Source organism: Vibrio sp. 10N.222.47.A9 (assembly GCF_963872585.1).
Lineage (GTDB): Bacteria > Pseudomonadota > Gammaproteobacteria > Enterobacterales > Vibrionaceae > Vibrio > Vibrio splendidus.
Genome location: NZ_CAWNBB010000013.1, coordinates 1 through 230,686 on the forward strand (window position 1 = coordinate 1; position 230,686 = coordinate 230,686).

The 230,686-nt window shown below is 44.5% G+C and carries 198 protein-coding genes and 6 pseudogenes (1 of these 204 cut by a window edge); 104 read left to right on the forward strand and 100 right to left on the reverse strand.

What is annotated here, in order from left to right; translation table 11 throughout:
• Positions 1 to 109 precede the first annotated feature (109 nt).
• Positions 110 to 1,309, forward strand: a complete 1,200-nt coding sequence (locus AACT19_RS01585; RefSeq protein ID WP_065681753.1) for an IS4 family transposase — start codon at positions 110 to 112, stop codon at positions 1,307 to 1,309.
• Here AACT19_RS01585 and AACT19_RS01590 read toward each other — a convergent pair.
• Positions 1,278 to 1,637, reverse strand: a complete 360-nt coding sequence (locus tag AACT19_RS01590; protein WP_242658922.1) for a DUF4262 domain-containing protein — start codon at positions 1,635 to 1,637, stop codon at positions 1,278 to 1,280. The genes AACT19_RS01585 and AACT19_RS01590 overlap by 32 nt on opposite strands.
• A 119-nt stretch (positions 1,638 to 1,756) precedes the next feature.
• Positions 1,757 to 2,116 (reverse strand): histidine kinase, encoded by a 360-nt coding sequence (locus AACT19_RS01595; protein WP_076644899.1) that lies wholly within the window; start codon positions 2,114 to 2,116, stop codon positions 1,757 to 1,759.
• A 100-nt stretch (positions 2,117 to 2,216) separates the two neighbouring features.
• Between AACT19_RS01595 and AACT19_RS01600 the strand changes: the two are divergent.
• From AACT19_RS01600 to AACT19_RS01620, 5 genes and pseudogenes are all read left to right on the forward strand, one after another.
• A pseudogene (locus tag AACT19_RS01600) lies at positions 2,217 to 2,408 on the forward strand (IS110 family transposase); the annotation flags it as partial.
• A gap of 142 nt (positions 2,409 to 2,550) precedes the next feature.
• On the forward strand, positions 2,551 to 3,450 hold the full coding sequence (locus AACT19_RS01605) for a homocysteine S-methyltransferase family protein (protein ID WP_029222557.1): 900 nt from the start codon (positions 2,551 to 2,553) through the stop codon (positions 3,448 to 3,450).
• A gap of 113 nt (positions 3,451 to 3,563) precedes the next feature.
• Positions 3,564 to 4,574, forward strand: coding sequence for a Gfo/Idh/MocA family protein (locus AACT19_RS01610; protein WP_076644900.1), 1,011 nt, complete (start codon positions 3,564 to 3,566; stop codon positions 4,572 to 4,574).
• A 10-nt stretch (positions 4,575 to 4,584) separates the two neighbouring features.
• Positions 4,585 to 6,093 (forward strand): SgrR family transcriptional regulator, encoded by a 1,509-nt coding sequence (locus AACT19_RS01615; RefSeq protein ID WP_076644901.1) that lies wholly within the window; start codon positions 4,585 to 4,587, stop codon positions 6,091 to 6,093.
• Between the two features lie 153 nt (positions 6,094 to 6,246).
• On the forward strand, positions 6,247 to 6,645 hold the full coding sequence (locus tag AACT19_RS01620) for a DUF1090 domain-containing protein (protein ID WP_065680892.1): 399 nt from the start codon (positions 6,247 to 6,249) through the stop codon (positions 6,643 to 6,645).
• Between the two features lie 100 nt (positions 6,646 to 6,745).
• Here the strand turns inward: AACT19_RS01620 and AACT19_RS01625 are convergent, their stop codons facing one another.
• From AACT19_RS01625 to AACT19_RS01650, 6 genes are all read right to left on the reverse strand, one after another.
• Positions 6,746 to 7,840 (reverse strand): HDOD domain-containing protein, encoded by a 1,095-nt coding sequence (locus AACT19_RS01625; protein WP_076644902.1) that lies wholly within the window; start codon positions 7,838 to 7,840, stop codon positions 6,746 to 6,748.
• A 234-nt stretch (positions 7,841 to 8,074) separates the two neighbouring features.
• Entirely contained in the window at positions 8,075 to 9,130 is a 1,056-nt protein-coding gene (locus tag AACT19_RS01630; RefSeq protein WP_076644903.1) for an alcohol dehydrogenase family protein, read from the reverse strand.
• Positions 9,127 to 9,645: a TetR/AcrR family transcriptional regulator gene (locus tag AACT19_RS01635; protein WP_076644904.1), complete on the reverse strand. Its 519-nt coding sequence runs from the start codon at positions 9,643 to 9,645 to the stop codon at positions 9,127 to 9,129. The genes AACT19_RS01630 and AACT19_RS01635 overlap by 4 nt, the downstream gene beginning before the upstream one ends.
• Positions 9,646 to 9,852: 207 nt before the next feature.
• Entirely contained in the window at positions 9,853 to 11,040 is a 1,188-nt protein-coding gene (uxuA, locus tag AACT19_RS01640; RefSeq protein WP_076644905.1) for a mannonate dehydratase, read from the reverse strand.
• Between the two features lie 207 nt (positions 11,041 to 11,247).
• Positions 11,248 to 12,030: an FCD domain-containing protein gene (locus tag AACT19_RS01645; RefSeq protein ID WP_048610343.1), complete on the reverse strand. Its 783-nt coding sequence runs from the start codon at positions 12,028 to 12,030 to the stop codon at positions 11,248 to 11,250.
• A gap of 107 nt (positions 12,031 to 12,137) precedes the next feature.
• A complete protein-coding gene (locus AACT19_RS01650) occupies positions 12,138 to 13,121 on the reverse strand; it encodes a TRAP transporter substrate-binding protein (protein ID WP_076645089.1) in 984 nt (327 codons plus the stop codon).
• Between the two features lie 299 nt (positions 13,122 to 13,420).
• On the opposite strand from AACT19_RS01650, the gene AACT19_RS01655 reads away from it, so the two are divergent.
• The 7 genes from AACT19_RS01655 to AACT19_RS01685 all read left to right on the forward strand — a co-directional run bounded on the left by AACT19_RS01655 (position 13,421) and on the right by AACT19_RS01685 (position 20,490).
• A complete protein-coding gene (locus tag AACT19_RS01655) occupies positions 13,421 to 13,933 on the forward strand; it encodes a TRAP transporter small permease (protein WP_048609952.1) in 513 nt (170 codons plus the stop codon).
• Between the two features lie 15 nt (positions 13,934 to 13,948).
• Complete coding sequence (locus tag AACT19_RS01660) at positions 13,949 to 15,256, forward strand: TRAP transporter large permease (protein WP_076644906.1); 1,308 nt, start codon at positions 13,949 to 13,951, stop codon at positions 15,254 to 15,256.
• A 96-nt stretch (positions 15,257 to 15,352) separates the two neighbouring features.
• Positions 15,353 to 16,816 (forward strand): fructuronate reductase, encoded by a 1,464-nt coding sequence (locus tag AACT19_RS01665; protein WP_076644907.1) that lies wholly within the window; start codon positions 15,353 to 15,355, stop codon positions 16,814 to 16,816.
• Between the two features lie 12 nt (positions 16,817 to 16,828).
• On the forward strand, positions 16,829 to 18,241 hold the full coding sequence (gene uxaC, locus AACT19_RS01670; protein ID WP_076644908.1) for a glucuronate isomerase: 1,413 nt from the start codon (positions 16,829 to 16,831) through the stop codon (positions 18,239 to 18,241).
• A 3-nt stretch (positions 18,242 to 18,244) separates the two neighbouring features.
• A complete protein-coding gene (locus AACT19_RS01675; RefSeq protein WP_076644909.1) occupies positions 18,245 to 19,237 on the forward strand; it encodes a sugar kinase in 993 nt (330 codons plus the stop codon).
• A 9-nt stretch (positions 19,238 to 19,246) separates the two neighbouring features.
• On the forward strand, positions 19,247 to 19,873 hold the full coding sequence (locus AACT19_RS01680; RefSeq protein ID WP_076644910.1) for a bifunctional 4-hydroxy-2-oxoglutarate aldolase/2-dehydro-3-deoxy-phosphogluconate aldolase: 627 nt from the start codon (positions 19,247 to 19,249) through the stop codon (positions 19,871 to 19,873).
• 113 nt (positions 19,874 to 19,986) lie between these two features.
• Entirely contained in the window at positions 19,987 to 20,490 is a 504-nt protein-coding gene (locus AACT19_RS01685; RefSeq protein WP_076644911.1) for a YgjV family protein, read from the forward strand.
• Between the two features lie 149 nt (positions 20,491 to 20,639).
• Here the strand turns inward: AACT19_RS01685 and AACT19_RS01690 are convergent, their stop codons facing one another.
• Both AACT19_RS01690 and AACT19_RS01695 read right to left on the reverse strand, forming a co-directional pair.
• Entirely contained in the window at positions 20,640 to 22,094 is a 1,455-nt protein-coding gene (locus AACT19_RS01690) for a glutathione synthase (protein WP_106408112.1), read from the reverse strand.
• A 122-nt stretch (positions 22,095 to 22,216) separates the two neighbouring features.
• Positions 22,217 to 23,164, reverse strand: a complete 948-nt coding sequence (locus AACT19_RS01695; RefSeq protein ID WP_017082825.1) for a LysR substrate-binding domain-containing protein — start codon at positions 23,162 to 23,164, stop codon at positions 22,217 to 22,219.
• A 120-nt stretch (positions 23,165 to 23,284) separates the two neighbouring features.
• Between AACT19_RS01695 and add the strand changes: the two genes are divergently transcribed.
• From add to AACT19_RS01720, 5 genes are all read left to right on the forward strand, one after another.
• Positions 23,285 to 24,283: an adenosine deaminase gene (gene add / locus AACT19_RS01700; RefSeq protein WP_076644913.1), complete on the forward strand. Its 999-nt coding sequence runs from the start codon at positions 23,285 to 23,287 to the stop codon at positions 24,281 to 24,283.
• A 251-nt stretch (positions 24,284 to 24,534) separates the two neighbouring features.
• Positions 24,535 to 25,443 (forward strand): LysR family transcriptional regulator, encoded by a 909-nt coding sequence (locus AACT19_RS01705; RefSeq protein ID WP_076644914.1) that lies wholly within the window; start codon positions 24,535 to 24,537, stop codon positions 25,441 to 25,443.
• A 59-nt stretch (positions 25,444 to 25,502) separates the two neighbouring features.
• The gene (locus AACT19_RS01710) at positions 25,503 to 25,718 is read left to right on the forward strand and encodes a hypothetical protein (protein WP_004732361.1); all 216 of its coding nucleotides are present in this window, start codon (positions 25,503 to 25,505) and stop codon (positions 25,716 to 25,718) included.
• A gap of 23 nt (positions 25,719 to 25,741) precedes the next feature.
• Positions 25,742 to 25,969: a hypothetical protein gene (locus AACT19_RS01715; RefSeq protein ID WP_065680898.1), complete on the forward strand. Its 228-nt coding sequence runs from the start codon at positions 25,742 to 25,744 to the stop codon at positions 25,967 to 25,969.
• A gap of 282 nt (positions 25,970 to 26,251) precedes the next feature.
• A complete protein-coding gene (locus AACT19_RS01720) occupies positions 26,252 to 26,824 on the forward strand; it encodes a sugar O-acetyltransferase (RefSeq protein ID WP_076644915.1) in 573 nt (190 codons plus the stop codon).
• A 31-nt stretch (positions 26,825 to 26,855) separates the two neighbouring features.
• Here the strand turns inward: AACT19_RS01720 and AACT19_RS01725 are convergent.
• Positions 26,856 to 27,799: pseudogene (locus AACT19_RS01725) on the reverse strand (helix-turn-helix domain-containing protein).
• Positions 27,800 to 28,127: 328 nt separating this feature from the next.
• On the opposite strand from AACT19_RS01725, the gene AACT19_RS01730 reads away from it, so the two are divergent.
• A complete protein-coding gene (locus AACT19_RS01730) occupies positions 28,128 to 29,372 on the forward strand; it encodes a dipeptidase (protein ID WP_076644916.1) in 1,245 nt (414 codons plus the stop codon).
• A gap of 280 nt (positions 29,373 to 29,652) precedes the next feature.
• Positions 29,653 to 30,360: a GntR family transcriptional regulator gene (locus AACT19_RS01735; protein ID WP_076644917.1), complete on the forward strand. Its 708-nt coding sequence runs from the start codon at positions 29,653 to 29,655 to the stop codon at positions 30,358 to 30,360.
• A 222-nt stretch (positions 30,361 to 30,582) separates the two neighbouring features.
• On the opposite strand, the gene AACT19_RS01740 is transcribed toward AACT19_RS01735, so the two are convergent.
• Positions 30,583 to 31,782: an enolase C-terminal domain-like protein gene (locus tag AACT19_RS01740; protein WP_076644918.1), complete on the reverse strand. Its 1,200-nt coding sequence runs from the start codon at positions 31,780 to 31,782 to the stop codon at positions 30,583 to 30,585.
• Between the two features lie 260 nt (positions 31,783 to 32,042).
• Here AACT19_RS01740 and AACT19_RS01745 point away from each other — a divergent pair, with 260 nt between their 5' ends.
• The 3 genes from AACT19_RS01745 (at position 32,043) to AACT19_RS01755 (ending at position 35,184) form a co-directional block, all read left to right on the forward strand.
• Positions 32,043 to 33,476, forward strand: coding sequence for a PTS transporter subunit EIIC (locus tag AACT19_RS01745; protein WP_019350787.1), 1,434 nt, complete (start codon positions 32,043 to 32,045; stop codon positions 33,474 to 33,476).
• Between the two features lie 106 nt (positions 33,477 to 33,582).
• Positions 33,583 to 34,539, forward strand: coding sequence for a sugar kinase (locus AACT19_RS01750; RefSeq protein ID WP_076644919.1), 957 nt, complete (start codon positions 33,583 to 33,585; stop codon positions 34,537 to 34,539).
• A gap of 15 nt (positions 34,540 to 34,554) precedes the next feature.
• On the forward strand, positions 34,555 to 35,184 hold the full coding sequence (locus AACT19_RS01755; RefSeq protein ID WP_076644920.1) for a bifunctional 4-hydroxy-2-oxoglutarate aldolase/2-dehydro-3-deoxy-phosphogluconate aldolase: 630 nt from the start codon (positions 34,555 to 34,557) through the stop codon (positions 35,182 to 35,184).
• 96 nt (positions 35,185 to 35,280) lie between these two features.
• Here AACT19_RS01755 and AACT19_RS01760 read toward each other — a convergent pair whose 3' ends face one another.
• From AACT19_RS01760 to AACT19_RS01770, 3 genes are all read right to left on the reverse strand, one after another.
• Complete coding sequence (locus AACT19_RS01760) at positions 35,281 to 36,432, reverse strand: M20 aminoacylase family protein (RefSeq protein ID WP_017085681.1); 1,152 nt, start codon at positions 36,430 to 36,432, stop codon at positions 35,281 to 35,283.
• 56 nt (positions 36,433 to 36,488) lie between these two features.
• Positions 36,489 to 37,469 (reverse strand): DMT family transporter, encoded by a 981-nt coding sequence (locus AACT19_RS01765; protein ID WP_054542897.1) that lies wholly within the window; start codon positions 37,467 to 37,469, stop codon positions 36,489 to 36,491.
• 141 nt (positions 37,470 to 37,610) lie between these two features.
• Positions 37,611 to 38,774 carry a M24 family metallopeptidase gene (locus AACT19_RS01770; protein WP_004732383.1) on the reverse strand — a complete coding sequence of 388 codons (1,164 nt, stop codon included), beginning with the start codon at positions 38,772 to 38,774 and terminating at the stop codon, positions 37,611 to 37,613.
• A gap of 342 nt (positions 38,775 to 39,116) precedes the next feature.
• Between AACT19_RS01770 and AACT19_RS01775 the strand changes: the two genes are divergently transcribed.
• From AACT19_RS01775 to dpaL, 3 genes are all read left to right on the forward strand, one after another.
• Positions 39,117 to 39,794, forward strand: a complete 678-nt coding sequence (locus AACT19_RS01775; protein WP_004732387.1) for a helix-turn-helix transcriptional regulator — start codon at positions 39,117 to 39,119, stop codon at positions 39,792 to 39,794.
• Between the two features lie 22 nt (positions 39,795 to 39,816).
• Positions 39,817 to 40,200, forward strand: a complete 384-nt coding sequence (locus AACT19_RS01780; RefSeq protein WP_004732389.1) for a RidA family protein — start codon at positions 39,817 to 39,819, stop codon at positions 40,198 to 40,200.
• Positions 40,201 to 40,326: 126 nt separating this feature from the next.
• A complete protein-coding gene (gene dpaL / locus AACT19_RS01785) occupies positions 40,327 to 41,505 on the forward strand; it encodes a diaminopropionate ammonia-lyase (protein ID WP_004732392.1) in 1,179 nt (392 codons plus the stop codon).
• 107 nt (positions 41,506 to 41,612) lie between these two features.
• On the opposite strand, the gene AACT19_RS01790 is transcribed toward dpaL, so the two are convergent.
• Positions 41,613 to 42,164, reverse strand: a complete 552-nt coding sequence (locus AACT19_RS01790; protein ID WP_004732394.1) for a disulfide bond formation protein B — start codon at positions 42,162 to 42,164, stop codon at positions 41,613 to 41,615.
• 9 nt (positions 42,165 to 42,173) lie between these two features.
• Complete coding sequence (locus tag AACT19_RS01795; RefSeq protein ID WP_004732395.1) at positions 42,174 to 42,329, reverse strand: DUF5993 family protein; 156 nt, start codon at positions 42,327 to 42,329, stop codon at positions 42,174 to 42,176.
• Between the two features lie 297 nt (positions 42,330 to 42,626).
• Between AACT19_RS01795 and AACT19_RS01800 the strand changes: the two genes are divergently transcribed.
• Positions 42,627 to 44,870 (forward strand): hypothetical protein, encoded by a 2,244-nt coding sequence (locus AACT19_RS01800; protein ID WP_076644921.1) that lies wholly within the window; start codon positions 42,627 to 42,629, stop codon positions 44,868 to 44,870.
• Here AACT19_RS01800 and AACT19_RS01805 read toward each other — a convergent pair.
• The 4 genes from AACT19_RS01805 to AACT19_RS01820 form a co-directional block, all read right to left on the reverse strand.
• Positions 44,864 to 45,919, reverse strand: coding sequence for an AI-2E family transporter (locus AACT19_RS01805; protein ID WP_076644922.1), 1,056 nt, complete (start codon positions 45,917 to 45,919; stop codon positions 44,864 to 44,866). The two genes, AACT19_RS01800 and AACT19_RS01805, sit on opposite strands and share 7 nt — an antisense overlap.
• A gap of 100 nt (positions 45,920 to 46,019) precedes the next feature.
• Positions 46,020 to 46,232: a hypothetical protein gene (locus AACT19_RS01810; RefSeq protein ID WP_016795981.1), complete on the reverse strand. Its 213-nt coding sequence runs from the start codon at positions 46,230 to 46,232 to the stop codon at positions 46,020 to 46,022.
• Complete coding sequence (locus tag AACT19_RS01815) at positions 46,219 to 46,707, reverse strand: hypothetical protein (RefSeq protein ID WP_076644923.1); 489 nt, start codon at positions 46,705 to 46,707, stop codon at positions 46,219 to 46,221. The genes AACT19_RS01810 and AACT19_RS01815 overlap by 14 nt, the downstream gene beginning before the upstream one ends.
• A gap of 35 nt (positions 46,708 to 46,742) precedes the next feature.
• A complete protein-coding gene (locus AACT19_RS01820; RefSeq protein WP_010431939.1) occupies positions 46,743 to 46,991 on the reverse strand; it encodes a hypothetical protein in 249 nt (82 codons plus the stop codon).
• Positions 46,992 to 47,296: 305 nt separating this feature from the next.
• On the opposite strand from AACT19_RS01820, the gene AACT19_RS01825 reads away from it, so the two are divergent.
• Both AACT19_RS01825 and AACT19_RS01830 read left to right on the forward strand, forming a co-directional pair.
• Positions 47,297 to 47,725: a DUF2383 domain-containing protein gene (locus tag AACT19_RS01825; RefSeq protein ID WP_010431941.1), complete on the forward strand. Its 429-nt coding sequence runs from the start codon at positions 47,297 to 47,299 to the stop codon at positions 47,723 to 47,725.
• Positions 47,726 to 47,832: 107 nt separating this feature from the next.
• Positions 47,833 to 48,243 (forward strand): hypothetical protein, encoded by a 411-nt coding sequence (locus AACT19_RS01830; RefSeq protein ID WP_010431943.1) that lies wholly within the window; start codon positions 47,833 to 47,835, stop codon positions 48,241 to 48,243.
• A gap of 188 nt (positions 48,244 to 48,431) precedes the next feature.
• Here the strand turns inward: AACT19_RS01830 and AACT19_RS01835 are convergent, their stop codons facing one another.
• The 6 genes from AACT19_RS01835 to AACT19_RS01860 all read right to left on the reverse strand — a co-directional run bounded on the left by AACT19_RS01835 (position 48,432) and on the right by AACT19_RS01860 (position 52,618).
• A complete protein-coding gene (locus AACT19_RS01835) occupies positions 48,432 to 49,349 on the reverse strand; it encodes a mechanosensitive ion channel family protein (RefSeq protein WP_076644924.1) in 918 nt (305 codons plus the stop codon).
• 41 nt (positions 49,350 to 49,390) lie between these two features.
• Positions 49,391 to 51,004: a diacylglycerol kinase family protein gene (locus tag AACT19_RS01840; RefSeq protein WP_076644925.1), complete on the reverse strand. Its 1,614-nt coding sequence runs from the start codon at positions 51,002 to 51,004 to the stop codon at positions 49,391 to 49,393.
• Between the two features lie 150 nt (positions 51,005 to 51,154).
• The gene (locus AACT19_RS01845; protein WP_010431952.1) at positions 51,155 to 51,583 is read right to left on the reverse strand and encodes a hemerythrin domain-containing protein; all 429 of its coding nucleotides are present in this window, start codon (positions 51,581 to 51,583) and stop codon (positions 51,155 to 51,157) included.
• A gap of 70 nt (positions 51,584 to 51,653) precedes the next feature.
• Positions 51,654 to 51,851: a hypothetical protein gene (locus AACT19_RS01850; protein ID WP_010431955.1), complete on the reverse strand. Its 198-nt coding sequence runs from the start codon at positions 51,849 to 51,851 to the stop codon at positions 51,654 to 51,656.
• An 8-nt stretch (positions 51,852 to 51,859) separates the two neighbouring features.
• Positions 51,860 to 52,030: a DUF1328 domain-containing protein gene (locus tag AACT19_RS01855; RefSeq protein ID WP_010431958.1), complete on the reverse strand. Its 171-nt coding sequence runs from the start codon at positions 52,028 to 52,030 to the stop codon at positions 51,860 to 51,862.
• Between the two features lie 42 nt (positions 52,031 to 52,072).
• Positions 52,073 to 52,618 carry a BON domain-containing protein gene (locus AACT19_RS01860; protein WP_017065851.1) on the reverse strand — a complete coding sequence of 182 codons (546 nt, stop codon included), beginning with the start codon at positions 52,616 to 52,618 and terminating at the stop codon, positions 52,073 to 52,075.
• A gap of 335 nt (positions 52,619 to 52,953) precedes the next feature.
• On the opposite strand from AACT19_RS01860, the gene AACT19_RS01865 reads away from it, so the two are divergent.
• Positions 52,954 to 54,294 (forward strand): sigma-54 interaction domain-containing protein, encoded by a 1,341-nt coding sequence (locus AACT19_RS01865; protein ID WP_010431963.1) that lies wholly within the window; start codon positions 52,954 to 52,956, stop codon positions 54,292 to 54,294.
• 240 nt (positions 54,295 to 54,534) lie between these two features.
• On the opposite strand, the gene AACT19_RS01870 is transcribed toward AACT19_RS01865, so the two are convergent.
• The 5 genes from AACT19_RS01870 to AACT19_RS01890 all read right to left on the reverse strand — a co-directional run bounded on the left by AACT19_RS01870 (position 54,535) and on the right by AACT19_RS01890 (position 59,000).
• Positions 54,535 to 55,959 carry an aspartate kinase gene (locus AACT19_RS01870; protein WP_076644926.1) on the reverse strand — a complete coding sequence of 475 codons (1,425 nt, stop codon included), beginning with the start codon at positions 55,957 to 55,959 and terminating at the stop codon, positions 54,535 to 54,537.
• Between the two features lie 78 nt (positions 55,960 to 56,037).
• On the reverse strand, positions 56,038 to 56,424 hold the full coding sequence (locus tag AACT19_RS01875; protein WP_076644927.1) for an ectoine synthase: 387 nt from the start codon (positions 56,422 to 56,424) through the stop codon (positions 56,038 to 56,040).
• Between the two features lie 13 nt (positions 56,425 to 56,437).
• Positions 56,438 to 57,703 (reverse strand): diaminobutyrate--2-oxoglutarate transaminase, encoded by a 1,266-nt coding sequence (gene ectB, locus AACT19_RS01880; RefSeq protein ID WP_076644928.1) that lies wholly within the window; start codon positions 57,701 to 57,703, stop codon positions 56,438 to 56,440.
• A gap of 35 nt (positions 57,704 to 57,738) precedes the next feature.
• Positions 57,739 to 58,272 carry a diaminobutyrate acetyltransferase gene (gene ectA / locus AACT19_RS01885; RefSeq protein ID WP_076644929.1) on the reverse strand — a complete coding sequence of 178 codons (534 nt, stop codon included), beginning with the start codon at positions 58,270 to 58,272 and terminating at the stop codon, positions 57,739 to 57,741.
• A gap of 467 nt (positions 58,273 to 58,739) precedes the next feature.
• Complete coding sequence (locus AACT19_RS01890; RefSeq protein WP_004732406.1) at positions 58,740 to 59,000, reverse strand: DUF5062 family protein; 261 nt, start codon at positions 58,998 to 59,000, stop codon at positions 58,740 to 58,742.
• 447 nt (positions 59,001 to 59,447) lie between these two features.
• Here AACT19_RS01890 and AACT19_RS01895 point away from each other — a divergent pair, with 447 nt between their 5' ends.
• Positions 59,448 to 59,663, forward strand: a complete 216-nt coding sequence (locus AACT19_RS01895; protein ID WP_029221911.1) for a hypothetical protein — start codon at positions 59,448 to 59,450, stop codon at positions 59,661 to 59,663.
• 155 nt (positions 59,664 to 59,818) lie between these two features.
• Here the strand turns inward: AACT19_RS01895 and AACT19_RS01900 are convergent, their stop codons facing one another.
• Positions 59,819 to 60,475, reverse strand: coding sequence for a Qnr family pentapeptide repeat protein (locus AACT19_RS01900; RefSeq protein ID WP_076644930.1), 657 nt, complete (start codon positions 60,473 to 60,475; stop codon positions 59,819 to 59,821).
• A gap of 320 nt (positions 60,476 to 60,795) precedes the next feature.
• Here AACT19_RS01900 and AACT19_RS01905 point away from each other — a divergent pair, with 320 nt between their 5' ends.
• Positions 60,796 to 61,386 (forward strand): TetR/AcrR family transcriptional regulator, encoded by a 591-nt coding sequence (locus AACT19_RS01905; protein ID WP_061021005.1) that lies wholly within the window; start codon positions 60,796 to 60,798, stop codon positions 61,384 to 61,386.
• Between the two features lie 107 nt (positions 61,387 to 61,493).
• Here AACT19_RS01905 and AACT19_RS01910 read toward each other — a convergent pair whose 3' ends face one another.
• The 19 genes from AACT19_RS01910 to AACT19_RS02000 all read right to left on the reverse strand — a co-directional run bounded on the left by AACT19_RS01910 (position 61,494) and on the right by AACT19_RS02000 (position 84,075).
• Positions 61,494 to 62,741, reverse strand: a complete 1,248-nt coding sequence (locus AACT19_RS01910) for an anaerobic sulfatase maturase (RefSeq protein WP_076644931.1) — start codon at positions 62,739 to 62,741, stop codon at positions 61,494 to 61,496.
• Between the two features lie 118 nt (positions 62,742 to 62,859).
• Entirely contained in the window at positions 62,860 to 64,605 is a 1,746-nt protein-coding gene (locus AACT19_RS01915) for an arylsulfatase (RefSeq protein ID WP_076644932.1), read from the reverse strand.
• Positions 64,606 to 64,712: 107 nt separating this feature from the next.
• Complete coding sequence (locus tag AACT19_RS01920) at positions 64,713 to 65,144, reverse strand: tetratricopeptide repeat protein (RefSeq protein ID WP_017081369.1); 432 nt, start codon at positions 65,142 to 65,144, stop codon at positions 64,713 to 64,715.
• A 194-nt stretch (positions 65,145 to 65,338) separates the two neighbouring features.
• On the reverse strand, positions 65,339 to 66,544 hold the full coding sequence (locus tag AACT19_RS01925; protein ID WP_076644933.1) for an iron-containing alcohol dehydrogenase: 1,206 nt from the start codon (positions 66,542 to 66,544) through the stop codon (positions 65,339 to 65,341).
• A gap of 226 nt (positions 66,545 to 66,770) precedes the next feature.
• The gene (locus tag AACT19_RS01930; protein ID WP_076644934.1) at positions 66,771 to 67,214 is read right to left on the reverse strand and encodes a hypothetical protein; all 444 of its coding nucleotides are present in this window, start codon (positions 67,212 to 67,214) and stop codon (positions 66,771 to 66,773) included.
• Between the two features lie 85 nt (positions 67,215 to 67,299).
• Positions 67,300 to 68,715 carry a coniferyl aldehyde dehydrogenase gene (locus AACT19_RS01935; protein WP_076644935.1) on the reverse strand — a complete coding sequence of 472 codons (1,416 nt, stop codon included), beginning with the start codon at positions 68,713 to 68,715 and terminating at the stop codon, positions 67,300 to 67,302.
• A 275-nt stretch (positions 68,716 to 68,990) separates the two neighbouring features.
• Positions 68,991 to 69,473: a MarR family winged helix-turn-helix transcriptional regulator gene (locus AACT19_RS01940; protein WP_004732429.1), complete on the reverse strand. Its 483-nt coding sequence runs from the start codon at positions 69,471 to 69,473 to the stop codon at positions 68,991 to 68,993.
• A gap of 362 nt (positions 69,474 to 69,835) precedes the next feature.
• Positions 69,836 to 71,050, reverse strand: a complete 1,215-nt coding sequence (gene choV, locus AACT19_RS01945) for a choline ABC transporter ATP-binding protein (RefSeq protein ID WP_076644936.1) — start codon at positions 71,048 to 71,050, stop codon at positions 69,836 to 69,838.
• Between the two features lie 2 nt (positions 71,051 to 71,052).
• Positions 71,053 to 71,895: a choline ABC transporter permease subunit gene (choW, locus tag AACT19_RS01950; RefSeq protein WP_009845976.1), complete on the reverse strand. Its 843-nt coding sequence runs from the start codon at positions 71,893 to 71,895 to the stop codon at positions 71,053 to 71,055.
• Positions 71,896 to 71,990: 95 nt separating this feature from the next.
• Positions 71,991 to 72,962 (reverse strand): choline ABC transporter substrate-binding protein, encoded by a 972-nt coding sequence (locus AACT19_RS01955; RefSeq protein WP_017081365.1) that lies wholly within the window; start codon positions 72,960 to 72,962, stop codon positions 71,991 to 71,993.
• A gap of 145 nt (positions 72,963 to 73,107) precedes the next feature.
• On the reverse strand, positions 73,108 to 74,835 hold the full coding sequence (gene betA / locus AACT19_RS01960; protein WP_076644937.1) for a choline dehydrogenase: 1,728 nt from the start codon (positions 74,833 to 74,835) through the stop codon (positions 73,108 to 73,110).
• Positions 74,836 to 74,907: 72 nt separating this feature from the next.
• Positions 74,908 to 76,368 carry a betaine-aldehyde dehydrogenase gene (gene betB / locus AACT19_RS01965; RefSeq protein ID WP_076644938.1) on the reverse strand — a complete coding sequence of 487 codons (1,461 nt, stop codon included), beginning with the start codon at positions 76,366 to 76,368 and terminating at the stop codon, positions 74,908 to 74,910.
• A 125-nt stretch (positions 76,369 to 76,493) separates the two neighbouring features.
• Positions 76,494 to 77,096, reverse strand: a complete 603-nt coding sequence (gene betI, locus AACT19_RS01970; protein ID WP_004732441.1) for a transcriptional regulator BetI — start codon at positions 77,094 to 77,096, stop codon at positions 76,494 to 76,496.
• A 402-nt stretch (positions 77,097 to 77,498) separates the two neighbouring features.
• On the reverse strand, positions 77,499 to 78,680 hold the full coding sequence (locus AACT19_RS01975; RefSeq protein ID WP_076644939.1) for a M24 family metallopeptidase: 1,182 nt from the start codon (positions 78,678 to 78,680) through the stop codon (positions 77,499 to 77,501).
• A gap of 37 nt (positions 78,681 to 78,717) precedes the next feature.
• Entirely contained in the window at positions 78,718 to 80,061 is a 1,344-nt protein-coding gene (locus AACT19_RS01980) for a TRAP transporter large permease (protein WP_076644940.1), read from the reverse strand.
• The gene (locus tag AACT19_RS01985; protein ID WP_017078458.1) at positions 80,058 to 80,600 is read right to left on the reverse strand and encodes a TRAP transporter small permease; all 543 of its coding nucleotides are present in this window, start codon (positions 80,598 to 80,600) and stop codon (positions 80,058 to 80,060) included. Before AACT19_RS01985 ends, AACT19_RS01980 begins: the two co-directional genes overlap by 4 nt.
• A 120-nt stretch (positions 80,601 to 80,720) precedes the next feature.
• A complete protein-coding gene (locus AACT19_RS01990) occupies positions 80,721 to 81,764 on the reverse strand; it encodes a TRAP transporter substrate-binding protein (RefSeq protein WP_076644941.1) in 1,044 nt (347 codons plus the stop codon).
• A 218-nt stretch (positions 81,765 to 81,982) separates the two neighbouring features.
• Positions 81,983 to 83,179 carry a M20 aminoacylase family protein gene (locus tag AACT19_RS01995; protein WP_076644942.1) on the reverse strand — a complete coding sequence of 399 codons (1,197 nt, stop codon included), beginning with the start codon at positions 83,177 to 83,179 and terminating at the stop codon, positions 81,983 to 81,985.
• Positions 83,180 to 83,280: 101 nt separating this feature from the next.
• A complete protein-coding gene (locus AACT19_RS02000; RefSeq protein ID WP_076644943.1) occupies positions 83,281 to 84,075 on the reverse strand; it encodes a maleate cis-trans isomerase family protein in 795 nt (264 codons plus the stop codon).
• A 311-nt stretch (positions 84,076 to 84,386) separates the two neighbouring features.
• Between AACT19_RS02000 and AACT19_RS02005 the strand changes: the two genes are divergently transcribed.
• Entirely contained in the window at positions 84,387 to 84,878 is a 492-nt protein-coding gene (locus tag AACT19_RS02005; RefSeq protein ID WP_004732456.1) for an Lrp/AsnC family transcriptional regulator, read from the forward strand.
• 207 nt (positions 84,879 to 85,085) lie between these two features.
• Here the strand turns inward: AACT19_RS02005 and AACT19_RS02010 are convergent, their stop codons facing one another.
• Together AACT19_RS02010 and AACT19_RS02015 are read right to left on the reverse strand one after the other, a co-directional pair.
• Positions 85,086 to 86,285 (reverse strand): diaminopropionate ammonia-lyase, encoded by a 1,200-nt coding sequence (locus AACT19_RS02010; RefSeq protein WP_076644944.1) that lies wholly within the window; start codon positions 86,283 to 86,285, stop codon positions 85,086 to 85,088.
• Between the two features lie 308 nt (positions 86,286 to 86,593).
• A pseudogene (locus tag AACT19_RS02015) lies at positions 86,594 to 87,546 on the reverse strand (alpha/beta hydrolase).
• A gap of 279 nt (positions 87,547 to 87,825) precedes the next feature.
• Between AACT19_RS02015 and AACT19_RS02020 the strand changes: the two are divergent.
• The 5 genes from AACT19_RS02020 (at position 87,826) to AACT19_RS02040 (ending at position 95,024) form a co-directional block, all read left to right on the forward strand.
• Positions 87,826 to 88,530, forward strand: coding sequence for a response regulator (locus AACT19_RS02020; RefSeq protein WP_026012327.1), 705 nt, complete (start codon positions 87,826 to 87,828; stop codon positions 88,528 to 88,530).
• A 36-nt stretch (positions 88,531 to 88,566) separates the two neighbouring features.
• Positions 88,567 to 89,886 (forward strand): sensor histidine kinase, encoded by a 1,320-nt coding sequence (locus AACT19_RS02025; protein ID WP_076644945.1) that lies wholly within the window; start codon positions 88,567 to 88,569, stop codon positions 89,884 to 89,886.
• Between the two features lie 219 nt (positions 89,887 to 90,105).
• On the forward strand, positions 90,106 to 90,381 hold the full coding sequence (locus tag AACT19_RS02030; protein WP_004732471.1) for a hypothetical protein: 276 nt from the start codon (positions 90,106 to 90,108) through the stop codon (positions 90,379 to 90,381).
• 564 nt (positions 90,382 to 90,945) lie between these two features.
• The gene (locus tag AACT19_RS02035) at positions 90,946 to 93,330 is read left to right on the forward strand and encodes a M4 family metallopeptidase (protein WP_076644946.1); all 2,385 of its coding nucleotides are present in this window, start codon (positions 90,946 to 90,948) and stop codon (positions 93,328 to 93,330) included.
• 143 nt (positions 93,331 to 93,473) lie between these two features.
• Positions 93,474 to 95,024 carry a M28 family metallopeptidase gene (locus AACT19_RS02040; protein WP_076644947.1) on the forward strand — a complete coding sequence of 517 codons (1,551 nt, stop codon included), beginning with the start codon at positions 93,474 to 93,476 and terminating at the stop codon, positions 95,022 to 95,024.
• A gap of 173 nt (positions 95,025 to 95,197) precedes the next feature.
• On the opposite strand, the gene lhgO is transcribed toward AACT19_RS02040, so the two are convergent.
• The 4 genes from lhgO to AACT19_RS02060 form a co-directional block, all read right to left on the reverse strand.
• A complete protein-coding gene (lhgO, locus tag AACT19_RS02045; RefSeq protein WP_076644948.1) occupies positions 95,198 to 96,412 on the reverse strand; it encodes an L-2-hydroxyglutarate oxidase in 1,215 nt (404 codons plus the stop codon).
• A 26-nt stretch (positions 96,413 to 96,438) separates the two neighbouring features.
• Positions 96,439 to 98,616: a TRAP transporter permease gene (locus AACT19_RS02050; protein WP_076644949.1), complete on the reverse strand. Its 2,178-nt coding sequence runs from the start codon at positions 98,614 to 98,616 to the stop codon at positions 96,439 to 96,441.
• 217 nt (positions 98,617 to 98,833) lie between these two features.
• Positions 98,834 to 99,847 (reverse strand): TAXI family TRAP transporter solute-binding subunit, encoded by a 1,014-nt coding sequence (locus AACT19_RS02055; RefSeq protein ID WP_004732483.1) that lies wholly within the window; start codon positions 99,845 to 99,847, stop codon positions 98,834 to 98,836.
• Between the two features lie 320 nt (positions 99,848 to 100,167).
• A complete protein-coding gene (locus AACT19_RS02060) occupies positions 100,168 to 101,508 on the reverse strand; it encodes a sigma-54-dependent transcriptional regulator (protein WP_017095812.1) in 1,341 nt (446 codons plus the stop codon).
• A gap of 228 nt (positions 101,509 to 101,736) precedes the next feature.
• Here AACT19_RS02060 and AACT19_RS02065 point away from each other — a divergent pair, with 228 nt between their 5' ends.
• Positions 101,737 to 103,800: an ATP-binding protein gene (locus tag AACT19_RS02065; protein WP_076644950.1), complete on the forward strand. Its 2,064-nt coding sequence runs from the start codon at positions 101,737 to 101,739 to the stop codon at positions 103,798 to 103,800.
• Positions 103,801 to 103,919: 119 nt separating this feature from the next.
• Here the strand turns inward: AACT19_RS02065 and AACT19_RS02070 are convergent, their stop codons facing one another.
• From AACT19_RS02070 to AACT19_RS02095, 6 genes are all read right to left on the reverse strand, one after another.
• On the reverse strand, positions 103,920 to 106,370 hold the full coding sequence (locus tag AACT19_RS02070) for a family 20 glycosylhydrolase (RefSeq protein ID WP_076644951.1): 2,451 nt from the start codon (positions 106,368 to 106,370) through the stop codon (positions 103,920 to 103,922).
• 127 nt (positions 106,371 to 106,497) lie between these two features.
• A complete protein-coding gene (locus AACT19_RS02075; protein ID WP_076644952.1) occupies positions 106,498 to 107,133 on the reverse strand; it encodes a bifunctional 4-hydroxy-2-oxoglutarate aldolase/2-dehydro-3-deoxy-phosphogluconate aldolase in 636 nt (211 codons plus the stop codon).
• Between the two features lie 19 nt (positions 107,134 to 107,152).
• A complete protein-coding gene (locus tag AACT19_RS02080; protein WP_076644953.1) occupies positions 107,153 to 108,121 on the reverse strand; it encodes a sugar kinase in 969 nt (322 codons plus the stop codon).
• 130 nt (positions 108,122 to 108,251) lie between these two features.
• Complete coding sequence (locus tag AACT19_RS02085) at positions 108,252 to 109,766, reverse strand: sodium:solute symporter family protein (protein ID WP_017078439.1); 1,515 nt, start codon at positions 109,764 to 109,766, stop codon at positions 108,252 to 108,254.
• Between the two features lie 205 nt (positions 109,767 to 109,971).
• A complete protein-coding gene (locus AACT19_RS02090) occupies positions 109,972 to 110,364 on the reverse strand; it encodes a RidA family protein (RefSeq protein ID WP_004732497.1) in 393 nt (130 codons plus the stop codon).
• Between the two features lie 139 nt (positions 110,365 to 110,503).
• On the reverse strand, positions 110,504 to 111,937 hold the full coding sequence (locus AACT19_RS02095) for an N-acyl-D-amino-acid deacylase family protein (RefSeq protein WP_017095817.1): 1,434 nt from the start codon (positions 111,935 to 111,937) through the stop codon (positions 110,504 to 110,506).
• Between the two features lie 176 nt (positions 111,938 to 112,113).
• On the opposite strand from AACT19_RS02095, the gene AACT19_RS02100 reads away from it, so the two are divergent.
• A complete protein-coding gene (locus AACT19_RS02100; protein ID WP_076644954.1) occupies positions 112,114 to 113,388 on the forward strand; it encodes an amino acid deaminase in 1,275 nt (424 codons plus the stop codon).
• A gap of 117 nt (positions 113,389 to 113,505) precedes the next feature.
• Entirely contained in the window at positions 113,506 to 114,369 is an 864-nt protein-coding gene (locus AACT19_RS02105) for a MurR/RpiR family transcriptional regulator (RefSeq protein ID WP_004732501.1), read from the forward strand.
• Positions 114,370 to 114,493: 124 nt separating this feature from the next.
• Here AACT19_RS02105 and AACT19_RS02110 read toward each other — a convergent pair whose 3' ends face one another.
• Together AACT19_RS02110 and AACT19_RS02115 are read right to left on the reverse strand one after the other, a co-directional pair.
• On the reverse strand, positions 114,494 to 115,036 hold the full coding sequence (locus AACT19_RS02110) for an AAA family ATPase (protein ID WP_076644955.1): 543 nt from the start codon (positions 115,034 to 115,036) through the stop codon (positions 114,494 to 114,496).
• A gap of 53 nt (positions 115,037 to 115,089) precedes the next feature.
• The gene (locus AACT19_RS02115; protein ID WP_076644956.1) at positions 115,090 to 115,629 is read right to left on the reverse strand and encodes a hydrolase; all 540 of its coding nucleotides are present in this window, start codon (positions 115,627 to 115,629) and stop codon (positions 115,090 to 115,092) included.
• A 364-nt stretch (positions 115,630 to 115,993) separates the two neighbouring features.
• Between AACT19_RS02115 and AACT19_RS02120 the strand changes: the two genes are divergently transcribed.
• The 8 genes and pseudogenes from AACT19_RS02120 to AACT19_RS02155 all read left to right on the forward strand — a co-directional run bounded on the left by AACT19_RS02120 (position 115,994) and on the right by AACT19_RS02155 (position 123,906).
• Positions 115,994 to 116,569, forward strand: coding sequence for a porin family protein (locus AACT19_RS02120; protein WP_370590924.1), 576 nt, complete (start codon positions 115,994 to 115,996; stop codon positions 116,567 to 116,569).
• Between the two features lie 253 nt (positions 116,570 to 116,822).
• Positions 116,823 to 117,392, forward strand: coding sequence for a porin family protein (locus tag AACT19_RS02125; RefSeq protein WP_004732507.1), 570 nt, complete (start codon positions 116,823 to 116,825; stop codon positions 117,390 to 117,392).
• A gap of 232 nt (positions 117,393 to 117,624) precedes the next feature.
• Positions 117,625 to 119,247, forward strand: coding sequence for a phosphoethanolamine transferase (locus tag AACT19_RS02130; protein ID WP_076644957.1), 1,623 nt, complete (start codon positions 117,625 to 117,627; stop codon positions 119,245 to 119,247).
• A 328-nt stretch (positions 119,248 to 119,575) separates the two neighbouring features.
• On the forward strand, positions 119,576 to 120,511 hold the full coding sequence (locus tag AACT19_RS02135) for a CorA family divalent cation transporter (protein WP_017089364.1): 936 nt from the start codon (positions 119,576 to 119,578) through the stop codon (positions 120,509 to 120,511).
• Positions 120,511 to 121,086: a mechanosensitive ion channel family protein gene (locus AACT19_RS02140; RefSeq protein ID WP_017078430.1), complete on the forward strand. Its 576-nt coding sequence runs from the start codon at positions 120,511 to 120,513 to the stop codon at positions 121,084 to 121,086. Before AACT19_RS02135 ends, AACT19_RS02140 begins: the two co-directional genes overlap by 1 nt.
• A 265-nt stretch (positions 121,087 to 121,351) precedes the next feature.
• Positions 121,352 to 122,197 (forward strand): annotated as a pseudogene (locus tag AACT19_RS02145) (GNAT family N-acetyltransferase).
• 121 nt (positions 122,198 to 122,318) lie between these two features.
• Positions 122,319 to 123,158: a helix-turn-helix domain-containing protein gene (locus AACT19_RS02150; RefSeq protein WP_076644958.1), complete on the forward strand. Its 840-nt coding sequence runs from the start codon at positions 122,319 to 122,321 to the stop codon at positions 123,156 to 123,158.
• 115 nt (positions 123,159 to 123,273) lie between these two features.
• Positions 123,274 to 123,906: an esterase/lipase family protein gene (locus AACT19_RS02155; RefSeq protein WP_017097215.1), complete on the forward strand. Its 633-nt coding sequence runs from the start codon at positions 123,274 to 123,276 to the stop codon at positions 123,904 to 123,906.
• Between the two features lie 195 nt (positions 123,907 to 124,101).
• Here AACT19_RS02155 and AACT19_RS02160 read toward each other — a convergent pair whose 3' ends face one another.
• Positions 124,102 to 125,076, reverse strand: coding sequence for an arginine deiminase-related protein (locus tag AACT19_RS02160; protein ID WP_004732521.1), 975 nt, complete (start codon positions 125,074 to 125,076; stop codon positions 124,102 to 124,104).
• 678 nt (positions 125,077 to 125,754) lie between these two features.
• On the opposite strand from AACT19_RS02160, the gene AACT19_RS02165 reads away from it, so the two are divergent.
• Positions 125,755 to 127,605, forward strand: coding sequence for an ABC transporter ATP-binding protein (locus AACT19_RS02165; protein ID WP_076644959.1), 1,851 nt, complete (start codon positions 125,755 to 125,757; stop codon positions 127,603 to 127,605).
• A gap of 297 nt (positions 127,606 to 127,902) precedes the next feature.
• Positions 127,903 to 128,607, forward strand: a complete 705-nt coding sequence (locus AACT19_RS02170; RefSeq protein ID WP_076644960.1) for a DUF445 family protein — start codon at positions 127,903 to 127,905, stop codon at positions 128,605 to 128,607.
• Positions 128,608 to 128,742: 135 nt separating this feature from the next.
• On the opposite strand, the gene AACT19_RS02175 is transcribed toward AACT19_RS02170, so the two are convergent.
• Entirely contained in the window at positions 128,743 to 129,231 is a 489-nt protein-coding gene (locus AACT19_RS02175) for an Lrp/AsnC family transcriptional regulator (protein WP_004732526.1), read from the reverse strand.
• 279 nt (positions 129,232 to 129,510) lie between these two features.
• Between AACT19_RS02175 and AACT19_RS02180 the strand changes: the two genes are divergently transcribed.
• Positions 129,511 to 129,681, forward strand: coding sequence for a hypothetical protein (locus AACT19_RS02180; protein WP_165689833.1), 171 nt, complete (start codon positions 129,511 to 129,513; stop codon positions 129,679 to 129,681).
• A gap of 615 nt (positions 129,682 to 130,296) precedes the next feature.
• Here AACT19_RS02180 and AACT19_RS02190 read toward each other — a convergent pair.
• The 6 genes from AACT19_RS02190 to AACT19_RS02215 form a co-directional block, all read right to left on the reverse strand.
• Positions 130,297 to 131,151, reverse strand: coding sequence for a nuclear transport factor 2 family protein (locus AACT19_RS02190; protein ID WP_017095828.1), 855 nt, complete (start codon positions 131,149 to 131,151; stop codon positions 130,297 to 130,299).
• A gap of 122 nt (positions 131,152 to 131,273) precedes the next feature.
• The gene (locus tag AACT19_RS02195; protein WP_083717863.1) at positions 131,274 to 132,164 is read right to left on the reverse strand and encodes a helix-turn-helix domain-containing protein; all 891 of its coding nucleotides are present in this window, start codon (positions 132,162 to 132,164) and stop codon (positions 131,274 to 131,276) included.
• 294 nt (positions 132,165 to 132,458) lie between these two features.
• Positions 132,459 to 133,949 (reverse strand): sodium/proline symporter PutP, encoded by a 1,491-nt coding sequence (gene putP, locus AACT19_RS02200; RefSeq protein ID WP_026012326.1) that lies wholly within the window; start codon positions 133,947 to 133,949, stop codon positions 132,459 to 132,461.
• Positions 133,950 to 134,135: 186 nt separating this feature from the next.
• Positions 134,136 to 134,840, reverse strand: a complete 705-nt coding sequence (locus tag AACT19_RS02205) for a 1-pyrroline-5-carboxylate dehydrogenase (protein WP_017091972.1) — start codon at positions 134,838 to 134,840, stop codon at positions 134,136 to 134,138.
• Between the two features lie 11 nt (positions 134,841 to 134,851).
• The gene (putA, locus tag AACT19_RS02210; RefSeq protein ID WP_076644962.1) at positions 134,852 to 137,989 is read right to left on the reverse strand and encodes a bifunctional proline dehydrogenase/L-glutamate gamma-semialdehyde dehydrogenase PutA; all 3,138 of its coding nucleotides are present in this window, start codon (positions 137,987 to 137,989) and stop codon (positions 134,852 to 134,854) included.
• A 181-nt stretch (positions 137,990 to 138,170) separates the two neighbouring features.
• Positions 138,171 to 138,995 (reverse strand): AraC family transcriptional regulator, encoded by an 825-nt coding sequence (locus tag AACT19_RS02215; protein WP_017075637.1) that lies wholly within the window; start codon positions 138,993 to 138,995, stop codon positions 138,171 to 138,173.
• A gap of 482 nt (positions 138,996 to 139,477) precedes the next feature.
• Between AACT19_RS02215 and AACT19_RS02220 the strand changes: the two genes are divergently transcribed.
• The 3 genes from AACT19_RS02220 (at position 139,478) to AACT19_RS02230 (ending at position 143,812) form a co-directional block, all read left to right on the forward strand.
• On the forward strand, positions 139,478 to 140,581 hold the full coding sequence (locus tag AACT19_RS02220) for a PEGA domain-containing protein (RefSeq protein ID WP_029222554.1): 1,104 nt from the start codon (positions 139,478 to 139,480) through the stop codon (positions 140,579 to 140,581).
• A gap of 239 nt (positions 140,582 to 140,820) precedes the next feature.
• Positions 140,821 to 142,650 carry a formylglycine-generating enzyme family protein gene (locus AACT19_RS02225; protein WP_076644963.1) on the forward strand — a complete coding sequence of 610 codons (1,830 nt, stop codon included), beginning with the start codon at positions 140,821 to 140,823 and terminating at the stop codon, positions 142,648 to 142,650.
• Positions 142,651 to 143,026: 376 nt separating this feature from the next.
• Positions 143,027 to 143,812, forward strand: coding sequence for a helix-turn-helix transcriptional regulator (locus AACT19_RS02230; RefSeq protein ID WP_017078417.1), 786 nt, complete (start codon positions 143,027 to 143,029; stop codon positions 143,810 to 143,812).
• Between the two features lie 133 nt (positions 143,813 to 143,945).
• Here AACT19_RS02230 and pdxH read toward each other — a convergent pair whose 3' ends face one another.
• Positions 143,946 to 144,581 carry a pyridoxamine 5'-phosphate oxidase gene (gene pdxH, locus AACT19_RS02235; RefSeq protein ID WP_004732548.1) on the reverse strand — a complete coding sequence of 212 codons (636 nt, stop codon included), beginning with the start codon at positions 144,579 to 144,581 and terminating at the stop codon, positions 143,946 to 143,948.
• A 166-nt stretch (positions 144,582 to 144,747) separates the two neighbouring features.
• Between pdxH and AACT19_RS02240 the strand changes: the two genes are divergently transcribed.
• The 6 genes from AACT19_RS02240 (at position 144,748) to AACT19_RS02265 (ending at position 154,345) form a co-directional block, all read left to right on the forward strand.
• On the forward strand, positions 144,748 to 146,670 hold the full coding sequence (locus AACT19_RS02240; protein ID WP_076645091.1) for a sensor histidine kinase: 1,923 nt from the start codon (positions 144,748 to 144,750) through the stop codon (positions 146,668 to 146,670).
• 98 nt (positions 146,671 to 146,768) lie between these two features.
• A complete protein-coding gene (locus AACT19_RS02245) occupies positions 146,769 to 148,064 on the forward strand; it encodes a sigma-54-dependent transcriptional regulator (protein ID WP_076644964.1) in 1,296 nt (431 codons plus the stop codon).
• A 112-nt stretch (positions 148,065 to 148,176) separates the two neighbouring features.
• Positions 148,177 to 149,568, forward strand: a complete 1,392-nt coding sequence (locus tag AACT19_RS02250) for an HlyD family type I secretion periplasmic adaptor subunit (RefSeq protein ID WP_004732554.1) — start codon at positions 148,177 to 148,179, stop codon at positions 149,566 to 149,568.
• A 59-nt stretch (positions 149,569 to 149,627) separates the two neighbouring features.
• Positions 149,628 to 150,296, forward strand: coding sequence for a transglutaminase-like cysteine peptidase (locus AACT19_RS02255; protein ID WP_017078414.1), 669 nt, complete (start codon positions 149,628 to 149,630; stop codon positions 150,294 to 150,296).
• Between the two features lie 5 nt (positions 150,297 to 150,301).
• Positions 150,302 to 152,212, forward strand: coding sequence for a bifunctional diguanylate cyclase/phosphodiesterase (locus AACT19_RS02260; RefSeq protein WP_076644965.1), 1,911 nt, complete (start codon positions 150,302 to 150,304; stop codon positions 152,210 to 152,212).
• Positions 152,213 to 152,230: 18 nt separating this feature from the next.
• On the forward strand, positions 152,231 to 154,345 hold the full coding sequence (locus tag AACT19_RS02265; RefSeq protein WP_017078412.1) for a type I secretion system permease/ATPase: 2,115 nt from the start codon (positions 152,231 to 152,233) through the stop codon (positions 154,343 to 154,345).
• 148 nt (positions 154,346 to 154,493) lie between these two features.
• Here AACT19_RS02265 and AACT19_RS02270 read toward each other — a convergent pair whose 3' ends face one another.
• The 4 genes from AACT19_RS02270 to AACT19_RS02285 form a co-directional block, all read right to left on the reverse strand.
• Positions 154,494 to 156,164: a DUF342 domain-containing protein gene (locus tag AACT19_RS02270; RefSeq protein WP_076644966.1), complete on the reverse strand. Its 1,671-nt coding sequence runs from the start codon at positions 156,162 to 156,164 to the stop codon at positions 154,494 to 154,496.
• Positions 156,165 to 156,583: 419 nt separating this feature from the next.
• Positions 156,584 to 158,683: a GNAT family N-acetyltransferase gene (locus AACT19_RS02275; RefSeq protein WP_076644968.1), complete on the reverse strand. Its 2,100-nt coding sequence runs from the start codon at positions 158,681 to 158,683 to the stop codon at positions 156,584 to 156,586.
• A gap of 93 nt (positions 158,684 to 158,776) precedes the next feature.
• Complete coding sequence (locus AACT19_RS02280) at positions 158,777 to 159,751, reverse strand: ParB/RepB/Spo0J family partition protein (protein WP_017089347.1); 975 nt, start codon at positions 159,749 to 159,751, stop codon at positions 158,777 to 158,779.
• A 5-nt stretch (positions 159,752 to 159,756) separates the two neighbouring features.
• Positions 159,757 to 160,974 carry a ParA family protein gene (locus AACT19_RS02285; protein WP_004732566.1) on the reverse strand — a complete coding sequence of 406 codons (1,218 nt, stop codon included), beginning with the start codon at positions 160,972 to 160,974 and terminating at the stop codon, positions 159,757 to 159,759.
• Between the two features lie 1,259 nt (positions 160,975 to 162,233).
• Here AACT19_RS02285 and AACT19_RS02290 point away from each other — a divergent pair.
• Entirely contained in the window at positions 162,234 to 164,213 is a 1,980-nt protein-coding gene (locus tag AACT19_RS02290; protein WP_004732568.1) for a replication initiator protein RctB domain-containing protein, read from the forward strand.
• 445 nt (positions 164,214 to 164,658) lie between these two features.
• On the opposite strand, the gene AACT19_RS02295 is transcribed toward AACT19_RS02290, so the two are convergent.
• The 3 genes from AACT19_RS02295 to AACT19_RS02305 are packed head-to-tail and all read right to left on the reverse strand — an operon-like array spanning position 164,659 to position 166,964.
• Positions 164,659 to 165,201, reverse strand: a complete 543-nt coding sequence (locus AACT19_RS02295; RefSeq protein ID WP_076644970.1) for a transcriptional regulator — start codon at positions 165,199 to 165,201, stop codon at positions 164,659 to 164,661.
• Complete coding sequence (locus tag AACT19_RS02300; RefSeq protein WP_076644972.1) at positions 165,198 to 166,130, reverse strand: ATP-binding cassette domain-containing protein; 933 nt, start codon at positions 166,128 to 166,130, stop codon at positions 165,198 to 165,200. The genes AACT19_RS02295 and AACT19_RS02300 overlap by 4 nt, the downstream gene beginning before the upstream one ends.
• A gap of 9 nt (positions 166,131 to 166,139) precedes the next feature.
• Complete coding sequence (locus tag AACT19_RS02305) at positions 166,140 to 166,964, reverse strand: ABC transporter ATP-binding protein (protein ID WP_076644974.1); 825 nt, start codon at positions 166,962 to 166,964, stop codon at positions 166,140 to 166,142.
• 362 nt (positions 166,965 to 167,326) lie between these two features.
• Between AACT19_RS02305 and AACT19_RS02310 the strand changes: the two genes are divergently transcribed.
• A complete protein-coding gene (locus AACT19_RS02310) occupies positions 167,327 to 167,521 on the forward strand; it encodes a PA3496 family putative envelope integrity protein (RefSeq protein WP_004732575.1) in 195 nt (64 codons plus the stop codon).
• A 189-nt stretch (positions 167,522 to 167,710) separates the two neighbouring features.
• Positions 167,711 to 168,271 carry an NADAR family protein gene (locus AACT19_RS02315; RefSeq protein WP_076644977.1) on the forward strand — a complete coding sequence of 187 codons (561 nt, stop codon included), beginning with the start codon at positions 167,711 to 167,713 and terminating at the stop codon, positions 168,269 to 168,271.
• A 172-nt stretch (positions 168,272 to 168,443) separates the two neighbouring features.
• Here the strand turns inward: AACT19_RS02315 and AACT19_RS02320 are convergent, their stop codons facing one another.
• On the reverse strand, positions 168,444 to 169,202 hold the full coding sequence (locus AACT19_RS02320) for a substrate-binding periplasmic protein (RefSeq protein ID WP_017095839.1): 759 nt from the start codon (positions 169,200 to 169,202) through the stop codon (positions 168,444 to 168,446).
• Positions 169,203 to 169,290: 88 nt separating this feature from the next.
• On the opposite strand from AACT19_RS02320, the gene AACT19_RS02325 reads away from it, so the two are divergent.
• Positions 169,291 to 171,720, forward strand: coding sequence for a response regulator (locus tag AACT19_RS02325; RefSeq protein WP_076644979.1), 2,430 nt, complete (start codon positions 169,291 to 169,293; stop codon positions 171,718 to 171,720).
• A 140-nt stretch (positions 171,721 to 171,860) separates the two neighbouring features.
• Here AACT19_RS02325 and AACT19_RS02330 read toward each other — a convergent pair whose 3' ends face one another.
• Entirely contained in the window at positions 171,861 to 172,589 is a 729-nt protein-coding gene (locus AACT19_RS02330) for a UTRA domain-containing protein (protein WP_076644981.1), read from the reverse strand.
• 211 nt (positions 172,590 to 172,800) lie between these two features.
• Here AACT19_RS02330 and AACT19_RS02335 point away from each other — a divergent pair, with 211 nt between their 5' ends.
• The 6 genes from AACT19_RS02335 to AACT19_RS02360 all read left to right on the forward strand — a co-directional run bounded on the left by AACT19_RS02335 (position 172,801) and on the right by AACT19_RS02360 (position 178,226).
• Entirely contained in the window at positions 172,801 to 173,904 is a 1,104-nt protein-coding gene (locus AACT19_RS02335) for an ABC transporter substrate-binding protein (RefSeq protein WP_076644983.1), read from the forward strand.
• 61 nt (positions 173,905 to 173,965) lie between these two features.
• Positions 173,966 to 174,871, forward strand: coding sequence for an alkaline phosphatase family protein (locus tag AACT19_RS02340; RefSeq protein WP_076644985.1), 906 nt, complete (start codon positions 173,966 to 173,968; stop codon positions 174,869 to 174,871).
• Positions 174,868 to 175,761: an ABC transporter permease gene (locus AACT19_RS02345; protein WP_076644987.1), complete on the forward strand. Its 894-nt coding sequence runs from the start codon at positions 174,868 to 174,870 to the stop codon at positions 175,759 to 175,761. Before AACT19_RS02340 ends, AACT19_RS02345 begins: the two co-directional genes overlap by 4 nt.
• The gene (locus AACT19_RS02350; RefSeq protein WP_004732591.1) at positions 175,761 to 176,546 is read left to right on the forward strand and encodes an ABC transporter permease; all 786 of its coding nucleotides are present in this window, start codon (positions 175,761 to 175,763) and stop codon (positions 176,544 to 176,546) included. The genes AACT19_RS02345 and AACT19_RS02350 overlap by 1 nt, the downstream gene beginning before the upstream one ends.
• Complete coding sequence (locus tag AACT19_RS02355) at positions 176,546 to 177,565, forward strand: ABC transporter ATP-binding protein (RefSeq protein WP_076644989.1); 1,020 nt, start codon at positions 176,546 to 176,548, stop codon at positions 177,563 to 177,565. The genes AACT19_RS02350 and AACT19_RS02355 overlap by 1 nt, the downstream gene beginning before the upstream one ends.
• Position 177,566: 1 nt before the next feature.
• A complete protein-coding gene (locus AACT19_RS02360) occupies positions 177,567 to 178,226 on the forward strand; it encodes an HAD family hydrolase (RefSeq protein WP_076644991.1) in 660 nt (219 codons plus the stop codon).
• Positions 178,227 to 178,320: 94 nt separating this feature from the next.
• Here the strand turns inward: AACT19_RS02360 and AACT19_RS02365 are convergent.
• Positions 178,321 to 178,503 (reverse strand): annotated as a pseudogene (locus AACT19_RS02365) (hypothetical protein).
• Between the two features lie 83 nt (positions 178,504 to 178,586).
• On the opposite strand from AACT19_RS02365, the gene hppD reads away from it, so the two are divergent.
• From hppD to maiA, 4 genes are read left to right on the forward strand one after another with little or no spacing between them, the layout of a single operon-like run.
• Positions 178,587 to 179,660 carry a 4-hydroxyphenylpyruvate dioxygenase gene (gene hppD, locus AACT19_RS02370; protein WP_017091952.1) on the forward strand — a complete coding sequence of 358 codons (1,074 nt, stop codon included), beginning with the start codon at positions 178,587 to 178,589 and terminating at the stop codon, positions 179,658 to 179,660.
• A complete protein-coding gene (locus AACT19_RS02375) occupies positions 179,653 to 180,783 on the forward strand; it encodes a homogentisate 1,2-dioxygenase (RefSeq protein WP_076644993.1) in 1,131 nt (376 codons plus the stop codon). The genes hppD and AACT19_RS02375 overlap by 8 nt, the downstream gene beginning before the upstream one ends.
• Before the next feature lie 12 nt (positions 180,784 to 180,795).
• Positions 180,796 to 181,833, forward strand: a complete 1,038-nt coding sequence (locus AACT19_RS02380; RefSeq protein WP_076644995.1) for a fumarylacetoacetate hydrolase family protein — start codon at positions 180,796 to 180,798, stop codon at positions 181,831 to 181,833.
• Positions 181,834 to 181,854: 21 nt separating this feature from the next.
• Complete coding sequence (gene maiA / locus AACT19_RS02385) at positions 181,855 to 182,559, forward strand: maleylacetoacetate isomerase (RefSeq protein ID WP_076644997.1); 705 nt, start codon at positions 181,855 to 181,857, stop codon at positions 182,557 to 182,559.
• Positions 182,560 to 182,770: 211 nt separating this feature from the next.
• On the opposite strand, the pseudogene AACT19_RS02390 reads toward maiA, so the two are convergent.
• Positions 182,771 to 183,701, reverse strand: a pseudogene (locus AACT19_RS02390) (carbamate kinase).
• A 529-nt stretch (positions 183,702 to 184,230) separates the two neighbouring features.
• The gene (locus AACT19_RS02395; RefSeq protein WP_076644999.1) at positions 184,231 to 186,282 is read right to left on the reverse strand and encodes an acetoacetate--CoA ligase; all 2,052 of its coding nucleotides are present in this window, start codon (positions 186,280 to 186,282) and stop codon (positions 184,231 to 184,233) included.
• A gap of 199 nt (positions 186,283 to 186,481) precedes the next feature.
• On the opposite strand from AACT19_RS02395, the gene phhA reads away from it, so the two are divergent.
• From phhA to AACT19_RS02410, 3 genes are all read left to right on the forward strand, one after another.
• Positions 186,482 to 187,276 carry a phenylalanine 4-monooxygenase gene (phhA, locus tag AACT19_RS02400; protein WP_076645001.1) on the forward strand — a complete coding sequence of 265 codons (795 nt, stop codon included), beginning with the start codon at positions 186,482 to 186,484 and terminating at the stop codon, positions 187,274 to 187,276.
• The gene (locus tag AACT19_RS02405) at positions 187,266 to 187,604 is read left to right on the forward strand and encodes a 4a-hydroxytetrahydrobiopterin dehydratase (protein WP_076645003.1); all 339 of its coding nucleotides are present in this window, start codon (positions 187,266 to 187,268) and stop codon (positions 187,602 to 187,604) included. The genes phhA and AACT19_RS02405 overlap by 11 nt, the downstream gene beginning before the upstream one ends.
• Positions 187,605 to 187,747: 143 nt before the next feature.
• Positions 187,748 to 188,848 (forward strand): Fic family protein, encoded by a 1,101-nt coding sequence (locus tag AACT19_RS02410; RefSeq protein WP_076645005.1) that lies wholly within the window; start codon positions 187,748 to 187,750, stop codon positions 188,846 to 188,848.
• Positions 188,849 to 188,926: 78 nt separating this feature from the next.
• Here the strand turns inward: AACT19_RS02410 and AACT19_RS02415 are convergent, their stop codons facing one another.
• Both AACT19_RS02415 and AACT19_RS02420 read right to left on the reverse strand, forming a co-directional pair.
• The gene (locus AACT19_RS02415) at positions 188,927 to 189,352 is read right to left on the reverse strand and encodes a GNAT family N-acetyltransferase (RefSeq protein ID WP_017082921.1); all 426 of its coding nucleotides are present in this window, start codon (positions 189,350 to 189,352) and stop codon (positions 188,927 to 188,929) included.
• A 94-nt stretch (positions 189,353 to 189,446) separates the two neighbouring features.
• The gene (locus tag AACT19_RS02420) at positions 189,447 to 190,733 is read right to left on the reverse strand and encodes an opine metallophore biosynthesis dehydrogenase (RefSeq protein ID WP_076645007.1); all 1,287 of its coding nucleotides are present in this window, start codon (positions 190,731 to 190,733) and stop codon (positions 189,447 to 189,449) included.
• A 404-nt stretch (positions 190,734 to 191,137) separates the two neighbouring features.
• On the opposite strand from AACT19_RS02420, the gene tnaA reads away from it, so the two are divergent.
• The gene (gene tnaA / locus AACT19_RS02425; RefSeq protein WP_029224450.1) at positions 191,138 to 192,553 is read left to right on the forward strand and encodes a tryptophanase; all 1,416 of its coding nucleotides are present in this window, start codon (positions 191,138 to 191,140) and stop codon (positions 192,551 to 192,553) included.
• Between the two features lie 68 nt (positions 192,554 to 192,621).
• Here tnaA and AACT19_RS02430 read toward each other — a convergent pair whose 3' ends face one another.
• Positions 192,622 to 193,227, reverse strand: coding sequence for a winged helix-turn-helix domain-containing protein (locus AACT19_RS02430; protein ID WP_017082924.1), 606 nt, complete (start codon positions 193,225 to 193,227; stop codon positions 192,622 to 192,624).
• 1,101 nt (positions 193,228 to 194,328) lie between these two features.
• Here AACT19_RS02430 and AACT19_RS02435 point away from each other — a divergent pair.
• The 4 genes from AACT19_RS02435 (at position 194,329) to AACT19_RS02450 (ending at position 199,029) form a co-directional block, all read left to right on the forward strand.
• Positions 194,329 to 195,459, forward strand: a complete 1,131-nt coding sequence (locus AACT19_RS02435) for a carbohydrate porin (RefSeq protein ID WP_017091943.1) — start codon at positions 194,329 to 194,331, stop codon at positions 195,457 to 195,459.
• Between the two features lie 163 nt (positions 195,460 to 195,622).
• A complete protein-coding gene (locus AACT19_RS02440) occupies positions 195,623 to 196,900 on the forward strand; it encodes a DUF3440 domain-containing protein (protein ID WP_083717864.1) in 1,278 nt (425 codons plus the stop codon).
• Entirely contained in the window at positions 196,890 to 197,528 is a 639-nt protein-coding gene (locus AACT19_RS02445; RefSeq protein ID WP_017082928.1) for an IbrB-like domain-containing protein, read from the forward strand. The genes AACT19_RS02440 and AACT19_RS02445 overlap by 11 nt, the downstream gene beginning before the upstream one ends.
• A 214-nt stretch (positions 197,529 to 197,742) precedes the next feature.
• Positions 197,743 to 199,029 (forward strand): aromatic amino acid transporter, encoded by a 1,287-nt coding sequence (locus tag AACT19_RS02450; RefSeq protein WP_076645009.1) that lies wholly within the window; start codon positions 197,743 to 197,745, stop codon positions 199,027 to 199,029.
• Between the two features lie 360 nt (positions 199,030 to 199,389).
• Here the strand turns inward: AACT19_RS02450 and AACT19_RS02455 are convergent, their stop codons facing one another.
• Positions 199,390 to 200,583 carry an ISL3 family transposase gene (locus tag AACT19_RS02455; RefSeq protein WP_083717865.1) on the reverse strand — a complete coding sequence of 398 codons (1,194 nt, stop codon included), beginning with the start codon at positions 200,581 to 200,583 and terminating at the stop codon, positions 199,390 to 199,392.
• A 146-nt stretch (positions 200,584 to 200,729) separates the two neighbouring features.
• Here AACT19_RS02455 and AACT19_RS02460 point away from each other — a divergent pair, with 146 nt between their 5' ends.
• Positions 200,730 to 201,116, forward strand: coding sequence for a hypothetical protein (locus AACT19_RS02460; RefSeq protein ID WP_076645013.1), 387 nt, complete (start codon positions 200,730 to 200,732; stop codon positions 201,114 to 201,116).
• A gap of 211 nt (positions 201,117 to 201,327) precedes the next feature.
• Complete coding sequence (locus AACT19_RS02465) at positions 201,328 to 202,302, forward strand: hypothetical protein (RefSeq protein ID WP_131825215.1); 975 nt, start codon at positions 201,328 to 201,330, stop codon at positions 202,300 to 202,302.
• A gap of 84 nt (positions 202,303 to 202,386) precedes the next feature.
• Here the strand turns inward: AACT19_RS02465 and AACT19_RS02470 are convergent, their stop codons facing one another.
• Together AACT19_RS02470 and AACT19_RS02475 are read right to left on the reverse strand one after the other, a co-directional pair.
• Complete coding sequence (locus AACT19_RS02470; protein ID WP_076645017.1) at positions 202,387 to 202,764, reverse strand: phage protein; 378 nt, start codon at positions 202,762 to 202,764, stop codon at positions 202,387 to 202,389.
• Positions 202,765 to 202,897: 133 nt separating this feature from the next.
• Positions 202,898 to 203,290: a Rid family detoxifying hydrolase gene (locus AACT19_RS02475; protein ID WP_076645019.1), complete on the reverse strand. Its 393-nt coding sequence runs from the start codon at positions 203,288 to 203,290 to the stop codon at positions 202,898 to 202,900.
• A gap of 386 nt (positions 203,291 to 203,676) precedes the next feature.
• On the opposite strand from AACT19_RS02475, the gene AACT19_RS02480 reads away from it, so the two are divergent.
• Positions 203,677 to 203,886, forward strand: a complete 210-nt coding sequence (locus tag AACT19_RS02480; RefSeq protein WP_004732615.1) for a DUF3283 family protein — start codon at positions 203,677 to 203,679, stop codon at positions 203,884 to 203,886.
• A 96-nt stretch (positions 203,887 to 203,982) separates the two neighbouring features.
• Positions 203,983 to 204,699, forward strand: a complete 717-nt coding sequence (locus tag AACT19_RS02485; RefSeq protein ID WP_004732617.1) for a YebC/PmpR family DNA-binding transcriptional regulator — start codon at positions 203,983 to 203,985, stop codon at positions 204,697 to 204,699.
• A gap of 178 nt (positions 204,700 to 204,877) precedes the next feature.
• Here AACT19_RS02485 and AACT19_RS02490 read toward each other — a convergent pair whose 3' ends face one another.
• Positions 204,878 to 205,129: a DUF2798 domain-containing protein gene (locus AACT19_RS02490; protein WP_076645021.1), complete on the reverse strand. Its 252-nt coding sequence runs from the start codon at positions 205,127 to 205,129 to the stop codon at positions 204,878 to 204,880.
• A gap of 84 nt (positions 205,130 to 205,213) precedes the next feature.
• On the opposite strand from AACT19_RS02490, the gene AACT19_RS02495 reads away from it, so the two are divergent.
• The 3 genes from AACT19_RS02495 to AACT19_RS02505 all read left to right on the forward strand — a co-directional run bounded on the left by AACT19_RS02495 (position 205,214) and on the right by AACT19_RS02505 (position 208,270).
• The gene (locus tag AACT19_RS02495) at positions 205,214 to 206,116 is read left to right on the forward strand and encodes a LysR family transcriptional regulator (protein ID WP_076645023.1); all 903 of its coding nucleotides are present in this window, start codon (positions 205,214 to 205,216) and stop codon (positions 206,114 to 206,116) included.
• Positions 206,117 to 206,128: 12 nt separating this feature from the next.
• Positions 206,129 to 207,004, forward strand: a complete 876-nt coding sequence (locus AACT19_RS02500; RefSeq protein WP_017070192.1) for an NAD(P)-dependent oxidoreductase — start codon at positions 206,129 to 206,131, stop codon at positions 207,002 to 207,004.
• A 405-nt stretch (positions 207,005 to 207,409) separates the two neighbouring features.
• The gene (locus AACT19_RS02505) at positions 207,410 to 208,270 is read left to right on the forward strand and encodes an endonuclease/exonuclease/phosphatase family protein (RefSeq protein WP_017082936.1); all 861 of its coding nucleotides are present in this window, start codon (positions 207,410 to 207,412) and stop codon (positions 208,268 to 208,270) included.
• Positions 208,271 to 208,430: 160 nt separating this feature from the next.
• Here AACT19_RS02505 and AACT19_RS02510 read toward each other — a convergent pair whose 3' ends face one another.
• Both AACT19_RS02510 and AACT19_RS02515 read right to left on the reverse strand, forming a co-directional pair.
• Entirely contained in the window at positions 208,431 to 208,787 is a 357-nt protein-coding gene (locus AACT19_RS02510; RefSeq protein ID WP_054541996.1) for a nuclear transport factor 2 family protein, read from the reverse strand.
• 45 nt (positions 208,788 to 208,832) lie between these two features.
• Positions 208,833 to 209,744: a DMT family transporter gene (locus AACT19_RS02515; protein WP_054541995.1), complete on the reverse strand. Its 912-nt coding sequence runs from the start codon at positions 209,742 to 209,744 to the stop codon at positions 208,833 to 208,835.
• 103 nt (positions 209,745 to 209,847) lie between these two features.
• On the opposite strand from AACT19_RS02515, the gene AACT19_RS02520 reads away from it, so the two are divergent.
• From AACT19_RS02520 to rlmJ, 13 genes are all read left to right on the forward strand, one after another.
• Entirely contained in the window at positions 209,848 to 210,741 is an 894-nt protein-coding gene (locus tag AACT19_RS02520) for a LysR family transcriptional regulator (RefSeq protein WP_054541994.1), read from the forward strand.
• Between the two features lie 202 nt (positions 210,742 to 210,943).
• A complete protein-coding gene (locus AACT19_RS02525; protein ID WP_076645025.1) occupies positions 210,944 to 211,624 on the forward strand; it encodes a hypothetical protein in 681 nt (226 codons plus the stop codon).
• Positions 211,625 to 211,669: 45 nt separating this feature from the next.
• Entirely contained in the window at positions 211,670 to 212,368 is a 699-nt protein-coding gene (locus AACT19_RS02530) for an ABC transporter ATP-binding protein (RefSeq protein ID WP_076645027.1), read from the forward strand.
• On the forward strand, positions 212,356 to 213,654 hold the full coding sequence (locus AACT19_RS02535; protein WP_009846054.1) for an ABC transporter permease: 1,299 nt from the start codon (positions 212,356 to 212,358) through the stop codon (positions 213,652 to 213,654). Before AACT19_RS02530 ends, AACT19_RS02535 begins: the two co-directional genes overlap by 13 nt.
• The gene (locus AACT19_RS02540) at positions 213,647 to 214,423 is read left to right on the forward strand and encodes an outer membrane lipoprotein-sorting protein (RefSeq protein WP_076645029.1); all 777 of its coding nucleotides are present in this window, start codon (positions 213,647 to 213,649) and stop codon (positions 214,421 to 214,423) included. Before AACT19_RS02535 ends, AACT19_RS02540 begins: the two co-directional genes overlap by 8 nt.
• A gap of 9 nt (positions 214,424 to 214,432) precedes the next feature.
• A complete protein-coding gene (locus AACT19_RS02545; RefSeq protein ID WP_076645031.1) occupies positions 214,433 to 215,725 on the forward strand; it encodes a hypothetical protein in 1,293 nt (430 codons plus the stop codon).
• Complete coding sequence (locus AACT19_RS02550) at positions 215,725 to 216,759, forward strand: sensor histidine kinase (protein ID WP_076645033.1); 1,035 nt, start codon at positions 215,725 to 215,727, stop codon at positions 216,757 to 216,759. Before AACT19_RS02545 ends, AACT19_RS02550 begins: the two co-directional genes overlap by 1 nt.
• 72 nt (positions 216,760 to 216,831) lie before the next feature.
• A complete protein-coding gene (locus tag AACT19_RS02555) occupies positions 216,832 to 217,662 on the forward strand; it encodes a LytR/AlgR family response regulator transcription factor (protein ID WP_076645035.1) in 831 nt (276 codons plus the stop codon).
• A gap of 238 nt (positions 217,663 to 217,900) precedes the next feature.
• On the forward strand, positions 217,901 to 220,681 hold the full coding sequence (locus AACT19_RS02560; RefSeq protein WP_076645037.1) for a M16 family metallopeptidase: 2,781 nt from the start codon (positions 217,901 to 217,903) through the stop codon (positions 220,679 to 220,681).
• A 285-nt stretch (positions 220,682 to 220,966) separates the two neighbouring features.
• On the forward strand, positions 220,967 to 221,449 hold the full coding sequence (locus AACT19_RS02565; RefSeq protein WP_029221919.1) for a hypothetical protein: 483 nt from the start codon (positions 220,967 to 220,969) through the stop codon (positions 221,447 to 221,449).
• A 272-nt stretch (positions 221,450 to 221,721) separates the two neighbouring features.
• A complete protein-coding gene (gene secD, locus AACT19_RS02570) occupies positions 221,722 to 223,521 on the forward strand; it encodes a protein translocase subunit SecD (protein WP_004732670.1) in 1,800 nt (599 codons plus the stop codon).
• Between the two features lie 2 nt (positions 223,522 to 223,523).
• Complete coding sequence (gene secF / locus AACT19_RS02575) at positions 223,524 to 224,462, forward strand: protein translocase subunit SecF (RefSeq protein ID WP_076645039.1); 939 nt, start codon at positions 223,524 to 223,526, stop codon at positions 224,460 to 224,462.
• A gap of 236 nt (positions 224,463 to 224,698) precedes the next feature.
• Entirely contained in the window at positions 224,699 to 225,565 is an 867-nt protein-coding gene (rlmJ, locus tag AACT19_RS02580; RefSeq protein ID WP_076645041.1) for a 23S rRNA (adenine(2030)-N(6))-methyltransferase RlmJ, read from the forward strand.
• Between the two features lie 307 nt (positions 225,566 to 225,872).
• On the opposite strand, the gene AACT19_RS02585 is transcribed toward rlmJ, so the two are convergent.
• From AACT19_RS02585 to AACT19_RS02595, 3 genes are all read right to left on the reverse strand, one after another.
• The gene (locus tag AACT19_RS02585) at positions 225,873 to 226,961 is read right to left on the reverse strand and encodes an alkene reductase (protein ID WP_076645043.1); all 1,089 of its coding nucleotides are present in this window, start codon (positions 226,959 to 226,961) and stop codon (positions 225,873 to 225,875) included.
• Positions 226,962 to 227,045: 84 nt separating this feature from the next.
• Entirely contained in the window at positions 227,046 to 228,269 is a 1,224-nt protein-coding gene (locus AACT19_RS02590) for an MFS transporter (protein WP_076645045.1), read from the reverse strand.
• Between the two features lie 99 nt (positions 228,270 to 228,368).
• Positions 228,369 to 229,052: an SDR family oxidoreductase gene (locus tag AACT19_RS02595; protein WP_009846068.1), complete on the reverse strand. Its 684-nt coding sequence runs from the start codon at positions 229,050 to 229,052 to the stop codon at positions 228,369 to 228,371.
• Between the two features lie 173 nt (positions 229,053 to 229,225).
• Here AACT19_RS02595 and AACT19_RS02600 point away from each other — a divergent pair, with 173 nt between their 5' ends.
• Positions 229,226 to 230,155, forward strand: coding sequence for a LysR family transcriptional regulator (locus tag AACT19_RS02600; protein WP_017090035.1), 930 nt, complete (start codon positions 229,226 to 229,228; stop codon positions 230,153 to 230,155).
• Between the two features lie 132 nt (positions 230,156 to 230,287).
• Here the strand turns inward: AACT19_RS02600 and AACT19_RS02605 are convergent, their stop codons facing one another.
• Positions 230,288 to 230,686 carry the end of an alkyl sulfatase dimerization domain-containing protein gene (locus AACT19_RS02605; RefSeq protein ID WP_237296603.1) on the reverse strand. The gene runs 1,629 nt beyond the window's last position, so the window shows 399 of its 2,028 coding nt (coding positions 1,630–2,028); its start codon lies off the right edge, out of view — the gene reads right to left on this strand; the stop codon is at positions 230,288 to 230,290.

The window sequence follows — 230,686 nt, forward strand, 5'->3', positions numbered from 1 at the left end:
CTTGCGAATCCCCTCATAATTAGGCATAAAAACAATGAGGTAGACGCGCATCGCCGTCTTTGATCTAATGAATATCGCTGAACACACATTTCGAACAAGTGAACTAACGATGCGCGATATTCAGATTTTACAACAAACCATACAAAACCAATGCCCCTCCATTCACAAAAAACGCGTTAGTTCTCTGATACTTGCTACAAAAAGTGTACTTGACGGCTCAGACTTAACGCTAACTAAACTAGGTCGCAAACTGGAAACTAATACCACGGTAAAACATGCGATCAAACGCGTTGATAGACTGCTTGGAAATCGCCAACTACATCGTGAAAAAGACCTAATTTATAAATGGCATGCCTACTTAATAACGGGCGCCAACTCATGCCCTGTGATCCTTGTGGATTGGTCTGATGTTCGTGAACAACTTCGTTATATGACGTTAAGAGCATCCGTTGCACTTGATGGTCGAGCCATCACAATCTTTGAACAAGTTTTTGAGTATGGCCAATATAATTCACCGAAAAGTCACCAAACATTCCTCGATAAATTGCAGAGTATTTTACCCAGTAAAACCAGTCCAATCATCGTTTCTGATGCGGGTTTTCGAAATACTTGGTTCCGACAAGTTCAAGAGAAAGGCTGGTTTTGGTTAGGTCGTGTCCGAGGTGAAGTATCAATCAAACAACCTCATAAACCTTGGGTCTCAAATAAAACCTTTTATCCAACCGCTGTCCATAAACCCAAATATCTTGGCCACTGCTTACTAGCAAAGAGATCACCGATATCTTGTGAAGCCTATGTTTATAAGGGATTAGAAAAAGGCCGAAAAGCCCAGCGCCATAGTAGAACCAGCCAAAAACACTCCGCTACACATCTCTACCAGCGCAGTGCGAAGGAGCCGTGGCTACTCGCGACGAATGTCCCTAGACATATCTTAAATGAAGTACAAATTACCAATCTGTACGCCAAGCGTATGCAGATAGAAGAGGCCTTCCGCGATCTAAAGAGTACCGCCTATGGGATCGCACTTCGTCACAACAGAACTCGTTGTACTAAACGATTAGATATCCTGCTTCTTATTGCGTTACTCGCTGAAATCTTGATGTGGTGGAATGGCCTCATTGCAGTACAGGCCAAATGGCATTTTGACTTCCAAGCCAACAGCATTAAACACCGCCGAGTTCTCTCCATACCTCGTCTAGGGAGAGAGGTTCGAAATCATCGGCGATATCAAATTAATGAATCCCAATATCAATGGGGAATGTTCGAATATCAAAGGCTCACACACAACGCAGGACTAGGGAAATTATGAGGGGATCCGTCAGAGCCCAACCAAAGTATTCAGCGTAGTATTCTGGACTTACTTCTTTGAAAGTTATATCAAATCCTTCAAGGAAGTCTGAATAGTATTCATCTGGCTTAAATATCTCACCAGCTTTAACTCTATTGTTGTATTCATTTGCAATCCAATGTGCTACTTTTTGATTCAAACCGGTGATTATTATCTCTGGTTGACTGCTTGTTTTCTCTATACCAATTGAATAAGAGAATCCTGGGTACTCATCCTCTTCCATGATATGGAGAATATGACATCCGCACTGTTCTATATTCTTAAGCGCTTTTTCTTCGTATTGATCCATAATCTACCTTTATAAAACTAACGCCAAGCTAAGCTGTGAGTGAACGTGTGCCATGTCTGAACGTTAGCGAGTTCGGTACGCGTTCACGAATCAGAATTAAGCGCCTTGTTATGTGATGTTTAACCTGGAGTATTTGCATACAATTCGCAAGCATACTGGACATCGCTAAAGTTATTCGTTCGCCAGTAAGGTTGACGTAAGAAACCTTTATTTGAGTTTTTTTGCTTATAGCCATCAGGGCTTCTATTAAAGTGTGCTTGCAACACAGGCAGAAGAGCTCGCTCCAGTGAAGCGCCACTTACTGAAACATCGTATCCACCTGTCGATGGTGAAACCCATAACCTACCATTTGCTCCACTCAAGCTGATGTGCTTCTTGACTTTATCTTGCTGATTTAGATTTAGCTTTTTATTAAGTTTGCTATTTAGACTTTCAACCTCTTTGGCCAACAATGAATACAATACTTCTACTTCTTTCAAAACTTGTCTCCGAAAATGGTAATCACATAACGAATGACATGGATTCCCCCTACCGAGGATCTGCCACACTGATGTGGTACTTAAATGCATCGGAGGCACCATGTCTGATTATTCTTATTTCTGCGGTATCGACTTAGCTAAAAACCACTTCAGTGTTCATGCCGCAGACCAAAATGGTAAGGTCATACTTCACAAGTCGGTAACTCGCTCTAAACTACTGACTACAATAGCAAATATGCAGCTCATACGTATAGGTAATGATGCGTGTGGTGGTGCACATTATTGGCAAAGGGCGAACTAAATTATGCAGTGACTATCTCCAAAACAGTCCGACACCTTTTCTCGATAACACAGAGGCTTGATGGCTTCTGTCTAACAAGGTTGTCTGATATGGTGGCGGCAGAACTTCAGCAATTGTTTAGATAGTATTGAATATGAAAACACTAACCCTACTTGATGGCGGCATGGGCCGAGAACTCAAAGAAATTGGCGCGCCATTTTCTCAACCGCTTTGGAGTGCTCAAGCGCTGATTGAAGCACCCGAATTTGTTAGCCAAGCGCATCAAAACTTTGTCGATGCAGGTGCTGAAATCTTGATCACCAATAGCTACGCCTGTGTGCCTTTTCATTTGGGTGAAGAGCTGTTCGAACAACGAGGCTTTGAACTAGCCGCACTGTCTGGCGAACTGGCTAAAGCAGTTGCTGACAATGCACCCCACACCGTGAAAGTGGCGGGCGCGATTCCACCGCCATTTGGCAGCTACCGACCAGACTTGTTTAAGGTAGAAGAAGCCGCGCCAATCATCCAAACGCTTTACGATGCACAAGATCCAAACATCGACCTTTGGATAGCGGAAACGATTTGTAGCCTGCAAGAATTTGAATCCATTCATGCGGTTCTTAAGCAGTCCGATAAGCCGTGTTACTACGCATTCAGTTTGGAAGACACCAAGGGCGATTCTGCCAATATTCGTTCAGGCGAGAGCGTAACAGACGCGATCAAACTTGCCTGCCAATCAAACGCAACAGGCATTATGTTTAACTGCTCAGTGCCTGAAGTGATGGATCAAGCCATTATCGATGCTAAGAAAGTGATCGATGAGCTAGGCCGTGATTTAGAAATTGGTGTCTACGCCAACAATTTTGCGCCTATCAGCAACGAACATGAAGCGAATGATATGTTTCAGGAGATGCGTGAGCTGGATGGTCAAGGTTACTTAACTTACGCTAAACGTTGGCACGCACTGGGCGCGAATATCGTCGGTGGCTGTTGTGGCATCGGGCCAAAACACATTCAAGCTCTAGCCGATTGGAAACGCTCCCTACAGAGCTAATCCTGAGCTTCAACTAGAATAAAATAAATAGAGAACAGGTTGAGAAATCTGTTCTCTATTTGTATGTGACGTCTCTGAGTACACTGAGACAAAACAACGATTTGGAGCAACTGATGAGCGACACGCAACGCAAAATTAAATGGGGCATCGCAGGGCTAGGTAATATCGCCAATCGATTCGCAACGGCAGTCACAGAACACTGTCTGCATGGTGAGCTTTATGCGGTTGCCGCGAGAGACCATACACGCGCAGCCACATTCGCCAACAAGTTTGGTTGCGACAAGGCTTATGGTTCTTATGAAGAAATGGCGAATGACCCAAATGTTGAAGCGGTTTACATCGCTACGGTTCACCCATACCACCAGCCACTCGCCGAACTGTTTCTAAAGAATAAAAAGCATGTATTGGTTGAGAAGCCGGCTTTCACCAACCTTGCTGACTGGCTTGAGATGAAAGCCCTCGCCAAGCAAAATGGCGTGATGCTGTTAGAAGCGATGAAAACCGTGGTGTTTCCCGCGTATCGTGAACTCCAATCATTATTGGTCGATAACCACATTCAGATAGATTCCATCGAAGCCAGCTTTGGTAACCATCACGACTATGAGCCCGATTTGTTTATCTTCAATCCGGATTTATCTGGCGGAGCAACACTCGATGTTGGGGTCTATGGGCTTTGGTTCTTCTACGATCTGTGTCGAATTCTGGGTGTGACCCCTTCAAAACCTCAGGTAGAGATGTCATGTCTGTATGAGGGGGCGAATGTTGATACCGATGCGTGCTTTACATTCTCTGGTGATATGAACGGTAAGATATCGGCATCAACCGTGCAAAATTTTCCCCGGTCAGCACATTTGAGTGGGCCCGAAACCAAAATCACCATTCACGAAAAATGGTGGAATCCGGCCTTTATTGAGATTGAACATCAAGGGCAGAAGTCGACCATCAACAAACGAGTGACGGGCAATGGGTTCGAATTTGAAATCGACCATTTTTCAGATTTGGTGCTTCAAGGCAAAACTGAATCGGATATCCTAAGCTCAGAGATAACCTCTCGAGTTCTCGACACGATGGAAAAAGCACTCATTGACTCTGGCTATCCACACTTAACTCAACCTCGTCGTTAGGAAAAGCAAATTGGGCAACCTTAAGCGCAAGCTTGAACTGTATGAAAAGATATTTCAGGCTTTTGGGCCTGGAGTATCACATTGTCAGGTCAACCAACTGGCCACACTGCTGCACGTGAGTGAACGTCACGTTCAGACCTTACTCAAAGCGATGACGGCGCAAGGCTGGATTGAGTGGCAAGCTAGCTCAGGCCGAAGCAAGAAAGCACAGCTGACGTGTCTGGTTGAGCCCATTGAGGCGTGTTACCAATACGCACAAACCCAAGCTGACGCAGGCAACATAGAACAAGTTTTTAGCACCTTAAGCTTCAACGGCCGTAATGCTGGCGCTGAGTTGCAAGCCTTTCTAAGCAATACCAATCCGTCGGCGCTGAATATCGCGTATATCCCCTTTCACCGAGAACTCGAGGCTCTTCACCCTCAACGAGTACTTAGACGCACCGAACGTTTCTTAGTGATGCAAATTTGCCAACGTCTAACCTCAGTTAAGCACGGCAAACTCAGCGGCGATCTGGCTTATCATTGGCAGCCTGATCTAGATGCTACACAGTGGCACTTTCAGATTCGTAATGGTGTTCACTTTCATAACGGTCGAACACTCGAACCTCAAGACATAGCGCGCAACCTTAACTCGCTCTGCCAAAGCAAAATTTGGCGTCGTTGTTATCAGCATATTGATGAGGTCTCTGTCTCGGCAGGTAATGTGGTTGTCGTGAAATTGAATCAACCTGATTGGCACTTACCACGCCTACTTGCCAAAGCTGAAGCCTCCATTTTTGATCACTCATCACCGACTGATAGGCTGATTGGTTCTGGCGCGTTCTCGTTAGACATCTTCTCAAGCAATATGTTGAGATTGAGCCGCAATAGCGCGTATTCACACAGCACGCCGATTCTTAATCGAGTCGAGTTGTGGGTCTACCCGGAATGGGCACAGAGTAAAGCTTGCGCTCAAAATCAGGTGTGCGTGAAACTGCCCGAAAAGACGACCACCGTGCGTGGCGACGACCATGCTTCCAAACCGGAATTCGGCTCAACCTTCTTTAAGATTCAAAACCCAGTATTGCCGAAAACAGAGCGTGAATTCACCGTTGAAGACACCTCTGAATGCCAAACCCTTTTCGATCAATTATCAGTATCCGGCGACAGCAAAACCAACGTGGAATATGGCCACTACCTAACTACCAAAGACGTCGTGTTGTGTAGCATTATTGATGAGAGCGACACCTTCACTTCGTGGTTAAGCTTTTTCACTCGCTTCCCATTTGAGGACTTAGCGCTGCCTGCTGAGATGCTAGAGAAAATCGAACAAGGCTTAGCCTCAATAAGAAACCAGCCAAACTTTAAGTTAGCGATGAATACACTGTTGGAACTCAAGCATTGGTTGAATGACTCTGGGGTTGTGGTTGAGCTCAAGCAAGAGGCGTTCAACTTAGAGGTTTCTGAAAAGATACACGGCGCGCAAGTGAATGGTTTCGGTTGGTGTGAGCTCGACAAGCTGTGGATTAGCCATTTGTAAGTCTAGCCATGTTCAAAAATAAGTCATTAGGCACAGCGACTTATCTTTAACACTCCCCTGCCAATAGCAAAGAAATGGAGTGCTAATGTACTCTCGAAGTGAGACTCGACAAATATAAGCACAAACTAAATAGACCCAATAAGAAGGTAAACCATGACTCGACACCTAAAAGGCTCATTACTGTTTCTTTGCGCATTCTCTTTTAACAGCATGGCGAGCACCCAATGCGACGCACTAACTGGTTGTGAAAAGAAATTCTGTGAGATCGAATATCAAATAAAGAAAGCGGAGCAGTACGATAATCAGTACAAAGTGGAGCGATTAACCACGGCGTTAAAAGCCGCGAAAGAGAACTGCACTAATGAAGGCTTGAAGGATGATCTCCGTGAGAAGATTGAATCCAATGAACAAGATTTAGCTGAATACCAAGCTGACTTAGAAGAAGCAAAAAGAGACGATAGAGCGGATAAAATTCGAAAGTATGAGGGTAAGGTCGAAAAAGAACTGCGTAAAATCGATAAATTGAAACAAGAACTGGCTCAGATCCCTTAATCGATAATTGAAAAAAAATGGTCTTACTGCTTAGTAAGACCATTTAGAAAATACCGCTTTAGGACGACTTCAGAATCAACCTAGCCAACGCCAGGCGTTATTATCCTACTAGCGCCAATTCAGACTCTTTATAAATCCGGTTAGCCATTTTGTATGCCGCGGCCGACGTTAGCGTATCTTTGCATCTGCGCTTAAACTGCTCGACTTCAATCGTTTGTTCTTCCAGTAAATAGCACAACTCACTCAAGTAGTTAGCTTCAAACACAGCTTGACCAAGTGGTGTGCATTCGTATCGGCTCGACTCTTGGTAGCCAATTGCGGTCAACACAGACTCTGGCAGCTCCCAGAACTTAGCAATGGTGTAAGTCAGGCGAATAGAGTAGCTGTTCATCAGGCGCTTCAATGCTAACGAGTTAGGCGGAACAGAAGGATCAACATGCTTGAAGGCTTCTACCATCATCTGGAAAATGATCATCTTGCCTAAGTTTCGAATCAACCCAACAAAGTACGCCGCCGCTTGATCTTCTTGGGATGAAGAGTCTTTCATCAACTCCTTAGAAAACGACGCGGTTTGAACACTGTGATTCCAAATTTTCTCACCGAAGTGACGCCAGTAAATATTGTTCCCCGGCGTGAAGTTCTTCATATAGCTATTCACCACTCCTTCAACAAGCCCTTGAGAACCCATATTTAGGAATGCTGTTTTTAGGTCAGTAACCTGTTTTTCACCACGCTTATAGAAAGCACTGTTAGCCAGTTTAATCACATCGGCTGCCATACTCGGCTCGCGCTCAATTACTTTCAGCAATGCATCTACATCAAATTCGTCACTCTGTAATTCGGCCATTAACGTGGTCACAGAGGCTGGCATCACTGGCAGTTCATTAAGCAAAGCTTTTGGAGAGCGAATCAAGCGCTCGATTTGGCAGGCGACAAAATCGCTAAATGGATCTGACTCCGTTCGAAGGCGAGACTCTCCAAACAAATAATCAAGGAACTCACCATCGTGAAGGCTAAGCGTATTATCGACGATTAATGATGATGGTTGAGCTGACGAAGGCGGAACAAAGATTGAAGACCGAACAGAATCAGTAGCAACGGTTTGTTGTTGCTCTTGTTGGGCAGGCTCTGCAGAGGGTTTGTTTTTTGAATCAACAAAAGGTGAGAATAGTGCCTGCAATACCCTTTTAAACATCAATACGGCTCCTAGATGAATACAACATAGATAGGGATATATAACGGCGGTGATTATCGCACAGTTAATTAATAAACCACACAGTGACAAATGAATCATTAACTTTTCAACTGTATAAGATCTGTTACTCAACAGCCTGCGAGACTAGGCCTCCTGTATTCGCCAGAAACAAAAAAGCGAGCACATGATACTGGCTCGCTCTTACATAAATCTAAACCGTGAAGCTGACTAAAACTAGCGCTCTGCCACTTCCAACACGATCTTACCAACGTGTTTTTTCTTTAAGAACTCATCTTGCGCTTTATGAATATCGGCTAACGGATAAGACTCTGCGACGATGGCGCCAATCTGCTGCTTCTCAATACGGTCGACTAGATTTTGGAATACCTGTGGTTCTAAAACCGTGCAACCAAAAAAGCTGAGATCCTTGAGATACAGAGTGCGAACATCAAGCTCAACCATAGCGCCACCAATTGCGCCAGATACGGCATAGCGACCATGTGGTTTCAGCACTTCAAGGAACTCAGGCCACTTGTCACCTGCCACTAAATCGATAACCACATTCACGCTACTTTCGCCTAGCGCTTTAACCAAATCCGCATCACGAGCAATCACTTCATCAGCGCCAAGTTCAAGTAACTGTTGGTTCTTGCTTGGACTGGTAATCGCAATCACATACGCGCCGCGAGCTTTTGCTAGCTGAATAGCCGCAGAGCCCACACCGCCCGATGCACCAGAGATAAGCACACGCTCTCCCTCAACCACATTCGAGCGAGTCAGCATGTTTTCTGCGGTCGAGTAAGAGCATGGGAAAGACGCCAGCTCAACATCCGACATTGTGCTGTTCACCTCATAAGCGTGCTTTGCTGCTACTTTGGTGTATTCAGCAAAACCGCCATCGCACTCAGAGCCAAAATACCATGGCTGTGGTAAATCTCGTCCGTACACTTCTGTTAAACAAGGTTCGATAAGAACACGCTCACCAATACGGTCAGCAGAGACTTCATTGCCGACTGCCACGATGAAGCCGCACACATCGGCACCTTGAATGCGAGGGAACTTCAACGCTTCGCCAGACCAACTGGCGTCGTCTGAGTCATCACTTTTAGAATACCAACCGATTCGTGTGTTGATGTCGGTGTTGTTCACGCCTGCGGCCATGACTTTGATCAGCACTTCATTAGGTTCAATTTGAGGAACAGCGATATCTTCACGGTAACCCAGCATTTCTGCACCGCCGTGCCCTAACATCTCTGCGCCTTTCATTGTTTTTGGCACTTCAAAATTCATACTGTTTCCTTGAGTAATTTTGTCACCATATTCTGTGCCGATGCCACTGCTTCTTCGCCCAATACTGGCCACGCACTTGATACGCCTTCATGAAGTAAAAAGAGCTCTGAAGCGAGGTCTTCTCTTTGGCTTTGCTTAGCCATTAACGCCTGAACTTCTTTCTTATGCTCGATTACGGCTTGGTTAATTAGTTCGTTGTCAGGAAAAGCAGCCAGTGCGTTCATAGATAAACAACCGTGCGGCGCGTACTCTTCCATCCACTGTTGAAGCTTGTTGAAGATATGAGCAATCGCTTGGTAGCCCGAGCGAGGGGAATCTTCCAACAGCAGACTCAAGTAACGCTGATGACGATGTTCTAACGCCCCGACAATCATCACTTCTTTTGAAGGGAAGTGTTTATACAAGGTTCTCAGGCTCACGTTGCACGCGGTTTTCAGCTGTGCAACGCTCGGTTCCGCAAAACCTTGCTGGCTAAACGCCACTTCAAGGCTTGCTGCAATCTGTTCTCTCAACATAGTGTTCTCTTAATACTGAATACCAATCGTAGTAAGTAACAGTGATAGGTATAACAACAGGTAGAATGGTTGCTCTACCTACAAAGTAGAACGATCACTCTACCCGTGTCAATGAGATCTTTTTATAGAGCCCTAAAAACAAAAATCCCACTTCTATCAAGGAGCAGGATTTTTATGTGTAAGCGTTAGTCACTAATGTTCGAATGGTTACTTAGTGTAAAAAGCACGCTTAAGTGCGACTTCCAATCCGCGAACTTCAGCTAACCCTTTCAATCGACCAATCGCTGAATAACCTGGATTCGTCGTTTTCTTTAGGTCATCCAACATTTGATGACCGTGATCCGGACGCATTGGAATTAAGCGATGGTCACCCACTTCTGCACGACGGTGTTCTTCATCCAAGATAGCCATCACAACGTTGTACATGTCCACATCACCATCTAGGTGCGCTGCTTCATGGAATGTCATTGGGTTGCTTTCTTCACGCTTGGTTGAGCGCAGGTGCGTAAAGTAAATTCGGTCACCGTGCTTTTTAATCATATTGACCAGATCATTGTCGCCACGAACACCGTATGAACCCGTACACATCGTCAAGCCATTCATTTTGCTCGGTACATGCTCGGTCAACCAATCAATGTCTTCGATCGTTGAAACGATACGAGGCAAGCCAAGAATGGGACGCGGTGGATCGTCTGGGTGAACCGCCATCTTCAAGCCATTCGCATCACAGATAGGCATCAGCTCAGCGAGGAAGTAAGACATGTGCTCACGTAGCTTATCTTTGTCGATTCCCGCATAGCGATCTAGCTGTGCTTGAAACGCTTCTAGTGTGTAACCTTCTTCAGCGCCAGGCAGGCCAGCGATGATGTTATTGGTCAGTTGCTGAATTTGCTCAGGCGTCATGTTGTTGAAGTAATCCAACGCTTGAGCTTGCTCTGATTTTGAATAATCCGATTCTGCACCTGGGCGCTTCAAGATATGCAGCTCAAATGCCGCAAACGCGATTTGGTCAAAACGCAACGCGCGCGAGCCATCAAGCATTTCAAATTCTAAATCGGTACGCGTCCAGTCCAACACGGGCATGAAGTTATAACAAACCGTATCAATGCCACACTCAGCAAGGTTAGCCAGAGTTTGCTTATAGTTATCAATCCACTGCTGGTAGTTGCCAGTTTGAGTTTTGATTTCTTCGTGCACAGGCACGCTTTCTACGACCGACCACGTTAAACCTTTCTCTTCGATAATGGCTTTACGCTTAAGGATTTCTTCTTTTGTCCAAACTTCACCATTTGGAATATGGTGCAGTGCATTCACAATACCAGTTGCGCCCGCTTGACGAATATCGTCTAGCGAAACTTGATCATTAGGGCCGTACCAACGCCACGTTTGTTCCATGAGACTTACCTTTCTTTAAGACGCACTTAGCCGACTCGAATTAATCAAGCTAAATGCAATAACGACTTCTTAATGGCAGCAATGACAATTACTGCCCGAGATAGCACCGGTCTACGCCGGTCTAAAGACGATTACCTATCTACAACCTAGTGAATGAATCAGCTTTCAAGAGGAGCCTTGTCGCTGAATTCAACATTAGCTTCAGAGCTAGCTTTCTGAGCTAAGCAGCACCACTGGGTTGGAGCTAAATAAGTAACCATCAAAGTTTGGGTCATCAATGTCTGACAGCGCTAACAAACGCTGTTTAACATTCTCAAGGTGTTGCCACATTGCGTTCTTAGCAGCGACAGGGTCTTTGCGCTGTAAGGCGGCGAGGATACGAGCGTGATCATCTAACCATTCTTCACGGTAATCTTGACCACTGATGTGAGAGTGGAGTTTATTCCACATTGGACTCTTTTCGCGTCGCTCCCAGGATTGTTTCAACATATCTACCAGCACAGAATTTTGAGTAGCCTCTGCAATACACATGTGAAATCTTTCATCTCCGCTGCAATCGGTGGTGCCGCTTGCAAGCTCTTCGCGCTCGAGTTCGAGTGCAGAGCGCATCTTAATGATGTCGCCCGGAGTGACCTGAGTTGCCGCAAACTCCGCGATATTACTTTCTAGTAATTGGCGGGCCTGCAGCATCTCGAATGGACCAGCGTCATCGCTGACCACATTCTCGCGAGAATGAGTTGGAATGTTCAGGACATAAACACCCGACCCTTTTTTCACCTCAACTAAGTTTTCAAGCTCCAGCATGATGATCGCTTCACGCACCACAGTGCGGCTTACATCTAGACGATCAGCAATATCGCGTTCTGGAGGTAACCTATCTCCGACCTTATACAGGCCTTCAATCAGTTCTTTTCTTAGTACTAACCCTATCTCCTGATAAGGTCTTTTCGGCTCGAAAGGCATCATGATGATATTGTCACTTCTTTCCATTGTATTTCTCTCGCCATCATAATGACCAAATATAATTGGTCAACCTCTATATCCTAAAATGCAGTAACACCTTGTTTTTGTATTACTCTTTTTTCTATATTTGCTCGTTATTCAACAGCCTGAATACGGTCAATCAATGCGCTCAATTCTGGGGCCGCTTTATCTAACGCGTCGTACATTGGTTGAACCGCTAGTGCGAACGCAGCTTTGTCTGGTTCCACAAAAGTAACGCCCATTTTCTCGGCTTTAGCACGCTCTTTTGCTTCCGATTCAGCCCACAACTTTTTCATCAATTCAGATGAATCACTTGCCGCCTTCATTAGCGCATCTTGTTGTTCTGTAGTCAGTTTATCGTATGCTTTGGTTGAGATAACCAACACATCCGGAACCATCGTGTGCTCATCTAAGCTGAAGTATTTAGACACTTCACTGTGACGGCTCAAGCTGAAAGAAGGAATGTTATTTTCAGCCGCATCTACGACACCTTGCTGCAGTGCTGTGTACAACTCACCGTAAGCTAGTGGCGTTGGGTTACCGCCTAACGCTTTCACCATCGCAATTGCTGATGGGCTTGGTTGAACACGAACTTTCAAACCTTTCAGGTCTTCTGGTGTGTTAATTGGCTTATTGGTATAGAAGCTACGCGCACCAGCGTCGTAATACGTCACACCAATAAAGCCGCTATCACGAGAAGAGTTAAGAATGTCACGGCCCACTTCACCATCAGTCACACTGTAGTAGTGCGCTTGATCGCGGAATAAGTAAGGCATGTTGAATGATGAATAAGCAGGAGAAAAAGCTTCTAGCTCAGCAGCATTACTTTTCACCATATCTAAAGCGCCGTTCTGCATCAGCTCCATAGATTCACGCTGTGTACCCAATTGAGCATCAGGGTAAATACGAATACGCACCTCACCATCAGTCAATTCACGTACTTCTTTCGCCATAAACGTCATCGCTTCATGTACTGCATGGTCACGAGGGTGGTTATGGCTCAGTTTCAATGTTGTCGCTGCATAAGCAGAAGCTGTTGCTCCAAAAGTTAAAGCAGCACCGACAACCGCACTAATCAAAGTTTTACGCGTCATCATCATTCTTATTCTCCGTGGATTGGTTATCCAAAATGTAGGGTGTTTTTTGTTATGGGCTCATATTGGGGCTCAAAAAAGGAACCGTCAAAGCTGAAATTAAAATTGATTGACCAATATCACAATAAAAACCCATAAATTGGTCAACCAAAATCATTTGTGAAGTTGCTCACGCCAACCAAAAAATGAATAGCTTATGATTCAGCCAGATTTTTGAACATACCATCCCTACATAGAAACAATTTCTTACATTGGTAAACCAATTGTTATGAGATACGCAATTTTGTTGAAAGGAAATAAACATGAATAAATTGGTCAGTTATATAAATAGAGGGTTGGCCGCCTTTACAGTGTCTCTATCGTCTTTCTTAGTGCTGTGTGTGATATGGCAGGTTTTATCCCGCTATGTTATTGGCAAACCAAGTACTGTTACCGACGAGCTCGCGCGTTATCTCTTTATGTGGGTAGCCTTAATTGGTGCTGCTTACACTACGGGGCTGAAACGCCACCTTGCCATCGACCTGCTTACGATGAAGCTGACTGGCAAACGCAAATTAATCAACGAAATCGTTATCCAAATAGCCATCGCTTCTTTCTCTTATATCGTTCTGGTACACGGTGGAAGCCAACTTGCTGCTAAAACGCTTGCGATGGGACAGCTGACTCCCGCTCTAGGTTTAGAAATGGGTTACATCTACTTCTGCTTACCGATTAGTGGCGCTTTGATGATTTTTTACTCCGTAGTATTTACCTACGAACGCGTTAAACAATTAATGTCAGGTGACGATTTGATCACCGACTCACAACTTGATTGATAGAAGGATTTCACAATGGAATGGCAAGTAATACTGACCTTATTCGGTAGTTTCGCTGTACTGCTTACAATCGGTGTACCGGTCTCTTTTGCGATTGGTTTATCGTCACTAGCAACCATCTTAATGAGCTTACCGCTTGAGCCTGCAATCGCTGTAGTTGCTCAACGTATGGCCGCTGGCCTTGATAACTTTGCGCTATTGGCAATCCCGTTTTTCATTTTGGCGGGCAACATCATGAACCAAGGCGGCATCGCGCTGCGTTTGATCAACTTCGCGAAAGTGTTGGGTGGTCGTCTACCGGGTTCATTGGCACACGTAAACGTGATGGCAAACATGATGTTTGGTTCTATCTCAGGCTCAGCGGTTGCATCGGCGGCCGCTGTTGGTGGCACCATGTCTCCTCTGCAAAAGAAAGACGGCTACGACGAAAACTTCTCTGCTGCAGTAAACATTACATCGTGTCCTACCGGTCTATTGATTCCACCAAGTAACACGCTGATCGTTTTCTCTTTGGTTTCTGGTGGTACTTCAATCGCGGCATTGTTCTTAGCGGGTTACATCCCAGGTCTCATCATGGGGCTAAGTATCATGATTGTGGCGGGTATTATTGCAAAACGTCGTGGTTACCCTGTTGCAGCTCGTCCTTCACTATCAATGGTTTGGGATACCTTCCTAAAAGCAGCGCCTTCTCTGGCACTGATCGGCATCATCATGGGTGGCATCATTGGCGGTATCTTTACTGCAACTGAGGCTTCCGCGATTGCCGTGGTATACACGTTTATTTTAGCCGTGCTTGTCTACCGTGAAGTGAAATGGCGTGATATTCCAAAGATCATCCTTGAGTCTGCAGTAACAACTTCTATCGTTCTATTACTTGTTGGCGCATCAATGGGGATGTCTTGGGCAATGGCGAACGCCGATGTGCCTTACATGATTGCTGATGCATTACTGGCGGTTTCTGATAACCCGCTAATGATCCTACTGATTATCAACGTGATTCTGCTGATTGTGGGGATCTTCATGGATATGACACCAGCGGTACTGATCTTCACACCAATCTTCCTACCAATCGCGCTAGACCTAGGCATCGACCCTGTGCACTTCGGCATCATGATGACCTTCAACCTTGCTATCGGTATCTGCACGCCTCCAGTAGGCAGTGCGTTGTTCATTGGTTGTTCGGTTGCCAACATCGCTATCGACAAAGTCATCAAACCACTATTGCCTTTCTACGCTGCGCTTATTATCGCGCTGATGGCCGTCACGTTTATTCCGCAGCTGAGCTTGTTCTTACCTGAATTGGTACTGGGCTACGGTTCGTAATTTCGTCACTGATACATTTTTAGACTGCTAAACACTCAAACGCTTTATCAAATAATAAAATCCCGCTGGTTCGCTGGCGGGAAAAGGAACTGAATAATGAAGACTGTTGCTAACTCTACGCTGCCAAACACTGTATTACGACCTGACTACGACCGTTCAGCACTCCAAAGCCGTATTGTGCATCTTGGTTTTGGTGCCTTTCATCGTGCCCACCAAGCTCTATTCACCAATGAAATGCTCAGCAAAACCAACACTGATTGGGGTATTTGCGAGATTAACCTATTCGGCGGCGAAGATTTAATTGAATCACTTCGTACGCAAGACCACCTTTACACCGTTGCTGAAAAAGGTGCTGAATCCACAGACGTTAAAGTGATCGGTTCAGTGACCGAATCTCTTCACCCAAGTCTAGATGGCATCGAAACCGTATTAGAAAAAATGGCCGAGCCTCAAGTGGCTATCGTTTCTATGACCATCACAGAAAAAGGCTACTGCGCTGACCCAGCGACAGGAAAACTCGACAAAAATAACCCATTAGTCATCGCTGACCTAGCTAACCCAACTCAACCAAAATCTGCGCTTGGCTATATTGTCCAAGCCCTAAAAATTCGCCGCGAACGTGGCTTAACACCATTCACGGTCATGTCTTGCGATAACGTGCAAGAGAACGGTCATGTAGCAAAAGCAGCGATCATTGAGTTCGCTCAACTGCTTGACCCAGAATTACGTGATTGGATTGAAACTAATGTCACCTTCCCATGCACCATGGTTGACCGCATCGTACCCGCAGCAACCGAAGAGACACTGACAGAAATTGCAGAACTGCTTGGTTGTGAAGACCCGTGTGGCATCGCCTGTGAACCATTCCGCCAATGGGTGATTGAAGATAACTTTGTGGCAGGCCGCCCAGACTGGAATATTGCTGGCGCAGAGTTCGTAGAAGATGTGGTGCCTTACGAAGAGATGAAACTGCGCATGCTCAATGGCAGTCACTCTTTCCTTGCTTACCTTGGATACCTTGGTGGCTACGACCATATTTCCGACACCATGACGGATGCAGGCTACCGCAAAGCCGCTTTTGACATGATGATGAAATCCCAAGCACCTTCGTTAAAGATGCCTGAAGGGACTGATTTAGAAGGTTACGCAACCTTGCTGATCAACCGCTTCACTAACCCAAGCTTGAAGCACAAAACGTGGCAGATTGCGATGGATGGCAGCCAGAAGATCCCTCAACGTATGGGTGGCAGCTTACGATTCCATTTAGAGCAAGGCTCAGATTTCTCGTGGCTTGCAACCGCCATCGCTGGCTGGATGCGTTATGTATCTGGCGTTGACGAGCAAGGCAACGAGATTGATGTTCGCGATCCTATGGCAGATACACTTCGTCAGATCTGCGACCAGCATGGACTCAATGTATCTGTGGTTCCGGCATTGCTTGCGGTTGAAGCGATTTTCCCTGCCGAACTAGGCCAAAACCCGCAGGTCATTGATGCAGTAAGTCCAGCGTACCAATCATTAATTGAACACGGTGCCGTTGCTACCGTGGCTGCGTTATAAGGAGTACAAGCAATGAAAAATTTCTTATGCGAAGACTTTTTACTGTCGAATGAGGCTGCACGTCGTTTGTACCATGAACACGCAAGCCACCAGCCGATTTATGACTATCACTGCCATCTAAACCCGGCAGAAGTGGCTCAAGATCGTCAGTTCGAAAACATGTCTAAGATTTGGCTTGAAGGTGACCACTACAAATGGCGTGGTATGCGTTCAGCAGGTATTGACGAGCGTCTGATTACTGGAGGCGCAAGCGATTATGATAAGTTCATGGCATGGGCTAGAACCGTCCCTCAAACCTTGGGCAACCCACTTTACCACTGGACTCATTTAGAACTACGCCGCCCATTTGGTATTACTGGCACTCTCTTTGGTCCAGAAACCGCAGACCAAATTTGGCACGAAGGCAACGAGCTATTAGCGACACCGGAATTTAGTGCTCGCGGCATCATGCAGCAAATGAATGTTGTTATGGCCGGCACGACGGATGACCCTATTGATTCTCTTGAACACCATAAAGCGATCGCTGAAGACAACACATTCGATGTGAAGGTTCTACCAAGCTGGCGCCCAGATAAAGCGTTCAAAATTGAACTTGATAGCTTTGCTGATTACCTACAAAAATTAGGCATGGTTGCTGACGTTGAAATCACTCGCTTCCATCATCTATTGAGTGCTTTAGACAGCCGCCTAGCGCATTTCAACGACCATGGTTGCCGTGCAGCTGACCACGGTATTGAAGTGGTTCGCTACGCACCTATTCCATCTGAATCGGATTTGGATGCCCTGTTAGCTCGACGCCTCAATGGCGAAACACTCACCGATCTAGAATGTGCGCAGTTTTCAACAGCGGTTCAGGTGTGGTTAGGCAAGCGCTACGCCGCAATGGGTTGGGTAATGCAGCTTCACATTGGTGCTCAGCGCAATAACAACACGCGCATGTTCCAACTGTTAGGCGCAGATGCAGGGTTTGATTCGATTAGCGATAAGACGTTTGCCTTCGAATTGGCTCACCTGTTAGACGAGATGGATCAAAGCAACGAACTGCCTCGCACCATTCTTTACTGCTTAAACCCTCGCGATAACGAGATGATGGCAACCATGATTGGCAACTTCCAAGGTGGCGGCATCGCGGGCAAAGTTCAGTTTGGTTCTGGTTGGTGGTTCAACGATCAGAAAGACGGCATGCAACGCCAAATGGAGCAGCTATCTCAGCTTGGTCTGCTTAGCCAGTTTGTCGGCATGCTGACTGACTCCCGCAGCTTCTTGTCGTACACACGCCACGAATACTTCCGCCGAATTCTGTGTGACATGCTTGGTCGTTGGGCTGAAAACGGCGAGGTGCCAAACGACATGTCACTGCTTGGCCCTATGGTCGAAGACATCTGCTTTGGAAACGCAAAACGCTACTTCGAAGAGAGGGCGTAACCCATGAAACATATCGCCATTATTGGTGAGTGTATGATCGAGCTTAACGGCAAACCGTTCGGCTCAATGCATCAAACGTTTGGCGGAGACACACTCAATGCTGCGGTCTATCTAAGCCGCGGCTGCGAGGCCAACCTCAATCAAGATGACATCAAAGTGTCCTACGTCACGGCTTTGGGCGCAGACCCGATTAGCAAGGGAATGTTAGAACGCTGGCATCAAGAAGGGGTGTCGACTGAACTTGTTCTACAAGACAGCCAACGTACTCCGGGTCTATACCTGATTCAGCTTGATGACGCAGGTGAGCGTACCTTCTTATACTGGCGTAATCAGTCAGCAGCACGGTACCTGTTGCAACATCCAGATTTTAGCCAGATAAAACAAGCTTTGCGCAACGTCGATATGGTCTTTCTCAGTGGCATCACATTAGCGATTCTACCCGAGCAAGATCGTATCCAGTTATTGAACATCTTGGTTGAATTGAAGACGCAAGGCGTTGAGATCGCCTTCGACAGTAACTTCCGCCCTGCGCTTTGGCCACAGGACGAAAACCAAACCGTTAAGAACAGCTACCAAGCCATATATACGCTGACAGATTTAGCTTTAGTCACGTTCGATGATGAACAGTTGATTTGGGGAGATACTTCACCAGAACAAACCATCGAACGTCTAACTTCACTAGGTGTTAAGCAATGCGTCGTCAAACTGGGTGCAGATGGCTGTCTCATTCAAGATGCCGCAATTCAAAGTGACATAAATCTAAATTCTGGTACCGCTTCGGCTCCACGGGCGGTGCCGACCCAACCTGTTGAACATGTCGTTGATACGACCTCGGCAGGAGACTCATTCAATGGCGGATTTTTATCTGCTTACCTTGCGGGTGAAGACTTAACAACGTCGTGCCAGCGTGGCAATACCATGGCAGGCGTCGTTATCCAACATCGCGGTGCCATTATTGCAAAAGAACTTACTCAAGCGGCCATCACAGCCATTTAAGGAATACCAATGAACATCAAACAACAACTAAAAACACTGAAAGTTATCCCTGTGATCGCTATCGACAACGCTGAAGACATCATCCCTCTGGGTAAAGTGTTAGCTGAAAATGGTTTACCTGCAGCAGAAATCACGTTCCGTTCTGAGGCTGCTGTCGAAGCTATTCGTCTACTTCGTGAATCACAACCAGATATGTTGATCGGCGCTGGCACTGTGCTCAATCGTGAGCAAGCTATCGCGGCTAAAGAAGCGGGCGCAACGTTTGTGGTCTCTCCTGGCTTTAACCCAAACACGGTAAGAGCCTGCCAAGAGATTGGTATTGATATCATTCCTGGGGTCAACAACCCGAGTACAGTAGAAGCCGCTCTAGAAATGGGCTTAACCATATTGAAGTTCTTCCCAGCTGAGGCATCAGGTGGCATCAACATGGTTAAGTCACTTCTTGCGCCTTACACGGATATTGAGATCATGCCGACAGGTGGCATTAACCCAAACAATATTAAAGACTACCTAGCGATACCTCGAGTACTCGCATGTGGTGGTACTTGGATGGTGGATAAGAAGCTGATTGAAGAAGGCAATTGGGAAGAACTGGCTCATTTAACTCGTGAAGCTGTTGCTTTAGTGAATCAATAATCACATTCATCGAACAATAATAAGCTTTAGGTAGTCAATTAAAGCATTAACCAGCTCTCTAATTAGAGGGCTGAATTTTTGTTCATAAACTTAAATTGACTGATGGAATGAGTATGGAAAACGTCATAGCACAAGGTATTGGAGGAATTGCATTCCTAGTTGGCATGATGGCCTTTTGGCAAAAAGACGACATGCGATTTCGTTATCAGATGATGATGTTCTGTCTGATCATGGGAATTCACTTCACCTTAATGGGAGCTACAGTTGCTGCCATTGGCGTGATGATAAACGCACTGCGTAGTTATGCTTCCATCAAAACTCAATCACGCAAAGTCATGTGGTTTTTCATTGGTTTAATGTGGGTAATGACATTACCTAACATCACACACTTCTTTGAATTCATAACCGTTTTAGGTTCTTCAGTTGCCACTTGGGCATTATTTACCAAACAAGGCGTAACACTGAGAACCTTTATTCTGTTCAACTCACTTTGTTGGATTAGCCACAATATTTGGCTTGGCTCTATCGGCGGATCTTTGGTCGAAGGAGCATTTATTGCCACCAATCTAGTCACAATTTACCGTTTACACCAACGCAGATTGTTAATGGTAAAATAGGTAATATTCTCTGAAACAATACCTACGATTTAAGCCTAGAGCTAATTTATTCATCGTATTTTGAAGAACACAAGTAATGAACATTTTGAAAATAAAACAAAGGCCAACGTTCACACGTTGGCCTTTGTTTTATCTGCTATTTGTCGGAATCAGGAGTTAATCAATACCAAAGAATCCAAAATCCCTTTGCCGCTGTGGATCCCGCCTTCATTTTCACTGGCGGGTTTACTGCGGATCAAGTAGCCCGCGTAACCGTCCAATTCGGTAACTGGTTTGCCTTGATAGTAAGCGGTGAATAGGCCGACTTCGCTGACTAAATCTGTCACTAGCGTTTGTTGGGTGTCACGTACAGCAATGGTCGGCACGTCACGTTCATGCGGGTACAAGCGCTGCATCAATGCCCACGCGTCGTACTCTTCTGGTTTAAGCTGGCTCAGTTGTTCGCTGATGTCGTCACCAAAAACACAATGACCACCGCCCTCGCCTTGGTTTTTCAACACCCACTCTTGCTTATCAGTTTGGGTGTTAAACCAGTCAATCGATTCACTGGTGATAGGCTTCATATCAGCCAGAACACTCTTGACCAGTTCGGCTTCTTCTAGCTTTAAATCCCAACGTGCGTATTCTGCTGCAGGCATCATGGTCAGCAGCATTTGCATGGTTTTACTGGTCGCTAATTGCTGGCTGATGGTCGCGTTCATTGCGACATGGTGTTGTTCCATAAACAAGCGAGTCTGACTTAGCGTGTGGCAACAAACCGATTCATTGAGTTCTGGAGCCCAGTAATCTGAATACTGATAGCCGGCTCTTAGGTACACCACATCGACAGCGCCGACATCTTTCAGTAACAAGCGTTGATTATCACCTGATGAAAGCTGACAGCTCAATTGTTCAAAGGTACGACGAACCGTACGAACTCCTTGTTTTTGTAGCTCGACTTCAAGCAAGTGTTGGTCATAAACGTTGTCTTCGTTCTTCTGCACCACCATCAAGAAAACCGGTTTATCTTGCTCTTTAAAGTCGCTTTTCACTTGCCTTGCAGCATTAGCGATACCATAAGCTAACTGCATTAAACCTTGGTTTTCAGCCGGTGTTGCAGATGGGTCTTCTAACCAATCGTTATAAACGTTTGGCCATTGGTTTTGCATGAACGAGTGGAATTCTGTTGCGCGCTGACCAAAAGGCGCCATTCCTGCCGCAATGCCATTAAACTCAATCACTTTTGCACCGTGTTGGCGGTCATCCATGAAATCAGTGCGCATTAATAGCAATGGTTGACGAGCCGGCTTAAAACACTCTTCAGTATTGCCATGTGCTTGTTGATGCAACTCCATCAAACGACCAAAAAACGGATCAGCCTTAGCTACATCACTCAAAGATGATTGCAGAAAACCGTGGTCTTCCGAAACATTGCTGATTAACTTGGTGATCAGCGGTGTTACCTTCAACAAGTGTTCATAAACCTTACGCTCCATTGTCATTGGAGCCAAACTGAACGGGCAATGTCTCGCGGTATTGTCAGCTTGTCGAAACGCGACGCCATGCATGAGTGCCCACTCACACGCGTCTTCAATAATTTGTTGCGGAATCAATGACGTTAGCATTGGATTCATTTTGGTCTCTCACTATTAACTGGGATTAAGCGCTCTACTAAGACGATGCCCATTCTAAAAAGACGAAAAAAAACGAAAAACCTTTCACTTCTTTGAATACTTCAGTCAATGACTCACATCTGAGTGTCTTGGGTCTTATTGACGATCAGATCGCGCAACCATTTGTGGCTCGGTTCTGAATCAAAGTATTTATGCCACAATAGGAACAAACCTCCCGGTACCAAATCGACCGGAACAGGCTTCATCACCAACTCTCCGCTATCAATGTAATCGCGTACCGAGTTGTATGGATAACACATTAATAAGTCGCTCTGCTTGCACAGCTTGATGGCACTGGTGATATCTGAAACGTTAGCCGCCTTGTTGATCTCCAATTGCTTAGAATTGAGCACTTCCATCAATAGCCAGTCACCCGCACCACCTGTCACCAACTGTATATGTCGATATTTCAAAAAGGTGTCGAGATTCCACTCCTCTTGCAACGCAGGATGGTCATTACGCATCAAACACACCGAGTAATCCAAGCACAGCTCGACGTAGTCAAGTGCATCAGGAATACACTGCACGTGGGTAGAAGCGCGCTCATCTAGCTCAAAAATACCGATCCCAAAATCCACTTCACGCTTTAATAATCGCTTGAAGCTGTCGCTGCTCCACGTTGAACTGTTAACGGTAATGTGAGGCGCATCCGCGAGCGCAGTCGGCATAAAGTGCGGATAAATCGCCGTGTAGGCGGTTTCGACAAGGTCTATAGTGAAGGTACGCTCACTGTCTTTAGGGTCGAAAACTTCGGGAACGGTCAGCTTTTCGATTTGCAGTAGGATTTGATGGATCTTAGGCGCTAACGCGAGTGCTTTGGGTGTGGGAAATAGCCCTTTGGATTCACGCTCAAATAGCGGATCATCAAACAAAGCTCTCAGCTTAGTGAGCTGTTTACTTACCGCTGACTGGCTCAAAAAGAGTCGCTCTGCTGTTTTACTCACACTTCGTTCTTCAATAAGAACATGTAGGCAAAGTAGCAAATTCATGTCGCATTTAAGTAAGCTTTTAACATCTACCATGATATTCCCTAAATTCAGGTTAATGATGATTAATTGTCACTTTAAATCATATCATGGTCTTGGTAAATTTAGCGCATGTGAGTTAACACGCTCAAATAATAATAGAATTAAGGAATACTCATGGATTTTCTAGCACTACCAAAGATTGATTTACACTGCCACCTAGACGGAAGTGTTCGCCCAGATACGATTATTGACCTAGCAAAACAGTACAATATCGAACTACCTGAAGATCGCGACGCGGTTGTTCAATCTCTAACGGTGCCAGAAGATTGCAAAAACCTAGATGAGTATCTGGCTTGTTTCAGCCTGCCGCTACAAGTGATGCAAACTGAAGAAGCGATTGAGCGTATCTCTTTCGAGCTTTACGAAGACGCTGCACTAGAAAACGTTAAGTACCTAGAAGTTCGTTTCGCACCAATCCTGCACGTAAACAAGGGCTTGTCTCTTGATACGATCATTGCAAGTGCAGTAAAAGGCATGAAGCGTGCAGAAGAGAAATACGACATCAAGGGCAATTACATTATGTCTGTACTTCGTATGTTCCCGAAAGATTCAATCAAAGACGTGATCGACGCAGGCCAACCTTACCTAGGTAAAGGTGTGGTTGCGTTTGATATTGCTGGCGGTGAAAAGCCGGGCTTCTGCGCTGAATTCCCTGAGTACACACAATACGCTCTTGAAAAAGGCTACCGCATTACAGTTCATGCTGGTGAACAATGGCACGGTCAAAACGTTTACGATGCAGTGACAATGCTTGACGCTGAGCGTATCGGCCACGGTGTTCACATCCAAGGTAACGAAGACGCGTACAACATCGTTAAAGAGAAGCAAGTTGCGCTTGAGACTTGCCCAACAAGTAACGTTCAAACTAAATGTATTCACAAATTCAGCGACCACCCAATTGCTGAGTTCAAGAAAGACGGCATCGTTGTGACTATCAACACAGACAACCGTACTGTGTCGAACACAACCATGACTAACGAAGTGAAGCGTGTATGTGAAACGTTCGGTCTAACTAAAGAAGACTACGCAGAGATCTACAAGTACTCTGTAGACAGCGCTTTTGCTTCAGACGAAGTGAAACAGCACCTAATGGGTTTCGTTGAGCAAATCTAATTTGCGAAACATAACTTAAGCTGCCTAACCTTGTATTTAGGCAGATAATGCATTTAAGGCTCTCAATTTTTTGAGAGCTTTTTTTTGTTCTATTAAATGGAATAAAAAAGTCGAGAATATAAGCATCGGCACCCAATTGATACCGACCCTTTTCACATCATCTGTCACTCTTTTCACTTAAAAATAATGACGAGCAAGGTGTCAAAGACTAGTGTCACATAGAAATCATTTCTGTAGGGTTTGATCATCACATGAATATTAGTTACGAGCAGGTACGAACATTTGTTGCCGTTATCGAGACAGGTTCGTTTAGTGCAGCTGCTAGGCACTTAAACAAGCACAGAACAACGCTTGGTCAGGTCATTAGTAATCTAGAAATCGAAACGAACATGACTTTGTTCGACCGCAATGGAAAATTCCCAGTGTTAACTGAGCATGGTCATGCACTGTTTCGGCACGCCAAAAGCCTTAATGACAGCTCGATAGCATTCGAAAATCTATGCATGACTATTGAGTCAGGCGTTGAGAGTAACATTACGATTTACCATAGCGGATTGGTTCCATCAGAAATGATTGCATCCGTAATGATGGATATAAGAAAAGAATATCCTTATGTAAATGTGCACTGGCTTCATCGAAGTACTGATCAAACAAGGGATTCTCTACAAACGGGAGAGACTGATTTGGGCATTGTTCTGCTAGATAACAATACCCAAGGCGCAAGCTCCACAGACTATGTACATCTAATGAGCATGCCATTCAAGGTGGTCGCAAGCCCATCTTTTTTCCCTAATTCAAAACAAAAGCTAAACGCACGAGATCTAGGTGCACATCGTCAGATACTGCTTGAAGACTACAACGATATATCTAGGAAAATCATCGTTTCTCCCAATATCCAAAAAATAGAAAATATTAGTATTTTCATCGCACTATTGACGTTAGGTGAAGGTTGGGCTGTTGTACCCGCACACATTGTCGAAAACGAATTAAAACTCGAAAAACTCATTGAACTCAACGTTGAAGAACTGAATACAAAGCTTAGATTTCCATTAGCTATTTGGTCCATGAACCAATCGCAAAGTGGGCCTATTCGAAGCAAACTAATAGAATCGCTGTGCATACATGCCCGACAATATGAGGATCTAACCCTACAGATGTGATTATAACCTGACGGCGAAGTGACTTACTCTGGTTGCAAACCAAACAACCGGACAAGAACGTGAATCTAGTACCAAAACTTTCAAGTGTCATCTTATTACTGATTCTCTCGGGCTGCGCTTCATACAACGACGTATGTGGTGAGCCTCAAGAAGATTGGTCTGTCGTCGAATTTGCAGACTGGACAGCTTGTAGAGATAGGTTAAAAACGTTTCATGACGAATTATCGGCATTAACGACCTCTTCAATAGATCGCAATCAAAGTTACTCATTCTAAGTCACTACGAGTGGAGTCAGTGTATGAAATTAAAACTAGTCGCTATCGCATTATTGGTCGGACTAACTAGCGCAGCAGCCGTTCAAGCTTGCACTTCTGTTGCTTGGAATACTGATCAAGGAACGTTCACATCTCGAACTAACGATTGGATTGAATCCACTCAACCGACTTTAGGTGGTATCAAGAAAGGAGAGTTTCGCTACAGAGTGGACACTCACCCAAAGCCTAGAAACAGGCGACAGTATTTTTGAATACAACTTTGAAGAACATTGGAATATGGTTCAATTCAATGTGTACGAGCTCATGGGCAAAGAGTTTCGAGTCGATCTAATGAGTAGATAAATAAGTGAGTTGCCCATTTAGCTAGTCATCACACAATAATTATTACTATTGTTCATCTATGCATTCGTGGACAACGCGAAATTAATGGCTAACTTGAATAAAAACAGGAAGAGAAAGGCTGAGGCTTTTCTCTTTTTTTATGTCCAATTGTCCGTATTCTAATACCCATGTTGACTAGTGAGGTGCAAGCGATGAAAACGAAAACAGAACTCAAGAAAATGCTGTCCGGCGAGATTTTTGATGGCGCAGACCATGAGATTGACCACATGCGCACTCACGCCAGCAAGGCGCTATCAGACTTGAATCAATGTTCAGACGATACTCAGCTACCAAGTCTTCAGGCTAATCTGTTTGGTAAAGTAGGAAACAGCGTTGTCCGTCCCCCGTTTCATTGTGAGTTTGGCAAAACCATCGAAATTGGTAACGACACCTTTATCAACATGAACGTGGTAATGCTTGATGGCGCGAATATCAAAATTGGCAACAATGTATTGGTGGGGCCAAGTGCCCAATTTTACACGGCCTCTCACTCACTGGATCACCTCAGTCGTCGTAAGTGGGAGACTTTCTGCCTACCTATCACCGTCGAAGACGATGTGTGGATTGGTGGAAACTCGGTCATCAACCAAGGCGTAAAGATTGGTGCTCGCTCTGTTATCGCGGCGAACTCAGTGGTTAACAGTGATGTACCACCAGACTGCTTATACGGTGGCACTCCAGCCAAGTTGATTCGGCATTTGAATACTGAGCAACAAAGCGACTAGTTCAGAAGCAATCTAAGAAAGGCCATGTTTATCACTCAACATGGCCTTTCTTCCATTGATAAGGTGTAATCCCATTTGCTCGCTTAAACGCTCTTATAAATTGTGAGGCATCTGCGTATCCCAAGTGAAGTGCAATATCTGAGATCGAATAATCTTGCTCAGTCATAACGCGCTTGGCGAATTCAAAAGACAGAGCCTCTTTAATGGTTCGAAAGGTCGTCCCCTCTTCACTAAGCGCCCTTTGGATTGTACGCTTACCCATTCGGTTTATCTGACCAAACGAGACCAAATCTACATCTACTCGACCGATATAAGGAAGTAATGCTTGTGTCACCTTGATGGTAGAAGTAGTAGCCGTTGATACCGCTTTGATTGAGCAATCTCGATCAATGGGGCTATACGAAATGCACGTCTCAGTTTGGCCTAAATACTGTGGCGTTTCCGTTTGTATTCTTAACTCACTTAACTCACTTAACGCATTCGCCGACACTGAAACTAAGTCGTAGCGAATGGGCTTATCAATATCAATCTGCTGAGATTTAAAATAGGCGTGACTATAAACGATCAAAAACAGCTCGGCTTCGATACCATTCAGCGAGCTATTAGATACTAGAAATGAAAGCTTTAATAACTGTGAAGACGATTCAACTGACCATTGTTCAAACGGAAAAAGAGACAGAAAATCTTGAGCTGAAAGGTTAGAAAAATCGAGTTCGAGAGCGGCTCGTTGAGCACTGTCTAATAACGCAGAAACAAACACATCAGATGGTAATACCTTCCTCAAACCCTCTAAGAACTGCGTAAACACATTAAATGAGACATATTGAGCAGGTGAAGTATCCATTGAAAATGGCATGTTCACTTGAACTGCGAGCGCTTCTATCGCGGCGTGATATGGAGCTAATGACTTATCTTCTCGGACGCACTGCTGAAAATGACTCCAACACTCTTCGCAATCAATGGTAATTCAAGCATCAGTTCACGGTTCCTTTGTCTTGATCAAAACAGGTTAAATCCACAACTCAACCCAACTATCGGCATCAATTTTTTCATCAATACCGGCTCTAAGTTCAGTGGCACAAAATGCACATTTAACTTTTCTAGCTTAGCTACTATCACCTCAAGTTAACAAGAGGCGCTTTAAGTTTTTAGCATTAAGGCGAAATCACAGTTCAGGACGTAACGCTTTGATTACAAAGTATGACAGGGTTATCAATTTAAATAACTCGACGATACCGTCAGGGTCTACTATTAATCTAGGCATAAATATAAATGGACTTAAGCCCGTAATTGAGAGGTTTTCATTTTTAAAAAGATAACGTTAGTAGCAGCAAGCATTGCAATGAGTGTTGGTGTTGCACAGGCAAGTGTTGAGAGTAAGACCTGGCCTGCATCAGACAAGGCTAAAACATTTGTCCAAGACACCATTGTCATCGGTATGCTCGCGAGCCCTTACGGTGCAGGTTGGCAGGACGAGCAACAACTGTTGGATTACTTCCAAGATGCTCGTGATGCAGGTATTACAGGGCATGAATACACCATTACCGCTGCTGATCACAACTTTGATGACTTCTTGTTTCACCATCATAAACACCGCTCTGCGATGGCAAAACAACCTGATAATTTCATCATCGCGCATTCCAATAATGACATTGAAAAAGCGCACACCGAAGGAAAAACTGCCGTGCTTTGGAACAGTCAAACTGCCACTATTTTGGAAGAAGATGTGACCAAAATGGCGATTCTAAAAGACATGGGCTTAAAAAGCATGATCTTGGCGTATAACGACATTTTCAGAACAGGTTCAGGGCAATTAGCAGCATTTAACGGTAGAGATATAGGCTTAACACCTTGGGGAGAATCTGTTATTGATTCGATGGTCGAGTATCAGGTCATTCTCGATCTCAGCCACACAGGCTCAAAGACAGCAAATGACGCAATGGATTACATGGAAGAGAAGTATCCTGGAACCCCATTTGTTTACACTCACTCAGTGCCAGCAGGGCTTTATAAGTGTGAGCCAGATGCAACACCACAAGGTTGCTACCGCGCTATTCCTGACGATGAAGCGATACGCGCGGCTAAATCAGGTGGCTACGTTGCTCCAACCTTCACCGAATGGATGATGGACGGCGTTTGGCCTGAAGATATTTCTCCAGTGCAAGCTGCTGATATGATCGATTACTACGTGAAATTGGTAGGCGTTGACCACGTAGGTATCGCAACTGATGATATGTTCTCTACCGCGATGGTTGTGGACTTCGCAACCAAGAACGCGAAAATGTACGACGATGGCGGCTACATGATTGAGGCATTCAACAAAGGCGCTACCGGTAATGGCGAACTGTCGAAGATCCTAGCGGCGATTACTGATGAACTGTGGAAACGCGGTTACAGCAACGATGATCTTGCTAAGATCTACGGTGGTAACAAGATGCGAGTGTACGCTCAAGTATCTGAGGGCGCTGACCCTGACGAGTTCCAAAAAGAGTATACAAAGCGTCTAAAAGCGCTCACCAAGTTAAGAAACGAAAACTTAGCTATGTAGCTCGCTACTAAGAAGGCTCAAACACTCGAAGCACGTCCTATTAGTCGTGCTTTTTTATTAGCTACTTGCAGGTGACCTCGCCTTCACGCTTATCTAATCAAGAAAGAGAATGAAGTCACACACCCAGAAGTAGCCCTCGAATTCGCCCTCCAAAACACCCTATTTCTCATCATCTAATTGGCCTTCTATGTTAGAATTATCGGCTAGTTCGGAATGCGCTGAGTCTCTGATTTAGTTAACTATAATTTAATCACCATGAGTGCTTTTTTAAGTTTTTAGAATGAAAAAATATGAATTAGTTGTTCAAGATATTGTGAGCAAAATTTGCCAAAACAGTATCAGCCATAAGCTTCCTGCAGAACGAGAACTATCTGAAATATATGGATTATCTCGTTTCACGATTCGTAAAGCACTAGCCAAGCTAGAGGCTATTGGCATGGTGAAATCTAAGGTGGGTTCTGGTTACTTCGTCAACACTTCTCTCATTGGTACACCACTGGTGTACAACTCCATCACTGAAAACAGTTTTGAAGAGATCTCTTATAAAAAGCTCCAGCTAAATAAAGCGCTACCCGATAACCACGAACAGCAGATTTTTTCTTTAGACGACAATGACTACATTTGGAAAATTAGACGTCTTCGATTGATTAACAATAAAGTAGTTCAGATTGAAGAAGCCAAGATCCCTGTCAGTGTCTTCCCAGAGATGAATGCCGAGATCATTGAAAGCTCAATCCAGAAACATGCGCTAGCGAAAGGCCTTCAGATCGATAGCTACTTAACGACGTATCAAGCGATCAGTGTTTCTAAAGAAGATGCGGAGTTGCTCGGCTGCAAAAAAAATGCGGCGGCGATGAATATCACCAACCGAGGTTTCTTAGCATCGGGTGAACTGTTCATCGTCAGCGACATCATCGACATCAACTACCAATGCACCTACCACACGCCTTTTAACAGTGAGAGCATGAGCTTCCGAGATAAGAAGTAATAATTTATTTAGATGCCCACCATTTTAGTTAATTTAAATAACTAACCCAGTTAAGTATTTACAATCAATAGCCTATCAGTTAATAACTGTACTTAAATATTTATTAGTTACAATCTTGCTAACTAAAAATAAATTATAGACCTTTGATAAATTTAATTGAGTAATTAATACTAGTCAAAAAAAATGGCCGCTTTAAGCGGCCATTTTAATTAACTCGATGAGTTATGGAGTGTGAATCGCGCCATCAGGAAGGCGACTTTGAGTCCACTCGTGGGGGCGATACATAACAGGGAACTCGGCTGCAACCTCTCGGTCGATTTCAACACCAATACCTGCTATTTCAGAAGCGTATAAGTAGCCATTAATTGGCTCTGCAGCGTTCGGGAATACCTTGTGCGTATTCTCGTTGTACTCGACATGTTCTTGAATGGCGGCATTGTGTAAATGCACATTCAAATGCGTGTTTACCGCTGCACCAATTGGCGTCATATCTGGTGGACAATGCCATGCAATACGAATACCGAAGTTCTGACATAGATGGCCTAGTTTCAGGGCTGGGGTAATACCACCAATCTGTGAAACATGACAACGAATGAAATCAATGCGGCGGTTAGCAATCAGTGATTTCCACTCTTCAGGGTTATTAAATAACTCCCCTAAACCTAATGAAACTGAGCTTTGGCTACGAATATTATCCAACCATTCCGTTTGATTTGGCGGCAGAATATCTTCAATGAAGTAAGGCTTATATTGCTCGACTTCTTTGGCAAATTGTATCGCTTGATTCGGGAATAGGCGCTCATGAACATCATGAAGAATATGGAATTGGTTACCATATTTCTCTCTCAACGACTTAAACATCGTTAGAGTATTGTCCATGTACTGATCTTGGTCGTAGTACGAGCCTTCAGTCGGGTTTTGAGTGGTATGCAAATCGGTTGGAACGCCGCCATAGAAACCAAGCTGACAACGAATGTGCTTGTAGCCTTTGTCTAGGAAAGATTCCACCAGCTCATAAATACCTTCCATTGTGTCGCTAGTCGCGTGTGTGTATACAGGAATAGCATCACGAGACTTACCACCAAATAATTGATGTAACGGCATACCCGCTAATTTGGCTTTTATATCCCACAGTGCCATATCAACACCGGAAATTGCATTATTGATAACAGGGCCATTTCGCCAATAAGCGTTGACCATCATCATTTGCCATAAGTCTTCAATATTATTGGCGTTTTTACCAATAATAATAGGTTTTAAATATTCATCGACCATTGTTTTCACAGCAAGCGGTCTTTGTTGGAATGTCGCACAACCAAACCCAGTCACGCCTTCATTCGTTTCAACTACCACGGTAATGAGATTGTGTCTGTCTGGCTTAGTAATAATACAATGGATATCAGATATAATAGTTTCTTTCACAATTAAATAACCTAAACTTAAGTCAACTCCTATTATCTAACCGCTTTAAAAACCACATTTCAAGCGCTAATTTTTCGTAAAAATAATTGGTACGTTAAGAGTATTTTTTTGATAAACAAAACATACCAATTGGCTAAAAACGGTGGAAAAATAATTTTTCGGATTTTAAGTGTGATTGAGATCTCTTTTTACTGCGTTGGATTTAAATTGATTGTCGTTATGATTGCTCGAGTTAAATATATTCCAATAACAGGTGTAGTATGCAAATGGTAGAAAAGAGTGATGCCGTTATTAATAACTCGAAGTCATCATCGAAAAATAAAAATTTCAAAGAAAATATACAGTTATTAATCACTGCACTTGGTGGTGAAGACAATATCGTGAGTATCACGCACTGTATGACAAGGCTGAGATTCAAATTAGCGGACGAATCGCTGGTAGACGAAGAAGCGATCAAGCAGATCGCAGATGTGAAAGGTGTGGTACTTCAACAAGGCCAAACTCAAGTCATCATCGGTGTTGAGGTCGAGAAGTGGTTCAATGCGCTATCAAACACTCAACAAGCTGACGCTAACCCTGCTGATGAGCTAGAGAAAGGCAAGCTGTTCCAAGGCGTGATGCGCATTGTCGCGGGTATCTTCGGCCCAGTAGTTCCAGCGATTGCCGGTGCAGGTATGTTGATGGGCCTGTTGTCTGGTCTTATTGCAACCAATGTTATCTCTGAAACTTCAGACACGGTTTACTTCTTCCGTTCAATTTCTGTCGCTGTGTTCTTCTTCTTGCCTATGCTGGTTTCTTTCTCTGCCGCTAAGGTATTCAAAGTAAACGAATACATTGCGCTTGCTGTCTCCTCTGCAATGCTAGCACCCAAGCTTGTAGATAAAGCGGCGATGCTAAAAGAGGCTGGCGCTGCACCTGAGCTGACGGTGCTAGGCGTAGTACCCATTGAACTGCTTAACTACGGCGGCGCGATTGTTCCTGCGATTCTAGCAATTTGGTTATTGTCTAAAGTGACTCCGTTAGTTGACCGTCTAGTTCCTTCTTCTGCGAAGCCTGTATTTACACCACTGCTTGCCTTTACGGTGACTTCAACCATCACACTATCATTTGTTGGCCCTGCGGGTATCTGGCTAAGTAATGGCGCAGGTTGGGTAATGAGTTCACTACTGGAGATCTCTCCGACGTTAACAGGCTTTGTGTTTGGTCTGACTCGCCCAATTACCATCGTATTTGGTATCCACCACAGCATGACGCCAATCAGCCTGAACAACTTTGCACTGTATGGTAAGGATTTACTTATGCCGATCATGTGTTTGGGTAATATGGCAATTGCAGGCGCGACAATGGCTATCTGGCATAAGCAACGTAAGACAGTTTCTAAAGAGCAATCTTCAATTACGATGGGCTCAAGTGTTACGGCTATCTTAGGCATCACGGAGCCAGCTCTATTTGGTGTCCTAACGAAATACACCAAAGCGATGATGACCGCGAGTTTGGCGGCAGGTGTGTTCGGTGCTATCTCGGTAACGATAGATACTCACTTAACCAGCTACATTCTGTCTTCTGTATTCAGCTTGCCAGCTTACCTTGCAGGCGGTACGCAAAACTTCATTCAGGCACTAATGGGTGTGGTGGGTGTGTTCGCACTGTCTTATGTTCTAACGCTATTGTTCGTAAAACTAGACAACAAGTAACACTGCCTCCCAACCTATTGGGAACAGAATCAACGTGGCTACCTTCCTTGTAGCCACGTTCCATCATTTATACCTAGCAATACCAATCTTTCTGTAAGGGCACACTATGAGCCACATTGCGATTATCGGCGAGTGTATGATTGAACTGAACGGCGCTCCATTCGGCACCATGCAACAAACCTATGGTGGAGATACGCTCAACGCCGCTGTTTATTTGAACCGAGGTACCACAAGCTATTCCTGTTCGACAGGTGCACCTATGATTCGTACCAGTTATGTCACGGCTCTAGGCTCAGACGCTATCAGCAAAGAGATGCTTAACCGATGGCAGGATGAAGGGTTATCAACCGATTTAGTGCTTATCGACGAACAGCGCTCGCCAGGCCTGTATCTGATTCAATTAGATGACGTTGGTGAACGCACATTTCTGTATTGGCGTAATGACTCCGCCGCTCGCTACATGGTACAGCACCCCGATTTCGATAAGATAGCCAACCAACTTCGTGATGTTGATATGGTGTTTCTGAGTGGTATATCCCTGGCGATACTGCCACACAACGATCAGCTAAAGTTGCTCACTATCATCGAGGGCCTACGTGAACGTGGCGTTACCATCGCCTTTGATAGTAACTATCGACCAAAGTTGTGGAGCTCAGAGGCCGCAACTAAAGAATGCTATCTATTGGGCTATAAAACGACCGATATAGCCCTAGTCACGTTCGATGATGAACAACTGTTGTGGAGTGATCAAACACCACAAGACACCATAACAAGGCTGCATGCACTCGGCGTCAAAACCGTTGTTGTAAAGCTTGGTGCTGAAGGCTGCTTGATCAGCGAAAACTCCGCAAGCGAGCCAGTAAAAATCACAACGACACCTGTCGAGACTGTGGTTGATAGCACCTCAGCTGGCGACTCTTTTAACGGCGGTTTCTTATCTTGCTATCTCGCAGGAGGTTCTATTGAAGAAGCCTGCCACCAAGGTAATGCATTAGCCAGATTGGTGATTCAACATCATGGCGCAATCATCCCAAAATCCATCACCGACACTCTTTCAAACTGATATTAAGAAGTACACATGTCTACAATTAACGAACAGCTAAAAGCACTTAAAGTTATCCCTGTTATCGCCATTGATAACGCAGAGGATATTATCCCTCTAGGCAAAGTATTGGCTGAGAATGGGCTTCCCGCGGCTGAGATTACCTTCCGTTCAGACGCCGCTGTTGAAGCTATCCGACTGCTTCGCCAAGCACAGCCACAAATGCTGATCGGCGCGGGCACCATCTTGAACCGTGAGCAAGCACTTGCAGCAAAAGAAGCGGGCGCAACGTTTGTGGTATCACCGGGGTTCAATCCAAACACAGTTAAAGCATGCCAAGAGATCGGTATCGATATCATTCCGGGTGTGAACAATCCAAGCACCGTTGAAGCGGCATTAGAGATGGGCTTAACAACCTTGAAGTTCTTCCCAGCAGAAGCTTCCGGCGGTATCAGTATGGTGAAGTCGTTAGTCGGACCCTATGGCGACATTAGACTCATGCCTACAGGCGGTATCACGCCATCTAACATCGATAGCTACTTAGCAGTGCCTCAAGTATTAGCCTGCGGTGGCACATGGATGGTGGATAAGAAGCTCATCGAGAACAAAGAGTGGGATGAAATTGCACGCCTAACACGAGAGATTGTTGAGCAAGTAAATCATTAAGCAGATCAGTCGCTAGCCCAAAGCGTTAGCGGGATTTGAGAATACAACGTATACAAAGAGAGCGAGAAGCTTGCCTCTCGCTCTTTTTTCATCTATCTATTGTGACAATTGTTGCTCTACAAGCGTCTTCCAGAACCCAACGCCATGTTCCAGAATATTGTCGTTGAAATCGTAGTGTGGGTTATGAAGCGCAGTGCCTCCACATTCACCAACACCATTCCCAACTAGCACATAGCACCCTTTCACTTCACGTAACATGAACGAGAAATCCTCACTGATAGTGAAGCGTTCACAAGCTCCATTCACATTCTCTTCACCAACAACCGCTTGTGCTGCTTTGATTGCGTGAGCAGTCTCTTCCGGCGTGTTGATTGTTGATAGAAAGCTATTGTTAAAATGATATTGATAATCAACGCCTGCTGACATGCACTGACCCGCAACGACACGCTCGATCGCTTTCTCAATCTTGTGTAACGCTTGATCCGTGAAGCTACGAGTATCACCTGAAATGGTCACTTGCGAAGGAATCACGTTAACGGTGCCATTGGTAACAAAGTTAGTCACTGAGATAACCGCCGTCTCATCAATTGCACTCAAATTACGTGAAACAATGGTTTGTAAGGCGGTCACAACCTGAGCTCCAACTACAATCGGGTCGGTTCCCATGTGTGGCATAGCGGCATGACCACCCGTCGCCTTGATAACAATTTCAAAGCTACTTTCACTCGCCATTAATGAATTGGGGCGAGTCACAAACTTACCTTCAGGAATACCCGGTAGGTTATGCATTGCGTAAATCGCATCCATATTCCAACGAGTAAACAGGCCGTCTTCGATCATCGCTTTAGCGCCTGTACCACGCTCTTCATCGGGTTGGAAAATGAAGTAAACGGTGCCATCAAATTGCTTGCTGTTTGCTAGCTCTTGCGCGGCACCCAACAACATAGCTGTATGCCCGTCATGACCACAAGCATGCATCGCGCCATCATGTTTAGAAACATGACAAAACGTATTCTCTTCATGAATACGCAGGGCATCCATGTCAGCACGCAACCCAATCGAGCGATCGCTTGTACCATTTTTTAAAATTCCCAGAACACCGGTTCCACCAATACCACGGTGAACTTCAATGCCGAACTCTTCGAGTTTATTCGCAACAAATTCAGAGGTTTTGAACTCTTCAGTACCAAATTCAGGGTACTGATGTAGATGGCGACGCCATTCTGTGACGGTTTGTTCAAGTGTCATAGATTTCTCCAAAGCGGAAGGTGAGATCTCGCTCACCTTCATTGTTCTAGTTAATTTTATGCTTTTTGTTCTTCTAATTCTTTTTCTTCAACTGTCGCTTCTTGCTTCGTTTCAAACTTAGTGAACACGTAAAGTGCTACCACAATCAATGAAACAACGATAGTTTTCCCCATGGCCATCTGTTCACCAAGTGTCACAACTGCCACTAAGTACCCAACCAAAGGCATGAGGTTTAATGCCATCGTTGCCTTTTCTACACCGATACGCTTGAAAGAATACAATTGAATCAAGTAGCTACCACCAGAAATGCCTGTACCTAAGAAAATAAGCAGTGCAATCAACAGCGGGCTAGAGAAAATAATGTAAATCTGAGACAAGTCCAAGCCCATGGTCAACACAACGATAATGCCCATCACAGCAACCGAAATGTATTGGTACAGCATGGAAACCACTGAGCCGTATTTGTCCGCTAAGCTAGCACGTAAATGTGCCGTCCACGCTAAAGCCAGCATCGAGCATGTCACGTAAACATAACCCAGCAGCGGAGTACCGCCTTCAATGGTGTTTGTTGGCCCGACACTCATTGCGTAAATACAAACTGCAGATGCGATGAAAGCGCCCCACTGAACCTTGTTCATACGGAAGTTCATAAACATCATACCGAAGAAGACTGTCGCGAACGGCTGCATACCTTGGATAACACCGTTTTCAGTCGCACCAATATGAGAAAGAGAAAGGAAATTAAAAAGTGAGAAAACCCCTTGTCCCACGATGCCACAAAGCGCAATACGTCCAATATCTTTGGTATCGATCTTTAATGAAGACCCTAAGTCTGCACTTAAGTTTTTGCTACGTGATGTAAAAAAGAAAATGATTGATAGGCCAATTACCGCGGTAACGTAGCGGAAAAATACCAATGTCATCGGATCAACAGCCATAGAAAGCGGCTTAGAGACCACCCCTGTTACGCCCCAGATACAGGCAACGGCAATGGCGGCAGTCCATCCTAAAAATGTGTCTCTGTTTGTTGTGTTCATTTTTATCTTCCGTAATCTTGTTTCTTATTGAATAAGAGCGATGCATCACCGCCCAGTTTTTTTATAATTTTTATGTGCTGACTCTGGAGTCCAGAGCCAGCTTTTGTAGGGTGTTAAATTTGTAAGGTGTTAAGTTTTGAGCTAAATAATGATCAGTTCTGGCTCTGCGCGTTTGCTTAACCATTCAGCGCCGTCTTCAGTAATCACGATATTCTCTTCGTGAACCATTGACTTACCCGGTGCGTAAACCATGCCCGGTTCTAATGTCATCACCATACCCGGCTTAAGTACTGTGTTGTCGGTAGCCGTGTTAGACGGGCGCTCTGTCAGCTCCATACCTAAACCATGACCAAGACGACCAACGTCGTTGCCCAATGCACCATTGGCTTCTAATACTCCCCACATCGCGTTGTAGATGTCAGTCGTGGTTGCGCCCGGTTTCGCAGCCTCAAAGCCTTTCGTGGTCGCTTCGTAAGTAGCGCGGTATGCCGCTTTGGTTTGCTCACTTGCATGACCAAATGCCCAGTTACGGTCGAAATCAGAGAAATAACCATCACGTACAGCACCGGTATCGATGATCAACACATCTCCTGGCTCAATGATGCGATCAGTTGGGCCCATGATGATGCTGTCATAACCATCTGGCCCTGAGCCTGCGATGATGTAAGGGCATTCGTCCGCACCTTCTAACAACATATCGATACGGAACTGTTTACAGATTTCACGCTCGGTCATGCCGGCTTTTGCGTATTGAGGGATCTTGCTAAACCCAACATTGGTAATGCGGCAGATTTCACGTGTTTTCTCGATTTCAGCTTGTGACTTGATCTGACGAAGTTCATGCATTGCTAAAGACACATCAACAAAGTCTTTCTTAACCATGGTGGTTAATTTCAAGTAATTGTTCACAGGCATACGTAGGTGAGATTCAATGCCCAGCGTTGCGCCTACTCGACCATGACGACAAGGCAGAGAGTTCAATGCGCTAGCTACTAAGCTAATGCCATCATCTTCAGGACGAGGAGAAGGCCAAGTAATAATGTTATCGACCCATGTTCCCGCCATACCACTTGCTCCTATTTCAGGAACAATCGCAATCGGCTTTCCTTCTGCAGGAACGATGACAAACCATGGACGAGTTGGGCTGTGCCAAAACTGAGTGTGGAAGCCAGTGAAGTAGCGAACGTTTGGTTCGGTTGTGAAAATCATCGCATCCAGATTCATCTCATGCATGACTTTTTGAGCGCGTGATGTTCTGTGTTCAAACTCAGCTTGTTCAAAGCCGCGGTTTAGGTAGTTAGTCATTGGAACCTCTAATTATTGTATTTAGGTAGGCACTTCTGCTGCTCTTCACAACCAGTAACCAACCCTATAGTTCAATTTTGTTTACGTTACGGTGAGCATCTTACTGACATTTAAGTTAAATAATGTGACCAAGATCTTATGGTTAACTATAGTGACCAGAAAGCATCTAAAACTGGAAATATTGTTGATTACGATCAATTTTAGGTACTTATTTGTAACTTTAGACTTGTGTAGGAAGCGGATATATAGTCTTATAGTTACATAAAGTTAATTGGCAACTTGAAATACATCGAGTAACCAAAGATAATGAAAGGCAATTAAAGTTAACAACAGTGGTCTAAAATGAACGCATCAGCATATAAATCGTTTAACGTAGAATTCACCGACAATGACAGAGAGCATCTCGCACTGAACTTTCGCTTAGCCGAAACCATTGCCGACTTTATTGGTCCGCACTGTGAGGTTGTGATTCATTCATTCGAGAGCTTTGAAAAGTCGGTAGTGAAGATAGTGAACGGACACCACACGGGTCGAGAAGTAGGGTCACCTATCACCGATCTGGGGCTGAAGATGCTGAGTGTGTTTGAGAGCACTGGTGAGGTCACGCCAAAAAGTTACTTCACCACCAGCAAAGATGGATCGTTACTTAAGTCTACGACCTGTGTACTAGCTGGAGAAAATGGCAAACCAATTGGGCTGTTCTGTATCAATATGAACTTGTCTCACCCGTTTCCTGAGATCATAAAAACTTTAATGCCAGACATGGCTCATGCCCCTGTGGGTGTGCATGAGAACTTTGGAGCTTCAACAACAGAAGTGATTGAGCAAGCGCTTGAGCACGCTATTTTTGAAGTCGACAACGATGAGTCAGTCAACTTAAAAGGTCGAAACAAAGCCATTACCAAGCAGTTGCTTGAGAACGGTATTTTCGAATTAAAAGAGGCGACAGCATTCGTATCTGAGCGTCTTGGTATTACTCGCCACGCTATTTACAAATACATCCGCGAGTTTAGAGCATAGAAATCATATAAAGAGAAACGAAATGAAAACAAAAATCCATACAGATCTAGCACCAGCAGCAATCGGCCCTTACTCTCAAGGTATGGCATTCAAAGACCTAATCTTCACTTCAGGTCAATTACCGCTTGATGCAAAAACAATGGCGTTTGTTGAAGGTGGCATCAAAGAGCAAGCTCGTATGTCACTAGAAAATCTAAAAGCAGTTTTGGAACAAAGTGGTGGTTCACTGGATACCGTTATTAAAACCACATGCTTCCTATCTGATATGGAAAACTTCGTTGCATTTAACGAGGTGTACACGGAAGTATTTGGTACAGAGAACGCGCCAGCACGCTCTTGTGTTGAAGCCGCTCGTTTGCCAAAAGACGCACTAGTCGAAGTTGAAGCGATCGCTTACATCAAGTAATCACGTATTGCTTTTAGTGACTGCGTATAGCAAAAAATAACTATGTAATGTTATTAACGACAAAGTAAGGTCATTGAACATCGCTTGATGGCCTTTAATTCCTCTGCCTGTATCTAAGTGTGCCCTATGTTAAAACTATCAAAAAATTCATTTTACACTGGACAAGTTTGCGAGCTATTCACTGCATCTCAAGCGCAACAAGCGCGTGAGTTTCACCGTCAGATCGAAGGTTACCAACCAACGCCACTTGTCTCTCTTCCTAATCTTGCTAATCACCTTGGTGTTAAAGCGATCCTAGTAAAAGACGAATCTAAGCGTTTTGGGTTGAATGCATTTAAAGTGCTAGGTGGCTCTTACGCTCTAGGTCGTCAACTGGCAAAACATCTTGGTATCGACATCTCTGAGATCAACCTTAAAACCGTTGCTTCAAAACTGGATAAGCCACTTGTATTTACGACAGCAACAGCGGGTAACCATGGCACTGGTGTCGCGTGGGCGGCTCGTGAAATGGGCCAAAAAGCTGTGGTTTATATGCCAAAAGGCTCGTCTCAAGCCAGTGTTAACCGCATTCAAGGTTTAGGTGCAGAATGCATCGTGACGGAAGTTAACTACGACGACACGGTACGCATGGCAAACCAAACCGCTCAAGATAACGGTTGGATGCTAGTACAAGACACAGCATGGGATGGCTATGAAGAGATCCCAACATGGATCTCTCAAGGTTACATGACCATGGCAGACGAAGCCGTCGAGCAAGTTCAAGAGCAAGAGTTTAGCGCTCCAACTCACGTATTCTTACAAGCTGGTGTAGGTGCAATGGCAGGCGGCATATTAGGCTACCTTGCAGACAAGCTAGGCGCAGATACATTTGAAACCATCATTGCAGAGCCAGCAGCCGCAGATTGTATTTTCCGCTCAGGCGAGAAAGGCGAAATGGTCAACGTAACCGGTGAGTTGAACTCAATCATGGCGGGCCTTGCGTGTGGAGAACCAAACCCAGTGACATGGCCAGTATTGCGTGATTGTAGTAACTACTTTATCTCGGTTGATGACAGTATTTCAGCAAACGGGATGCGTGTTCTAGGTAACCCACTACAAGGTGACAGCCAAATCATCAGCGGTGAGTCAGGTGCGATTACACTAGGTCTTCTTTACCAACTTTGTCGAGAGGGCGCAGACCAAGCAACGCGTGACACTCTAGGCTTAAATGAAGACGCAACCATCATGCTCTTCAGCACGGAAGGCGACACCAACCAAACACGTTACCGCGACATCGTTTGGAATGGATTGCACCACTCTAGCTAATTGCTGACGGTAATAAACTCCACAACACTAACGACAAAGCCACAGCGAACGCTGTGGCTTTTCTTTTGCCAGTTGTTCTTTAATCGCTCTCTCAAAGCACCATTTTTCTAACTCGCACCTTGATTGAGTAACCAATAGCTCACCGGGTTATCCGGACACTGATATGGCCCACACTCTACAAACGTAGCAATAGCATTCAATGCCACCACCGCGATTGCCAGTAGACACACAATCCGCCCGAAATTGCCCATCTTGTAAGGTTCATGAGATTCGGTCTTATTGGTCAGCATCAAAATAACCGACACAGCAAGAATCGTCGCCACAAACAGTACAAATGCCCATGTGTAATAGTGCATTCCCAAAATAGGACTGCCGTAGCCCGGTGTTCCGGGAATTACGTGCAAAGAGACTTGTCTTAGCGATGTGGCCACACCATACAAAGCGCCAATCAGAATGACACCATAGTGACGAGATTGAGGCCCATAAACCACATTCAGCATGAAGCCAAACGCCACCATCACAAAACCAATGCGCTGCAACAAACACAAAGGACAAGGAAGTTCATTTAACACGAACTGCAGAACAAAGCCGATCAATAAAACGGCTGTCATGCCTAGCAGGCCAAGCGTATTCAAGAGAGTTAACTGATTTCGATTCATGCTAGCTCCTTACAATAAGATTGAGAGTGGATCAGTCGCATGATGATTGAACCAATACAAACCAAGGATCACTGAGCTAGCGAAAAAGCCATACGCAGCGGTCTTTGTACCAAAAAAAGCACATATCATCGCTACAAGTAATAACAAAAACAGTAAAGACATCATAAGGGGCATCCCCTCCTTATTTATCGAGTTCAGTCATATTGAACATCATAAAACACCCGCACCTACTTCCTTAGTCATTCACCTTAGGTGAACCAATGGATTACGGATTTAAAATCATCAACTTAATAGTTGTTAGTAACCTCCAAACTGTCAAGTTAGAAGCTACATGCTGATATCTATTCGAGCTAACCTCCCGATGTACACCGAACCCCAATACCGTGCTTTGCTACACTGACATAGCGTGAGATGCTTAATTTGGCTGATATTAAATCGCTCCCATTGTGACTAGGAAGCTTGATGAAAAAACACCGTACTCGACTACTATTGGCCCTGCCCTTCACATGCCTTGTGTCTTCAAACACCAGCTTGGCAAGCTATACCATTGTGCTACCAAGCCAACATGAGAATGGGTTCAATTTACATGGCTCCCCCTTATCAGCCAGAGAGGTGATCGATTGGGAGGTCAACAATAGTGACTTAGTGTTTGGGGCTTACGCCGATAAAAATGATAACGAAAGCGTCAGCGCGATTGGTTATATGTACAACCAAAAATTAGATCTGAATTCAGGAGAATTAGAAAACGAAATTAGAAACGCCGCAGAGCGAAATGGCATTGATTACGAAGATTTTTTCCTACACTTTTCAGAAGACACGATTCTGGCAGAGCCTGATACGAGTCACGGCGCCAATACCACTTTAAATCGCAAACCTATGATTATCGGCTATACCGCTGATGAAAAGCACGCGGGCTTTGCTCTTTATCAACCACCACCTTGGGATGCTGATGTGTTTGAATATTTCGACAAAGGTGGCGCTCTCTACGTTTATCACTCTGAAAAATTCAATCACTTAGCATTCGAATTTTCACACTTTGCACAGGGCGGAGAGTTTCAGATTGAGTATCCATCATCGATAAACATTGAGGGCAAAGTCACGGCATGGTCTAACGTCGTTGTAACGGAAGATAACACGAACAACATGACCCGAAACCAAGCCGTAAACTGGCGAGTCCCATCTAACTGGGTAAGAGCAAATACTCACGATGGAAGTGGTCAGAGTTATGGTGGGGGTCAGTATTTTGGTTCTACGTTTATTCGAGATGGCGGGCGTTTATACGTTGTTAGGGTGCGCTGGCAAGGGAACCTAAATGATATCCGCCCTCGCTTAAATCAAGTTCAATTGAAGGACTATTTCCCGAGAATCGTACTCAAAGATCTGCAGACTTCAAAGACAGATTCACAACCACCAAACGAAACCAAGCATTGGCGCAAGATCCGTGGTTTTGACCAATCAGCCGATCTCGACCAAGACAACTATTTATCACCTTCTGAATATGAAAATAGGAACAACAAATTGGCTACGGCTCGATTTCGTTGGGAGTCTCGCGTCATTCCTTTCGGCCGAATGTGGAACCAAAACTCATCATGGTCATTGACCAACCTTGCTAACCCAGATCTACTGATGTTGATGCGAAACTACTATTCCAAACATTGGGGGCAACAAGGGCTCAATGGCGCCTACAACGACGATACCAATAAGCTTTTAGGCGGCAACCAATTTGAGGTTTATTCAGGAGGAACCATTCAAGAGCTTGGTCTTGTCGTAGGGTCTAATAAAGCGGATAAGCAATACAAAACGCACTTCGCAGCCTTTCTCAAACGGTTATCAGCTAACGACGATGAGCTTTCAATTGGCCTTAATATTGGAACCGCCAACCTTTATGGCCGAAACGGGCAATCACACTTAATTGACTCAGGAAACCTGTACTTTAGGGAGCACTACCTATTCCCCTCTACAGGCTTTAGTGGTTATGCCGGATTGTCTAAGTTTTGGGATAACTCAGCGTTAGCTAACACTGATTCAAACATTATATTCCAAGCCACTACTCGCTATGGGCGCGTTCAATACCTAGGTAACAGCCAAGATAACTGGCAACAAGATCAGTATTCAACCCTCGCTATTTATTACCTCAGCTACCAGCCACAACATAGTTATTTTAACCAGTGGAATAGCAGTTATGTGTATGGCAGCGGCAATACTATCGAAGAGAATTTTTGGAAGAGTGGCGTGCCGAAAAACATCGCTTACCGACCGACACAACTGCTCAAGATCGACCTAGGCTTTCCAGCCAACCGGATTCCGAATAAATTAGAGCCCATTCCGTTGATGCTTTCGACCACACACTCAACACCCAGTGACTACACCATTGTCGGCGATTCAACCAAGCATCAAGTTGTGCATGCTGATCTGCCAAACGGCAAGGTTCAGCTGTTACCAACCTATACCTATTTTCTTTATCGTTCGGAAACAAACATCGTAGAGGGAGGCCCACAAGAGATGGTGCTCGCAAGAGAGTTTGAGCATGGTCGCGTACTCTTCCGCACCGATTTCTACGGTAAAAATCCAGACTTTTATTCAGCGCCTAAACTCAATATTCCATTAAAAAAACCCATGAGGCCGGTCGATACAAATGGCAACATTGGAGACTATGTGAAAGAAGTGACGCTGAGTGGATATCAAGGCTTACTTCTGCTCTACTGACCTTTATGAGCATTCAACCTTGGATGTCTTAACTGTTCAAAAAGTACATTCACACAGACAAGTAATGGGACCCCTACTAGCATTCCCATAGAGCCCCATAGCCAACCCCAAAATACAAGCCATACAAATAAAATCAGCGGATTGAGACTAAACCTTTTCCCCAGTAATGTAGGAGTAACCAATTGGCTTTCTATCAAATTAATCGCCAGGAAGATCGCAGCGACCGTCAATGCATAGCTAAACGACTCAAACTGTATAAAAGAGACTAAAGCAAAGCACGTAACTGAAACCATCGGGCCAAGATAGGGGATAAAATTCATTAAGCCTGCAAAAGCGCCCCAAAGGAAAGGGTCTTGCAATCCCATCATATAAAAAGCAAAGCCAACAGTGAGTCCTAGGCAAACATTAATGATGGTGATGGCACCTATGTAACGAGACAAATCCTTTTGAACAACTTTAACCAATTCAACAGCCCTACGCTTATCTGAAAAGCATTCAAAAAGAGATAAGCTTTGAGAATAAATTTTTCGACCGTAATTCATCATGAAATACGCCATAAGAAACGCAACCAACAACTGAGTAACAATGGTTGGTGTTGTCGTAAGCACTGATTCTATAATGGAAAAAGCCGTGTTATTGGTAAGCCCATCATTGGTAACAGTACTACTCATGGAGAACCCGGTGGCGTCAGTTAAGCGACTGTTTTGAGTAACCTCACTCACTTCATTAGATACATTCTCAACCAACATTGGTAATTTTGACCACCATTGCTGAGCGGGCTCACTCAACATATTCAAACTAATCACAACAAAGCCAATAAAACCAATAAGTACAGCCATTACGTTAATGACTCGAGGGATACCGAAGCGAGTAAGGTAGTTAACTAGAGGGCTACATAGCAAAGAAATAAAAGCACCAAAGATGATTGGCAACAAAAATGGCTTGGCGATATGTAATGTAAAAATAGACATCATGAGAACAGCAAGGAGCATAAAACTAGCTTGCAACACACTTCGTTGTCTAAGAATACTGTATTTTTTTGATGTCATTTTATTCCTATGAGTAGGAGGTTTTGTTTTTGAGGCTTCGTCAATTTGAATCAGGCACTCGATACCGTCAGCCAACACTAACTTGAATTAAAAATGATGGTTACTTAAGTAAATTAAGTATTAGCGATAGCTGTTTATAACCAAAAACAGACGATTTAAAACGATGAGTTCGATTCAAAATTACAACACCAAGGCCTGTGATGCCAAGAGCATACAAGGGGTACTTGTGAACAAACTCTTTTCCTTTGTGACGAATAAGTCCCATACAAAGTGCAACTTGACGAGCTCTACTTCTCCCCTCAAGTCTTTTCATTTGAATCTGTCTTTGTCGATTTTTGAGTGCTGACATGTAACCCCTCCTTCAATTGCTCTTTCGTACATTCAAAACCTATAAATTGCTTTAAGTAACTAGAACGAAGTACCAAGCATATGAGAATCAAACCGAGTGTGAATATAAACGCGCCGTAACCCGCTAACAGATTCAAAGTGAAGTAGTAGATCACTACTCCAGCACCGACGGCGATACTAAAAAGAAACAGCGGTAACAACGCAACAAAGAGGAGCTGAAACACAAGACGCTTTTTAAATGCATCAACACTATTGCGAAACTCCAATAAGAAAAGCTCTAAGGTCGATTGAGACCATTGCTGGGTATGTGTCTGTAATATAGCTAAGTCTTTCCACAATCCATTTAACTCAGAAGCAGAACGTTTAAGATCATCCACCTTACGATCGCTCGATTTATCATTGGCAGAGTTTACTGAATCATTTTGACTATTTACCTGCATAACGGTGCTCTCTCAATTGCGATGTTGATATATGGCTATTTGATTAACTTCGAGACAGCCCAACCAGCGAGAAACGCACAGCCAACACTCAATAATGGACGCTCTTTAATGATGTTTTCCGCTTTCTCAGACGTGTTCTTCACACTTTCAGAGCTGGCCTCGAGAGTTTCATGGACCGCCTCTTTCACATTTTCGATAACTTCTACTGCGGCCTCTTCAGCTTTTTCATAAGTTTCTTCAATTTGTTGTTTGGCTTCTGAATTTTTAGCGTTTGACTTTGGCATAAGTTTTCTCCTTATTTGATTATCATAAGCCAGGGAATAATATTAATACTATTAATCTCTAGCTACTTTAATAATCAATGCTAGCATCGTGCCAACTTTCACAAGTACCAGAATTATTGAAGATAAGCTCCCATATCATTAATAAATGGCATTAATCAATGTAATAATTTCACTAGAAAACATCTATTAATGTATTTTTTACAAAAACAAAGTAAAACCTTAGACGAAACAAGCTGAATATAGGGTTGTTAACTGGCATAAAAAATGCAATATACCAAATGCAGCTTAGAACCAAATGAGGATTCATGAGAAACCAAAGTATATTATCTATTGTTAACCTGATAAAAAGTGGAAATATTATTTACGAAAAAGCGATATCCAACATAAGAAGTGAAAAGATGGCAAAAAATCTTTTTGATATCTACACGGTAAAGAAATGTGCAGAGTTAAAGTTACAATCTTTAACTTACTACTCAAAAATACATCAAGAACAGATACCCGCTAGTTATACGATAAATGCCAGAGAGCGCTGTATTGAAGCGGAAGATACAAAAGGTAAAAACAATCAAGAGCTCTATTTAAAGCACCTAGAAGGTGTCGAGACAAAGATCATTTCCGACATTGAATCACTGCTAGAAACTAACCCTGATTTAGAAGGGAGAAGAAGATTAAAAGTGGTAAAAAATGAAATGGAATCATGTCGAGACCAAATACACAACATGCGTCAGAATTAGTTATTAGCGAATGATGGTTGGAAATCAGAATCAAAGAAAAGGCTTATTTAAATTCTTATAAATCAAATGAAATTATAAATACCACTGAGATGAAAAGGAGTAATGATATGTTGTTTAAAAAGGACAATGATCCCCTTGAGGTAATTCACTATAAAGGCATAGAAAAAATACTATGTACATTGAAAGATCACTACTTCTCATGTGTTGACCTAATTGAACAGAAAGCACATGGGAACATTGCAAGAGCTGCAAATCGATTTATAAAAGTTGAACGTTCATTAATAAACGAAGTAAACACCAAGTTCTGCATTAACAATGAAGTTAATGACAATGACATATTGAGTCAGCCCCCTGCGTTAATTGTTAGTTATAACGATATGTACCAGAGTAATTTAAGCCTAATTTCTTACCTCAAAAACACTATTAGAAAGTTTAACAATCAACATATGTCTGCTTTTTTCTCCTATTGGGTTGCGGCGTTGCAAGTTGAAAATGATGAGATAGCAAAGCATTTGTAACAGATATAACCCATCTAAAATAGATACGATTAATTAACTTGAGAAGAGAATCAAAGCCTACAACACAATCATTAAACAGTGGGAATAATCTAGGTTTAATTCTGATCTAATTCTGACATCACTCAAAATAAAAAGCGTCGAGGCATATTGCCTTGACGCTTTTTTACGAGAGGGACCGCTATGTTATTCTAGGAAGCGTCATCGACAGCCCCAGTCATCATTCTAGACAGACTTTTACCGCCTTTGGGATCAAAATCAAGTGTTCTAATCGGAAACGGTATTGTCATTCCAGCCTCTGATAATGACTCTTTAACCGCTATAATACCGTCGTGCTTTGCGTCCATATAACCAAAACCTCCTGGATACTCAATCCAAAACCAAACCAATAAGTTAACGCTACTATCAGAAAAGCTTGAAGCGTAAACCGTCGTATCTTCTTTCCGACTAACATAAGACTTTTGGTTTATCGCTTTGGTTATCACCTCAGCGGCTCTTTTGGGACAGTCTGCGTAGGAAATCCCCACAGGGATCTCGACCCTTCTTCGTCCTTTTCGACTGTAGTTCGTCAAAATATTTCGGAAAACCATCTTATTGGGAATCATGACGTGTTGACCAGAGAACGTTTCAACCAGTGTATTTCGTAAGTTTATTTTGACTATGGTACCCATGACATCGTTGGAACCAACAACATCGCCAATTTTAAAAGGTTTACGAATACTCATTGTAATACCTGAAATGAGGTTCTCAGTCATATCTTGAAAAGCAAAACCGATAGCTAAACCTAGAATACCGGCACCGGCAAGCAACGATGTAACCGTACCTTGGAGCCCAACAAAATCTAACGCGACAAAAAAACCAATAGTAACAATGGTAACCTTAACAATAGATGCCAGTAAGTTAATGACTTCTTGAGAGTCGACAACTCTATTGCTCAATCTTTTAAACAACTTACCGCTTATGTTGGCAACAAAGATAAAAATAAGAAACGTAACAAAAGCAACAATCAGGTTAGGGATAAGTTTAATTGCTTCAACTAACCAATGCTCTAACTTACCCTCTATCAGATGCTGAAACTTCTTTAAGTTAAAAGAGAGATTCATTTCCATGGTGTCTCCTTCTTATTCAATATACGGATTATTCAATACATTCATGGAATACAAACCGTTAAGGCTTGCTTATCAATACTTATCTCCAGTGAATCAGCCGAATACGTCTCTCCATCAATCACGTATGAAATAGGTCGGTCAGAATCAATTTTAACGAGCTGTGCCGACGCATAAGTAAAGTAACTAGCTTGTTCTTTCGCTCCGAGACTCGATAGCAACAGATCAGATAGAGCGATAGCTCGTTTACTAAGTGAATTTGTGTTTTCCAAATAGGTAACATGCAGCTTCCCATCATCCGGCTTAGGGGGCTGCCCCCCTTGAGCAAGCACAGTACTAAAAGGGGAAGAGTTCGCCACGACCAAACTTTGTAGTTTCATACTTTGTGATGGTTGGTCATCAATTGAAATTTGAAAGTGTTGATTATCGTCGGCGATTACTGCATTGAAGAACCCAGTCAAATACGCGAATTGCCCTTTTTCATTTTTTTGTTCTCGATGTGCGTAATCGATCATCTGTTCTTCAAAACCAATACCAAGAAGCAGTAATATTGGTTGTTGATTACAGAACGCCAGATCGATTTTTTTTGAGTTGCCAGATAAAATAGCCTCACACGCTTTTTCAACAGGCGATATTTTCGAGGTCAATCCATAAAGCATATGACATAGAGCGTTTGCGGTACCCAAAGGTATAATCCCGAGTTGTGTATCAGTCTTCCTAACTTGCCTTGCGACTTCACTAACCGTCCCATCGCCACCTGCAACGATAATATGCGCAGTATTCCGGTCTTTGGCCTGCTTAGCTAATATTTCTGCTGATACTTCTTGGCTAGTAATAAAAATATCTAAACTGTACTTTCTCGTAAGTTCACGAATAACCTGTTGTTCATTCGCCAACCATTTACCACCACCTGCAACAGGGTTGGCAATAAGGCAAGCTTTATGGCCAAGAGTGAGCAAACCTTTATCACTGATTGCTTGAAGTGTTTTTAGCTGTAGATGGTTCAATTGGGCTGTACTTCGCACGTCGTTAATACTTTTCAAGACCTGCTCTACAGTAAGTGACGGATTTTTCGCTAAAAGATAGGCAGCTACGACAAAGACAGAACGGCCTCGACCGAGAGCACAATGCACAACAACCGATCTAGATTGATTGATTTGGGTATCAATCCAATTTATAGCATGTTTAAGCTTATGCATTTTGGGGACTTTATGATCAAGAACCGGGGTGTTTAAATAGCTAAATTGATCACCGGTCATTGCACTTTCTAAACCAGAAAACTCAGCTGTAACATCTACTATACAATGGATGTTTTGAGATTCTAAGAACGATAAATCTGAAGGGAACAAACGACGAGATACATATAAACCTTTTCCAACCTGCTGTATTGGTTCGATTTTATCTCTTTTAATTGCCCATGCATTATACAGTCGAACACCTAAGAAGAATGGAATGAAGATCCATCTAATCCACCACACTATTTTCCCATCGCTAGTCTTCCTAAATATTGACGGCATATCGAAGATGTAGGCAACACTAACGATGAACATCGACAAACTACACCAGGAAAAAACACCACGGATTATTAGCTGTGGTATAAGAGCAGCAGCAAAAAAACAAGCTATAGCAAGAAGCATATAATATTTAATAATAAACATGTTACGCCTTAATTTATCCATGAATTTAAATATATTTATCCGTAAATTTATCTATCTCTAAATTAAATAAAAGAAGGGCTCAAGAATGAGCCCTTAGCTTGATAACAAAGCAGTTTTATACTTATTTAAAGAATTTGATTACTTCGTGATTCAAGCAACCTCTTTTTCATATTTACGAGCTAATGTTTCTTTTTGTTCAGTATCTAAGACTCGACCTGCGGTTTGAAAAAAACGCTGCTCTTCTTCTTCTAAATGATGTTCAACCTTATCTTTTAATGTTTTCATTAAAACAAGCCAAGCTGGTGAAGACATCTCTGTATCATCGAGTTGAGCGAGTATTTTGTCGATTCCATGATGTTCAGCGATTCCATGTCTAGTCATGTCAATGGATTGATCACTCTCGATCAAAGGTGCATAAAAATGGCGCTCTTCTGCAATCGCATGCTTGGTTAACTCATCCTTAAGGTTAACATAGAGTTCTTGCCTAGCTTGTGTGTCTCCCGAAGTTTGGAGTAACGCATCCATCAAAAGTCGTTGCTTTTCATGACTGTCTTTGAGCACATCAAATATATTTTTCATGTCTAATTCCTACTTCATTGGTTTATTTTTATGAGGATTTTGGCATCTCATTGCACTCTAGATGACAGTTCTAGCAATCTTCATCTTTCGCATCTAAATGCTCTTTAATATTTTCACAGCTATCTTCTATTGCGTTTTGAGTATCCTCTACAGCCTCATCTACATTTTCCCCGGCTTGTTCCATCGGACCTTCATCACTACATGCCGCAAGTGCAAATGTAATACCCACAATAGTTAAAAAACGGTAAGCGTTCGATTTGATGTTCATATAAACTCCTAATGTTTGTTTTTATTCAGCAACATAATTACCACTGAAACCAGTAGTGATATTGCAAATATATAAAATATGATCTTTGCTACTGTCGCAGCAGCCCCAGCGATACCACTAAATCCCAATAGGGCGGCAATAATTGCGACAATAAAAAATATTAGCGACCAGCGAATCATCGTTATTCCCCAATTTTTAATAAATTACCAATTGTAGAGAGGTTAAATAATATTTAATTTATCCACCACTCTCTCTACATTCGGGGTATTATTTGCTATAGATAAAGCTAAGTCGTGTTCACTGCTTGATGAAACTGAACCTTTCAAGATAACCACACTGTTTTCGGTTTCAACTTGAATATCGCTACCACTAACATTGGTATTCATTAATAAACGAGTGATTACCAGTGTCTTTATGTGAGCATCAGTCAAAGCTTGTACGGCTGCGGGTGTTTTTTCTTTGTCTTCATCAATCACTGTAAGTTCGTTTTTTACAGACTTAACGTCATCTAGGCTTAGCACTAACTCTTCTGCCAAATCTTTCTCTGTTTCATTTTTAACCGAGCCAGTTAAAGTAACCACTCGATTTTTAACGTAGGTGTTGATGTCAAATGAGTTTAAATTAGTATTCAGTAATAAAGTCGTTTCTGCTTTTCCATCAATCCACGCATCGAAAGTTTCTTTTTCCCACATGCTATTAGCAAAAACAGTTGATGAAGAAGTTGCAATCAAAGTAGCTAATAATATTTTACTTGCAGTATTTCTCATTAATTATCTCCTCTAGTTAACTGACACTTGTACAATTGCAACCAGCATGCCAACTTTTTAACTGACTGAAAATAAAGGATTTACACTTTAATTTTGAAAATTTACCATTGGTAAAATAATCGGAGGTGTATTAATTACACGAGTATTTTGTAAAAATTATCATCAATGGAGATCCTAGAATAATTAATATCAATACTATTAATTAGCCACTTCTACTATTAGTAATATTGCAACTACATTTAAAAGATGGCGTATAGTAAATGATAGATTCGTATTTGAAGGACATCATGTTATTATCAAGGTCGTTTTCTGTCGTACAAAAAGAGAGTTAAATCATGTCATTACCGACACTGTTTATAGAGTTAAAAGATGAATTATTGCGGTCTAAAATAAACTCTCTAGATGAATTATCAAGCTTTGAAATAATTCAAAGTACTATGGATGTTCATTGGATTGACAAGCTACAACAACTGCAACCAGATACTGCTATTGTTGAAGTCTCTCGATTTACTAACGATGATTTTAAGTCCTTATCGAGTGCAACAGGATTGGACGAAATGGACTTGATTATTATCAGTACAGGTACGCCAAACAAAAATTTAGACATGATGATGAACCATGGCGCAATCTTCCATTATAGAAAGCCCGTCGACATGCAAATATTGGAAGATACCCTTGCAGACTTCAGTCAATACTTCCTCCAGAAGCAGGAAGAAGGGCGTAAAGTGTCCACCAGCGATTTAGACCAGTTCGGTATGTTAGTCGGTTCTTCTAAGCCCATGCATAAGCTGTATCGAACTTTAAGAAGAGTCGCGAAGACTGACACCAATGTTTTGATTGTCGGCGAAAGTGGGGCAGGTAAAGAATTAGTCGCACAAACGATTCACCTTGCCAGTGATCGTAAAAACCAACCTTTTATTGCGATCAACTGCGGTGCTATCAGCCCTGAGTTAGTTGATAGTGAATTATTTGGTCATGAAAAAGGCGCTTTTACAGGGGCGAATCGCACACACCAAGGGGTGTTTAGGCAAGCAGAAGGTGGCACATTGTTTCTCGACGAAATCACCGAAATGCCACTTGAGCACCAGGTCAAATTACTACGAGTTTTAGAAACAGGTGAATATCGCCCTGTAGGCAGTAATGCAACGAGTATCGCTAATACTCGAGTCATTGCAGCGACAAACCGAGATCCACAAGTCGCTATTGAAGAACAGTTTTTGAGAGAGGATCTCTATTTCAGGTTGGCTCACTTCCCCATACATGTCCCTCCATTGCGTGAAAGAGGCGACGACATCGTCGGCTTAGCAAAACATTTTATTGCTCATCGCAACGCAAATGAAACCACTGCGAAGACCATTTTCACATCAGCGCTTCAAAAAATATCAGCCCATGCATGGCCAGGGAATGTCAGGGAATTAAAGCACTGTATTGAAAGAGCTTTTATATTGGCAGATGAGACGATTAAAGATGAACACCTAATTTTTGATACTCCTCCTTTAGAAACAGGGACTACCGTTGAGGATATGGTTCCGGCAGGTGTTTCTCTCGAGAAGATTGAGAAAGCTGCGATTATCAATACGCTCGAAGAAAATGAAGGCAACAAAAAGGAAACAGCACAAGACTTGGGAATCAGCATCAAAACGCTTTATAACAAGCTCGATAAGTATCAAGAGTAGTAATACTCATATCTCATGTTGCCATGTGAAAGGTGAAAGGTGAAAGGTGAAATAGCCGATAACCGAATACTTAATAAATCACCGATTAATTAAAGAAAGTACAGTATCAACACGAAAATCAAGTAACGTTTACTGCATCTGTGTGATCAAAATAGATACAGGCGATCGTTAATTTTCAGTTGATGTTTGGCTTTTCCATGAAAATTTAACAGTGGAGGGTGAGTCCTCCACTGTTAAATTTTATGCTGCATTCACCGATGTCTCGGTTCTTTTATCTTGGTCAAAGAATTCTTCATGCAACGCGCAAATCGCTTGTTGATACTTGTCATCACTCACAACAAATTGCACATTTACATTTCTCATAGACGAATGTAATGCAATAGGCGTAACACTATGATTCATCAAAGCCAATACACCATTAGCGAGCGTTTTATTGGTATCAATTTGAGAACCGATCGCTGAAATTATAGCGACCATTCGACCTGAAATAGATGCCTGAGGGTAACGTTTCTCAGCTTTATAAGACACCTTGTTTAAACTCTCGGTGCTACCACCTAGATAATAGGTAATAGAATTGGCGTTCATCTCTTTACCGATAAGGTTCACTCTAGCATCTGCGATAATCTCCATTAACTCATAACTAACATTGTCCGCCTTACCGACCATTCCTTGGTCAAAAACGTGTAACGCGTATACCTTCTGTTTTCCGGCAATGATCTCAATGTGATTCGTGTCTGGTCGGTAATCAGAAGAAATCAGTGTTCCCTCATGTTCTGGCTCGAAGGTATTTTTGATTTGCAGTTCTATGCCACTTTCTCGTAACCCAGCAGCCGCATTAGAGTGAATAGCTTCCATACCAAGGTTAGCCAGTTGATCGGCAACATCATAATTAGTTGCCCCAATCGGTTTAACCGAACCTACACCAACGACTTTTGGGTCAGCCGAACTAAAATGATACTCCTTATGGATGATCGCCAATGATGCCTCAGTAATAGTAGCGATACGACTAAACGTCATCTCACTGTAACCACGATCATAAGTATGCATCAAACCTTCTTTGCAATATGCATAACCAGTTACTATGGGAAGCTCCTCAGTAACATCAATGTCAGAGAAAGCCTCTCTAATGGTATCGTCCAAACTTTGAGGGGTTTTGTTGTCCCAACCAGAAAGGTCAACAAAGGTCGAATTTATACCAATGTTTTTTAATTTAAGAGCCGTGTTGTATGCACTATGTGACTCTCCAATTGAAGAAAGAAACTCTCTAATCTGTGGTAAATAATGTCTCAGTGAAAACTGTCCGTATTGGCACGTTTCAAGAATGTTAGTAATACAGTTTTTGGCTTCTGAAATACGAGATCGGATGAACTTATCTGCTCTCATACGATTCATTGGATCCGCAAAAATATGCTCATTGGTCAATAGCATGCGGCTTTCAATATAAGATAGAGCATCCTTCCATGAATCATCACGCATCGCTATCAATTGATAGACACCAGGCTTACCTGTTTTTTTACATTCCAACAATGCATCCGTCATACCGCTGTAAGCGGACACAACAAAGATTCGGTTATACGGATTTTGAGGGCGGAGAATAATATTGTCGAGCACAGCATCAAATGCTGTCATTGATGTACCGCCGATTTTTTCTACGGTAAATGTCATAAAAGACCTTTTGTTCTTGAAGAGATTAAAGACTAAATAATAGGGAGCGGGGTGAGATATCACCCCTGAATATATGGGTTAATCAACGAGTGGATAAACGCCGTTTTCATCGTGTACTTCAGCGCCAGTAATTGGTGGGTTAAACACACAAGCCATTGTCATTTCTTTGTTTTTATATGCGCGTAAATAATGCTCGTCATTCTTATCTAGGATGTACAACGTACCGGGTTTGATTGGGTAAGTTTTACCACCAACGACTTCAATCTCCCCTTCACCACTCATACAAAACACAGACTCCAAGTGGTTTTGGTAATGGATATGTGTTTCTGTCGCTTCGTAAATTGTTGTGATATGAAAAGAAAATCCCATATTGTCATCTTTCAATAACATGCGAGTGCTTTCCCAGTTATTCGATACAATACGTCTTTCACTATTACGACATTCATCAAGTGTTCTAACAATCATTTTACTCTCCCTATTACGATGCTTTCTTGAAATGCTTGGTTGCTACTACTTCAACTGAGTCTTCGAAAATAGTTAAACCTTGCATCAATTCCGATTCTGAAATGGTTAATGGACAAAAGAACTTCAAGATTTCATCGTTTGGACCTGCGGTTTCAATTACCATGCCCTTGTCAAAACACACTTTCGCAATCTCATCAGCAGTGTTTCCATCTTTACATTCAATGCCAATCATCATTCCGCGTCCCTTGCGTTGAACAAATAACTCAGGGAAACGCTTGAGATTGCGTTGAATGACATCATCGACCATGCTTGAGCTACGTTGAATATGATTTTCAAAATCATCATTTGACCAATACATTTCTAACGCTTTCGCAGCAGTAATGAACGCATGGTTGTTACCACGGAAGGTGCCGTTGTGTTCTCCCGGCTCCCACTTGTCTAGTTCAGGTTTTAATAAAACCACAGCCATCGGTAAGCCATAACCACTTATCGACTTAGATAGCGTAACGATATCTGGTTTTATACCTGAAGGTTCAAAGCTAAAAAACGTTCCTGTTCGACCACAACCGGCTTGAATATCATCCACAATAAATAGGATATCGTGGGCTTTACAGATTTTACTTAACTTCTGTAGCCACTCATTTGAAGCGACATTTAACCCGCCTTCACCCTGAACCGTTTCCAATAAAACGGCGGCAGGTTTATCCATACCTGCGGAATTATCGGCTAACATCGTTTCAAATAATTTTAAACCATCAATTCCAGCGTAACCTTCAAATGGCAAACGCGTAACGTTGTTGAGATTTGAGCCCGCACCTTGCCTGTGGTGTTGGTTGCCCGTAGCAGCCAATGCACCCGCTGTACAGCCATGAAAACCATTGGTAAATGCAACAATACTGCTTCGACTTGTCACTTTTTTTGCCAATTTAATCGCTGCTTCAACCGCATTTGTTCCTGTCGGGCCGGTAAATTGAACTTTGTAATCTAATGCTCGAGGTTCCAAAATAAAGCGACTAAGAGCTTCTAGAAATTCAGCTTTGGCTTCTGAATGCATATCTAAGCCATGTGTAATTCCATCCATTTCAATGTACTCAAGTAGAGCTTGCTTTAGTATTGGATTGTTGTGACCGTAATTGAGAGATCCTGCTCCAGCAAGAAAATCGAGGTAACGATCACCTTGTTTTGTTTCAAGCCAGCAGCCTTTTGATTTAGCAAAAGTGACTGGAAAACTATTCGAGTATGAACGTACGTTAGATTCCTGCTTCTTAAAAATATCCATGATAATGCCGTTATTTAATTCCTATAAGTGTTTGATTATTTGAGGAGGATTCGATAGAGATATTCGGTATCGTGCTGCCCGTTAAAATGAAGGTTTTCATCTAAGAAAGTAGTCACTCGCCCGGTGTTACCGTTTTTTTCGTCCAGCTTTTTGAACAGTGCCCAAGACGCTTGGTTTGATTTAGTGATAGTCGTTTCTATCGCTTCAATGCTCTTTAGACACTCTCGATTAAGTAAGGTGTTCAACATCTTGTAGGCTAAAGCATTGCCTCTAAACTTAGGCGCCACCGCGACTTGCCAAATAAAGAGAACATTGGGCTCACTAGGTTTCCGGTAGCTAGAAATAAAACCAGCAAGGTCACCTTCATGCTCCACTAAAATGCAAGTTTTACTAAAGTGAGTAGACTGCAAAAAATTGCAATATGAAGAGTTAGTGTCTAATGGAGGGCACTCTGAAATTAATTGATAAATGTTGTTGCCATCCGAAACTTCAGGCTCACGAAAATTCCACTTTTCAATCATTTTTTCTACAACCTCTGGATACAAGATCCAAGGCGCTGATGTAATCATACCGATAAAATCCTTTGAACTCTAATTAAATTCCTTTTTATTATGAGCATTTACCGCCTGATAAGATCAACAACCTAGCCTTTAAAATTAGCAAAAAGTGACACAGTTCACACTTAATAACGATCACCATGAATTAAATAATGTTTTGAGCTCTAATGTATTTTATTAATGAGGATTTTAAGAAAACGTATTAAACGGAATAGGCGCCAAAAGAGAGTTGAGTTATTAGAAAATAACGATGCTCAGATTGCTTAACAAGCGGCATAAATCGCCAAAACTCTCAATGCTGAACATTCTGTCGAGTCGATAGCAACGCTTCTAATGGCAGTGACTCGTTATCCACTATTAAAATACCTGTCTTAAAAAAACAAAAAACCTAGCGAGAGCTCGCTAGGTTTCTTATCTAACATATCGATGAATAATGAACTCAGATGAAACGAGATCAGAAATATTCACTTGGAAAAGGTTTACTTCAATGGGTCATTATCAGGCAGTGCTTTGTGAATCCATAGCGCCAAACGCTTTTTAATGTTGGCACCATCAAGCTTATCATCAGGTAACGGTGTGATCTGATTTACCTCTACAAGGAACAAATACACCGCTTTAACCTTTATCGGTTGGGATGAATGTGGCAAATCAAAACCTTGTAGTTTTGCCATCTTAAAACCGACCTCAACTGCTTTTTTTACCAGCTTATCTTCATTAATGATCTTCGCGGTTTTCGACATATCATCTCCGTCATTTTTTTCGAACGAATGATGAGTATATCAAACAGATTTGCGAACAAGATTACCGCGATCTCAAATCAAAAAATCTCTTTGATAAATAACATAAAACGCATCACAGACTAAAAACTGATTCTAATTATATAGACATTGACGAGACAAATAATGATAAGCAAACGGTCTCTTAATAGAACACTCAGTAAATGAGATCTTCAGTCAAGAAACCAAAAGTCGAACAATTTTTGACTTATCATTCCAAAGAATACGGAATACTATGGTTGTCATTTAGATGCGAAATTTCTATAAAATAAAAATAAACCTCTGTTATTTAATCAGTTTTATACTAGAACGACCTAGATCATATTTACAGTCACCTGCAATCAAAACTTATTTACAAAACACTCATTAAGAAAATAGAATAAAACCACTAATTTTATACTGGTGTTAAAAATGCGTTACCTATGGGCTTCATTTTGTCATAAGAATCCAATCGTCGGACGAATCGTTCATATCCTTGTTATGCTAGTAGCATTAGCCTCTATCGTTATCCCATTGATGTCAAAAGATGCAACAACAATCTTAGTCTCACTGGGTATTGCTCTAGTATGTTTTGTGCTGTTTGTCTTCTTTGCGCTTGCCGATAAAATGCGCTCAGGTATGCACTAATTAGCTCAATATTCGCCAAGCATTCTCTTTTCTAAACTTCATTATAAAATGCATGCGACCAAATACGGAAAAGCCCAAAGTTATTAGCTTTGGGCTTTTCTTCTATAGCGAAATCTTACATATTCCAAATAGCCTGCCGTTGGAAATTACAGCTATCAATCAGGCATCACCACAATACCCATGGTTTCAAGCAGTTGCTCTTGCTGCCACGCGACAATTTTGATTCCTGTTGTATCCACTTTTCTTGGGTCCAACCCTTCTAATTCAGCATGGCATAAATTAGCACCTTGCATACTGAATTGCCCCCATACGTCTTCCGAGAACACTCCTCGGCTGAGATCAGACTCTTTCAGAGACGCGCCGCCAAGGTAAGTGCCTATCCAACGGTTCTCAAACAGCTCGCACTTCTCTAAACAAGCTTGTTCAAAATTAGCGTAAGACAGGTTGCAACCCGTGATGTATGCCGAACAAAAATACATGCGATTGCTTACCTGATTGGCAAAATTCGCACGAGTGAAGTTCGCCCCTTTCAAATCGCATTCACGTAGCTCAATACCATAGCAATTCGCGTTACTAAAATTCACCATCGCCAACTGGCAATTCTGGAAGCTTGCATCTCGTAAGTCGGCAATATCAAAGTGGCATCCCTCAATATCGCCTTGTTCGATGAACTTACAGTTAATAAACGTCGCATCACGCAAGTTCGAACGTCTGAAATCACAACGGATAAACGTGCAGGCTGTAAATGTAAGCTCTGATAAGTCTTGCTGAGCAAAACTGTGGTGATGATAAGTGCTGTTATTGGTGTCCATTTAGCCCCCTAAAGAAATTAAGCTAAGACTACCATTGCGATCTTAAGAAAACACCAAATTAAAAACCAACAAAAACAGCAACTTAAAACACCCTAATTTAGCCATTTTAAGGCACCAAACAAGCCCTTTAAGGTTGTTATTTTCGATTTATAGGATGTGCTTATCTTGAAAAAAGTTTTGTCGCTTAGAAGTACCAATAAGAGAAAAAGTTACTTTGACGAAACGAGTCAATTATTGACCGCGTCCTAACGCGCTAGACTGGACGGTTGGTATATTGCTCGTTACACTATTCCTCATTCTCAGCATAAAGAGTAAGAACAATGAAAGACATGCGACAAGCTATGCTCGATGCAGGGTTTAGCCTTATCAATGAACACGGGTTTGCTGGTGTTGGCCTGATGAAAATCATCAACCAAGCGGAAGGCACGAAGGGTTCTTTTTACCATTACTTCAAATCCAAAGAACACTTTGGTGAGATCCTTCTTACTAACTACTTTGATGAGCATCTCGCTAAGCTAGACGACTTTTTAAGTGATGAGTCGCTTTCTCGTCGTGACCGCGTAAAAGCCTATTTCGAGTTTTGGTGTGCATCGAAACTGACTGAAGACTTCAATATCCAATGTCTTGTCGTAAAACTGGCGGGAGAAGTATCTGGGTCGGCTAACCCGTTACAGTCCACAATGGCAGTAGGCGCAGAAAAGATCATCCTGCGTATGGCGAAGCTATTTGAAGAAGGCAATGAGACCGGTGACTTCACGATCGCAGAGCCCGAATCGCTGTCTCGAATGCTTTATGGCCTATGGCTAGGCTCAACGCTCATGGCCGCTATGCAGCGTAACCGTTCGATTCTAAACAATGCCATGGATGAAACCATTCTTGCCATGAGCCCAGCCCAAGAATCGGCTGACTAGATATACCCGTTACCAGAAACCAAAAACCAAAAACCAAAAGGCTCGCATAATTTAGCGAGCCTTCTACTTATTGTAAATCTTGATTGAATTCATTCACGCCTACTCCGCTACCCCAGACGAGACGGAATATTATTAGCTTTGAGCAGGCCCTTAATAACCGGGTCGATATGCTTGAAGAAGCTCAGCCATCCTTCACAGAGATAATTTAACCCTGCCTCACCATCGCGGCTTTTGATGATGCGGTTTTTGGGGCACTCCCCATGGCATGCGAATTTAAACTCACAGGCTTGGCATTGTTTCGGCAGAGACTTCTGTTTGGCGAAGCCAAAACTCTGCTGCTTTGACGAAAAGGCTAAAGTTGAAAGTGCTTGTTCCTGAATATTACCCAACTGAAATTCAGGAAAGACATAATGATCACATGAGTACACATCACCATTGGGCTCAACTGCTAACCCTTTGCCGCAGATCTCACTCAGCGTGCACATGGTACTTTCTCTGCCCATCCATACGCCGACAAAATTTTCAAAGTACGGCACTAATACCCGACCAAAATCGTGCTCAATCCACTCGTCAAAAACGGTAGTGAGGAACTCTCCCCATTGCACAGAATCGACACTCCAAGCTTCAACCTCGCCTGATACGGGAATGATCGCTTGTTGGTTGCTCAACCATTTATTGTTGGTATGAGCCTCACGTTTATCGACCACAGGAATAAACTGCAACTGCTTCGAACCCACTTCATCACGCAGAAAGCGATAAACCTCTAACGGATACTTTCCTGTCACATCATTCACGCAGCTTAGGGTCGCGAACTCGACGTTATGTTGTTTCAAGTAGCGAATGCCACGCATTGTTTGAGAAAAAGTCCCTTTGCCTGCACGGTTGGTTCGGTAGTGATTGTGTAAGTGCTCTGGGCCGTCAATGCTCACACCAATGATAAAGTCATTCTTTTTGAAGAACTCACACCACGCATCATTCAGTAACGTGCCGTTGGTTTGAAGGTCGTTGCTGATCTTACTGTGGTTAGGACAATATTTTTTCTGCAGCTCGACGACTTTTTGAAAGTACTCAACCCCCAACAAGGTAGGCTCTCCACCGTGCCAAGAAAAGATGATTTCAGGCGTATTCTGCCCTTCTATGTACTGCTTGATATAACGCTCTAACAGAACTTCATCCATCGTATATTGAGAGCCTTTTGGGTAATCAAGCAGCTGTTGTTTTTCTAAATAATAACAGTAGGTGCAACTGATATTACACACCGCCCCAATCGGTTTTGCTAACGCCTGAAGTTTGCTGTGTGCTTTGCCATTGAACTGCGGAACTGAACTCAAATTTGATAGCGATAATGTCGTCATGAAGAGTGCCTCGATGTAAAAGTTATTGTATTAGCCAAAACAATTCGTAATTCCTTTACACGGTGTTCATCGGCCAACCAAGCTTGATGGCATTAGGTTGGCCGAGTGATTTTTTCCTCTATTTCACGTTTTCAAACGGGTTCCACGCTTCGTCAACTGGGACGATATTTTGCGCTTTTTCGTATTCTTGATATTCAGCGACCATTTCAAGGAACAAGTCTGGCATTTCATTTCTCAAGTCATGTTGCTCAGCTGGATCTTTCTTGGTGTTGTATAAGTGCCACTCACTGTCGCCACCCATTCCCGTAGAAATTCGGATGATCTTATGATCACCTTTAAGCAGAATTCCGCTACCAAACAATTCAAATGGAATCGCATTGTTGGCACTGTGCACGTCTGCCGTTTCCCCTTTGAAGTAAGGCAACAAGCTCACACCACTCATCGGCGCTACTTCTCGACCTTGATATTCCGTTCCTGGATGCTCTACCTCTGCAATCTCAAGAATCGTGGCTGCAATGTCTTTCACTTGTGATAAGTCATCTGTTTGAGTTCCCGGTTGCAACGCATCTTCACCGTCTAGAAGCGCTTTGGCTGGCTTAACGATAAACGGCACACGGATACCGCCCTCTGCTGTGTAAGCTTTGTACCAAGATAGGCCACCGGTTGAAGCGCTTGCCCACTCAGGACCCAATGAAACGCTGGAGTTGGCTTTCCCTAGGTTTTCCGTCGAGTTGTCGAAATGATGAGCAGTCCATGTTCGGATCAAATCACTGATATTTTCACCGGTAATATCCGCCGCTTCTGGGCCGTTATCCGCTAGGTACATGATGTAAGTATTATCGTATTCCCCGATTTCTTTCAGGTAATCGACTATCTGACCGACTTGTTGGTCCTGCATTTCCATCATGCCCATCGCGACAGCCATTTTCTTGCCGTACCACTTTTGTTCTTTTTCAGAGAGCGAGTCCCAAGGGCGGCTTAATGCGTTACGATCTGAAATATCGGCGTCTTTTGGAATCACGCCCATCTCTTTCATGCGTTGAAAACGATCTTCTCGAACCGAGTCCCAACCATGTTCAACGTAGTAATCGACTTTATCTTGATAAGCAGACTCAGGCGCTTGCAGTGGTAGATGAATACCGGTGAATGGGACGTAGGCAAAGAAAGGCTTGCCGTCGTCTTTCTTGCTGTCGATCATCTTGATGATCTCGTTGGTGTAAACTTGGTCTGAGTACTCGCCTTTGTACTTATCCTCAACCACTTCACCGTTGCGGTAAGTTGGCTCAACTTCAACACCGGGAATATCCCCTTTTTGCAGCGCATCCGCTGTCGCGGCATTTTTGGCCGGGAACATCATATCTCGATTAAAGTGATTAGAGCCGCCCGCTAATATACCGTAACTCTCTTCAAAACCTCGATCGTCAGGTAAGAAGCCATCCTCGTGCCCCAAGTGCCATTTACCAGAGAGGTAAGTGTTATAGCCACTCTCTTTAAGCAGCGTTGCGACCGTAACCCCTTTCTTGGTGAGGTAACCTTCATAACCCGGCTTACCAATCGCGCCCGGATAGACGGCATAGTCGAAGGTGCCTAGACCAACCTCGTGACTGTTTGCTCCGGTTAACATCATAGAGCGCGTTACCGATGAAGTTGGTGACGCGTGAAAATTAGTAAACTTAACCCCCTCTTCAGCCAGCGCCATTAGGTTTGGTGTATTGGCTTCTGAGCCATAAGGCTGAGTATCAGCAAAGCCCACATCATCGCCAACAATGACAACAATATTCGGTTTTTCTGATTCTGCGGCCAGAGCAGCACTACTTGCCGCAGCCATTGCAGTGAAGACTAAAGATTTCTTGAATGTCTGCATAAGACGTTCTCCAATTTCTGTGATTAACTTTTTCAGTAATTAACTTTTCTGCGAATAACTTTTTCTGAGGTTAACCTTTCTGTGATTAACCTGAGTTAGGATTTGAATTAATGCGCGGCTTGCGACATCCAATGTAATAAGTCGAGCGCAGGGTCATACTCTTGAGCTGCTGCCATGCCAATCCAGGTGACAGCCTCCGCTTGGCTGGCTTGAACGCCACTTCCAGAGATATACATCAACCCAAGCTGTGTTTGAGCTTCAGGGCTACCGTTATTGGCTGCGGTGACGAACCACTCCGCGGCTTTTTCATCATCCTGTTCTACGCCCTCTCCGCTCAGATATAAGTAAGCGACAGAGAGCTGGGCATCCAATTGCCCTTGATAAGCTTCATCCAACAATTGCACGACGTCTTGATGCTGCTGCGATTGATCCATGGTGGCTTCATTCTCAAAGCTCTCGCTTCCAAAGCTTGCCTTGGCAAAAAACAGAACAACCAAAACACCCGCCAAAATCACAGTAGTTAAACGTTTATTGAGCATTTATTTCCTCCTCGGGAATAAAGGTCTCGACGTCCCTGTTGAATGAATTAGGTGAAAAGTAGGAATGGCGCGATGATGCACAAGCTTGATAGCAATACGTTTTCGATTTTCATAATTGGCTCTCGAGTAATAGTTGTGAGTGAATCAGGGACTGAACTAAATGGTCATAAAATTCAGTCGATTAAGACAAAGACTTAAATCGCTTTCTCAATGATGGTTTCAATCGTCTGTTTCGAGATTGGGTAGAACTGAAAGCAGATGTCTTTTTCAATCGCTTCTGCAATGCTGCTCTTCTCTTGCTCATCAAACTTCCAGCTGCTGAAACGCTTCATCGCACCCACACTAGTTTGGAAGTTATTTAAGAAGTCCAACACTCTCTGGTAAACCATCTCATCGGTTCCCGTCGTGTCTACCGAGAAAGCTTGAGCTAACTTCGCCGCATTCGGCATATAGAATTCAGGCAGCGCTTCAATCACAACCGGCATCAGCACCGTGTTGGCATCGCCATGTGGAATGTGGCTAATCGCACCAAAGGCATGAGCACAGTTGTGAATCGGAATACCGCCCAAAGACGAATAAAATGCAGAGATCGCCATGGTGCTTGCTTGAAGAAGATTGCCACGTGCGGTTAGGTTTTCTGGCTCTTTCAATGCCAAGGGTAAGTTTTCAATAATCAGTTTTGCTGCCTGAATGCCGTAAGCGTCAGTGAATGCATTACTCATCGGTGACACAATCGCTTCAACAGCGTGTGTTAACGCATCCATGGCTGTAGAACGAGTAAGGTGAGCTGGCAGCTTAGTCGTCACCGTTGGATCAAGGATCGCGATATCGGCTTCCAATCCAGACGCGACTAGACTTGCTTTGATGTTTTCATGTTCATTGTAAAAAACAGCAATCGGAGAGGCTTCTGCGCCCGTACCAGCCGTTGTCGGAACCGCAATGTGGGGCACTCGAATATCTTCATTGTTTGGCCACACATCCATATGACCGCCACCCGCAATCACGGTGCGAATGTCATCTAGCTTCTTATGAAATGCGTATTTCACACCTTTAGAAGCATCAATTACGCTGCCGCCGCCAACAGACAAGATCGCATCAGCATTGACGCTGTTTGCAAACTCAATTGCTGCGTTGATGTTGTCGCAAGTCGCGTCTGGCGCGATATCGGTGTACACACCAACAAGCTGAACCGCTTGTTCATTACCTGGCTGGTTCACCTTTTCGTTTACAAACAACGCCGAGAACTGCTCAACAAAACCAAGAGACTCCAAGCCTTTATCAGAAAAGAGCACGACTCTTTGCGCACCTAAGCGACCAAAAAGAGAAGGGATATTTTCAATGCCATTCTCTTGAGCATGAACAATGGTTTTAAGTTGAAAGTTAAAATTATTGGTTGTCATGATATTTACCTCATTTCTAGTTGATGACTAAACAATAACCAATACAAACCGGTCGGTCTAGAGTGTTAATGTCAAAGATATGTCAATTAAGATCTTTATGGATCATTGCCCCAAAACGAAAAAAGCCCGCAAATGCGGGCTGTAGTAATAATTGAGTGATCATTGAATAAGTGTCATTGATTCACCATGAGCAACTCATTAACTATTAACTATTAACTATTAACTATTAACTAAGATGAGCTGGCACCTTGCTTTTGTCTCTAGTGAGGTAGTAATACAGGTAAACTAAAGAGTAGACAGTCACAAATCCATCGAGCGCAAATACACCGCTCCAACCATAAAACCACTCATAATCGTTGATACACACGTTGTATAAGAATATGCCCACAAACATCGACTTCTCAAATGCACTGTAAATCATGGTCGAAGTACGCAGCGATTTGTACTTCGCCGAGAACATCAACAACACACCAATACAGCCAACCATGACTCCCCAGTGTTGATAGGTACCCATAAGATACTCTTTGTTCACCATCATCGTATCGTTGTACGAGAACAGCGTTTGCATACTCCAATCAGGCGCAAGGAAAGTAGAGAAAGCGGTTGCGGTTAAGAATCCTGTAACCATCAAATACGCTTTCATCGTTCGTTCAAAAAATCGTTCTAACATAAAAATAACCTCTTAAAATAACGTCGTAAAAATAATTTCTTATAAATAACTTCTTGTAGATAAATTGAGTAATGACAGAAATGATTTACTTGCCAAGCATGCTCATCACTGCGGTCTTTAATTCGTTGTCTTCTTTTGAAAACAGATGCTTAACTCGATGATCTAAGCCTGTTTCCAAGACGGTTTTGGCATGGGAGAAAGTAAGGAAACCTTCTTTGCCGTGATAGTTGCCCTGACCAGATTCACCAATGCCACCAAACGGCGCGTCATCAACCGCTAAATGAAAAACACAGTCATTGATACACATTCCGCCGGAATGAACTTGGTGTTTAACCTGAGCTTGTAAGCTCAAATCAAAGCTCATTAGATAGAGCGCTAACGGCCTTGGTTTGCTATTGATGACTTGGAACGCCTCTTCGATATTGCGATACGTAATCAAGGGTAATAGTGGGCCGAAAATCTCTTCGTTCATCACCTTGGATGACAGGCTTGGTTCAACAATTAGGTGCGTCACCAAACGATGGTTATCTAAGCCCATCGCTTCGTCATGGCAAGCGACGGTTCGCGTTCCTGCTTGTTGCTCTTCATTCAACAAGCCGACAATACGATCGCATTGACGAGGATTGATTAGGGACGTCAAACTCTCGGAATAGACCCCTTCATCGAACAGCAATTGGTACTGTTTTTTATACTCTTGAATGAAAGATTCAACTTTCCCTTCAGGTAGCAATACATAGTCAGGAGCCACACACACCTGCCCGTTATTGAGGCTCTTACCATAAATGATTCGCTCAACCGCGATATCAATTGGCATGTCTTCTGCAACGATAACCGGTGACTTACCGCCTAGCTCTAGCGTAACTGGAGTTAGCGTGTCAGCCGCTGACCTCATCACTTGGCGACCTACTTGGGTTGACCCCGTAAACAGAAGATGATCAAACGGCAACGCCGAAAATGCGGCTGCGATCTCTACCTCACCTTCAACCAAGCACACCTCATCGGATTGGAAGACTTCCGCCAATAGCGCTCTTAATACTTGGTTCGTCGCTGGGGTAAATTCACTCATCTTGATCATGGCGCGATTGCCCGCTGCCAACGCCGAAATAAGCGGGCCGACGGATAACATGATCGGGAAGTTCCACGGAGCAATGATCCCGACAACGCCTTTGGGTTGATAAACCACTTCAACACGAGAGGTTGAAAGCAAAGGGCCGGAATGACGAATCGAAGATGTCGACCAATGAGGTAAACACTCAATGCTGTGATCAATATTTCCGATGCAAGGCAATATGTCGGCCATCAAAGTGTCTTGTCGACTGCGGTGACCATAGTCCTCACTCACGGCTGAACACAAACGATCTGTGTAATCGATAAGCGCAGATTTAAGTGCAAGCAACTGCTCAATTCTCACCGATACCGCTGGCATCGGGTTCTGTGCAAAAGCTCCCTGCATGTTGTTCAACGTCATGGTCATTCGTGTTGGCGTCAATTCGTATTTCATACATCACCTCGTGGTTAAGATGAGCACACAATAATACAAAGCAGACCGGTCGGTCTATATTTTTATTGTCAGAGAATCGTCAATGCATTTTTGAATACAAATAAATAGGGTGGTTACAACGTAGGTTAAAACCCAGGGCGATTTAAAATAGGAGGGTGTAACGAACAGGCGGTATAACGAGAAATCTCACATGGTGAGATCAAAAATGGCCGCTTAATGCGACCATTTAATAACTCTTTAAGTTTTTGTTTTAAATAGACAATTTAAAACTAACGTTAGCTTTTGGCTACGTTTGCAATGCCTTCAAGCTGAAGCACTGGAGCAGCGTCGATGTCTTCTGCGTTCATCATTGCTGATACACGCTGCATCGAAGAAAGCAGTAAGCTTTGCTCCCACGTCTCTAGGTTTTGGAATTTTTTTACGAAGTTATCTTGCAGCGGCGGTGGCGCATTGTTTAGCAACTCTTGACCTTTTTCAGTCAGGTTCGCGTGTACTTTGCGACGGTCCGATGAACTGCGTACTCGTTGTACATAGCCATTTAACTCTAGACGGTCGATGATCGTCGTCGTCGTTGCTTGGCTTACATTGGTCTGATTAGACAATTCTTTGATTGTCACATTACCCATTTCTTGGATTGCTCTCATTAAGATTAATTGAGGGCCAGTCAAACCATACTCTTTACTCAGCTTCTTCGAGTGTAAATCGATAGCGCGAATAATTTGGCGAATAGCGACCAGGATTTCGTCATGTTTGTCCAAGATGCAGACCTTTGTACTAATATACTGTGAATGGTTTTACAGCGTCGAAGCGATGAAATGTCTCGAGTGATTACGTCACGCGCGCTCGAATTACACTGTAAATTGATAAATTACTTCATTGATTTTTCCGCATTGTACTGATGTTCATACTATTCTCAATCTTTTCTATACCACTAAACTTGCGTGGTACGGCACTTTTGCTTAATGAAGGGGGAATGAAAGCTTCAATGAAGACAAAAATAATGAACCAGAGAATACAAACTCAAAGAATAATATATTTTAATAATCATAGAGGTAGAGAGATTTAATCCTCTCCACCCAATAAAAAACCAGCCTCAATAGCTAAGCTGAAAAACGAAATTTTACGCAGCGGTATTCATCTGAAAGTTACCCGTTAGCGCGTTGTAAAACTCGCTGTTATCCAAAATCCCGACCAATTGATTATTTTCAACCAACAGAATTGGGTGGTTACTGATCTGCTTAAGCTTAATCGCATCACGCATACCAATCTCCGGGCTTGTCACTACCACACTAGACGCGTTAATCGCGGTTAGGTCGTCAGACTCGCTCCACTCAACAAGCGCCAAGGTAGATTCACCTTTCACCGATAAAGCACCTTCATTCTGTTCAATCCAGAGATCTTTAGAATCGCAGATCTTCCAGCTTTCATTCTCTTGCGTCAGTGAATCAAGAGGCTGCATTAAAGAACGACCTTTAAGCACATTCAATGGATTGGTGTGAGCAACGAAGTCTTTTACGTATTCGGTTTTTGGCGTCAGTACGATCTCTTCAGGCTTACCGTGTTGAATCAGTTGGCCTGACTCCATGATCGCAATGTTATTACCAATCTTCAGCGCTTCGTCTAAATCATGACTCACGAACAAAATCGTTTTGTTAAGCTTGTTTTGCAATAAAATTAGCTCATCTTGCAACTGCGCACGAATCAGCGGATCAAGCGCTGAAAACGGTTCATCCATAAGAAGAATGTCGGTATCCATCGCAAAGGCACGCGCTAGACCAACACGTTGCTGCATACCGCCAGAAAGCTCATGCGGATACTTGGTTTCCCACTCTGCCAAACCCACCATTTCAAGTTGTTCACGCGCTTTAGCACGACGAACATCTTTGGCTACGCCTTGCATTTCTAGACCAAACGCCACGTTATCTAACACGTTTAACCAAGGCATTAGGGCAAATTTTTGGAACACCATAGAAACGCGGTGAGTACGAAGATGACGCAAGGTCGCTTCGTCGCACTGTTCACCTAAATCAACCTGCTTGTCTCCATCTTTGATCGCCAATGAGCCACGGCTGATCTCATTCAGGCCGTTAACTGCGCGAAGCAACGATGATTTACCAGAACCAGACAACCCCATCAGCACACAAATCTCGCCTTCTTCAACGGTCAGCGACACATTATCTACGCCAACCACTTGGCCAGTCTCATCAATGATCTCTTGGCGAGTTTTACCTTGGTCGAGTAGCTCAAGCGCTTGTTTCGATTTATTACCAAACACAACATCGAGATTCTTAATGGTAATCGCGTCCATTGTCTTTTTTTCCTGAGAGTTAGACATGATTAAGCTTCCTTCTGGTTTGGTGTTTTGCACAAGCGGTCAAGGATGATTGCGACTAATACAATCGCTAATCCAGCTTCAAAACCTTGTGAGATGTTCACTGTGTTCAATGCACGAACAACAGGTTTACCAAGTCCGTCAGCACCGACAAGAGCGGCGATAACCACCATCGAAAGCGACAACATAATACATTGGGTTACACCCGCCATGATGCTTGGTAGAGCCGCCGGTAATTCGACCTTCATAAGCAATTTCATGCGGCTTGCACCAAACGCTTTACCCGCTTCAATCAACTCTTCAGGCACTTTAGTGACGCCTAAGTAGGTTAAACGAATCGGTGCAGCTATCGCGAAAATAATGGTAGAGATTAAGCCAGGAACGATGCCCAAACCGAATAAAACCAAAGTCGGAATCAGATACACAAACGTTGGAACCGTCTGCATTAAATCAAGAATGGGTCTAAGCACCGTATATAACCAAGGGCGATGCGCAGCCATGATGCCAACCGGTACGCCAATTAATACGGAAATCGTTGTCGCCGCAAAGACGAGAACAAAGGTTTCCAGCATTTCTTGCCAATAGCCGAGGTTAAGAATAGTCAGCAGTGCTGCGACCACAAAAATCACTAGCGAAGGTTTACGGTGTAAGTACCATGCAATAGCAGCAGTCATCACGATTGGCAGAGCAGGCGGCATCCACTTAAATACATCGACTAAAAACATAATGACGGTTTCTAGAAAAATCGAAATAGCATCAAAAAAGCCTGCTGCATTGATTGTTAGCCAATCAACACCCGCTTCCATCCATTGTCCGACAGGGATTTTGTTTTCCGTAATAAAATTCACAATATTGCCTTTTATTATGGGTGGGCTACTTCAAACCAATCGATAAATTGGCAAGCCCACCTTTATTATTTATGTAGCTGTTGAGATAGGTCGAACTAAGCTTTAACTTGCTTTAGGTATTCAGTGACGGCTTGAGTCGCTGATTCACCTTTATGCGTTTTTACATTGTCTAACCAAGCTTCCACTTGTTGAGGGTTCTTGTTCAACCATTGTTGAGCTGCTTTTTCTGGCTTCACTTTTTGGTTAAGAATCTCTTCCATCAACTGGTTTTCCATCTCAAGAGTGAATTCTAGGTTTTGTAGAAGTTGACCGACGTTTGCACACTCAGACAGGTAGTTTGAACGAACGTTGGTGTAAACATTCGCGCCGCCGTAGTTAGGGCCAAAGAAGTCGTCACCGCCAGAAAGGTATTCCATTTCAACATTGCTGTTCATTGGGTGCGGAGCCCAACCAAGGTAAACGATCCACTGGCTACGACGAGCAGCGCGAGATACTTGCGATACCATGCCCGCTTCACTTGATTCCACTAGGCTGAAATCTTTCAAGCCAAACGCGTCAGAATCAATCATTGATTGGATTAAGCGGTTACCGTCGTTACCCGGCTCGATGCCGTAGATGCGGTCTTTGAATTTGTCGGCGTGTTTTGCTAGGTCTGCGAAGCTTTTTACGCCAGAGTCGTACACATATTTTGGTACAGCTAGCGTGTATTTTGCGCCTTCAAGGTTGGCACGAACGGTTTCAACCGTGCCCGCTTCACGGTACTTAGCAATATCGCCTTCCATGGTTGGCATCCAGTTACCTAGGAATACATCAATATCGCCGTTCGCCATTGAAGAGTAAGTCACCGGTACTGAAAGTAGGTCGGTTTTGGTTTGGTAACCAAGGCCTTTTAATAGTTCAGAAGTAACGGCGGTTGTTGCGGTAATGTCAGTCCAGCCGACATCAGCGAAGCGAACGTTTTCACATTGCTGTGGTTCAATAGAAGCGTTAGCACCAAATGCAAATGAACTAATGGCTAGTGCTGTTAACGTTTTCGTGGTCATGTTCTGAATATTTAGAGTCGTCATAATGGTTCCTTTTTATCTTTCCTTTTTCTGCTCGATATCAACACCGATAGAGAGCAGTTCTTCTGACTTTTGACTAATTTTTGTTGTTACTTTTTGCTTTTTCTATTTTTGAAATATTTTCTATTTTTTAACTAATAACAGAGGCTTACGCTTCTCTTACTGGTTTATTTATTCTTTGCGTCTCTTGCCACTCAGGTGCAATCCACACTGGAACGTCCTGCGCTTTGAGCATTGGCTTACCCAAAATCAAATCGGAAGCACGCTCGGCAACCATAATGGTCGGGGCGTTCAAATTACCGTTTGGAATGATTGGGAAAACCGATGAGTCGACAACACGTAAATTATCGACACCGCGAACGCGACACTCTTCATCAAGCACTGCCATTGGATCATCATCTGAACCCATTTTGCAGCCACATGAAGGGTGATAAGCACTTTCAACGTTCTGCTTAACCCATTCATCAATCGCTTCATCGGAAGTAATATTTAGACCCGGCTGAATCTCTTTGCCTCGGTACACATCCATCGCAGGTTGAGACAAAATCTCACGCGTCAGACGAATACAATCGCGCCAATCTTGGCGATCTTGTTCAGTCGAGATGTAGTTGAAAATGATCTCTGGCTTGGCATGCGGATCAGCAGAAGTGATCGCTACCGTACCGCGACTCTCTGGCTTGTTAGGCCCAACGTGTACTTGGAAACCGTGACCATCAAAGGCCGCTTGCCCGTCGTAACGCATCGCTGCTGGCAGGAAGTGATATTGAATGTTTGGCCACTTCAATCCTTTGCGAGAACGAATGAACGCGCACGATTCAAAGTGGTTAGTGGCACCAAGGCCTTTACGAGTCAGAATCCATTCCGCGCCAATCATGCCCTTGCTGACCAAGCCAAGCTTGCTGTTGAGTGTGATGGGTTCGTTGCAGTGATATTGGAAGTACACTTCTAAGTGATCTTGAAGGTTTTCACCTACGCCATTCAGCTCGTGTTTAAGCTCAACGCCTGCCTTTTCAAGCACGGCTTTCGGGCCGATACCAGAAAGCTGAAGCAGTTGAACAGAACCGATAGAACCCGCAGAAGAGATCACTTCTTTGTTCGCCACAGCCACTTGAGTATTGCCTGACTTTTCAAACTCGACACCGACGGCTTTCAGGCCTGATTGGCCTTTTGATGACTGGTCTTTTACGACGAGTGCTTCAAGTAAGAAACGACGCGCCACGATACCTTTCTTCAAGGTCAGGTTTGAACGCTTCAATGCTCGACGTAGATAAGCGTTAGAGGTTGAGGCTCTAACCCCCTTGTCTACCGTCATATGCATAGTGCCGAAGCCTTCTTGCTGGTAGCCGTTGTAATCGTTGGTTTCTGGGTAACCGGCATCTTTACCTGCATCGATGAACGCTTGGTAAAGCGGGTTAAGTTCCATATCGTTACCGTTACAAGTGCCGACAGGACCATTGTCACCACGGTATTCATCACCGCCTTTGTTCCATGATTCAGCACGGCGGAAATAAGGCAGACATGCTTGGTAGTTCCAACCCGCTGCGCCCTCTTCTTCCCATTGGTCAAAATCACACGCGTGGCCACGAACATAAACCATGCCGTTAATTGATGAACTGCCGCCTAACACTTTGCCACGTGGGCAGTGCAGTTCACGTCCATCAAGGCCCGGTTCTTTCTCTGTTTCAAATTGCCAAGCGTACTTTTCAGTATTCATTGGGTAAGAAAGCGCGGTTGGCATTTGGATAAAAATACTCTTGTCCGTACCACCAGCTTCCAGTAATAAAACGCTATGTTCACCGCTTTCCGTTAGCCTATCCGCTAACACACAGCCGGCCGAACCCGCGCCGACGATAATATAATCGTAGCGTTGTTCCATGTTTTGATTTCCCTGAGATGAGTCAGTGGGGCTAGCTCTGTTAAGCTAACCCATAAAATTGAGTGTTACGCGTTAGGCATAAGGGCTGGCGTAATCGCCAAGTTCAATAAGAATGCTCTTAGTCTGCGTATAATGAAGTAGGGTTTCTGGTCCATTTTCACGGCCAATACCCGAAAGCTTGTAACCGCCAACCGGCATTTCTGCTGGTGAGTCGCCCCACGTGTTCACCCAACAAATACCTGCCTGCATTTGGTGAATAACACGGTGCGCACGAGAAAGGTTTTGCGTGAACACACCAGCCGCTAGGCCATATTTGGTGTCGTTAGCGCGGCGAATCACATCGTCTTTGTCCGTAAACTTCAACACTGACATCACAGGGCCGAAGATCTCTTGCTGAACGTGAGGCATGTTGTCTTCGCAATCCACAAACACGGTTGGGATAACAAAGTTGCCGTTTTCGAGGCCGTTATCTGTCACTTGATAGCCGCCCGTCAGCAGAGTTGCGCCCGACTGCTTAGCTAGCTCAATTGCTTCAAGGACTTTTGAAAGGTGTTCTTTAGAAATCAACGCGCCGATCTGAGTCTCCATGTCCATTGGATCACCAATGATCAGCTTCTCAGTGCGTGTTTTAAGTTGGTCGATGAATGCGTTGTAGATGTTTTCGTGTACATAAACACGGGTACCGTTAGTACACACTTCGCCTTGGGTGTAGAAGTTAGCAACCATCGAAGCTGAAACTGCATCATCCAATTTCGCATCATCAAACACGATCATTGGTGACTTGCCGCCAAGTTCCATGGTGACTGATTTCAGCGTCTTAGCGCTGTCTGCCATTACCGCTTTACCGGTACCGGTTTCGCCCGTGAACGACACTTTCGCGATGTCTGGGTGCGCCGTTAGCATCTGACCAACACGGTAATCGCCCTGAACCACGTTAAACACGCCATCAGGAAGACCAGCTTCAGTAAAGATCTCTGCAAGCTTTAGAACTGTGAGCGGAGTCTCTTCTGAAGGTTTGAAAATCATCGCGTTACCCGCAGCCAATGCCGGAGCCGATTTCCACATCGCAATTTGAATTGGGTAGTTCCACGCGCCAATGCCCGCACAAATGCCTAGCGGCTCGCGGCGAGTGTAGAAAAATTGAGATTCACTCAGCGGCTGTTGGTCGCCTTGCAGCGTTGGAGCCAAGCCAGCAAAGTATTCAATAACATCAGCGCCAGACGCCACATCCACTTCAATTGCTTCTTGCAGCGGCTTGCCCGTATCAACAACCTCAAGGTTTGCAAGGTCATTATTTCGAGCTCTAAGTATTTCCACTGCCTTCAACAGAATGCGGCTGCGTTCCACAGCGGTCATTGCAGACCATACCGCAAATCCGCGTTTAGCAGATTCAATAGCACTGTCGACATCCGCTGAAGATGCTTGGCCTAACGTCGCGATAGGTTCACCGTTCGCAGGATTAATGCTATCAAAGGTTTCACCAGAGGTTGCTTTAACCGCTGCGCCATCGATGTATAACGAGTTCATTTCCATTTGAGATTCTGACTTAATTATTGTTATTAGACTCTACTGGTCTATATGTGAGTATTGGGTGCGAATAGTGGTCGTTCTAGCTCTTGCTCTAGGTCTAGCTCAAGGTCTAACGCTACCACTGCGATCTATTTGCTATGACACGAGTAGAACGTAAGTTGCTTATCTAGATAGTCATTGATGATGGCACGCGCCTTTTGAGCATCGATACCATCTGGGTTTAGTGTGCCTCTCAGCCACAAACCATCAATCAGAGACGCAATCCCGTGAGCAACGAGATCCGCTTGTTCGTGATTCAAAATACCTTTCAACTCAAGACGTAAGTGTGAAATCAAACGTTTTTCATTCACACGTTGCAGTCTTTTAAGCTGCTCGTCATGCATTGAATATGACCAAAATGCCAACCACGCCTTCGCGACCTTATTTTCTGCTTGGTAACCTTCGAAGTTACCATCGATGATCGCGTTAATTCTCTGTTGGTGAGCATCAACAGGAAGTGCTTTTAGTGACGTGGTGATGGTATTGGAAAGTTGGCGAAGGATTTCACGCATGGTCTCTTCGAGCAGCCCATGCTTTCCACCAAAATAGTGATTAATAATGCCAGTGGAGACTCCCGCTTCTTTGCTGATCAACGCAATACTCGCGGCATGCAAACCCACTCGATCAATCACCGTCATGGTGGCTTGAACAAGCTGTGGTTTACGTATATCAGGCATCCCAACCTTCGGCATTTCTTAGTCCTTTTATTTTATATTGAACGTTCAGTTAAATATAAAATGACAGAAATTTAGTTAGGGTTCAAATGATTATTTAAAACAAACTCGTAACAACACAGCATTCAAATCAACAAAAATCATTATAAAACAATAAATTAAATATCATTTAGAGCACTAACGAAAACAATTAAAGATTTGAGGTGTGATAGTTATTGGTCAAATGTTTTTGCTCAACAAGGACAATATTTGAACAGAAAGAGAGATTCTTGAAACAAAGAGAAATTCGGCAATTAGAGGTCTTTGGGTGTAAAAGATGACGAGGTATAGCGAAGTGAAAAAGAAAACCGAGCGTCCAACAAAGTGCTTGAACGCCCTCCTCTACCAGGATTCAACATTATGACTAGATTCTAAGCGCAATTAGCCAATAATCGGCATCGACTGCCAAGATCTTTGATGCAGCATTTCGCAGCCAGATTCGGTGATGACGATGTTTTCCTCGTGTACCATCATGCGGTTTTTCGCAAACGCCATACCAGGCTCTAACGTTAACACCATGCCGGGTTTTAATATCACGTCACCATTTGGTACATGTGATGGCCACTCTGTTAGCTGCATGCCTAATCCATGCCCCATACGACCCACATCGTTGCCAAGCGCGCCGTTCTTTTCGAGCACCGACCACATGGCTTGCCACACGTCTCCGGTTGTTCGTCCCGGCTCTGCCATCGCGAGCCCCGCTTCTGTCGATTGATAAACGGCGTCATAAGCCGCTATCGTATCTGGCTGCGCATGCCCAAACGCATAATTCCGGTCAAAATCACTGAAATAGCCATCAAAGTTAGCCCCCGTATCGATGATCAGTACATCTCCTTCAGAGAGCACACGATCCGTTGGCCCCATGATAATATTGTCATAGCCACCTTGGCCGGATGCCGAGATCAAGTAAGGACACGCATCGGCACCTAAACGTAGCATCTCCAAATGCATTGCTTTACACGCCTGTCGTTCTGTCATCCCTATCGCAAGATGATGACGAAGATACTCAAAGCCCGCCGCCGTGACTTGGCAAGCGAAGCGTACTTTATCGATCTCCGCTTGAGACTTAACACTGCGAAGGTCGCGAACCATCAGTGACACATCAACCACACGGTGTTGGCTCAGCTTCTGCTGTAACAACGCATAGTTAGTGGCAGGCATACGCAAATGTGTTTCCGGGCCAATCATCGAACCGATTCTGCGAGAACCCTTGGAGACTTCAGATAAAGTAGAAGCTAACAAAGAGATGCCGTCATCTTCTGGCCTTGGCGACGGCCAACTGCGCACATCTTCAATCCATGTATCGTCGAAACCAGCCACACCGATCTCTGGTACTACCGCTATGGGCTTACCAACCGCTGGCACCACCAAAAACCACGGACGCGTTGGGCTTTCCCAAAACTGCGATTTGAAGCCACTGAAATACCGAAATTCTGGTTCGGTCGTAAAAAACGCAGCATCGATGTTTTTAGCGCGAAGACGTTGTTGCAACTCGACAGTACGTTGCTCTAGTTCTGCTGATTCAAACCCTCTCTGCGGAGGTGTTAATGGCAATATACTCATATCTCTATCCTTGATTGAATAAGGGTAACTCGACGGATTAATTGAATAAGATGTCTCTTGGTAACAGAGCGATACTTGGGAAGAAAATCAGCAACGCAGACATCAACACTAAGATCAGGAAGAACGGCAGCGTCCCGCGAATCACTTCCATATAAGGCTTTTCAAAGATGGCGATAGCAGTAAAGATGTCGCAACCAAAAGGTGGCGTCGCTGAGCCAATGGCCATTTGTAATGTCACCATCACACCCACCAATATCGGGTCGATGCTTGCTGCATCAACAATCGGCATGAAAATCGGCGTCAAGATCAGCAAGACCACTAACGAATCCACAAACATACAGCCGACAAAGAAAGTCAGTGCGATGACAAACAAGATGTACTCTGGAGAGGCACTCTCTAAGTCCAAAGGTGCTAACAGTTCTTGAGGGATTTGTTCGAAAGAGATGTACCAAGAAAAAGCCTGACCAACACCCACCAGCACAAATACAACTGCGGTAATCAAGCCAGTATTTAACGCCGCATCGCAGATGTCTTTAACGCCAAGTTTGCGATAGAAAATGCACTCAACGATGATCGCATACAGCACCGCAAACGAAGCGGCTTCTGTTGGCGTCACGACCCCAGAGTAGATACCGCCGATAATTAAAGCAGGGAAACCGAGAGGAAGAATCGCTTTCTTGATCGCTTCAATGCGTTCTGCTGTGTTGGCTTTTTCAACCAAAGTGATGGTATCGCTGTGTTTGACGCTGTAGGCATAGCTGTATAACGAGAACAAGCTCGCGAGCACTAAACCTGGGCCAATGCCAGCAATGAACAATTCGCCCACGCTGGCGTTGGCTAAGGTGCCGTAAAGAATCAAACCAATACTTGGCGGAATAAGAAACGCGATGTCACTGGCATTGATGATCAGCGCCATCACAAAGCTGTCTTTGTACCCTGCTTGCAGCAACTTCGGGCGCATGATTTGGCCAACCGACACCACGGTCGCCTGAGTCGAGCCAGAAACAGAACCAAATAAAGTACAACTAATGCAGGTGGTAATCGGCAGCCCGCCACGCAGATGTCCAACAAACGCTTGAATCAGGCCAAGTAAGTTATAGGCAGTGTGGCCGCGTGTCATAATATCGGCAGCCAAGATAAACATCGGCACCGCAATCAATGCGTTCGGTGAGATGCCCGTGACCATCTGTTGAATCAGCACTCCCGGCTCAACCTGAGAGAAATGAATCAAGCCAATTAAGGCCCCAACCGCTAACGGTACAATCATCGGGAAGCTCAAAAACAGCAAAATCACCATCACAGAGACCAAAGTAAAAGTGATGACATAAATATCGAGTTCGCCGGCAATAATGTCCGAGAAAAACTGTGCAATATCACTCATTCGAACTCACCTATTTTTGTGTTTCTGTTTTCAATCACGTCAAATGACACATAAATCTCTTTATGCAGCAAGTTCATCAAAAAACTCATGCTGTATTGCAGCCCTGCTATGGCAAAGCCGATTGGAATAATGGAGTAGACCCAATACACCGGAAACTGCAGCGCTGGGCTAAGTCGGTTGATTGACTTCAACTCTTGGACATACAGGAAGGCGTGATAAGCGAGGTAAAACATCAACATCCCAGTCAACAATGCAATCACGGTGGTGAGCACCTTCTGGGCTTTGAAACTCAGTGAATCGTACACCGCAGTCATGCGGATATTTCGACCTTGGCGGACGGCATAGGCGAAGCCAATAAAGGTCACTGACACAATAAGGAATTGATTAAGCTCTTCTGAGAAGAACAGGCTTTTATTGAAGGCATATCGCCCAATCGCATTGGCGGTGGAGTTGATCATCATCGCGAGAATAGCGGTTGTGATCAAAAAGCGTTCTAGCTTTTCTGTCGCGACGCTTATTTTATGTAGCAGTTCTTTCATAACAGGCAGTGCTCCATACTTCGTTCAGTGACAGGGGTCCATTGCCACAATTTGGAGAAGGTGGGGATAAGCTAACCGCTGCCAATAAACAGCGGATAGCATTCATCCTGACAACGCTTTCTATTGCGTCGCTGAAGCAGCCTTCACTTCATCTAGGATTTCTTCGAGAATGGTTTTCGCACCCTCACGCGCTTCACTTTGCTCACCGGCAGGGTAGGCATTTGCTACCACGTCATAGTAAGTCGTGTGCAGCTTTTGACTGAGGACCTTGAAGCGTTCACGCTCTTCCTCAGTTAACACAACCACTTGCATGTCTGGACGCTCTTTTAAGATCTTGTCCATGTTCTCTTTGTTGATGCGTACCTGATAGTCATACGCTGCTTCATCAGCCGCTGTGATCGCTTTGTCGACCATCGCTTGCTTCTCTTTCGACAGGCCGTTGTACCACTTGCTGTTGGTCGAAACCGTACTTACATATGGTTGCTGACCTGGGAACATTAGGTAGTCTTGAACCTCATGCCACTTCGCGTTGTAGATGAAGTAGATCGGGTTAACCATGCTATCGATGGTCTTAAGTTGCAGTGAACCGTACACTTCACCCCAAGAAAGAGGAGTAGGTGTTGCACCAAACGCTTTGTAGGTTTCAACAGGAATGGTTGAAGTGAAAGTACGGATTTTCTGGTTCGCAAAATCTTCAGGTGTACGGATAGGTTTATTGCCGCCCCAAACCATTTCACCTTCAGACATCATCGACAACAGCTTTAAGTTTACGCTCTCAAACTTAGGTGCCAGCTTGTTGTAGATAGTTGGACTTTCCGTTAAGACCTTATGCGTGATCGCTTCGTTGGTGCCCAGTACATACGGCAAGCTCACCGCTTGAACTTCAGGTACGTAAGACCCTAAGTGACCCGCGCCTACCGACACAAATTGAATCGTACCCTTAGCAGCCAGCTCTACGATGTCGTTTTCTGTACCCAGTTGACCGTAGTAATAGATGCGAACACGGATGTCGCCATCAGATTCCTTCTTAATCACTTCCGCAAATTTTTGCGCATAGATGTCTTGAACGTCTGTTTTGTCCTCTTCTGAAGCAAACTTCCATGTTTCGGCATGAACGCCAAAAACCATGCTCAAACTTAGCAGTGCTACGCCTAATCGTTTCATCCTATCTTTCCTTTTTATTATCCTAATTACACGCTGATGACCTTGGTCACTTCACGCGCTTCAGTTTTGGCTGTGTCGACAATAAACTCCGTTTAAAGTCAGCCATCTTGCAGTGCCAAATACGTCACTGCTGAATCTGTTTCTTTACTTGTTACTTCTAATTAGGTAGTTACTTCTAATTGATCTACTTCTAATTCATTGTTTCTAAATAAGCATTTCTAAATTGGTCTTGCTAAACGATCGTTCACCAACTGAATCCAGTAACTCGCACCGAGCTTTAAGATTCCGTCGTTAAAGTCGTATTTCGGGTTATGCAGTGCGCAGCCACCGACCGATTCCGTGCCATTACCCAACAGCACATAACAGCCCGGTTTAACGCGTAACATGCTTGAGAAATCTTCCGAAATTGTCAGTGGGTCACAGGCCTCATTAACGCTCTCTACACCAAGCACCTTCTGCGCGGCGGCAACCGAATATTGGGTTTGTTGCTCGCTGTTGATGGTTGGGTAGAAGGTATTGATAAACTCGAAGTCGTAAGTCGCGCCTGCTGCCTGACAAATGCCCGCCACGATTCGCTCCATGCTTTGCTTGATTCGATCGAGAGAAGATTCAGTGAAGCAGCGACAATCGCCTTTAATGACCACTTGAGTTGGGATGACGTTAACCGTGCCATCGGTAATAAATTCGGTGGCAGAGACTACAGCCGTGTCGTGAATCGCACTCAAATTACGAGACACGATGGTTTGCAGACCAAGAATGACTTGCGAGCCAACAACGAGAGGATCGACCCCTTGATGCGGCAGAGCAGCATGTCCACCCACACCATTGATGGTGATCTCAAAGCTACTCTCACTGGCCATTAATGAGCCGGGGCGAACCATCAACTCACCTTCCGCTAAGCCGGGAAAGTTATGCACGCCATACACTTCATCAATCGAAAATCGTTCAAACAAGCCATCATCAATCATCGCTTGCGCGCCACATCCGTGCTCTTCATCGGGTTGAAAAATGAAATATACCGTACCATCGAAGGTTAGGTTCTCGGCCAAATAGCTTGCAGCGCCGAGCAACATTGCGGAGTGTCCATCGTGACCACAGGCGTGCATCTTTCCGTCGTGTTGTGAGCAATGCGCAAAGCTGTTTTGTTCATGAATATGTAGCGCATCCATGTCAGCTCTTAGGCCAATACTCGCTTCACTCGATCCTGAACGAAGTATCCCTACTAATCCTGTTTTACCGATGTTACGCACCACTTCGATGCCAAAGCTCTCAAGCTTACTGGCGATGAAATCAGAGGTGAGGTTGACGTCAAAGCCACACTCAGGGAAACGGTGTAAGTGTTGACGCCACTCCGTCATGCTTTGAATAAGCTGCGAAGACAGTTGGTCTGGTTTGATCGAGAAAGTAGACGGCATAGTAGTGATCCCAAAGTGTAATTCTTTGTATTAACGTTAAATGTAGAGTTAGCTTGGCTGCTGAAGTTAAACGCAAAGCGAGCAGCTTTAATCAAAGGTCGTTACAACGACTGCGACCTTCGGCAATTATCTGAGGATGGTTGGAGATGGTGCTCTAGCAGCGCACCAAACCCTTTAATGGGTATGGGGTAGTTCATCAACTGAAGCGAGTGCCAAGCCAACACCTGATTGCTACTGACAACGGGCTTATCTAATTCCGCTTCAATGGATTCAATAACGGATGCTGCTCGCAACGCAGTGCAAGAGATAAACAGAAGATCCGCTTCAGGGTCACAGACTTGTATCGCGGCTTGTTTGATGTCCATTGGAGAAATGAACGTCATTGCGGTGTCATCTTCAAAACCAAAGCCTGCGATGCTCAACACTTCAATGCCTTGCGACTCAAAAAATGCAGCCACGTCTTGATTCACGGCTTCGGTATAAGGCGTTAATATCGAGATATGCTTCGTTTTAAAGCTGTCGAAAGCCGCTAAGGCAGCGGTCACCGGATTCGTTACCGCAGCGTTTGGGCGAGACTGATGAATGAGCTGCGTAATGCGCTCGCTGCCAATCGCCACAGTGCCAGAGGTACAAGCGTAGATCACCACATCCAATTCAGTACCCGGTAGGATGGTATCGGCACAAGCAGCGATTCCCGGCTCCATTCTACGCAGGTTCTCTATCGTCAACGGGTTGTAGTTTCTTAGGCGGCTGGTGAACGATTGCACATCGTTTGGATACAGCGCGTTTAAATCACGCTCAATATTGAAATCTGTCGCTAACGCAATCACACCGACGCGTCCTGCTGGTGCCAATTTTTCTAATTCAAACTGTAAAGTAGCGGTTGCAGATTTCATACTTTCCAACTCCTTGAGCGAGAGTTAACATCGCCCAAAGGATGTTAACAACATGTTTCATATAATTTTCAAACTCTGTCGATTTGATCTTTACATTTCGTTCACAAGATTAATAATGCACCGATAACTTTAAGGATTATCATTAAATGATTACCTTGTTGTGCAGAAATTCCGCATTTTTTTCTGCGTTATAGTGGTTTTTTGTTCTCGCTCATTGAGGTCTAAATGTTAAGGCTAAATACCTTTAACTCGATCACACACTGGTTCAAAAGAAACAATTAATTTACAAACAGATATTGGGAAGTATGGGTATGACACAGCAACCTGCATTGGTGGTCGACAGTTTCGACAAGAAGATCCTCAACATCGTACAAGACTCAAACAGAGCTACCTCTGACAAGATTGCAGAAAAGGTCGGACTCTCTCCAGCTGCTGTTCAGCGCCGTTTAAAACGCATGAGAGCGCAAGGTGTCATTCAAGCTGATGTCTCTGTTATCAACCCAAAAGCAGTCGGCCATGGAATGACGTTTATCGTTCAGGTAACGCTAGAGCGTGAGCGTGTGGATTTAATGCACAATTTCAAAAAAGAGATGAGTTCGAACCGCTCAGTACAGCAATGCTATTACGTGACCGGTAGTTCAGATTTCATCATGATTGTCACAGCAGCGGATATGGAGGGTTACGACAACTTTACTCGTGAAGCCTTCTTCGACAATGCCAATATCAAGAGCTTTCAAACCAATGTGGTGATGGATAACGTCAAGGTGGGGCTGACGATTCCAATTGATGAGCAGCGCGATTGATGACCAGATCGATTGATGACCAGTGCAATTAGAAAGCAAGGCGTGTCGTGAAATGAAGTCAAAAAAGAGAGGAAAAAAAGACGGTATGAAGAAACCTTACATACCGCCAACCTTGGGGCTTACTTTATTATTCGTTGTTCGCGATTAGCTATTAGCTATTAGCTATTTACTGTTAACTGCTAGCTGCTAGCTATGTACTTTTAGCTATTAGATTTTATTGTCGATGATCTGTTGGTAGAGATCGGGGTCGGTTGCTCCTTCAGTACCAATAACCAACACTCGACTGTCTTGAGTCAAATTCAATTTTTCAGCGAAGTTCGGATCTTGCTTAGCGATGATCGCCGCAGCAAATCCAGGAACGGCAGATTCCCCGCCCTCTATCGCTACTTCCGTTTGTTCACCACTTGCCAACATGCGCATCGCTTGCGGAATGGCCTCTTCACTCAACGTCATAAAGTCATCAGCGCCATTTTGTAGAATCGTCCACGCTAAGCTTGAAACTTCACCACATGCCAAACCGGCCATCAGCGTCTCTAAGTCGCCCGTAACCACAATCGGTTTACCCGCTTGAGCACTCTTCTGTAAGCAGTTAGCCTGTTCAGGTTCTACGATTACAAAACGTGGACGATCGACGCCCCACAAATCCCAGAAGTAACCACAGACAGCGGATGCCAAACCACCCACTCCCCCTTGCACAAAGACATGGGTTGGAATCTCGCCATCCAATTGCTCGACAATTTCAGCCAACATAACGGTGTAGCCTAAAGCAACGTCTTTAGGGATTTCCATGTAGCCTTCGTAAGAGGTGTCCGAAACAATCACGCGATTTTGCGCTTTAGCTTCTGAGTCGGCCAAACGAACGGATTCATCGTAGTTACCAGTAATGCGTACTACTTCTGCACCGAACGCTTCCATCGCTTGCTTGCGGCCTTCCGAGACGTCACGGTGAATGTAGATAACACAACCACAACCAAACATTTGTGCGCCCCATGCGACGGAGCGACCATGGTTTCCGTCAGTTGCACAGCTGACAACGATTTCAGCAACTTCTGATTTCCATTCCCCGTTGAGCAACTCACTGATGGTCGGATTCTTACCATAGCGATTGGCGATTTCAATCTGAAGCTGACGAGCAACAGCATACGCGCCGCCCAGTGCTTTAAAACTTTTTAGACCAAAACGCTGCGATTCATCTTTGTACCAAAACTTGTTTACGCCGATCTCAGCAGAGATAGCATTCAGCTCATGCAAAGGAGTAACAGAGTAGCCTGGCCATTGAGAAATATCTTTAATCGCCTGTTGTGAGTTCGCGACACTTAAAATGTCACGCTGCTCACTCGAGTATTCCAATTCAGGGCGTGCTTGAGGGTTAGCGTAGTGTGTCAGAGTGCCTGCCAGTAACTGCATAAATGATCGTCCTTATTAGTCATTCACATGCTCCTTACATCGTTAGATTATAGAAACCTAACGGCCAGTAAGGCTGCGGATAATAAATTCTATCGATAAAAAAGTGCCGTGATTACACATTCTTATCACACGATCTGCGGGAATTAATTGTTACATGAGTGTTAAATGAAGAATTTATTCACCAACGAACATCGTTACTCGACGACTCAACAAGCCAGTGCACTAAACAACAGATGCTCAAAAGGTTGGTGACAACAACTTCATCACCAACCCTTTCAAGTCGTTTCTAATTTGAATCCGAGCTTAAGCTACTCAATTCGAGTGATGAAGCCGTATTTATCTGAATCGGTCTTATCGCCCGTCCCCCAACTGTGCACGCCGATTTGTTTGTTTAATTCAATGGCCTGCTTGGTGTTAGAGCGCTGTAAGATACGTGGATTACCAGCAGCAAATAGATCCGTACCACCCGAGAAAACCGAACCCGTTGGAGTCACGATTGTCGTCATATTGTTGTTCTTAATCATGCGCCCGGTGTACATATTGATATCGTCGTCGGCACTGCCACCGATATGGTTAGTGAACTTCAATGTCATCTCACTGCCTCGGTATAACTTTACGATATCAAAAAGCTGAGAATAGGTTGATGCACCCAGAGTCGAATTAATGCGCTCAACAGCGCCAGTCTCTTTAAGCACATCTCGGTAAAAAGCGTTGAAGGCAAACGAGGTGGTTATCGTTACCTTGTTCCCACTTTTAGTGTTGTTCAAAATCGTCGAACCAAGACTAGTCATGTGTTGCGACAACTCATTGTGGTATTCAAGCTTAACGGCTTTTGCACTGTTCGCTGTTGTTTGGATTAACGTGGTCTCATTAGAAACAGAGCGTAACGCGGAGCTGCAATCAAACACGTCCAAACCCTTGCTCTCTGTGTAGATACCACAGCTATCAAACCCTGCATCAGGAAAATACAGGTCAACGCTTTGACCTAAACTATCCGCAAGCCTCACACTTTTTGCTTATCACTAATGTCTTCCGCAAACAGAATAGTTTCATACTGCACACCATCGTAAGTCAGCTCCATTGACTCTTGGACCTCTTGTCGCTCTCGATACAACTCGCCAAGCTTAGCTGATGAAAACACGTAATCTGCCTTAGGTTTGACTTGCGCTTTAGTCGCCGCTTTGCTTGAGTTAGAGCTTGAATTACAGCCCGCTAATAGAACCAAAGGTAATGCCAGTAATGCATTTCGATAGTCGTTCATACAATTATTCCCCAAATGTTTGATGGGGTAATTCTATTAATAAATGATTAATCTATCTGTCGTGCGAATGTAAGAGTATGTATTGGCTTTTTGAACATTGTTTTTTATTCTCCCATTAATGTAAAATCATCATTGAACTGGCGTGGAAAGTGTTTAATCATTCATGTCAGGTATTTTACGTAAAGCATGCAAATTGGAGATGCCACAATAGCTAACCACTAGATAAGGCTCCCTCACGTAATCTCAATGATTGAAACGCACGACAAGGCTGATAATGGAATGACAAAACCTAAAATGATCATCGTGGAAGACGATTTAAAACTTCAGAAAATGCTGCAGGACTACTTTGTCACGCAGGATTTTGATGTCACCACGCTAGATGACGGTAGTGATGCTGCGAAAACTATCCTTGCCGAACAACCTGACATCGTGTTGTTGGATTTAATGCTCCCTGTAACCGATGGACTGACAATCTGCCGACAGACGCGTACACACTATAAAGGTAAAATCTTGATGCTCACCGCTAGCGATGACGACTTTGATCACGTCGCTGGTTTAGAGACAGGGGCTGATGACTATGTCACCAAGCCAATCAAACCAAGAGTTCTGCTGGCCAGAGTTCGCTCGTTATTACGCCGTCAAGACGCTAATACCACTTCAGTCGATGACTCAGACAACCTTCAGTTCGATCAACTGGTTCTGAAAAATACCTATAAGAAGTGTGAACTTTCAGGTGCCGTTTTATCACTCACTGACAGTGAATTTGACCTACTTTGGTTATTAGCGAGTAACCCTGATACGCCATTATCACGTGACTATTTGACGCAAACACTGCGCGGGATTGAGTACGACGGGATTGATCGAACCATTGATAACAAAGTGGTGCGCCTAAGAAAGATTCTTGGCGACGATCACGCACCAGCAGAGAAAATTCAGACCATTCGCGGTAAAGGCTATTTGTTTGTTTCAACCGCCTGGCACTAACCTCGCTCAATACGAGCGTAATGAAAGAGATCAATTATGCGACGTATCTATTTGGAGTCCTTGTTAGGGCTATTAGTTTGCTTTATGACCGGCCTTGTCGCCTACGAGATCTGTGTCTATCAGCTCAACACCGACTACGAATATGTACTGCAAGATTACGAAGCGACGGCCCACCAGCAACTGATAGAAAACATCGCTAAGAATCAAGGTCTTGAAGCCGCTCATCAAGCGATAAACCAGTTTGTAGAAACCACACGAAATAAGCTGGTCACATTCAGCCCAGAAGATGAAATACCAGGCCCAGTTTCAGAATTTTTCAGTACCAACCCAAATACCTTTATCTTTCACGATGATGAACGTGACCTATGGTTTCGATTAGCCAGCAGTGACGATACCTATCACTACCTACCCAACAGTGAAGCGTTCGTTAGGCAAAAGATAGAGCTAGAGGATGACCTCATTTGGTTGTTCTTTTTAGCAAGCTTTATCTTGTACGGCTTATGCCACCTGTTAATCATCTTCCGCCGAGTTAAAAAACTTGAATCTGCCACTCTGCGTTTTGCTGAAGGGGATCTCTCCTCGCGAGCCGAGACTTCAAGCGGCATTGCGATTGGGTCACTGAACAAATCCTTCAACCTAATGGCCGACCGAATTCACCGCTTAATCGAAAGTAATCGTTCACTCACCAACGCGGTCGCCCATGAACTGCGCACGCCAATATTCCGTATTCAATGGCAAGCTGAAATGCTCAAAGACACCCAGCTTAACGACGATCAAGAGAGAACGATTGAGAGTATTGTCGAAGACACAGAAGAAATGGAAAAAATGGTTGATGAGCTATTGTATTACGCCAAACTTGATAGCACTGACCTAGAAAACTTACAAAAACCATTAGAGATTCGAGATTTTCTCGACCACGCATTGGCGCGTTGGAACAAAGACACTCAGCTCAACATCAACCTATCGCTACCAGAGCAACCTAGCTCAATAATGGCGGATGAAACGCTACTTAATCGAGCACTAGATAACCTAGTGCGTAACGCAATGAAATTCGCACGCTCGCAAGTGTCGATTGCAGCGACCGTGCATCAAGATCAGCTACAGATTGCGGTACACGATGATGGTGATGGTGTGGCTCAAGAACATCAAGCCCGCCTGTTCGAACCCTTTTACGTTGGCGACAAAGCGCGTAACAAAGCCAAGAGCGGCCATGGTTTAGGGCTGTCTATCGTCGAGAAGATCTGTGCTCAACACGGCGCTAGCGTGGAGGTAGGTCAGAGCCAAGCCTTAAAGGGTGCGGTATTCACCATTACCATTCAGCTGTGTAATGATTCAACTGACAAACCCATACAGTAACTACAAAACACCTCTGGAATAATGTTCAACATCGGTCGGGAGATGCTGTCTCCCAATGAACTTATGAGTCTAGATAATCATGACACTGTCGTTTATGGCTTGTCATCACAGCACTGCTGAGTAGTAGCAAAGCAACCCGTTACTCGTTAACTCGCGCTTTGCTAGCAGTTCAAGCCATAGGCTTACTATCTAAATTCCAATCATTCTTAAGGTATTTTTATGAAAAAGTTATTAGTTGTTTTAGGCATTGTTTCTCTAGCAGGTTGTTCAGGTATTAACCACAATGAAGAAGTTTACACAGCGCACGCTGAGAGCTTCAACATTGTAGGCTTCCAAGTTCCGGGCAACACTCAAGATCGTGCAATGGAATTGGTTCCTGAAGGCGCAACCGTCGATACCGTTACATCAACAAATTCTGATACGACCTCTGTTTTGGGTGTTATCAACCGTATTATTGGTATTGAATATGTTCAAGTTGGCGGTAAAAAGCAGTAATTCGCTTTAGTCGCAAACCATAGCTAAGTGTATTAGTTACGTACCTTTAATCAGTAGCCTGCACAAACTAAGTTAATCTAAGCCAGTGACCCGTCGCTGGCTTTTACCATCCAGCCGTTTTTGTGCTCTGTGCCAAATAAAGCCCCATTTGGCTAACTCTCTTGTAACTAACAATTCAGAAAATAATCCCCAAAATCGTCAATTTCTTATCAAAATTGCCTTTAAATTCGATTAATCGTCTTTCGCTCAAACTGACACTTCCAAATCGTTGATCCTTCTATCAACCCAGAGCCCGCTAATTGAGGCACAGATCAATTTACCCAAAAATCTTAATTTCCAGTAAAAAACAACACCTAATAAAATTGTCATGATTTTATAAATAAAATCTATGAGTGCGTTCAAAAATAAACAGAAACGATAACTATCTGTAAATACGAGAAATATAAGTTTCATGAATAAAAGAGATCATTGCCATGCTACTAATTAATCAGATCGAATGATGTAAATTCGTTGTGATAATTTTGTTACGTTTTCATGGATTTTACATGGAAAGAGAAAATAACAATGAAAATGAAAAAGCGTTTAGTTGCCGTTGCTATAGCCAGTGCTATGTCTTTATCAGTACATGCAAGTGAATCCGTTAACATCGATCAACCGATCAACTTTACTAGCTTTTCTGGGTTGAATACTCAGTTAGGTGTCAGTAACGCCTCTAGCTTTAAGATGGTGAAGGAAGTTAACCTCAAAAAGCGTGGTATCTACAAAGTTAAGATCCAACAGAACATCTGGGGAACACCAGTATGGGGACATTACCTAAATGCCACCCAAAGTGTACAAGGTGGCGCACTTAAGTCTGTTCAAGGCAACTACCTTAAAACGACGACCCTAGAGCGATCTTTTGTTAAGCCATCGATTAACAGCTCTCAAGCGGTTGAGCTTGCGAGTAAAGATCTCAAAGTTCAGGGCTTAACCAGCAAATCTTTAGACAACGTACAACATCAGCTGTTTATTTATCAGGGCGCATCTAAGCAAGGAGCTGATAAACAAGGCATTGGCTCACAAGGTGCAGATAAAACACGCCTAGTGTACGTTATCTCTTATCTTGTCGAAGGCAGCGAACAGCCGACTCGACCATTCACCATGCTAGACGCGCACACCGGCGAAGTTATCGACCGCTGGGAAGGTATTGCTCACGCACAGATCGGTACAGGCCCCGGTGGCAACGAAAAAACAGGCATGTACGAATACGGCACCGACTACCACTACCTTGATGTGGTAGAAAATGGCACAGAGTGTGTGATGGAGTCTGAAAATGTCGTTACCGTTGACCTAAATGGTGCGACAGACGGCGACACCACTTACAGCTACGAATGTCCTCGTAACGAGTACAAAGAAGTCAACGGCGCATTCTCACCACTCAACGATGCGCACTACTTCGGTAACATCGTATTCGACATGTATAAGAACTGGTTCGACACTGCGCCGCTCTCTTTCAAACTCATGATGCGTGTTCACTACGGAAATAACTACGAGAACGCATTCTGGGATGGCAAGGCAATGACCTTTGGCGATGGTGAAAGCTTCTTCTATCCACTTGTTAGCCTAGATGTGTCAGCACACGAAGTGAGCCACGGTTTCACTGAGCAAAACTCAGGTTTGGTTTACGCAAACCAATCCGGTGGTATGAACGAAGCTTTCTCTGATATGGCAGGTGAAGCTGCAGAATACTACATGAAAGGCACCAACGACTGGATGGTCGGCCGTAATATCTTTAAAGGCGACGGCGCTCTGCGTTACATGGACGATCCATCACGAGATGGTTCTTCAATCAACAACGCATCTGAATACTACGATGGCTTGAACGTGCATTACAGCTCTGGTGTGTTCAACAAGGCCTTCTACCACCTTGCAACCACACAAGGCTGGGATACCAAAAAAGCGTTCGAGCTTTTCGTGCTATCCAACCAAATTTACTGGTCGGAAAACAGTGACTTCTGGCAAGGTGCTTGTGGCGTGAAAAACTCGGCAACCGACCTTGGCTACAATGCCGATGACGTTGTTTCTGCGTTCGCTCTTGTGGGTGTTACCCCATGTGCCGAGCCACCACTGCCGCCAGAACCGGAATATCAACGCCTTGAAAACGGTGTTGAAGCTGCGGTTGCTGGTGAAACCGGCTCAAAAACTTACTTCGATATCGAAGTACCAGAAGGCCAAGACAAGCTAACAATTGATCTTGCTGTCTCTACTGGTGACCCAGATATGTATGTCGGTCTAGATTATGCGCCAAGCTCTCAAGAGAATATCTGTAAGAGTGAAAGTGTAACCGATGAAGTGTGTGTGATTGAAAACCCAACGGCCGGTCGCTACACGGTGAACATTCTGGGTTACTCAGATTACGCAGGTGCAAATCTGAAAGCATCGTACGAATCAGGCAATGCTAACGTACCGCCAGTCTCTTCTTTCGAACACACGGTCGTAGGCAAAGAAGTAGAGCTGCGTAGCACAAGTTCGGACAGCGATGGCCAGATCGTTTCTTACCAATGGAACCTAGGCGATGGCAACACGCAAACCGGTGAAGTGACTCGTTATACCTACGCTGAAGCTGGCGACTATGTGGTGACTCTAACCGTGACTGACGATGCAGGCGTTGCAACATCGACAAGCAAGTCGATCACGATTGAAGGTGACTCAGCAGAAGGCTTCCCGCTAAAACTGAAGTTTGGTAACAAAAACCCGAACGGTAAGGCTCGCGTTAAGCTGGCATGGGATTACGACACAAACGACTACTTTGTGATTAAGCGTAATGGCAAGAATGTCGGTGCTACAGACTTCAACTCATACGTCGATAAGTTCCGTCACAACGGCACAGTAGATGTTGAGTACCAAGTGTGTACCTCAAGCGATATCTGTTCAGAAACCAAGCACTACCGTTTCATTAAAACACAATAATCGATAGTAAATTCAGGGCTCCGAAAGGGGCCCTTTTCGCGGTTATCTGTTTAGAAAATGAAACATCTACACAAAAATATCCACGCACTAAACAAAATTCACACCAATCAACACAACCATACTAACCATAAAAAGGACGACAAATGGCTATTCAAAAAAGCATGCTAGCTTTGGCTGTGCTCGGAGGCTCTTTAGCCTTAACTACCAGTATTTCGGCTTACGCATCCCTAGGTATCACACCACCAGCGAACGAAGCAGTTTGGATCACCACCGATGCTGACGCACAGCATATAATGACTCAGCATGGCGCAACGGTTTATCCAAGCGTGACCGGAAACAAGCATTCCATCGTCGCGAAAATCAACCAGAAAGAGCTGGCGAAACTATCTAGCCACATGCACGAAGAAACCCACCGTTGTGGTGGCTACATGGTGCACGAAGACAAAGCAAGCGCACTCAAAGCCGCAGCGATGCCACTGACAATGAGCACCTTCGAAAAGCCGGAGATCAGCCATCAAGACACAGTGAACGACCTACTCGCTCAGGTCGAGCCGAACAACATGGTCACGACCATTGAAAATCTAACCAACTTCACCAACCGTTTTTATACTACTTCTACTGGTGTCGCTGCTTCAGATTGGCTTTTAGAGCGTTGGGAAACAGAAATTAAGGATGTGCCGTATGCGTCTGCACGCCAGATCACGCATGCCGAATACCCACAGAAATCCGTTGAAGTGACACTGCTTGGCGCTAAATATCCTGAAGAGATCGTCGTGGTTGGTGGACACCTTGATTCGACCGTTGGATCTTGGACAAGCGAAGGCACCATCTCACCGGGAGCCGATGATGATGCGTCTGGTATTGCAACGGTAACAGAGTCGCTTCGCCTGATGATCGCCAGTGGCATTCAGCCAGACAAAACCATTAAGTTCTATGGCTATGCGGCAGAAGAAGTAGGGCTACGCGGCTCACAAGATGTCGCCAACGCTTTAAGAGATGAGCAAGCAAACGTTGTATCGGTACTGCAATTAGACATGACCAACTACAACGGTTCAGCGCACGATATCACCTTCATCACAGACTATACCGACAGTAACTTAACCGCCTACTTAAGCGAGCTGATCGACACCTATGCCAGTGACATCAGTTACGGTTTCGATGATTGTGGCTATGCCTGTTCTGACCACGCCTCTTGGCACAATGTCGGCTACCCAGCCGCCATGCCATTCGAGAGCATGTTCAATGACTACAACCCAAGTATTCACACTGAGCACGACACGCTTGAGAATTCCGATCCAACCGCAACACACGCGACCAAGTTCGCCAAACTGGCGATTGCTTACCTTGTCGAAACCAGCCTTGATTCGCCCGTTGCAGGTCCTAAAGAGCTGCAAAATGGCGTGCCTGTTGAAGGACTTACTGCAGGATATGGTGAAGAGCAGTTCTTCACATTTACGACGGAAAGTGCAGGTCAGTTAACCGTAACCATGACAGGCCCTCGTAGTGGCGATGCCGACCTTTATGTGAAACACAATGGCACCGTATCAAAAGCAAGCTACGACTGTCGCCCATACCAGAACAGCAGCAACGAGCAATGTGTATTGAACAAACCAGCGGGTGAATTCAATATCATGGTACGCGGCTACCGTAACTTTAACGATGTCACCATCGTCGCTAACTTCGTGCCTGATTAGCTGTAAGATTAGTTAATTGACTAACGTTTAACCGAGTAAACACGGCTAAAACTAAAAATCCGCAAGCCCACGATCATAAATAGATTGGAGCTTGCGGATTTTTTATTGTCTACGTTCTTCACTTGCTATGAAAAGCTCTGTTCGAACAAACAAGCCATTAGTTCAATTAACAGTTAAGACGTTTTTTTCATCACCTTGCCACAAATGTACTCACCAATTGGCATCGCGGATGTCGCTGCCGGCGATGGCGCGTTACATACATGCAAGCTTCTTGGACTTTCGGCAAACAGGAAGTCATGAACCAAAGTGCCATCTTTGAGAACCGCTTGGGCACGAATGCCTGCTGGGTAAGGTTTGAAATCTGACACCGTAATGCTCGGGCAATATTTATTCACTAGTTTTAGATAGCCCGGTTTCCACCACGAGTTCTTAAACTCGACCAAACCGGTTTTCAGATTATTCGCAGTCACCTTCCAAAAGCCCGCAAAGCTCAGCATCTGCCAAGTATCCTTGAAACTAAAGTTAAGCTTGCCATAACCTTCTCGCTTCCAGCCTTGAACTGCATTTGGCCCTACTGTTACGGAGCCATCAATCATGCGTGTTAAATGCACGCCCAAGAAAGGCAGTTCTGGGTCAGGGATCGGATAAATAAGGTGATTCACCACTTGGTTGTGTTTAGCGTCCAACTGATAGTATTCACCGCGATAAGGGACGATTTGGAAGTCGGTTTCAATGCCAAGCATGCTGGTCATTCTGTCGGCCATCAAACCAGAACAAGTGATCAAGAATCGACTGTTCAGTTGTAGAGTCTGACCATCTACTTTGCACGTTAACTGCACCTCATCTTCTTGCTCGTCCGCCATAATCACTTCCGTGCCTAGACTGAGCTTACCACCCGCTTCAACAAACTCTTGAGCCATCACTTCGGTGACTTTTTTGTAGTCCACGATACTGGTGGTTTTGACATAAATCGCGCCCAAACCGGTGATGTTAGGCTCTGCAAGTTTCAGTTGCGCTTGATCTAAGAGGTCGACATCAATGTCGTTATCATGACAACGTTGATAGAGCGCATTCATGCGCTCCACTTCCTGCTCATTGGTCGCGACCAACAGCTTGCCACAGTTTTCGACAGGGATATCGTGTTGACTGCAAAAGGCGATGGTGCGCTCTACGCCACGCTTACAAAAATCCGCCTTTAAACTGCCCGGAGCGTAGTAAACGCCAGCGTGAATCACACCACTGTTATGGCCCGTTTGGTGCTGCGCGAAGCCACGCTCCTTTTCGACTAAAAAGATACTTTTATCAGGGTAAGCTTGCTGTAATTGCCATGCCGTCGACACGCCAACAATGCCACCACCAACGATAATATAGTCGTATGTTGAGTTCATAATATTCCTACATTCAATCCTTTTAATTATAAGGAAGACGCGACAGTGTTAGACCCAGTTTGAGGTAACTTTTGTTCCTCACTTTCTGATTCTTTTTTAACTTGATTTGCATCGTATTTACGACCGCTGTAGATGAAGATGCCAACAAAAATGGCGACACATACCAAGCGAATCACGACTGAAACATCAGGCCATACTAAAGCTGCACCTATTACTACCAACACTACTCGAGTAATGACATTAATTTCGCTCTCTAGATAGCCTTCAATCGCCGCGATAAATGCGTAAGTGCCAATAATAGCAAAACCACCGGTGACCAATACCGAGGTAATATCCCAACTCACCAAGTTAGTGTAGGCAATCAACAACGGCACTAGGTATAAACCTTTAGCTATCTTCCAAGCCATTAAACCGGTTCTCATTGGTGGTGTTTTAGCGATAGTCGCTGCGGCAAACGCAGTTAAACAAACAGGCGGTGTTACGTTACTGTCTTGCGACAACCAGAAAATAATTAAGTGAGCCGAAAGCAGTGCAAGACTGATCGCTTCTAACCCCAAGCTTTGCTCAAGCAGAGTTTCCACAAAATCAGCAGGGACTAACGCAATCATCTCTTTGGCTGTTTCGAGTGTCATCGGTGCATTCAACAAATCAAGCTTACCTGGTGCAGCCAACATGAAGATGGCTTTAGCTTGCTCAGGAAGCTGACCTGACACCAACAAGTCGAGCAGCTGACTTTCAGCAATCAATTTATACAAGGCAGGAGCTGACAGAGTGCCCAACACAATATAAGCCGCCGTTACCGGTAAACCCATACCGAGAATCAAAGACGCCAACGCGATCAACGCGATCATCACTAGCAACTCGCCATTCGCCCAGCTGTTGATCATTAAAGAGAAGGTGTTACCAATTCCCGTGGTACTGATGACATTGACGACTAACCCAATGCCCACCAACAGCACCGCCGTGGTCGCCATGTTTTTAGCGCCTTGAGAAAGCGCTTCAATGATCGCTTTTGGACCCATTTTGTGATTTTTAGAAAACCATGATGCCACCACCACAGAAAGAATCGAGATACCCGCAGCGTAAGTCGGCGTAAAGCCCTTCACCAACAAAGTCACTAACACGGCCAGTGGGATCAGGTTGTGCCAACCCGACAGCAATACCTTTAACAAAGGTTCACAGCCAGAAGTCACCTTTTGTACTCCACTGCGCTTCGCTTCAATACGCACGAAAAAGGCCACAGACAAAAAATAGATAAGTGCAGGAACGAAGGAAACCGCAATAATATCGACATAAGGAATTTGCGTGTAAGACGCCATGATAAACGCGCCCGCACCCATCACAGGTGGCATCAGCTGCCCGCCAGTAGACGCAGCCGCTTCAACACCCGCTGCGAAACGCGAAGGGAAGCCCGCCTTTTGCATCAAAGGAATACTGATTACGCCCGTCGATACGGTATTTGCTACACTCGAGCCGGAGACCGAGCCCATCAAGCCAGAGCCAATCACGGCAATGAAACCGGGGCCGCCAATCACCTTGCCAGCGGCGGCGCGAGACACATCAATGATGTAATCACCGACACCCGAACGCACTAAGAATGCGCCAAATAGGATGAACATAAACACGAAGGTCCAGCTGATTCTTGAGATAGAACCGAACATCCCTTCTGATGAGTAAAAGCTTCGATAAAGCAGTGTTTCGAGGCTCAGACCCGGGAAGTGGAAGATGCCACTAGTCCATTGTCCCCACAGCACCACATAGCTCAAACACACTAAGATAAGCACCGGAATAAACCAACCCATGGTGCGGCGAATCAACTCAATAACGATGGCAATCGCCAAGATAGAGAAGAACCAATCACTGGCGATGAACTTCACGCCTCGCTCATAAAGAGCGTCTTCCGCAAACGGAATATAGATAAGACAAGCCAGAGCAGCGAGGGCAATACCGATATCAACGGCTAAGGCGATTTTGCTATTTTTAAGTGAAATGTGGGCGGGATACCAAAGCGCGCATATAATCGCGAAGCCAGCAAAATGGGTCGCCGAAACCCAAAGTTCCGGTAAGGTAGATAAGGTGTTAAACCAAATGTGTAATAAAGAGAGAATCACGCCCATTGTTGTTATAGCTTTACCCACCCACGGGAAATCCGTCCGGGTCGGTAATTCAAATTTTTTCAGTTCCTGCTGCAGCGAATCGCTCATAGAAAACTCCTGCTCTCCACAGCAAACGCGCAGAGAAAATCCATAAAGTGAGGAGGTGCACGAACACATTTTTGAGCGAACGCGCACCAAGCAATTAAGTCACGAAGGGGTTAGTTGATGGCAAATAGTAGTTCGTAACAAACCGTTAGTTCACAGGCCAGTATTTAGTTCACAAGCCAACAGCTCATAAACCAATAGTTACCTGACAACAGATAAGCTAGTTAACGATCAACTCAGAAGGGATCTCGATGCCCATCTCTCGATAATAACGAGCAGCGCCTGGGTGAAGAGGAACAGGCAGACCTGCGATCCCTTTCTCGAGTGCCATTGCTTTGGTTGCTTTATGGATACCTTGTAGGAAAGGTAGGTTTTCATAGATAGCTTTGGTTAGTTGGTACACATCTTCTTCAGAGATGTCTTCACGAACCGCTAGAAAGTTAGGTTGGGCGATAGTGGTGATCGGCTTATCAACACCTGGGTAGGTGTTTGCTGGGATCTCATACTTGGTCCAGATATTGTAATCGCCGTTCGCTTGTTTGATCTGCGCATCGGTAAATGACAGGATTTGAATGTCTTCCCCCAAGGCAGCAAACGCTTGAGTTACTGCGCCAACCGGCACGCCAGCAGGTGTGTTCATGCCATCAATGGTGCCATTCTGTAGTGCACTGGCACTGCCGCCGTAACCCATAAAGGCGAGTTTAAATTGTTCTGGATCTACCGACAAGCCTTGCATGATCTGGCGTCCTGAGTTTTCAGTACCTGAGTTTTTCTTACCGATAGAGAATTTCTTACCGTTTAGATTTTCCAAATCGCTCACGGTGCCTGTTTTTGCTAAATCAGAGCGCACAATGAAGTGTTCTACGTTTTGCCATAACATAGACACAGAGCGAAGCTGTGTTTGTTGACCTGATTTCTCATATGGACCAAGCCCTTGCCACGCCCACGCACCATACAAACCTTGCAGAATGGCAAACTGTGCTTCGTTCTCGTTCAACAACTTTACGTTCTCACCCGAGCCCGCAGAACTAATAGCCGCCAAAGAAAAGTGCTGCTTAGGCGCAAGCTTAACTTTACTCAATGTCGCTAGAGCAACACCTACCGGATAGTAAGTCCCCCCCGTTGAGGCCGTCGCTAAAATGTAGCTGCGGTCTTCTTGAGCTGAGGCGTTGCTGATAAGGCCCATAGAGGCCATTGCGATTGCTAAAGTTTTAACTAGCTTGTTATATTTCATTGTTACTCTCCATGTAGGATTATTCACGTTATATTTTTGTTAATAACAATGGCTAGATAGCAAACACAATGCCAACTTTTAAGTTTCTGTTTTTATTGAAATTCATTTGAAACACTACCTAAAACAAGCCATTTCTTGCTTATTTACCTACGAATGAATGAGCTATTTTTTGCTTATCCGAAGCCGCAATTAACATCCCTATAAAGGTAGCCAAGTCACACTGTGTTACATTTACGTGATCAATGTTTATAAAATGATAAATATCTGATGAGCAATTTTTTGCTCATTGATTCAGACAACACTTATAATCTCATCATCAATTACGAATCGACATAATCGCTTCGGTTCAACGCATAACGCACCATCTTTTGGTTCAATGTTCGACGGGGTAAATCCAAATCTTGCATCACATCATTGATGCGCCCTTGATAACGCACTAGCGCATCATGAATCACTTTCCGTTCAAAGCTCTGCACTTGAACCGCCAACGGGATGCCTGCCGTTGTAGACTCTGTGACAGAATTGGGGCGACACGCCAAGATATCGCCAACTGTCAGGCTTTCATCCAGTGCAAAACGAATCGCGACATTGCGCAGTTCACGCACATTGCCCGGCCATGCATACGACAACAACGCATAACGATCGGCCTCACTGGCAACTCGGGTTTCATTGTTCGCTTCTTGAGTGAAGTGTTCAAAAAGGATCAAAGCATCGTCTTCTCGTTCATTAAGGGGAGGTAAATGCAGTTGGGCAACGTTCAAGCGATAGAAAAGGTCTTGGCGAAAATCGGGGTGATTCAGTAGATCGCTTTTCGAGGCAGAGACCACTCGTAGATCAACATGTTGTTGCTGATTACCCCCTACGCGTTCGACGACATTATCTTGCAAGGTACGCAGCACTTTGACCTGCATCGACAGTGGCATGCTCTCTATTTCATCGAGAAACACCGTGCCTTTGTCGGCAAATTCAAGCTTACCAATACGTCGCTTGGCGGCACCAGTAAACGCACCTGCTTCGTGTCCAAACAGTTCGCTTTCAAAGAGATTTTCTGGAATCGCGCCACAGTTTAGCGGTACAAACGGATGGGTTTTACGCAGGCTAAACTCGTGCAAACAAGAAGCGACTAGCTCTTTACCGCAGCCGGTTTCACCATAAATGATCACATTAGTATCAATCGAGGCGACTTTTTGTATTTGCTCTCGCAATTCACACATCACTTTACTGCGCCCAATCAGCACCTGCTCAATGCCTTTCAGGTTATCCAGATAGTTCTGACGACTGTTTCTGTCTTGGCCACTTTGATGTTTGTCGACCGCTTCCGATACCGTTTGAGACAAACGTTCTGGGTCGAATGGCTTCTCAATGAAATCATACGCGCCTTGCTGTAATGCTTTCACCGCCATATCGACATCACCATGACCCGTGATCAAGATGACAGGCACGTCTGGCACAAGATGTTTAAAGCGTCCTAGCAGTTCCACACCATCAATATCTGGTAAACGCACATCACTAATGATGGTTTGGAAGTCACCCTGCTCTACCGCGTTTAACGCATCTTGCCCAACCTCAAATGCGGTTACATCGAAGCCCGCTAATTGTAACCACTGGCTGGTTGCTTGACGCACAATTGCATCATCTTCAATCAAAGCTATACGCTGCATAGTTTGGTTCCGCCACTTACATCAGAATAATATCGCCCACGGTATGTAAAAAATCCGCAGACGAAAAGGAGCTAGCTCCCACTTTGAATAACACTCCTTTAACAGTTTTATAATGTTTGTTAGCTTCAACTTGTCTCACTCTCCATTGGCTTAAAAAGCAAACAGAAACCTTGTCAAACCACCAGTTCAAAGGGGCAAGCCACTAGTTTTAAAAGGATTTGATCAGCAATGATGAATAACAATCGATATTGGTTATTCCTATGTGCCTGTTTATTAATTGGTTTGGTTCAGGTAACCACTAAAAGTGGCATAAGCCAATGGAAGCTCGAACAAGCCCAACGCTATGCAGAACAGCGCTTCCTCGGATACATTGCCGAGGCCAGACGTACCCTGAAACGCTTCTATTATCTGCCCTACCTAGTGACGAACGATGAAACCAGTGTGCGTTTCATTGATGGTGAAGCCCGCCTCGAAAAGCGAATTAAGAAGCAGCTGATTCAATTGGACAAAGCCGCTAACACCAAGGGCTGGTATCTGCTTTCCGGCGAAGGTGATTTGTTGGTATCGAGTGTTGAAAGAAGCAAACTGAGTAAAAAGAACGCCAGCACGATTGTGTCTAAGATCCACCAACAAGGTGGTGCGATTTCGGTGGTGACAAAAAACAAAGGCGTGACACCTGATTACTTTATTGCGGCGCCGGTTTATCGAGCCTCCGATGTAGTCGGTATTGTCGCGGTGCAAATCGATTTGTCATTGTTAACCGATCAATGGTTTGCCGATGGTGAAGCGATACTGTTCCAGAACCCTCGTGATCAGTTCTTTCTCTCCAGTGACAACAGGCTGAGTGCCGACTGGTTCAATGACACCTTCAACTCTCAGCCCACAGCGACAAAACGTGAGCTGTATGACCAAACCCATATTCGCGTGTGGCGACTGCAAGATAAAGACTACCTTATCCAATCCATCAAGTTAGATGACCTCAATTGGCGTTTAACCTACCTAACGCCATTAACCAGCCTCAACCAGACCACGAACTGGATCAGTTGGAGTGTGGCGGTTGGCTGTCTTTTCATTCTGCTGTTACTGGTTATTCTTTATCAAAGACGTCAGAAAAAGCTCAGTAATCTGCGAATCCAAAAGCTCATCGAAGAGTCGGAAAAACGACTATCTGGAATGATCAATAAAACCCACGTCGGATTGGTGCTGATCGATAAACATGGTCATATTCACGATATTAACCTGATGGCGAAGAACTACTTTTGCCTTTCTGATTCGATGATTAGCAACATCAAGGCGTGGCAGCTGTTTGAGGCAGGTAATCCGAATTCGACCACGTTGCAGTTACTCAAAAACTTGGAACAACACCAAGAACTGGCCGAGATCACCAGCGTCGAAACCATGGCAAGGCGCAGTGATGGCAGTTACTTCCCTGTTTTGTTCTCTATTAGCTCGTTCCCTTGGCACTCAACGCCTTATTACCTGTGTACGGTGATCGACATCAGTAAGCGTAAGAAAGCAGAAATTGCGGTTCAAAACGCCAATAAGACGCTTCAACTGCGAGTAGAAGAGCGAACCCAAGATCTCAAAGATGCGCAGCAAGAACTGGTGGAATCAAGCAAACTTGCCGCATTAGGGCGTATGTCGAGTGCGATTACTCATGAGCTGAATCAACCGCTTACTGGTCTAAAAACCTTACTTTCAAGTAATCAGTTGCTGATGGAAAGAGGTGAGACCAAGATGTTGAAAGCGAACATGGACTTAGTCATGAGCCTCATCGACAGAATGGCCAACATGACCAGTCAATTGAAGTCCTTCGCCTTTAAAAGACTTGAGAAGCCCTATCCAGTTTCTCTCACCGAGGCACTGCAAGAAACCCTACGAATTCACCAAGCCGAATTAGACAACGTCGATATTCGCGTGCGTGTCGCCTCTAATATTTCGATGGTGATGGGAGAAGAGGCACGACTTCGCCAAGTGCTTGGCAACTTACTTAGAAACGCTGTGGATGCGACGCAGAATCAAACACCCGCGACCATCATTATCAGCGCACACACCGATCAACAACGTGTGATCATCAAGGTGCAAGATAATGGCTGTGGCGTGTCAGAAGACCAACTCGAAACCATTTTCGAACCCTTCCATACCAACAAAAAGATGGGCGAAGGTTTGGGTCTCGGCTTGGCAATCACAGCAAACAACGTGCGAGATATGCAAGGTACCTTGATAGCCAAGAACAACCCAGATCAAGGCATGACATTCACGTTAACCCTACAGAATAGTGATAGTAAGTAATCACTTACGTAAAGCTTAGAATTCACACTCTATTGAGAAGCTAAAACTAAAAAACCGCCCACAAAGGGCGGTTTTGATTCACTGATTGGCGTGTGGCTTATTCGCTAATCCGTAACGGCTTACTCAGCTAACTGCTTCAACAAGAGCTCTGTCGGGCGAACAATCGCGATGATCGATTCATCGTAGATTTTCGCTGATTCAGACAGTATCGCTTGGTAGGCTTTCGCATCTGATGCTCGAACTTTTTCACCCGCTTGTGCTTTAGCAATCAAGGTTAACGCCAAGTCTGCGACTTCCGCGGTTTTCTCGGCGACAATCACAGTTTCTACTGAGGACACATTGCCAGCGAAGACAGTTTTAGCTGCGAGTGCAGACGCTTTCGCTTGCTGATAATGCTCTGCAAGTTGCTCAAGCGCTTGTTGATTACCTGTCGCAACGTCGTTGACCAAATCTTGCATCTCATACACAGCGTAGCTTTCCACTGGCAGTGCATCAACGAAGCGGTTTAGACGCTCGTATTGGCTGTATAAAGTGCCCTTAGGTTCAGTGGAGTTCCACTTTTCCCAGTTGCGCGCATAGTACTGTGCTGGCTCGGTGTACTTGGCAAGCACGCGTAGGTCGTGGATATCTTGGCCTTTTGCAATACGCTTCAACAACATGTCAGCATCCGCGTGATGACGCAGGCCAACCGACACTTCAGACCATGTATCCATCGCTTTCATACGCTTGTACATGCTGCGCTCGTCCGTCAGTTCTGCATCAGACCAGAAGCGCTCTGCAATCGCATAGCTACGTGGCCATAGGTAGTTTTCGACCGTGTGGCTGTCTTTGTTTTCTAGCCACATGGTGATCTCACCGCCTAAAATCAGCTCTTTTTCTTTGTCGGTGAGCTCCGCAGGGTAACCACCGTTTGGCTCAGGGATCACACTGCCTTCAACATCACTGCTCGCAATCACTTCACCTGTGGTTGGCCAACGCACGTTACCCACCAGTTGGTAACTGCCTTCTGCAAAACCCTTTGGATTCAGATTTAGGTTGAACTCGGTGTACGACATGAAGTTATCGAAGTGGCCAACAAAGGTTTTACCGGGCACATAATCAAGGATGAAGATCTCTTCGCGAGACTTGCCGTTGTAATCACTGAATGCGCGGAAAGTGCCGTCTTTCGCTTCAATGATAGTCAGTGTTCCCTTACGTGGGCCGCCTTTTGAACGTGGCTTCTGCCATTGATACGTCACGAACTTTTCGCCACTGTGCAGCTTATCGTCAACAGTGATGCCAGTTGGCATTGGGTCATTGCGATAGTGGTAGCTAGTCGGCTGAGGTTGATCTAGGTAATAACCCGTAGAAAGAATACCTGGGTAGCCCTCTTTCGCCGCACGACCAATGCTGTCGTGCCCTTGCCAGCTTTGAATCACGATCGAAATCGGCAGGTCTTTATGCCAAATCTCATCCCAACCGGTCATCTTCTTGCCGCGCTCTTCGAGCATCTTCTCAACTTTTACATTGAGGTAAGACTGCAGACCACGCTCGCCATCGATATTGTTCTCTTCAATGAACTGTTGGTGCTTTTCGCTGTTTTTCCACTGTGCATAATTCGGCTCATCGCCACCAATGTGGAAGTACTCATCAGGGAACAGCTCAGTCACTTCATCAAACACATCACCTAGCATCTCATAGACTTCTGGGTTCAGTGGATCCATGAGAGGTTCAAACACGCCCCAGCCTCTTTCTTGCTCGTAGTTTTGCCCTTCACCGCCCGACATCAAACGCGGGTAAGCGTGAGCAACCGCAGAAGAGTGCCCCGGAAGAGACACCTCTGGAATAACACGAATACCGAGGTTACGGGCGTATTCCACTAAGTAACGAACTTGGTCTTTGGTGTAGTAATTACCATCAGCGGTTTCAGACCACAGACGCGGCCATGATTCGGTTTGAATGCGAATGCCTTGATCGTCCCAGAAGTGCCAATGGAATACGTTCATCTTCGCCGACGCCATCGCATCTAACTGACGAATCAGCACATCGAATTCAATGAAGTGACGTGAAGTATCGTAAGAAACACCACGCCAGCGGAAACGAGGCTCATCGACAATGGTTACAGCAGGAATATGGTAGCCAGTCGCTGTCGTTTCAACGAGCTGTAAAAGGGTTTCGATGCCGTGAATCGTGCCGTATGGGCTTGCAGAGCTCAGCGTGATTTGTTCACCCTGAGTGGTAATTTTGTAGGACTCTACAGAGTCGATATTTTGTATTTCAGACTTTGGTGCTGCGTCGATATCTATGATCAGGTTCGCTTGGTCTTCGCTATCAACCTGCCAATTTAGAATCGGCACACCCGTCTGGCGCTCAAGGCGATCAATAAAGCGTTTCGCCGTGTATTCAACGCGATCAGAATTAAAGCCTTTGATGTAAACCTTGAAGTTACCGTCGACCTTAACTTGCCCAGCTTGCAGCTCGACCGTTTGTGGGTACGGCATTAAATTTAGATCGGTATTTGGAGCCATTGCTAACGCCATTGGGGACACTACTGAACCTGAAATCAATAGGGATAATATAGTTTTTTTCATTATTAGATTTCCTATATAAATATGGTTCTGTTTTGTTTATCGGAGGCGATTCACAAAACAGAACCATCAGCCACTGCTATTGCTCGTTATCTCTCATTCGAAAGGTTGTTATCGCTAGTTCAAAAGCTTATTGCTCGTTAACAAGAGCGACCGCTTCACGAACCAATACTGCAATCTCATCCCATTGCTCGTTCTCGATCATTTTTGGCGACACCATCCAAGTACCACCGCAACATACAACGCGATCCACTGCTAGGTAGTCATTGACGTTGTGTTTACCGATACCGCCCGTTGGCATTAAAGACACATCAACGTATGGCGCTAGCAGAGACTTCACCATGTTGATGCCACCAGACGCTTCTGCAGGGAAGAACTTCAAGAAGTTAAGGCCAAGCTCTAGCGCTTGCTCGACTTGGCTTGGGTTGTTTACGCCCGGAACGATTGGCATGCCGATTTCTTGGCAACGTTTTACGGTGTTTGGGTTTAGGCCCGGAGCCACGATGAATTCGCTGCCCGACTCTTTCGCTAGGTCAATCTGCGCTGACGTTAATACTGTGCCGGCACCGATACACATCTCTGGGTACGCATCGCGCATCGCACGAATCGCGTCTGCTGCCGCTTCAGTGCGGAATGTCACTTCAGCCACTGGCAGGCCGTTTTCTACCAACACTTTTGCCAGTGGAATCGCGTGTTCAACCTTGTTGATTTGGATAACAGGAATAACTTTGAATTGCTTAAGTTTGTTGATCATTTCTTGAGACATAATAATTCCGCTTTTTATTTTATTTTTTAGTCAGTTGGCTCATAGCGCTCACAGGGATGATTGCGCCAGAGTATTGAATAACGATTGAAGCCAGTTGGTGGCCAAGTTCGGCTGCGTCGGTGGCGCTCTCGCCAGTAAGACGCGCAGCTAAATAACCCGCGGCGAATGAATCGCCCGCCGCGCAGGTGTCGACCACGTTAGAAACACGCGTCGCTGATACATAATTCTCAACAATGTTGCCCTGTTCAACTTGAACAATCTTGCATGGCTCACAGCCACGCTTGATGACGATCTCTTGGCAACCCAAACGAAGGCAGCGTTGTTGAACGTTCTCTGAGTTACTCCATACAAGCAAATCGTCGTCTTCGGTAATCAAGGCGATGTCCACCAGCGGCAGTAACTTGGCGTACCAATGTTGAGCTTGCTTGGTGCTCCAAAGTTGCGGGCGATAGTTGTTATCAAAAATCACCTTGCCGCCTTGGTTTGAGAACACGCTAATGGCTTTGAATAGATGCTCGCGAGAGGCATCATCCAAAATCGCGATACTGATACCGCTGATGTAAACCGCATCGACTTGCTTCTCTGTCAGGGCGATTTCAAGCTTATTCAGGTTGTCAGCTTGCTTGTTTAAGTTATCGATTTGAAAGTAAGATTTTACTGCCGCATCGTTGCGCCAGTAGTGAAAATGTCGCTCACCCGTTTCATCGGTTTCGACCATGTAGAGTCCAGGAAGCTTGCTGGCGATGCGTTCGACGAAATTGGTTTGAATACCTTCTAACTGCCAGCTATCAATCATATTTTGAGACAGTTCATCGCAACCAAGTCCAGTCGCGTAATGAACAGAGAGGTTTTGATGTTGGGTTAAGCGAGAAAGGTAAAGCGCGGTATTGAGCGTGTCACCGCCGAATTTTTTGGTTAATGGAGAGCCGCTAATTTCGACCATGCACTCGCCAAAAAAAGCAATATTGAAGTTAGAAGATGCAGGCATAGCAGATCCTAAAATAGAGAGATAAATGGGGAAGAAGGCTCTACCGACAAGCAGAGCCTGAGCTAGCTAAACCACTCCACAACTTGTTGTACTGAATTTGTTGTACTAACTAGCTGTGGAGCGTTTTAGATTAGCTTGTTTGATTAGCAGGACGTTGAGAAGACGCTTCTTCTTCAAGCACACCTGAGTCTGACAATTCCATCTCCATCAGAGCGCGCTCGTCATCAAGAATTGCTTTCGCCATTTCAGGTGTCACTTGGTTAGCCGGAGTACATAGGCTCACAACCACACCAGCCGTTAGGGCCACTAGACAAGAAGGAATCACAGGGTTACCCCAGAAAGCCGTGTAGTCTGCGTTTAGCATTACAACAAATGAAGCCACAGATGCACCCGCTAGAGTAGCAAGCGCACCCTGCCAGTTATAACGTTTCCAGAATCGACCCAACATACCGCACACAAACATGCCCGACATTACGGTTGAAATCATTTTCGTGATGTAGCCAATGATGTCGTTTGACGTTAGTGCGAACAACAGTGCAAAACCAATCACCACAATCAGTGCCAAGCGAGAATAGTTCACCATTGACTCTTTGTTTGGTACGCGGCCCGTGAACATCACGTAAACATCACGAAGTAGGATAGAAACACCGGCTATCGCATCTGAGCTTGCGCTCGACATCGTTGCAGAAAGACCCGCGATAAGAACAATCATGCCAACGCCAACCGGAAGGACCGTTGCAGCTACGTAAGGGAACGAGTAGTTCGCGTTATCCAATGTTGGGTCAATGGCATGTGCTGCCATACCGATGATTGCAGGGATGATTGAGAAGAAAAGGTACAACACACCCGATGCAACAAATGAGCGACGAACCGTTGATACATCTTTACCTGAGTAGATACGCTGACGGAATGAAGGCGTCGCCAGTACACCTACACCAATAACCACAGCCAGAGAAACAGCAGGCAGAAGACCCAGTTTATCGATTGCTAAAAAGCTTGTAGCAGCAGGGTCCATTGCAGCGTAAAGGTTATCCATGCCGCCGATGTAATCAACTGACATTACCGCCATCAAGATGAAGCCAGCAAAAAGAATGATAGCTTGAATGGTATCGGTCCAGACAACCGCGGTGTAACCACCGATCACCACGTAAATAGTGAATGCCGCTGCAATAATGATTTTCGCTAGGTTGAGATCGATGTCTGCAATCCACGCTAAGTACATGCCGCCACCTAGAATGTGGGCGCCTAACCAACCAATTGAAGCGACAAAGATCAGTACACCTACAACGTTTTTCACGATGCGGTTAGCGCCAACATAGTAAGCCAGTTCTTCACTCATGGTCATGAAATTCAATTTACGAACCGGAGCAAACCAAAGTGCAAGTAATAGGATGCCTATCGCACCACCAATGCCGTACAGAGCACCTGCCCAGCCATTTGCGTAGCCGAAGCCAACCGCACCCATACTTGAACCCGTACCGACCATCGTCGCTACTGTTGTGCCAAGTACTAAGAACATAGGTAGGCCACGGCCACCTAATAAGAAATCTTCGCCAGATTTTTGATTACGCGAGACAAACCAGCCTAACCAAATTAAAAATAATACGTACACGCCGAAGCCTGTAAGAAAAAGTGTGCTGTTCATTTGACACCTCTCAGTGAAATATTGAGTTCATTCCTGAACTTTATTTATGATTCATTCATTTTATATTTCATATAATTACTTTATTGATTCTATCTTTTTTAATTAAAGTAATTTTTATAAATGTAGGGTGAGAGTATTAAAGGATAATAACAGGGATGACTACCCCCTAATACTCTCTAAGTAGGTAATTGTGATTAGGTTATTACTATCCGCGATCGGCGCGGTAGCAAGTCACATCTACTTCAACCTTCACGTCTACAACTAAGTCGCAAACCATGCAGATACGGGCCGGTGGGTTAGCACCGAAGAACTCTTTGAATACCTTATTAAAAGATTGGAAGTAACGAGAATCCGTTAGCACAACCTTTACGTGCATTACGTCTTCTAGGCCGTAGCCCGCTTCAGTCATGATATCGACACAGTTTTGGATCGCTAGGCGAGACTGGTCAACAATGCCACCCTCAACCACTTCACCATCTGTCATCGGTGTCTGGCCAGAAACGTATAGGAAACCACCTGCTTCAGTTGCACGTGCAAATGGTAAATGTTGTCCGCCTGTACCTGTACCGCCTTCAACACCGTAACGTTTAATAGTCATTTTTTAACTCCACTTATTTATAGATACTATTGGGTTTATAGATAACATTGGCTTTATAGATGAAACAGTTTCTATTCCAATATATTTAAATTAATTCGCCGTTTTTATAATAACCTGAATTTAATAAATAATTTAAACTCTAGTTTCGGTAAATAAAAACGCCTGAACGATTATTTCTTACTTTTCCTTGCTGGTAAGTTAACTCACCATTTACAAATACACTTTCTATTCCTTCAGCAACTGAAATAGGATTTTCAAATGTTGCTGTGTCTTTAATATTCTTTGGATCAAATAAAACTAAATCAGCAAAGGCACCACAGCGAACTTCGCCTCGGCCCGCTAAGTTGTAACGCTGCGCCGACATTCCGGTCATCTTGTGAATCGCTTCTGGCAACGAGAACAGTTTTTCGTCTCGGCAATAGTGACCTAGCACTTTCGGGAAGGTGCCCCACAATCTTGGGTGTGGATGCGGGTCATTTGGTAAACCGTCTGAACCGACCATGGTCAGTTTGTATTTCAATACGCGCTTTACGTCGTTCTCATCCATGCAGTGATAAACCGCGCCCGCTGGTTGAAGCGCTTTTGCTGCGTCCATCAGGGAGAGATTCATTTCATCAGCAATCTGCTTAAGCGTTTTGCCTGCATGTTCTGGTTTTGCTTCAGACCAAGTGATGAAGATGTCAAAATCGTCGGTCACTTGTTTCAAATCTAATGTCGAAGAACTCGCTGAGTATGGGTAACAGTCGCAAGACACATCTTGGTGCTCAGAAACCTTGTCCATTAAGTCGAGTACTTCAACGGTTCTACCCCAATTGCCCGCACCTGCACATTTTAGGTGGGAGATAACAACCGGCACTTTCGCGTATTGTCCTGTCTCAAACGCCTCTTCCATCGCGCTTAAGATCTCTTCAAATTCGGTACGCATATGCGTGGTATAGATGCCGCCGTGACCAGAAAGCACTTTCGCTAACTGCATCACTTCGTTGGCATTCGCTTGTTTCGCGCTTGCGTAAGCCAAACCCGAGCTCAAACCTAATGCGCCTTGCGCCATCGCTAAATCAAGGTTGGTTTGCATCGCTGCGATTTCGTCTTCGCTTGCAGTGCGCTGCAGGTCGTCCATCACTTGGTTACGCAATGTCGTATGGCCGACTAATGCTGCTACGTTTACTGCGGGTTGAGCTTGCTCTACCGCTTGTGCATACGCGGCGAAAGTTGGGTATTTAAAGTCAGCTTGTGCGCCTAAAAGATTCATTGGGTCAGGTGGATCGCCAGCCAAAACGGTTGGTGATGCGCTGATACCACAGTTACCAACAATCACGGTTGTGACACCTTGACTAATCTTAGGCAGGCAGTCTGGGTAACGAATTACGTTGGTATCGTCATGTGTATGTACATCGATAAATCCAGGAGCCAATGCTAAGCCTGCTCCCTCAACCAACTGGCCACAATCTTCGTGATCGATTTGACCAATTTCGGCTATTTTTCCATCTCGGATTGCTACATCGGCACAAAACGATTGTTCGCCGGTGCCATCAAACACCTCTACATTTTTAATTATCGTATCGAACAACATTTTTCACTCTCTCAATCCACTGTGTTGATGGAGCTATATTAGAAATTCAGCCGATTATTTTCAGTGACAAAACACACATAATATTTTAATTTGTGTGATAGTTTCTACCACAAAACAGATTGTGGATATATTTAAACATTAAATAACAACAACTTAAATCATTTTAGGAATCAGCAATGAAACATAACCCTGCACATAAAGATGTTATAAAGTATCAAAACGATAGTTTTGTCTTGACTGAGAAAGGCCAAAAAGGGAGAGCAATATCACAATCTGAGAACGGTATTTACCGACTGGTTGATGAAGATATTTCGCTCCCGGTAGCAATTATCAAACAATCCGCCTTAACCAATAACCTGAATTGGATGCAATCATTCGCCGATCACCATCAGGTTAAATTGTCGCCACATGGCAAAACCTCCATGACACCTGCTTTTTTCCGCCAACAGCTAGAAAATGGCGCTTGGGGTATTACAGTAGCAACGCCTGCACAGGCAGAAGTTGCCGCTATGGCGGGTGCAAAACGAATCATCATGGCCAACCAATTGGTGGGTAAAACCAACATGGCGATCGTTGAACAGCTTATTCGCGAGTTTGATGTCGATTTTTACTGTTGTGTGGATTCATCGGTAAACGTGCAACAACTTAACCAATATTTCACCAATACAAAGCAAACGCTAAAGGTACTGATCGAGTTTGGTGTACCGGGTGGTCGTTGTGGATGTCGTTCACCACAAGAAGTTCTAGAACTGGCTCAATTCATCCAAGACACACCTGCCCTTTCGCTCGCGGGTATTGAGGTGTATGAAGGTGTGATTCACGGTGACAACGCAGAACAAGACATTCGCACCTTCTTGAAACAGGCGCTGACTTCGGTCGAAAGCCTCGCGTCAGATGGCCTAATTGCAGGGCAACCTATCATCACGGGCGCTGGTTCTGCTTGGTATGACGTGGTTGCAGAATGTTTGGCGAACCTAACCGATTACTTGGCGATCATCCGCCCGGGCTGCTATGCCATTCACGACACAGGCATTTACCTAGACGCACAAAGCAAGGTGTTGCAGCGTGCCCAAGCAAACCAAGGTTACGCGTGTGAATTGGGTGGAGATCTGGAATCGGCACTTGAAGTATGGGCTTATGTTATCTCTCGTCCTGAGCCAACCAAGTTAGTGGTTGGGCTAGGCAAGCGTGATGTGGCCTTTGATGCAGGTTTACCGATTGCCGAGCGCGGCTATCGCAATGGTGAAGCTATATCAGTGAAAGGCTTAACCTCTACTGCGGTGATGGATCAGCATACCTTTGTTGAAACTGACGGTTCTTCTGAGATTGAAGTGGGCGACATGATTGCTTTCTCCACCTCACATCCGTGTTTAACCTTCGACAAATGGCGCTACATTGCCATCAGCGATGACGACCATCAGGTAACAAACTGGGTGGAAACCTGTTTCTAAATCGAATTCTCGATAAGCTAGAATCAGCGAAACAATAAGATATACTAACGGGGCTAAGCTTTAGCGACCAATGACTAGGTATTAGCAAATAGCCCCATCAACAAAGGATCAGGATTCTTGAGTTTAGAAGTAGATATCATTTCACAGATAACGGAGCGTTTTCCCGTACTTCGTGATGCAGAGAAAAAAGTCGCCAAGCTGATCATGGACGACATTGATTTTGCTGCCAATGCCAGCATTACAGAACTTGCTGAGGGTGCTCAAGTCAGTGAAGCCACCATCACACGTTTTGCTAAAGCGATCGGCTGTAACAACGTGCGTGATATGAAGATCAAGCTTGCTCAGACACTAACCGTTGGCCAGCGCTTTATCCTCGAGCCTGTTGACCAAACGGGTTATCAAGGTATCTACGAATCGATCAAGCAGAGCCTAGACATCAACCGCACTCTGTTCAAAGAGCAAGACGTTGAAACCGCAGTCAGCTGGCTGCATAACGCCAGACAGATCATTGCTATTGGTATGGGTGGTGGTTCAACCATTGCTTCTCAAGAGCTGCAACATCGACTGTTTCGTTTAGGCTACCCAGTGGTGTCGTACAACGATGGCTTAATGTCACGTATGGTTGCTGCCACGGCCGATGCCAATGACGTGATGGTGATGATTTCCGCGACCGGTTTTACACCAGTGATCACTGAAACGGCAGAGCTGGCCAAGCAGTATGGACTTAAGATCATCGCGATTACCCCACAAGACACACCGCTGGCAAAGATTGCGGATATCTTGTTGCCCATCAAGCATATGGAAACCGACTTCATCTACAAACCATCGGCTTCTCGCTACGCTATGTTGGCGTTAGTGGATGTGCTTTCTATGGGGATTGCTGTCAATCATAAGAATCGCTCGCGCGACAAACTGCGTCGCTTGAAGGTTGCGCTCGATTCCTACCGAGGCGGTGGCGATAGACAGCCTCTCGGTGATTAAACGTTACCGAAACCAAGCTTCTCGCAGCTAGTACACCACAAACTAAATCTGAATAAAAAAGCCCCGCTGTATTCACTCAATTGAGTCGATACTGCGGGGCTTTTTTAGTTGTGGTTTCGGGGAATTACTCGCCTACGTCAATTGAAGCTAAGATAAACTCAACTCGTTCTTCAACAGATAATTTAGGTACTTCCACCAGCTGATAACCAAACTGAGTATAAGCTGACACCATGTTTTCGTAGGTGGCGATCGCTTCGCCGAAGTCTTGTTTACGTTCTTGATCATTGATGAAAATCGAATCCCAAGGCGGGAAGATAAACACCTTGCTGTTGTATTCAAGTCCATTACAGCTATTCAGCAAAGATTGAGGAATAGGCAACGCCTCTAACAAGCTGTAACCGTATGAATCCACGATGCTTCTATCAAAGAAAACAGGCTGTTCACTCGATTCGAACGCTTGATAATTGGCTAACTCTTCTCGCACCATTTCATCGCGAAATGCTACTTTGTCTAACCATGGCAAGGCACTTCCTTGCTGCTCGACTTGCAGCTGAATCACTTTACGCCCGACTTCTGCTGCGCAGCGATAGCCCTGGCTTTTAAAAGCGTCGATAACCGAGGTTTTGCCAGATCCCGGCCCACCGGTAAATACGATTAGATTGTTCAAATAGACCTCTTCAAAGGGGGGAAAATAACGAATCGGGCCTAATGAAACCCAAGTTAACGAATCAAGGAAAGAATGGACTTAAATTCTGGTGCGCGGCAATCTTTCACTAGCTCGTATAAGCTCATTTCCAATCCTGTGATTTCGATACCAGCATCCATTAGTCGACGGATTGCCAGATCTTTGTTGAGTGCCGTTCGTGAGCTAATACAGTCACCAACTACCTGAACCTTGTACCCAAGTTCCAACAACCCCATTGTGGTTTGATAAACACAAATGTGAGCCTCAATACCACACACTAACCAAGTATCCACGTCCTTGGCTTGCACCGCCTCAACAAACTTAGGCTCATCACACGCGTTGAAGGTAAATTTTGGTATCGGCTTAGCATCACTCAATAGGTCATTCAGTTCGTCGACCGTCGCACCTAGCTTCTCTGGGTTCTGCTCCAAACGAATAATTGGCAGCCCCAAAACCTGCGCTCCTCGAACTAGCTTTCCGCAATTAGCAATCAGCGTATCGCTCTCATCAACAAGGCGTGCGAGCTTGCCTTGTACGTCCACAACCACCAAACCTGTATGTGCTCGGTTTAACATCCGACTCTCCTTGTCATGATTAGAATCAGCGTACTGCTTTGCTCTCAATAAACACCGAAATAAATACTACAATAGAACAAATGCAATATTTATTATGTTTTATTTTTCAATCAGTTAGATAAAACCAATTTCACTTCAACTTTAAAAAACATCGTTTTATTTAGCAAATTTAACCATTTGTCAATATATGAATTTTATTTATAAACAATATAACCAACAAATATTTCGTTAGCTCTTGATAAATCAAGGGGCGCAGGTAATCACGTTATCAATGAAAAAATAGGTTTCATTTGTGAGGGTTTTATAAATCAATCATCAGCGATACCGTGATTTGCATCACAGGATGAGTAAACAAGGTATTATCATGAAAAAATCAGCATTAGCACTCGGCTTAATCGGTTTAGTTTCACTTCCAACTTTTGCAGCAGGTATCGATGGTGGCGCATACGTAGGTGGCGGACTTAGTGCCTATCAAGGTTCCGATACGGATGGAGCACCAAGTCTGGATTCAGACGGCATGGGCTACAACCTATACGGCGGTTACCAATTCAACCGTATCGTTGGTGTGGAACTTGGCTACAACGACTATGCAGATTACAAGAACAGCACAGACAAGCTTTCACCAACGTCTATCTCTGTATCAGCAAATGTCGGTTACACGTTCGACAACACCATTCGCCCATTTGTACTAGCAGGTTTAAGCTCAGTCGACCTCAATGCGAATAGCGGCGCTGGCTACAATGATGATAGCGGCACCGGCTTCCACTTTGGTGTTGGTGTTGAATACACACCAGTTGAGCACTTAACACTTCGCCTAATTTCGCAAGCTGATGCGGTTAGTGTAGATGATTACTACATTGGAAATAATAGTTCATTCAAAACTGATGACCATACGCTGGCGTTCAACAGTGTGAGCTTCGGTGGTTCATACGACTTCTAATATTCTCCCCAAACGACTAAGTCGTAAGTAAGTAGCTCCAATTCACTTTGCTACTCTGCCCTGTGATAAGGCAGCACAGTAAAGTGAATTTTTTGTATCTATGTAACGATTCAACTTACAAAGCCATACAGTAATGAGCAAAAGACTCAGGGATAATTGTCAACAACGGTCGAGAGACCAAAAACCAATAACGATTAAAAATCGACAGTGACCGACAATCACATTTGAAGACATGACAGAGTGAGTAACAAAGATGAACAAGATAACAAAATCAGCATTAGCACTGGGTTTAATCAGCGCAGTTTCTCTTCCAGCTTTAGCAGCAGGTACTGACGGCGGTGCTTACATTGGTGGCGGTCTTGGCATATACCAAGATTCTGATACCGATGGTCAGGGCAGTTTAGATTCAGACGGTATGGGCTACAACCTATATGGCGGCTACCAATTCAACCGCATCGTAGGTGTTGAACTTGGCTACAACGATTACGCAGACTACAAAAAAGGGACTGCAAAACTGTCTCCAACGTCTGTTTCTTTGTCAGCAAATCTTGGTTACACATTCGACAACACAATCCGCCCATTCGTATTGGCTGGTTTAAGCTCTGTTGACCTAAACGCAAATAAGAGTGCTGGTTACGCTGATGACAGCGGTACGGGTTTCCACTTTGGTGTTGGTGTTGAATACACACCAATCGAGCATCTAACACTACGTCTAATTTCACAAGCAGACGCAGTGAGTGTTGAAAACGACTACGGCTTTAAGAAAGAAGACAAAACACTTGCCTTCAGCAGCATTAGCTTCGGTGGCTCATACAACTTCTAATGTAATTGAACCACATAGAATAAGCTGAACATACTAATTCACTTTGCTGTTCCACCTTGTCATGAAGGTCTCTCAGTAAAGTGAATTTTTTGTATCTACACACCTTAGCGTCATTTCACTTTAGCCAGTTTATCGCTCAGCGCCTTCTATTTGAGCTTTATGCATTGATATTAGAGCTTTCTTGGTAGCGAGACTAAAATAAAGGGATAAGTGACACAGGAAGACAATACCTATGAATCTACCACGCTTAAACATGTCGATAAACAAACTCCCTTTCGTTTTGGCAGTGTATTACCTGCTTGTCATTAACTTGCCTATCTCACGCGAACTGTTCAATATTCTTAGTGCCTCACAAGCCGAAAGCATTGGGTTTATCATCTCGATCCCATTTTTCTTTCTCGCCGCATTCAACTTTATCTTTCAAGTATTCAACTGGCCGATATTCGCCAAAGCTTTTTTTATCTTGTTACTACTTACTTCCTCTTTAGTCAGCTACAGCATGTTCAACTACGGCATTTTTGTAGACTATGGAATGATAGAAAACGTCTTCGAAACCAACAGCGGAGAGGCTGCTAGCTACCTAAGCAGCTATTCTATTTTATGGTTTGTTCTGATGGGAGGAGTCCCGTCACTGCTGCTTTTATTTACGGATCTTGAAAAAGAATCTTGGAAAGATTTTGCTATTTGGAAGGCGATTGGATTGCTCTCTTCGTTGATTGTCATAGCGATTATTGCTGGACTGTTTTACAAAGATTATGTGTCGATTGGTCGTAATAACTCTCATCTTAAAAAGATGATCATTCCGACCGAATACGTCGCTTCAACCGCAAAATACATCAACAATACTTACATCAAAGAACCGATTCCTTACCAAGAAATCGGCTTAGATGCGCAGCTAAAACCAGAAGCTAAACAAGCTGAAAAACCAACCTTATTGGTGTTTGTTCTTGGTGAAACAGCACGTGTATATAACTACCAATATTATGGCTATGAGAAAGAAACCAATGCTCATACCAAACCCTATAATCCGATCTTTTTCTCTGATGTTCAGTCATGCGGAACAGCCACTGCGGTTTCTGTGCCGTGTATGTTTTCTAACATGAACCGAAGTAACTACGATCGCGACAAAGCCTACAACCAAGATAACGTAGTCGACATTATGAACCGCGCGGGCATTCACTCTATCTGGCGAGAGCACGATGGTGGAGACAAGGCGGTCGCACATCGAATCAAAGAGATGACTCTCGTCGCCAAAGACAGCGACCCGCTGTGTAATAAAGATGTGTGCTATGACACAGCCATGCTAGAGAACTTCGAAAAAGATACTCAAGATCTTAAACAAGATAGCATCATTTTCTATCATATCTCCGGATCTCACGGCCCAACTTACTTTGAGCGATACCCAGAAGATCATAAGAAGTTTGTGCCAGACTGCCCACGTTCTGATATCGAAAACTGCACCAAAGAGCAAGTAGTCAACACCTACGACAACACCATCTTGTACACGGATTTCTTTCTCTCACAGGCTATTCAAAAGCTAGAGAAACTCACCGATAAGTACAATGTCGCGCTGATGTACATTTCCGATCACGGAGAATCATTGGGAGAAAATGGCGTCTACTTACACGGCATGCCTTATTCATTGGCACCGAAAGAGCAAACCCATGTGCCTATGATCCTATGGATGTCTGATGGTTTCGCCGAGCAGAAAGGGATAAACCAAACCTGCTTGAGAAAGGCAGGCAAAGAACAGAGCTTCTCCCAAGACAACCTGTTCGACTCTTTACTCGGCCTAATGGATGTACAAACTAAAGAATACCGAGAGAACCAAGATATTTTTGCTGCGTGTCGGTAGTGCTTTTGCTTATGTAAACCATCGGAAAACTCGAGTTGCCTGAACAAGCTCTCCTCAACTTCTCCTAAAAAGAAAAGACCTCGGTCTTTTCTTTTTTTTCGTCGCTAACATGGAGCCAGAGTGCTAATTTATAACGATGAAACAATGAGCTACATTTAATAGACACAATAATAGAAGAGTACGTCGTGCTCCAAAGACCAACCTGTCTTATTAGACTTTATCTCACTCACATCGATCATTGAACTTACCAAGATTAAGCTCAGTTCAATACGGCACCTGAATGGCGCCACAATATCAATGTTTACGTCATATCATTAAGGACAAATGAATGGACGCTTTCATAATTTCAAGCTGGCAATTTTCTGAGGGTGTGGCACATGAACACACCACCAGCCCAGCCTCATTCGAGCAATCAACTTGGTATCACTGTCAAAGAGATGCTGACGGTTTGAGAGAATGGCTCCACAGTAATACGGTTCCAAATGCCATCATCGATTCATTACTCACCGATGACACCCGTCCTCGGTTCGAACAGTTTGGTCACGACTGTTTTTTGATGATTCTGCGAGGTATTAATCTAAACGAAGGTGCTAACCCTGACGACATGCTTAGCCTACGCATCTTATGGTACAAAGGCACTTTAATATCGACACGCAAAGTTCCTTCAAAAGCGGTCAGTAATCTGATATCTGATCTCAAACAAAACCAAGGCCCGACATCATTACCTGATGTATTACTGGGCATGATACGTGGAATCAACCACAGTATTTCAACCTTCCTAGTACCCGTCGAACTCTTGATTGACGAGTTAGAATCTAAATCCAATATCGACATAAGATCCATTAACGCTCTGCATTCAAGGCTACTTAGACTAAGGCGCTATTTGAAGCCACAGAAATACGTTTTTGAGGACTTAATGAGTGACCTGCCTGCACCATTGAGTAAGCACAACAGTCATATAAAGAACAGCCTTGATACCATCCTGAGAATTAATGAGTCTGTTGAGTTTTACATCGAACAAATTAATGTATTTTTAGCGAGCCTAAGTCAGCAACAAGCTGAAAAAATGAATAGAAATACGTACCTATTTTCTATCATTGCGGGTATTTTCCTCCCTGCTGGGTTTTTCACCGGTTTGCTGGGTGTCAATATTGCAGGAATACCCGGAACAGATAACCCAATAGCATTCCCACTATTTTGCGTTGGGCTGCTCGTGGTCATAGCGGCAGAGGTCATTATTTTGAAAAAATTGAGGTTTATTTAATGGTTGAGTTTTTGCAATCCAATATGTGGCTTAAACAAGTGGGTTTAGGTTTACTTCTTATCACTGTTTATTGGGTGATAAAACGCTTGGGGAAAAACTGGATAGAAACATTAGCGGAAAATAAGCGCGTCGAATTGAAGCGAAAGCAGTTCGTGATTAAGTGTTTCAATATCGTTCTGTTTCTACTCTTCATCGCTGTGTTTACGATTGTTCTTAACTTGGGTTTTGGTGATATTTCGCTGTTTTTATCATCCATATTTGCGGTGCTGGGTGTCGCTTTATTCGCGCAATGGTCGATTCTAAGTAACCTCACAGCCAGTGTACTAATATTTTTCGTCTTCCCTTATCGCATTGGCGACAGAGTAAGAGTCGCGGAGAAAGACGAAGACATCAGCGGTGTGATCATCGATATCACCATGTTCCACGTTATTCTTCGACACAGTTCGGGCAACATCATCACCTACCCTAATAACCTGATCCTACAAAAAGGCGTGATAAAGGTATTAGTTGAGCCTGAGTTAAAGAGTGAAACTGTCGATACAAAACTCATCAAAGCTGAAGACTCAGGAAAGTAATGCGCCCTATCCAACGTCCCAATCAATAAGTTCAGCAGAGGGCAAAATATCTTGCCCTCTTTCAATTAACATCAGCTCTTCTGTTAACACCCACACACCTTTCAAAACTGTCGTTTTTATTCAATACCGGCCTCAAGCCGTCGCCTACAATTGCTGTCATTGAAACGTGGCTCAGCTAATCAATTATCTCATCGTCAATTGACGTACCTGAGAACAAGATGACGACCACGCACTCTACCGAATCAAGACAGCAGGAATTCAAGCGATGTTAGACATCAAAAAAATCTCAACACTTAGCGACTTAAACGAATTTAAAACGGCTTACTTTGCTGAGTCAACAGCGCCACTCGATGGCATGTGACACTTTGGCTTTGTGCCAATGTCTGACCATTTTGGTTTTTACGAAAACGGTAATCTTGTCGGTTATTGCGTATTGAATGGCGAAGGCTACTTACTTCAGTTCTACCTAGCACCAACAGCCAGTACTCATATTGAAGACTTGTTCCCCTTAATCGTAGAGAACAACAGCTCTGTGATTGGTAATGTGAAAGGCGCATTCGTGAGTACGGCTGAGCCACAATATTTATCACTGTGTGTCGACAACACAGAGTCATTTAAAGTGAATGCGATGATGTACCGCCAAAACTCTCAAGCCAGATCTGATTGTGATTCAGACCGCATTGAAGAGATAGAGATGAGCCTCGCGACAGAAGAACAACTGGAGCAGTTCGTTGAGTTTGCTTCATCAGCGATTGGCGCGCCAAAAGAGTGGCTCACCGGTTACTACAGCAACTTAATTGCTCGCCAAGAGCTATGGGGCTACATAGAAAATAACCATGTTCTAGCAACCGGAGAGTGTCGTAAGTTCGATGAGCATCAAACACAGTTTGCCGACCTAGGTATGATTGTCGCACAACAAGAACGCGGTAAAGGCTTAGCAACGCGTGTTCTTAACTTTCTAAAGCAGCACGCTAATAGCCAAGGGGTAGAAGCTATGTGCTCTACGGAAAGTAGTAATATTGGCGCACAAAAGGCCATCACACGCGCTGGGTTATCATCAAAGCATCGTATCTTGCAGTTTAATTTTAGCGAATTAAAGGAAACTGATTAGCCTTGATTCGGATTAACAAACATCAAGACTAAGTTCTAACAATAGATACTGATAAAAACTGTCACCTCCAACGATATCCACATATAGTTGGAGGTGACAGTCATCTGAAATAGAAGGTCTAATGATCAATTGGTTACAGTCTCCAAAATCCCCTGTAGTTGCTCAGTTCATTGATTGCTACTGGCTGATTGAAAAGACGCCCGACGCTCAAACTCATCAATTTCCGATACTCAATCCCGATCCATCAGCACACCTGATCTTATCGCCAAGCGAGCAAGCGTATCACTACACTATTGAGCAAAAAATCGATCAAGACGTTGGTTGCCATCTACTGCTGCCACACCATAAAGCCATCGAATTGGATCACTCGAAGCCCTTTGTTCACTTGGGCATTAAATTCCATGTCGGAGCCTTGTATTCATTGGCTCTCCCAGATTGCCCTCACCCTAGCTTGGACAGGGTGAGTCCAGTCAATCTCGCAGGTTTGCTAAACAAGCCAAACGTCGATGCAACGTCACTGATCAAGCTCGCTCAAACCGATGTTGAGGCCTGCTGTCAGCAGTTAGATGATTTGCTGCTTCCTTGGTTATCGACAGCTAAAACGGATAGGCATAGCGAACTCACACGTAAGGTGTTGGCTGTGCTTGGTTCGACGCCGATTGCAGAGCTTGGCGACAAGCTGTTTTGCTCGCAAAGAACATTAGAGAGAAGCTTCAACAAGGTAACAGGGCTGACATTAAAACAGTGCCAATCGATGAACAAGCTCGAAGCAATGCTGGAATACTTGTATAAGCGAAATTTGGATGACATCGACTGGATGGACGTCGCCTTTCAATTTGGGTTTAGCGACCAACCGCACCTGATTCGTTACCTAAAGAAAACCATCGGTCTAACACCCAATACTTACGCTAAACAAGGCGGTTTAACTATTGATGTTTATGGTGGAGTGAGATCGGACTAACCCACCCTTTACCCATCAAGCACTCTCTGTCTTTTGTGTCCCATTAGTAGCAAGTTTTATTGAGTTTAGATTTGCGACTAAATATACTGGGGACACCATCAAACGGAGGACAAAAATGAATAATAAAAACAAACATATAGTTTTAATTCATGGTCTATATATGCCTGCGTTGATCATGCAATATCTGGATAGAAACTTCAAAAAACGCGGCTTTACAACGCACAAGTTTGCCTACAACTCGCTGCGTTTCCCTTCTGCAGCCAAACGCCTCAATCGCTTCGTGAATGCTCGCTTTGATGAGTACGATGAGGTCTACTTTTTTGGTCACTCACTGGGTGGCTTGCTAATTCGCCACTACTTTAAGTTCTACCAGCCCGACTTTGCAGACACCTGCATTATTACCGCAGGCACACCGCACAATGGGGCAACCATCGCCAAAACGCTTTCGAATCATGGGCTTGGATTTATATTTGGTTCGAGCAAAATGATCTTAAGCGATGGCCTGGGTGACTACGACATTGATGTGCCGATTGGCGTGATTACAGGCACTTACGACGCCGGAGTTGGACGTATTGTACTGGGAAAAAATCCGGGGGATGGCACGGTAACACTCGAAGACGCAAACCTGAGAGGGGCAACGGATACTTACGCTCTCAAACTCAACCACACGGCGCTTGTCTACTCCAAGGAAGTCGTGGCACTGTCGGCTCAGTTCATCGAACACAGAGCTTTTAAGGACGCTTCATAGCTTTTGCGTTAGCTGTTTTCCGTTAACTTTTGTGCGCGTTAGCTCGTGTATCTAGCTCTGGTTCTCTTATTACTGTTTTCTTACTTCTGGTAGACGGATACAAAGATAGATAAAAACAAAAATACCACTCTGCGATAAGAGTGGTATTCAAAGATTCATTGCTAAAGTGAGTGCTTGTTATACTTTCTATACTTGTTACAGACGATTCACTCGCGTTGGTAAAAACACCTCACCCAACATGCATCGCACCGAACCACCACCGATGTCTTCGATCGTTTTCACGTTAAATGGCAGCAGCTTTCCGTGTGTCGAAAGCTGAGCTAACTGAGCTGGAGAAAATGCATCGTAAGCCGATTGAGACATCGCAATCACCTTATCGCCATTCACCGTCTCCAGTTGCAGAATATTGCCGCAGAATCGGTTCATCTGATCGATCGAGATCGAGATAACTTGCTTGTCTTTGGCAAGAGATTTCACCACAAAGCGGCGTTCAAACTCAGGAATCACTTCATCACAGATCACGCAGAAGTTATCACCAATCGCCATCATCACATTGGTGTGATAAATCGGCTGACCAGACGGTAATGCCGTTTGGAACGAAACCACGCGAGAATAACCAATACGCTTCGCATAATCTTCTAATACTTCACGGTCGCAACGCTGAGAAAGCGCCGCATAGATCGTCTTATTGATGTGATCGATAACCATCACACCGGTGCTCTCTAGATAAGAACCTTGAGCAACGTACGACTCCATAGACTCACTGTGGTTAACAATGCGACCAGACGCTTCCAACACTTCAATAAGAGCAGTAGGCTTAACTTCATGCTGACGGTTTTCACAGGCCATAGGGAAAGTGAATAAACTTCCATCACTACAAGTACTGAACCAGTTGTTTGGGAACACTGCGTCAGGGGTTTCGACACCCAATTCTGGGTAATCAAACTCTACAACTTGCACACCTTCTTTACGCAACGAAGCCACCATAGCCTTAAATTCGGCCATCGTTTCTAGCTTCACCTCAGCTTCAGTCAGATTGACTCTGTGCTGAAACTCGTTATCACGTGCTGTTTCTTCGTTAAATCGAAACTCTTTTGGCGGAACCATAACAACGCAATTGGCGTTTTGAACATTAGTAATATGAAGTGATTTTTTGTGTAGGTTTAACATTTCAACCGTCCCTATCTTTTATTTACCTCAGAATTGTAAACAACTTGTTACGACAAGATTCACTGAAAATAATAATGATTTGAATATTTATCCCAAACAATCACTGCAGATCTTAGATTAATCGGTAATTTTTACTGCTAGATAACAGCACATCAGAAAGAACCAACTGTATGCATATTCGTTAAGTCGCTTTATGGATAAATATTCCGATTTCATTTTCTCGCTCACCACGAGTTTTGGTTACAATTCAATCCATTTAACGTTAGGATTATCATCGTTGCATAACCATCACTTACGTTTGAAATAAGCTTAACTTTTCCTGTCTAATTCAATCTAAAATAAGCGTCATGAAAGACACTCTTTGGATCTTTCCTTCGTCACTTAAACCAAGTAATTAACTTTAAAACTAAGCATTAACGTTAAAGCTAAGCATTTAACGTTAAAACCAAGTGATTAAAACCAAGTGATTAAAGCTAAGTAATTAAAGCTAAGCGCTTAAACCAAGTACTTAGATAAGAGCTAGAACAACACCCATCGATGACTCAATGCTTATAAGAACCCATGGGCGCTTATATAATTTCAAACTAAGACGGTAAAATTTCAAATCAAGACTATAAAAACAAAGCTGCACCAACGATGCAGTCGCTTATAGATGCACTAGTTTATAAAGGGAAATCTATGTACAAGAAATTTGAAGGCTTTACTGAAGCCTTTCCAAAGGGAGAGCCGATACAACCTCCTACTGGAATACTGGCATTCTGCCGCCATTACACTCGAGGTTTCGAAAAGCCGTTGATCTTGCTCGGGTTGATGAGCATGACCATCGCGATCATCGAAGTCGCGCTATTCGGTTACATGGGACAACTGGTTGACTGGCTATCAACAAGCAATCCCGAAACCTTCCTTACTGATAATAAATCAACACTGATGGGGCTCGGCGTTCTACTGTTGGTCGTGATGCCAATCTTGATCAGCGTCTACTCGCTATTGCTTCACCAAACTTTGCTAGGCAACTACCCAATGTCGATTCGTTGGTTAGCGCACCGCTACCTTTTGAAGCAAAGCTTGTCGTTCTATCAAGATGACTTTGCCGGACGTGTCGCTACCAAGGTGATGCAAACCTCGCTCGCAGTACGTGAAACCGTGACAAAAATGGTCGATGTATTCGTCTATGTGACGGTCTACTTTACGGCAATGTTATTCATACTCGCAGAATCAGATTGGCGCTTGATGGCTCCGATGCTGGTTTGGTTGTTCATTTACGTCAGCATTCAGCTGCACTTCGTACCGAAACTCAAAGATGTGTCTTCTGAGCAAGCCGATGCTCGCTCGTTGATGACGGGTCGTATTGTGGATAGCTACACCAACATCGCAACGGTCAAACTGTTCTCACACAGCAAAAGAGAAACAGAATACGCCGAAGAAGGCATGGAAGGCTTCTTAGATACCGTCCATCGCCAAATGCGCTTAGTGACCGGCTTCAACATCTGCGTTGAGTTCGCTAACTACTTGTTGGTGTTCAGTATTGCCGGCATCTCTATCTACTTATGGCTAGACAACGCAATCACTGTTGGTGCAATTGCAATAGCGGTCAGCTTGGCTTTGCGTATTAACGGTATGTCGAAATGGATCATGTGGGAAATTGGTGGCTTGTTTGAAAACCTAGGCACCGTGATTGATGGCATTAAAACGCTGTCTAAGCCCATCGCTATTGAAGACAAAAAAGACGCTAAGCCTTTGGATGTACCACGAGGTGGCATCAACTTCGATAACGTGAGCTTTAACTACGGCGAGAATAAGGGTGTAATTAACAACCTAAACCTCAACATCAAACCGGGTGAAAAAGTCGGCTTGGTTGGCCGTTCAGGTGCAGGTAAATCAACCTTAGTTAACTTGCTACTGCGTTTCCACGATGTAGAAAATGGCCGCATCCTGATTGATGACCAAGTGATCTCAGATGTCACGCAAGACTCACTGCGCAGCAACATTGGCATGGTGACTCAAGACACCTCACTGCTTCATCGTTCAATCAAAGAGAACATCCTTTACGGTCGACCTGACGCGACAGATGAAGAAGTGTATGCCGCAACCCAACAAGCGCACGCGCACGAGTTCATTGAAACGCTCACCGACCCGTTTGGTAACATTGGTTACGATGCTCAAGTTGGTGAGAGAGGCGTTAAGCTTTCGGGTGGTCAGCGTCAACGTGTTGCTATCTCACGCGTACTTCTGAAGAATGCACCGCTGTTGGTTCTGGATGAAGCAACATCAGCACTTGATTCAGAAGTAGAAGCCGCAATTCAAGAGAGCTTGATTGAGCTCATGGAAGGCAAGACTGTAATTGCAATTGCACACCGTTTATCGACGATTGCAGCAATGGATCGCTTAATCGTACTCGACCAAGGCAATATCGTTGAAGAAGGCACTCACCAAGAACTGATTACACAAAATGGCATCTATGCTCAATTGTGGAATCACCAGACCGGAGGCTTCATTGCCGATAATCTTGACCAAGCGTCGAGTGCTTAATTTATGTGCTACTTTAAAAGTGCGGCGTAATTCACACCAATTTGTTAATTAATGGTAAATTACACGTGGCAGAATGTTATGTCGTAATTATATAATGACATTAACACCAAAGACGCCTCGCTTGCGCGTTCTGGAATAAGGCTAGACTTCGGGGGGAGGCTAGCCTTTTTTATACCTGTTATTCTTTGCCCCTTTCTCATCTATTTTCGTCTGCCCCCTAAACTTCATCGATCCTTTTGTTTTTTTCTTGGCGTTTTTTTCTTAAAATGCGCGCAGTATTCTTTCTAGAGATCAACCATGAACAAAAGTGTCTTAACTAACGTAATCGCGTTAGCACTGCTTGCTGGCGGCTATGCGACAGCAAACCAATACTTGCTTTATGCAGGCCTATTCGCCTTTTCTGGTGCCATCACCAACTGGCTTGCGATTCACATGTTGTTCGAAAAAGTACCCGGCTTATACGGTTCTGGCGTTATTCCAGCTCGTTTTGAAGAGTTCAAGGCGGCCATTAAACAACTGATGATGGAACAATTCTTTACCGAAGGTAATATCGACCGCTTCCTAAGCAGCGAAATGAGCGGTAAGTCGCTCAACCTAGAACCCGTGATTAAGAAGATCGACTTCAACCCTGCATTCGATTCACTAGTGCATGTTATCGAGAACTCACAATTTGGTGGCATGTTAGCGATGGTTGGCGGCACTGAAGCACTAGAGCCAATGAAAGCGCCATTCGTGGAGAAGATGCTAGAGTCTGTGATTGAAATCAGCAAGAGTGATTCTGTAAAAAATGCCATCAAGGATGAACTTGAATCGCCTGCTATGATGGATGAAATCAAAGAGAATATTGAAGCGATCATCGATCAGCGCTTGAATGAACTGACACCAAAGCTGGTTAAAGAGATGGTTCAAGCCATGATCAAGAAGCACCTTGGTTGGCTAGTGGTTTGGGGCGGTGTGTTTGGCGGTGTGATTGGCTTAATCTCTGCGGCCATTACGCTGTAAGCGGTTTATCTGTTCTCACTCTAACTGCTCTAACTTAATCTGATTGACCTTTTCTCGGGCACTCAATAAAAAATGGAAGCTCACGAGCTTCCATTTTTTATATCTAAATCACCTTGGTAAGGCGAAAGCAGGCCGCTATTTTAGGGTTGCTAATAGCTCAGGGTTCACACCAAAGCCCTTCTTATGCTCTTCAATCACCACTTCGCTGCGAGTCTGAATCACGCCCGGCAGTGTACCCAGCTTGGTTGCCATAAACGCTTGGTACGCCTTCATGTCTTTCACTCGAACCTTGATCATGGTGTCAAAATCACCCGACAGCGAATAACACTCTTCCACCTCAGGCATCATTTCAACCGCTTGGGCGAATTTATCGAAAATCGAGAAGCTGGTCTGGTCGAGACGAATATGGATAAAGACCTGGACATCGAGTCCCAGCTTTTCTGAACAGAGCTCGGCATGGTAGCCCGTTATGTAGCCTTCTTTCTCCAATCGCTTCAATCTATCAGAACAAGGGGACGTCGTTAGGTTGACCTGCTTTGCCAACTCAACAACAGGCAAACGCCCTTTCATATGCAGAATTCTTAGTATCTCTTTATCGATACGATCGAGTTGATGCTGAGACATAACATTCCTTAAACATTCTAAATTCCGCTCAGTATATTCCATACCACGAACAATCGAAGAAAACCTCGCTCACACATTTAAAAAACTAAATATGCCTTTAGCATTCACATCAAATATAAATCAATATGGAACGATAAGACCCCTTATAAATCAATCTTTGACTATTAACAAATTATTATAGAAATGACCCAGATAACAAATAAGTTGAGCCAGAAACGAAAGAAAGGATATAGGCCAAAGTGAATAATGGGATTATCAAAGAGAAAGGATAACTCTATTATGAAGACACAAGGACTCGCGTACAAACCATACGGTATTGGCTCATGGACACACGTAACGGTATCAAAAGATGTTGCTGAAGCACTCGCAAGTGAATACTCGAACTATGGATGGGAAGTGAAGATTGATGGCAACGCCATTGACACAAAACTTGCACTCAAAGCCGCATAGAAACGAAAAAAACCTCCATAAAGGAGGTTTTTTTATCTAGGTTGGTAAGCACTTACTATAAGTTAAGCCATTCCAACTTGGGGAACTGTACTTCCTGTTTCACAACGACAATTACACGTTCGACAGAAGTGCTGAGTTTCCATATCGTAATACAGGTTTCCACTAAATAGCTTTGACGTCCATTGCATCATACGGCCAGAGGTTGTCTCGGGCTCAGATTCACAACGTTTCATTATAGACTTATGTAGTGTTGTTTTTTTACATCCTTTGCAATAGAGATCAGGCATACCTTTGTCCTATAGGTCTTTAGTGGTTACTGACAATTGACACATCATGTCGAATTTGGTTGCACTATTCACCGAGCTAATCACAAAAGTGAGCGCCAAGTTCAAAAAATAGCCATTTTTCTCTTTCGTTTTTTGACATCAAACGCCATCAAGATCCTTCTTCTTCCATTTATCCTCCCTCGTTCATGCGGTTTCGATTTACATTGTAAAACCCCATAGCGACAGTACTTCCCTCGTCTTAGTCATCAAATTGATCGATAAAAAACGGCACTTCCTCTGCGAAAGTACCGCTTAAGCAAACCATGTTTGGTTAAATTTAGCTCACAATTTAAAAGCCAAATTTACCATTGTCATTTTTCCACTCTGAACGAGCAGGAATGGTTTCAATGGTATCCCAGTGCTCTACGATTTTTCCGTTATCAACACGGAATAGATCATAAAAAGCAACGTGATTATTCATGAACTGGCCTTCACTGATCGACAACACAAAGTTACCTTGGCCTAAAATCTTATGGTTGGCGGTATAAACCATTGGCATACCCGCTTCTGCTAGCGCACCCAAAGCTTCACCCAAACCGCTTAGACCATCGGCTACTCCTGGGTTGTGCTGTAAGTAAGCACTGTCTTCATTATCGATATAGTTATTAATCTTCGCCATATCACCGCCGATCAGGATGTCTTTAACGAAACCACTGACCAACTGCTTATTTTTGTCCGTTTGATCGAGATCTACGACTTTAGTCGCGCCATCTAATTGAGTTCGTCCACTTGCGTTTGGCTTGGCAATTTCTTGCAGGTTGTCCCAATGCTCAACTATCTGTCCATCTTCAAAGCGGAACACATCAAAGCCGACTTTCGGGCCAAAGAAGTTATATTCGGTATGAGCGACAACATAGTCGCCATCTTGAAATGAGCGCGTCACTTGCGCTTTCGCAGAGCCTTCAGGCAGCATTTGTAGCACTTCACCAAAGCCCGCTAAACCATCGCCAACGGCTAGGTTATGTTGAATGTACTTTTCAGGGTTAATGTAGCTCACCGCTTTTGCGTCGCCCGTTTCAATGCTCGAAATAACCGCTACCGCTTTTTCTTGAATAGACAGCTCTTGGGCAGTCGCAGTGGTTGCGAAAGTAGAAGCGCTAAATACGCTTGCCGCTAGTAATGTAGATTTAGTTATTGTTTTCATTTTTAAAGTCCTCTCGTTGGCTTGGAAACTATATTAATCAACGAGAGAGGCTCACGGCAGAGTGGATTTAGGCAGAAAAATGGTAGATATCGAACCTTAGATGATTCATGTCGACCCATTCACTATTCAGAGAGGGAAGGCTTGGAATATTTCTTTTGAAACTCACTCGGCGTCATTTGAGTATGATTTTTAAAGTACTTAACGAAATTACTGGCGTCTTCAAAACCAAAATCCGACGCCATTTTTTGAGACGTAATATTGGTTACCACCAGCTGACGCTTCATTTCTAAAACGGTAAAAGAATCGATGATTTGCTTGGCAGTTAAACCCGTTGCGACTTTGCACACTTGGTTCAACGTCTTGTAGGTGGTGTTAATTTGATTGGCGTACCAGTTTGCATCACGCACGCGCAGGTAGTTGTTTTGAAGAAGCTCAAAATAACGGGCAAACTTAATGTTCTGCTGCAAGCTCAAGGCATCCTGCTTCACTTCAGGTCGAAGACGATGAAGAATCAGCGCCAATGCCGAGAACAGATACATCGCGATCAAGGGATCAGATTCGGGTTGATTCAGTTCCATCGTAATTTGCTGTAACAGGCTCTGCGTTCGATCTTGGTGGCATTCGTCTAGTGACAACAGTGCCGAATGTGCCTTGTTCAAATGAGTAGGCGTGTAGTTCGGCAACTTCATGTTAGCGTGAACGCTGTCTAAGAACGCTTGAGTAAACAAAACCGCAGTGCCTTGTGGCTTATTACTAAAATCAAAGGCGTGCACCTGCTCTCTTTGAATGAACAACACGCTCCCTTGGCTAAAAGGGTAGTCCTCAAAGTCGACCATGTGTGTGCCTGAGCCTTGCTCGATAAACAGAATCAGGAAGAAGCTGACACGATGTGGCAGTTGAGGGTCGTGATTAATATTGCTTTCTGAATAGAGCCGAGACAAGGGCACCAACTCCAGCTCAGCTTGCGCCGTTTTTTCATGGTTAAAGCCAATATTCGGGATTACTTGAGGCACTACTACCTTCCTATTCATTTACTCAACAGCTCTTAGCAAGAGTAATGTATCCCAGTGGGAACTGAAATGTTCCGAGCCTAGAAGTATGACTTAGCCAGCGTCACCAACAAGGTAAACATACTCAATGCACTCAACTTGCCAGATGCAACAAAGGTCGAAAGGTCAAAGCATTGGGGTATAGTCAAAAAAATAGAGCCACCGAAGTGACTCTATTATTTTTATTTTTCAATTTCTTTTTACAATTGCTTTTTAGCTAACGTTCTTTGCTAATTCACATATGTTTTACAATGTAAATTAGTCTAGCTCAACTAGGTTCTTCTCGAACTCAGCGTGTTGCTTCTTAACTTCGTCTTCAGGCTCGCCAGTAATTAGGCTCACGATAACGATAGAAAGCGTCGATAGGATGATTCCCGGTACGATTTCGTACACATCGAACCAACCGCCCGTGAACTGCTTCCAAAGAACAATCGTAACACCACCAACCACGATACCCGCTAGAGCGCCGTTACGGTTCATACGAGGCCAGTAAAGGCTCAATACGATAGCTGGACCAAACGCAGCACCGAAACCAGCCCATGCGTAAGATACAAGGCCAAGAACTGAACTGTCCGGCGTCATCGCTAGCACAAGAGCAATCAGAGAAATTAGGATAACCGCGAAACGGCCAACACGAACAATCTCTTCTGACGTTGCGTCTTTCTTCAGAATTTGCTTGTACAAGTCTTCTGCCATTGCAGATGAAGAAACAAGAAGCTGTGAATCAGCAGTACTCATGATTGCCGCTAGGATTGCAGCAAGTAGGATACCGGCGATGACTGGGTGGAACATTGCGTTAACAAGAAGCATGAAGATCTTCTCGCCATCGTCTAATTTAGGCGCGCCAGAGTTAGTCACGTAGATTAGGCCAACAAGACCGACTAGCATTGCACCAACCATAGACAATGCAGTCCAGATAACCGCAATGCGGCGTGCTGTCACAAGATCTTTGTTTGAACGAGTTGCTTTAAAACGAGCCAAGATGTGTGGTTGACCGAAGTAACCCAAGCCCCATGCCGCTAGCGAGATGATCGCAATAGCAGACAGTGGCTCACCTTTCGCATCATTCCATAGCGTTAGAAGCTCAGGGTTGATGTTGTGCAGGTCGCTAGATAGCTGACCAAGGCCACCGTTCATTGCTGCGATTGGTACAATCAATAGCGCAGCAGACATTAGCAGGCCTTGGACTAAGTCAGTCCAAGATACCGCTAGGAAGCCACCAAACAGGGTGTACGAAACCACACATACCGTGCCGATGATTACCGCTGTTGTGTAATCTAGGCCGAATACCGTTTCAAACAATTTACCACCTGCTACCAAGCCTGAACTTGTGTAGAAAAGGAAGAATAAAAGGATAAAGAAAGCAGAAATTGTTTGGATCAGCTTAGAATTATCGTTGAAGCGACGAGATAGGAACTCAGGCAGCGTCAGTGATTCAGTCGTAATGCTGTAAGTACGTAGACGTTTTGCACTGATTAACCAGTTTGCCCAAGTACCAACAAGTAGGCCACCAGCAAGCCAAAATGCTTCAAAGCCAGCAGCGTAAGCGTAACCAGGCAGGCCAAGTAGCAACCAACCACTCATGTCTGATGCACCAGCAGAAAGTGCAGCAGGCCATGGACCTAACGAACGACCACCTAGGAAGTAGTCAGTTGAGTTAGATGTACGTTTGTAAGCAATAACACCGATCGCTAGCATCATAATTAGATACGCAATGAACGTCGTCGTTATTGCAAAACTGTTTTCTATCATTTGATAGTCCTCATTTTGTAGAAAGCCTTCCATGCCTAATTCAATGCAAGGTACTCACCGTAAAGGCAAGCAAGTGCATTGAGTTAGGTATTGAGGCTCCAAAGCACTCAGGGAGAAAACCAAAAATGGGAAAATCCAAAAATGGAGAAAACCAAAAGTCTTTAGAGCCAATTTTACTGAAGGTTAGTGAGCTTCGCTTCCAAGTTCGAGCAAGGTCGCGTTACCGCCCACGGCTGTTATATTTATAGTTCGCGTACGCTCGGTAATGAAGCGCAGCGATAGGTGTGGATCATTAGCAACATTCATTGCGGTCAGATCCGTTTCAGCCACTAAACCGACGATTGCACCGTCACGCTTAGCAAGCTGTAAATTGATAGCTTGTGCCGTTTGTGAATTACCTACGTAACCCGCGCTTCGCACATCGCAAGACAACAGCTGTTGAGCAGCGTCGTACGAGGCAACCTGCACCAGGTTGGTTGGTAGATTCGCTTGTTTCGCGGCATCTGCAATTAAGGTGTTGAACTGCACGTCATCACTGCACAATTGAACGCTGTTACCTGCCAATAGTGCTGCAGTAATCATCGCTGTTGCAGTTTGCAGTGCGGGCACTTTCTCTTCGCAATCATCAACAATCACCAAAGCCACACCGCGGCCTGCGGCATACAACTCATTGGTTTCGCCCGTAGGACCTGCCATTAGGTGATGCTCAGAAAGCAGCGCAGACGCTTGCTCTAGATGATAAGTTGCCACTGCAGCCAAAGGCACAGATTGACTTTCGATCTCTGATTTCAGCGCAAGTACCTGAGCACTCTTGTAATCAAAGTCGGTAAGATTCCATTGTTCCCACGCTAGCAAAGCATCAGAAAAACCTGTCACTTGATGAACCATGATACTGCTCCTTATGCCTTGTCTTGTGATTGAGAGAAATGAACGTCTGTAAAACGGTATAGGTAGTGAGGACCACCCGCTTTAGGGCCAGTACCTGATAAGCCTTGACCACCAAATGGTTGAACACCAACAACGGCGCCCACTTGGTCACGGTTGATGTAGCAGTTACCCACACGAACGTGTTTTTCGATCCAACGGTAAGTTGTCTCGTTACGGCTGTGGATACCCATGGTTAGGCCAAAGCCCGTTTGGTTAATTTGATCGACCACTTGCGCCAACTCACTCGCTTTGAAGCGAACAATGTGCAGCACAGGGCCAAACTGTTCTTCTTTCAAGCAGCTGATGTCATCAATTTCAAAAGCACTTGGTGGAACAAAATCACCATGTTCACAATCCGTACCTAGAGAAAGTTGAGCCACCTTCTTCTGGGTATTGGTCATGTTTTCTAAGTGCGCCAACAACTTCTGTTTCGCATTTTGGTCGATAACAGGGCCAACATCCGTTTTATGAAGATGTGGGATACCCACACTTAATTCGTCCATTGCACCGTGAATCAATCCAACCACGCGGTCTGCGATGTCTTCTTGAATGTAAAGCACACGCAGCGCAGAACAACGTTGACCTGCTGAAGCGAATGCAGAACGAATAACATCACGAACTACCTGTTCAGGCAGTGCGGTACTGTCGACGATCATCGCATTTTGGCCACCTGTTTCCGCAATAAACGGAACTGGCTTAGCGTTACGAGTAGCTAATGACACATTGATACGCTGTGCCGTTGGCGTAGAACCCGTAAAGGCAACGCCCGCAATCGCATCATGGCTTGTTAGTGCACTGCCGATCTCAGCGCCACGACCCGGTAGTAACTGAATGGTACCAGCAGGGAAACCCGCTTCATTCATCAGTTCCACTGCGCGAGCTGCAATCAAGCTTGTTTGCTCGGCTGGCTTAGCCACAACCGTGTTACCCGCAACCAAAGCTGCTGTAATTTGGCCAAGGAAGATGGCTAGAGGGAAGTTCCAAGGGCTAATACAAACGAACACACCACGACCTTGTCGTGAAGCGATTCGTGTTTGGCCATCAAAACCTTTTAGTTCGAAACCTTGTAGGTTATCCGCTTGTTTTGCGTAGTAACGACAGAAGTCGACCGCTTCACGCACTTCATCAACGCTGTCGTGAATCGTCTTACCTGCTTCTTGATGACAAATTGCCACCAGCTCAGCAAGGTTGTCTTCCATCAGGTCAGCCAACTTATCAAGCGCCGCCGCTTTGGTTTCAACTGAAGTTGAGTTCCAATCAGCGAATGCAGCATCAGCGCCAGTGATCGCTGCGGAAACATGATCAAGGTTAGCGAAAGCCACCTGGCCCACATTAATACGACGATCATAAGGTGCAGTCACTTGCTCAACGTTCTGATCAGCCTTGATCATGCTTTCGGCAAGAGATTCACCGTTGATCACAGGGCCCGCAGTCCATTGGTTGTTTAAGAAGCCTTTTACTTGCTCTTCAAACTGATGCGCTTCACTTTCAATATCGATGTTCACACCGTAAGAGTTTTTACGCTCTGGGAATACCGCCGGTGGCAATGGAATCTTAGTGTTGTGCAGCGTATCGAACGCCAGAAGCATATCGACAGGGTGTTGAGTCAGCTCTGCCACAGGGCAACGCGCATCAACTAGACGGTGTACAAACGAGCTGTTTGCGCCGTTTTCTAGTAAGCGACGTACTAGGTATGGCAGTAAGTCTTTATGGCTGCCAACTGGTGCGTAGATACGTACCGACTGTTGGTAAGCTTCCATCGCATGGTTGTACAGAGAATCACCCATGCCGTGTAAGCGTTGGAATTCAAAGTCTTTATGCTCGGTCATTACAGCAATAGCTGAAACCGTATGAGCATTGTGGCTCGCAAACTGCGGGAAGATATTGCCGCGAACACTTGGGCTCAATAGGTAACGCGCACAAGCAAGGTAAGCTACGTCAGTCGCTTCTTTACGAGTGTAAACTGGGTAATCAGTGAAACCAGCCTGCTGTGACCATTTGATTTCGCTGTCCCAGTACGCGCCCTTCACTAGGCGAAGCGGGATTAAATCACCCTGCTCTTTCGCTAGGCGGTTTAGCCATACCAGAACCGGTAGTGCACGCTTTGAGTATGCTTGAATAACCAGACCAAATTTACCCCAACCTTTTACAAGGTCAGTGCGGTACAGTTTTTCGAATAATTTAAGAGAAAGCTCTAGGCGATCCGCTTCTTCCGCATCAATCGTAATTGCAACATCGAGCTCTACTGCACGGCGCAATAGCTGCTCTAGCGTGTCGCAAAGTTCCGTCAATACGCGGTCTTCGTTCGCCACTTCATAACGTGGGTGAAGCGCAGAAAGCTTGATAGAAACCGATGGAGCAGGACTCGATTTTGAAGAGACATACGTGTCTCGACCTACGGCTTCAATCGCCATTAGGTAATCTTTGAAGTATTTGTTTGCGTCTGCAGTAGTCAGTGCCGCTTCACCTAGCATGTCGTATGAGTAGGTAAAACCTTTGTCACGCATAGACTTACCGTTCTTTTGCGCTTCAGCAATGCTGCGGCCAAGAACGAATTGGTGACCCATCACCTTCATTGCTTGGTGCATCGCTTTACGAATCACCGGCTCAGAAAGCTTGTTCACTAAGCGATTAACGGCTTGACCCGCACTCTGCTCGTTAGATGAAAGTCCAACAACCTTGCCTGTTAGCATTAGGCCCCAAGTGGATGCGTTAACAAACACTGAGTCAGAATTCTTTAGGTGAGATTTCCAATCCGCAACGCTGAGTTTGTCACGAATCAGTGCATCAGCAGTTGCTGAATCAGGAATACGCATCAAGGCTTCCGCCAGACACATCAGCAAGATGCCCTCTTGAGTATCTAGACTGTATTCAAGCAACAGTGCATCGATCATCTGGATAGAAGTCTTATCCGCACGGATAGCTTCGATCAATGATGTCGTTTTGTCTGTGATTTGCTGCTTTTCAGACTCAGAAGGGGTAGCTAGCGGCAGAAGTTGCTCTAGCCATTGGGTTTCATCCACCATATATAATGGTGAGATAAGCGTCCAAAGATCAGCAAGCGACTGCTCGTTGAATTCTGGCTTTAACACATCAGTAGCTGTAAACATGCGTTTTCCTTAATCTCACACCCGAAAAGAGTTCGGGATCTCTACAATGGCTGCAGTGTATTTAGAGTATATAAGGATTACTTGTCAAAAACTCCGAGTTTTTTGCTAAAAACTCGCTTTATTAACAAAACAAACACAAGGTCACATATGAAACTTTAATATAATATGCCGTTTTGTTTTTTTATTTAACAGAAATTTGCTTTTTGTATTGAGATGGTGACATGCCTTGAAGGCGAGAAAAGGTGTGAGTAAAGGAGGATTGACCGGAAAAACCAGCAAGTTCTGCAACCTGTCCAAGGCTTAAATTACCTTGTTCGATAAGGCGTCGAGAGCGGTCGATACGCTTTCCTAAAACATATTGGTGAGGGGTAATGCCCATTTGATCTTTAAATAGCATGTGGAATTGGCTTTCGCCCAAGAACACACTGCCTGCAAGCTGCGCGACTGAGATCTTATTAGCCAAGTGTTGTTCGATGTAGCGATCCAACGACTCAAGATCGAAACGCGAATCTTTAATCGAGGTTTCAAATGCCGAGATGTGTCTTTGCATCAACGCAATCACCGTGTCATTACAAGCTCGACTCAACAATAGATCATCAGGACTGGCCTGCATCTCTTGCACCAACATATGGATAAGCTTTTGAATTTGCGCATCTAATTGGAAGTAGACGTTCGAGGATTCTAGCTGGTTAATCTTCTCTAGCATCAGAGGGTCATCATCGGTTGGCATAGGCATGTTGAGTACGAGAATATCCGACTGACCAACCACTCCACCGAAAGCATGATCAGAGCGAGCCGTGACTACACAGCCTTGCCCTGGACCGACAAGATTACCTTTACCGCTCACTTCAAATTCCGCCTGACCTTTTAAACCAATGACTACCTGCGAATAATGGTGATCGTGACAATCCATATGCGAAGGCAAAGTAATGATCTCCGCAGGGCGAGGGCCAGTAAGGCTTAGCGGGGACAAGTCAAAGTTCGGAAAGGGTAACGGTTTAGGCATAACATCAAAATACTCAGGTCGACATAGTAAGAATAATACTCTGAAATCTGCATAAGATGAATTTGTAAATGATCATGAGAGTCATTTCCTCGCCTTAAACAAAAGATCATTATCGAGATCGTCTTGATCATGCCTCCGGAAAGATGATCAAGAGTGTATAAACTACGGGCATTGTAAAACCAATCGTTCCGGTGAGTTTAGGGGCTTCACAAGCAATCACACCGACAAGCAAACCATGCCACCAATAAATACTTTGTCGCTCCAACATAATGAATAAATTTTCTTATATAGCTCAAATAATTGGCGATAAACCTGCAAAAAGTGTATCCGAAGTACCGAAACTTGGCTTTTGAGTAGATTGGATAGCAATAAAACGGTATAAAGACGGGTACTGTGTTAATTGCTAATAACTAGTGACTCACAACTAGGAAGTAGACACTTTATTAACGAGCCAATTTTCAATCTACAAGTTGCAGGGACCTATGACTAACTTTCGAATTTCAGCGCTTTTACTCGCGCTATCCCCACTTTGGGTATCTGCATCGGTATCCGCTGAAGAACTGAATCAAGTCGATCCCGTTTCAGCTATCGATGCAAAGCTAACAGAGAAAAACTCAGATATTGAGCGTATTTCAGCAACCAAAGTATCGGCGACTGAAAACCTAAAACAACTTCAAAATAAGAACAGCAAGTTGTTACGCGAAGGTGAAGAACTTAAGGCAAAACGTAACAGAGCCAAGTCTGTACTCGACAAACAGTACAGTCGCTTGCTTGAAGATCCAGAAACGGATTTGGTCTCTTTCCAGAAAAGTTACCAAGACGCTTGGGCTGCGGTTAAAGAGAATCAATCGTCTCAGCTAGATAACGAACAAGCGATGAACGAGAGCGAAATTCACCTTTCTCAAATCAAGCAAAAGCAAGCTCGCCTGAATAATGAGCTGGCAAACTTGAGAGAGTCGAAAGTTGAAGCTCGCGTTAAACGTATTGCATCAGAACTTCGCGAAAGTGCCGTTCTTGAAACCAGCTACACCACCACATGTTCATCAACGATGACATTGGGTGAATGTACTGCTCAAGGTAAACACCTGACCAATCAAAAAGCGGTGAAAACGTTCAAGAGCCAATTACTTGAGCAGCTCACGGAAAGTTCATTAGCAAAACAGAACTTGCAAGGTGTTCAACTGAACATCCATGTTCAAGACAGCCAAGCAATCAAGAGTGGCTTTTCTGGTAACAACTCTTACTTCATGCAGATGCAGGCTCAGCTTCAAGCAAAACCTGAAGCGGTTGCAGCGTGTAACTTATTGAACGTTTCAACGCGCTACTGTTTAACGGGCAGTGACGCAGCAGTCGTTAAGAAGAGTGACAAACAATGGGCTAACGTGACGGTACGTTCTGATCAGTACAATGATTCAGTGACCATCAACGGCATTAAGTATGGCAGCACCCCTCTTGAGGTTGCGCTACCAAGTGGTCGTCACCAAGTAACCATTTCAAAACAAGGTTACGAGTCTTACAACCGCGCAGTTACCATCAACGGTAGCGACACTATTTGGGTTAAGCTTCTTCCTAGCAAGGAAAGCTAAGTCCAGTATGAATAGCTCAGCGCTCTAATTAAGATAGCCGTGCCTATTTCACAAAGCTGAATGAATACTCGCCATTTTGTTGGTAGTTATAATCTGTATGATCGTTATAGACAGTATGATCGTTATAAACTGACGGTCGTTATAACCTTGTTTGATCGTTATAAACAGTAGCTGCAGACGAAATGGCGTTTTCGTTTAGAATATTCGATTAACCTAAATTACGATTGAAGTAGCCCATCATGCGCCAAGGTCTTCCCACTCTACTATTTGCACTTGCTCCCTGCCTAATGACTCCTGCTGTTTTCGCTGAGGCGACACCACCAGCGATCGCGTCTTCTGTCAGCGATATTGAAAGCTCACTTTTCGAAAAGCATGCCGACTTAACGGCTGTTGAGAAGAAACTAGCTGACAAACAAAATGAAGTCGACAATCAAGCGCAGCAAACGGCACGTCTAGCCAAGTTATCGGCTCAAGCAGAGCTAACACTCGCAAAGGCGAAAGCCAGCCTAGAGCAAGATTACACGCGCATGATTGATGAGCCCGATTTCGATATCTCGCCAGCTCAAAACCGCTTCCAAGACGCTTGGAAAACAGTAAAAGAAGGCAAGCTTGCGATTTCAGATTCAGAGCAGAAGCAGCAAGGCTTGATGATGGAGCTTGAGGCTATCCAAGCCGAGAAAGCAGCGGCAGAAGCTTCAATCGCTAATCTGAACCAAAATAAGCTAAGAGCAAGAGCTGAGAGACTCAGAAACGAGATCACTCAGACGGAAGAGCAAACCGTTAGCTTTACGAACCGTTGCAGCAGCGATATGACACTGGCGCAATGTTCAGACCAAACGGTAACCTTGGCACTTCAAAAAGCGGTAAAACAATTCCAGCACAGCCTGGTAGACAACGCGACCGAATCGAAAACAGTGAAAGAGCACCTTGCGTCTGCTTCATTGAATATTCACGTTCTGCAACACAAAGTGAAATCCTCGGGCTTCTCTGAAGATAACCGTTACCGAGCGGTGATTGCGGCGAACCTAGAAACTCGTCCAGATAAGAACACACCTTGTCGTTTGCTTGGTATTCAGTCATCAAACTGTTTCACTCAAAGCGAGCAACAAGCCAACGACCAGCAAAAAGAAGTCGCTTGGGTTAACTTGGTGGTTCGTTCAAATCAATACAACGACAAGGTTTCTATCAACGGCGTGAACTATGGCAGCACACCCGTTGAAGTGATGTTACCAACAGGCCAGCACATGGTCACGATTGAGAAAGAGGGTTACCTTTCTTTCCACCAAGAGCTGAAGATAGCCCGCGATCACAACCTACGAGCTGTATTACAGGCCAAGCAGAACTCATTGAATGTCGGTACCAAGTTTGCAGACCCGATGGGAAACAACATTCAAAGCCCTGAAATGATTGTTGTCGGCTCAGGTCGCTACCTACTCGGTGAAAACAACGCACAACAAGTGACGATCAAACAGCCGTTTGCATTAGCCGCAACACCTACCCGCGTTCAAGACTTTAGAACATTTGTTGACAGCACTGGCTACCAAACAGACGCAGAACTAATGAACACCTGCGATACGTTCGTCAATGCAGAGATCACAACCGTTTCAGACAATGATTGGCAGAGCCCTGGTTTTAAACAAGCAGATAACTCACCCGTTGTATGTGTCAGCCAAAATGATGCAAAAGCGTATACTCGTTGGTTATCTCAAAACACCGGTTTCACTTACCGTTTACCTACACCACAAGAGTGGGAAGCTGCAGCAAGAGCAGGTCAAGACACCAACTTCTGGTGGGGTAACGAGTTCCGCTCAGGTAAGGCCAACACTGGCTGGGCTGGTACGCCTTGGTCAAACGTTAGCACATCTCCAGTTAAATCATTCCTGCCAACACCAACAGGCTTCTACGACATGGTGGGTAACGTATGGGAATGGACAACCATTCAGAAAGGTTTAGCGAAAGGTGGCGCGTGGAGCTTCTCTCCAGAAGAGGCAAAAGTGTTTAACGAACTGTACGTACCGCCTTCAACGGCAGCGAACTATCTAGGATTCCGAGTCGTGCGAGAGCTGTAGGCTTTCAATCACTGACTCAGCATCTCAAATATTTACTCTAAGTTCTCAATTATCACATTGAGCAGCATTTATAGGGGAATTCCCCCCTTATGCATAAGCATTCCTAGGAGTAGATTCGTCGATAGAGTAGTAAGTCACTCTGGGTATCAAATTGATGCCTCAGTTTAATTTACCTGACCCTCGTAAATTAAGCTGAAAATCTTCTACATGTCGACAAGGCATATCTTGTCTTTAGCCAGCCCCTCTTCAGGCTGGCTTTTTTTTGCCTGTTTATCACCCTTTCTGCCCACCTATTCCCCGTGATTGAAGCAGTTAGTCAACAATCTGTTTAACTGTCATTCACCCCCCTATTTTTCGAGCAGAGTACAAACTCTAATTGCCATTGCAGCGCTATAAGAAACTGATATTATTGCTATACCTCTGCTTACGAGATAAAACCTTGCCAGATCCATTCAACTCCATACATCGTTCTTTATTTGAACAACTTCCAGGTTGCTGGGGCTGCAAAGATACTGATTCGGTCTTCGTGTACGCAAACCTTGCCTACAACAAACTGATTGGCTTAAAACCCGATGAGACTTGTACTGGTTTGACCGACTTCGACATGCCCAGTCAAACCATTGAGTGCGCGCAAGATTTCAGAGCTCAAGACAAACATGTGATGGATACACGCAGTACCCTTAAAATCCTCGATATTCACCCCTATCCAGACGGACGCTGGCACGCCCATATCTTTACCAAAACCCCTTGGCTTGATGATAACGACAATGTCCAAGGCACTATCTTCTATGGGCAAGAGCTCACCGATACTGCGATCTTAGAAGTCGGCCACTGGGTTTGTCAGGCAACAGGAGCGAAAGGTAATCAAGCATCACTTGCGGGATCAGAGCCGCGCGTGTCTAAGCTGCAAAAGCGGCTGACTTCGCGAGAATCAGAGGTGTTGTTCTTACTGCTTTTCGGCAAGAAGCCTCAATACATTGCGTCTACGTTAGACATTTCAATCAAAACGGTCGAAGGTCATGTCGCGAGATTGAAACAGAAGTTCGATGCGCGCAGCAAAAGTCAATTAATTGAGTATGCACTGGACTCGGGCTTAGGCTCCGTGATCCCAGAAACTCTGCTCAATAAACAGATCTCCGTTGTGCTGCACAGTGATAAATGAGTTGAATGACCAACTCGTCGATGAATCTGGGAATGCACAGATAAAAAAATACCGCTGCTTGATGTTTCTAATCACTAAGTCAGCGGTATTTTTGTATGTTCTATTCGGTGTAGACCACTTAAGATCCGTAAGCCTAAGGCGCTAGGCGATCAATATCCCAGCTGTTGTCTTGGCGTGAGAACAAGAAACGGTCATGCAAGCGGTGTTCACCACCCTGCCAAAACTCAATGCTATCCACGCGAACTCGGAAGCCACCCCAGAAAGAAGGCACCGGAATCTCTCCTTTAGCAAACTTCTGTTTAAGCTCTAGATACTTGCCTTCTAAAATGCCACGAGCTGAGATACGGCTACTCTGCTTACTTGCAATCGCGGCCAATTGGCTCTCTTTTGGACGTGACGAGAAGTACTTCATGTTTTCCATTGCTGTCAGCTTTTCAGCGGTGCCAGTAATATGAACTTGTCGTTCTAGAGGATGCCAAGGGAAATGCAGGCTTATCTTACTGTTGTGCTCAAGTTGGTGCGCTTTACGGCTGCCTAAGTTGGTGTAAAAAACGAAACCGTCTTTATCAACATTCTTTAGCAAAACAATTCGTTGGAATGGCTGACCATTTTCATCAACCGTGGCAACTGTCATGGCAGTAGGGTCAGTCATCTTAGCTTCGATGGCTTGCTCTAACCATAGATTGAATTGCTCAATAGGGTCTGCGGCCAAGTCTTTACGTCTCAATCCACCCTTAGCGTATTCACGACGAATATCTGTCAGTTCCATTTGGTTGCTCCTTTCAATTTTTTGTGATTTTGCGCTGTAATCCTTTGAAACACAAGTCTAAGCCATGGTTTTGTCTCACAGAAGGTGTTCGGTGTTAACAAGATCTCGGTACTCAATCAATCATATTGATAATCTTTATACAAACCGATTACACGCTGAGATCCAAGTGACCAAGATACTGCCTAACTTAATGACGCCCTTTGTTTTATTCTCATTATTATTGGGAGCTGCAGGGCTGACTGCAACCCACTTTATGGCAGTACAATTCCAAGAAAAAATCGTCACTCAGCAACTCAATGAAGCGGCCAATAAAGCCAATCTACAAATCGATTCTGAACTGGATAAGTTCAAACAGATCCCGGATTTACTCAGCCATGACCCGCGTCTGCTCTCTTATTTTGACTCATCACCACAAACAGACAAGATTTCCGCTGCGCAGCTCAATCAATTACTGTTTGAATGGTCAAACCAAAGCCAAGCTGACACCATCTATATTCATGACCCGAGCGGTACTGTCGTCGCTTCCAGTAATTACCAAAAGCCTCGCACTTTTGTAGGCGAGAACTTCTCGTTTCGTCCCTACTTTGCTTCAGCCATTCAAGGCAACAATACACAATATGTCGCGCTAGGCGCTCGCTCGAATGTACGCGGTTATTTTTTATCTTCACCACTGTATGTTGAGAATTACATTGTTGGTGTTATCACCGTAAAGGTGAGTTTAGAGAACCTCGAAAACATCCTAACCAGCGACGACTTTGAGATCGTGGTACTCGACTCTAACCAAGTAGTCTTTCTATCAAGCCAAGCTCCATGGCTTTACCATTCATTGTTACCATTAACTCAGCAACAACAAAGGGATATCGCACTTCAACGCCAATACGGTCAAAGCGAAATTTCGATCATCGAAGCCTTTCGTTCTTCAAGCTCTCAGTCAGAAGCTAGCAACGCCAATCAATCTAAGAACCTGCAATCCAATGAAATCCGAAAAGAGCTCACCGCTAACCAGCTATTCAAGCTTGGTGCTTTTAATCTTTACCCTGCAACGGTCAGCAACAACCAGTACCAAGTCGTCGCCCTAAAAGAGACCAGAGCTGAGCTTATAAAAGTTTTGCAGATCGATGTCATCTTCGTGGTGATTTACAGCTTAGTGGTGCTCATCGCTTGGTCGTGGCGCCAGACTTATCTCGCGAAAGTGGCGTTGACCCGACTCAACCAAAACCTAGAGCAAACCGTTGATAAACGCACTCACTACTTGAAGCAATCCAATCAACAGCTGCAACAAACCCTTTTTCAATACCAAGAGTCGCAGTCGAAGTTGAAACAGACAGAACAAGAGCTGACACAAACCGCAAAATTAGCGGTACTCGGTGAGCTGTCAGCCAGCATTAACCACGAAATCAACCAACCACTTGCAGCGCTGCGAACATACAGTGAGAACAGCTTAAAGCTGCTTGAAATGGAACGGACTGATTTGGTCAAAAGCAATCTCGATAAGATGATTGCTTTGAATACCTCAATTACCGACATCATCGCGCGTCTTAAAGTCTTCACTCGTAAGGTCACCAAGCAAGAACATCACGTCGCAAACCTGCATCAATCGATCAACAACGCGACCAGTATTCTTAGTGCGCTAATGATCAAACAAGGCATCACGCTAAGGTTAAGCACAGTGCCAGACGACATTAACATTGCGATTCACCCAACCGAGCTCGAACAAGTGCTGGTTAACCTGATTCACAACGCGACTCAAGCGCTTCAACAGCAAGTTCTTGAACAGAAAGTCTTGCAGGAGCAACAAAACCTGGAAAACGTAGACCAACAGGCTAGCCCACAGATAGGCATCGAATGGCAACTGCATCATGACTCTTGTCAGGTGATCATTTGGGATAACGGAATTGGCATGCAGGACGACAAATTAGAAAAGTTGTTCGACCCGTTCTTTACCACTAAACCGGAAGGCTTAGGGCTAGGACTCTCAATATCGAAACGGATTATTGAGGCGTATCACGGCACGATCAGCGCGAACCGATTAGAGCCTTCAGGCATGGTATTCTCGCTAAACATCCCGTTATATAACGATAAGGGCTGACGTGCGGTTGTTATTGTTGATTAGAAAACGAATGTTACATACTGCTAATCTGACATACAGCAAATCACATACTGTTAAGGACTCGACTTTTGCACTCTATGCCTAAACTCTATTTTGTCGACGATGAACCCGCAATCCGAGACTCCGTAGAACAAGCCATGCTCATTGAAGGCATCGATATCGTCTGCTTTCCTAATGCTATTGAGGCATTAAAGAAAATAGATACCGCGCAAGCTGGAATTGTCATCACCGATATTCACATGCCAGTGATGGATGGCATTCAATTGACACAAAAGTTGCTGAGCCAAAATCCTCATTTTCAGATCATCGTCCTTACTGGGCATGGTGACGTGCAAACAGCGGTGTCGGCAATGAAAGCCGGCGCTTACGATTTTCTGGAAAAGCCATTTGTGGTCGATGCCCTACTCACCGCGGTAAAAAAAGCCGCAGATAAACTCGCACTGGTTGAAGAGAACAACTTATTGCGTAAAGAGTTGGCGATGCAGAATCAGGTGGGACCAAAACTGATTGGTCAATCGCCATCCATGCAGGCATTACGCCGAGAACTGATCACCTTAGATACCAAAACTCACCCTCTTCTACTGTTTGTCGGCGATCTAGGGACAGGTAAAAGGGTCACGGCGCAGTACACGCACGATCTACACAGCCATCAATCCGCAGAACTTTGCCCTGTCGCTGCGTTCAATTTACCACGCAATGACCAAGCTACGTTTGATCAGTTTATTGTGCAATTATTCAGCAAACATCAGGGCGGAACACTTTATATCCATGAAACAGAAGCATTAACTTCACAACAATGGCGCTGGTTAGCGGCTCTAAAACCCACTCTACTTCGTGAAAACTCATGCAAGACCAATGCAACTTGTATCATTATCGCAACCACAATAGTTCCAACTACAATTGTAGGTGAGTTCCGCCGATTTGATTTGCTAACCTTGGCGCAACGAACCGAAGATATTGGCTCCTTGTTTAAGCATTTTGCGCGTGGTGCGGCAAGTCGATATCAACTGCCTCCACCCGTCATTACAGAAAAAGAGATTCAACGACTCATTGCGACTCATTGGACGGAAAACATTCGTCAGCTTCGCCAACATGCCGAACTCAGAGTGCTGACTCAAATTAAGCAGCCGTCGCTCGACGGTGATACTGGTGAGCAAAGTGACGCGCATGAGCGTGACGTGAGCATTGAGGAGCAGCAACAGTCGTTGAACCAACGCACTGATAGCTTTGAACAAATTATCTTAATTGAGGCACTACATCGCCATCAAGGACGTTTAAAAGAAGTGCAACAAGAGCTGCAAGTGTCACGAAAGACACTGTATGACAAGCTGAGAAAGCACCAATTGGATAAAACAGATTTCAAGAACCGATAAGTCTTAAAAAATATATAAATTCAAAGATTTAAAGGAGCAAAATCTTAACATTTATCAAAAGTAAGAATACACTCAATAGGCTTGCACTTTTATTTAGCAAACAAGGACTGTCATGAGCCAGAAGAATTACAGCAAATTGAACGAAACCGAACTTGAGTACGTCGATGATAAAACAGCGGCGCTACTACTCAATACGCCCACCAGTGCGCGTATTATGTTATGGGTGATCGTTCTGTTTTTTATTGCTGCTATTGGGTGGTCCGCTTGGGCTGAGATCGATAAAGTCACCGTTGGCCAAGGCAAAGTCATCCCCTCTTCACAAATCCAAGTGGTGCAAAACCTTGAGGGCGGCCTCGTAAAAGAGATATTAGTAAGGGAAGGTCAACGCGTTCAAAAAGGTCAACAGCTGCTATTGATCGATGACACTCGATTCCGTTCTGACTTCCGAGAGCGCGAACAACAAGTGGCAAACTTAACTGCCAGCGTGTTAATGCTTTCAGCTTCCTTTAACAGCGTGGTCATCAACGAAGAGTTCTCCGTCGAAAACTGGAAACAAAGTGTGTTACTCGACTACGGAAAACTCGCCTTCCCACCAAAGCTATACGAACTTCAACCTAAACTGGTTAATCGCCAAAAAGCCGAATATCGTCAAGACCTAAACAATTTAAGAAACCAACTTTCCGTTTTTGATCAACAAGTTGAACAGAAGCAACAAGACCTTGTTGAAATAAAATCGCGCGTCAATAATTTAAGACAAAGTTACAAATTCGCCCGCCAAGAGTTAGATATAACAAAACCGCTTGCCGATGAAGGGGTGGTACCAAGAATTGAACTCCTCAAGCTTCAAAGACAAGTGAATGACACTCGCCGAGAAATGACCTCGAGCGAACTCAAAATCCCTCTCCTTCGTTCCGCAATCAAAGAATCTATGTTAAGCCGTATTGATGCAGCATTGAGCTTCCGTTCAGAACAACAAGAAAAACTGAACCAAGCACAAGACAAGCTCTCTGCAATGACTGAATCTTCGGTTGGCCTTGAAGACAGAGTAAATCGTACCATCGTGGTCTCTCCCGTAACGGGCACAGTCAAAACGCTCGGTATTAATACCGTGGGTGGTGTTATTCAGCCGGGTATGGACATTGTTGAGATTGTACCGACTGAAGACTCGCTATTGGTTGAAGCTAAAATCGCTCCGCAAGATATCGCATTCCTACGCCCAGAACTGACCGCCATTGTTAAATTTAGTGCCTATGACTTCACAAAATATGGCGGTTTAGAAGGTGTACTAGAACACATCAGCGCCGACACCACTCAAGATGAAGAAGGCAACAGCTTCTACATCGTGCGTGTACGTACCGATAAATACAGCTTTGGACACAACGAAGAGTTGCCGATCATTCCTGGTATGACAGCCTCAGTCGATATCATCACGGGCAAGAGAACCGTACTTGAGTACATGTTGAAGCCACTATTAAGCGCTCAAAACAACGCATTAAAAGAGTAAGGACGTTTGATGCTTGATAGCGCCTTTCAATACACAGTGAACAGACAAGAGCAGAGGCTATGAAATCTCGGATTTCGTTATTATTGCTGGTCCTCACCTCTTTTACCTCAGTGGCGCTCAACAAGAGCGACCAAAGGTGGATAGACGCGGTTACTGCAACCTACGGGGAAAGAGCCGGAAAACGAGTGGCAACATGGCGCTCCAATATGACGTCGTACGAAGGGCTAAGTGAAACGGAAAAGCTTGATTCGGTAAACCGGTTCTTCAACCAAATGTACTTTGTCGATGACAACATACTGTGGGGAAAGAATGACTACTGGGCGACACCACTGGAGTTTTTAGGCAGTAACGCGGGTGATTGCGAAGACTTCACTATCGCAAAATACTTCTCTTTACTTGAACTCGGCGTCCCAGATAAAAAATTACGATTGGTGTACGTAAAAGCACTTGAGCTAAACCAATTCCATATGGTGTTGGCGTACTACTCAACACCCAGTGCAGAACCACTAATTTTAGATAACTTAAACCCTGAAATAAAACGCGGTTCTAAACGCGGAGACCTGCGACCGATATACAGTTTCAATGGTAAAAACCTTTGGTTAATTAAGTCGGCAGCAGGCAGCGGTAAGCTGGCAGGGAAATCTTCAAGATTGAGCTTATGGAACGACCTACGTTCTCGTGAGCGCTCTCTCAATTTAAACAAACCCATTATCAATTACGATGAGTAGGTACAATGACTTTATATAAACAGCTTGTGGTCGGGATGGTTGCGGTATTCATACTGCTGATGACGTCAGTTTTTATGATCGAATTCAATACCACCCGTGGATACTTAGAGGAGCAGCAACGCTCTGAGGTAAGTAATACCATTAATACTGTTGGGCTGGCTCTCGCCCCTTACCTAGAAGAAAAGGACAAGGTGGCAGTGGAGTCTGTTATCAACGCCCTATTTGATGGCAGTTCTTATTCCGTCGTGCGATTGATTTTCCTAGACACCGGAGATGACATTCTCCGTTCATACCCTGTAAAGCCAACTGGCGTACCAGAGTGGTTTACCAACCTAAATCTATTTGAGCCTGTTCATGACCGCCGCGTGATTACCAGTGGCTGGATGCAACTGGCAGAAGTAGAGATAGTAAGTCACCCTGGTCCTGCCTACGATCAGCTTTGGCAAGCGTTCATCCGCTTACTGAGCATCTTTGGCACGATCTTCTTGCTCGGTTTAGTGTCTATCTCTTGGATCCTTAAGCGTGCTTTACGCCCGCTCTCGTTGATCATTACTAAGATGGATCAGATCGCCAAGAATCAGTTTGGGGAACCACTGGCTCGTCCGAAAACAAAAGACCTCACCTTAGTTGTCGACGGTATCAACCACATGTCGACCCAAGTTGAACTAGCCTTTAAAAACCAAGCGAAAGAAGCTCAAAAGCTGCGTGAAAGAGCGTATATCGACCCTGTATCTCAGCTAGGCAACCGCGCTTACTACATGTCTCAATTAACTCAGTGGTTAGAAGAGTCCAGTTTAGGTGGTTTAGCGGTGCTTAAAGCCGAGTTTATTAGTGAAGAGTACGATGAAAAGGGTTATCAAGAAGGTGATGCCTTGGTTCATCAACTGGCTGAACAGCTGCAAGCTTCAATCTCATCGCCAGATATCACCATCGCCCGTATTTCTAGTGACGAATTTGGTTTCATCATGCCGAACATTGATGAAAGCGAACTTAAACTTGTTGCTGGCAGCATCGTAAACTGCATTCAAAACCTAGGTTCAGACCCAACAGGTACGGCGAATCCACACATCGCGCTAGGTGTTACATACAGCAACACGCGAAAAACCAGTACCGAAATCATGTCGTTGGTCGATAACGCGCTCTCAAGTGCGAAGGCGAACCGTGAACTGACTTACGGCTACGTAACGGCAGACGATCATGGTGCTGTGATGGGCAAACAACAATGGCGTATGTTGGTTGAAGAAGCGATCATCAACGACCTTGTCACCTTCCGTCTGCAAGCTGCAAACAATAGCTTTGGCAAAACGTATCACCAAGAAGTGTTCTCTGCGATTGAAAAAGGCGGAGTTCGTTACGGTGCAAACCAATATCTATACGCACTAGAACAGCTAGAAATGAGCCACATTCTCGACCAATACGTTATCGAGAAGATGATAGAGAAACTGAATGCGAAAGACATAACGAGCCCAGTTGCTATCAATATTTCGCCAAGCAGTATTTCTCAGCCAAGCTTCATCCGCTGGATTGGTAAAACTCTTGAACACAATGCCTCAATTGCTCATCTGTTACATTTTGAGATTCCAGAAAATTGTTTCATCAATGTTCCGCACTACACGGCGCTGCTGTGTAACACCATTCGTAACGCTGAGTCCGTATTCGGGGTTGATAACTACGGACGTAATTTCCAATCATTGGATTACATCAACGAGTACCGCCCAAGCTATGTGAAGTTGGATTACTTGTTTACGCACAACCTTGATGATGAAAAACAGAAATTCACCTTAACGTCGATCTCTAGAACCGCTCACAACCTAGGCATAACCACCATTGCGTCTCGAATAGAAACTCAGACTCAGCTAGATATCCTGTCTGATAACTACGTAGAAGTGTTCCAAGGCTTCATTGTTGATAAATAGTTGTAAGGGTTATATCGCATGCAAGATCCACTATTAAACTCACTGATCTACGTTAGTCGGTATTACGGGTTAGCTAACTCGCCCGAAGCGTTGATCAATGGGCTACCACTATCCGATGGAAAGCTAACCCCTTTCCTATTCCCTCGTTCTGCTGAACGAGCGGGATTAGTGGCGAAAGAAAACCGTTCCGAGTTAGAAAGTATTCCTCACCTAATTCTGCCTGCTATTCTACTTCTCAAACAGGGCGAAGCATGTGTTCTAAATAGTATCGATTTAGAAAAACAAGAAGCAGAGATCATCACCGCAGAAAGCGGGATGGTGCCTATCGTCATTCCAGTCGATGAACTCAAAGAACAATTCATCGGCCGCTACTTCTTGGTAAAAAAACAATTCCGTTATGATGAACGTTCACCAGAGGTTCTAAAAACACGCAAAGGTCACTGGTTTTGGAGCACCATTTGGGAATCTAAAAACATCTATCGTGACGTGTTGATAGCATCCATTCTGATCAATATCTTCGCCATTGCCGCGCCAATGTTTACTCGTTTGGTGTACGACAAAGTAGTCCCCAACCTCGCCTTTGAAACCCTGTGGGTGTTGGCGAGTGGTATTTTCGTTGTCTTCCTGTTCGATCTGCTTCTCAAGTTAATGCGCAGTTACTTCATTGATGTCGCGGGGAAAAAATCCGATATCCTAATTTCCTCTAAATTGTTCAGTAAAGTTCTGGGGATTCGCATGGAAGCAAAGCCTGCCTCTGTAGGCGCTTTCGCGAAAAACCTGCAAGAATTTGAATCAATCCGTGAGTTCTTTACCTCAGCAACCATTGGCTCGTTAATCGACTTACCATTCGCGCTGATGTTCTTGGCGTTAATTTGGCTGATGGCCGGAAACCTTGTGTTTGTTCCTGTCGTCGGAGTGGTCATTTTGATCATCTATGCACTGTTAATCCAAGGGCCACTGCGTCGTACGATTGAAGAAGGCTCTCGACTTGCTTCTCAGAAGTACGCGAACCTGATTGAGAGTCTGGCTGGGTTAGAGACCGTTAAATTATTCAGTGCGCAAAGTCAGTTCCAATTCCGTTGGGAAGAAGCTGTTGCGCACATGGCAAACTGGAATATCAAAAGTCGCCGTATCACCGACAGCATCCAAAACACCGCAGGCTTTGTTCAACAAAGTACCAATGTAGGTATGATCATTTTTGGTGTGTACCTCATCGCAGAAGGTGAACTCACTATGGGTGGCTTGATTGCCGCGACCATGTTGAGCGGCCGTGCAATTGGCCCTCTTGTTCAACTGTCTTTGCTTTCTACACGTTACAACCAAGCAAAGTCTTCGATGACCTTGATTGAACAAGTAATGTCGATGCCTGATGAACAGGAAGAAGGTAAGCGCTACATCCACCGTCCGATTATTCAGGGTCATATTGCGCTAGATAAAGTGACGTTCCACTACCCAGACTCGCCTGTCGCTTCTATCAGAGACCTAACCCTTAATATCAAACCCGGAGAAAAAGTAGCGATCATTGGCCGAATTGGTTCAGGCAAGACCACGCTAGAACGTTTGATTATGGGCCTATACAAGCCTACAGAAGGCCATGTGCGCATTGATGACACTGACATGGAACAACTGCATCATGTCGACGTACGACGCAATATAGGCTGTGTACCGCAAGACAGTAACCTGTTCTACGGCTCAGTAAGAGACAACATTACCTTAGGTCGCCCGTTGGTCGATGACCGTGATGTGATGGACGCAGCCAACCGTGCAGGCGTGACCGCTTTTACTCAGCAAGATCCAGCAGGCTTAGAACGCCAAGTGGGCGAAGGTGGTGCTTTGCTATCTGGTGGTCAACGTCAGTCGATTGCCATAGCGAGAGCCTTCTTAGGACGTCCACCCGTGCTTTTGATGGATGAACCGACCAGTGCGATGGATAATCGCTCAGAGATGCACATCAAACACCAACTCAACCAGTTATTGCCAAGCGAGACATTGATTCTTATCACCCACAAAACATCGATGTTGGATATTGTAGATAGAGTGATTGTGATGGAGAGAGGCAGCATTATTGCCGACGGCCCGAAAGCACAAGTTCTGTCAGACTTGAAGCAAGGCAAGGTAAGAGCAGCAAGTTAAAGCGCTCATGTGACTTAAAGAATCTAACCAAATCAATATCAGAAAAAGCAAAGGGGGAGCATCAGCACCCCCTTTTTTGTTTTTTCTAATGAGTAGAAAATAGCTCGAACCGCTCTATTCAGAGTCGGTCAATTTCAAAGTATTTTAATTACAACGAAATATCTTCTTGTTCCATTTTGAATGAACATTGAATCTCGTATTGGTTGAACGAGAAAACACTGCCGCCATGGGTTCGCTTGGTGGTGACTGTCTCATCACCAAATTGAATCGTCACTCGGGTATACACCTTTTCATGCGCCTCAACTGTGCACTCGGCAAGGTTGGTTTCAAACTCAGCTTCGAGTGTATCCAACTGCGACTTAGTGTTTTCAATCGCGAGATTGTTCTTTTCTCGATGCTGCTCAATTTCTAGCGCTTGCTCTTCGCTGCGTTCCGCTTTTGGTCGCTTCTTAAATTCGAGCTCTTGGCGAATCACATCCATGGTCTGCTCTTGAGCGTGCTTATAAGTTTCTTTCAGCTCGGCTATCTTTTGTCGGTAACCATCGTAACGAGCAAATCCGTGTACCTTGGTTGCGGTATCTCCTTCTACGCCTAAAAAGACACACTCCACTTTCCCACCGACTCTAGCTTCGCCGCCACTGAGCGTACCGTGCTTCTTCAAACTGTCCATCACGATAAGGTTGTTACCACAACGAATATCATTACTCATGCTGTGCACACCCAGTCGAAGGTCGGTGGCGGTTTGGAGCTCGGCGTTCTGCGCGTAGCTTGCTGTGATAGAACCTTGGCTAAACACCTTGCAGCTTTTCGGCTCACCCTCTTTAGTCGTATGACCGATAATCCCCTTCGCGACTTTTATGTCACCCTGAGCTTGGACTTCTGCCGATTCAATAAAGCCACCAACCGTGACACTTCCTGTCGCTTTAACGATCATCCCCGGTTCAATGTTCCCAGAGACAAAGACATTGCCTTTGAATTTAACGTGTCCGGTTGATACATCTACGTTGCTAACACACAAGGCGTCATCTACTTCAATAGTTCTATCTTTGATTATGGGTAATCCAGGAAAGGAAGCGAGTAATAAATTGGGGTCGTCAGGGGAGATGTAGGTGCCCTTTCCAGGCTTAATTAAACTGTCTTGTCCAGGAAGTGGTGGGATAATTCGACCTTGGACGGTAAAGCCAGCGATGCCTTTGGTCGCGGGAGTACGCTTCATCAAGTGATCATTTTGACCAACAGTAATGGTTTGCCCCAAGTCTCGCATATCAATCTTGCCTTCGTCTTTACTGCGAGGCTTCAAGACTTGGCGAGTAATGTCTTCAACCAAGGCGGCAAACTTAGCATCTTTGCCCTTTACTGGCTGCGTCCCTTTCGCGACGGGTTGAGTAAACTTTTCACCGGGTTTAAGCTTGTTACTCATCATCAGCACTTTTCTGAGCGCTAACTTATTAATTCCCTTTGTTATGTGGGCTTGGGCTAAACAGTGAATGATGTCGCTCCCGCGCAGTGCGTGTCCATGATGTGGTCCCGTCACCACCAGACTCGCGAGCATCTCGTCATCAGACAGTTCGACAGCAACGCTCGCGTTACGAACTTCGGCAATCAAGACTCCTTCGTAAGCTTCCCCTTTACCTTCTTTGGCAAGAGTGACGAAGCGCAACACCTCTTCTTCAAAAAGAAAATAGTTTGATGCGTCCAAAGCTTCCAAGGTTGGTGGCAACGTCGTGTTATCAAAGCTTGCTTCAACCACAAACCCCGACGGCAGACATGCCATCACTTGTTGCTTGTCTTCTGACAATGTAACAATGTTATCCCACATTCGAATTGAGTATCCCTAATGACTCAGTTGTTATTCAGTCTATATAATTCGTTCTGCGCTGAGTATCACATTATTAGAATAATCAGCGTCACATCACTTACTTTCGATTCTGCAAACATGACTCATAAATAAGACTTACACATTTTATGATCCACTTCGCCTTTACAAATACATAGGAAAATTTTTCAGAATATTTCGTGTGATTGAATGTCGATTCGATATTAGAGCAAGATAGTAAAGGCGAATAGCTTTAGAAGATTAAAGGCTGTTGTGGAGAGGTGGAACAGAAGTGATGAAGCTGATAATCAGGGTAAAAACGGATTTCAATATGGAGCTTCAGTTTACAGTGTAAATCCAAGATTCTAATTTACACTGTAAATCTAATTTGTAATGGTGAGTCTATTTAAATGATGGCTTGTCTATTTACACTGTAAATTTGCTAGCAAAACATCGACGTCTTTACGAAACTGAATCTCTGCTTGTTTGCGACCCAAAATATTAAACTTTTCAACACAAGTCCCCCACTCTTTCTGCTGAACGACCTTTGCGATGAGTAAGTCAGAAATACCTATGTTTCGATCGTTACTAAGTAGAATCAAGTTCAGTACGCTTAAGCTAATCGCATCGTAACTGTTGCCACCGTTCACGTAATTTCTAACTAACTGAGTTTCAAACTCGCTAACGGTATCGACACTCTTTGGCAGCAGTGCTCGCACCATATCGGTTTCAAGTGAAACCAAAGAACCTGAAACAAGAAAGCAGTAGCTACGCTCGAAGAGACTTAGAGCTTGGTTAATCCAGCTTTGGGAGTTTGAGGTAAGCGCCTTAACCATCAATACCGAGTGGCAGCCACTTGCCTGATCGCGCTGGTGGCCAATATGGACAGGTACAAAATCGTTATCGCGCCAGAATGAAATCAACTCACTAGTCGCACCGAAGCTTGTCGCCAGATAATCCGCTTGGCTGGTTTGCTCTGATAACTTAGCCAACATCCATCGGCCAATCCCCAAACCTTGATGAGGCGTTGAAACTGCAATGCGCATCACTCGAAGGCAGCGACTGGTCGCCGCTTCTGTGCAGCCAAGTTGGTTTGCCAGTAACACAGGTGCAAGGTGTCCTTGAGGCCTGCGTTTTCCAATTTGAATCTGATCGATCAAATCTTTATCTAAACCACCCTCTTCAGTAACCAACATACAACCTAAGCATTCATCTTGCTTCCAGGCGGCGTACAAACGGATTGCTGAATTGTTGAGGAACTGCATTAAATCGTTGGGTGACGTCTGATAATGAGCATCGACAAGTAGAGAAAAACATCGTTGTAACTTGTGTGGATTAACCAAGCAATCTGCTTTTGATAGTTCAACTAAATTTAATTGGTTGATTGTCTGATCAGAAAAGTTATCTAACTCATGAATAGCCGAGTCACTTAGCGACGCATCGCTACAAAGCAGGAAGCAATCAAACAACCAAGCTTCTAGTGGGTCGTTGTTGTTCCAACGAATCGATTGTTCAAGCTTAAAGCCTTTCCAACCAGGGCGGTGTACAGAAAGCCAAGATTCAAACTTAATCCCAAACCCTCGTCCACTGCCCTCGTAACCGTGGACCGTGGTTGAAAAAACCATACGATGATAAATGCCGACCATGAACTTGAGCATAGGGATTGGAATAGCAGCCGCTTCATCAACCAATAGCAGCTCACAATCAGGCTTAGATTTAAGTAAGTCGTCCGGAGCCACGAATCTTAAACTTCCCCCTTGATGGCGAATGTGAGTAGCGTTAACCACTTCAATGACTTCGAGTCTCTGTATTGCATGAGAAAATACCGGCTCTACCGCTTTCACGGAAGGCGCGGTAACAATAATATTAAACCCGTGACGCTCAACTAACAGCTGCGCTGCGGCAATACCCAATGTCGAGCTTTTACCACGCCCTCTATCCGCAGTGAGAATCAAAGGACGTTTACGATGTCCAGACACTACCTTTTTAACTAATTCAACAGCCGTGTTTTGCTGTTCAAATTTGTCCAATCCGTTTTGGGCGCTTTGCATCTGAGGAAGAGCGTGAGTTGCTTGAACTACATCGCCGGCTTCATTGTGTTGTGAAACAGAAATCAGTTTATCGAAATGACGTTTTAACCAACGTTGACCAAAGCCGGAACTTCCACCCTCTTCAGCTTCATTGACGTTTGGCGGTAGCATCAACAACAAACCGCCACCGACTAACGATCCCAGTGCTGCACTGAAACCATTCGCGTCAAACTGATCTCTAAAATCACAAACAAGAATCTGGCATTCACGACCCAGAAGTTGCTGCCCCTTCTTGACCGGTGCATGCGTCACATCGTCGAATGGGACACCGCCAATCTGAAAAATGGATTTAACGTTCTTATCTTGAAGGAAGGTTGAAATAACCGTGTTTTGCCAATCGACATCACCGTTAAAAACCACGCCATAACGGTGATCATTATGTTGAGCAACATCAGAAAGTGTATGCAGAAAAGTGTTGGTTGGGTTTGTCATAGTTAGCGTCCAGATTCATCTAGACACAGTTTATCACAGCCAAATAAAAAGCCGCATAATGCGGCTTTAGAGTCGTAATGGAAAGTTGTCGACTTAGTCGAGCTTGGATTGAACGAAGGCCAAAATCTCTTCCATTGTCGCATCATCCACTTTCTTAAGGTTCAACGCCAAGTTTGAACCCTTACGGCTGTATGAAGCGCGGCCCTTAATAAGCTCAACTTTTGGAGAAGCTTTCTTCACTGGCGCAGGTGCCAATTCAAGAATCCAACCTTCCAAAGTTTCAGTAACGTCTTTAGTTAAACGCGTAACACCTTGTGCTTCGCTACGCTGCCATACAAAACCTTCAGAAGCATCACACTTAGTCAGTAATGTTTGCTGCTGTTCGCCAGTCAGTCCACCAAATTGTTTGTGCAGCTTAACAATGGTTGGTCGACCAAGATCGCTCACATTTGGGTAAGCTTGTAGCAGTTCAAGAGGCAAAGCCGCCGCTTTCAATGCGCCACTCACCAAAGCTTCACTGCACTGGAACATTTTCGCTAGTGCTTTCTGGTCTTCAGCTTCGCCTTTATCTAGCTTCGCTTGCATCTCTTTACCCTTCTCATACAGAGAAAGCGGTTTATGAGCGTTAGCGACATCAGATAGGAACTTAGCGTGTTCGCCGTTGATGTTTTCAGCAACATAGATAAGGAACTCTTTGTCAGCCAAAATACACGACATACGACGACGGCTACCATCGAGAACTTCAATCTTACCGTCTTTGTTTTTACGACCAACCGCTGGGTATTGCTGGCCACGTTCTTTCAATGTTGTAAGAACATCAGAAAGCGCGTGCTCGTTTAAGAAAGATTGCTCACGAGCATTTTCTTCGAAAACAACCGTTTGAGTGGCTACGTCAGCCGCCGGGATTCGAACTAGTTCAAATGAAACCAATTCTTCGCCTGCAACAGAAAGCTCGATCACTTGAGCCTGTTCTTTAGCCGCTGTTTGAGCTTCTTGTGGCGTAGCTACGCGGCGTTTGTTTGCTTTACCAAATAGCTTTGCATTTAAGTCAGATGTTTTAATCGCCATTCTTGTTATCCCTGATTAAGTGAAGGCCAGTTGCTATGTAATACACGCTCTAATTCTAGAGCACTTTTTTGTACTGCGTCTTGAGCGACAGCCAGAGTTTTCTTACCACCCTCAAAGTCGCTCACCGTTAGATCGAAAACCGTGCTGTAAGTATCTGCACAGGTTTCAAAAGCGCGGCTTCTTGGAATAGTGGCCATCATTACTTGGTCATTCAACAGGTAGTTCATCTCAGTTAATACTGATACCTGCTTCTTGTTGTCGTCTTCAAACATGGTTGGCATTAGACGAACAAATTCGAGCCCTTTCCAGTCGTCCGGGAACATCTCGTACACGGTTGGTAAGTGCTGGAAGAAGTTAACCGTTGAAGCCCAATCCAAACGCTTGGCTGCACATGGAATCAGAAGAGCGTTCGATGCGTACATTGCGTTCCACACGAGAGGGTCTACGTGCGGGCCGGTATCAATCATAATCACATCAAAATCATCAGCAATTTTGTCGATAAGCTTCTCTTTTAAAAGACGAACAATATCAAGTGACTGATCTTGAGATAGGCTTTGCCACGCTTCAGCGTTAAACATCGCGTCTTCTGGGAACGCCGAAATCGTCTTTAGATTCGGATACTGTGTTGGTAAAAGTACGTTCTTACGCAAGAATTCAAGATCAACATCTTGGCCTTCTGGCACGTTGTCCAACATGATATCAACAGCAGAATAGATACTGTCGTGCTCTGCACCACTAATTTGTGGGTTTAAGAACAGACGCAAAGAACCTTGTGGATCCAAGTCAATCAAGCAGATACGGTAGCGCTTATCTAAGTTCAAAGACAGACAAGCCGCTAGGTGAACCGCTGTCATTGATTTACCCGTACCACCCTTTTGGTTCTGTACGTTAATAACCCATGGCTTATTGTCTACATGCTGCTTACGTTGGTGGAACTTCGGTACTTCAGCTGCGTCCATCAGCATGTGAGCTTCAGTCAATGAAATCGAGTAATGATTGGCGTTGTTCTTTGTAAACTGATGACCATCCGCTTCAAGCTTGTTGATAGCCTCATCCAATTTTCGACGAGTTAAGCCTGAACGCGTCTCCATCATAGCTTTAGACATTGGAGGGAAATGTTCATCACTTCGCTCTTCCAGAATAATCTCAATTCGGTCAGCCTGAACTTGTTGAGTTTGTTCGGCTAGCTGATAGAGCTTATCAATCGTTTGTTCTCTTTTCATTGCCAGTTTCCGTAATGATTAACCTAGAACAAATTGTACAGCGATTAACAACAAACACAACAAAAACATGAACATACATTTATGAGTAAATTCACATAAAATAGACTATATTTTTACAGTTTGATGAAAAATAGGCTTAGATGAACACAAAAACTTCTATTTTTATCACCGCTAACAGTGCTATTTCCGGCTTACATTTAAAATGTTACATCGTCACTTATTTACAATGTAAATGTAATACCAGCAAATAAACTTCGGAACGATTGAAATACAACCATAGATTACGGTTGGTGTGATTTGCATTCGAATTTGGCAGATTTTCAATAGAAAGTAACCAAACAGACTAAATAGACAAAAAACTCAAAGTCGAAGTAAAAATCGAGTGTAATAAAACAAAAGAGAATTGGAACCTATCCGGAAGAATGATCATGGAGCACATCAACAGTTAGATAATTGATAAGGCCCAATTATGAAGCATGATCAAGGCCTAAACTCACCAATATTGATCGGAGTAAGTGCATGTTAGAAATAATCAACTCACGGAAAAATGATCAAGTAAATATCGTTCCGGAAGCATATAAATATAGAGCTAACTTACGGACAAATGCTTTTGTAATGGGGATTCAAGCTCTATAAGGCCTCATTGCTTGGAAATTCAATCGACACGGATTACAAATACAGAAACATGACAATTTCATGATCATGCTTCCTGATTTATGATGTATCGAGCTAAAAGCCCCCAACCAGTGATTATGGAACCAATACCGATTGAATTTTGAACGCCAAAGGGGAAGAACGATGTAAAAGGGGCATTACTTGATCATTGTTCCGATGAATTGGCTGTCAAAAATATCCACATAGGTGACTTAGAAGCCGCTTAATACAACTTGATCAATTACGGACTGTGGATAAGCTGTATAAGCATAATGATCATGCTTTCGAACCGATAATGATCATGCTTACAATGACTTAATGATCATCGTTCTGAGGTTCTGTGATCATGCTTTCTTTAATTTAATGATCATCGTTTCGAGTTCTTTATGATCATGCTTTCCAATCGGATTTTTTTTAACACTTATAATTCATGCACTTAAAAGCAAACTCACAGCCAGATCATTAGATCACTTAATCATTTAAGATCATATTAATCAAAAAGATCAGTTATTTAAAACCCAATAAATTCTCTTTATTTATGATCATTCTTTCTTTATCATTCAGGAACTATAGTGAAATTACGGTTAGTGTGATACGGATCAAAAATGAAACCAGAAGAGAAATTGTTAATTAAGGCACGAAGCCACAAAGATGGTCATTTATTTGAGGTATCTGAAACAGCCGTTGAATGGATAGAACAATATCAACACTTCAAAGGGGTCACCAAAAGCATCGTTGAGCTTCTTAACCTAATTTCACTACGTGGGTTTAGCAGCAAAGATGGATACGTCTCCACCACCGAGATTATTGAATCAACTGATGGTCAAGTGACTCGCGCCGCCTTGCAACAAAGGTTGAGAGCCGCTGTAAGTATTGGTCTGTTCAAACAAATCCCAGTTCGTTTTGAAGAAGGCCTTGCGGGTAAAACCATGTTGCATCGCTTTGTGAACCCAAACCAATTGATATCGGTTCTGGGTGCTACCAGTTTAGTGACAGAAAGCGTCAAGCAAAATGAAAAGCAGAAGCGTTCTAAAGCACTAGCTCAAACCAAAGTAAACAAGCGCTTACTGAATGAACACGGACTGAATACACCCCCGACGATGAAAGACGAAGCGGATCAATTCATTGTTTCTCCAACCAATTGGGCGGGGATTATTGATCAAGCGTTGGCGCCACCTAGAACACGTAAGAGTTACCAGAAATCTATGGTTTCGATCTCTGGCACTCGAGCGGTGATCGAGACACGATCTTCTAAAAACATCATGACGGTTGACGATCTAATGACGCTGTTCGCGTTATTCACGCTTACTGTTCAATATCATGATCACCACCAAGATGATTATCATCTCGACGCGAAACACACACCGAACAAAACACCACTCTACATCACTGATATTTTGTCTTTGCGTGGCAAGAAAGACAGCGGTCCTGCACGCGATTCGATCCGTGACAGTATTGATCGTATCGAATTTACGGATTTCCAACTGCACGAGCTCACGGGCCGTTGGCTTAGCGAGAACATGCCAGAAGGCTTCAAGAGTGATCGTTTCCGATTCTTAGCTAGAACCATTACGGCATCAGAAGAAGCGCCTACAGAGGGCTCTGATGGCGAAATTCGCATTAAACCGAACCTGTATATCCTTGTCTGGGAACCTTCGTTCTACGAAGAGCTGCTGACGCGTGACTATTTCTTCCTATTTCCGCCAGAAATCCTGAAACAACATACCTTGGTCTTCCAAATGTATTCGTACTTTAGAAGCCGTATGGCACGTCGCCACTCAGATTGTATGTTACTGAGCGAGCTGAACCAGAAGTTGGCTCGTAATATCGATTGGCGTCGTTTCTCGATGGATTTGATCCGCGAACTCAGAAAATTGGGCGAAGTAGGGGATCAAGAAGATACCTTCCTGGTGAATCTTTGGGGTTATCACTTGACGATCACGGCGTTGATCGAAAAAGGAAAAACCACCGATTATCAGGTTGATATCAAATGTAATGTCGAAGAGGTGTTGCGTTATTCAAGAGCGCGTACCACCAACGCCGGTAAGCGTAATATGGCACCGACGTTACCGAACCCGCTGCGTAACGAGATGGTGTCTAAGCAGAAGCTGGAAGAGCTGTCTGAGATTATCGATGGTGAGTTTGAGCCAATTCAACGTAAAGCTCCGTCGCCAAGAGGCAAATTGGGACGTCGAGTTAAGCAGCGTAAACACTCTGTTGAGATCAACGCTGATGAGATCATGATTACTCTCTCTAAATATACCTCCACAGAGGCTCTAGAACGCAGTATAACGGCTTTATCTGCTATGACCGGGCACTCACATGCCTCAATCAAAGAAGAGTGCTCAGAGCTCATTGAGAAGCTTGATTGGTTGAGAGTTGGGGAGGATGTTATCCCATACGAAACACTGAGTCGCTTAATTGAGCTGTACAACGACCGTGATAGCACCAGCAATCGACACCTGTCCATTGAACGTTTGATTTCTGGTTTGGCTGTGCGTCGTAAAGTGTGTAAACAAGTTCACGAAGGTCATTTGGACGAGAATGTGTTTCTGGCGCTCGATGAAATGGCGATTGGCCATTAATCATGAGGGCGTGTTGATCTTTCGAGCTGATTTTTGCAGTAGAAATACCCAGTATCAAGAAGCCCGTATTTACGGTCGATGAATGGATAGTTTGAACACATTAGGTGCTGATTAAAACCGCACCTAACGCTGACAAAGTTCTGACAATGTAACGCATCCAGTTGATTATTATTTATCCCGAATAGACAACCTTTGTCCTTTCTTATGATTAATAGATTGGCTCATATTTTGTTACATCATACTGAATAGATTTTTGCGAGTTCCTAAGGGACTCGCTTTTTTTTGCCTGAAATTCGTATAATTATTTAAATTCAATAGCTTACATGTAAAGCGTAACTGCTGCCCTGAAGCATGATCAAGGCATGGATCATGCTTTCTACGGATCCTATTTGTGAAGGAATTCTGCTTTGGTGTTTGATCGATCAGGGTTAAATCGTGGAGTGGATCAGTGGAGTTGACGTAGAGCTGCACCTTGATCATCGTTCTGGTGTTGGCTTGCCATAAAACGCACATGCGATTCGATTAGTTTTTCTGATTCTTCTTTCCAGCGCGGTTCTTGTTGGTTGGTAAATTCCAAAGCCAGTACACATAAATGCTGGAGCCGCTGCGTACACCACTCTTGCAAGTCAGGCTCTGATTTTGGGTCGCATGACACGGCCTGCAGCTTGCTATAGGCAAACATCAGGTATTGATAGGCCTTTTCTTGATTGTGCGAACCACCAGCCTCGTTTGAGAGCGATGATACGCTTGGTGCTGCAAACTTTGTCGATGTCGTCAGCGTTACGTCTTTATGTCGATAAAACGTAAAGACTCTCAGGCATCCGTCTAGCCAACATGCGATGCCTTTGCTCTGCTCATCCGTGATCAATGGCCCCCAGAGCGTGTCTGGAGGCGTTAAGATCAAAGGTTCTAACTGGTCCACTTGATCATGCTTTCGGTCTTTGTACCAATCTCCGATCCGCTCTAACCAAGTGTCTAGTTCATTCATGCAACGTTATCCCACTGTTTTACAAAGTGATTATCAGCAACTTGCTTGATTTCATGCTGTATTTCACAGCTCTGCTCTCGAATTCGATCTGCGTTTATTGAATAGTTTGGCTCATTTTTGACGAGTTCGCCAAATGGCAGATCGGGATCGGGAACGGCAGAGATCAACAGTTTAGTGTACGGATGTTGTGGATTGGTTAAGATCGACTGTGTTGATCCCCATTCGACGATCTGCCCTTTGTACATTACCGCCGTCTCTTCTGCGATGTAGTGTGCCGTGGCGAGATCATGGGTTATGTACAAAAAGCCAATCCCCAACTCTTTCTTCATTTTTTGCATCAGGTTTAACACGCCAAGTCGTATTGAAACATCCAACATCGAGGTAGGTTCATCGGCAAGGATAACCTCAGCACCGACTGCGAGCGCTCTTGCTAGATTAACCCGCTGTCTTTGGCCACCACTGAGCTCATGAGGGTATTTGGCTAGAGTTTCAATGGGTAACTCCACCAGCGTTAATAACTCTTTGAGACGCTCTGTGAGAGCATGTTTCGTGGCAACTTGCTTATGGATTTTAAGCGGGCGCGTTAAGTGGTGCTCAATGGTGTGAGTTGGATTAAGTGAGCCAAATGGGTCTTGAAATATCATTTGTACACGGCTGCGGTAATCCAAGATATCTTTGCGGCTTTTTAGGGTAGAGATGTCTCTGCCATTGAACAGTATCTCTCCCTCTGTCGGTGGGTAAACCTTGGTCATCAATCGGGCGCAGGTGCTTTTCCCGCAGCCTGATTCTCCAACCAGCGCCAATGTTTTACCGGCATGCAAATCAAAACTCACCCCATGCAGTGCTCTAAAGATCGCTTCTTTGCCAAATCCACCGCCGACGGTGAACTCTTTAACGAGGTTTTTCACTTGAAAAATAGGTTGTGACATAGAGCTCTCCTAGCACGTAGTCGCGTGCGCATGTTCGTGAATGTTAGGGAAAGAACTCCATAGCTTTTGGGTATAGGAGTGCTGAGGGTTGTTACGAATCTCATAGGCTTGGTTGATTTCAACGATCTGGCCGTGGCGCATGATGGCAATGCGGTCACATAGCTGGCTCATTAGTGCTAGGTCATGGGTGATGAACAATATCGAAAACCCAAACTCTTCTCTGAGTTGGTGTATTTGCTGCAGAATTTCGCGTTGTACAACCACATCAAGCGCCGTTGTCGGCTCGTCCATGATGATCAATTTGGGATTGAGGGCGAGCGCGATGGCGATGACTAAGCGTTGACGCATCCCTCCGCTGAACTGATGCGGATATTCGGTGAGGCGGTTACGAGGAATGTTTACAAGGTCGAGCAGTTTCTCTGCGCGGTCTTTAGCTTGTTCGTTGGTCATTCCTTTGTGGTGACGTAAAACATCAGCGAACTGCTCTTCAATGGTCAGTACGGGATTGAGTGAGTTCATTGCACTTTGGAATACCATGGCGATTTCGCTCCAACGCAAGGTGTTCAAGTGGTCGTCAGATAAACCGAGCAGATCTTGCCCGTTGAACAGTATCTTCCCTCCAGAGATGAAAGCAGGCGGCTTGTGTAAACGGTTAATGGCAAACGCGATGGTACTTTTTCCGCACCCTGATTCGCCAGCCAAACCAAAAATCTCGCCTTTGCCTATGCTAAAGTTTACGGATTTTACAGCATTAAAATCGCCGTCATCGGTGATGTAATCGACACATAGATTCTTCACTTCGAGAAGTGGTTTATCTGGATTTTCCCTAGACATGATAAATACTCAGTTATGATATTGATAACTATTATCATTAACATGAAGTGAATTTAGTGAAAGCGATGAGCACAAAAAGAATGAAGTGCCTCGAAATTTATCTTGGGTTATTTCACGAAATTTCAGTGGGAAACAAGAAATGAGAACGGGGAAAATGAGAGGTGGATCAAACCACATTTCTTATGGGGAATCTTGTAAATGTAATTGCAGAAAATGGCTTTGGCAAAGTTTAAATGAGGCATTTATTAATTAGCTTTGTGAAGCGTCGGAATCATCACATTTCAGTACAGAATGTCTTAACAAGTGAAATAGCATTTGCTACAGATTACCTGTCCATTACATGGTGCTTTTCGGAGGAAAACATGTCCATTAATTCTATCAACCATGATGAAATGACAAATATTGCAAACAAGTGGGATGCTGAAGAAGAAGTATCTTTCAAACCAGAAAAGAAAATGAAGTCCGCTGAAGCTCGTCGTCGTATTGAAGCTCTAAGAGAAATTAGAGAAAGCGGTTTTAGTCTGGAAGAAGCGAGGGAACTAGGTCTTATTCACTAAAGACCCCTATTGCATTTAAGAGGGTGGCGCACCGCCACCTTTTGATTTATATAACTTTTTAAAGGGCTGTGAGTTTTTTATAAGTAAACCATGCTCCTTGTCTCCCACAATTTAAATCCATTGTCCCGCCTTTACATTGCTTGTTCCCGACTAAAAACATGCTCATGGCATACTCTTGAACTAAGTTGTTTGACAGTAATATGCAACGCCACTAATTTTAAAGTTAAAGCAAAAATATGCGATGTCGTTGGTAAGGAGAAGGCTATGTCTAATTCTGTGGCTAAAGCCAAAGAAGTGCTGTTTTATGAACCTGAAGATCCAAACGGATACCTGTCAAATTTTGCAGCTTGTCCCATTAAGGTTAACGATCAAGTTTGGGCAACCAGCGAACATTATTATCAAGCGATGAAATTTGCTTCTGAAGCGTTACGCAATACTATTTTGGAAGCCAGTACCCCTGCTGAAGCGTTCTCTTTAAGTCGTGATTATGAAGACCAAGTTCGAGAAGATTGGTATGACATTCGTGTTGAAGTGATGCGGTTCATTGTGACTGAGAAGTTCAGACAGAACCCACAGTTTGCGCTGTTTCTGACTAACACCGGAGATTCGGTGATCAAAGAGCATTCTCATAAAGACCATTTTTGGGGCGATGGTGGTGATGGAACTGGTGAGAACCGCTTAGGTGAAATTTTGATGGCGGTGCGACAACAGCTTCGTAATCAACAACTGCATTTGATTGCTTCGCACTAACCTATCGAGTACAAGTTCAAAGATAGTTTCCCTAAACGTTAAATTTTAAAGGCCGCTCTGCAATTTAGTATTAAGCAGAGCGGCCTTTTCGTTGCAAGTCGAGCTAAGGTGACTAAGAGTAGAAAAGTGCTCTACAACGTCAACTAGGCGCTATTACAGATAAACGAAGGATCTATAAGTACCCTTGCACGATGTCATCGAGCTGACCATCGTCTTTCATTTGGTCGAGACGTTGGTTGATGAAGCTTTGCAGCTTAGGATCCATCTCAGGGTCAAACGCCAAATGGATAGGGTAGTTATTGATCACTGAACCAAACTCTTGCATCTGGTAATCATCAATACTTAACTTTTGCTCGTTTAGGTTGTATTTGATTCTCGATTCCATCTCAACAAAAACGGTATCACCAGGCGTTCGGTTTAATACACGAAAAGCCGCGCTGTAATCTTTAACTCGAATCTCGTTGAGCTTACCTTGTTTGATGTAAGGCTCTAGGTTTGGATATTCGAACCCCACCAGCAAGACCACCGCTTTTCCGTTTAAATCGTCGATAGTATTGAACTCAAATGGTTCCTTGCCACTGCTGAGTAACACGTGTTTTACATTGTAAATCGGATCTTTAGACAGGTTTACAGATTGGATATTTCCCCAACTAGGACTGCCGTAGGTTATCCAGTTTGGATTCTCTCTCGCGTCGAGCTTGTCAATCATACGGTTGAAAGGGTAGGTGTGGTAATCGATCTCGTATTGGCTGTCATCAAATACGGCCTCAACAATATCCGAAACCATTCCTCTGTGAGATGACCCGTCAGTTTCGATCTGAAAAGGTTGCGCTTGGCTCGCAATAATGTAGTAGTGAACAGGTTCGCTTGCAAAAGCATAACTGCTTGAAAACAAACTGACTATGGATGCAAATATAAGATGTTTTTTCATAACCTTCCCTAGTTATTTGATGAATGACTACTATTATACTAGTTGAGTAATTGTAGTTTGCTAGGATAACAATAATGGTAATTTGTGTATGGTGACAAAAGGAAAACGCTATATTGGACTCTCCCGACAGTTGATCGGGACTATCATAGCAATCAGCACCTTATTCACGGTTATAGTGACAGGTCTAGGGTTGTATGTGGAGTACCAAAGTCGAGTTTCTTTTATCAGTTCTCAGATCGAACAGGTTAAGGCTGGCTATCTTTCGGGTTTAACGTCCAGTTTGTGGGTTGAAGATCGAGAGCAACTGTTTGTGCAAGCCGAAGGTATCTCCCGCCTACCCTCGGTTAGTTACCTTCTTATCGAAAGTCCCGATGAAAAAATTCTAGAATTAGGTCAAAAGACCTCAGGTCAGTCTTATTCCCAGTCTTGGGAAATGGTGCACCAGATGGGGGGGACAGATTTCCCATTAGCGACGCTCACGGTGCAATCTGATTTGAGCATGATCCTCAACGACTTTGAAGAACGAGTTGTACTATTACTCGCCTTCGAAGCCGTTAAAATCTTCTTATTGTCTCTGGTTTGCTTAACGATCGTCTATCGCCTCGTGGTCAAACGCTTAATGACTATGTCTTCCCAGATCAACCAGCAACAGGTCGAAGACAACAAACCACGCTTCATAACGCCAACCGATTCTACTTACAAAGACGAGATCTCGACACTAGAGAGTAGCTATAACCAGTCGGTTGAACGTATTCGTCAACAATACCAAGAACTGGAAAAAGCCAAAGATGTCGCTGAGGTTGCCAACCGCAACAAAAGTGAATTTCTTGCCAACATGAGCCACGAGATCCGCACCCCGATGAACGGGATTATCGGACTGTCGTCTCTGCTCTCAGAAATGGATATGCCGAAAGAGCAAAAAGAGTATGTCGATATGCTCAATACCTCTTCGCTTACTCTACTCGACTTAATCAATGACATTCTCGACTACTCGAAGATAGAAGCGGGTCGTCTAGAACTGCAACAAGAACCAATGAAGATGATGGGTATTGCTGCCGATGTTGAATCGACGTTTAGAGTTAAAGCCGAACAGAAAGGGCTCAGATTCCAACTGGCGATTGATCCTAAGATCCCAACCATGGTGATTGGCGATGGCACCCAGCTAAGACAAGTGCTGAATAACCTAGTCGGCAACGCCATCAAATTTACCGATCATGGTCATGTCACACTCTCACTTCGCTTGGAAGAAGTCATAGAGCCAGAACAAAAGCTCAGAGTGAAATTTGAGGTGACTGACAGCGGTATTGGTATTGCTGAAGACAAGCAACAATCGGTGTTCGATAAGTTTCAACAAGCCGACGGCAGCACCACCCGTATTTACGGAGGCACCGGGCTTGGTCTAACGATATGCGATAAGATCGTGACCTTAATGGGCAGCAAGCTTGAGCTAACCAGTGTCGTAGGCAAGGGGAGTACATTCTACTTTACCGCTGACTTTGACCCGAGCCTGGACGTTGACGAAAGCAATATCGATTTTAATAAAGTCTCGGTGCTTCTGGTTGATGATAGTCAGCTGAATATGCGTATTACCTCAACACAGCTTCAATCATTCGGCGTTAAGTCAGAGTGTTGTGAAACCGCCACCCAAGCGTTAGAGCTTGTTTCGGAGTCTGTGGCGAAGTCATCGCCTTATGATCTGGTGCTGATTGATAAAGTGATGCCGTCTATTGATGGATTCCAGTTAGCAAGAAGTTTGATTGAGCGTTTTGACAAAGCGTGTCCTAAGCTGGTGATGATCTCTGCCGACCCACGCAAGCAAGATGAAGCGCGCGCTAAACAAGTGGGTTTTGTTGCCTACATAGCTCGCCCTTATCAAGATAACCAACTTAAATGGACGTTGAGTGAAGTTCTCGCGAGAGCAGCGGATACCTCAAACTTTACCTATCCAAACAGAGGTGAGGTCGCGTTCAAAGACAATGAACCAGTACCATTAACCAAACCAACGAGGTCTGTTGAAGCTACACCAACGGCTTCTGTCACAACCACACAAACAGACAAACAAGCTCCAATCAAAGAAGAGCTAAAACCAGTGGCCGCTTCGTTTAGTGGCAAAGTATTGGTCGTTGAAGACTCTCGAGTAAACCAGCAAGTTGCCAAGATGATGCTCAAGAAGCTTGGCTTTGAGGTTGATATTGCCGATAACGGGGAAATTGGTGTCGAGAAATTCCAGGCCAACGAATACGAGATGATTTTTATGGATTGCCAGATGCCGGTTCTCGACGGTTTCGAAGCCACTAAACAGATCCGAGCGCTCGAAGAGGGTTCTTCAAAGCACATTCCTATCGTCGCACTCACGGCCAACGTTGTGCAGCGAGACAAGCATTTGTGTTTTGATGTGGGTATGGATGAGTTTTTACCAAAACCGGTTAATCAAGGAAAGCTGAGAGAGATAGTTGAGAGTTTTTTATCTAAAGAAACCGATTCGACCAAAGAAGAAGATGAGCAAAAGATTGTTTAGTTAGTGCCTCATTAAACGTAATCGTTGAAAATAAAAACTCCGACTGAATCAGTCGGAGTTTTTGTATGTGCTCGATTTTTTCCTAAGCCTAAGCCTAGGTCTAGGTCTAGGTCTAGGTCTAGGAAAATGGTTACGTGACGCTAACCAATACTATCAATATGAATCACTACAGAATCGGGTCGCCAGTATTCCAACTCGCAATCCATTAGTTCACCGTCCTGTTTGTAGTTCACCCGGCAGATCTTTAGAACGGGCTGCCCTTCTGCCAAATTTAATGCCTTGGCGACATGCGCAGGGGCAGAGGTGGGTATCACATCAAAGCGCGATCGTTTGGTCTCGTAGCCGTATTTTTCTCGGTAGATGCCTGTCAGCGACATGGTGAGGTTTTCTGACAACACCTTCTCAAACAACAGCGCTTTTAAGACGTTTTCAACAAACAGCACCGCTCTGCCATCAATAAAGCGTAATCGCTCAATCACGTGTATCGGGGTTATCTGTTCTATTTCTAATGCTTTGGCGTAATCGCCTGCGGCCATTTCTGTGCGGGTGCTGAGCAGTCTGGTTTCTGCTATGCGGTGTTGTTCGCGAATCATTTGATGAAAGTGAGAGCGAGACAGCGGGTTGTAGCGGATACGTTCGGGTGACACATACCAGCCACGGCGCTCTTCTCGGTATATCAAACCTTCTGTTTCCAGAGACACCAACGCATCTTTGAGCGTGATTCGTGTGGTGGAAAACAGTTCGCTAAGGTTTCTTTCTGATGGCAGTTTTTGCCCTTCAATGAAGATACCTGATTGAAGCTGCTCTCGAATACTCGCCTTAATTCTTCCTAACTGTGTCCCTGATTGCCCGGTGCCCAATGTTCTCATTACTGATCTAGTCCATAAGTTCGTGTGCTTAATAAGGTAAACCATGGAGTTAACAGGAATGTGACAGTAAACAATGGCTTATTGTCATATGAGTGAAATATAACTGCCACGTAAATGCACTCGAACTGTCAAATAACTTGCGGCAAACCGTCACATTCCGGCTATAGCATACAAAACGAACTTACTGACCTAGTCCAGAAGGATAGAGACAATGAAAACTTTGCTTAGCCGTTCAACTGTATCGCCAGCCAAACTTATGGGTTCATCTACAAAGCTAATAGGTGCAACGCTAATAACGGCAACACTTTCAATGCCAGCGATGGCGAAGGATGCTGATCTTGAGTCACTGATTGAAGCCGCTCAAAAAGAGGGTGCAGTTTACAGTGTGGGTATGCCAGACAGTTGGGCAAACTGGAAAGGCACATGGACTGACCTGAAAGCAAACTACGGTTTGAAGCATCAGGATACGGACATGAGCTCGGCGCAAGAGATCTCGAAATTTGAAGCAGAGAAAAGAAACGCAACCGCAGATATCGGTGATGTGGGTTTTGCTTTTGCACGTGTCGCTGTGAAAAAAGACGTAACGCAGCCATACAAGCCAACCACTTGGAATGACATTCCAGACTGGGCAAAAGACAAAGATGGTCACTGGGCTCTGGCTTACACCGGCACTATCTCGTTCATTTCAAACAACAACCTTGTTGAAGATGCCCCAAAATCTTGGAGTGACCTACTAGAAGGCGACTACAAAGTAACAGTCGGTGACGTAGGTGTAGCCGCGCAAGCAAACAACGCGATTCTAGCGGCAGCATTTGCTAATGGCGGTGACGAGTCGAACCTAAAACCAGCGATTAAATTCTTTGGTGAATTAGCGAAGCAAGGCCGTCTGTCTTACACGGATCCAAGCATCGCGAACCTTGAAAAAGGCGAAGTGGAAGTGGCAATCATGTGGGATTTCAACGCACTGAACTACCGCGACAAGATCGACCGTGAGCGCTTTACCGTCAGCATTCCACAAGATGGCTCAGTGATTTCTGGTTACACCACCATCATTAACAAATACGCACAAAACCCGAACGCGGCGAAGTTGGCTCGTGAATACATCTTCAGCGACCAAGGCCAAATCAACTTAGCAGAAGGTTACGCACGTCCAATCCGCAGCAACATTACGCTACCTCAATCAGTTCAAGACAAGCTGATCTCAAACGAGCAATACAGCAATGTTCACCCAGTGACTGACTTCTCAGCATGGGAAAAATCAGCACGTCGCCTGCCACGTCAATGGCAAGAAAGCGTATTGATTCACCAGCAATAACCCCGCTTAACACACCACCTTCAATAGGTGGCTTATAGAAACAAGCAATAGAGAATAGACCATGAGCAATAAGGTTATCCTTGTTGTTCTAGATGGACTGAACTATCAGGTAGCCCGTGATTGCATGGGCTATCTGAACGGTCTTCTAGAACTAAGTGATATGCAGACAAAACAGGGCGATTCGCACAATGAACAGAGCGATTCGTACAATAAACAGAGCAACTTGCAAATCATGAGCACGCAAAAAAACAAGCTGCGCGCCACGCTTTACCCTGTGCAGTGTGAGCTGCCATCTATGTCCCGTCCACTGTATGAGTGCATTCTGACCGGTGTTCGCCCTGTCGAGAGTGGCATCGTCAACAATCAAATCGTGCGTTTATCGAATCACGAGTCGGTATTTAGCTTGGCGAAGTCGCAGAACAAAGTGACGGCAGCTGCGGCTTACCATTGGGTGAGCGAGTTATATAACCGAGCGCCATTTGATGCTGTGCGTGACCGCTTTACCAACGATGAGACCATGAACATTCAACATGGCTGTTTCTACCACTGGGACCACTACCCAGATGAAGCCTTGTTCTTGGATGCTGAGCACCTGCGCGTGACCCATCAGCCTGACTTCTTACTGATTCACCCAATGAACATTGACGACATGGGACATAAGCATGGGCTAGATTCTCGCCAGTATCGCAACAGTGCACGTGGCGCGGATATCTACCTATCAAACTATCTTGAGAAATGGGTAGACGATGGTTATCAAGTGATCATCACCAGTGACCACGGCATGAACAATGACTTGTCTCATGGTGGCATTCTGCCTGAAGAGCGTGAAGTGCCTTTCTTTGTGATTGGCGATAAATTCACACACCAAACGTGCTCAGTGAAACAGACCGACATCTGCGGCAACGTGTGTCAGCTACTCAACTTAGAACACGATAAATCTTACACTCAGGAATTGTTGGCCCTATGAGCAGTTCTGTAATCATGCAGAGCGATGGCGCTGCGCTTAAACCCAAAACCAAATCTTTGTTTCAACGCTTCAAGCCTGCTTTGTGGCTTGCGCCTTTCGCGCTGTTTTTCTACTTGTTCCAACTGGCACCTATGGTTTGGGTGCTGATCAACAGCTTCTTCTATGACGACGAACTCTCTCTCGAAAACTATTCTGAAATATTCGATTCTGCCTTCATGATGCAGGCCTTCGGTAACAGTTTATGGTTGTCGATTTGGTCGAGCATTGTTGGCTTAGCGATTGCGACTTTGTTGGTCTCTTCACTGCGCCGTGTTGATTCTAAAATCCGCGATGCGGTGATCGCGTTTACCAACATGAGCAGCAACTTCTCTGGTGTGCCTTTGTCGTTCGCCTTCATCATCATCCTTGGTACTAATGGTGCGATCACCTTATTGCTTAAGCAGTACGGTTTACTGGGCGATTTTGACTTGTACGGCAAGTGGGGTTTGCTGGCGATTTACATCTACTTCCAGATCCCATTAGCGGTGTTGTTGCTGTATCCAGCGTTCGATGCCTTGAGTGACGACTGGCAAGCCGCTTCGGCATTGCTTGGCGCGAAAACTTGGCAATACTGGACCAAAATAGCACTGCCTGTGTTGTCGCCTGCCTTGTTCGGCACCTTCATCATCTTGATTGCCAACGCGATTGGCGCCTATGCGAGTGTGTATGCGTTGACCTCGGGCAACTACAACGTGATTACGATTCGAATTGCGAGCTTGGTATCGGGCGACCTGTTCCTAGAACCAAACCTGGCTGCTGCAATTTCCGTGATTCTGATGGCGATGCTGGCCTTCATCACAGTGATTAACCAATGGCTGATCAGTAAAAGCTACGCAGGGAAGAGAAAGTAATGAACACCGTAAATACTCGCTTTCATAAAACGGTTGTCTATTCGATTGTCGGCATCATGATGATTCCGATCTTAGCGACCTTTATCTACTCGATCTCCTCGCGTTGGGGCGCCACTATCCTGCCGGATGGCTTCACGTTAGATTGGTACATCAACCTGCTGACGGATCCTCGCTTCTTGCAAGCCTTTGGTCGCTCACTGTTTATCTGTGTGGCAGCGCTGTCATTGAGTGTGGTGTTGGTTCTGCCTGCGATTTTCGTGGTGTTTTACTATTTCCCGAAACTCGACAAGGTGATGAATATCCTGATTTTATTGCCGTTCGCAGTACCGCCAGTAGTTTCGTCAGTCGGCTTACTTCAGTTGTATGCCGATAGTGAGATTTCTTTGATAGGCACACCGTGGATCTTGATTGGTACTTACTTCACCATCGCACTGCCATTCATGTACCGCGCGATTGCCAACAGCTTTGAAGCAATCAACTTGCATGACTTGATGGACGCTGCTCACCTGCTCGGTGCAAGCACCACCAAGGCGTTCTTGTTGATTATTCTGCCAAACCTTAAGAAAGGCTTAATGGCGTCGCTGTTCTTGTCGTTCTCGTTCCTATTGGGCGAGTTCGTGTTCGCCAACATCTTGGTGGGTACACGTTACGAGACGCTGCAAATCTACCTATACAACATGCGTCAAACCAGCGGCCACTTCACGTCAGCCCTAGTGATGACGTACTTCCTGTTTATTTTCTTACTGACTTGGTTGGCAAGTCGTTTCAGCCAGGGAACAAAATAATGAGCTATGTAAATGCAATAAACCTCACCAAGAGCTTTGGTGACAACACGGTGTTTGAAGATATTGAATTCTCAATCGAGAAGGGCGAATTCATTACACTGCTTGGCCCAAGTGGCTGTGGTAAATCGACTCTACTGCGCAGTTTGGCTGGCCTGAATCCTGTTGATGGCGGTGAGATCTGGGTCAACGGCGAAGAAATCACCCACCAAGTGCCGCAACAGCGTGGCATCGGCATGGTGTTTCAATCTTATGCTCTGTTCCCGAACATGACGGTTGAAGGCAACATTGCGTTTGGCCTCAAGATGAAAAAGCTTGCTGCTGACGAGATTAAGCACGAAGTCGCGAAAGTGATTGGGCTGGTGGATTTAACGGGCAAAGAGAAATTCTACCCGCATCAGCTATCAGGCGGTCAGCGTCAGCGTGTGGCTTTGGCAAGAGCTTTGGTGGTCAAGCCGCGTATTTTGTTATTAGATGAGCCGCTTTCGGCGTTGGATGCGAAGATCCGAAAGCACCTACGCCAACAGATCCGAGATATTCAAAAAGAGATGAACCTGACCACGATCTTCGTGACCCACGATCAAGAAGAAGCGATGATCATGTCTGACCGTATTTTCTTGATGAACAAGGGCGAGATCGTACAAGCAGGCACACCCGAAGAGATCTACACTCAACCAGCCAATGAATTTGTGGCTGGGTTCATGGGACACTACAATTTGGTGCAAGCGAACAAGGCTAAACAGCTGTTCAACATTGAAACGGAGTGGAAAGTGGCGATTCGACCGGAATCTATCTACGTGAAAGAACAAGGCCGACAATATGGCGAGCATATCTCCGCGCCGAAAACGGGCACCATTCGTAACCATCAGCTCTTGGGTAACGTGATTCGCTACCAAGTGGACGTTGATGAATGTGAGCTGACGGTCGACCTACTTAACCGTTCCTCTGAACGATTGTTGGCAAACGGTAGTCAACTTGAACTCCTGTTTAACCTAAACGAAATTCAACCTGTGAGAGCCTAAGATGTTCAAACCTTTGTATGTATTTGATATGGATGAAACGCTGATCAATGCCGATGCAGCGATGCTCTGGAATGAGTTCTTGGTTGAAAAGGGCATTGCCACTGCGCCCAACTTTATTGAAGAAGATAAGCGCTTAATGGGCCTGTATTCGGAAGGCAAATTGAACATGGAAGATTACCTAACATTTTCCATGCAGCCGTTAGCCGATATGCCAACAGAGCAAGTCACCGCATTGGTGGAAGAGTGTGTTGAACATCATATTTTGCCTAAACAGTTTAAACAGTCGAAACCTTTGATTGAGCAGCTTGAGAATGATGATATCGATATGTTGATCATCTCTGCCAGCGTGACTTTCTTAGTGGAAGCGGTCGGCCGTAAGATTGGTATCGAGAATGCACTAGGTATTGATTTGATTGAAAATCAAGGCCGTTTTACTTCTCAAATATCAGGCGTACCAAGCTATCGTGAAGGCAAAGTGACGCGTTTAAAAGAGTGGTTAGACAATCAAGAAACCAATTACTCAGATATCCACTTTTATACCGATTCAATCAATGACTTACCTTTGTGTGAGCATGCTGATTTTGCCTATCTGGTGAATCCGTGTCCGCGTTTAAAAGCGTTAGCTGATCAACCGAACTGGTCGATCCTCGACTGGGATTAACGCGAACCTTATATTCGAATTAGGTTCTTTCTAGAACTCATCAAGCCGCTGACTACAGCGGCTTTTTTACATCATCAGTCTAATATTCGATTTATCACCTTAGCTGACAAAAGTACGCATGTAACAATTCAATAACATCTCTTGCTTTGCTGTAAATCAAACCACCACTCTTCAATCCCTTGATAGCACTCACTTTGTTGTTGTGAGGGTTTGTGTGTAACAATTATTTTACAAATTGATGGGGTTTCATCGAAATTGCCCATTTTCCTCCATCCATTCCATTATTTCCGCTTGTGGGCCAAATTTAATTAAGGACAAAAACCACGTAATACAAAACCAATAGGTACAAGGAGAAAGTTCATGGTGGATACATACAACCCGCTTGGTACGGATGGATTCGAGTTTGTTGAATACACGGCCGTTGACCACAAGGGAATTGAGCAACTTAAAGCACTGTTTGTGTCACTTGGTTTTGCTGAGGTCGCCAAGCATCGCTCAAAAGAGGCTTGGCTGTATCGACAAGGTGACATCAACTTCATCGTTAATGAACAGCCACACAGCCAAGCGGAAGCGTTCGCTAAAGTGCATGGGCCATCGGTGTGCGGCATGGCCTTTCGTGTCAACGAAGCAACAGCTGCAATGGAACAAGCGTTTAAGGGCGGTGGTGAAGAGTACAAAACAGAAATAGGGCCGATGGAGCTGAGTATTCCTGCCATTTACGGCATCGGTGAAAGCCTGCTCTATTTTGTGGATCGTTATGGCAAGCAGAGCATCTATGACGTCGATTTCCGATTCTATGACGATGCGGAACAGCGCATGGCCGAAGCTAATGTTGGCTTGTATGAAATCGACCATCTCACGCACAACGTGAAACAAGGCAATATGGATGTATGGTCTGGGTTCTATGAGCGTCTGGGCAACTTCCGCGAGATTCGCTACTTCGATATTGAAGGTAAGCTGACAGGCCTTGTGAGCCGCGCCATGACCTCACCGTGTGGCAAGATTCGTATCCCTATCAATGAGTCTTCCGACGACAAATCACAAATTGAAGAGTTCATTCGTGAATACAACGGCGAAGGTATCCAACACATCGCACTCGCCACCGATGATATCTACAAAACCGTGAAGACTCTGCGTGATCGCGGTATGGACTTTATGCCAACTCCTGACACCTACTACGAGAAAGTTGACGATCGTGTGAAAGGCCACGGTGAAGACACTGATCTGCTGCGTGACCTACGCGTTCTGATTGATGGAGCACCGACCAAAGATGGCATCTTGCTGCAAATTTTCACGCAGACAGTAATCGGGCCTGTGTTCTTTGAAATCATTCAGCGTAAAGGCAACGAAGGCTTTGGCGAAGGCAACTTCAAGGCGCTGTTTGAATCGATTGAAGAGGACCAGATTCGTCGAGGAGTATTAGACGATGCATAAATGGATCTCGTTTCCTCATCGGGAGGGAGTGTGCTCTAAGCAAGCGCATGCCGACTTCCCCGAAGAGGCAATTTATGAGCGCGAAGCCGGTCGGAGTGGATTCTTCGGCCCTGCGGCTCACTTTCATCACCAACATGCCCCAACAGGTTGGTCGGAGTGGGAGGGCGATCTGCGCCCTCGCGCTTTTGATTTTACGCTGGTGGAAAAAGCCAGCCAGATAACCCCTTGGGCGGTGCCTCATCTTTTGCACAATGCGGACTGCAAAATTCGCGTATGGCGCATGGATGAGAAGATGGATTTCTTAGTGCGTAACTCCGATGGTGATGAGCTGCTGTTCATTCACCAAGGCAGCGCCGATCTCTATTGTGACTATGGTCATCTAGCGGTGAGTGAAGGGGATTACGTGATGATCCCGCGCTCGACCAACTGGCGCTTAGAGCCAAGTGAGCCGATGTTCATCTTGATGATTGAGAACACAGACGCGGCTTACTCCCTGCCAGAGAAAGGCATGGTCGGTAATCACGCGGTGTTTGATCCTGCTGTGCTCGACATCCCTTCTATCAATGATCAATTCCGCGCTCAGTATTCAGAAAACCAGACTCAGGTTCAGGTGAAGCGCCACGACAAAGCCAGTGTGATCACCTATCCGTTCAATCCATTGGATGCAATTGGCTGGCATGGAGACTTAGCGGTGGTGAAAGTGAATTGGCGCGATATCAGACCGCTGATGTCGCATCGCTACCACTTGCCACCTTCTGCACATACGACGTTTGTTGGCGCAGGCTTTGTGGTGTGTACCTTTGTACCACGCCCGATTGAGAGCGACCCCGGTGCATTGAAAGTGCCGTTCTACCACAACAATGATGACTACGACGAAGTGCTGTTCTATCACGCTGGTGACTTCTTCAGTCGCGACAATATTGAAGCGGGCATGGTGACCTTTCATCCAGCAGGCTTCACTCATGGACCTCACCCTAAAGCGTTTAAGGCAGGTCAGGCGCATAAGAAGAAGTTTACCGATGAAGTGGCGGTGATGATCGATACTCGCCATGCGCTGCAGTTCTCTGATGAACTCGATAGCGTTGAAAACAAAGAATATGTCTACAGTTGGCAAGAGAAGTAAGGGGCAACAAGGATGAAATTAGCAACCAAGAAAAATGGCACTCGCGACGGTCTACTGATGGTCGTAAGTAAAGATCTTAAACAATGTGTAGCTGCCACCGAAATCTTCCATGCGATGCATCTAGCGCCAACCATGCAGGTAGCATTGGATAACTGGGACAGCGTGGCTTCTCAGTTAGAAGAGTTATACACCTCGTTAAACAACGGGCATGTGACTGGCAGTGAAGTGTTTGCTTCTCAGTATTGTGAATCGCCTCTGCCAAGAGCTTATCAATGGGCAGACGGCAGCGCGTATGTAAACCACGTTGAGCTGGTGCGTAAGGCGCGTGGTGCTGAAATGCCAGAAAGCTTCTGGGTTGATCCACTGATGTATCAAGGCGGTTCAGATGCGTTTATCGGCCCTCGTGACAACATCGAATTTGCCAGTGACGAGTGGGGCATCGATTTCGAAGGAGAGGTAGCGATTGTCACCGGTGATGTACCAATGGGTGCCAGTGCTAAACAAGCGCACGATTCGATTCGCTTGTTGATGTTGGTGAACGATGTGTCGCTGCGCGGCTTGATTCCGGCAGAGCTAGCGAAAGGCTTTGGTTTCTTCCAGTCTAAGCCTTCTTCGGCGTTCTCCCCGGTTGCGGTAACACCTGACGAGCTTGGCGAACAGTGGAAAGGCAGCAAGGTACATTTACCGCTGATATCGACCTACAACGACCAGCCTTTTGGTTGTCCGAATGCCGGTATAGATATGACTTTCAATTTTGCAGAGTTGGTTGTGCATGCAGCTAAAACTCGACCATTATCGGCGGGCGCGATCATAGGTTCAGGCACGGTTTCTAATAAACAAGGCACTGACCATGGCACCTCGATTTCTGAAGGTGGTGTGGGATATTCATGTATTGCTGAAGTACGCATGATTGAGACGATTAGAGATGGCAAACCGTCGACTCAATTCATGTCGTTTGGTGACTCGATCAAGCTTGAGATGCTTGATGTGGCGGGTGATTCCATTTTTGGCGCGATAGACCAAAAAGTGAGCCAGTATCGAGCGCTATAATCCACGTAATAGGGTTTCAGTATGAGCGAGAGCATCGTGAACAAGAACATTATACTTTACGGTTACTGGCGCTCTTCGGCTGCCTATCGGGTGCGTATTGGATTAAACCTAAAGCAACTCAACTATGAGTCTAAATCGGTCCATTTGGTGCGTAATGGCGGCGAGCAGCATGATCCACAATATCGCGAACTCAATGCCAGTGAATTAGTGCCCGTGCTGGTGGATGGTGAAGTTCAACTCAATCAGTCGCTGACGATCTTGCAATACTTGGACGAAAACTATTTGTGTGAGAGCAGCCCAGACGCCTTGTTGATTCCTGAGCAAACACCATTGCGCTATCAAGCGTTGGCTATGGCTCAGGATATTGCGATAGAAATTCACCCTCTTAATAACCTGCGTGTGCTGCAGTATTTGGAGCGAGAGTTGTCGTGTGAGCAAGAGGCGAAAATAGACTGGCTTCACTATTGGATGAGCCAAGGTTATTCGGCGTTAGAAGAGAAGCTTTCTAAGCATCGTCAAACACACGGTGATTCAGTTTATAGCCTCACCGGTTCACCATGTATTGTCGATATCTGCTTGGTGCCACAGGTGTATAACGCGCTGCGCTTTGGCGTTGATATGTCGCCGTTTCCGCTGATTAACTCAATTGTCGAAGCGTGTAATCAGTTGCCCGCTTTTATTGATGCGATGCCAGAGAACCAAGCGGATGCGAATGAGTCCATGTAGATTCGCTGATGTAAACGCAAATACTTTTCCCTTGCGCTAACAAACCGTTTCTTGAAAGAAGCGGTTTCCAAAATTAAATATATTAAATGCAGTAAGCGTATGAATATTTATTCCGTTTAGCACTAATATGGACCTAATAAAAAATCCTCGTTATTAAATAAGAGGCTTTAACCCAAGATTTTATATTAGTGGTGATTATCATTCGATAATATTAATAATAAACAATACCTTCGCCTTTCGTAATCAGAGTACCAGCTTCATTGGTAATTATTTTATCTAAATCAAATAATGAACCAATCGCCGCATTACCCAATCCAGCTTCAATGAACTTACAAACGGCATCAATTTTTGGGCCCATAGAACCAGCAGGGAATGAAAATTCTGCTAAACCAGCAGGCGTTGCTTGCTTCATTTCTGCTTGGTCTTCTTTACCATAGTTACGGAAAATCGAACCATCGGTTAAGATAATAAATAAGTCGGCATGGATTTTTTCAGCCAGCAGTTCAGCCGTAAGATCTTTGTCAATGACGCATTCTACGCCAGTACTCTTACCTTGCTCAATACTCACGGGAACACCGCCGCCGCCACAAGCGATAACAAGGTTTTCTGTATCTAGAAGAGTTTCAATTTGCTGAATTTCAACAATGCTTTTTGGCATAGGAGAAGGCACAACGCGACGGTAGTACTCGCCATCAGCTTTAAATTGCATTGTGCTTTGAGCCATTAACTCTTTAGCTCGTTGCTCTGTATATACAGGGCCAACAAATTTAGTCGGGTTAGCAAACGCAGGGTCTTTTTTGCATACTTCAGTTTGCGTGACTAGCGTCGCTACGTCTAATTCAGGGTCAATGTTTCTTAGCTCTTGTTGTAACATGTAGCCCACCATGCCACAGGTTTGAGAGCCGAGTACATCCATTGGGTATGGGGTAGTCTCTGGCGAATATTCGCTATAAGCCGCGTTTTGTTCCATCAACAAACCTACTTGTGGGCCATTACCATGAACGATAACAATCTCATGCTCGCGTGCGATTGCGGCAATACTCGCCGCTGATTTTATTATATTTTCACGTTGGTTCTCAGCCGTTAATGCTTGGCCTCTTGCTAAAAGAGCGTTACCGCCTAAAGCATAATACTATGCGCATGATAATGTCTCCGATCATTTAATAATGATTTTATTTATTTTACGTAGGGATTAACCGCTTGTTTCTAATTAAATTCAAGATTATTAATAACAATGACTAGGTTTTTTAATTACTCTTAAGTAATTAACATGCCGAGATAGTATGGGAAAATAACTGTTCTAAATGTGATAGCTATCAAATTATCATTTCACTAGAAATAGAGCTGTGGGAGCGGGAATTATTATAATTCGATTAAATATCCATAAGCTGGGATACAATCCAGTGGTGGACTCTTTTTTTGTATAAATGATTCGTCTTTAGTGAATATTATCTCAGCCCAAAAAATGAATAATTTAACATTTTTGTTTTAAATATGACGTTCAGATCTCATTAAGAACTTTAGAAAAGATACGGAGCCAAATTGAAGCGGGGAGGACACTAGCTTAAATAGTGGCTTTGATTCGGTTTTCAGTCGGCTGCCTTTACTCCAGATGTTATCTGACAGCCAAGTGAAAAGTGGAGATAGCTTGCTACGTTCTAGGCCTAATCGCTAAAGCGAAACAACGCGCTTTATCTCTTCCAAGACCTCGGCGTTAGCGATTGCTCCGAGGTTTTCTACACTCTTGCCATTGATCACCTGTTTCACTGCTAACTCCACAAGCTTGCCTGAGCGTGTTTTTGGCACATCGCTGATCGCAAATATCTGGCTTGGCACGTGTCTTGGTGAACAAGAGGATTTGAGTTTGCTTTTGATGGCTGTCAGTAACTCATCATCTAGATCCACACCTTGTTGTAGTTGAACAAACAGCCATATCTGTTCGTTGCGGTCGATGTCTTTACCGACTGCGATAGAATCAACTATGCCGTCAATGGTGTTCACTTGTTGATAGATTTCAGCGGTACCAATTCGCACGCCACCAGGGTTGAGCGTGGTGTCACCTCGCCCGTAAAACAGGTAGCCGCCATGCGCGCTCTGTGCGACTTCGTCACCGTGATGCCACACGTTATCGAACTTGTCCCAGTAAGTGCTGTGGTAGCGCTCTCCGGTGTCATTCCAAAAGCCGGCAGGGAAGTTGGGTAAGGAGTTGGTGCATACTAGCTCGCCTCGTTCATGATTGACCTGTTGGCCCGACGAATTGAACACCTTGATGTCGACCCCAAGCCCTGCCTGTTGGCACTCACCGCGATACACAGGCGAGATTGGGTTGCCTAAAACAAAGCAGCCACAAATATCCGTGCCGCCAGAAATCGACGCTAAATGCAGATCTTGCTTTATGTGCTTGTAAACGTAATCGAACTGCTCTGGGTAGAGCACAGAACCCGTCGAGCACAGTGTTCTTAATTTAGGAAGGTTGTGACTGTCGATCGGTGAGAGTTCAGCTTTCTCAATCGCTTCTAGGTACTTGGCTGAGGTGCCAAATGTCGATACGTCTGCACGCTGCGCTAAATCCCACAAAACGTTGGGTTGCGGGTAAACCGGGCTACCATCAAAGATAACCAAACAAGCACCGCTCGCGAGCGCAGAGACGTGCCAGTTCCACATCATCCAACCACAAGTGGTGTAGTAGAACACGCGATCGTTTGGCTTAACATCACAATGAAGTTGATGCTCTTTTAGGTGATTGATAGTGGTGCCACCAACAGAATGGACAATACACTTTGGTTTTCCGGTGGTACCGGAGGAATAGAGCACGAACAACGGTTCATTGAAGCCGACACGAGTAAATCGAAGAGGTTTTGGCTGATAGTGATTAATGATGCTGTGCCAGCTTTGGATCGACACATCATGTTCAGCTTTGTTTTTCTTTAAATCGTTCTTCTCTAAATCACTCTTCTCTAAATCACGAGTCGGTTTCAAATAACCGATCTCACACACCTGTTTTAATTCGCTTAAGTGTTCGATGATTTCACGGTTCTTGTCCGTCATATCGAACATTTTGCCATTGAAGGTGTAACCGTCACAGGTGAACAACACTTTGGGTTTCACTTGGCCAAATCGCTCAATCACACTCTCGACGCCAAAGTCAGGTGAGGTTGACGTCCAAATCACGCCTAAGCTTGTGGTCGCTAGCATCGCAACCACGGTTTGTGGCAGATAAGGGGTATAAGCGGCAACTACATCACCTTGCTCCACGCCACAATCCAGGAGCCACTGTTGAACACTAGAGACTTCCTCACAAAGGGTTTGCCATGTGTAGCTTTGTTGCTTGCCACGTTCATTCTCAAACCAAATCGCAAGCTCGTTTGGCAACGTTTTTGATGAATGCAGCAAGTTTTCGGCGTAATTCACTTGTGCATTCGGAAACCACACCGTATCGCGATTCGATTTAGGCTGCTGCCAGCGGCTCTCGCCTTGAGTTTTGATGCGTTCGCCTTGTGCGTTATCAATACAGTCTTGCGAACCCACCATTCCACAAAACTGCCAGACGTTCTGCCAAAACGACTCGGGATGTTCCACAGACCATTGATGAAGCTCCGTGTAGTTTTGTAATTCCCGATCGAGTATGCCCTGCTGATCAAGGCTATCCATAAATCGGGTTACGTTGGCGTGTGCGATACGTTGGTCGCTAGGTTGCCAAATTGGCTTATTGCTCTCGTGCATTCCTTTACCTTTAACAAAAAGTTAACGATTTCAGTCTGGTATTTAGGTTTTACAAAGTCAAAAGATCAGCAAAATAAGGGGGTGTCGGAATTGTGTAAATAAAATGTTACACGATTGCCTGTTTCGAAAAATCGCGCAAATTGGCGGATATAAGGAGTCGAGATAGGCTTAAAGGGAGACATTCGAAAGGAGGTGTGTAATGACTCAATATCATTCTAAGCCCGTGAGCCAAGAGGGATGGGTTGAGTGGAGCCTCGAAGAAGATGCCATTTGGCACGACTTAGTGAAAAGGCAACTGGACGTCATTAATGACCGCGCATGCGATGCCTATTTACACGGTTTGACCCTGCTGGATTTGCCATTAGACAGAGTTCCCCAGCTTCCAGAGATAAACAAAGTGCTAATGGAAACAACGGGTTGGCAGGTACAGCCTGTGCCTGCGTTGATCGATTTCGACCGTTTCTTTGATTTGCTCGCCAATAAGAAATTCCCAGTGGCGACATTTCTGAGAACGCGAGACGAGTTCGATTATTTACAAGAACCTGATTTCTTTCATGAAATTTTCGGCCATTGTGCCATGCTGACCAATGCCGATTTTGCGACATTCACTGAGCATTATGGAAAATTAGGCCAAGCAGCGACAGCCAAGCAGCGCGCGTATCTGGCCCGTTTGTATTGGTTTACGGTCGAGTTCGGTTTAGTAAAAGAAGGCGATAGGCTGAAAATCTATGGCGGTGGCATTCTTTCGTCTCCGGCGGAAACCATGTATGCGTTGGGAGGGGATTTGGCCGTTCGTGAGCGGTTCGATCTGCAAACGGTTTTAAGAACCCCTTATCGCATCGACATCATACAACCGAAATATTACGTGATTGATGAGCTGTCTGAGCTCTTCAAAATCAGTCAGGAAAACCTATTGCAGCAAGCTGATCTCGCGATAGACGAGGGATTACTACCACCACTTTTTGAACCTAAGGAACCAACACATGTTGAATGAACAAAAATGCGAAGCCTGCAGTATCGATGCAATTTCTCTTAATAAAGATGACCAACAATCTTTACTGTTGGAGTTGTCTGATTGGCAGATCATCGAAAGAGACGGCATCCCACAACTTGAGAAGGTGTTTAAGTTTAAGAACTACAAACAAGCATGGGCATTCAGCAATAAAGTGTCAGAGTTGGCAGAAGAAGAATTCCATCACCCTTCGATCTTATTGGAGTGGGGCAAAGTCACCGTCACTTGGTGGAGCCACTCAATCAAAGGCCTACACAAAAACGACTTCATCTGCGCCTCACGCTGCGATGTGTTCTCGGAGAGTGAATAGTCCTTCTGGGCTGGGGAAGGGCTTCTCCAGCCTCAATGATTTGAATACCCCATTATTCGACTCATTTTATGATTTGAATAATGAGCTTAAACAGCTCATAATGTGATTTGAATAAGTGATACTTTCGCATCATGGGGCGTAATATGTGGATTTGGCAGCAAGATAATTGGCCAAACTTTGTTTGGGATAATCAGAGAATAGGCGTGAGGTTAAGAGAAGTACGGCTTAATCAGGGCATCCTATTAGGCAAGATAACCTCTCAATCCGCAGACCAAACGCAAACAATGCTCGATACTTTGCTAGCGAACATTGTCCACTCCAGTGCGATAGAGGGAGAAAAGCTAAATGCCTTCTCTGTTCGTTCTTCTTTAGCTAACAAACTTGGCGTGAGCGAAGAGCGACCTTTTCCTACGACAGAACAAACTGATGGCTTAGCCGAAATTATGTTGGATGCCGTGCAGAACCTCACTGAGCCATTAGCGCTTGATAGGATTTTGCATTGGCACGATAGGCTGTTTCCTCAAGGTTACACCATGTTTAACCCTGTAATCGGAGGTCAGCTAAGAGGTGATACTCCCATGCAAGTGGTATCGGGAAGAATTGACCGTCCGAGCGTACATTTTGAAGCACCTAGCCGAGACATTCTTGATGCTGAGTTAGATGCGTTTATCACATGGTTCAATGATTCACTTACCGACGCTACACTCGATCCCTTACTTAGAGCTGCGATAACTCACCTTTGGTTTATCACCTTACACCCGTTAGATGATGGTAATGGTCGTATTACTCGATTGTTGACTGACTTGGCGTTAGCACAGGCCGAGCAGCAGTCGGTACGTTTCTATGCGATGTCGGTGGGGATTCTCGCTAACCGCAAGCATTACTACGAGATATTGGAGCGAACCCAGAAAGGTGGACTCGATATTAGCGAATGGTTGATGTGGTTCTTAGATACGTTAGACGAGACGTTTACAGGCGTTTTCGCTGAGGTTGATCAAACCGTTTATAAGACTAACTATTGGCGAAGTATCGACCAAACTAAGCTTACAACAGAACAAGTAAAAGTACTGAATAGGATGCTCGATGGTGATTTTTCTGAAGGTATCAATGCCAGCCACTATCAGAAAGTAGCAAAGGTGAGCAGTGCCACTGCAACACGTCATTTGAACGCTTTGATTGAGCATGGCTGCTTAGTCAAATCTGGTTCTGGCGGACGAAGCACGCGGTACTTATTACCAAAGTAAGTGATAGACGTTCGTGTCGCAAGTTGCCGATATTAATCTGAATATCGGCGACTGTTAGCGGCTTTTAGAGATAACTCTTTAGTGCGCAGATTTGTATTTTTTCCAATAATCAAAGCTGTTAAGTAATGCTAATTCGATACCTTTTCCATGGTATTTGTACGACACATAAAATCGTTCTATATAAGCGTAGAACTGAGGTGTATGCTGTGAAATTATTGATCTTTTTTGTGCGTGGACACTAACCATGAGGTAACCCACAACTGTCTTTTTCTTTGTTTCAGCGACAAAAAAATAGACATTTTTATTGTTCAGCTTCTCCTTGAGTAATGACTCCGTGAAAAGTAAATCAATGATTCTTAACTTACTTAAGTTGTAGTCACTTAAACTGTATTTGTTCCTATCTTTATTCGAATGACTAATATTACTGTGGCTGCCGGTTAATTGTTCGTGACACAAAGCATTGATAGAGAATAGATCGTTGAGAGTCGCTTTTCTAATTAACACCTTAAATCTCCTTTTTCTACGGTTATTCTTCTGACGCAAAACGTCTAAGATGCTAAGTAACTGATTAGAATAACCACTAGTAATTAAACTTAATTTATTGGCAGATAGACGTTTTTGTATGTTCGTAATATTCATCCGCGCGCTGTTTTAGTGCTTGGATTAAAGCACTTGGCAAGTTCCTTTCTTTTATCCAATGTTCAAATACTTCTATTGATTGAAATGTTCCAGACGAGATTAGATTGGAGTGTTGAGCTAGGTGATTTAACCAGTAAAGTGTTTGCAGAGCTTCCAGTGGATTTTTGGGGAGTTGTAGCTTTCCTTTTCTGACTTGTCCCTTGATATAAGGCTTCGCTGAATCGTCAAAAACTCTGCTGTTGTGTTCGGATTCGGAAAGTGGGTCTGGATTAATCAGCATTGAGCTATATCGTACGTAGAGTAGGTATTCCTGTTCTACTTGATCAAGCTCGTTGAAAGAATCGATTTTATCCTTAGGAATTGTCGTTTCATGTACTCGGTGATGTTCATCATTTAACAACAGCAACAGGTTAATTGGTTGAGCTGAGTAATGTTCAAGTAGGCGAGACACTGACTTCCAATGAAGCAGTAAATTCCGAATCAAACCTATGGTGATTGGCCCTTCTGGGTACAGCTTATACATGTACTTAACTTCGTCTTCATTAGACAAAATATGATCTAATGCAAACGTATTGATAAAAAAAACAGGGTGTACATAAGTAGCAATATTTCTGCCTTCCACACTGAACGGGTTATCTAAAGGGATGACTTGCACATCAACCTTTTCTAAGGCGTTTCGCAAGGCGTTCAATAAAACATCATTTGATTCGGATAGGTAAAGGTAAACCCTTTTTTTTACTGTTTTGGTTATGACGGTAAGCGGGTGTTTCTGCGTTGGGTTAGAGGTAAAATAAGAGGTCGCAAAATAGTTAGAGAATAGGATTATATTTGGAGATGCTCCTATCTTTTTTAACATCCCTTTTAAAATAAGACATCCACCAATCATTGAAGACATAAGAATGATTTGTTTTAAATTCTTTAAGCAAAGCTCAGAAAAGGAAGACAATACGTCGCAATAGGTGTGAGCAGGAGTGGCTAAAACTAAAGTATCCCAATAGGAGGGAAGGGGAGATAATTCAGTATAGAACTCATTAAATCTAACTAGCCCGACGAGCGGTGCTAATTGTGGTTTGTTTACCTCGCAACTAGCTAAGTACCCATGTTGTTTCATTAGTCTTTTTCTAGTTTCCCATTGATGGGAACTCTTGCTGATGAGGGCTATTTTTTGACTAAAAGGAGCTAGGATTTGGCTCGTTTGAATACCGGCAGGGCCGGCACCAACAACCAATGTGTTGCCTAAAATCATGATGTGACTCTCAATGTGAATGTTTTCTTTAAATACCTTTCGGCATCTTCGCTGTTTTATTCTCAATAACACCACTTCATCGTGGCAATTTAAAACTTCGTTGTTTATTTAATTATTATTATTAATTGAGGTGAAACCATCTTCTTGAGGAAGAATGTTTCATAGATTCTGATGCTTTATTTAAAGTTGTTTGGGGTAGGCCATCGATTAATTAATCGTTAATTTACGCTGAAATTAATACCCTGCCGTATTTATTTGATTCATTTTGATTGGGTTGGAGAGGGTCGGTTGAGGTATCTAGTATCGCTGGAATGCTTCACCTACGTCTAACCAACTTATCCTTAAGAATCAAAATGTCTGGAGAGATACCTATGTCAGCAACTAGCAATAACCAAGAACAGCCAATGGATTCACACTATTTGCCAGAGCCTTATCGAATTAGGGTGATCGAGCCTGTTAAAAGAACAACGGAACGTGAGCGAGAACAGGCGCTAATGAAAGCGGGATATAACCCTTTCTTGTTGGATAGCGACAAAGTGTTTATTGATCTCTTGACCGACAGTGGAACGGGAGCTGTCACGCAGGAGATGCAGTCTGCAATGCTAAGGGGAGATGAGGCGTACAGTGGCAGTCGAAGTTATCGAACGCTTAGCCAAGCGGTAAAAGACATCTTTGGCTATCAGTTTACTATTCCTACACACCAAGGACGTGGTGCCGAGCAGTTATATGTCCCTGCCCTGATTAACAAACGTGAGCGAGATCAGGGGCTCGAACGAGGCAAAATGGCCGCATTTTCAAATTATTTTTTTGATACTACTCAAGGGCACACTCAGCATAATAATTGTCGAGTGATCAACGTTCCTTCACCTGAAGCTTTTAATACTGAAATTAAGAGTGATTTTAAAGGTAATTTTGACTTGGAAGCACTCGCGGCAGGAATCGAAGAGATCGGTGCTAAAAATGTGCCCTATATCGTAAGTACGATTACTTGTAACTCTGCAGGTGGTCAGCCTGTTTCTCTTGCCAATTTGAAGGCTGTTTATGAATTAGCGCAGTCTCACGATATTCCAGTTGTTATGGACTGTGCCCGATTCGCAGAGAACGCTTACTTTGTTAAGCAGCGTGAAGAGGGCTATGCCGACTGGAGTGTTCAAGAGATAACTAGCGAAGCTTTTAAATATGCCGATCTCTTTGCTATGTCAGCGAAAAAAGATGCCATGGTTCCTATTGGTGGGCTACTCGCTTTCAAAGACGATAGCTTCTTAGATGTGCAGTTGGAATGCAAAACACTATGTGTGTTATTGGAGGGCTTTCCAACATATGGGGGTCTAGAAGGTGGAGCGATGGAACGTTTGGCTGTTGGACTTTATGATGGAATGGAAGAAGACTGGTTAGCATCACGTTTGCAGCAAGTCGAATACTTAGTGAACGGCCTAGAAGCGTTAGGGGTCCGTTGCCAGCAAGCGGGTGGGCATGCTGCCTTTGTTGATGCCGGTGCATTATTACCTCATATCTCACCAGAACAGTTTCCTGGACATGCTTTGTCTTGTGAGCTTTATAAAGTGGCAGGTATTCGAGGTGCAGAAATCGGTTCTTTATTACTAGGGTGTGATCCTGAAACAGGAAAGCAGCTTCCTTGCCCGGCTGAATTGTTTCGTTTAGCTATTCCCAGAGCAACCTATACACAGGCCCACCTTGATTACATTATTGCTGCTTTTAAAGAAGTGAAGAAACGTGCTTCATCAATTGCAGGTTTAAAGTTTACTTATGAGCCTAAGGTATTGAGACACTTTAACGCTACATTGGAACCTGCACTTTAAGTTGTGCCCCTTTGCACACAGCAAAGGGGCTACCTCTCTTTTATCTGAAAAAATTCAAGCAACGAGGGTTATGGGTTAGCGTGATAGTTTTTCTGGGGCTGAGAAGCTAAGTTGTTTTGAGAGGCTAAGATGAATTGAAGTTCATCCTTTTTAGTTAGGCAGATTTGGCTCGATTGGTTATTGACGTTGACGTTGACGATGTCAAATTCGTGCCAGAAGTAGAAATAGCTGATTATTAGTACAGAGAGGATGGTGGAAGATAGGCCAACAAGAGCCCATTGGTAGAGTCTTAAGTAGTTAGAACGAGGTAACTTTATCTGTTTCGGTGGGTCTAGCGAAGTTTCAAACTCAGGAATGTGGATCTTGTAACCTTTTCTTGGAACATTTACGATTTTGATACTATCAAGTTCTAAGACTTTTCTGAGGTTGGTAATAGCGACTGGCAAAGAGTTAGGGCCGATGATATCCGGGTTCCCCCACGCAGCAATGATCAGCTCTTCTTTAGTCGAAATAAATTCTTCTTTTTGGATCAGAGTTTCTAATATGCAGCTTTCAGGTAGAGTGATTGAAAATGATTTTTGATTACTGAGGAGGAGTTGAGCCCCCGATTCGTCTCTTTGCAGTACACAATTACCTATAGGCAGTTTTACGTTGTCCAGTTGTACTCTTAACATAGTGTTTCTCCATATACCTAGAGAAGGGGGATTAAATCGCACCCCTAGGATTTTATATAATGACTCATATTTTGAATATTATTAATAAATTTGTGAATAAAATTTGAATTGAAGTGTAAGTTTTTTGCACATTAGATGGTGCTATCTGTTTTATATAAAACTGAACGTGAGATTTTTACCTCCTTTGTTTTCTAAGTAGATCTTCATCCAACGCCAGTCATTGTCCTTACAGGCTTTAAAGGTGCAATGAACATTTTTGCCCTCAACGATCTCGTTGTCGCAGAAGTCGATAAATGATTGGAAAGAACGGCATATAAGTGTGTCCATAAATTCGTAATCCTTTTGAGAATTTATTCATATAAATCTTCTTGATTTTATCTTTAGAGACGACGTAGTTTTAATAAAAAATGATTATTAATTACCTCCAGACACCTCTTTCATACAGGAAAGGAGGACGAGATAGACTCTGACTTATAGGATTGAATTATAATTATGCACTTTGATTGTTCTGGGCGTGGGGGGGAGATGCGGGATTTAATAAAGGCTCTCGCTTCATTTATTAGTTATAAATTATTGGAAGATTTGTCAGGTCGCTCGCATAATTTTACCGTTGGTTCTTAGGAACCAGCGACTCTTGCATTTTGCCAAATCTTTTGGGCACATAAGGATGAAGTCACCCTCTATATATTTGATAGCAAAGTTCCCCAAAACCAACTTTGTTATTCATTACTGGGCAGTGTTACTTGTAGTCGTCCTATTTTTAAGTGACCAAGATCATATCAGAAACTCTGTCATTTTCCTTCTTACAAACAAACATGTTTTGCTGTTCAATACGTTAAACGGAGCCACTCCATTTTAGGTGAACCTTGTTTGGTTAAGGCTTTTAGACCTGATTGAAACTTTTCCTATACGCTGTTGTGTAACATATGTATTTCCCCTTTCACTTTCTGTTTGTGCAAGGAGAAAAGTTGATAAAGATGAGCCCATAAATTACCCATTAATTACAAGAATTCATTTTTCAAATCCCTCTTAATACCTTCTGACTAACAAAAGTTGAGCCGAGCTGTACAACTACCATGACAACAACAGGAAGTTATTGATATGAGCGAGAATGTACCATTTACGAAAAAGACAAAGCGTTTTTGGCTAACGCTTTTGGGAGCCGTAATGTTTGTCGTTGGCACGCCAACCTTGACGAATGCGGCTGAAGATAAAGCTCTAAAGGGAGCTGTGGATTATTATGTTTATGGTTTAACGTCCAGTGAGAGCTTGCCGAACAAAGACAGCAGTGCGGCAGCTGGTATTGCACGGATTACATTGAATTGGCTAGCTTACCAAAAAGAGAGTGATACCGGAGCTTTGCAGCTGAGGGTTGATCATAAGCACGGTTATACAGATAGTACGCCCTCTGAATTTGTCATGGGTAATGTCGGAGGGTTTGGCTTAATCCAACCAGCTTTTAGTGATATAGGTTTAAGGTTAACGAATCTTTATTGGACACAAACCTTTAATAAACAATCTACCGATATGATGGTTGGTTTTTTAGATACGACTGATTATGTTGATACTTATCAGTTGGGTAACCCTTACTATGGTTTTTCTAACTTACAGTTTAGTACCGGTTCCGGTTCCATCCCAATCCCAGATGAATCAACATTCGGCGGTGTTCTACGCCATATGATGTCGGAAAACTATTATTTTTATGCAAGTTTCTCTGATGCAAAAGCTGATTCGACTAAGCCTTTCGATGGTGTTGAACAGTTCATCAATGATAATCAATATTTTAAGTCCCTAGAAATAGGTTGGGTGGAGTCGAAAGACGATTTTTATTTGAAGAATTCACACCTAACAGTTTGGCACAGTGATGGGCCAAAAGAGCAAGCTAGCGAAAACTATGGCGCAAATTGGTCATCCATATATAAAACCGGCTCATGGATACCATTTTTCAGAGCCGGTGTCGCGCAAGGACCTGAGGCTCTATACAAATCTTCGGTCGTGTTTGGCACAGGATATAGTGGGGTAGGGCCTGGCACGCTTGGTATCGCTCTAGGTTGGGCTAAGCCTAATGCCGAACTAGATGATTCTTATAATTCAGAAATCTATTACCGCATGAATTGGGGGGCTCTCTCGTTAACTCCTAATGTGCAATATCTTCACACTTTACCGTTTAACTCAAAAGCCGATGACAGTTGGATTATAGGTTTAAGAGGCAACCTTCACTTCGGTTTTTAATGCAAGCCAAGCCGTTCTTTCCTAAATCACAACGGGAGAGCGGCTCTTTACGATGAGGCTTCAAATCGGTACCTAGAAATTAAATTAATTACCAATAATTAATTTATAAAAAACACGAAATTTACGTACCTTGGTTTCAATATTAAATGACATTCGTGAACCCATGACTACCAAGCGCCTACTTAGTATTAGTAAAGGAAGAAGAAAAGGTTACTTCTCTCGAGACAAGATTCAGCAGGATTACAATGTGCTCGAAGGAGCGCGCCAAAGAATATTGTACCTTCTCGACAACTTTAGCCACTTTTATGTATCGTTTTCCGGAGGGAAAGATTCTGGTGTTCTTTTGAACTTAACTATCCAAGAATCAAAAAAACGTGGCCGACTACCTGTTGATGTACTCATCGTAGACTTCGAAGCCCAATATCACGAAACTCATGCTTTTATTGAGCGTATGGTACTTCGTGGCGAAGTAAACCCATACTGGGTTTGCTTACCGCTTAGTTTAAGAAATTCAATTTCACAATTTCAGCCTAAATGGCTTTGTTGGGATCCAGATAAGGAAGCGCAATGGGTTAGAGAAATACCACGACATGAAGGCGTGATTTCTGATCTGGAGCATCTCTCGTTTTTTAAAAAAGGCATGGAATTTGAGGATTTCGTCTTTAAATTTGCTCATTGGTACCAAAAAAAGAAAGGCACACCAATTGCTGTGCTCATTGGTATACGAGCGGATGAGTCTTTACATCGTTTTAAAACTATTAAAAATCGTGCCAAAAAGAAATTTGATGATAAATATTGGACGACTCAAATGCAGGGCGACGTCTATATGGCTTACCCTCTTTATGATTGGAAAACTCCAGATATTTGGGTCGCGAACTCGCGCTTCAATTGGGATTACAACCGTATTTACGACTTAATGCATAAGGCCGGCGTCCCTCTTTCACAGCAGCGGCTTTGCCAACCTTTTGGAGATGAGCAAAGAAAAGGTTTGTGGCTATATCAAATATTAGAACCTGATACCTGGCAAAAACTAGTTGCCAGAGTAGAAGGGTGTAACTTTGGTGCTCGATACTCAAAAAGTCAGGGGCGTATCCTTGGTTATTATCGATTTGAATTACCACCGGGACTTAGCTACCGGCAATACAGTAAATACCTTTTGAAAACCATGCCGCCACATGTAGAAAAACATTACCGAGACCGAATTTTTAAGTTCTTACAGTGGTGGCGTAAAAACGGCCCTCAAAAAGGAGTGACCTGCATCCCTGACTACGCAGAGAGTAAATTGGAATCTAGGAAGCAAGTTCCTAGTTGGAGAAGAATTTGTAAAGTACTGATTAAAAATGACTATTGGTGCCGAGGGCTCTCTTTTGGGTACAACAAGTCCTTAGCAAAACAATACCATGCCCTTTATGGAGAAGAGAGTAATACGAATGGAAAGTGAACCTACTCAAGCTTATCAGCACCGCACCAAGAAGCGGTTGAAATCTATCAATAACACGAACAAACAAATCATTGATAAGGTCGCAATTTACAATAAAGCAGTCAAAGTACTCATCGAGCTTATTCCTGACTTACCGCCAGCTTGTCATGTTGAAATGATCCCACTTGATGAGATAGAAGCTAACCAATACAACCCAAATAAAATGGCGCCTCCAGAAAGTAAACTTCTAAAAACGTCGATGGAGAAAAATGGCGTAACCATGCCTATTTTAGTCAGTTGTTTGAATACTTCGGTGAAAAAATATGTCGTCATCGATGGTTTTCATCGCTATCAATTATTATTAAATCACCCCGAACTGCAAGCCTTAAAGGGCTACGTCCCCGCAGTGGTGCTTAGTTTGCCTGAAGAAAAGTGTATGTCGACTTCGGTTCGTCATAATCTTGCTCGTGGTTCACATCAAGTCGAGCTTACAGCTGCTTTGCTTATCCAGCTTAAAGACATGGGATGGACAAATCATAAGATTTGCTACGAACTGGGAATGGATAAAGATGAAGTTTTACGATTGCAGCAGGTCACTGGGCTTGCTGCTGCTTTTAAAGATCAGGACTTTTCACAAGCATGGGAGTAATTATTTTTCTAGAAGCCAAAAACAACACGAACGTTATTCTGTAGATGTCCAAATATGATCCTAATTTAGTATTTAATTACTATTTCACTCTGAAATTTAAGCGCTAAAGTCGATGATTCTAGCGCTTTTTTGAACGCCAAATCCACTAAAAAAAGAAGCGGATAACCGCGTCTAAGAAAGCAATGTGAACCAACGAAAGGAAAGGTATTCATTTATGGATAGTATGAAACAGAAACAGGCAATGACAACCAAACCGCCTTCAGTGATTGGAGGTGCCTGTATCGTCGCATGCATTTGCATCGGTGCTGGTATGCTTGGGCTCCCCGCTGCTGGTGCTGGGGTCTGGACCATCGGTGCTTTAATGGCTTTGCTCTTCACTATGCTCATCATGACAACCAGTGGTTGTCTATTGCTTGAAGTTCTAAAGGATTACCCGTACAGGTCGTCTTTTTCTTCCATCACTAAAGACTTGCTAGGGAAAGAGATTAATTTTCTAAATAACTTAATGATTTATTTTGTAGGGGGGATTTTACTGTACGCTTACATCACCTCATCCGGGCTGATTATTAATGAATACTTTGGCCTGGCCCCAAAACTCGCTTCTATTCTTTTTGTGCTTATATTTTCAGTATTAGTTTGGCATTCAACAAAAACGGTTGACCGTATTTCTATCGTGTTAATGCTATTTATGATCATCAGTTTTAGTTTTGGCATTGCAGGCCTTTGGTTCAACGTTAACCTTAGTACCTTGCTTGATGTTGCTCATCTAAAATTTGAGTATGCACAGTACGTGTGGGTCTTTTTTCCCATTGCTTTAACTGCATTTGGGTATCACCACAGTGTATCTACATTACGAGATTACTACCTTGAAGAAAGGCTCGCACAAAGGGCTATTGTAGGTGGAACACTTATTGCGCTTTTTATTTACACCGTTTGGTTATTAAGTATTTATGGTAATTTACCAAGATTTAGCTTCGGCCCCATTATTGCCGAAGGCGGCAATATCGATACCTTGCTGATTAGCTTAAAAGCGGTCTTGGCTGAAGAAACTTTATCAAATGTGATTAGTGCTTTTTCTGCGGCTGCCATTTTGTCGAGCTTTGTAGGGGTAGGCTTGGGTGTGTTTGATTTTTTGGCTGACCTCTTTCATTTTGATGCTACATCCAAAGGAAGAACTAAAACTTGGGCGGTTACATTTATTCCGCCGCTTATTTTCTCCCTTCTCTTTCCTTTCGGCTTTCTTACAGCCATTGGTTATGCCGCATCGGCCGCGGCTATTTGGGCGTGCATCGTACCTGCATTGTTAGCAAGGAAATCAAGGCTGCAAAGACCAGCGTTTTATAACCTTGAAGAGAGTGAAGAGGACCAGAAAAAATCGAAGCCTTACCAAGTGCCTGGAGGAGAGTTGGTGTTGATTGGTGTATTTGTTTACGGTGTGAGTATCATTATTATCAACGTATTAGTTATGTTCGAAGCACTGCCCGTTTTTGACGGAGTCTAACCTTATTAATTATTAAGTGGCACACCGTGTCACTTAATTTTCCACCCAAAAACCTTCAAATTAGGGCTAGTGACCCTCAACCCAGCAGTGACTCTGTAACGTTATATTTAACCTTTAGAGCTACCCGTATATTTTTGCTTTTTCCCGTTTGTATCACGGGGGTAAATTCGACCTAGCTATCAGTACTCACACAACCCTGTTTTAGTTGCAAGCTTGCGCGCTAGTCCTTTATGTTGAGCGCTACAGAATAATTATAGATTTTTGATTTAGTCATCTGTTTATGATGATAGGCCACTGTTTGTAATTTAAATTTTCCAGTAAAATCGTAGTAACAAAGAGTGAGACAGAAAACTTTGTGGTTCATCGCGGCTTTCCGGGGAAAGCCGCTTTTATCTTCAAGAAGAAGTAGTCTGTATCTCGATACCCATACCCCATTCGTTTGATTAGCTTTATCTTGTTGTTTATCCCTTCCAATGTGCAGGTGTTGAGCGGATAACTTGCCGATGCGAGAATGCCGTGAAGATAAGGACTCAGTTTTCGTGCGAACTCTTTTAATGGCTTAATCCCACTCTCTTGTACTTGTGCCCACCACGCCTCCCAGAGCCCCTTGGCATGCACTTCTGATTCACAATACCAAAGCTCTTTGAGTTGTGCTCCGAGGATGTAAGTGGTCATTAAGTCCTTATTGATATTCAATATTTCTGTAAGATAGCTGTCTTGCTGTGTATTTAAGTTGCCTCTATTTTTCAACAACACCCAGCGTGAACGCTTGACCCATTGCCTCGTTTTTTTATCTTGCTTGAGTTTGTTGGCTTGGTCGACTCTGACTCTATCCATTACCTCACGACCGAACTTAGCAACAACATGGAATAAGTCGTAAACGACTTTTGCGTTCGGACAGTGCGCTTGAACTTCAAGGTCAAAAGCCGTATTCATATCCATCGCGACCGCTTCGATATTGTTGCCATGCTTGCCTAACAGCTCGAAGAACGGTCGTATGTCCTTGCGACTACGGCCTAACCCTATCCAAATGACTTGGTGAGTCTTAGCGTCAGCGATGACCGTGGCATATCGATGTCCTTTAAAGATGGCGAACTCGTCCATGACGAGTTGCCTTAAATCTTCCCATTTTACTGACGGTACAACTTGTCTCAGCCGTCGTTTATCTATTTCCTTAATGGTGTGCCAATGAACGTTCGTTAATTGGGAGATATGCTTAATGGGAAGAAGAGGTAATAGTTGTTCTATATAGCTTTTTAGGCGCTTCGTTATGCGAGCATAAGGCTCTAACCAAGATATAGACTCTGTTTTTATGCCGCAGTTACGACACTTAATCCTTCGTGTTTGAACGTAAAGTTCAACAGGAACACCGAGTAACATGGCATCCTTTACATGACGCCATTGATACTCGTGGATAGCTTCGGCTTCAAGACCACAAAGGCACTTAGCCTCAGAGTTAGGTTTAAGAGTCAGGGTAATAAGTGATGCTGTCTGGTGAGACTTTACTATTTGAAAGCCTTCCCAGAATGAAGATAGGAAAGTATGATTCGGCATAGAAACGGTAGTTTGTGTATGATTTTTGTTTGGCGACTAAACCATATCACTTACTACCGTTTTTGTTTTGAGTTCCCGCTAATCCGCGATGAACCAACTTGTGTCTATCTAAATCCGTTATACATTTAAAATAAGTGGGAGAACTCATGGCAATTGAAGCAGTCAAGACAGCTTTTGATAGTGTCAAATTTTTAAAAGGTATGTTTGATGGCCATGTTGACGGTGTTGCAAAAGAAAAAGTGATTGAATTGCAACAACAATCAAATCAAAAAGTACTTGATATACAACAAGCCTTAATGGATCTGCAAGTCGAAATTTTCCGCTATCAGGAGGCAAATTCGGAACTAACTGACCAGCTCAAGGTACATACGGACTCAAACGAAAAACTAGAAGAATACGAACTTATAAGATCTGGAGGTGGAGCAGTTGTTTACAAGTCTAAGTTTGAACCCATCCACCTGTCCACGATGTATATCAGAAAAGAAAATCATCAACATATTGCAGTTTACGGGTCACTTTCAAGGATTCTATAACTGCCCTAGTTGTGAAAAACCTTTCAAAATTGAAGAAACACAAAAGGTCAGTTCTATCGCATTTACAAATACAGACTATGACCCATTTGGTTAATACTTATATAGTAAATTGTTCAGCTAGATTCCAAAACGTTTAGCTTTTTAATTGGCTGCTTTGTTGTTAACGGGGGTAAATAATGATTTTACAAAGTGCACCCTGTCGGAGATGAGTTTGACAAATTTAGTACACTTGATAACTATAGTTTTGATACCACTTCTTGCAGTGGTGGGTGGTATTGGGGTTGTGTTAGGGCCCTCTTCTTTTAAATTGGACGCAAAAAATGGGCTTCTTAATCAAGGTTTATTGTGGTTAGCAATACTACTTCCTATTTCATACTTCTTTGTCTTTGGGTTTATAGCCTGGGAAGGTTATACGATTGAGATCAGTTCTAAAGGCCTTATTAAATTTTTTGAGATTAGTAAAATCCCATTAACTTTTATATCGTTGGCTCTACCTCTAACCATTTTGGTCGCTCGATTCCATTCTACAGAGCAAACTGCTACGCAAATTGCTATTACAAGCCACAAAAATAATTTGGACTCCTTTTATGCACACAGAAAGGAGATGTTTTCCTATTTCTCTCAGCTTGAAGAAACTGATTACTTTGGGGCATTGACAGCTGAGTTTAAGGTGCATCCCCGATTACATAAAAACTTCTTTGTCGGGGCTCCTAACGAGGGTATTCCAGAATTAAACCAAGTATTGTTTAAACAGGTTGAAAGTACGTTGGCTTCGGCTCGTATGGAAATAGATGCAGTTCTAACGTGTAATGAGCCCGAATTAGCTTTTGACTTATATTTATTAAATGCTTGCGTGACAATCCATTCTTTAAGTCGAACATTGGGTTTACGTGAGATTTACCAGAATGTTGCATCTCAAGGGGTATTATTAAGGCTAACTGTGCGAGGAACAGATGATGAATACTTGAGTGTTGGTACTACGACTGATCAGTTAGTTGCATCCTACCGATATGCTCATGACTATTTTCAGAACCTTTGTGACTTTGCAGGCTATACAATCGAACCAACACCAGATAATCATAAATATATTCAAACTGGTGGGAAGTTTCGGACAATCAACACTCCTAAAGTGATAGAACAATTGCATGTCAATAAGATATCTAGGTTACTGCAAGAACAGGTATAAAAAACAATTTAATATTGAAACCCAACTCTTGGGGACTCTCATTCCATCGTTGGGTTTCTTTGTCTATATGCTAGAGTTTTTCAGTCATCCAACTTTTCTCTTAATGTTTGCTATCGCCCTAGCAAGCCCTAGCAAATGTGTTGAAGTCTTAATCTCCAATTCCGACTGAATCCCCAAAAGCGCAATCCCTGCTAAGATTTGTTGCGGCCTCACCACTTGGCCTGTCGGCAGCTCCATACTGTCGTATAACATTTTGAACTGTATCCAGTCTTCGCTAATGCTTAGTTCTCGACCTTTTGCCATTCTCATTAGTCTTTTGCACTCAGGCGGTATTGGTTTTCCTTCGTCCCATCCCGTGACCGTTCTCACAGTTTTAAAACACAGCTCCGCGACCTCTTCCTTGGTCATTTGGCACTCTAACTCTCGAAAAATGTAATTCTTACTCATTTCGCGATACTTCAATGATAAAACCTCTAAATACAAGAGGTCGCACTGATTCAAGGAGGTTTGCACGATTGAGCATAAGCAGACAAAGTGCGCACTAAATAGGTAACCCCAGCTCTAGGCTGGGGCTAAAAAACGAAACGAATAACAACTAAGGCGCGACAGCTACGGCCTCTATTTCAATCAGGGCATTGAGAGGAAGTTTCGATACTTCGATGCAGGTTCTCGCGGGGAAAAAATTGGCGCCGTTCTTAATAAAGAAATCGTTATAAATTTCATTTACCACGGAAAAGCTTATCATATCGGTAAGGTAGACGGTTGTTTTCACTACATCTGACATGTCAGCGTCTGCATGGAGCAAAATCGCTCTCATGTTCTCTAGACACTGCACGGTTTGCTTCTCCAGACTACTTTTGACCAAAAGTCCGGTATGAGGACTCAATGGTAATTGACCTGAAGTGAAAATTAGCCCACCGGTGATGACCCCTTGAGAATATGGTCCGATCGCTTTTGGGGCTGCTTGAGTATCAATGATTTTGCGCATATTTTAATTTAACCGTGTTTGTGAATGAAACATCAACACTATCGGTTTGATTAAAAAAACACTTATTATTTAATCATAATTAAAACTGAATTTTAATACTCCCTTCCTTTCTAATCGAGCAAATGAGCTGTAAACGGTAGTTACATACTGAGCAGGACGGTGCGCTATTGATTAAGCAAGTTCATCGCAATTTAACCATTCCAATCTCCGCCTTTCAGCTTATAGCGGCTCTTCAGCCAAACGCACTTTCCCAAACTAGCTTGACCTGCATCAGCGACTTGCTGCTTTCTCGTCCTACAACCCCCACTATTGCTCATAGTATTGGTTTTATGAGGCTGCTCTATGATATATTTCTCGGCCAAGCGTATTACAGACGAAGGCTAATAATGTCTATCAACCTTTCACTCCTTCCACCCAGTGAGAAAAATAAAATCGAACTGGATAAGCAAGCATCGTTTCTTGTATGGAAACTGAAGCAAGCGAAATGTGGCCCTGAAGCCATTGTTGAAGAAGCAATGAAGCTAGGTGATCCAGAAGAAAAGGCTTGGTTTGATCAGTCTGTTGAAAAATACAAACGAGTAATGGGTGTCGCATAAACGCAGACAAACCTTACCCAGCAAAGCTGTTGAATTGAAATGACGCAGTAATTTGCTAGAATTTGCACCGTTAATTGAATCAGAGAGAAGATCCCGATGGGAAGAAGTTTTGAAGTGCGCAAGGCCTCAATGGCGAAAACTGCAGGCGCAAAAATTAAAGTTTATTCTAAATACGGTAAAGAGATTTACGTACTGGCTAAGAACGGTAGCTCTGACCCAGACATGAACTTACCTCTTAAGCACCTGATTGCTAAAGCGAAGAAAGACCAAGTACCCGCTCACGTTATCGACAAAGCGATCGATAAAGCGAACGGCGGCGGCGGTGAAGACTTCCAACCAGCTCGTTACGAAGGTTTTGGCCCAGGTGGCACAAGCGTAATCGTTGACTGTCTAACTGACAACGGTAACCGTACTTTCCAAGACGTTCGCCAATGTTTCGTTAAAACTGGCGCGAAAATTGGTGTTGAAGGTACTGTTTCTCACATGTTCGCTCACCAAGCTGTATTCCAGTTTGCTGGCGAAGATGACGAGATCATCCTAGAAACGCTAATGATGGAAGACGTAGACGTAACTGACGTTGAGCTAGAAGACGGTGTTATCACTGTATTCGCTCCAACGACTGAGTTCTTCAAAACGAAGACTGCATTACACACTGCGTTCCCAGAGCTAACGCTAGACGTTGAGGAAATCACTTTCGTTCCTCAAACAACTACGCCAGTAGCTGAAGAAGATTCTGAGAAGTTCCAGAAGTTCTTAGACATGCTTGACGACTGTGATGACGTTCAGCAGGTTTACCACAACGCTGAGCTGTGATATCAATCAATAATTGATAGCTTTGCTCTTGTGAGTAGAATGTAGAATACAAAAAACCGAGCCTAGTGCTCGGTTTTTTTATGGGCGTAATTCAGGCATTTATCTGTGAACATAGCTTTTTTATCGTAGCTCTTTGGTGGAAGAACCTAGGTCATAGTTCCTGAACATTAGCCCTTGATCATCGTTTCGTGATCTCTGGTACGCAAAGCGTTCTCGGGCGACAAATCCATGCTGAGAGTTTTCTGATCAAAGGGAGCACGGTGAGGTTGAGCGTGATGGCACACGGCCAAGCAATCAAAAAGCTTTGCAGCCAGATTGGCGGCCATTCGTGGCTGAATCCCATTTTGTAGCCAGAAATTAACCCAGACATGATGGTCGCCATGGTCAGGGAGGATAAAATCGCGGTTACCCAAAATTGTTTGTTGTTCATACAGTGTTCTCCCGTGATTTTCTGTTGTTGATGAGATAAGGTTATATCTATCCATTAATGAGAAAAATAGGCACATATAGAAGTATGAATTCCATATTTGGAAATATTGATGATCTGTTCTTATTCTGTGCAGTGGTTGAAGAGGGCTCTTTGCTATCGGCCTCGAAACGGCTGCAACTGCCTGTGTCGACTATGTCGCGTCGGTTAACCGCATTGGAAGATCGCCTCAATATCCGACTTTTAGAAAAGAAAGGTCGTGAGCTGGTGGCCACTAAAGACGGTGAGGCGGCCTTTGCTGCACTGAGCAGTGGTATGGAATCTATCCATCAAGGCTTTAATAGCTTGTTGGAAGAGCGTGATGCTATCCAAGGTAAGATTAAGCTCGCAGTGCCTCATAACTTCTATAGTGGCTTTCTAGGGTCGACAGTAGAGCAATTCCTCACTCAATATCCGAACGTTCAGCTCGACCTAACCCTGAGCCAGCAACAGCTTATTCCGCAGACCGATCGTGACTTACTGATCACGTTTAAAATCTCGGATATGGAAGGCATGATTGCTCGTCCGCTTTTCAAGGCCAAACACGGATTTTTCGCGAGCCAAGAATATTTGGATTCGCGTAAAACGATAGAAAATCCGGACGATCTGGAGCATCAAGATTGGATTAACGTCGATGATGTGTTTGATATGCCGCTCTACAAATCCGACCGCTTAGAGCAGATGATCACGATTAAACCCAAGTTCATCGTCAACGATATTCATGCGGTGGCGGCCGCGGCGCAAAAAGGCTTGGGGCTTGCTTCATTGCCTTTTCGTCATGTATCCCCTGAGATGAATTTAATTCAAGTGCTCCCTGAGTACCATCGGGGTGATCGCCAAGCGTATTTAGTGTACAAAGAAAGAAAATATCAGCCAAAGGCTTTGACCCTGCTTATTGATGCATTGATTGAGAGTGTTCGATCTTTTCATAGCGATGACTCGGTCAAATAAAAGGAGAAAGAAATGAAAGTAAGTTTTATCGGGCTAGGCGTTATGGGCTTCCCAATGGCAGGCCATCTAGTCAAAGCCGGTTTTGAAGTAACGGTATTTAACCGCACTCACAGCAAAGCGCTAGACTGGGCTGATAAACACCAAGGTAAAGCGGCAGAATCTGTGGCTGAGTGTGTAGCGGAAGCTGACGTGGTATTGGTTTGTGTGGGTAACGATGACGACGTTCGCAGCATGACAACCAGCGAAACAGGTGCATTGGCAGCAATGAAGCCAAACGCGATTCTTGTCGACCACACCACAACGTCTGCAGTTCTGTCTGAAGAGCTTGAAGTGGCTGCGAAGCAAGCAGGTATTCGCTTTATGGATGCACCAGTGTCTGGTGGTCAAGCGGGCGCAGAAAACGGCGTGTTAACCATCATGTGTGGTGGTGAACAAGCGCTTTTCAACGACCTTCAACCTGTGTTCGAAGCTTACGGAAAATCGTCAGTTCTGATGGGTAAAGTCGGCCAAGGCCAACGCGCAAAAATGGTTAACCAGATCTGCATTGCAGGTGTATTGAACGGCTTATCTGAAGGCTTGGTACTTGCAGAGAAATCAGGACTTGATATCCCAACTCTGGTTGATTGCCTTAAAAACGGCGCAGCTGGATCATGGCAGATGGAAAACCGCGCTACCACAATGGCGCAAGACAAATTCGATTTCGGCTTTGCCATTGATTGGATGATCAAAGACTTAGGCTTCTGCCTAGATGAAGCAGAACGCCAAGGCATCCAACTTCCACTGACCGAAAAAACCAACAACGCTTACAAGGCATTGTCTGCCGAAGGACAAGGCCGCATGGATACATCAGTATTGATGAAAGCCGTGGTTGAAGAGACGAAGAAGTAGAAAGCTCGAAGTAATAGAAACTTCGTTTAGATAATTAAAAATAGCCGCTCACTAGCGGCTATTGTTGTTTGTGTGAACTTAGGAATACAGTGAAAGTGTTTGTTTAAAACTCACTAAATAATATCAATTAGGATAATTCACACAAAAAAAAATGATAGAGAAAATAAGTAAGGCACTGATTTAATAAACGATATTTTTTTGGTTCGGTGGTTTATAGGCATTTTTACAAACGTAAACTCAAATTAGACTTGAGGTATAGCCTTATTTTTGATGTAAATTGTAACAATTTGTGATCTACAGCGTTTTACCTTTAGAATATTGCGATTCATATCACGACATTAGCACATATTTCGGATCAATAATTTACCTCTAAAAATAACCACTTAGTAAATAAAAGAGCGTGATATGAAATATAAAAGCTTGCTACTACCTCTATCCTTAGTCATTTCAGCAACAGCAATGGCTGGAGGACACCGTGAACCTTATCAAGCCCAAACCGATTTGATTGATAAAACTTTTACTGAGCAACAGGCTCCAACAATACGAGTGGCCACATTCAATATGGCAGCCGCTCGAGTATCATCATTGACCGAAATTGCTAAAGCGATTAAAGCGCTTAATGCAGATGTTGTAGCAATTCAAGAAGTTGATGTATTAACAGACCGAAGCGGAAACGTCGATCAGCCTAAAAAGTTGGCCGAACTGACAGGGCTCAATATTGAATTTGGTCGTGCCATCGATTTTGATGGTGGCCAGTATGGTCTTGCCATAGCCTCGAAGTATCCTATCTTAAAAACTGAAGTCACCCAGCTTCCTTCAGGTAATCGTGAGCAACGTATTGTATTCGAAGCGCATATCGACGTTCCTGGCTTTAATGCACCGATAACAGTGTTCAATGCTCATTTAGATACGAAAGAAGATCCAACAATGCGAGTGGGGCAAGTTCGAGAGCTGAACGATACTGCAATTGATACACGTGGCATCAAAATTTTGCTTGGCGACATGAATGATGTTCCTGAATCTGTGACTTATCGAGAGCTTTCTCGATACTGGAACAATATTACTGACCAGAATGTCGATTTTCGCAGTTGGCCAGCCGGTAATCCTGAAATTCAAGTGGATTACGTCATGACCAGCAAAGCGCAAGTTTGGAAAATCAAAGAGATAACTGTACCGCAAAATAATACACAGTATGCTGACACTAATTGGCCTGCGGTTACAGATCACCTTCCTATTGTTGTCGAAATGAAAATGCTCGAACAATAATCTATCCAGTTTAAATTTGTTTAAGTCACTACTCTATCTTAGGTTAGGTAGTGACTTATTTTTCCTACTCTACTGTTTTGAATTGCAAGCCCTATCATCCTACGGGGCTGTTATTACGGTGAGAATCTCCAAGAATAAAAAATATCTTGGATAAGAATTCTTACAATTCAGAGACATCCGCAAAGATTTTGTATTGATGTATCAATCCCTGCTTGAAAGATAAGAAAGTCGCGAACTTAGCGGCATGCGCGCTGCCATTTAGGCGCACGTAATCCACCTGCCCCTCACACGTAACCGTCTCTTCGTTTACGTAGATCCCAGAAAACGTATGTGTCATTGATTCAATTGATCCAAAGAACGCTGCGTTGACCGCTTCGACCGCTGGCTTTCCTACTACTGGTGCGGCGTTCGAAAAATGAAACGATACGTCATCATGCAGTAGTGCCATTAGGGCGTGGACATCTTTTTTATCGACGATTTGATATAGATGTTTTGTCTGTTCGATTAATGGTGACATAGCAGTTGCTCCTTTGAATTTGAACTAATTTGGATTTGAACGAGATTAAGATTTAGCGTGATTAAATAAGTACAGGCTTATCAACAACAGTATTACGGCTGCGATCAATTGCAGCGTTAATGGCTCGCCATACCACGAGATCCCAATGGAAACGCCGACGACGGTCACCACATTTCCCACTTGGCTAAAGCCCAGCCCATCGGTGATTCGCTGAAAACGAAACGTCAGTAAGTAACTGAGTGCTGATAAGCTTGCCATGAGCGCGAGTACGCCAGCTCCGTTTGGAATGAATTCACCATCGACCGCATGAGTAAACGGAAGCCATATCATGCTTTGTAGTGTCAGCATGCCAGCGGCTAGAACTATTGGATTGGCAAGAGGGGGGAACGCGCGACTGCGATAGACATTGCCAGCAGCCAAAAATATGGGTACGAGTAGCGCAATGGCTAGTGCTGACCAAGGGGGTGAAGTGTTCATTTGTGGTGACAAAGTCACAGAGAGTGCGGCAACGACCCCAACCATGATCCCGAGTACTTTTCGCCAGGTTAACGAGGAGCCTTGGAAAGGTAAGGTGAATAACAAGGTAAAGATGGGCGACAAAGTGACGAGTACACTGAACGTACTGGTATTGAGAGATTGTAGGGCATAGGTTGACGCCAGATTAGGGATTGCGACGCCCAGTAAGCCAGCCCAAAGATAATAACGGTAATGCACCAATGCCGTTCGGTTGAGCTGACCTTGTATTACCAATAATGTCATCAACAATAAAGCTGCACCTGCCATAGGTATAATCGCGACATCAATCGGTGGAATGCCAATGGTCACAGCATATTTGGCTAACGCAAAATTCACGGCGACAAGACTGCCAATGCTGACCACGTATAGCGGAGACTGGAATTGCCGACCGATACCATTAACGTGCCTTTTTTCCGATGCCGGTTTTATCAATGATTTCATGTATTACTCTATTGTTGAAGTCGATGAAATCAGCATAAAAGACCTAGATTGATTAGAGAATAGGCTCTACACTCTCCACACTGTATCCAAATTGGCGACAATCATGCAGCACTTAGACGCTATTCCTTATTTCCTTGCGGTGGTAAAACAATCGAGCTTTGCGGGCGCAGCGCGTGAACTGGGCGTGTCACGTTCGGCGGTCAACAAGCGGGTGATCCAACTAGAGTCGAGTCTTGGAGTGCGTTTGCTGCATCGTACTACGCGCCAAGTATCGCTTACTGAATCGGGTGAGCAGTTTTATGATCACCTCACCAAAGCCAATTATTGGCTGCAAAAAGCTGAAGATGCAGCAACCAGTCAGCAAAATCAGGCAATTGGCACATTGCGGGTTAGTGCACCAATGTCTTTTGGTCGTCTGATATTGGCCCCTCTCATCCCACAATTTCTTAAACGCTACCCTCATATTCACATCGACATGACGATGGACGATGGTTACGTCGATATTGTCGAAGGAGGATATGACGTTGCGATTCGAGCTGGGGATTTAAATGACTCGAGTTTAGTGGCGAAGCGGTTAACCAGCGTCCGTAGCGTTATCTGCGTCTCGCCTACGTATTTTGATGAGAATGGTTTGTCGATCCCAACCGAGATCTGCGAACTCAGTGCACACAACGCTTTGCTCTATCGTCATACATCTGAGAGCGCCGAGTGGTTTTTTGGTCACCAAGATCAGGTGACCAGCGTTGTAGTGAAAGGCAATTACCGAGTCAACAACAGCGAAGCATTACTGTGTGCGACCATTGCAGGGCTTGGGATCGCTAGGCTTCCCGACTTTATTGCCAATGCACCCATTCAGTCGGGGCAATTGCTGCCCTTGCTACCTAACTATCTGATGCCAGAGAAAAATGTCTATGCACTGTTTCCTGAGCGAGATCCAATGCCACTCAAACTACGACTGTTCATCGATTTCCTTGCAGCTTCGCTCAATGATCGTTAAAAGTTTATGAAGTTGATAAGAGGCTTTAGACGTACCTAGCCTTTTTATCCTTTCCTACTCGTGCTTTTTGTTTGCACCTCCCACCACTCACACCCTCTCTAAACCATTCACTCCTTGTTATTACCATTCGTCGCATTGATAAAACGGCGTGACAGTTTGTAGTTAACCTTTCAACGTCAACATTTGAAAGGGATTAGAAATCATGACTACTTCACACTCATTTAATTCAAGCTCTACCACTTCTGTGCTTAAGCGTTCATTACTAATTGCACTTGTTTCATTCGCACCCACTTTGGCGCAGGCTAACCCAAGTTCAGACGTTCTTGATATCTACAATCAAGCCGCGCAAGGCAATGAAGATCTGGTTGAGGTGGCTTACGAACGTCTGAACGACACGCTGCAACAAGATGGTGCGACACCACTGACTTTGGTTTACCTAGGAAGCACAGAGACCTTAATGGGGCGTGATGCGTTCTTACCTTGGAACAAGATGAAGTATGTGGAGAAAGGCTTATCAACAATTGATAAATCACTGGTGCTGCTTAAAGACGAAGACCAACCAATTCATGAGCAACCTCGTGTTCAAGGGCTGCCAGATTCTTACCTAACTCGCGCAATGGCTGCGGTGACTTACACCTCGCTACCAGACATGTTTAACCATTTTGATCGTGGTTATGACCTGTTCCTCTCGTTACTCGCGGAAGATGATTTTCAACAACAGCATTTCGCTGCGACCTCATGGATTTACCGTTACGCCATTACCGCATCGATTCGTGCTGAAGACTTCGAGCAAGCACAGGCGTGGCTTGAAAAGATGGAAAACACCGATGCTGGCAACATCGAGACAATGACGGCGAAAGCCCTAATAGCGAAAGCCAAATAACAGCTGCGAACGCTTAAGAATGATGGGGCAGCGGAGGACAAAGGAATGATTGAATTTAAAGGTATCGGCAAATCGTATCTCACGGGCGGTCAACGTGTTGATGCATTAAACGGGGTCGATGGACACATCCAACGCGGTGAAATGGTGGCGCTGTGCGGCCCTTCTGGGTCAGGGAAGAGCACACTTTTGAATGTTCTTGGTTTGTTGGATATGGACTATCAAGGCGAGATAAACATTGATGGCCAACCGTATCCGACAGAGCAAATCGCCGCTGCACGTTTTCGTCGTCAGTCGTTGGGTTTTGTGTTTCAGCGCTTCAATCTGGTTCCTGTAATGACAGCGTTAGAAAACGTCGCTTACCCATTGATGTTGAACCAATGCACGAAACAAGAACAGCAGACCAGAGCGCAAGACATGTTAGAGCGTGTAGGGCTAGGAGATTACGTTCATCACCGTCCAGACAACTTGTCTGGAGGTCAGCAACAACGTGTCGCGATAGCCAGAGCACTGATTCACAACCCAAGCTTGGTGATTGCCGATGAGCCGACCGCCAGCTTAGACAGTCACACTGCCAATCTTGTGATCGACATTATGAAAGAGCTCGGCCACGAAATGGGCACGACTTTTATTGTCGCAACGCACGACCCAAGAATGGCGCAGCGCTGCGACCGAGTAATTGAACTTGTCGACGGGCAACTGGCGCCACAAGCCGCAACCACGGAGGCGATCTCATGGGCAAGTTAACACAAAGAATGAGCACGTTTTTACTTCCAACTTCGGTGCGTTTGGCGTGGCTTAATTTATTAAGAAATGGTCGTCGTAGTTTGCTATCGGTATTGATTATTGCCATTGCCGTATTTGCGCTGACCAGTGCTGGTGGTTATGGGCTTTACACTTATGAATCTTTGAGAGAATCGACCGCGCGCGATACTGGTCATCTCACCTTAAGCACGCCGGGATACTTTGAACAAGATGAGGACATGCCGCTGAGCAATGGTCTGGACAACGTTCAAGCGCTAACCAAGAGCATCATTGGTGACAGCGACGTGCGTGGTGTGCAGCCTAGAGTCTATTTTAGCGGCTTGGTGTCTAACGGCAGTAAGTCGACCATCTTTATGGGAACTGGCGTCAATGAGCGTGAGTTCGACATGAAAGGTCCTTTCTTAGATGTGCGCAGCGGACAAACCCTATCGGATGTGAAGTCACCAAGATACGACAGCCAAGAGCCACAAGTCATGCTGGGAACAGACCTTGCTCGTAACCTCAAAGTTGCGGTTGGCGATTGGGTAACATTACTCGCCACCACCAGTGACGGCGCTTTGAATGCTTTTGATTTTAAGGTGCAGGGCATCTACTCGACTGGGGTTCCTGAGCTGGACAAGCGTCAGCTGTATGTACACATCACCACCGCACAAGAGCTTTTAGCCTCAGACAAAGTCAGCACCTTGTCGGTGTTCCTATTTGAAACCAGCAAGACCTCGACCGTTCAACAACGCATTCAAGCGACTTTAGATCGAAATAGCGCTAGCCAAAACGATCAAGGCACAGAGATCGAGATCACCCCGTGGCAAGATCGCGCATTTTTCTACACCAAGGTCAAAAATCTTTACGACCGGATCTTCGGCATCATGGGTGCTGTTATGGCATTGGTGGTGTTTGTGTCGTTGTTTAACACCATGACCATGTCGGTGACCGAGCGCACTCGTGAAATTGGCACCTTGTCGGCTCTTGGTAGTTACCCATCTGAAATCGTGGCTGGTTTCTTAAAAGAGGCGGGATTACTGGCGGTGATTGGCAGTGCGATCGGTGCGTTAGTGAGTGGTTTAGTGTCGCTGTTATTGCTGGTAGTTGATATACAGATGCCGCCACCTCCAGGCAGAACCGAAGGTTACCCACTCAACATTTACTTCTCACTGGAATTAGTTGGTTACGCCACTTTAGGTGTGCTGACGATATGTTTGCTGGCTGCTTATTTCTCTGCTCGCAAAGGCGTGAATAAGCCAATCACGGAGGCGCTGGTTTATGTATAAGTTTACTCGTTTACTCACTGTTTTAGGTTCTGCATTGGTTCTAGTATCGACACCAAGCTGGGCTGTCGATTCACAACAAGTCACTGAGATGATTGCCAAGGCAGACAGCTATCGTTTGAACAGCGCACAAGCGTCTAAGGTAGTGTCTTTGGTGGCGTTATATCAAGACGAGCAACTGGACAAAACCCGTGAATACAACGTCTATACAAGACCAAATCGAGAGTCGTTGGTCGTGTTCAAGTCGGCGGTCGAGGCTGGGCAGAAGATGCTGATGATTGAAGATAACTATTGGTTGTTGATGCCGAAATCTCGTCGCCCAATTCGTATCACACCGATGCAAAAATTGTTGGGCGAAGCCTCGGTTGGGGACATCTCGACGCTGACTTGGAGTGAAGATTACCAAGGCGAGTGGGTTGCCGAACAACAAGTAGAGGTGCCGACGGGCGAGATAGTCGATACCCATCACCTAAAGCTCGCGGCGAAAACCAAGGGTGCCAGCTATCAATCGATTGATCTGTGGTTAACGGCAGACCGAGCGTTTCCAGTGAAAGCGGATATGTATCTGCGTTCAGGTAAACTGGCGAAACAAGCGTGGTTTGCTGAAGGCGTGCGAGATGGATTATCAACCGTTATGTCGATGACCTTGCTCGATAAGATTCAACCAAGCAAGAAAACCGTGATTGAGTACCGCGAAGTGAGAGAACAAAGCTTGGCGGATAAATATTACAACCCTGCCTACCTATCGCGTAACAGCGTATCTGGGTTGTAGGTGGACGTCATGAAAGCTTCCAATCGCCGATTCCACATAAAGTTTTCAATCGCTACTTTGCTTGCTTTTTCTTGTATGAGTAACACGATTCAAGCGGACGATCTGAGCTTGGCGTGGGACTGGCAACTCAGTGCAGAAGCGATTGAATCGAGAGAGTCACCATTTAGCCCTTTAGCATCTGATCAAAGTCAGTCTTTAAATGGTTTGCTGGATCTAGAGGTTGGATATGGCAATTGGCTTGGTCTGTTCGCAGTGAAAGCCAATGATATTCTAAGCAATAACCCTCAACAACAAGACGCGAGCTTTGAATCGGAATTCATTGTGCGTGAGCTGTTTTGGCAAGGTGGTGTTGATCTGTCGAATTCAGCGTTCGGTGACCACTATCTTGATGTGACACTCGGTAAGGTTCGCCTAGATTGGGGCGTGGGTTATGGCTACCGACCGTTAGACATCATCAAGCCTTATCGACAAAACCCGGTGGGCATTGTCGCAGAAGAGGGCGCGGGAGTGGCCGCGGCGTCACTGTTCGATATGACAGGAGAATGGACACTGCTTTACAGTGATTCTTCGTGGACTTCTCAAGACGTAAATGAATTCGAAAAGCAAAACCAGCAACAAGGCTTTGGGCTGCGTCGTTACAACCTAGTGGGTGACCATGAGTATCAGTGGGTTGCTTATTATGACGATGTACGCCACGGCTTGCTTGGGGCGAGTTTAGTGTCGGTGTTGAATCTCGCTTGGGAGTTTCATGGCTCGGTGGTCTATCAACGACAAAGCCTTGGCTACAGCCAGCCTGATTCAATGCTTAAACCGGTTTATCTTGAAGAGCAGGGCGAGGCTTATCAAGCGTTGGCAGGATTAACATGGGCCAATGACACGGGGCACAATGTGGTGTTGGAATATTGGTTTGATAGCCGAGCGTGGAGTCATTCTGAGTGGCAAAGCGCAATAGAAAGTGCCGAGTCTTTGTCGGTTAATCCGATGACCGCATCATTGGCAGGTTCTTACGCGCAAGGTTATCAACACTCCAACTTGGTTCAGCACAACATCATGTTTCACTGGTCTCTGGATTCGACACATGGCTGGCTTGAAGATATCACGCCGACATTCGACGTCATGCTGTCTCCTCAAGATGGCGGTTTTATTGCGACTCAGTGGCTCAACTATCAGGCTTTAGATAATGGTGATTCATCGTTGGATTTGGAACTTGCTGCACGCTTTCTAGGCGGTAAAAGAGATTCTGCTTACGCCAACTTACCCGATAGTCATATGATTCTTTTAAATATCAAAGGACGATTTTAATGAACACTTCTTCAAGCAGTCAGTTTTCATGGATTAAAAGCTTCACGCTGACCACTCTGTTTTGTTTCGTCATTGCCGTCACCACTCAAACTATTTGGGGTGGCGACCTTGTGGTTAACCTCGCGATAAGCTTTGGTTTTGGTTACAGCGCGGTGGGTTCTTCTTTCATCTTGGTTAAGTTGTTTAAGAGAACATCCAGAACGCTTGAAGTGGGTATCTCAATGGTGTTCGCGATGACCTTTGGTACCTTGAACGCCCACTATTGGTTGAACGGATATTTCGGGGCCAATATCTCGGACCTTAAATCTGTCGTGTTGCTCGGTGTGATCTTCTGTTCGGTTTGCTATTACTACTTCTATACACGAGAGCAACAACTACGCGCCGATAACGAATTGGAAGTGGCCAAGCGTCGTCAGGCCGACCAAGAAAAGGTGGTGGTGCTGAGTCAGCTTAAGCAACTGCAAAGCCAAATTGAACCGCACTTCTTGTTCAACACACTTGCGACCATCAATGTGTTGATTGAGAGTGATAGCGCGAAAGCCAAGTTGATGCTCGAAAAACTGACTGACTTATTGCGTGTGACTCTTAAAAACAGCCGCACCGAGCAATCGACCATCGCACAAGAGGTCGACTTGTTAGACGCTTATCTTAATATCCAAAAGGTACGTTTGGGTGAGCGCTTAACGTTCTCGATTGAAATACACGAGATTAGCGATTTGCAGGTGATTCCACCGTTCTTGATTCAACCCTTGGTCGAGAATGCACTCACACACGGTATTGAACCCAAAGCCGCTGGTGGCCAAGTGAATATTCGTATTACTCAACAAGCCCAGCAGCTAAAAATTGAAGTGGCTGATAATGGCGCAGGGCTGAAAACGCCTTCTGCGAATACGGGTCACGGTGTTGGGTTAAGCAATATTCGTCAAAGAATTGAAACCCTTTATGGTGATAAGGCGAGTCTAGCGATTACTGAACACGCTGAAGGCGGGGTAGTGTCGACGATCTTGTTACCGCTGACTGACGCAGCCGCCTAGAATTACAGACTAGAAAGCACAGAACAGTGACGAAAAATAGACGATTTACAGTGTGAATTTAAAGGACTAACCATGAACAACCCAGCAGTACAACCGAGCGTAACGGCGATTATCGCAGACGATGAAGCACTGTTAAGGCACCACCTAGACAAGAGTTTGTCTGAGGTTTGGCCGGAGCTAGAGATCGTCGGTAAGGCACAAAACGGTTTGGAGGCGATGCAGAGTATTCAGCAGCTTAAGCCCGATGTGGCTTTTCTCGATATTCGTATGCCTGAGCTGGATGGTATCTCGCTCGCGAAACAATTGAACAAGCTAGATTCACCGCCATTGATTGTGTTCATTACGGCTTATGACGAATACGCGGTCAAAGCTTTTGAACATAATGCGATGGATTACCTGCTTAAGCCAATCAATGAAGAGCGCTTAGTGGCCACATGTCAGAAGGTTCAAGCGCGTTTGTTAAGCCGTCAAAAACAGCCTGATGACATCCCAGTACAGCCCGATATCACAGCGTTAATGGCTCAGCTTCAACAGCTATCACAATCGTCTTCCCAACAAAACAAGCAACAGTATCTCACGTGGCTCAAAGCCAGTGTCGGAGAAGACATTCACCTGATTGCCGTCGATGATGTGGCTTACTTCAAAGCGGAAGACAAGTACGTGTCGATATTCAAAAAAGGCCAAGGCGGTTTGCTAGAGGAATTTATTCTTCGCGTATCATTAAAAGAGCTGATTTCGCAGCTTAACCCGGATGAGTTTTGGCAGATCCATCGCTCGGTGGTGGTTAAAGTGTCGGCCATTGATAAGGTGAAGAAAGGGCTCTCTGGCCAGATGTCGGCTTATGTGTCGGGTGGGAAGTTACCGATCAGCCGCGCCTCGCAAGCGTTGTTTAAGGGGATGTAGAGAACTAGCTTAAAGGTATGTAGCCATTGATTTTAAAAGGATGTAGTCAACGAGTTTAAATGGATGTATTAGGCTCTTATCAAAACGCTGCTTTAAACGAGCATAGCCGATCTTACATAACGTATAGTGATTTATAAAATAAAGATCTAGATCACAAAGATACTCATCCGGTTCAATATTAAATAATAATCGTTAACTCAATCTGTATATTGTCGATGAATGACATTAAGAGGTTGTTATGAAAACATATTATTTAGCGACGGCTCTATGCCTCACCTTAGTTGGCTGTAGCTCAACATCAAAAACCACCGAAACGCCAATCCAGCCGGATCCGGCATGGACATCAGGCCAGCTAGAAAATGGCCTTACCTACCATGTTTATCCAGATCATGAAGAATCCGTATCTGTTCGTTTAGTTGTGCACGCGGGTTCGTTCCAAGAGACTGACCAACAAGAAGGTTATGCGCACTTTTTGGAGCACATGGCATTCAATGGCAGTAAAAATTTCTCTCAAAATGACGTGATTCGTCTATTCGAAGATGCAGGCGCTAGCTTTGGTGCTGATATCAATGCCTACACTTCTTACCAAGAAACTGTGTATCAATTAGATTTACCTGACAATGTCCAATTACAGTCAGCCCTGACGTGGATGCGTGACATTGGTGATGCTCTGGACCTATCAAGCTCAGAAGTTGAAAAAGAGAAAGGTGTGATTCTTGGTGAGTTCCGTTATGCACGCTTAGACGACAAGCCATTCGCAGAACAGTTTTTAGACCACTTCATTGAGGGTGGTCAGTATGAAGGCCAAGATGCACTTGGTACTAAAGAGTCTGTGCTCAGCGCGACTTCCCAAGGGCTAAATAACTTTTATCAGACTTGGTATCAACCTCAGAACGTTGAGGTGATTGTCTCCGGTGACATTGACACAAAAACCGTCATTCCATTAATTGAACAGAAGTTTTCAGACTGGCAGCGAGGACAAACTCCCAAGCCAGTAAAACAAAGAATTACCACCTTTAATGAAGGTGATTATATTGAGTATGCAGAATCGGAAGCGCCAAGTATCTCTTTGATGATCAACCGAGGGGCAAGTGCGGTTGACACTCGCGCGCAACAGCATCAACTTTGGCTTGATGAGACAGCACAGCAACTGATCAGGCAGCGACTTAATACCAAGTTCAATGATGCGGCTTTGCCAACTCAATGGATAAGTTCCAAACATTATTCTATGGAATATCAGCGCTATTCATTGGTGGATGTTGGCTTTCCTGTCGGCGCTCGTGAGGTGACTCAAAAGGAGCTAATCGCCACATTGGCATCTCTGCGTGATTATGGCGTCTCTGAAAATGAGATAATTAGCGAACAGCATTATTATCAAGACTTACTCGATAATGTTGAGATCGATTGGGACAATATGGACAGCGTACAGCACGCTAACCAGAAAGCGACGGCTTTAGTGAACGAACAAATCGTGCAATCACAGCGAGACTATGAAGCGAGCCTTGAAGAGTTTGTCGCAAACCTCGATCTTGATGCGATTAATGCCAATATTAAGGCTTTGCTTTCTAGCGACTATTTCGTAGTGGTTGGTATGAATGAAAGTGAAGATAAAGTTGCGGTTACCCAAGCCATCGAGAACTTGAAAGCAACTTATAGCGAAAAGGGTGCCAAACCGTTGTTTTCGGTGACCAGCAGTGCTTTTGCTGTTCCTAGTTCGCAAGGCGATATTGAGTTAGTGGAACAGATGTATGTAGACCCATATGTTCAAAAGTGGACGCTTAGCAATGGTATCGATATGTGGTATATGCGTGACTATCTTGCAGGCGATGACATAGGTATTTATTACACAAGCTTAGGTGGTAAGGCAGCACTCGATCCTAAGTTATATCCAGCGTCAGAGTTAGCTCTTGCTGCTATCGGTAGAAGTGGTGTTGGCAGTTTTTCAGGAACGGAGCTTGATGCGCATTTGGATCGTGAAGATATTCAGGTTTATCCGTTTATCGATTTTACTCACCATGGCGTCGAATTTAAGCTCACCAGTAATGGCTTAGCGGAAACTTTTGCTGCACTCAACGCGATCGTTACATCAGTCAAGGTATCGCCAGAGCAACTGGAGGCGGTTAAGCAAGAATTCATTCAAAATCGAGATTCTTACTTAGCAAGCCCTACTGGTCAGTTCGCATATGCAATGAACCAAAATACCTATCAAGCGGACAGTGATCATGTGTTGCTCGATAGTAAAAGTGTGGAAACGGTTTCTGTTGAAGAGATAAAGAGCGTTCATCAGCAGTTGTTTGGTCAATTCCGAAATAATCAGCTGGTTATTGTGGGCGACATTGATCCAAGTGAACTGAAACCTCTGGTTCGCCAGTACTTGGCTTCTATTCCATTGGAAAAAGCCGTTGTGCCTGACTTTAACGTCGCGTACAAGCACCCATCTAAAGCGCGTATTGATTTGTCGGTCAACACGGCTAATAGCACTGAGTACATGCTAAGAGTCATTGCGGAGCCTTCCGAGCAAACTGGAATAGTAAGAGGGCAAACGGCGAAAGATATCTTTATGGAAGACATGCTGCAACGCCTGCTTGTTACTCGTTTAGACGCGTACATACGTGAAGATTTAAGTCTAGATTACTCACCTTATGCTTACTGTGTATCGCAAGATGGTGATACAAGCCATGACTGGTTTATTGGTGCGCTGATCGACCCTAAAAATGCCGATAAGATAGAGGTCGCGATTGATAAAGTGATTGGAGACCTTCTGAAGGGCGTATCAAATGATGAGATTAGAGCGGCAGGCAAGCAACTAGAAGCGGACTTTACGCCTTTAGATACTAGTGTTGTTGATCAAGCATGGTTCGTGTCTCGTTATCTTTTGCACGACTATGGTGTAGAAGCCTTGTTTAACGTGAAAGCGACGGTTAACTCAATTTCTCGTGAAGACATGAATCAACTTGTCCAACGCATCTTTGGTGAAAATAGCCGTAAGGTTAAGAACATCATGCGTCCTAAAGCCTAAAGCCTAAAGCCTAAAGCAGACAGAAACACTTAACCCAAAGCCAAGCGCGCATCGCTTGGCTTTCTTGTTTTTACACCATTCATAATATCTATGCACCAAGCTTTGTTGAGCTCTTTTTGAGGTATATAAATCTAAATGCCGTGAGTGCCTAATCGGTTGCATCGTATCATTTTCTAAAAAAATGTTTTAAATCAAGACAGCGTTTCATTTGTATTGTAGATTGACGATCTACGAGAATGTTGTTTGGATATTAGATTGCTTAAATTAGGTACCCGATTAGTCTTAATGTTGTTTTTACTGAGCTTTGGCTTAGTGAACTCTAACGGCTATTCGTTCCCTTCTAAGCCATTTCAAATATACTCGGCTCAAGAGCAATCTTCACAGAATGAACAATCTTCCTCGATAAAACAGTGTAAACAAGCCGCTACGGATAACCCGTCGAGCTACTTTGAGTGCAACAAAGCTCAGTTTGGCACCGATCCTTCTGGTGACAGTTCCAACTATCACGACACAGAGTCGAGCCTCCAAGCTGCAAACTTCAGACGTATGCTCAGTAACGAGCAAGAAAGCGTGGCCGATCTTGAGCCAGCTTATCATTTACTGATTGACTTCTCTCCCCCCTCAATACTGGCTTCCCTGCTCTTCAACACGCCGTTGTTGGATTCCAAGCTGCACTGGACCAGTATTGTGAGTTCTCCGTCTTCCCGGCTTTCGGGGTGGAAAGAGGGCAACATCCAATACTCGCATTTCCGAGAACTTCTTAGCTAATCGTTTGACCCTAAATTGGTCGTATCGATGGTCGCCTAGTGCCCATTGAACTCGCCAATTAACCAAGACAAACATAGCGACATCAGCTTTAGCATCACTACCGTTCAATCAGCTTGTTCTGGTTTCAGCTATCGATCGTGTTCGCAAAACATTAGTTATACCAATCGTAGTAAATAACTGGTCAACCTAGCTGGTTAAAACGCTCGTTCACTGCTTTTTTCCGGTGCTATTTTTGAGCTCGTATTTACGGTGATTGGTAAAAAGAAGAGATCTTGACTGTGAAAAAACGCATTCCAAGAAAACAAATCAACCACTATTCAAAGTGGAAATACGCGGTGCTTATCGCCACCATTATCATCATGGTTCTGAGTGCTTTACCTTCTTGGTATGGCGAGAATGCATCGGTTCAAATCAGCAATCGCTCTGAGCAGACAATCGATGCGACTCAAATTACTCAATACCTTGCGAGCGAAGGCATCCAAGCTAAATCGGCATTTCAAAAAGACAAACGTTTAGTCGTGATCTTAGAAGATGCTGAACAACAAGCGAAAGCCAAAGAGGTGCTGAATGAGCGCCTATTGGATAACGCGACCGTTGCGCTAGCGATGGAGCCAGCAGCACCAAAATGGTTGACTGACATGGGCTTCGCGCCGATTCAGCTAGGCCTTGATTTACGTGGTGGTGTGCAGTTCTTATTAGAAGTGGATATGGAGCCGGTTTATCACGCGCAAGCTCAAGCGATGGTCGACGAGATCACCAGCGAAGTGCGTTATGCCCGCGGTAAAGTGGTGAACAACCAAGTTCAGTTTGATTTCCGTACCGACGCCGATTTCGAAAAAGCCCAGAAGCTGATTCGTCAAGAGTTCCCACAATGGCTACGTAACCGCTCAGACAAGTCGCTAACGTTAACTCAGTCTGAAGAAGAACAAAGAACGCTACGCAACCTTACGGTTCAACAAAACCTGCAAATCATGCGCAGCCGTATTGAAGAGCTAGGCATCACTGAGGCATCGATTCAACGCCAAGGTGAAAGCCGTATCCGTATCGAGTTGCCGGGTGTACAAGACCCTGCAGCTGCGAAAGACGTGATTGGTGCAACGGCATCTTTGGCGTTCTATTCGGTGTACGACAATGCCACTCGCAGTACTCAAACCCTGAAAGATTCAGACGGCAACCGTGTGGTCGTCGACCGCAAGGCAGTGTTGAGTGGCGAGCACATTATTGATGCTCGCAGTGGCATTGGTGAGATGGGCAGTGCAGAAGTCAACATTACGCTAGATTCTTCTGGTGGTAAGAAAATGTCCGAGTTCTCACGTCATAACATCGGTAAGCCAATGGCAACGGTGTACAGCGAATACAGCCGTGATAGAGCGGGCAACAGCAAGCAAGACAGTGAAGTGATTAGTGTGGCAAACATCCAATCTCAACTGGGTAGCCGCTTCAGAATCACTGGCGCAGGCAGCTTGGCAGACGCACAAGAGCTTGCGTTACTGCTGCGTGCGGGGTCATTGACTGCGCCTGTGACCATCATTGAAGAACGTACTATTGGCCCATCTTTGGGTGCTGAAAATGTAACCAACGGCTTTGCTGCTTTGGCACTTGGTCTTGGCCTTACGCTAACGTTTATGGCGCTATGGTACCGCCGTCTTGGTTGGGTCGCGAACTGTGCATTGGTGGTTAACATGACCACATTGTTTGGTTTGATTGCGCTGCTACCGGGTGCGGTTTTAACTCTGCCGGGTATTGCGGGTTTAGTACTGACCGTTGGTATGGCGGTGGACACCAACGTGCTTATCTTCGAGCGTATTCGAGACAAGATGAAAGAAGGACGCAGCTTTGCTAGCTCTATCGATCGTGGTTTCGATAGCGCATTCTCGTCAATTTTCGATGCTAACGTCACTACCATGATCGTTGCTGTGGCTCTATATACCATTGGTAATGGACCGATTCAGGGCTTCGCTCTGACACTGGGCTTAGGTCTTCTAACCAGTATGTTTACGGGTATTTTTGCTTCACGAGCGATCATCAATTTGGTTTGGGGGCGTGACCAACGCCACGATGTAAGGATTTAAGCATGAGTACTTCAAAAATGACTATTTCAGACTGCTATTTTTCAAATAGCAATATGACTCGCCTTCGTAAGGTGATGTCTGTGATTTCTATTGTGCTGTTCATGAGCTCTGTGATGCTGGTGGCAGTGAAAGGTTTTAACTGGGGTTTGGACTTTACTGGCGGTGTGGTTGCCGAGGTTCAACTCTCTGATCAAGTAACCAAAGATGCGTTAAAAACCAAGCTCGATACGGCTTTCCAACAAGACGTTCAAGTGGTCGGTATGGCAGAACAGGATCGCTGGACGATTCGTTACAGCCAACTGACAGACGCTCCACAGCCAAACTTAGTGGATGCTTTGTCATCGGTAAGTGACCAAGTAAAAGTGCTTAACAGCAGCGTGGTTGGGCCTCAAGTGGGTCAAGACATGGTTGACCAAGGTGGCTTAGCGGTATTGGTGTGTTTTCTAATGATCATGCTGTACCTGAGTGTACGGTTTGAATGGCGTTTGGCTCTGGGTGCGCTTGCCGCGATCATTTATGACGTGACGCTTATCTTGGGTCTGTTCGCTTTTACTCAGTTTGAGTTTAACCTGACCGTATTGGCGGCCGTGCTAGCGATTCTCGGTTACTCATTGAATGACTCGATCATCATCGCCGACCGTGTACGCGAAATGCTGCGCGGCAATCCAAACGGTGATACTGATAACCTGCTTAACGAATCGGTTAAAGCGACCTTCTCACGCACCATGGTGACTTCAGGAACAACGCTAATTACCGTATCAGCGCTTTGGCTACTGGGTGGTGCTGCGCTGCAAGGTTTCGCGATTGCATTGGTGGTGGGTATTGTCAGCGGTACGTGGTCTTCCGTTTCGGTAGGTATCACACTGCCTAAGCTACTTGGCCTACAGCCTTGTCACTACCAAGTGAAAGCGCCAGTAGAAGTTGAGGGTGAGTACCCTTAGTCAAGCTTAGCTAGCTTATGCACGGTAGGCCGATTTACTTACGCTATTAACCTAAATCAATAATAAAAGCCCTTGAACTCACTTAACCCCCTAAGTAAGTTCAGGGGCTTTATTTTTATATAAGAGTCAACTGGTTAGAGAAAAGCGAGCCTATTTCAAAAAACGATGGATTGAGCAGGCAAGCCCTCATGATATGAAGTATGTTTAGATGACGTTAGTAGAAATGAGGCAAGGGAATGGAATATCGACATCAATGTCATGTAGGCGACCATGGTGATGCACTGAAGCATCCAGTATTGAGTGCACTTGTTCAGTCATTAATGCAGCAGCATTCACGCCTCAACGTTATCGACACGCACTCAGGTACAGGGTGTTATGACCTAACTACCGCACCAAGTAATCACGCCGGTGAGTTTGCTGAAGGGGTCGGGTACTTGTGGCGCAATAAGGCTTATCTTCCTCCGGTATTCGCTTCTTTTATGTCGGTACTGGAGTACTACAATCCGAATCAACTTATCTCTTTGTATCCGGGTTCTGCCGCCATCACTTACCAACAAGGTCGCAGCCAAGATAGTTTCTATTTTTCAGACATTCAGCAAGATGAAGCTGATTTACTGCAAACCAACATTGAGAAGTTACAATGTAACCTGGATATTTCAAGCAAGCTTACGATTAGCGCAGGTGATGGGCTTAAAGCGTTACCTGATGACGTAGCTAAACATGACAATCACCATCTGATTGTTATCGACCCACCCTATGAAACCGATTCAGAATATCTCGCGGTGATTGATGCCTTAGTTAAGGCGTATCAGCAATCTGAGAAGGTATCTGCACTAATTTGGTACCCGCTCTACACGGATGACAAGAGCTCACTGATTTTGAACCACTGTGTGACCGCAGTGAAAGATGGTTTGCTGCCAAGTCCGATTAAGTCGGAGCTTCGCCTTCGAGATCCTAAGGGTGATGATCGCCTGATCGGTAGTGGTTTGCTGTTGTTCAATCCTCCCCAAGACATTGCGGGAACGGTCGCGGATACGCTTGATTATTTACACAGCCAACTCGCGACTAATAGTGAAGGGTATTGGCAAATGAGAAGTCTATAAATCTGATTTCTATGGATTTTATGATGATTTTCTAGACGTCGTTCACTAAATCACTGTTATTTATGTGGTTTAAATTGACCAAACGCTAACTTTTATCGATTGATTAATTGCAGTGAATCATTTAAAAATAGAATATCAATGCGCACAAGTGCATAATGGCTCATAAGTTAAATAATTAATCTTAAGATTAAACTAGATTGTGGTTTACCCCCTAAACTGCATAAGGCTCGCACTAGTCATGCGAGCCTTTCTTTTGCCTGTCGGAAATGTTTCTAGTGGTTAGAAACCATCATCTCCTCCAAATTCACTACAACGCTGGGTAATCGATGTAGCCTTTTTCGTTGCCGCCAAACAGAGTGGCGCCGTCGAGATCGGATAGTTCGCTGCCGTTTTGTAGGCGTGAAACTAGATCTGGGTTAGCAACGAATGGGCGACCGAATGCGACAAGGTCGGCGTAGCCTTTACTCAATACTTCTTCGGCGCGTTCTGGTGTGTAGCTGCCAGCAACGATGATGGTGTTAGAGAACAACTCTCTTAGTTCGACACGGAAGCTTTCAGGTATCACAGGCGCGTCATCCCAATCGGCTTCTGATAGGTGCAGATAAGCGATATTACGAGCTTGCAGTTCCTTTGACGCTTCTAAAATCGTTGGCACGATGTCTGGGCAGTTCATGTCTTTGAAGGTGATGAATGGGGCTAAACGTACGCCCACTTTTTCAGCACCAATCGCTTTAATTACCGCATCCACGACTTCAATTAGAAAGCGAAGTCGGTTCTCACGACTGCCACCATAGTTGTCGGTGCGCTTATTTGAATTGGTTCTTAGGAATTGATCGATGAGGTAGCCATTACCACCGTGGATTTCCACTCCGTTGAACCCTGCCTCGACTGCTTTTTTCGCTGAGTGAGCAAAATCTTGAACAACACGATCGATGTCTGCTTGGGTCATCTCTCTTGGTTGGATGCAATCCACCATGTTGCCGTTACCATTCTCATCAGAGATCCAAACCTGCGTTTCGATTGGTGCCAGTGCAGAAGGTGCAATCGGCAACTCGCCTTTTTGAAAGGTAGGGTGTGATACTCGGCCTACGTGCCATAGTTGGCAGAATATCGCGGCACCTTGCTCTTTTGCTGCTGCTGTTACTGATTTCCAACCTTCGATTTGCGCATCGGTATAGACGCCGGGTGTGAATGAGTAACCTTGGGAGTCATCTGAAATTTGTGTGGCTTCAGTGATGATAAGCCCTGCACTTGCTCGTTGTTGGTAATAAGTCGCCATCATGTCGTTTGGTACGTTTCCAGGTTGGCTAGTGCGAGCGCGTGTCATGGGTGCCATAACGACACGGTTTTGCAGCTCTAGGCCTTTCAGTTCTGATGTTTCGAATAACTTGTTCATGATCTCTACCTTTATGAATTTTTAGTGCTGTGCCAATTCCAGTTTGATAATGAATTGGCACTTTGAAGTTACGGAGTTCTTAAATTATTTAGCTTCTGTTGGTGCAAATATTGAGTTGCTTTGTGGTTTCTCGTTTCGGTTAGCTTTAGCGATTAAGAACAAGCCGACGATAGGAACCACAACGGCTGCGAACGGAATCATGCCTGCGCCTAGTTGGCTGTCGAGTACCATGCCGCCAAGGAATCCACCAAAGGCATTGGCTAAGTTAAACGCTGAGATATTCGCAGTTGCTGCTAGCTCTTGCCCTTCGCCACCGTGGTTCATTACTCGAAGTTGCATGGCAGGGACGTTCGCAAATGATGCAATACCAAAGACAAATGTAGCTGCAACGAAGAGGATTTTGTTGTCTACCACAAGGCCAACCACCACCAATGACACGATCATTGCGACAGCCCAAAACATTGAAGCTTTGCCTAGGTTTTTATCTGAAGAGCGTCCGCCCAAGGTGTTACCGATGATTAAGCCAACACCCACTATCACTAAGATCCAAGTCACTGATTCTTGACTGTAACCTGTGATGTGCATGGCGATTGGCGCAAGGTAGCCGTAAAGCGTCATGAAGCCAGACCAAGCAAAAGCGGTGATTGCTAAGCTGATCAGCAACATTGGATTTTTGAACGCTAACAGCTGAGTTTTGATGTCTTTCGCTTCACTGTGACCAGTCGATTTAATTGAAGTCAGAATGGCAAGCATCGCGATAGTGCCAAGTGCTGCCACGGTAAAGAAAGTGGTGTGCCAGCCGAATTGTAAGCTGACCCATGTACCCGCTGGAACGCCAAGAACGTTAGCGAGTGTTAAGCCTGCGAACATCTGGCCAACAGCACGACCTGCCATTTTTTCAGACACTAAGTTGGTTGCAACAACCGCACCGATACCATAAAAAGGGCCTTGCACTAAGCCTGCGATAACGCGGCTTGCAAGTAGAAGTGGGTAGCTAGGAGCAAGGGCTGATAAGACATTACCGATGATGAACAGTGCCATTAAGCCAATCAGCACCATCTTCTTGTTAAAGCGAGCAAGGTAGATGGTTAAGATCGGTCCACCGATAACGATAGCCAACGCGTAGGCACTGATAAGGTAGCCAGCTTGACCTTCTGTGATTGAAAGTGATGTGGCGATCTGTGGAAGAATGCCTGCGATAACAAACTCAGCCGTGCCGATTGCAAATGCAGCGAGTGTCAGTATCCAAACTTGGAATGGAATCTTTTCTTTATGGATAGTTTCTTGGTGGACGGTTTCTTGTTTCATGATGAGCTACCTATGTAAATTCTTGTTTGTTAGGACGTTGAGATACACGCCCTAACGATTGTTCTTTATGTCTTTGCTTCTTCGCTTCTTTGCGGAGTGTTAGCCGAGTAGAGCGCCGCCATCGATATCGATGATTGACCCTGTGACGTATGGGTTATTAATTGCGAACAGGTAACCCATGGCTATCTCTGAAGGCTCGCCAACCTTGCCTGCGGGTAGGTTGTTTTTGGCGTTGTCGTACATGCTTGTACGAGCGGAATCGTCCATGTTTTTGTAGGCTTCCGTCATGGTTAAACCCGGGCTAACGGCATTGACTCGAATGGGTGATAGCTCTTTCGCCAGTATTTTGGTTACGCTTTCTAGTGCGGCGTTGATGGCGGTTTTTACGTAAGTGCCTGCCACAACCTTGCGTGACAACATGCCAGTTGTGAACGTGATAGACCCGTTTGGTGTCATGTAACGAGCGGCATGTTTGGCTACGTTTAAGCTGCCCCAAAACTTAGTATCAAAAGCTGTCTTAGCGTCTGCGGTTGCTACGTCTGTTACTTTTCCTGCGGGAGCGGATGAGCCAGCCGTTACGATTAAGTGGTCAAACACGCCAATCGATTCGAAGTATTCACAAATCGACTTTTCATCGGTGATATCAACGCCGGTGTGTCGGCTGGCAATATGTACCGTGTTGTTCTCGTTTCTTAGTTGCATCGCTAGTGCTTTGCCGATACCTGATGTGCCACCAATGATGACGAAAGTGTGTTTCTCTTGTTTAGTCGATTCGTTAGTCATTCTCTGAATTCCTGCGTTGTTCTGTTGATGTTTGCCATTATATTTATTCGACTAAATTTGATAATTGGTTAAAATATAAATTCATTATTCGGTTGATCTGAATAGTGTGGCTGGGTATTCAAATCGAGCATTAAGATCGAGAAGTAAAACGAAGAGGTGGAAGCGAGAATCGTATGGATAAGTTTTCAGATATGGCGATGTTCGTGAGCATTGTTAAGCATCACGGGTTAGCTGCGGCTGGGCGAGAGTTAGGGCTTTCTCCTGCGACCATGACAGCAAGGCTGCAGGCGCTTGAAGAACGATATGGTGTGAAGTTGTTGAATCGAAGCACGCGTCATGTGTCTTTGACCGACTCTGGAGAGCTGTATCACAAGGCATGTTTGGAGATTTTAGACAACGTCAGTGAGGCCGAAAACCTGATTCAAAATGGTGTAAAAGAAGTCAAAGGCTCGCTAAAAATCGCCGCGCCGAAAGACATCGGAAAACAGTACATTCTTCCTATTCTTTCGGAGTTTTGCCAGCAGTATCCGGACGTTATTCCTTACCTGTATTTGAACGATAACCTCTCGAACATTGCTGAATCTGGCATGGATATCGTGGTCCGTTATGGTGAACTGGTCGACAGCAGTTTGATATCCAGACGCTTATCACCAAGCCGACGTGTGTTGTGCGCTTCTCCTGAATATCTTGCTAAACATGGAACACCGTTAACACCACAAGATTTGGTCGAACACGACTGTTTAGCCATGCTGCGTAGCAATGAAGAGCTCAAGACATGGCACTTCCAAGACAATGATATGAAGAAGTCGGTGACGGTTGTGCCGAAGCGATTTTCAGACGATGGCGAAGTGATTCGCTACTGGGCATTAAAAGGTGAGGGCATTGCGCTTAAATCGGTGCTGGATGTGCAAGACGACATCAATAACCAACGCCTTGTGACTCTGCTTAATGGCTACATGAAAAACTTCAATACCGCGATGTCGGTGTCGAGTGCCGACTTGAATGTGGTCTACATCAGCAAGAAATATCAGCCGAAGCGTATCCGACTGTTTTTGGATTTTCTGTTTGAGCGCTTTGGCGATTACGTCAGCTCGAGTCGTTAATTTCCGAGTTAAACAAGTAAAAGAAATACAACGATGGCAACCGCTAACGCCCTTGGGATAAAAGTATCTTTGTCTATCATGGGCACCTCTTATCGTGCCTCAAATGAATGAGGCACGGGTTATTTATTGGGGTTAACGAAGGTGTAGGTAGAACGGAGAGAAGGTATCAATCACATCAACCAAACGTTGAAGTTGCTTGATATCGCCCTTGGTTGCTTTCGCTGTTGATTCTTCAACATTGATGTCTTTGACTAAGAACAAGTGAACAAGGTCTTGTTTTGACATATCGACGGTGAGATCGGCGTTCTCAGAGCTAAAACCATTGTCGACAGCCATTGTGCGGTTAGACACGTTGACAAGGTATGGGCTTCCATCCACAACAAGGTTGATGACGTGCGTCTCGTTGGTGTTCAATTGCTCGGCTATTAGGCGAGTTGGAATCAGTGACATCACATCATCGGTTGGTGCCTCAACGAACTTGCTGGCATCGCCAAAAAAGTTCATTGTATCGAGTACGCCATCTAGTTCTCC

Coding starts and splice junctions, on each gene's coding strand:
- AACT19_RS02190 (WP_017095828.1), bottom strand. CDS start 131,151: ATGAAAACAATAACTAAATCTACATTACTAGCGGCAAGCGTATTTAGC.
- putA (WP_076644962.1), bottom strand. CDS start 137,989: ATGTTTACAGCTACTGATGTGTTAAAGCCAGAATTCAACGAGCAGTCG.
- AACT19_RS01665 (WP_076644907.1), top strand. CDS start 15,353: ATGAAGACTGTTGCTAACTCTACGCTGCCAAACACTGTATTACGACCT.
- AACT19_RS02520 (WP_054541994.1), top strand. CDS start 209,848: ATGCAGCACTTAGACGCTATTCCTTATTTCCTTGCGGTGGTAAAACAA.
- AACT19_RS01935 (WP_076644935.1), bottom strand. CDS start 68,715: ATGAAATACGAATTGACGCCAACACGAATGACCATGACGTTGAACAAC.
- AACT19_RS02155 (WP_017097215.1), top strand. CDS start 123,274: ATGAATAATAAAAACAAACATATAGTTTTAATTCATGGTCTATATATG.
- AACT19_RS02170 (WP_076644960.1), top strand. CDS start 127,903: ATGAACAAAAGTGTCTTAACTAACGTAATCGCGTTAGCACTGCTTGCT.
- AACT19_RS01875 (WP_076644927.1), bottom strand. CDS start 56,424: ATGATTGTTAGAACACTTGATGAATGTCGTAATAGTGAAAGACGTATT.
- AACT19_RS02310 (WP_004732575.1), top strand. CDS start 167,327: ATGTCCATTAATTCTATCAACCATGATGAAATGACAAATATTGCAAAC.
- AACT19_RS01605 (WP_029222557.1), top strand. CDS start 2,551: ATGAAAACACTAACCCTACTTGATGGCGGCATGGGCCGAGAACTCAAA.
- AACT19_RS01955 (WP_017081365.1), bottom strand. CDS start 72,962: ATGACGACTCTAAATATTCAGAACATGACCACGAAAACGTTAACAGCA.
- AACT19_RS01980 (WP_076644940.1), bottom strand. CDS start 80,061: ATGAGTGATATTGCACAGTTTTTCTCGGACATTATTGCCGGCGAACTC.
- AACT19_RS01750 (WP_076644919.1), top strand. CDS start 33,583: ATGAGCCACATTGCGATTATCGGCGAGTGTATGATTGAACTGAACGGC.
- AACT19_RS01900 (WP_076644930.1), bottom strand. CDS start 60,475: ATGGACACCAATAACAGCACTTATCATCACCACAGTTTTGCTCAGCAA.
- AACT19_RS01995 (WP_076644942.1), bottom strand. CDS start 83,179: ATGCCGTCTACTTTCTCGATCAAACCAGACCAACTGTCTTCGCAGCTT.
- betA (WP_076644937.1), bottom strand. CDS start 74,835: ATGGAACAACGCTACGATTATATTATCGTCGGCGCGGGTTCGGCCGGC.
- AACT19_RS01925 (WP_076644933.1), bottom strand. CDS start 66,544: ATGACAACCAATAATTTTAACTTTCAACTTAAAACCATTGTTCATGCT.
- AACT19_RS02285 (WP_004732566.1), bottom strand. CDS start 160,974: ATGAAAAGAGAACAAACGATTGATAAGCTCTATCAGCTAGCCGAACAA.
- AACT19_RS01660 (WP_076644906.1), top strand. CDS start 13,949: ATGGAATGGCAAGTAATACTGACCTTATTCGGTAGTTTCGCTGTACTG.
- AACT19_RS02215 (WP_017075637.1), bottom strand. CDS start 138,995: ATGCCTAAACCGTTACCCTTTCCGAACTTTGACTTGTCCCCGCTAAGC.
- AACT19_RS01825 (WP_010431941.1), top strand. CDS start 47,297: ATGAGAAACCAAAGTATATTATCTATTGTTAACCTGATAAAAAGTGGA.
- AACT19_RS02460 (WP_076645013.1), top strand. CDS start 200,730: ATGGCAATTGAAGCAGTCAAGACAGCTTTTGATAGTGTCAAATTTTTA.
- AACT19_RS02485 (WP_004732617.1), top strand. CDS start 203,983: ATGGGAAGAAGTTTTGAAGTGCGCAAGGCCTCAATGGCGAAAACTGCA.
- AACT19_RS01685 (WP_076644911.1), top strand. CDS start 19,987: ATGGAAAACGTCATAGCACAAGGTATTGGAGGAATTGCATTCCTAGTT.
- AACT19_RS02205 (WP_017091972.1), bottom strand. CDS start 134,840: ATGGTTCATCAAGTGACAGGTTTTTCTGATGCTTTGCTAGCGTGGGAA.
- AACT19_RS01845 (WP_010431952.1), bottom strand. CDS start 51,583: ATGAAAAATATATTTGATGTGCTCAAAGACAGTCATGAAAAGCAACGA.
- AACT19_RS02350 (WP_004732591.1), top strand. CDS start 175,761: ATGAACACCGTAAATACTCGCTTTCATAAAACGGTTGTCTATTCGATT.
- secF (WP_076645039.1), top strand. CDS start 223,524: ATGAGTACTTCAAAAATGACTATTTCAGACTGCTATTTTTCAAATAGC.
- AACT19_RS02220 (WP_029222554.1), top strand. CDS start 139,478: ATGACTAACTTTCGAATTTCAGCGCTTTTACTCGCGCTATCCCCACTT.
- AACT19_RS02545 (WP_076645031.1), top strand. CDS start 214,433: ATGAAAGCTTCCAATCGCCGATTCCACATAAAGTTTTCAATCGCTACT.
- AACT19_RS01610 (WP_076644900.1), top strand. CDS start 3,564: ATGAGCGACACGCAACGCAAAATTAAATGGGGCATCGCAGGGCTAGGT.
- AACT19_RS01895 (WP_029221911.1), top strand. CDS start 59,448: ATGCGTTACCTATGGGCTTCATTTTGTCATAAGAATCCAATCGTCGGA.
- AACT19_RS02080 (WP_076644953.1), bottom strand. CDS start 108,121: ATGCCTGCATCTTCTAACTTCAATATTGCTTTTTTTGGCGAGTGCATG.
- AACT19_RS02050 (WP_076644949.1), bottom strand. CDS start 98,616: ATGAGCGATTCGCTGCAGCAGGAACTGAAAAAATTTGAATTACCGACC.
- AACT19_RS02555 (WP_076645035.1), top strand. CDS start 216,832: ATGAACAACCCAGCAGTACAACCGAGCGTAACGGCGATTATCGCAGAC.
- AACT19_RS02090 (WP_004732497.1), bottom strand. CDS start 110,364: ATGACTATTAAACGTTACGGTGTTGAAGGCGGTACAGGTACAGGCGGA.
- AACT19_RS02320 (WP_017095839.1), bottom strand. CDS start 169,202: ATGAAAAAACATCTTATATTTGCATCCATAGTCAGTTTGTTTTCAAGC.
- AACT19_RS02345 (WP_076644987.1), top strand. CDS start 174,868: ATGAGCAGTTCTGTAATCATGCAGAGCGATGGCGCTGCGCTTAAACCC.
- AACT19_RS01910 (WP_076644931.1), bottom strand. CDS start 62,741: ATGACGACATTATCGCTATCAAATTTGAGTTCAGTTCCGCAGTTCAAT.
- dpaL (WP_004732392.1), top strand. CDS start 40,327: ATGTTAAAACTATCAAAAAATTCATTTTACACTGGACAAGTTTGCGAG.
- AACT19_RS01745 (WP_019350787.1), top strand. CDS start 32,043: ATGCAAATGGTAGAAAAGAGTGATGCCGTTATTAATAACTCGAAGTCA.
- AACT19_RS02300 (WP_076644972.1), bottom strand. CDS start 166,130: ATGTCACAACCTATTTTTCAAGTGAAAAACCTCGTTAAAGAGTTCACC.
- AACT19_RS02380 (WP_076644995.1), top strand. CDS start 180,796: ATGAAATTAGCAACCAAGAAAAATGGCACTCGCGACGGTCTACTGATG.
- AACT19_RS02140 (WP_017078430.1), top strand. CDS start 120,511: ATGGTTGAGTTTTTGCAATCCAATATGTGGCTTAAACAAGTGGGTTTA.
- phhA (WP_076645001.1), top strand. CDS start 186,482: ATGACTCAATATCATTCTAAGCCCGTGAGCCAAGAGGGATGGGTTGAG.
- choV (WP_076644936.1), bottom strand. CDS start 71,050: ATGTCTAACTCTCAGGAAAAAAAGACAATGGACGCGATTACCATTAAG.
- lhgO (WP_076644948.1), bottom strand. CDS start 96,412: ATGAACTCAACATACGACTATATTATCGTTGGTGGTGGCATTGTTGGC.
- AACT19_RS02510 (WP_054541996.1), bottom strand. CDS start 208,787: ATGTCACCATTAATCGAACAGACAAAACATCTATATCAAATCGTCGAT.
- AACT19_RS02070 (WP_076644951.1), bottom strand. CDS start 106,370: ATGAAAAAAACTATATTATCCCTATTGATTTCAGGTTCAGTAGTGTCC.
- AACT19_RS01860 (WP_017065851.1), bottom strand. CDS start 52,618: ATGAGAAATACTGCAAGTAAAATATTATTAGCTACTTTGATTGCAACT.
- AACT19_RS02290 (WP_004732568.1), top strand. CDS start 162,234: ATGAAACCAGAAGAGAAATTGTTAATTAAGGCACGAAGCCACAAAGAT.
- AACT19_RS02010 (WP_076644944.1), bottom strand. CDS start 86,285: ATGCAGTTACTGGCAGGCACTCTGACACACTACGCTAACCCTCAAGCA.
- AACT19_RS01760 (WP_017085681.1), bottom strand. CDS start 36,432: ATGACACTTGAACAAACCGTCACAGAATGGCGTCGCCATCTACATCAG.
- betI (WP_004732441.1), bottom strand. CDS start 77,096: ATGCCGAAGGTTGGGATGCCTGATATACGTAAACCACAGCTTGTTCAA.
- AACT19_RS01990 (WP_076644941.1), bottom strand. CDS start 81,764: ATGAAACGATTAGGCGTAGCACTGCTAAGTTTGAGCATGGTTTTTGGC.
- AACT19_RS02250 (WP_004732554.1), top strand. CDS start 148,177: ATGAGCCAGAAGAATTACAGCAAATTGAACGAAACCGAACTTGAGTAC.
- AACT19_RS02530 (WP_076645027.1), top strand. CDS start 211,670: ATGATTGAATTTAAAGGTATCGGCAAATCGTATCTCACGGGCGGTCAA.
- AACT19_RS01800 (WP_076644921.1), top strand. CDS start 42,627: ATGAAAAAACACCGTACTCGACTACTATTGGCCCTGCCCTTCACATGC.
- AACT19_RS02585 (WP_076645043.1), bottom strand. CDS start 226,961: ATGAACAAGTTATTCGAAACATCAGAACTGAAAGGCCTAGAGCTGCAA.
- AACT19_RS02475 (WP_076645019.1), bottom strand. CDS start 203,290: ATGCGCAAAATCATTGATACTCAAGCAGCCCCAAAAGCGATCGGACCA.
- uxaC (WP_076644908.1), top strand. CDS start 16,829: ATGAAAAATTTCTTATGCGAAGACTTTTTACTGTCGAATGAGGCTGCA.
- AACT19_RS02160 (WP_004732521.1), bottom strand. CDS start 125,076: ATGTTAAACCTACACAAAAAATCACTTCATATTACTAATGTTCAAAAC.
- maiA (WP_076644997.1), top strand. CDS start 181,855: ATGAGCGAGAGCATCGTGAACAAGAACATTATACTTTACGGTTACTGG.
- AACT19_RS02405 (WP_076645003.1), top strand. CDS start 187,266: ATGTTGAATGAACAAAAATGCGAAGCCTGCAGTATCGATGCAATTTCT.
- AACT19_RS02150 (WP_076644958.1), top strand. CDS start 122,319: ATGATCAATTGGTTACAGTCTCCAAAATCCCCTGTAGTTGCTCAGTTC.
- AACT19_RS01835 (WP_076644924.1), bottom strand. CDS start 49,349: ATGGAAATGAATCTCTCTTTTAACTTAAAGAAGTTTCAGCATCTGATA.
- AACT19_RS02340 (WP_076644985.1), top strand. CDS start 173,966: ATGAGCAATAAGGTTATCCTTGTTGTTCTAGATGGACTGAACTATCAG.
- AACT19_RS01850 (WP_010431955.1), bottom strand. CDS start 51,851: ATGAACATCAAATCGAACGCTTACCGTTTTTTAACTATTGTGGGTATT.
- AACT19_RS02535 (WP_009846054.1), top strand. CDS start 212,356: ATGGGCAAGTTAACACAAAGAATGAGCACGTTTTTACTTCCAACTTCG.
- AACT19_RS02540 (WP_076645029.1), top strand. CDS start 213,647: ATGTATAAGTTTACTCGTTTACTCACTGTTTTAGGTTCTGCATTGGTT.
- AACT19_RS01870 (WP_076644926.1), bottom strand. CDS start 55,959: ATGACATTTACCGTAGAAAAAATCGGCGGTACATCAATGACAGCATTT.
- AACT19_RS01820 (WP_010431939.1), bottom strand. CDS start 46,991: ATGCCAAAGTCAAACGCTAAAAATTCAGAAGCCAAACAACAAATTGAA.
- AACT19_RS01770 (WP_004732383.1), bottom strand. CDS start 38,774: ATGACTAACTACCTAAACCGCGGCTTTGAACAAGCTGAGTTTGAACAC.
- AACT19_RS01765 (WP_054542897.1), bottom strand. CDS start 37,469: ATGAACACAACAAACAGAGACACATTTTTAGGATGGACTGCCGCCATT.
- AACT19_RS02525 (WP_076645025.1), top strand. CDS start 210,944: ATGACTACTTCACACTCATTTAATTCAAGCTCTACCACTTCTGTGCTT.
- AACT19_RS01590 (WP_242658922.1), bottom strand. CDS start 1,637: ATGGATCAATACGAAGAAAAAGCGCTTAAGAATATAGAACAGTGCGGA.
- AACT19_RS02565 (WP_029221919.1), top strand. CDS start 220,967: ATGTTGTTTTTACTGAGCTTTGGCTTAGTGAACTCTAACGGCTATTCG.
- uxuA (WP_076644905.1), bottom strand. CDS start 11,040: ATGGAACAAACGTGGCGTTGGTACGGCCCTAATGATCAAGTTTCGCTA.
- AACT19_RS02325 (WP_076644979.1), top strand. CDS start 169,291: ATGGTGACAAAAGGAAAACGCTATATTGGACTCTCCCGACAGTTGATC.
- AACT19_RS02260 (WP_076644965.1), top strand. CDS start 150,302: ATGACTTTATATAAACAGCTTGTGGTCGGGATGGTTGCGGTATTCATA.
- tnaA (WP_029224450.1), top strand. CDS start 191,138: ATGGATTCACACTATTTGCCAGAGCCTTATCGAATTAGGGTGATCGAG.
- AACT19_RS01795 (WP_004732395.1), bottom strand. CDS start 42,329: ATGATGTCTTTACTGTTTTTGTTATTACTTGTAGCGATGATATGTGCT.
- AACT19_RS02075 (WP_076644952.1), bottom strand. CDS start 107,133: ATGTCTCAAGAAATGATCAACAAACTTAAGCAATTCAAAGTTATTCCT.
- AACT19_RS02120 (WP_370590924.1), top strand. CDS start 115,994: ATGAAAAAATCAGCATTAGCACTCGGCTTAATCGGTTTAGTTTCACTT.
- AACT19_RS02180 (WP_165689833.1), top strand. CDS start 129,511: ATGAAGACACAAGGACTCGCGTACAAACCATACGGTATTGGCTCATGG.
- pdxH (WP_004732548.1), bottom strand. CDS start 144,581: ATGGAACTGACAGATATTCGTCGTGAATACGCTAAGGGTGGATTGAGA.
- AACT19_RS01780 (WP_004732389.1), top strand. CDS start 39,817: ATGAAAACAAAAATCCATACAGATCTAGCACCAGCAGCAATCGGCCCT.
- AACT19_RS02265 (WP_017078412.1), top strand. CDS start 152,231: ATGCAAGATCCACTATTAAACTCACTGATCTACGTTAGTCGGTATTAC.
- AACT19_RS01675 (WP_076644909.1), top strand. CDS start 18,245: ATGAAACATATCGCCATTATTGGTGAGTGTATGATCGAGCTTAACGGC.
- AACT19_RS02600 (WP_017090035.1), top strand. CDS start 229,226: ATGGATAAGTTTTCAGATATGGCGATGTTCGTGAGCATTGTTAAGCAT.
- AACT19_RS02420 (WP_076645007.1), bottom strand. CDS start 190,733: ATGATTTTAGGCAACACATTGGTTGTTGGTGCCGGCCCTGCCGGTATT.
- AACT19_RS02060 (WP_017095812.1), bottom strand. CDS start 101,508: ATGCAGCGTATAGCTTTGATTGAAGATGATGCAATTGTGCGTCAAGCA.
- AACT19_RS02410 (WP_076645005.1), top strand. CDS start 187,748: ATGTGGATTTGGCAGCAAGATAATTGGCCAAACTTTGTTTGGGATAAT.
- AACT19_RS02040 (WP_076644947.1), top strand. CDS start 93,474: ATGGCTATTCAAAAAAGCATGCTAGCTTTGGCTGTGCTCGGAGGCTCT.
- AACT19_RS02435 (WP_017091943.1), top strand. CDS start 194,329: ATGAGCGAGAATGTACCATTTACGAAAAAGACAAAGCGTTTTTGGCTA.
- AACT19_RS01735 (WP_076644917.1), top strand. CDS start 29,653: ATGAAAAAATATGAATTAGTTGTTCAAGATATTGTGAGCAAAATTTGC.
- AACT19_RS01585 (WP_065681753.1), top strand. CDS start 110: ATGCGCGATATTCAGATTTTACAACAAACCATACAAAACCAATGCCCC.
- AACT19_RS01650 (WP_076645089.1), bottom strand. CDS start 13,121: ATGATGACGCGTAAAACTTTGATTAGTGCGGTTGTCGGTGCTGCTTTA.
- AACT19_RS02275 (WP_076644968.1), bottom strand. CDS start 158,683: ATGACAAACCCAACCAACACTTTTCTGCATACACTTTCTGATGTTGCT.
- AACT19_RS02295 (WP_076644970.1), bottom strand. CDS start 165,201: ATGAATGAACTAGACACTTGGTTAGAGCGGATCGGAGATTGGTACAAA.
- AACT19_RS01905 (WP_061021005.1), top strand. CDS start 60,796: ATGAAAGACATGCGACAAGCTATGCTCGATGCAGGGTTTAGCCTTATC.
- AACT19_RS02515 (WP_054541995.1), bottom strand. CDS start 209,744: ATGAAATCATTGATAAAACCGGCATCGGAAAAAAGGCACGTTAATGGT.
- AACT19_RS02355 (WP_076644989.1), top strand. CDS start 176,546: ATGAGCTATGTAAATGCAATAAACCTCACCAAGAGCTTTGGTGACAAC.
- AACT19_RS02560 (WP_076645037.1), top strand. CDS start 217,901: ATGAAAACATATTATTTAGCGACGGCTCTATGCCTCACCTTAGTTGGC.
- AACT19_RS02115 (WP_076644956.1), bottom strand. CDS start 115,629: ATGTTAAACCGAGCACATACAGGTTTGGTGGTTGTGGACGTACAAGGC.
- rlmJ (WP_076645041.1), top strand. CDS start 224,699: ATGGAATATCGACATCAATGTCATGTAGGCGACCATGGTGATGCACTG.
- AACT19_RS02330 (WP_076644981.1), bottom strand. CDS start 172,589: ATGAGAACATTGGGCACCGGGCAATCAGGGACACAGTTAGGAAGAATT.
- AACT19_RS02455 (WP_083717865.1), bottom strand. CDS start 200,583: ATGCCGAATCATACTTTCCTATCTTCATTCTGGGAAGGCTTTCAAATA.
- AACT19_RS02125 (WP_004732507.1), top strand. CDS start 116,823: ATGAACAAGATAACAAAATCAGCATTAGCACTGGGTTTAATCAGCGCA.
- AACT19_RS02005 (WP_004732456.1), top strand. CDS start 84,387: ATGACACAGCAACCTGCATTGGTGGTCGACAGTTTCGACAAGAAGATC.
- AACT19_RS01840 (WP_076644925.1), bottom strand. CDS start 51,004: ATGTTTATTATTAAATATTATATGCTTCTTGCTATAGCTTGTTTTTTT.
- AACT19_RS02095 (WP_017095817.1), bottom strand. CDS start 111,937: ATGTTGTTCGATACGATAATTAAAAATGTAGAGGTGTTTGATGGCACC.
- AACT19_RS02020 (WP_026012327.1), top strand. CDS start 87,826: ATGACAAAACCTAAAATGATCATCGTGGAAGACGATTTAAAACTTCAG.
- AACT19_RS01680 (WP_076644910.1), top strand. CDS start 19,247: ATGAACATCAAACAACAACTAAAAACACTGAAAGTTATCCCTGTGATC.
- AACT19_RS01775 (WP_004732387.1), top strand. CDS start 39,117: ATGAACGCATCAGCATATAAATCGTTTAACGTAGAATTCACCGACAAT.
- AACT19_RS01830 (WP_010431943.1), top strand. CDS start 47,833: ATGTTGTTTAAAAAGGACAATGATCCCCTTGAGGTAATTCACTATAAA.
- AACT19_RS01985 (WP_017078458.1), bottom strand. CDS start 80,600: ATGAAAGAACTGCTACATAAAATAAGCGTCGCGACAGAAAAGCTAGAA.
- AACT19_RS02225 (WP_076644963.1), top strand. CDS start 140,821: ATGCGCCAAGGTCTTCCCACTCTACTATTTGCACTTGCTCCCTGCCTA.
- AACT19_RS02165 (WP_076644959.1), top strand. CDS start 125,755: ATGTACAAGAAATTTGAAGGCTTTACTGAAGCCTTTCCAAAGGGAGAG.
- AACT19_RS01810 (WP_016795981.1), bottom strand. CDS start 46,232: ATGAAAAGACTTGAGGGGAGAAGTAGAGCTCGTCAAGTTGCACTTTGT.
- AACT19_RS01930 (WP_076644934.1), bottom strand. CDS start 67,214: ATGTTAGAACGATTTTTTGAACGAACGATGAAAGCGTATTTGATGGTT.
- AACT19_RS01790 (WP_004732394.1), bottom strand. CDS start 42,164: ATGAATCGAAATCAGTTAACTCTCTTGAATACGCTTGGCCTGCTAGGC.
- ectA (WP_076644929.1), bottom strand. CDS start 58,272: ATGATTACATCAGCGCCTTGGATCTTGTATCCAGAGGTTGTAGAAAAA.
- AACT19_RS02305 (WP_076644974.1), bottom strand. CDS start 166,964: ATGTCTAGGGAAAATCCAGATAAACCACTTCTCGAAGTGAAGAATCTA.
- AACT19_RS02000 (WP_076644943.1), bottom strand. CDS start 84,075: ATGAAATCTGCAACCGCTACTTTACAGTTTGAATTAGAAAAATTGGCA.
- AACT19_RS01920 (WP_017081369.1), bottom strand. CDS start 65,144: ATGCTCAATAAACGTTTAACTACTGTGATTTTGGCGGGTGTTTTGGTT.
- AACT19_RS01705 (WP_076644914.1), top strand. CDS start 24,535: ATGAATATTAGTTACGAGCAGGTACGAACATTTGTTGCCGTTATCGAG.
- ectB (WP_076644928.1), bottom strand. CDS start 57,703: ATGGATATTTTTAAGAAGCAGGAATCTAACGTACGTTCATACTCGAAT.
- AACT19_RS02255 (WP_017078414.1), top strand. CDS start 149,628: ATGAAATCTCGGATTTCGTTATTATTGCTGGTCCTCACCTCTTTTACC.
- AACT19_RS01630 (WP_076644903.1), bottom strand. CDS start 9,130: ATGAATTTTGAAGTGCCAAAAACAATGAAAGGCGCAGAGATGTTAGGG.
- AACT19_RS02590 (WP_076645045.1), bottom strand. CDS start 228,269: ATGAAACAAGAAACCGTCCACCAAGAAACTATCCATAAAGAAAAGATT.
- AACT19_RS01815 (WP_076644923.1), bottom strand. CDS start 46,707: ATGCAGGTAAATAGTCAAAATGATTCAGTAAACTCTGCCAATGATAAA.
- AACT19_RS01720 (WP_076644915.1), top strand. CDS start 26,252: ATGAAAACGAAAACAGAACTCAAGAAAATGCTGTCCGGCGAGATTTTT.
- AACT19_RS01655 (WP_048609952.1), top strand. CDS start 13,421: ATGAATAAATTGGTCAGTTATATAAATAGAGGGTTGGCCGCCTTTACA.
- AACT19_RS02440 (WP_083717864.1), top strand. CDS start 195,623: ATGACTACCAAGCGCCTACTTAGTATTAGTAAAGGAAGAAGAAAAGGT.
- AACT19_RS01690 (WP_106408112.1), bottom strand. CDS start 22,094: ATGCTAACGTCATTGATTCCGCAACAAATTATTGAAGACGCGTGTGAG.
- AACT19_RS02395 (WP_076644999.1), bottom strand. CDS start 186,282: ATGCACGAGAGCAATAAGCCAATTTGGCAACCTAGCGACCAACGTATC.
- AACT19_RS02130 (WP_076644957.1), top strand. CDS start 117,625: ATGAATCTACCACGCTTAAACATGTCGATAAACAAACTCCCTTTCGTT.
- AACT19_RS02375 (WP_076644993.1), top strand. CDS start 179,653: ATGCATAAATGGATCTCGTTTCCTCATCGGGAGGGAGTGTGCTCTAAG.
- AACT19_RS02065 (WP_076644950.1), top strand. CDS start 101,737: ATGATGAATAACAATCGATATTGGTTATTCCTATGTGCCTGTTTATTA.
- AACT19_RS02500 (WP_017070192.1), top strand. CDS start 206,129: ATGAAAGTAAGTTTTATCGGGCTAGGCGTTATGGGCTTCCCAATGGCA.
- AACT19_RS01695 (WP_017082825.1), bottom strand. CDS start 23,164: ATGGTAGATGTTAAAAGCTTACTTAAATGCGACATGAATTTGCTACTT.
- AACT19_RS02245 (WP_076644964.1), top strand. CDS start 146,769: ATGCCTAAACTCTATTTTGTCGACGATGAACCCGCAATCCGAGACTCC.
- AACT19_RS01855 (WP_010431958.1), bottom strand. CDS start 52,030: ATGATTCGCTGGTCGCTAATATTTTTTATTGTCGCAATTATTGCCGCC.
- AACT19_RS01620 (WP_065680892.1), top strand. CDS start 6,247: ATGACTCGACACCTAAAAGGCTCATTACTGTTTCTTTGCGCATTCTCT.
- AACT19_RS01975 (WP_076644939.1), bottom strand. CDS start 78,680: ATGAGTATATTGCCATTAACACCTCCGCAGAGAGGGTTTGAATCAGCA.
- AACT19_RS01625 (WP_076644902.1), bottom strand. CDS start 7,840: ATGTTTAAAAGGGTATTGCAGGCACTATTCTCACCTTTTGTTGATTCA.
- AACT19_RS01915 (WP_076644932.1), bottom strand. CDS start 64,605: ATGCAGACATTCAAGAAATCTTTAGTCTTCACTGCAATGGCTGCGGCA.
- AACT19_RS01755 (WP_076644920.1), top strand. CDS start 34,555: ATGTCTACAATTAACGAACAGCTAAAAGCACTTAAAGTTATCCCTGTT.
- AACT19_RS02360 (WP_076644991.1), top strand. CDS start 177,567: ATGTTCAAACCTTTGTATGTATTTGATATGGATGAAACGCTGATCAAT.
- AACT19_RS02595 (WP_009846068.1), bottom strand. CDS start 229,052: ATGACTAACGAATCGACTAAACAAGAGAAACACACTTTCGTCATCATT.
- betB (WP_076644938.1), bottom strand. CDS start 76,368: ATGGAAATGAACTCGTTATACATCGATGGCGCAGCGGTTAAAGCAACC.
- AACT19_RS01865 (WP_010431963.1), top strand. CDS start 52,954: ATGTCATTACCGACACTGTTTATAGAGTTAAAAGATGAATTATTGCGG.
- AACT19_RS02085 (WP_017078439.1), bottom strand. CDS start 109,766: ATGAACAGCACACTTTTTCTTACAGGCTTCGGCGTGTACGTATTATTT.
- AACT19_RS02430 (WP_017082924.1), bottom strand. CDS start 193,227: ATGTTAAGAGTACAACTGGACAACGTAAAACTGCCTATAGGTAATTGT.
- AACT19_RS02175 (WP_004732526.1), bottom strand. CDS start 129,231: ATGTCTCAGCATCAACTCGATCGTATCGATAAAGAGATACTAAGAATT.
- AACT19_RS02445 (WP_017082928.1), top strand. CDS start 196,890: ATGGAAAGTGAACCTACTCAAGCTTATCAGCACCGCACCAAGAAGCGG.
- AACT19_RS02450 (WP_076645009.1), top strand. CDS start 197,743: ATGGATAGTATGAAACAGAAACAGGCAATGACAACCAAACCGCCTTCA.
- AACT19_RS02030 (WP_004732471.1), top strand. CDS start 90,106: ATGAAAAAGTTATTAGTTGTTTTAGGCATTGTTTCTCTAGCAGGTTGT.
- AACT19_RS02135 (WP_017089364.1), top strand. CDS start 119,576: ATGGACGCTTTCATAATTTCAAGCTGGCAATTTTCTGAGGGTGTGGCA.
- AACT19_RS01890 (WP_004732406.1), bottom strand. CDS start 59,000: ATGTCGAAAACCGCGAAGATCATTAATGAAGATAAGCTGGTAAAAAAA.
- AACT19_RS02280 (WP_017089347.1), bottom strand. CDS start 159,751: ATGGCGATTAAAACATCTGACTTAAATGCAAAGCTATTTGGTAAAGCA.
- AACT19_RS02270 (WP_076644966.1), bottom strand. CDS start 156,164: ATGTGGGATAACATTGTTACATTGTCAGAAGACAAGCAACAAGTGATG.
- AACT19_RS02100 (WP_076644954.1), top strand. CDS start 112,114: ATGAAACATAACCCTGCACATAAAGATGTTATAAAGTATCAAAACGAT.
- AACT19_RS02035 (WP_076644946.1), top strand. CDS start 90,946: ATGAAAATGAAAAAGCGTTTAGTTGCCGTTGCTATAGCCAGTGCTATG.
- AACT19_RS02055 (WP_004732483.1), bottom strand. CDS start 99,847: ATGAAATATAACAAGCTAGTTAAAACTTTAGCAATCGCAATGGCCTCT.
- AACT19_RS01805 (WP_076644922.1), bottom strand. CDS start 45,919: ATGACATCAAAAAAATACAGTATTCTTAGACAACGAAGTGTGTTGCAA.
- AACT19_RS01635 (WP_076644904.1), bottom strand. CDS start 9,645: ATGTTGAGAGAACAGATTGCAGCAAGCCTTGAAGTGGCGTTTAGCCAG.
- AACT19_RS02025 (WP_076644945.1), top strand. CDS start 88,567: ATGCGACGTATCTATTTGGAGTCCTTGTTAGGGCTATTAGTTTGCTTT.
- AACT19_RS02335 (WP_076644983.1), top strand. CDS start 172,801: ATGAAAACTTTGCTTAGCCGTTCAACTGTATCGCCAGCCAAACTTATG.
- AACT19_RS02480 (WP_004732615.1), top strand. CDS start 203,677: ATGTCTATCAACCTTTCACTCCTTCCACCCAGTGAGAAAAATAAAATC.
- add (WP_076644913.1), top strand. CDS start 23,285: ATGGATTTTCTAGCACTACCAAAGATTGATTTACACTGCCACCTAGAC.
- AACT19_RS02505 (WP_017082936.1), top strand. CDS start 207,410: ATGAAATATAAAAGCTTGCTACTACCTCTATCCTTAGTCATTTCAGCA.
- AACT19_RS02490 (WP_076645021.1), bottom strand. CDS start 205,129: ATGAACAACAAACAATTTTGGGTAACCGCGATTTTATCCTCCCTGACC.
- AACT19_RS02550 (WP_076645033.1), top strand. CDS start 215,725: ATGAACACTTCTTCAAGCAGTCAGTTTTCATGGATTAAAAGCTTCACG.
- AACT19_RS01715 (WP_065680898.1), top strand. CDS start 25,742: ATGAAATTAAAACTAGTCGCTATCGCATTATTGGTCGGACTAACTAGC.
- hppD (WP_017091952.1), top strand. CDS start 178,587: ATGGTGGATACATACAACCCGCTTGGTACGGATGGATTCGAGTTTGTT.
- AACT19_RS02495 (WP_076645023.1), top strand. CDS start 205,214: ATGAATTCCATATTTGGAAATATTGATGATCTGTTCTTATTCTGTGCA.
- AACT19_RS01645 (WP_048610343.1), bottom strand. CDS start 12,030: ATGGAAAGAAGTGACAATATCATCATGATGCCTTTCGAGCCGAAAAGA.